The sequence below is a fragment of the Thermoanaerobacter kivui genome, assembly GCF_000763575.1.
Taxonomy (GTDB): Bacteria; Bacillota; Thermoanaerobacteria; order Thermoanaerobacterales; family Thermoanaerobacteraceae; genus Thermoanaerobacter; species Thermoanaerobacter kivui.
In genome coordinates, this window is the sequence record NZ_CP009170.1 from 317,968 (window position 1) to 548,653 (window position 230,686).

Annotated in this window: 227 protein-coding genes, 3 tRNA genes, 15 pseudogenes and 3 riboswitches (2 of these 248 running past the window's edge); of the genes and pseudogenes, 214 read left to right on the top strand and 31 right to left on the bottom strand. The window is 34.3% G+C overall.

Going from position 1 to position 230,686, the window contains the following annotated elements:
• From TKV_RS01535 to TKV_RS01645, 23 genes are all read left to right on the top strand, one after another.
• Positions 1–598, top strand: partial view of an ABC transporter ATP-binding protein gene (locus tag TKV_RS01535; RefSeq protein ID WP_049686166.1) — the 3' portion only. It extends 203 nt beyond the left edge of the window; 598 of the gene's 801 nt are visible here — the last part of the coding sequence; the start codon falls outside the window, past its left edge; the stop codon is at positions 596–598.
• Complete coding sequence (locus TKV_RS01540) at positions 591–1,973, top strand: cobyrinate a,c-diamide synthase (RefSeq protein ID WP_049684480.1); 1,383 nt, start codon at positions 591–593, stop codon at positions 1,971–1,973. Before TKV_RS01535 ends, TKV_RS01540 begins: the two co-directional genes overlap by 8 nt.
• A gap of 1 nt (position 1,974) precedes the next feature.
• Positions 1,975–3,498, top strand: a complete 1,524-nt coding sequence (locus tag TKV_RS01545; RefSeq protein WP_049684481.1) for a cobyric acid synthase — start codon at positions 1,975–1,977, stop codon at positions 3,496–3,498.
• Positions 3,498–4,436, top strand: coding sequence for an adenosylcobinamide-phosphate synthase CbiB (cbiB, locus tag TKV_RS01550; protein ID WP_049684482.1), 939 nt, complete (start codon positions 3,498–3,500; stop codon positions 4,434–4,436). The genes TKV_RS01545 and cbiB overlap by 1 nt, the downstream gene beginning before the upstream one ends.
• Positions 4,433–4,918, top strand: a complete 486-nt coding sequence (locus TKV_RS01555) for an ECF transporter S component (RefSeq protein WP_049684483.1) — start codon at positions 4,433–4,435, stop codon at positions 4,916–4,918. Before cbiB ends, TKV_RS01555 begins: the two co-directional genes overlap by 4 nt.
• Positions 4,919–4,921: 3 nt before the next feature.
• Positions 4,922–5,653, top strand: coding sequence for an AIR synthase related protein (locus TKV_RS01560; protein ID WP_049684484.1), 732 nt, complete (start codon positions 4,922–4,924; stop codon positions 5,651–5,653).
• A gap of 23 nt (positions 5,654–5,676) precedes the next feature.
• On the top strand, positions 5,677–6,762 hold the full coding sequence (gene cobD / locus TKV_RS01565) for a threonine-phosphate decarboxylase CobD (RefSeq protein ID WP_049684485.1): 1,086 nt from the start codon (positions 5,677–5,679) through the stop codon (positions 6,760–6,762).
• Positions 6,763–7,317, top strand: a complete 555-nt coding sequence (gene cobU / locus TKV_RS01570) for a bifunctional adenosylcobinamide kinase/adenosylcobinamide-phosphate guanylyltransferase (protein ID WP_049684486.1) — start codon at positions 6,763–6,765, stop codon at positions 7,315–7,317.
• 133 nt (positions 7,318–7,450) lie between these two features.
• Positions 7,451–7,816: a sirohydrochlorin chelatase gene (locus TKV_RS01575; protein ID WP_049684487.1), complete on the top strand. Its 366-nt coding sequence runs from the start codon at positions 7,451–7,453 to the stop codon at positions 7,814–7,816.
• Positions 7,817–7,845: 29 nt separating this feature from the next.
• Complete coding sequence (locus TKV_RS01580; protein WP_049684488.1) at positions 7,846–8,469, top strand: precorrin-8X methylmutase; 624 nt, start codon at positions 7,846–7,848, stop codon at positions 8,467–8,469.
• 32 nt (positions 8,470–8,501) lie between these two features.
• Positions 8,502–9,602: a cobalt-precorrin-5B (C(1))-methyltransferase CbiD gene (gene cbiD, locus TKV_RS01585; protein ID WP_049686167.1), complete on the top strand. Its 1,101-nt coding sequence runs from the start codon at positions 8,502–8,504 to the stop codon at positions 9,600–9,602.
• A complete protein-coding gene (gene cbiE / locus TKV_RS01590) occupies positions 9,596–10,207 on the top strand; it encodes a precorrin-6y C5,15-methyltransferase (decarboxylating) subunit CbiE (protein WP_049684489.1) in 612 nt (203 codons plus the stop codon). The genes cbiD and cbiE overlap by 7 nt, the downstream gene beginning before the upstream one ends.
• Positions 10,192–10,779 (top strand): precorrin-6Y C5,15-methyltransferase (decarboxylating) subunit CbiT, encoded by a 588-nt coding sequence (cbiT, locus tag TKV_RS01595; RefSeq protein ID WP_236617297.1) that lies wholly within the window; start codon positions 10,192–10,194, stop codon positions 10,777–10,779. Before cbiE ends, cbiT begins: the two co-directional genes overlap by 16 nt.
• A gap of 1 nt (position 10,780) precedes the next feature.
• Positions 10,781–11,455 (top strand): precorrin-2 C(20)-methyltransferase, encoded by a 675-nt coding sequence (gene cobI / locus TKV_RS01600; RefSeq protein ID WP_049684491.1) that lies wholly within the window; start codon positions 10,781–10,783, stop codon positions 11,453–11,455.
• 2 nt (positions 11,456–11,457) lie between these two features.
• Complete coding sequence (gene cobM / locus TKV_RS01605; protein ID WP_049684492.1) at positions 11,458–12,213, top strand: precorrin-4 C(11)-methyltransferase; 756 nt, start codon at positions 11,458–11,460, stop codon at positions 12,211–12,213.
• Positions 12,210–13,235 (top strand): cobalt-precorrin 5A hydrolase, encoded by a 1,026-nt coding sequence (gene cbiG, locus TKV_RS01610; RefSeq protein WP_148307234.1) that lies wholly within the window; start codon positions 12,210–12,212, stop codon positions 13,233–13,235. Before cobM ends, cbiG begins: the two co-directional genes overlap by 4 nt.
• 1 nt (position 13,236) lies before the next feature.
• Positions 13,237–13,968, top strand: coding sequence for a precorrin-3B C(17)-methyltransferase (gene cobJ, locus TKV_RS01615; protein ID WP_029688782.1), 732 nt, complete (start codon positions 13,237–13,239; stop codon positions 13,966–13,968).
• Positions 13,965–14,720, top strand: a complete 756-nt coding sequence (gene cobK / locus TKV_RS01620) for a precorrin-6A reductase (RefSeq protein ID WP_029688781.1) — start codon at positions 13,965–13,967, stop codon at positions 14,718–14,720. The genes cobJ and cobK overlap by 4 nt, the downstream gene beginning before the upstream one ends.
• Entirely contained in the window at positions 14,701–15,888 is a 1,188-nt protein-coding gene (gene hemA, locus TKV_RS01625; protein WP_049684493.1) for a glutamyl-tRNA reductase, read from the top strand. Before cobK ends, hemA begins: the two co-directional genes overlap by 20 nt.
• Before the next feature lie 20 nt (positions 15,889–15,908).
• Entirely contained in the window at positions 15,909–16,808 is a 900-nt protein-coding gene (gene hemC / locus TKV_RS01630; RefSeq protein ID WP_049684494.1) for a hydroxymethylbilane synthase, read from the top strand.
• Positions 16,808–18,301 carry a uroporphyrinogen-III C-methyltransferase gene (gene cobA / locus TKV_RS01635; protein ID WP_049684495.1) on the top strand — a complete coding sequence of 498 codons (1,494 nt, stop codon included), beginning with the start codon at positions 16,808–16,810 and terminating at the stop codon, positions 18,299–18,301. Before hemC ends, cobA begins: the two co-directional genes overlap by 1 nt.
• Positions 18,302–18,318: 17 nt before the next feature.
• Positions 18,319–19,293, top strand: coding sequence for a porphobilinogen synthase (gene hemB, locus TKV_RS01640; RefSeq protein WP_049684496.1), 975 nt, complete (start codon positions 18,319–18,321; stop codon positions 19,291–19,293).
• The gene (locus tag TKV_RS01645) at positions 19,275–19,874 is read left to right on the top strand and encodes a precorrin-2 dehydrogenase/sirohydrochlorin ferrochelatase family protein (RefSeq protein ID WP_049684497.1); all 600 of its coding nucleotides are present in this window, start codon (positions 19,275–19,277) and stop codon (positions 19,872–19,874) included. The genes hemB and TKV_RS01645 overlap by 19 nt, the downstream gene beginning before the upstream one ends.
• On the opposite strand, the gene TKV_RS01650 is transcribed toward TKV_RS01645, so the two are convergent.
• Together TKV_RS01650 and TKV_RS01655 are read right to left on the bottom strand one after the other, a co-directional pair.
• Positions 19,866–20,267: a PIN domain-containing protein gene (locus TKV_RS01650; RefSeq protein WP_049684498.1), complete on the bottom strand. Its 402-nt coding sequence runs from the start codon at positions 20,265–20,267 to the stop codon at positions 19,866–19,868. The genes TKV_RS01645 and TKV_RS01650 overlap by 9 nt on opposite strands.
• Positions 20,248–20,532: an AbrB/MazE/SpoVT family DNA-binding domain-containing protein gene (locus TKV_RS01655; protein WP_049684499.1), complete on the bottom strand. Its 285-nt coding sequence runs from the start codon at positions 20,530–20,532 to the stop codon at positions 20,248–20,250. The genes TKV_RS01650 and TKV_RS01655 overlap by 20 nt, the downstream gene beginning before the upstream one ends.
• Before the next feature lie 123 nt (positions 20,533–20,655).
• Between TKV_RS01655 and hemL the strand changes: the two genes are divergently transcribed.
• The 5 genes from hemL (at position 20,656) to TKV_RS01680 (ending at position 25,011) form a co-directional block, all read left to right on the top strand.
• Positions 20,656–21,972, top strand: a complete 1,317-nt coding sequence (hemL, locus tag TKV_RS01660; RefSeq protein WP_049684500.1) for a glutamate-1-semialdehyde 2,1-aminomutase — start codon at positions 20,656–20,658, stop codon at positions 21,970–21,972.
• Between the two features lie 43 nt (positions 21,973–22,015).
• Positions 22,016–22,265, top strand: a riboswitch (cobalamin riboswitch).
• A 124-nt stretch (positions 22,266–22,389) separates the two neighbouring features.
• The gene (locus TKV_RS01665) at positions 22,390–23,133 is read left to right on the top strand and encodes an energy-coupling factor ABC transporter permease (RefSeq protein WP_049684501.1); all 744 of its coding nucleotides are present in this window, start codon (positions 22,390–22,392) and stop codon (positions 23,131–23,133) included.
• A complete protein-coding gene (locus TKV_RS01670; RefSeq protein ID WP_049684502.1) occupies positions 23,130–23,423 on the top strand; it encodes an energy-coupling factor ABC transporter substrate-binding protein in 294 nt (97 codons plus the stop codon). Before TKV_RS01665 ends, TKV_RS01670 begins: the two co-directional genes overlap by 4 nt.
• Positions 23,410–24,030, top strand: coding sequence for a cobalt ECF transporter T component CbiQ (gene cbiQ, locus TKV_RS01675; RefSeq protein WP_236617298.1), 621 nt, complete (start codon positions 23,410–23,412; stop codon positions 24,028–24,030). Before TKV_RS01670 ends, cbiQ begins: the two co-directional genes overlap by 14 nt.
• 150 nt (positions 24,031–24,180) lie before the next feature.
• Positions 24,181–25,011, top strand: a complete 831-nt coding sequence (locus tag TKV_RS01680; protein WP_049684503.1) for an energy-coupling factor ABC transporter ATP-binding protein — start codon at positions 24,181–24,183, stop codon at positions 25,009–25,011.
• 313 nt (positions 25,012–25,324) lie between these two features.
• Here the strand turns inward: TKV_RS01680 and TKV_RS01685 are convergent, their stop codons facing one another.
• Positions 25,325–26,098: a slipin family protein gene (locus TKV_RS01685; protein ID WP_003870856.1), complete on the bottom strand. Its 774-nt coding sequence runs from the start codon at positions 26,096–26,098 to the stop codon at positions 25,325–25,327.
• Complete coding sequence (locus TKV_RS01690) at positions 26,091–27,419, bottom strand: NfeD family protein (protein ID WP_049684504.1); 1,329 nt, start codon at positions 27,417–27,419, stop codon at positions 26,091–26,093. The genes TKV_RS01685 and TKV_RS01690 overlap by 8 nt, the downstream gene beginning before the upstream one ends.
• Before the next feature lie 191 nt (positions 27,420–27,610).
• Here TKV_RS01690 and TKV_RS01695 point away from each other — a divergent pair, with 191 nt between their 5' ends.
• Positions 27,611–28,321 carry a YIP1 family protein gene (locus TKV_RS01695; protein WP_084574153.1) on the top strand — a complete coding sequence of 237 codons (711 nt, stop codon included), beginning with the start codon at positions 27,611–27,613 and terminating at the stop codon, positions 28,319–28,321.
• 46 nt (positions 28,322–28,367) lie between these two features.
• Here TKV_RS01695 and TKV_RS01700 read toward each other — a convergent pair whose 3' ends face one another.
• Positions 28,368–29,579, bottom strand: coding sequence for an NADP-dependent isocitrate dehydrogenase (locus TKV_RS01700; protein ID WP_049684505.1), 1,212 nt, complete (start codon positions 29,577–29,579; stop codon positions 28,368–28,370).
• A 231-nt stretch (positions 29,580–29,810) separates the two neighbouring features.
• On the opposite strand from TKV_RS01700, the gene TKV_RS13890 reads away from it, so the two are divergent.
• Genes TKV_RS13890 through TKV_RS01710 form a run of 3 tightly spaced genes read left to right on the top strand, consistent with a single transcriptional unit; the run spans position 29,811 to position 31,488 of the window.
• Complete coding sequence (locus TKV_RS13890; RefSeq protein ID WP_322785812.1) at positions 29,811–29,972, top strand: hypothetical protein; 162 nt, start codon at positions 29,811–29,813, stop codon at positions 29,970–29,972.
• A 5-nt stretch (positions 29,973–29,977) separates the two neighbouring features.
• Positions 29,978–30,706, top strand: a complete 729-nt coding sequence (locus TKV_RS01705) for an ABC transporter ATP-binding protein (protein ID WP_049686169.1) — start codon at positions 29,978–29,980, stop codon at positions 30,704–30,706.
• Between the two features lie 2 nt (positions 30,707–30,708).
• Complete coding sequence (locus TKV_RS01710; RefSeq protein WP_049684506.1) at positions 30,709–31,488, top strand: ABC transporter permease; 780 nt, start codon at positions 30,709–30,711, stop codon at positions 31,486–31,488.
• 43 nt (positions 31,489–31,531) lie between these two features.
• Here TKV_RS01710 and TKV_RS01715 read toward each other — a convergent pair whose 3' ends face one another.
• Positions 31,532–32,215, bottom strand: a complete 684-nt coding sequence (locus TKV_RS01715; RefSeq protein ID WP_049684507.1) for a rhomboid family intramembrane serine protease — start codon at positions 32,213–32,215, stop codon at positions 31,532–31,534.
• 305 nt (positions 32,216–32,520) lie between these two features.
• Here TKV_RS01715 and TKV_RS13285 point away from each other — a divergent pair.
• Positions 32,521–33,303: pseudogene (locus TKV_RS13285) on the top strand (LuxR C-terminal-related transcriptional regulator).
• A 167-nt stretch (positions 33,304–33,470) separates the two neighbouring features.
• Here TKV_RS13285 and TKV_RS12685 read toward each other — a convergent pair.
• Positions 33,471–33,835: pseudogene (locus tag TKV_RS12685) on the bottom strand (transposase); the annotation flags it as partial.
• Between the two features lie 819 nt (positions 33,836–34,654).
• On the opposite strand from TKV_RS12685, the gene TKV_RS01735 reads away from it, so the two are divergent.
• The 12 genes from TKV_RS01735 to TKV_RS01790 all read left to right on the top strand — a co-directional run bounded on the left by TKV_RS01735 (position 34,655) and on the right by TKV_RS01790 (position 45,339).
• Positions 34,655–35,536: a PqqD family protein gene (locus TKV_RS01735; protein WP_049684510.1), complete on the top strand. Its 882-nt coding sequence runs from the start codon at positions 34,655–34,657 to the stop codon at positions 35,534–35,536.
• 80 nt (positions 35,537–35,616) lie between these two features.
• Positions 35,617–36,552, top strand: a complete 936-nt coding sequence (locus tag TKV_RS01740) for a radical SAM protein (RefSeq protein ID WP_236617300.1) — start codon at positions 35,617–35,619, stop codon at positions 36,550–36,552.
• Positions 36,553–36,815: 263 nt separating this feature from the next.
• Positions 36,816–37,136 (top strand): DUF1648 domain-containing protein, encoded by a 321-nt coding sequence (locus tag TKV_RS01745; protein WP_049684511.1) that lies wholly within the window; start codon positions 36,816–36,818, stop codon positions 37,134–37,136.
• Positions 37,137–37,154: 18 nt separating this feature from the next.
• Positions 37,155–37,880 carry an ABC transporter ATP-binding protein gene (locus tag TKV_RS01750; protein WP_049684512.1) on the top strand — a complete coding sequence of 242 codons (726 nt, stop codon included), beginning with the start codon at positions 37,155–37,157 and terminating at the stop codon, positions 37,878–37,880.
• Positions 37,877–39,544 (top strand): putative ABC transporter permease subunit, encoded by a 1,668-nt coding sequence (locus tag TKV_RS01755; RefSeq protein WP_049684513.1) that lies wholly within the window; start codon positions 37,877–37,879, stop codon positions 39,542–39,544. Before TKV_RS01750 ends, TKV_RS01755 begins: the two co-directional genes overlap by 4 nt.
• A 33-nt stretch (positions 39,545–39,577) precedes the next feature.
• A complete protein-coding gene (locus TKV_RS01760) occupies positions 39,578–41,203 on the top strand; it encodes an ABC transporter ATP-binding protein (RefSeq protein WP_049684514.1) in 1,626 nt (541 codons plus the stop codon).
• Positions 41,204–41,302: 99 nt separating this feature from the next.
• Complete coding sequence (locus TKV_RS01765; RefSeq protein ID WP_049684515.1) at positions 41,303–42,115, top strand: ABC transporter ATP-binding protein; 813 nt, start codon at positions 41,303–41,305, stop codon at positions 42,113–42,115.
• A gap of 2 nt (positions 42,116–42,117) precedes the next feature.
• Complete coding sequence (locus tag TKV_RS01770) at positions 42,118–42,774, top strand: hypothetical protein (RefSeq protein ID WP_049684516.1); 657 nt, start codon at positions 42,118–42,120, stop codon at positions 42,772–42,774.
• 4 nt (positions 42,775–42,778) lie between these two features.
• Positions 42,779–43,189, top strand: coding sequence for a helix-turn-helix transcriptional regulator (locus TKV_RS01775; protein ID WP_236617301.1), 411 nt, complete (start codon positions 42,779–42,781; stop codon positions 43,187–43,189).
• Complete coding sequence (locus TKV_RS01780; RefSeq protein ID WP_236617302.1) at positions 43,176–43,970, top strand: radical SAM/SPASM domain-containing protein; 795 nt, start codon at positions 43,176–43,178, stop codon at positions 43,968–43,970. Before TKV_RS01775 ends, TKV_RS01780 begins: the two co-directional genes overlap by 14 nt.
• Complete coding sequence (locus TKV_RS01785) at positions 43,958–45,157, top strand: MFS transporter (protein ID WP_049684517.1); 1,200 nt, start codon at positions 43,958–43,960, stop codon at positions 45,155–45,157. The genes TKV_RS01780 and TKV_RS01785 overlap by 13 nt, the downstream gene beginning before the upstream one ends.
• Entirely contained in the window at positions 45,154–45,339 is a 186-nt protein-coding gene (locus tag TKV_RS01790) for a hypothetical protein (RefSeq protein WP_049684518.1), read from the top strand. Before TKV_RS01785 ends, TKV_RS01790 begins: the two co-directional genes overlap by 4 nt.
• Positions 45,340–45,350: 11 nt before the next feature.
• On the opposite strand, the gene TKV_RS01795 is transcribed toward TKV_RS01790, so the two are convergent.
• Positions 45,351–46,034, bottom strand: coding sequence for a rhomboid family intramembrane serine protease (locus TKV_RS01795; RefSeq protein ID WP_049684519.1), 684 nt, complete (start codon positions 46,032–46,034; stop codon positions 45,351–45,353).
• Between the two features lie 263 nt (positions 46,035–46,297).
• Here TKV_RS01795 and TKV_RS01800 point away from each other — a divergent pair.
• The 41 genes and pseudogenes from TKV_RS01800 to TKV_RS01975 form a co-directional block, all read left to right on the top strand.
• Positions 46,298–46,942: pseudogene (locus tag TKV_RS01800) on the top strand (LuxR C-terminal-related transcriptional regulator); the annotation flags it as partial.
• Between the two features lie 487 nt (positions 46,943–47,429).
• The gene (locus TKV_RS12975; RefSeq protein WP_236617303.1) at positions 47,430–47,606 is read left to right on the top strand and encodes a hypothetical protein; all 177 of its coding nucleotides are present in this window, start codon (positions 47,430–47,432) and stop codon (positions 47,604–47,606) included.
• On the top strand, positions 47,593–47,922 hold the full coding sequence (locus tag TKV_RS01805; protein ID WP_049684521.1) for a hypothetical protein: 330 nt from the start codon (positions 47,593–47,595) through the stop codon (positions 47,920–47,922). The genes TKV_RS12975 and TKV_RS01805 overlap by 14 nt, the downstream gene beginning before the upstream one ends.
• A 244-nt stretch (positions 47,923–48,166) precedes the next feature.
• On the top strand, positions 48,167–48,748 hold the full coding sequence (locus TKV_RS01810; RefSeq protein ID WP_236617304.1) for a DUF4879 domain-containing protein: 582 nt from the start codon (positions 48,167–48,169) through the stop codon (positions 48,746–48,748).
• A gap of 35 nt (positions 48,749–48,783) precedes the next feature.
• Positions 48,784–49,224, top strand: coding sequence for a hypothetical protein (locus TKV_RS01815; protein WP_012994526.1), 441 nt, complete (start codon positions 48,784–48,786; stop codon positions 49,222–49,224).
• Positions 49,225–50,258: 1,034 nt separating this feature from the next.
• Positions 50,259–50,456 (top strand): hypothetical protein, encoded by a 198-nt coding sequence (locus TKV_RS01825; RefSeq protein WP_236617305.1) that lies wholly within the window; start codon positions 50,259–50,261, stop codon positions 50,454–50,456.
• A gap of 14 nt (positions 50,457–50,470) precedes the next feature.
• Positions 50,471–51,184 carry an ABC transporter ATP-binding protein gene (locus TKV_RS01830; protein ID WP_006569182.1) on the top strand — a complete coding sequence of 238 codons (714 nt, stop codon included), beginning with the start codon at positions 50,471–50,473 and terminating at the stop codon, positions 51,182–51,184.
• Positions 51,181–52,773, top strand: coding sequence for a putative ABC exporter domain-containing protein (locus TKV_RS01835; RefSeq protein ID WP_049684523.1), 1,593 nt, complete (start codon positions 51,181–51,183; stop codon positions 52,771–52,773). The genes TKV_RS01830 and TKV_RS01835 overlap by 4 nt, the downstream gene beginning before the upstream one ends.
• Before the next feature lie 12 nt (positions 52,774–52,785).
• Complete coding sequence (locus TKV_RS01840) at positions 52,786–53,559, top strand: helix-turn-helix domain-containing protein (RefSeq protein ID WP_049684524.1); 774 nt, start codon at positions 52,786–52,788, stop codon at positions 53,557–53,559.
• A 357-nt stretch (positions 53,560–53,916) separates the two neighbouring features.
• Positions 53,917–54,426, top strand: a complete 510-nt coding sequence (locus TKV_RS01845) for a hypothetical protein (RefSeq protein WP_013149829.1) — start codon at positions 53,917–53,919, stop codon at positions 54,424–54,426.
• Positions 54,417–54,722: a hypothetical protein gene (locus tag TKV_RS01850; protein WP_013149830.1), complete on the top strand. Its 306-nt coding sequence runs from the start codon at positions 54,417–54,419 to the stop codon at positions 54,720–54,722. The genes TKV_RS01845 and TKV_RS01850 overlap by 10 nt, the downstream gene beginning before the upstream one ends.
• Entirely contained in the window at positions 54,719–55,348 is a 630-nt protein-coding gene (locus TKV_RS01855; protein WP_013149831.1) for a hypothetical protein, read from the top strand. Before TKV_RS01850 ends, TKV_RS01855 begins: the two co-directional genes overlap by 4 nt.
• Positions 55,349–55,368: 20 nt before the next feature.
• Positions 55,369–56,184: a hypothetical protein gene (locus TKV_RS01860; protein WP_049684525.1), complete on the top strand. Its 816-nt coding sequence runs from the start codon at positions 55,369–55,371 to the stop codon at positions 56,182–56,184.
• Positions 56,185–56,203: 19 nt separating this feature from the next.
• Positions 56,204–57,046: a SagB family peptide dehydrogenase gene (locus tag TKV_RS01865; RefSeq protein WP_049684526.1), complete on the top strand. Its 843-nt coding sequence runs from the start codon at positions 56,204–56,206 to the stop codon at positions 57,044–57,046.
• Between the two features lie 305 nt (positions 57,047–57,351).
• Positions 57,352–57,630, top strand: a complete 279-nt coding sequence (locus tag TKV_RS14055; RefSeq protein ID WP_394214488.1) for a CPBP family intramembrane glutamic endopeptidase — start codon at positions 57,352–57,354, stop codon at positions 57,628–57,630.
• 13 nt (positions 57,631–57,643) lie between these two features.
• Positions 57,644–58,546: an ABC transporter ATP-binding protein gene (locus tag TKV_RS01875; protein ID WP_148307278.1), complete on the top strand. Its 903-nt coding sequence runs from the start codon at positions 57,644–57,646 to the stop codon at positions 58,544–58,546.
• Entirely contained in the window at positions 58,546–59,328 is a 783-nt protein-coding gene (locus TKV_RS01880) for an ABC transporter permease (RefSeq protein ID WP_049684528.1), read from the top strand. The genes TKV_RS01875 and TKV_RS01880 overlap by 1 nt, the downstream gene beginning before the upstream one ends.
• Positions 59,319–60,722: a YcaO-like family protein gene (locus TKV_RS01885; RefSeq protein ID WP_049684529.1), complete on the top strand. Its 1,404-nt coding sequence runs from the start codon at positions 59,319–59,321 to the stop codon at positions 60,720–60,722. The genes TKV_RS01880 and TKV_RS01885 overlap by 10 nt, the downstream gene beginning before the upstream one ends.
• A 754-nt stretch (positions 60,723–61,476) precedes the next feature.
• On the top strand, positions 61,477–61,815 hold the full coding sequence (locus TKV_RS01890; protein ID WP_013149838.1) for a DUF3796 domain-containing protein: 339 nt from the start codon (positions 61,477–61,479) through the stop codon (positions 61,813–61,815).
• 318 nt (positions 61,816–62,133) lie between these two features.
• A complete protein-coding gene (locus TKV_RS01895) occupies positions 62,134–62,460 on the top strand; it encodes an ATP-binding cassette domain-containing protein (RefSeq protein WP_236617306.1) in 327 nt (108 codons plus the stop codon).
• A gap of 87 nt (positions 62,461–62,547) precedes the next feature.
• A complete protein-coding gene (locus TKV_RS01900) occupies positions 62,548–63,951 on the top strand; it encodes an ISLre2 family transposase (protein ID WP_049686150.1) in 1,404 nt (467 codons plus the stop codon).
• A gap of 104 nt (positions 63,952–64,055) precedes the next feature.
• Positions 64,056–64,727: a radical SAM family protein gene (locus TKV_RS01905; RefSeq protein ID WP_049684530.1), complete on the top strand. Its 672-nt coding sequence runs from the start codon at positions 64,056–64,058 to the stop codon at positions 64,725–64,727.
• Between the two features lies 1 nt (position 64,728).
• Positions 64,729–66,666, top strand: a complete 1,938-nt coding sequence (locus TKV_RS01910; protein WP_049684531.1) for a hypothetical protein — start codon at positions 64,729–64,731, stop codon at positions 66,664–66,666.
• Positions 66,667–66,681: 15 nt separating this feature from the next.
• Positions 66,682–67,902, top strand: a complete 1,221-nt coding sequence (locus tag TKV_RS01915; RefSeq protein WP_049684532.1) for an MFS transporter — start codon at positions 66,682–66,684, stop codon at positions 67,900–67,902.
• A gap of 108 nt (positions 67,903–68,010) precedes the next feature.
• A pseudogene (locus TKV_RS13290) lies at positions 68,011–69,048 on the top strand (IS110 family RNA-guided transposase); the annotation flags it as partial.
• A gap of 306 nt (positions 69,049–69,354) precedes the next feature.
• On the top strand, positions 69,355–69,780 hold the full coding sequence (locus tag TKV_RS13765) for an ABC transporter permease (RefSeq protein ID WP_268870111.1): 426 nt from the start codon (positions 69,355–69,357) through the stop codon (positions 69,778–69,780).
• A 27-nt stretch (positions 69,781–69,807) separates the two neighbouring features.
• Positions 69,808–69,933: pseudogene (locus tag TKV_RS13300) on the top strand (helix-turn-helix transcriptional regulator); the annotation flags it as partial.
• A 459-nt stretch (positions 69,934–70,392) separates the two neighbouring features.
• On the top strand, positions 70,393–70,557 hold the full coding sequence (locus tag TKV_RS12980) for a huazacin family RiPP peptide (RefSeq protein ID WP_158506586.1): 165 nt from the start codon (positions 70,393–70,395) through the stop codon (positions 70,555–70,557).
• Positions 70,558–70,581: 24 nt separating this feature from the next.
• Positions 70,582–70,746 (top strand): huazacin family RiPP peptide, encoded by a 165-nt coding sequence (locus TKV_RS12985; RefSeq protein WP_158506587.1) that lies wholly within the window; start codon positions 70,582–70,584, stop codon positions 70,744–70,746.
• Positions 70,747–70,840: 94 nt separating this feature from the next.
• A complete protein-coding gene (locus TKV_RS01925; RefSeq protein WP_049684533.1) occupies positions 70,841–72,514 on the top strand; it encodes an ABC transporter ATP-binding protein in 1,674 nt (557 codons plus the stop codon).
• Positions 72,507–73,994 (top strand): radical SAM protein, encoded by a 1,488-nt coding sequence (locus TKV_RS01930; RefSeq protein ID WP_049684534.1) that lies wholly within the window; start codon positions 72,507–72,509, stop codon positions 73,992–73,994. Before TKV_RS01925 ends, TKV_RS01930 begins: the two co-directional genes overlap by 8 nt.
• A gap of 202 nt (positions 73,995–74,196) precedes the next feature.
• The gene (locus TKV_RS01935) at positions 74,197–75,366 is read left to right on the top strand and encodes a radical SAM protein (RefSeq protein ID WP_049684535.1); all 1,170 of its coding nucleotides are present in this window, start codon (positions 74,197–74,199) and stop codon (positions 75,364–75,366) included.
• Between the two features lie 648 nt (positions 75,367–76,014).
• Positions 76,015–76,353 carry a DUF3796 domain-containing protein gene (locus TKV_RS01940; protein ID WP_049684536.1) on the top strand — a complete coding sequence of 113 codons (339 nt, stop codon included), beginning with the start codon at positions 76,015–76,017 and terminating at the stop codon, positions 76,351–76,353.
• Between the two features lie 185 nt (positions 76,354–76,538).
• A pseudogene (locus TKV_RS13895) lies at positions 76,539–76,681 on the top strand (ATP-binding cassette domain-containing protein); the annotation flags it as partial.
• Between the two features lie 28 nt (positions 76,682–76,709).
• The gene (locus TKV_RS01945) at positions 76,710–77,240 is read left to right on the top strand and encodes a hypothetical protein (protein WP_049684537.1); all 531 of its coding nucleotides are present in this window, start codon (positions 76,710–76,712) and stop codon (positions 77,238–77,240) included.
• A 15-nt stretch (positions 77,241–77,255) separates the two neighbouring features.
• A complete protein-coding gene (locus tag TKV_RS01950; protein ID WP_049684538.1) occupies positions 77,256–77,987 on the top strand; it encodes an ABC transporter ATP-binding protein in 732 nt (243 codons plus the stop codon).
• Positions 77,968–79,161, top strand: a complete 1,194-nt coding sequence (locus TKV_RS01955; RefSeq protein WP_173402316.1) for an ABC transporter permease — start codon at positions 77,968–77,970, stop codon at positions 79,159–79,161. The genes TKV_RS01950 and TKV_RS01955 overlap by 20 nt, the downstream gene beginning before the upstream one ends.
• Before the next feature lie 180 nt (positions 79,162–79,341).
• The gene (locus tag TKV_RS01960; RefSeq protein WP_049684540.1) at positions 79,342–79,743 is read left to right on the top strand and encodes an RNA polymerase sigma factor; all 402 of its coding nucleotides are present in this window, start codon (positions 79,342–79,344) and stop codon (positions 79,741–79,743) included.
• Between the two features lie 104 nt (positions 79,744–79,847).
• On the top strand, positions 79,848–79,949 hold the full coding sequence (locus TKV_RS13310) for a hypothetical protein (RefSeq protein ID WP_236617307.1): 102 nt from the start codon (positions 79,848–79,850) through the stop codon (positions 79,947–79,949).
• A gap of 337 nt (positions 79,950–80,286) precedes the next feature.
• Positions 80,287–80,955 carry a hypothetical protein gene (locus TKV_RS01970; RefSeq protein WP_049684541.1) on the top strand — a complete coding sequence of 223 codons (669 nt, stop codon included), beginning with the start codon at positions 80,287–80,289 and terminating at the stop codon, positions 80,953–80,955.
• Positions 80,942–81,592, top strand: coding sequence for a hypothetical protein (locus TKV_RS01975; RefSeq protein ID WP_049684542.1), 651 nt, complete (start codon positions 80,942–80,944; stop codon positions 81,590–81,592). The genes TKV_RS01970 and TKV_RS01975 overlap by 14 nt, the downstream gene beginning before the upstream one ends.
• Here TKV_RS01975 and TKV_RS01980 read toward each other — a convergent pair.
• Positions 81,545–83,038, bottom strand: a complete 1,494-nt coding sequence (locus tag TKV_RS01980) for an IS1182-like element ISTte1 family transposase (RefSeq protein WP_049684543.1) — start codon at positions 83,036–83,038, stop codon at positions 81,545–81,547. The genes TKV_RS01975 and TKV_RS01980 overlap by 48 nt on opposite strands.
• A 291-nt stretch (positions 83,039–83,329) precedes the next feature.
• On the opposite strand from TKV_RS01980, the gene TKV_RS01985 reads away from it, so the two are divergent.
• The 5 genes from TKV_RS01985 to TKV_RS02005 all read left to right on the top strand — a co-directional run bounded on the left by TKV_RS01985 (position 83,330) and on the right by TKV_RS02005 (position 90,449).
• Positions 83,330–84,199 carry a fructose bisphosphate aldolase gene (locus TKV_RS01985; protein WP_268870089.1) on the top strand — a complete coding sequence of 290 codons (870 nt, stop codon included), beginning with the start codon at positions 83,330–83,332 and terminating at the stop codon, positions 84,197–84,199.
• A gap of 261 nt (positions 84,200–84,460) precedes the next feature.
• Positions 84,461–85,705 carry an MFS transporter gene (locus TKV_RS01990; RefSeq protein ID WP_049684544.1) on the top strand — a complete coding sequence of 415 codons (1,245 nt, stop codon included), beginning with the start codon at positions 84,461–84,463 and terminating at the stop codon, positions 85,703–85,705.
• Between the two features lie 638 nt (positions 85,706–86,343).
• On the top strand, positions 86,344–87,045 hold the full coding sequence (locus TKV_RS01995) for an ABC transporter ATP-binding protein (protein ID WP_049684545.1): 702 nt from the start codon (positions 86,344–86,346) through the stop codon (positions 87,043–87,045).
• On the top strand, positions 87,038–89,635 hold the full coding sequence (locus TKV_RS02000) for an FtsX-like permease family protein (protein WP_049684546.1): 2,598 nt from the start codon (positions 87,038–87,040) through the stop codon (positions 89,633–89,635). Before TKV_RS01995 ends, TKV_RS02000 begins: the two co-directional genes overlap by 8 nt.
• 229 nt (positions 89,636–89,864) lie before the next feature.
• Positions 89,865–90,449: a hypothetical protein gene (locus tag TKV_RS02005; RefSeq protein ID WP_049684547.1), complete on the top strand. Its 585-nt coding sequence runs from the start codon at positions 89,865–89,867 to the stop codon at positions 90,447–90,449.
• Positions 90,450–90,498: 49 nt separating this feature from the next.
• On the opposite strand, the gene TKV_RS02010 is transcribed toward TKV_RS02005, so the two are convergent.
• Positions 90,499–91,137, bottom strand: a complete 639-nt coding sequence (locus TKV_RS02010; RefSeq protein ID WP_039931465.1) for a hypothetical protein — start codon at positions 91,135–91,137, stop codon at positions 90,499–90,501.
• Positions 91,138–91,458: 321 nt separating this feature from the next.
• On the opposite strand from TKV_RS02010, the gene TKV_RS02015 reads away from it, so the two are divergent.
• The 4 genes and pseudogenes from TKV_RS02015 to TKV_RS13900 all read left to right on the top strand — a co-directional run bounded on the left by TKV_RS02015 (position 91,459) and on the right by TKV_RS13900 (position 94,714).
• Positions 91,459–92,550, top strand: a complete 1,092-nt coding sequence (locus tag TKV_RS02015; protein WP_049684548.1) for a WD40/YVTN/BNR-like repeat-containing protein — start codon at positions 91,459–91,461, stop codon at positions 92,548–92,550.
• Positions 92,551–92,596: 46 nt separating this feature from the next.
• Positions 92,597–93,019 carry a hypothetical protein gene (locus tag TKV_RS02020; protein ID WP_003871101.1) on the top strand — a complete coding sequence of 141 codons (423 nt, stop codon included), beginning with the start codon at positions 92,597–92,599 and terminating at the stop codon, positions 93,017–93,019.
• A gap of 49 nt (positions 93,020–93,068) precedes the next feature.
• Positions 93,069–93,809, top strand: a complete 741-nt coding sequence (locus TKV_RS02025) for a SurA N-terminal domain-containing protein (RefSeq protein WP_049684549.1) — start codon at positions 93,069–93,071, stop codon at positions 93,807–93,809.
• A 518-nt stretch (positions 93,810–94,327) separates the two neighbouring features.
• Positions 94,328–94,714, top strand: a pseudogene (locus TKV_RS13900) (hypothetical protein).
• Positions 94,715–94,850: 136 nt separating this feature from the next.
• Here the strand turns inward: TKV_RS13900 and TKV_RS02035 are convergent.
• The 4 genes from TKV_RS02035 to TKV_RS02050 are packed head-to-tail and all read right to left on the bottom strand — an operon-like array spanning position 94,851 to position 97,724.
• Positions 94,851–95,648 (bottom strand): ABC transporter ATP-binding protein, encoded by a 798-nt coding sequence (locus tag TKV_RS02035; RefSeq protein WP_049684550.1) that lies wholly within the window; start codon positions 95,646–95,648, stop codon positions 94,851–94,853.
• A complete protein-coding gene (locus TKV_RS02040) occupies positions 95,648–96,238 on the bottom strand; it encodes a hypothetical protein (RefSeq protein ID WP_049684551.1) in 591 nt (196 codons plus the stop codon). Before TKV_RS02040 ends, TKV_RS02035 begins: the two co-directional genes overlap by 1 nt.
• Positions 96,231–96,587 (bottom strand): GntR family transcriptional regulator, encoded by a 357-nt coding sequence (locus TKV_RS02045; protein WP_049684552.1) that lies wholly within the window; start codon positions 96,585–96,587, stop codon positions 96,231–96,233. Before TKV_RS02045 ends, TKV_RS02040 begins: the two co-directional genes overlap by 8 nt.
• Positions 96,588–96,596: 9 nt before the next feature.
• Positions 96,597–97,724: a head GIN domain-containing protein gene (locus tag TKV_RS02050; RefSeq protein ID WP_049684553.1), complete on the bottom strand. Its 1,128-nt coding sequence runs from the start codon at positions 97,722–97,724 to the stop codon at positions 96,597–96,599.
• 211 nt (positions 97,725–97,935) lie between these two features.
• Here TKV_RS02050 and TKV_RS02055 point away from each other — a divergent pair, with 211 nt between their 5' ends.
• Genes TKV_RS02055 through TKV_RS02065 form a run of 3 tightly spaced genes read left to right on the top strand, consistent with a single transcriptional unit; the run spans position 97,936 to position 100,966 of the window.
• Complete coding sequence (locus TKV_RS02055) at positions 97,936–98,976, top strand: M42 family metallopeptidase (protein WP_049684554.1); 1,041 nt, start codon at positions 97,936–97,938, stop codon at positions 98,974–98,976.
• Complete coding sequence (locus tag TKV_RS02060) at positions 98,967–99,986, top strand: M42 family metallopeptidase (RefSeq protein ID WP_049684555.1); 1,020 nt, start codon at positions 98,967–98,969, stop codon at positions 99,984–99,986. Before TKV_RS02055 ends, TKV_RS02060 begins: the two co-directional genes overlap by 10 nt.
• Positions 99,983–100,966, top strand: coding sequence for a M42 family metallopeptidase (locus tag TKV_RS02065; protein ID WP_049684556.1), 984 nt, complete (start codon positions 99,983–99,985; stop codon positions 100,964–100,966). The genes TKV_RS02060 and TKV_RS02065 overlap by 4 nt, the downstream gene beginning before the upstream one ends.
• 45 nt (positions 100,967–101,011) lie before the next feature.
• Here TKV_RS02065 and TKV_RS13770 read toward each other — a convergent pair whose 3' ends face one another.
• On the bottom strand, positions 101,012–101,140 hold the full coding sequence (locus tag TKV_RS13770) for a hypothetical protein (protein ID WP_268870090.1): 129 nt from the start codon (positions 101,138–101,140) through the stop codon (positions 101,012–101,014).
• A gap of 371 nt (positions 101,141–101,511) precedes the next feature.
• Between TKV_RS13770 and TKV_RS02070 the strand changes: the two genes are divergently transcribed.
• The 9 genes and pseudogenes from TKV_RS02070 to TKV_RS02105 all read left to right on the top strand — a co-directional run bounded on the left by TKV_RS02070 (position 101,512) and on the right by TKV_RS02105 (position 107,066).
• Positions 101,512–102,306, top strand: a complete 795-nt coding sequence (locus TKV_RS02070) for a sugar phosphate isomerase/epimerase family protein (protein WP_049684557.1) — start codon at positions 101,512–101,514, stop codon at positions 102,304–102,306.
• The gene (locus tag TKV_RS13065) at positions 102,287–102,580 is read left to right on the top strand and encodes a hypothetical protein (RefSeq protein ID WP_049684558.1); all 294 of its coding nucleotides are present in this window, start codon (positions 102,287–102,289) and stop codon (positions 102,578–102,580) included. The genes TKV_RS02070 and TKV_RS13065 overlap by 20 nt, the downstream gene beginning before the upstream one ends.
• Positions 102,581–102,780: 200 nt before the next feature.
• A pseudogene (locus TKV_RS13775) lies at positions 102,781–103,005 on the top strand (extracellular solute-binding protein); the annotation flags it as partial.
• On the top strand, positions 103,002–103,610 hold the full coding sequence (locus tag TKV_RS13075) for an extracellular solute-binding protein (RefSeq protein WP_322785815.1): 609 nt from the start codon (positions 103,002–103,004) through the stop codon (positions 103,608–103,610). The pseudogene TKV_RS13775 and the gene TKV_RS13075, both read left to right, overlap by 4 nt.
• Before the next feature lie 11 nt (positions 103,611–103,621).
• Positions 103,622–104,005 carry a hypothetical protein gene (locus TKV_RS02090; protein WP_148307236.1) on the top strand — a complete coding sequence of 128 codons (384 nt, stop codon included), beginning with the start codon at positions 103,622–103,624 and terminating at the stop codon, positions 104,003–104,005.
• Positions 104,006–104,036: 31 nt separating this feature from the next.
• Positions 104,037–104,612: a glycerol-3-phosphate responsive antiterminator gene (locus TKV_RS02095; protein ID WP_049684562.1), complete on the top strand. Its 576-nt coding sequence runs from the start codon at positions 104,037–104,039 to the stop codon at positions 104,610–104,612.
• A 19-nt stretch (positions 104,613–104,631) separates the two neighbouring features.
• Positions 104,632–104,793 carry a hypothetical protein gene (locus TKV_RS12990; protein ID WP_158506588.1) on the top strand — a complete coding sequence of 54 codons (162 nt, stop codon included), beginning with the start codon at positions 104,632–104,634 and terminating at the stop codon, positions 104,791–104,793.
• Between the two features lie 305 nt (positions 104,794–105,098).
• Positions 105,099–105,641 (top strand): annotated as a pseudogene (locus TKV_RS02100) (carbohydrate ABC transporter permease); the annotation flags it as partial.
• 36 nt (positions 105,642–105,677) lie between these two features.
• A complete protein-coding gene (locus tag TKV_RS02105; RefSeq protein WP_049684563.1) occupies positions 105,678–107,066 on the top strand; it encodes an ABC transporter substrate-binding protein in 1,389 nt (462 codons plus the stop codon).
• A gap of 66 nt (positions 107,067–107,132) precedes the next feature.
• Here TKV_RS02105 and TKV_RS02110 read toward each other — a convergent pair.
• Both TKV_RS02110 and nifJ read right to left on the bottom strand, forming a co-directional pair.
• A pseudogene (locus TKV_RS02110) lies at positions 107,133–107,483 on the bottom strand (VIT1/CCC1 transporter family protein); the annotation flags it as partial.
• Between the two features lie 276 nt (positions 107,484–107,759).
• Positions 107,760–111,287, bottom strand: a complete 3,528-nt coding sequence (nifJ, locus tag TKV_RS02115) for a pyruvate:ferredoxin (flavodoxin) oxidoreductase (RefSeq protein WP_049684564.1) — start codon at positions 111,285–111,287, stop codon at positions 107,760–107,762.
• A gap of 417 nt (positions 111,288–111,704) precedes the next feature.
• Between nifJ and TKV_RS02120 the strand changes: the two are divergent.
• The 14 genes and pseudogenes from TKV_RS02120 to TKV_RS02185 all read left to right on the top strand — a co-directional run bounded on the left by TKV_RS02120 (position 111,705) and on the right by TKV_RS02185 (position 126,885).
• Positions 111,705–112,305, top strand: a pseudogene (locus tag TKV_RS02120) (HD-GYP domain-containing protein).
• A gap of 65 nt (positions 112,306–112,370) precedes the next feature.
• Positions 112,371–112,961 (top strand): IS607 family transposase, encoded by a 591-nt coding sequence (locus tag TKV_RS02125; RefSeq protein WP_049684565.1) that lies wholly within the window; start codon positions 112,371–112,373, stop codon positions 112,959–112,961.
• The gene (locus TKV_RS13215) at positions 112,942–114,378 is read left to right on the top strand and encodes an IS200/IS605 family accessory protein TnpB-related protein (protein WP_049684566.1); all 1,437 of its coding nucleotides are present in this window, start codon (positions 112,942–112,944) and stop codon (positions 114,376–114,378) included. Before TKV_RS02125 ends, TKV_RS13215 begins: the two co-directional genes overlap by 20 nt.
• Before the next feature lie 148 nt (positions 114,379–114,526).
• Positions 114,527–116,506 (top strand): methyl-accepting chemotaxis protein, encoded by a 1,980-nt coding sequence (locus TKV_RS02135; protein WP_049684567.1) that lies wholly within the window; start codon positions 114,527–114,529, stop codon positions 116,504–116,506.
• Positions 116,507–116,746: 240 nt separating this feature from the next.
• Entirely contained in the window at positions 116,747–116,923 is a 177-nt protein-coding gene (locus TKV_RS02140; RefSeq protein ID WP_236617309.1) for a hypothetical protein, read from the top strand.
• Positions 116,924–117,338: 415 nt separating this feature from the next.
• Positions 117,339–118,397, top strand: a complete 1,059-nt coding sequence (locus TKV_RS02145) for a BMP family lipoprotein (RefSeq protein WP_049684568.1) — start codon at positions 117,339–117,341, stop codon at positions 118,395–118,397.
• 58 nt (positions 118,398–118,455) lie between these two features.
• A complete protein-coding gene (locus tag TKV_RS02150; RefSeq protein ID WP_049684569.1) occupies positions 118,456–119,985 on the top strand; it encodes an ABC transporter ATP-binding protein in 1,530 nt (509 codons plus the stop codon).
• Positions 119,985–121,043: an ABC transporter permease gene (locus TKV_RS02155; protein ID WP_003869242.1), complete on the top strand. Its 1,059-nt coding sequence runs from the start codon at positions 119,985–119,987 to the stop codon at positions 121,041–121,043. The genes TKV_RS02150 and TKV_RS02155 overlap by 1 nt, the downstream gene beginning before the upstream one ends.
• Entirely contained in the window at positions 121,040–121,963 is a 924-nt protein-coding gene (locus TKV_RS02160) for an ABC transporter permease (protein WP_003869243.1), read from the top strand. The genes TKV_RS02155 and TKV_RS02160 overlap by 4 nt, the downstream gene beginning before the upstream one ends.
• 15 nt (positions 121,964–121,978) lie before the next feature.
• Positions 121,979–122,704 (top strand): GntR family transcriptional regulator, encoded by a 726-nt coding sequence (locus TKV_RS02165; protein WP_003869244.1) that lies wholly within the window; start codon positions 121,979–121,981, stop codon positions 122,702–122,704.
• 14 nt (positions 122,705–122,718) lie between these two features.
• Positions 122,719–123,126: a cytidine deaminase gene (locus TKV_RS02170; protein WP_049684570.1), complete on the top strand. Its 408-nt coding sequence runs from the start codon at positions 122,719–122,721 to the stop codon at positions 123,124–123,126.
• Between the two features lie 42 nt (positions 123,127–123,168).
• On the top strand, positions 123,169–124,338 hold the full coding sequence (locus tag TKV_RS02175; protein ID WP_049684571.1) for a phosphopentomutase: 1,170 nt from the start codon (positions 123,169–123,171) through the stop codon (positions 124,336–124,338).
• Positions 124,339–124,353: 15 nt separating this feature from the next.
• Positions 124,354–125,649: a pyrimidine-nucleoside phosphorylase gene (locus TKV_RS02180; RefSeq protein WP_049684572.1), complete on the top strand. Its 1,296-nt coding sequence runs from the start codon at positions 124,354–124,356 to the stop codon at positions 125,647–125,649.
• 288 nt (positions 125,650–125,937) lie between these two features.
• Positions 125,938–126,885: a DUF7916 family protein gene (locus tag TKV_RS02185; protein WP_049684573.1), complete on the top strand. Its 948-nt coding sequence runs from the start codon at positions 125,938–125,940 to the stop codon at positions 126,883–126,885.
• Between the two features lie 46 nt (positions 126,886–126,931).
• On the opposite strand, the gene TKV_RS02190 is transcribed toward TKV_RS02185, so the two are convergent.
• A complete protein-coding gene (locus TKV_RS02190) occupies positions 126,932–127,507 on the bottom strand; it encodes a Uma2 family endonuclease (protein WP_003869250.1) in 576 nt (191 codons plus the stop codon).
• A 98-nt stretch (positions 127,508–127,605) separates the two neighbouring features.
• Here TKV_RS02190 and TKV_RS02195 point away from each other — a divergent pair.
• From TKV_RS02195 to TKV_RS02215, 5 genes and pseudogenes are all read left to right on the top strand, one after another.
• Positions 127,606–128,244: pseudogene (locus TKV_RS02195) on the top strand (glucose PTS transporter subunit EIIB); the annotation flags it as partial.
• 112 nt (positions 128,245–128,356) lie between these two features.
• Complete coding sequence (locus tag TKV_RS02200) at positions 128,357–128,842, top strand: PTS sugar transporter subunit IIA (protein WP_049684574.1); 486 nt, start codon at positions 128,357–128,359, stop codon at positions 128,840–128,842.
• Positions 128,843–128,859: 17 nt separating this feature from the next.
• Positions 128,860–129,687 (top strand): glucose PTS transporter transcription antiterminator GlcT, encoded by an 828-nt coding sequence (gene glcT / locus TKV_RS02205; protein ID WP_049684575.1) that lies wholly within the window; start codon positions 128,860–128,862, stop codon positions 129,685–129,687.
• 131 nt (positions 129,688–129,818) lie between these two features.
• Positions 129,819–130,970 (top strand): homocitrate synthase, encoded by a 1,152-nt coding sequence (nifV, locus tag TKV_RS02210; protein WP_049684576.1) that lies wholly within the window; start codon positions 129,819–129,821, stop codon positions 130,968–130,970.
• Between the two features lie 26 nt (positions 130,971–130,996).
• Positions 130,997–132,922 (top strand): aconitate hydratase, encoded by a 1,926-nt coding sequence (locus TKV_RS02215; RefSeq protein WP_049684577.1) that lies wholly within the window; start codon positions 130,997–130,999, stop codon positions 132,920–132,922.
• Between the two features lie 32 nt (positions 132,923–132,954).
• Here TKV_RS02215 and panD read toward each other — a convergent pair whose 3' ends face one another.
• From panD to TKV_RS02250, 7 genes are all read right to left on the bottom strand, one after another.
• Entirely contained in the window at positions 132,955–133,308 is a 354-nt protein-coding gene (gene panD / locus TKV_RS02220; RefSeq protein ID WP_049684578.1) for an aspartate 1-decarboxylase, read from the bottom strand.
• Complete coding sequence (panC, locus tag TKV_RS02225; RefSeq protein ID WP_049684579.1) at positions 133,308–134,159, bottom strand: pantoate--beta-alanine ligase; 852 nt, start codon at positions 134,157–134,159, stop codon at positions 133,308–133,310. The genes panD and panC overlap by 1 nt, the downstream gene beginning before the upstream one ends.
• Positions 134,156–134,980 carry a 3-methyl-2-oxobutanoate hydroxymethyltransferase gene (panB, locus tag TKV_RS02230; protein ID WP_049684580.1) on the bottom strand — a complete coding sequence of 275 codons (825 nt, stop codon included), beginning with the start codon at positions 134,978–134,980 and terminating at the stop codon, positions 134,156–134,158. Before panB ends, panC begins: the two co-directional genes overlap by 4 nt.
• A complete protein-coding gene (locus TKV_RS02235) occupies positions 134,973–135,830 on the bottom strand; it encodes a Rossmann-like and DUF2520 domain-containing protein (protein ID WP_049684581.1) in 858 nt (285 codons plus the stop codon). Before TKV_RS02235 ends, panB begins: the two co-directional genes overlap by 8 nt.
• Before the next feature lie 204 nt (positions 135,831–136,034).
• Positions 136,035–136,802 (bottom strand): tRNA (adenine-N1)-methyltransferase, encoded by a 768-nt coding sequence (locus tag TKV_RS02240; protein WP_049684582.1) that lies wholly within the window; start codon positions 136,800–136,802, stop codon positions 136,035–136,037.
• Between the two features lie 71 nt (positions 136,803–136,873).
• Entirely contained in the window at positions 136,874–137,257 is a 384-nt protein-coding gene (locus tag TKV_RS02245; protein WP_049684583.1) for a DUF4363 family protein, read from the bottom strand.
• 2 nt (positions 137,258–137,259) lie between these two features.
• Positions 137,260–137,934 carry a YetF domain-containing protein gene (locus TKV_RS02250; RefSeq protein WP_049684584.1) on the bottom strand — a complete coding sequence of 225 codons (675 nt, stop codon included), beginning with the start codon at positions 137,932–137,934 and terminating at the stop codon, positions 137,260–137,262.
• A 221-nt stretch (positions 137,935–138,155) separates the two neighbouring features.
• Between TKV_RS02250 and TKV_RS02255 the strand changes: the two genes are divergently transcribed.
• From TKV_RS02255 to TKV_RS02275, 5 genes are all read left to right on the top strand, one after another.
• Positions 138,156–138,977 (top strand): Cof-type HAD-IIB family hydrolase, encoded by an 822-nt coding sequence (locus TKV_RS02255; RefSeq protein ID WP_049684585.1) that lies wholly within the window; start codon positions 138,156–138,158, stop codon positions 138,975–138,977.
• A gap of 316 nt (positions 138,978–139,293) precedes the next feature.
• Complete coding sequence (locus TKV_RS02260; protein WP_049684586.1) at positions 139,294–140,304, top strand: LacI family DNA-binding transcriptional regulator; 1,011 nt, start codon at positions 139,294–139,296, stop codon at positions 140,302–140,304.
• Positions 140,305–140,365: 61 nt separating this feature from the next.
• Complete coding sequence (locus TKV_RS02265; RefSeq protein WP_049684587.1) at positions 140,366–141,043, top strand: response regulator transcription factor; 678 nt, start codon at positions 140,366–140,368, stop codon at positions 141,041–141,043.
• Between the two features lie 10 nt (positions 141,044–141,053).
• Positions 141,054–142,451, top strand: coding sequence for a sensor histidine kinase (locus tag TKV_RS02270; protein WP_049684588.1), 1,398 nt, complete (start codon positions 141,054–141,056; stop codon positions 142,449–142,451).
• 83 nt (positions 142,452–142,534) lie between these two features.
• Positions 142,535–143,974 carry a Gmad2 immunoglobulin-like domain-containing protein gene (locus tag TKV_RS02275; RefSeq protein ID WP_049684589.1) on the top strand — a complete coding sequence of 480 codons (1,440 nt, stop codon included), beginning with the start codon at positions 142,535–142,537 and terminating at the stop codon, positions 143,972–143,974.
• A gap of 3 nt (positions 143,975–143,977) precedes the next feature.
• Here TKV_RS02275 and yyaC read toward each other — a convergent pair whose 3' ends face one another.
• On the bottom strand, positions 143,978–144,496 hold the full coding sequence (gene yyaC / locus TKV_RS02280) for a spore protease YyaC (protein WP_049684590.1): 519 nt from the start codon (positions 144,494–144,496) through the stop codon (positions 143,978–143,980).
• A gap of 94 nt (positions 144,497–144,590) precedes the next feature.
• Here yyaC and TKV_RS02285 point away from each other — a divergent pair, with 94 nt between their 5' ends.
• Entirely contained in the window at positions 144,591–145,196 is a 606-nt protein-coding gene (locus TKV_RS02285) for a hypothetical protein (RefSeq protein WP_084574163.1), read from the top strand.
• A 302-nt stretch (positions 145,197–145,498) separates the two neighbouring features.
• Here the strand turns inward: TKV_RS02285 and TKV_RS02290 are convergent, their stop codons facing one another.
• Entirely contained in the window at positions 145,499–147,886 is a 2,388-nt protein-coding gene (locus TKV_RS02290) for a phosphodiester glycosidase family protein (protein WP_049684592.1), read from the bottom strand.
• A 373-nt stretch (positions 147,887–148,259) separates the two neighbouring features.
• Here TKV_RS02290 and TKV_RS02295 point away from each other — a divergent pair.
• The 19 genes from TKV_RS02295 (at position 148,260) to TKV_RS02390 (ending at position 163,541) form a co-directional block, all read left to right on the top strand.
• A tRNA-Pro gene (locus TKV_RS02295) sits at positions 148,260–148,335 on the top strand.
• Between the two features lie 4 nt (positions 148,336–148,339).
• A tRNA-Val gene (locus tag TKV_RS02300) sits at positions 148,340–148,415 on the top strand.
• A gap of 25 nt (positions 148,416–148,440) precedes the next feature.
• Positions 148,441–148,526 (top strand) — tRNA-Tyr (locus TKV_RS02305).
• 139 nt (positions 148,527–148,665) lie between these two features.
• Complete coding sequence (locus tag TKV_RS02310) at positions 148,666–149,169, top strand: rubrerythrin family protein (RefSeq protein ID WP_049684593.1); 504 nt, start codon at positions 148,666–148,668, stop codon at positions 149,167–149,169.
• 169 nt (positions 149,170–149,338) lie between these two features.
• A riboswitch (SAM riboswitch) is annotated at positions 149,339–149,443 on the top strand.
• Between the two features lie 58 nt (positions 149,444–149,501).
• Entirely contained in the window at positions 149,502–150,689 is a 1,188-nt protein-coding gene (gene metK, locus TKV_RS02315) for a methionine adenosyltransferase (RefSeq protein ID WP_049684594.1), read from the top strand.
• A 198-nt stretch (positions 150,690–150,887) separates the two neighbouring features.
• Positions 150,888–153,095, top strand: coding sequence for an SF1B family DNA helicase RecD2 (recD2, locus tag TKV_RS02325; RefSeq protein ID WP_049684596.1), 2,208 nt, complete (start codon positions 150,888–150,890; stop codon positions 153,093–153,095).
• A gap of 126 nt (positions 153,096–153,221) precedes the next feature.
• Positions 153,222–153,911 carry a ComF family protein gene (locus tag TKV_RS02330; RefSeq protein WP_049684597.1) on the top strand — a complete coding sequence of 230 codons (690 nt, stop codon included), beginning with the start codon at positions 153,222–153,224 and terminating at the stop codon, positions 153,909–153,911.
• Between the two features lie 37 nt (positions 153,912–153,948).
• Entirely contained in the window at positions 153,949–154,365 is a 417-nt protein-coding gene (locus tag TKV_RS02335) for a TIGR03826 family flagellar region protein (RefSeq protein WP_049684598.1), read from the top strand.
• A gap of 58 nt (positions 154,366–154,423) precedes the next feature.
• Positions 154,424–154,699: a flagellar biosynthesis anti-sigma factor FlgM gene (locus TKV_RS02340; protein WP_006569126.1), complete on the top strand. Its 276-nt coding sequence runs from the start codon at positions 154,424–154,426 to the stop codon at positions 154,697–154,699.
• 16 nt (positions 154,700–154,715) lie between these two features.
• Positions 154,716–155,192 (top strand): flagellar protein FlgN, encoded by a 477-nt coding sequence (locus TKV_RS02345; RefSeq protein WP_006569125.1) that lies wholly within the window; start codon positions 154,716–154,718, stop codon positions 155,190–155,192.
• 10 nt (positions 155,193–155,202) lie between these two features.
• A complete protein-coding gene (gene flgK / locus TKV_RS02350) occupies positions 155,203–156,651 on the top strand; it encodes a flagellar hook-associated protein FlgK (protein ID WP_049684599.1) in 1,449 nt (482 codons plus the stop codon).
• A gap of 81 nt (positions 156,652–156,732) precedes the next feature.
• Positions 156,733–157,626: a flagellar hook-associated protein FlgL gene (gene flgL, locus TKV_RS02355; RefSeq protein WP_049684600.1), complete on the top strand. Its 894-nt coding sequence runs from the start codon at positions 156,733–156,735 to the stop codon at positions 157,624–157,626.
• Positions 157,627–157,630: 4 nt separating this feature from the next.
• On the top strand, positions 157,631–158,188 hold the full coding sequence (locus TKV_RS02360) for a DUF6470 family protein (protein WP_049684601.1): 558 nt from the start codon (positions 157,631–157,633) through the stop codon (positions 158,186–158,188).
• Between the two features lie 25 nt (positions 158,189–158,213).
• Positions 158,214–158,666 carry a flagellar assembly protein FliW gene (gene fliW / locus TKV_RS02365; RefSeq protein WP_049686178.1) on the top strand — a complete coding sequence of 151 codons (453 nt, stop codon included), beginning with the start codon at positions 158,214–158,216 and terminating at the stop codon, positions 158,664–158,666.
• A complete protein-coding gene (gene csrA, locus TKV_RS02370) occupies positions 158,647–158,874 on the top strand; it encodes a carbon storage regulator CsrA (RefSeq protein WP_011024928.1) in 228 nt (75 codons plus the stop codon). The genes fliW and csrA overlap by 20 nt, the downstream gene beginning before the upstream one ends.
• A 124-nt stretch (positions 158,875–158,998) precedes the next feature.
• Positions 158,999–160,525 carry a flagellin N-terminal helical domain-containing protein gene (locus TKV_RS14060; protein WP_049684602.1) on the top strand — a complete coding sequence of 509 codons (1,527 nt, stop codon included), beginning with the start codon at positions 158,999–159,001 and terminating at the stop codon, positions 160,523–160,525.
• A 355-nt stretch (positions 160,526–160,880) separates the two neighbouring features.
• Complete coding sequence (locus TKV_RS02380) at positions 160,881–161,843, top strand: DNA adenine methylase (RefSeq protein ID WP_049684603.1); 963 nt, start codon at positions 160,881–160,883, stop codon at positions 161,841–161,843.
• A 10-nt stretch (positions 161,844–161,853) separates the two neighbouring features.
• A complete protein-coding gene (locus tag TKV_RS02385; protein WP_049684604.1) occupies positions 161,854–162,774 on the top strand; it encodes a type II restriction endonuclease in 921 nt (306 codons plus the stop codon).
• The gene (locus TKV_RS02390) at positions 162,762–163,541 is read left to right on the top strand and encodes a TRM11 family SAM-dependent methyltransferase (RefSeq protein ID WP_049684605.1); all 780 of its coding nucleotides are present in this window, start codon (positions 162,762–162,764) and stop codon (positions 163,539–163,541) included. Before TKV_RS02385 ends, TKV_RS02390 begins: the two co-directional genes overlap by 13 nt.
• 40 nt (positions 163,542–163,581) lie before the next feature.
• On the opposite strand, the gene asnB is transcribed toward TKV_RS02390, so the two are convergent.
• Entirely contained in the window at positions 163,582–165,423 is a 1,842-nt protein-coding gene (asnB, locus tag TKV_RS02395; protein WP_049684606.1) for an asparagine synthase (glutamine-hydrolyzing), read from the bottom strand.
• 140 nt (positions 165,424–165,563) lie between these two features.
• On the opposite strand from asnB, the gene TKV_RS02400 reads away from it, so the two are divergent.
• The 5 genes from TKV_RS02400 (at position 165,564) to flgN (ending at position 168,579) form a co-directional block, all read left to right on the top strand.
• Positions 165,564–165,749, top strand: coding sequence for a Spo0E family sporulation regulatory protein-aspartic acid phosphatase (locus TKV_RS02400; RefSeq protein WP_003869286.1), 186 nt, complete (start codon positions 165,564–165,566; stop codon positions 165,747–165,749).
• Positions 165,750–165,891: 142 nt separating this feature from the next.
• Positions 165,892–166,233 (top strand): flagellar protein FlaG, encoded by a 342-nt coding sequence (locus tag TKV_RS02405; protein WP_049684607.1) that lies wholly within the window; start codon positions 165,892–165,894, stop codon positions 166,231–166,233.
• A gap of 15 nt (positions 166,234–166,248) precedes the next feature.
• Entirely contained in the window at positions 166,249–167,703 is a 1,455-nt protein-coding gene (gene fliD / locus TKV_RS02410; protein ID WP_049684608.1) for a flagellar filament capping protein FliD, read from the top strand.
• Between the two features lie 14 nt (positions 167,704–167,717).
• The gene (gene fliS / locus TKV_RS02415; protein ID WP_006569114.1) at positions 167,718–168,104 is read left to right on the top strand and encodes a flagellar export chaperone FliS; all 387 of its coding nucleotides are present in this window, start codon (positions 167,718–167,720) and stop codon (positions 168,102–168,104) included.
• The gene (gene flgN / locus TKV_RS02420) at positions 168,091–168,579 is read left to right on the top strand and encodes a flagellar export chaperone FlgN (protein WP_236617310.1); all 489 of its coding nucleotides are present in this window, start codon (positions 168,091–168,093) and stop codon (positions 168,577–168,579) included. Before fliS ends, flgN begins: the two co-directional genes overlap by 14 nt.
• A gap of 30 nt (positions 168,580–168,609) precedes the next feature.
• On the opposite strand, the gene TKV_RS02425 is transcribed toward flgN, so the two are convergent.
• The gene (locus tag TKV_RS02425; protein WP_049684609.1) at positions 168,610–170,718 is read right to left on the bottom strand and encodes a methyl-accepting chemotaxis protein; all 2,109 of its coding nucleotides are present in this window, start codon (positions 170,716–170,718) and stop codon (positions 168,610–168,612) included.
• Positions 170,719–170,948: 230 nt separating this feature from the next.
• Here TKV_RS02425 and TKV_RS02430 point away from each other — a divergent pair, with 230 nt between their 5' ends.
• The 43 genes and pseudogenes from TKV_RS02430 to TKV_RS14070 form a co-directional block, all read left to right on the top strand.
• Positions 170,949–171,146 carry a zinc-ribbon domain-containing protein gene (locus tag TKV_RS02430; RefSeq protein WP_003869296.1) on the top strand — a complete coding sequence of 66 codons (198 nt, stop codon included), beginning with the start codon at positions 170,949–170,951 and terminating at the stop codon, positions 171,144–171,146.
• A 339-nt stretch (positions 171,147–171,485) separates the two neighbouring features.
• Positions 171,486–172,268, top strand: a complete 783-nt coding sequence (locus TKV_RS02435; RefSeq protein WP_049684610.1) for a basic amino acid ABC transporter substrate-binding protein — start codon at positions 171,486–171,488, stop codon at positions 172,266–172,268.
• 67 nt (positions 172,269–172,335) lie between these two features.
• The gene (locus TKV_RS02440) at positions 172,336–172,998 is read left to right on the top strand and encodes an amino acid ABC transporter permease (RefSeq protein WP_049684611.1); all 663 of its coding nucleotides are present in this window, start codon (positions 172,336–172,338) and stop codon (positions 172,996–172,998) included.
• Positions 172,985–173,707 (top strand): amino acid ABC transporter ATP-binding protein, encoded by a 723-nt coding sequence (locus tag TKV_RS02445; protein WP_049684612.1) that lies wholly within the window; start codon positions 172,985–172,987, stop codon positions 173,705–173,707. The genes TKV_RS02440 and TKV_RS02445 overlap by 14 nt, the downstream gene beginning before the upstream one ends.
• A gap of 105 nt (positions 173,708–173,812) precedes the next feature.
• Complete coding sequence (gene hpf, locus TKV_RS02450; protein WP_049684613.1) at positions 173,813–174,358, top strand: ribosome hibernation-promoting factor, HPF/YfiA family; 546 nt, start codon at positions 173,813–173,815, stop codon at positions 174,356–174,358.
• A 129-nt stretch (positions 174,359–174,487) separates the two neighbouring features.
• The gene (locus TKV_RS02455) at positions 174,488–175,129 is read left to right on the top strand and encodes a hypothetical protein (protein ID WP_009051739.1); all 642 of its coding nucleotides are present in this window, start codon (positions 174,488–174,490) and stop codon (positions 175,127–175,129) included.
• A gap of 220 nt (positions 175,130–175,349) precedes the next feature.
• Complete coding sequence (locus TKV_RS02460; RefSeq protein WP_049684614.1) at positions 175,350–176,624, top strand: HD-GYP domain-containing protein; 1,275 nt, start codon at positions 175,350–175,352, stop codon at positions 176,622–176,624.
• On the top strand, positions 176,614–177,198 hold the full coding sequence (locus tag TKV_RS02465) for a DUF5317 domain-containing protein (protein ID WP_049684615.1): 585 nt from the start codon (positions 176,614–176,616) through the stop codon (positions 177,196–177,198). The genes TKV_RS02460 and TKV_RS02465 overlap by 11 nt, the downstream gene beginning before the upstream one ends.
• The gene (locus TKV_RS02470) at positions 177,164–177,676 is read left to right on the top strand and encodes a transcription repressor NadR (RefSeq protein WP_049684616.1); all 513 of its coding nucleotides are present in this window, start codon (positions 177,164–177,166) and stop codon (positions 177,674–177,676) included. Before TKV_RS02465 ends, TKV_RS02470 begins: the two co-directional genes overlap by 35 nt.
• 109 nt (positions 177,677–177,785) lie before the next feature.
• Positions 177,786–178,286 (top strand): hypothetical protein, encoded by a 501-nt coding sequence (locus TKV_RS02475; protein ID WP_049684617.1) that lies wholly within the window; start codon positions 177,786–177,788, stop codon positions 178,284–178,286.
• A 448-nt stretch (positions 178,287–178,734) separates the two neighbouring features.
• Positions 178,735–181,428: a preprotein translocase subunit SecA gene (gene secA, locus TKV_RS02480; protein ID WP_049684618.1), complete on the top strand. Its 2,694-nt coding sequence runs from the start codon at positions 178,735–178,737 to the stop codon at positions 181,426–181,428.
• A 16-nt stretch (positions 181,429–181,444) separates the two neighbouring features.
• A protein-coding gene (gene prfB, locus TKV_RS02485; protein WP_006569101.1) for a peptide chain release factor 2 occupies positions 181,445–182,552 on the top strand; the annotation gives its coding sequence in 2 pieces (ribosomal slippage) (positions 181,445–181,513 and positions 181,515–182,552; 1,107 coding nt in all).
• 51 nt (positions 182,553–182,603) lie between these two features.
• On the top strand, positions 182,604–184,742 hold the full coding sequence (locus tag TKV_RS02490) for a Tex family protein (protein ID WP_049684619.1): 2,139 nt from the start codon (positions 182,604–182,606) through the stop codon (positions 184,740–184,742).
• Between the two features lie 95 nt (positions 184,743–184,837).
• Positions 184,838–185,510: pseudogene (locus TKV_RS02495) on the top strand (copper amine oxidase N-terminal domain-containing protein).
• Between the two features lie 172 nt (positions 185,511–185,682).
• Positions 185,683–189,564: a cobaltochelatase subunit CobN gene (gene cobN, locus TKV_RS02500; protein WP_049684620.1), complete on the top strand. Its 3,882-nt coding sequence runs from the start codon at positions 185,683–185,685 to the stop codon at positions 189,562–189,564.
• A 23-nt stretch (positions 189,565–189,587) separates the two neighbouring features.
• Positions 189,588–190,988 carry a stalk domain-containing protein gene (locus tag TKV_RS02505; protein ID WP_049684621.1) on the top strand — a complete coding sequence of 467 codons (1,401 nt, stop codon included), beginning with the start codon at positions 189,588–189,590 and terminating at the stop codon, positions 190,986–190,988.
• Between the two features lie 73 nt (positions 190,989–191,061).
• Complete coding sequence (locus tag TKV_RS02510; RefSeq protein WP_158506589.1) at positions 191,062–192,174, top strand: cobaltochelatase subunit CobN; 1,113 nt, start codon at positions 191,062–191,064, stop codon at positions 192,172–192,174.
• A 5-nt stretch (positions 192,175–192,179) separates the two neighbouring features.
• Positions 192,180–192,821 (top strand): MotA/TolQ/ExbB proton channel family protein, encoded by a 642-nt coding sequence (locus TKV_RS02515; RefSeq protein WP_049684623.1) that lies wholly within the window; start codon positions 192,180–192,182, stop codon positions 192,819–192,821.
• Positions 192,787–193,086, top strand: coding sequence for a DUF2149 domain-containing protein (locus TKV_RS02520; RefSeq protein WP_049684624.1), 300 nt, complete (start codon positions 192,787–192,789; stop codon positions 193,084–193,086). Before TKV_RS02515 ends, TKV_RS02520 begins: the two co-directional genes overlap by 35 nt.
• 16 nt (positions 193,087–193,102) lie before the next feature.
• Positions 193,103–194,248, top strand: coding sequence for an ATP-binding protein (locus TKV_RS13115; RefSeq protein WP_173402318.1), 1,146 nt, complete (start codon positions 193,103–193,105; stop codon positions 194,246–194,248).
• Between the two features lie 80 nt (positions 194,249–194,328).
• Entirely contained in the window at positions 194,329–195,129 is an 801-nt protein-coding gene (locus tag TKV_RS13120; protein WP_173402319.1) for a vWA domain-containing protein, read from the top strand.
• A gap of 195 nt (positions 195,130–195,324) precedes the next feature.
• A complete protein-coding gene (locus TKV_RS02530) occupies positions 195,325–196,224 on the top strand; it encodes an ABC transporter ATP-binding protein (protein WP_236617311.1) in 900 nt (299 codons plus the stop codon).
• Entirely contained in the window at positions 196,196–197,026 is an 831-nt protein-coding gene (locus tag TKV_RS02535; protein WP_049684625.1) for an ABC transporter permease, read from the top strand. Before TKV_RS02530 ends, TKV_RS02535 begins: the two co-directional genes overlap by 29 nt.
• A gap of 90 nt (positions 197,027–197,116) precedes the next feature.
• Complete coding sequence (locus TKV_RS02540; protein WP_049684626.1) at positions 197,117–197,905, top strand: ABC transporter permease; 789 nt, start codon at positions 197,117–197,119, stop codon at positions 197,903–197,905.
• A gap of 296 nt (positions 197,906–198,201) precedes the next feature.
• Positions 198,202–199,308 carry an iron ABC transporter substrate-binding protein gene (locus TKV_RS02545; protein ID WP_049684627.1) on the top strand — a complete coding sequence of 369 codons (1,107 nt, stop codon included), beginning with the start codon at positions 198,202–198,204 and terminating at the stop codon, positions 199,306–199,308.
• A 60-nt stretch (positions 199,309–199,368) separates the two neighbouring features.
• Positions 199,369–200,262 carry a Rossmann-like domain-containing protein gene (locus TKV_RS02550; RefSeq protein WP_049684628.1) on the top strand — a complete coding sequence of 298 codons (894 nt, stop codon included), beginning with the start codon at positions 199,369–199,371 and terminating at the stop codon, positions 200,260–200,262.
• Positions 200,263–200,336: 74 nt separating this feature from the next.
• Positions 200,337–200,951: a flavin reductase family protein gene (locus TKV_RS02555; protein ID WP_049684629.1), complete on the top strand. Its 615-nt coding sequence runs from the start codon at positions 200,337–200,339 to the stop codon at positions 200,949–200,951.
• Between the two features lie 74 nt (positions 200,952–201,025).
• On the top strand, positions 201,026–202,126 hold the full coding sequence (locus tag TKV_RS02560; RefSeq protein ID WP_201769482.1) for an ABC transporter substrate-binding protein: 1,101 nt from the start codon (positions 201,026–201,028) through the stop codon (positions 202,124–202,126).
• A 32-nt stretch (positions 202,127–202,158) separates the two neighbouring features.
• On the top strand, positions 202,159–202,599 hold the full coding sequence (locus tag TKV_RS02565; RefSeq protein WP_049684630.1) for an ABC transporter substrate-binding protein: 441 nt from the start codon (positions 202,159–202,161) through the stop codon (positions 202,597–202,599).
• 73 nt (positions 202,600–202,672) lie between these two features.
• Positions 202,673–203,743, top strand: a complete 1,071-nt coding sequence (locus tag TKV_RS02570) for a FecCD family ABC transporter permease (RefSeq protein ID WP_201769483.1) — start codon at positions 202,673–202,675, stop codon at positions 203,741–203,743.
• Positions 203,744–203,772: 29 nt separating this feature from the next.
• Positions 203,773–204,570, top strand: a complete 798-nt coding sequence (locus TKV_RS02575; protein WP_049684632.1) for an ABC transporter ATP-binding protein — start codon at positions 203,773–203,775, stop codon at positions 204,568–204,570.
• 554 nt (positions 204,571–205,124) lie between these two features.
• Positions 205,125–205,811 carry a TVP38/TMEM64 family protein gene (locus TKV_RS02580; RefSeq protein WP_049684633.1) on the top strand — a complete coding sequence of 229 codons (687 nt, stop codon included), beginning with the start codon at positions 205,125–205,127 and terminating at the stop codon, positions 205,809–205,811.
• A gap of 117 nt (positions 205,812–205,928) precedes the next feature.
• Positions 205,929–207,080, top strand: a complete 1,152-nt coding sequence (locus tag TKV_RS02585; RefSeq protein ID WP_049684634.1) for an amidohydrolase — start codon at positions 205,929–205,931, stop codon at positions 207,078–207,080.
• Positions 207,081–207,326: 246 nt separating this feature from the next.
• Positions 207,327–207,833, top strand: a complete 507-nt coding sequence (locus tag TKV_RS14230) for an arginine deiminase family protein (RefSeq protein ID WP_268870092.1) — start codon at positions 207,327–207,329, stop codon at positions 207,831–207,833.
• A gap of 25 nt (positions 207,834–207,858) precedes the next feature.
• Positions 207,859–208,164, top strand: a complete 306-nt coding sequence (locus tag TKV_RS13910) for an arginine deiminase family protein (protein WP_268870112.1) — start codon at positions 207,859–207,861, stop codon at positions 208,162–208,164.
• Between the two features lie 67 nt (positions 208,165–208,231).
• Positions 208,232–209,173 (top strand): ornithine carbamoyltransferase, encoded by a 942-nt coding sequence (argF, locus tag TKV_RS02595; protein WP_049684635.1) that lies wholly within the window; start codon positions 208,232–208,234, stop codon positions 209,171–209,173.
• A gap of 24 nt (positions 209,174–209,197) precedes the next feature.
• The gene (gene arcC / locus TKV_RS02600; RefSeq protein WP_049684636.1) at positions 209,198–210,139 is read left to right on the top strand and encodes a carbamate kinase; all 942 of its coding nucleotides are present in this window, start codon (positions 209,198–209,200) and stop codon (positions 210,137–210,139) included.
• Positions 210,140–210,224: 85 nt separating this feature from the next.
• A riboswitch (FMN riboswitch) is annotated at positions 210,225–210,343 on the top strand.
• A gap of 85 nt (positions 210,344–210,428) precedes the next feature.
• A complete protein-coding gene (locus TKV_RS02605; protein ID WP_049684637.1) occupies positions 210,429–211,013 on the top strand; it encodes an ECF transporter S component in 585 nt (194 codons plus the stop codon).
• Positions 211,014–211,105: 92 nt separating this feature from the next.
• On the top strand, positions 211,106–211,567 hold the full coding sequence (gene tsaE, locus TKV_RS02610) for a tRNA (adenosine(37)-N6)-threonylcarbamoyltransferase complex ATPase subunit type 1 TsaE (RefSeq protein WP_049684638.1): 462 nt from the start codon (positions 211,106–211,108) through the stop codon (positions 211,565–211,567).
• Positions 211,564–212,256 (top strand): tRNA (adenosine(37)-N6)-threonylcarbamoyltransferase complex dimerization subunit type 1 TsaB, encoded by a 693-nt coding sequence (gene tsaB, locus TKV_RS02615; RefSeq protein ID WP_049684639.1) that lies wholly within the window; start codon positions 211,564–211,566, stop codon positions 212,254–212,256. Before tsaE ends, tsaB begins: the two co-directional genes overlap by 4 nt.
• A gap of 3 nt (positions 212,257–212,259) precedes the next feature.
• The gene (gene rimI, locus TKV_RS02620) at positions 212,260–212,706 is read left to right on the top strand and encodes a ribosomal protein S18-alanine N-acetyltransferase (protein WP_049684640.1); all 447 of its coding nucleotides are present in this window, start codon (positions 212,260–212,262) and stop codon (positions 212,704–212,706) included.
• A gap of 13 nt (positions 212,707–212,719) precedes the next feature.
• The gene (tsaD, locus tag TKV_RS02625; RefSeq protein ID WP_049684641.1) at positions 212,720–213,742 is read left to right on the top strand and encodes a tRNA (adenosine(37)-N6)-threonylcarbamoyltransferase complex transferase subunit TsaD; all 1,023 of its coding nucleotides are present in this window, start codon (positions 212,720–212,722) and stop codon (positions 213,740–213,742) included.
• A gap of 336 nt (positions 213,743–214,078) precedes the next feature.
• Positions 214,079–214,234: pseudogene (locus TKV_RS14070) on the top strand (D-2-hydroxyacid dehydrogenase); the annotation flags it as partial.
• Between the two features lie 13 nt (positions 214,235–214,247).
• Here the strand turns inward: TKV_RS14070 and TKV_RS02630 are convergent.
• Positions 214,248–216,140: an ABC-F family ATP-binding cassette domain-containing protein gene (locus TKV_RS02630; RefSeq protein WP_049684642.1), complete on the bottom strand. Its 1,893-nt coding sequence runs from the start codon at positions 216,138–216,140 to the stop codon at positions 214,248–214,250.
• A gap of 126 nt (positions 216,141–216,266) precedes the next feature.
• Here TKV_RS02630 and TKV_RS02635 point away from each other — a divergent pair, with 126 nt between their 5' ends.
• From TKV_RS02635 to TKV_RS02700, 15 genes and pseudogenes are all read left to right on the top strand, one after another.
• A complete protein-coding gene (locus TKV_RS02635) occupies positions 216,267–217,088 on the top strand; it encodes a flagellar motor protein (protein ID WP_049684643.1) in 822 nt (273 codons plus the stop codon).
• Positions 217,069–217,782, top strand: coding sequence for an OmpA/MotB family protein (locus TKV_RS02640; protein WP_049684644.1), 714 nt, complete (start codon positions 217,069–217,071; stop codon positions 217,780–217,782). Before TKV_RS02635 ends, TKV_RS02640 begins: the two co-directional genes overlap by 20 nt.
• Before the next feature lie 128 nt (positions 217,783–217,910).
• Positions 217,911–218,585 (top strand): redox-sensing transcriptional repressor Rex, encoded by a 675-nt coding sequence (locus tag TKV_RS02645; RefSeq protein ID WP_049684645.1) that lies wholly within the window; start codon positions 217,911–217,913, stop codon positions 218,583–218,585.
• Positions 218,586–218,863: 278 nt separating this feature from the next.
• Entirely contained in the window at positions 218,864–219,322 is a 459-nt protein-coding gene (locus TKV_RS02650; protein WP_049684646.1) for a hypothetical protein, read from the top strand.
• A 25-nt stretch (positions 219,323–219,347) separates the two neighbouring features.
• Complete coding sequence (locus TKV_RS02655) at positions 219,348–220,058, top strand: LytR/AlgR family response regulator transcription factor (protein WP_049684647.1); 711 nt, start codon at positions 219,348–219,350, stop codon at positions 220,056–220,058.
• 19 nt (positions 220,059–220,077) lie between these two features.
• Positions 220,078–220,941, top strand: coding sequence for a sensor histidine kinase (locus TKV_RS02660; RefSeq protein ID WP_049684648.1), 864 nt, complete (start codon positions 220,078–220,080; stop codon positions 220,939–220,941).
• Entirely contained in the window at positions 220,937–221,518 is a 582-nt protein-coding gene (locus TKV_RS02665; protein ID WP_049684649.1) for an accessory gene regulator ArgB-like protein, read from the top strand. The genes TKV_RS02660 and TKV_RS02665 overlap by 5 nt, the downstream gene beginning before the upstream one ends.
• A 252-nt stretch (positions 221,519–221,770) precedes the next feature.
• Entirely contained in the window at positions 221,771–221,902 is a 132-nt protein-coding gene (locus tag TKV_RS12245) for a cyclic lactone autoinducer peptide (protein ID WP_084574165.1), read from the top strand.
• Positions 221,903–222,306: 404 nt separating this feature from the next.
• Positions 222,307–223,137, top strand: coding sequence for an Asp23/Gls24 family envelope stress response protein (locus TKV_RS02670; protein ID WP_049684650.1), 831 nt, complete (start codon positions 222,307–222,309; stop codon positions 223,135–223,137).
• Between the two features lies 1 nt (position 223,138).
• Complete coding sequence (locus TKV_RS02675) at positions 223,139–223,990, top strand: sulfide/dihydroorotate dehydrogenase-like FAD/NAD-binding protein (RefSeq protein ID WP_049684651.1); 852 nt, start codon at positions 223,139–223,141, stop codon at positions 223,988–223,990.
• A pseudogene (gltA, locus tag TKV_RS02680) lies at positions 223,980–225,393 on the top strand (NADPH-dependent glutamate synthase). The gene TKV_RS02675 and the pseudogene gltA overlap by 11 nt, the downstream one beginning before the upstream one ends.
• A 316-nt stretch (positions 225,394–225,709) precedes the next feature.
• Positions 225,710–227,350, top strand: a complete 1,641-nt coding sequence (locus TKV_RS02685; RefSeq protein ID WP_049684652.1) for a glutamate synthase-related protein — start codon at positions 225,710–225,712, stop codon at positions 227,348–227,350.
• Between the two features lie 214 nt (positions 227,351–227,564).
• Complete coding sequence (locus TKV_RS02690; protein ID WP_049684653.1) at positions 227,565–228,458, top strand: DNA-3-methyladenine glycosylase family protein; 894 nt, start codon at positions 227,565–227,567, stop codon at positions 228,456–228,458.
• Complete coding sequence (locus TKV_RS02695; RefSeq protein WP_049684654.1) at positions 228,459–229,154, top strand: DUF554 domain-containing protein; 696 nt, start codon at positions 228,459–228,461, stop codon at positions 229,152–229,154.
• 11 nt (positions 229,155–229,165) lie between these two features.
• Positions 229,166–229,579 carry a HutP family protein gene (locus tag TKV_RS02700; RefSeq protein WP_049684655.1) on the top strand — a complete coding sequence of 138 codons (414 nt, stop codon included), beginning with the start codon at positions 229,166–229,168 and terminating at the stop codon, positions 229,577–229,579.
• A 13-nt stretch (positions 229,580–229,592) separates the two neighbouring features.
• On the opposite strand, the gene TKV_RS02705 is transcribed toward TKV_RS02700, so the two are convergent.
• On the bottom strand, positions 229,593–230,686 hold the 3' portion of the coding sequence (locus TKV_RS02705; RefSeq protein WP_049684656.1) for a S8 family peptidase. The gene runs 145 nt beyond the window's last position; the window shows 1,094 of its 1,239 coding nt (coding positions 146–1,239); its start codon lies beyond the right edge, outside the window; it ends in the stop codon at positions 229,593–229,595.

The window sequence follows — 230,686 nt, forward strand, 5'->3', positions numbered from 1 at the left end:
AGACTTTACTATAAAAGAAAAGGCAAAATATATAGGTTATGTGCCTCAAGATATAGTTTACGACTTTGAATTTAGCTGTTATGACGTAGTAATGATGGGAAGAATTCCTTATCTTAAAAGGTTTCAGTCGGAGAAAAAAGAGGACAGAGATATTGTAAGAGAGTGCATGGAAATTACAAATACATGGCAGTTTAAAGACAAAAGCATAAAAGAGTTAAGCGGCGGTGAGAGGCAAAGAGTGTATATAGCGAGGGCATTAGCACAAAAAGCTCGAATTTTACTCATGGATGAGCCAGTTTCTCACCTTGATATAAAATACCAAGTTGAAATACTATCTCTTGTAAAAGATTTATCTTTAAAAGGAATACTTGTAATTGTTGTGCTTCACGATATTAACCTTGCTTCACAGTTTTGTGATGAGATTTTCATTATGAAAGAAGGCAAAATAATAGCATCTGGATCTCCCAGAAATGTTTTAACATTGAACAACATAAAGTCTGCCTTTTCAATAGAGGTGGAAGTATTTGAAAATCCCATCACCCATATTCCTTACGTCATTCCCTCATTAAATGGAAAGGAGCAACTCAAAGTTGTGTAAAGCTGTGATGATTGCAGGCACCCATTCAGGGGTAGGTAAAACTACTGTAAGCCTTGGTCTTATGGGAGTGCTATCAAAAAGATATAAAGTTCAGCCTTTTAAAGTAGGTCCAGATTATATAGATGCTGCGTATCACCGATATGTCACAGGGAATTTTTCCTGCAATCTGGATTTGTACATGTTGGGTGAACAAAACCTTAAATCGCTTTTTTACAAAAATGCCTGTAATGCTGATATTTCTGTAATTGAAGGCGTTATGGGGATGTACGATGGAGTTGATACTACAAAAAAGGGAAGCAGTGCTGATATTGCAAAGATTTTAGATATTCCTGTAATTTTAGTTGTGGATGCCTCTTCTATGGCGACAAGTGTATCAGCCTTAATAATGGGATATATGCACTACGACAGGGAAGTAAAAATTGCGGGGGTAATATTAAATAAAGTTGGAAGCGAAAAGCACTATACCCTTTTGAAAGAATGCATAAAAAGAGATTTGGGTATCGAGGTTTTTGGTTATCTTCCAAAGGATGCAAAATTAGATTTGCCAGAAAGGCACTTAGGCCTTGTACCGATATATGAGATGCCAGAAATTAAACACAAGTTTGATGCTCTATGTGATCATATTGAAAAATACATTGATATAGAAAAGATTCTCAATGTTGATGCGATTGAGTGTTCAAATACTTTTAGAGACACAACTGGGAAGCACCATGATTTAAAAAGGGTAATAATAGGGTATGCGTTTGATGAGGCTTTTAACTTTTATTACAGAGAGGGATTACAAGTTTTTGAAGAAATGGGTGCAGAGCTTGTACCCTTTAGTCCTCTTACGGATTATAAGCTGCCAGACGGAATATCGGGTTTATACATAGGAGGAGGGTTTCCAGAGGTTTTTGCAGAAAAACTAAGTAAAAACGAAAAAATGTTAAAGTCGGTTAAAGATGTAATAGATGCTGGTATGCCTGTATATGCAGAGTGTGGCGGCTTTATGTATCTCACAAAAAGCATAACAGATTTAGAGGGAAATACGTTTAACATGGCAGGTGTTTACGATTTTGAAACTGTTATGACAAAAAGGCTTCAGAGATTTGGCTATGTTGAGGCAGAAGTTATTGAAGATAACATCCTTTTTAGAAAAGGAGACAAAATAAAAGGACATGAGTTTCACCACTCAATAATAAAAGGTTTTTCACAGAAAGCCTCATACGTTGTGCATAAACCGGGAAAAGAAGAGGCTTGGGAATGTGGATTTATGCATAAAAATTGCCTCGCGACGTATGTTCACATAAATTTATACACATATAGAGAAGCTGTCAAGAGATTTGTTGGTAAATGCCTTCAATACCAAAACTTAAACGCTTTTCAGGAGGATTAATATGGCACTTAAATTGATGATACAAGGGACTGCATCTTCTGTGGGCAAAAGCTTGTTGGTTGCCGCTTTTTGCAGGATTTTCAAGCAGGATGGTTACAGAGTAGCCCCTTTTAAGTCCCAAAACATGGCTTTAAATTCCTATATAACCGATGAAGGTTTGGAAATGGGAAGAGCGCAAGTTATGCAGGCGGAAGCGGCAGGAGTTAAGCCTTCTTATCACATGAATCCAATCCTTTTAAAGCCCAGCTCTGATAGAATGAGTCAGGTGATTTTAAGAGGCAAAGTTTATAAAAACATGTCTGCAACTGAATACCACAAGTTTAAGCCTGAACTTTTAAAGTTTATTAAAGAGGACTTTGATATTCTTGCAAAACAAAGTGACATTATTGTCATAGAAGGTGCTGGAAGTCCTGCGGAAATAAATTTAAGGGATAGAGATATTGTAAACATGGGTATGGCAGAGATGACAAATGCGCCAGTACTTCTTGTAGGAGATATTGATAAAGGCGGTGTATTTGCCTCAATTGCTGGCACTTTACTTCTTTTAAATGAAGATGAGAGAAGGCGCATTGAAGGTGTAATTATAAACAAGTTTAGAGGAGACATAGAAATATTAAAACCGGGTTTAAGGATGTTAGAAGACATTGTACACAAAAAAGTTTTAGGTGTTGTTCCTTATGTTGATGTGCACGTTGATGAAGAGGATGGTGCGACAGACAGATTCTATCGCACAAATGCTAAAGGAGATGTAGAGATTGCGGTTATAAATCTTCCTCACATATCAAATTTTACAGATTTTGAACCTCTTGCTAAAATTCCTGGAGTTAAGCTGCGGTATGTAAATAAAGGGGAAAGGATAAATGATTGTGATGTAGTTATAATTCCAGGGACAAAAAACACAATTGGAGATTTGCAAGTACTAAAACAATATAAGCTTGACGAGGAAATTTTTGAATTGCGAAAAAAGGGGAAATTTATAGTTGGCATTTGTGGGGGCTATCAGATGTTGGGTAAAAGCATTAAAGACCCTAATCAAATTGAAAGTTCTCTTAAAGAAATTGAAGGGCTCGGACTTCTTAACATTGATACAGTAATTGAAACTGAAAAGACGACGACTCAGGTGAAAGCAGTTGTTTTAGATAATTTGCCTCAAGTATTGTTATCTCTTAGAAATATTATTGTAGAAGGATATGAAATACACATGGGCAAAAGTCGCATTTTTGAGGATTCTAAACCTTTTTCAGTGATAACTTATAGAAATGGAGAAAAAATTGAAGTCTATGACGGTTGTGTAAGCGATGATGGAAAAGTGTTTGGGACTTATATACACGGGATTTTTGAAAACAGAGAGTTTGTCAGAGAATTTATAAATATTGTGAGAAAATCAAAAGGACTTTCTCCTGTAGATGAAATTATTGATTACAAAGAGTTTAAAGAAAGAGAATATGATAGGCTTGCTGATATTGTAAGAAAAAGTATCGACATGAAAGAAGTCTATGAAATTATGGAAAGGTATAGGGATTGATGGAAGTGGTATTAGCCTACATTTTGGATTTGTTAATAGGAGACCCTGAAGGGTATCCTCATCCTGTAAGAATTATAGGCAGAATGATATCGAGTGTGGAAAGTATACTCAGAAAGTATGCTAAAAGCGGTAAAGTTTTAAAAATAGCAGGTTTTATACTGTGTGGATTTACAGTAAGTGTAGCATTTGTGACAACATACGCGCTTCTTTATATTGCAGGGTTGATTAGCCTGTATTTGAAGTATGCGTTAAATGTTTTAATCATATATACCTGCCTTGCGACAAAAGACCTTGGTAAAGCTGCGGGAAAGGTGTATGAGGAGTTGTCAAAAGACGATATAGTTGAAGCGAGGAAAAAATTATCTCTTATAGTTAGTAGGGATACAGAGAGGCTTGATATAGAGGGCATATCCAGAGGGGCAATAGAAACAGTTGCAGAGAATATATCAGACGGCATAATAGCGCCTATGTTTTACGCATTTATAGGGGGTGCGCCGTTGGCTATTTTTTATAAAGCGGCAAGCACTCTTGATTCCATGGTAGGTTATAAAAATGAAAAATACATTGATTTAGGATTTGCCTCTGCAAAACTTGACGACATATTAAATTTCATCCCTGCACGCATAACAGGCTTTCTCATTGCTGTGTCAGCTTTTCTCATGGGTTATGACTGTAAAAACAGTTGGAGGATTTTTTTAAGAGACAGATTAAAACATCAAAGCCCAAACAGCGCCCACGGGGAAGCGGCAGTTGCCGGGGCTTTAAATATACAACTGGGAGGTCTCAACTATTACTTTGGAAAGCCTGAAATTAAACCAACTATTGGGGATAGAAAAGAAAAAATTACTCCACAGCACATAAAAGACAGCATCAAAATAATGTACATGACTTCATTTTTGGGGCTTATAGTATTTTATATAGGGAGGGAATTGATATGAAAGAAAAAGCAAATACATTAAAAAATGTCAAAATTCTTACTCTTGTTGCCATGCTTATAGCCTTAAGTGCTGTAGGTGCCCTTGTAAAAGTTTTTAATACAGTTGCCTTTGACTCAATGCCAGGGTATTTTGCTGCGCTATACCTTGGAGCGGGGTATGGAGCCCTTGTGATAAGCTTAGGCCACCTGCTCACAGCAATCACTTCTGGATTTCCTTTAGGCCTTACAAACCACTTATACATAGCAGTGCAAATGGCAGTATACGCCTATTTATTTAGATTTTTTTATCAAAAGTTCAATATTTATATTGCTGTAATTGGTGCTACCATATTAAATGGCCCTGTTGCAGCCCTTTTGATGGTGCCTATATTCGGATGGGGATTTTTTGCGGCATGGGTACTTCCCCTAACAATTGCGTCATTTGCAAATGTATTTCTTGCAGCATTAATTTACAAAGCGATACCGAAAAGGAGTAGGGAATAAAAAGTGATTGAGAGATACAGAGATTTAGTGATAATTTATGAAAATGATGTGGCATATGTGATATCTTGTGACAGCCTCGGAGCAATAGGGAATAAAGAGCATGATGTATTAAAAGTTGATGAAGAGATTGTAGGGAGGACTACTGTAAAAGTAGCTCTTTCGGAGGCTTTATGTGTAGGAGCAAAGCCTCTTGTTATATCAGATACTTTATCTGTTGAAATGAATCCCACAGGAGAAAAAATTTTAAGAGGCATAAAAAGTGAGCTTGAGGAGAACGGGCTTTTAGACATAGTTTTTACAGGAAGTACTGAAGAAAATTTCCCCACATCTATGACAGGTATAGGGATTACAGTAATAGCAAAAGCAAATGTTTGTGATTTAAAGATAAAAAAAGTTAAAGCAGGTTTGCATGTTTCTCTTTTAGGATATCCCCGCGTGGGAAGTGAAGTCTTAAGCTCAAACGATGTGCTTACATTGAAAGACTATGTAAAAATTTCTAACTCTAAAAAAATAATAGAAGCAATACCGGTGGGTTCAAAAGGGATAAAATATGAAATTGGCATATTAGAGAAAATATCGGGATTAAAGGTGGAGGCGAATTTTCCACAACATCTTGATGTATTAAAATCAGGAGGTCCTTCTACCTGCTGCCTTGTAGTCCACAGCGAAGAAGATACAGCATCTATTAAAAGACTGACAGACAAACCTTTAACATATATTGGAAATCTAATTTAGGGTAAAGGAAAGAAGGTGTTTCAATGAAGCCTTATGAGCATGGCGGAAATGTTTATGACTATGAAGGAGAAATAATTGATTTTAGCTCAAATATAAATCCTCTTGGGGTGCCGGAATGGGTTTTTGATATTATCAAAAAAGTTGATTTGACAAAATATCCGGATATAAAATATCGAAAACTTAAAAAGGCGATTTCACAGTATGTGGGGTATTCGCAAGAAAATATAATTGTTGGGAATGGTGCGGCAGAGCTTATACACCTTTTTGTGAGAGCATTTAAGGTGAAGAGACCTCTCATTCCATCTCCTGCTTTTTTGGAATATGAAAGGGCAGTTAACATAAACGGTGGTGAACCGATATATTTCAGGCTGGAAGAAGACTATGGGTTTAAAGTAAATCTTGCAAAACTTCTTTCACAAATGGAAGAGGCGGATGCTTTAATCATTGGGAATCCCAACAATCCTACAGGACAAGCCATAATAAGAGAAGAAATAGGAATTTTATTAAAAAAAGCAGAGATTTTGAACATACCTGTCATGATAGATGAAGCTTTTATTGAATTTATGAAGGACTACAAAAACTATGAAGCTTTGCCCCTTATAAAAAGACACAATAAATTGTTTGTTGTAAGAGCTGTAACAAAATTTTTCGGTATGCCAGGAGTGAGATTAGGGTATGGAATTGGAAGTCCTTCTTTAATACAAAAGTTAGAAGAGCACAAAGAACCTTGGACAGTAAATACCTTTGCAGAGGCGATAGGAAGAGAATTATTTAAAGACAAAACTTATATAGAAAAGACGAGAGAATATATCCACAGAGAAATAGACTATATGCTTTATGCTTTAAGAAAAATTGATTATTTAGTTGCTTTTGATACAAAAGTAAATTTCCTATTATTGAAGCTAAAAACGGGAAGCGTAGATGACCTTAAACAAATGCTTTTAAAAAGAGGAATTCTTATAAGAGATGCTTCTAATTTTAGATACCTCGACAAAAGCTTTTTTAGGGTTGCTATAAAAAAGCGCCAAGAGAATGAAAAACTTTTACAATCTCTTGAAGAAATAAATATGAAAAACCTGATGGAAAATAAAGAAAGGGTTGTAATATAGATGAAGCTTATTATGGTTACAGGCGGTGCACGGTCTGGAAAAAGTGAATTTGCTGAAGAATTGGCTTTAAAAGAAGGAGGAGACAATGTCCTCTACATAGCTACTTCTATTCCTTTTGATGAAGAAATGAAGGAAAGAATTAAAAGGCATAAAGAAAGAAGGCCACCTTCATGGGAGACAAAAGAAGCGTACAAAAATTTATATGAAGTAATATCGAAAAGCAGTGCTAAAGTTGTATTAATTGATTGCCTTACAGTTATGATTACAAATTTTTTAATGGAAGTCGATTTGATGTGGGAAAAGGCAAATATAGAGGAAATTGATAAAATAGAAAGTCAAATTGCCGCTGAAGTGGAAAAAATTTTGAAAGCTAAAAAAGTTTTTAAAGGAGATATAATCCTTGTGACAAATGAAGTAGGGATGGGATTAGTGCCAGAATACAAACTGGGCAGGATATTTAGAGATATAGCAGGCAGGATGAATAAAAAAGTGGCGGAGGCTGCAGATGAGGTTTATTTGATGGTGTCAGGAATACCGCTTAAAATAAAGGGATGATTGAAGGGGATGCAATATTTTATTGTCATGACCTAAAGCGCAAGCGAAGCCGTGAGGGTAAGCGAAGGGGTGCAAAGGACGTCGAAGAATCTCAGACCATAGAGGAATACTTCAAAAAAGAGGAGAGATTTTTATGGAAAAAGCATTACTCATAATAGCACATGGAAGTCGCATTGAAAAAACGCGAGAGGTGGTATACAAAGTTATAGATAGGATAAAGAGCCTAAAGAAATACAAAGACGTGAAAGCAGGGTTTATGGAATTTAACGAGCCTGATATATCTACCTCTATAAAAGAGTTTGTAGAAGAAGGAATTTATGACATCATTGCAGTTCCAATGTTTTTATTTGAAGGGAACCATATACTGCACGACATACCTGAGGTTTTTGAAAAAGAAAAAGAAAAATATCCGGGGCTTTCCATTAAGTTTGCAAGGTCTATTGGCTATGATGACAGGATTGCGGACATAATACTTGAAAGGGCGCAAGAGATAGAATAAAATTTACTTAAAGGAAAGGATTGTTTTTCATGAGCTATATTACTGACCCTAAAGAGATTGAAAAAAGAAGCTTTGAAATAATAAGCCAAAATATTGATGAGACAAAGTTTGAAAAAAGAGAACTTATGATTGTAAAAAGGGTTATCCACACAACAGCAGACTTTGACTTTGCTGACATAATAAAAATCTCTGATGGGGCAATAGATGCGGGTTTAAAAGCGCTAAAAGAAGGAAGTACAATTGTCACAGATACAAAAATGGTTGAAGCAGGAATAAACAAAAAGGCTTTAAAATCTATAGGAGCAAGTGTTAAATGTTATATTGATATGCCACAAGTAGAGGAGCTTTCAAAAACGTACGCCATTACAAGGTCAATGGCATCAATGGTTATAGCTTCAAAAGATAAAAAAAATAAAATATTTGCCATTGGCAATGCCCCAACAGCCCTTTTTAAACTTTGTGAACTTGTAAATTCTGGTGAAATAAAGCCTTACCTTGTAATTGGCGTTCCTGTTGGTTTTGTTGGAGCACAAGAAGCAAAAGAAGAAGTGAAAAAACTTGGAATTCCTTATATCATAACAGAAGGTAGAAAAGGTGGAAGCACAATAGCGGCTGCTATAGTTAATGCTCTTTTGTACATGATATATAATTAATGCAAATGACAGGTGCAAAAGTGGGTGAAATTATGGAGGTTTATACAATTAAAGAAGGTAAAAAGCTGAGATATGGCTATACTACTGGTTCTTGTGCGGCTGCTGCCTCAAAAGCTGCGGCTTACATGCTTTTTACAGGGAAGAGAATAGATACTGTAGAGATAGATACGCCAAAGGGGTGGCATCTTATCCTTGACGTATTAGATGTAACGTCAGGGGAAGGTTGGGTGAAGTGCGGCATAAGAAAAGACGGAGGCGATGACCCTGATGCAACCCACGGGCTTATAATATATTCAAAAGTGGAATTAAAAGAAGGAGAAGGAATCGAGGTATATGGGGGAGAGGGAGTAGGTGTTGTTACAAAACCGGGACTTCCTGTAAGCCCTGGGAAACCAGCTATTAATCCTGTTCCAATGTCCATGATTTTAAATGAAGTCAAAAAAGTACTGCCAGAAGGGAAAGGCGTAAGAGTTACCATAAGCGTGCCAGGGGGAGAAAAAGTAGCTTTAAAGACTTTTAATCCGCGGCTTGGAATAGTAGGAGGGATATCAATCCTTGGTACATCAGGGATTGTAGAGCCGATGTCTGAAGAAGCTTTAAAGGCGTCTCTTGAGATGGAACTTTCCATTCTTTCTGCTGAGGGACATAAAAAGGTAGTTTTTGCTCCGGGAAATTATGGCAAAGAATATGCTTTAAAAGAGGGCATTGAAGAAAGGCTCATCATATCTTATGGAAATTTCCTGGGGTTTATGTTGGAAAAGGCAGTACAATATGGCTTTACTCATGTAGTATTGGCAGGGCATATAGGAAAGCTCGTAAAAGTTGCAGCAGGCATATTTAACACCCATAGCCATGTTGCAGATGCGAGAGCAGAGATAATGGCGGCTTACGCAGCCCATTTTGGTGCAGACAAAGAGACTGTTGACAAAGTACTTGATTCAAATACAACCGAACAAGCGCTTGATATAATCGAAAAAGCGGGAATCAATACAAAAGAGTTCAGCCAGTTTATCGCTGACAGAGTCTACATGAAATGTAGGCAATATGTTTATGACCAATTAAATATCGAGGTTCAGCTCATTTCGCTAAAAAGAGGCATTATTGCAAAGGCAGGGGAGAAAGTAAAATGGTGACAATTGTGGGAATAGGTCCGGGAAACAAAAAATTCATTACTCCCTATGCCCTTGAAAAAATAAAAGAGGCGGATGTGCTGGTGGGAGGAAAGCGCCATCTTAAGGAATTTGAAGATATTGATTGTGAAAAGATTGCGATAAACGCTTCAACAGATTACCAACATATACTCAATAAAAAAGGCAATATTGTCATTTTGGCATCAGGAGAGCCGTCTTTGTACGGCATAACCGAAGTAATTTTAAAGTACGTGGACAAAAGCCAATTAGAAATAATTCCAGGTATAAGTTCAATACAATACATGTGTGCAAAACTTAAAATAACAATGAATCATTTAACAGTTGTAAGCTTACACGGCCGCAGTGAGGATTTGGTAAAAAAAGTAAAAAAAAATGAAAAAGTTGCTGTTTTGACTGATAACACTCATACACCACAATTTATTGCAGCCTTATTGAAAGAAGAAAATTTGTATGATAGAAAAATATACGTTGGTGAAAATCTGTCTTACGACAGCGAAAGAATTTACTCTTTTACAGTAGAGGAACTTTTAAACAGTAATAAAAAATTTGATTTAAATGTAGTGGTGATAACATGTGGCAATATATGACACCGGGAATTCCCGATGAATATTTTATAAGAGGCAATGTACCCATGACAAAAGAAGAGATACGAGCTTTGTCAATATCAAAGTTGAGGCTTAAAGAAGACAGTATAATATGGGATATTGGTGCAGGTACAGGTTCTGTTTCTATTGAGGCTGCTTTAATATCAAAAAAAGGCGTTGTCTATTCTATAGAAAAAGAAGAAGAAGGAATAGCGCTTGTAAAAGAAAACATCAAAAGATTCAATGTAGAAAATATTGTTGTGGTAGCCGGTGAAGCGCCTGATGCCCTTTTAGATTTGCCTTCTCCTGACAGGATATTTGTTGGAGGAACAGGGGATAAAATGTATCAAATATTTGATATTGCTGCAGCTAAATTAAAAGAAGACGGGATAATTACAGTTAATGGGATTACGCTTGATACAGCATATTCTGCCCATAATTATTTTAAACAAAGAGGCTACAGCGTTCAGACAATATGTGTGAATGTTTCCGTATCCAAAGAGGCGGGAGATAAGACGATAATGACGGCGAGAAATCCTGTTTACATAATAACAGCTAAGAAAAGAGAGGGATAGAATGGCAAAATTATACGGCATAGGAGTGGGACCGGGGGAGGAAAGCCTCATTACTTTAAAAGCTGTAAAAATACTTCAAAAGGTAGATGTGGTGATAGCGCCCACAAGCAAAGGAGAAGGAAGTATTGCGTATGAAATTGCAAAGCCTTATATAAAAGGCGATGTAGTATTTATGGAATTTCCCATGACGTACTCAAAAGAAGACCTCAAAACAAAGTGGGAGGAAAATGTTAGAAAAATCAAAAAGTTGCTTGATGAGGGAAAAGATGTAGCTTTTATAACAATAGGTGACCCCATGATTTATAGCACCTACATATACATTTTAAAAGGAATTGGGGATTATGAATCAGAGACGATTCCTGGAATTACCTCATATAGTGCAGCCGCTTCAAGGTTAAATATCCCAATTGCGGAGGGAAACGAGACTTTTGCAGTGATTCCGTCAGGAGATGTGAAGGAAATTTCAAAAGCACTTGATATGTTTGACAATGTAGTGTTGATGAAAATTTCGAGAAGATACGAAGAAATAGTAAATCTTCTTAAAGAAAAAAGCTTCAAAGGATACCTTGTGATAAAGTGCGGCCATCAAGATGAAGAAATATCCTACGACCTTGATAAATATATAGGAAAAAAGATAGACTATTTGTCACTCATTATTGCAAAGAAGGTGAAGTAACCATGGTTTATTTTATTGGTGCAGGGCCGGGAGACCCTGAACTTATAACATTAAAAGGGATGAAAGTCATACAGTCTTGTGATGTTATCATATACGCAGGGTCACTTGTCAATAAAGAGATATTGAAATACGCCAAACCAGAGGCTGAAATTTACAACAGCGCTTTAATGGACCTTGATGAAATAATTGAGGTTATGGTGAAATCCCACAAAGAGGGAAAAGATGTGGCAAGAATACACACAGGAGACCCTGCTATTTATGGTGCCATACATGAACAGATTAAAAGGCTGGAAGAGAAAAATATAGATTATGAAGTAATTCCTGGTGTTAGTTCTTTTTTGGCAGCAGCGGCAGTCTTGAAAAAAGAGCTGACGATTCCTGAAATAACTCAGACGGTGATTATAACACGAATAGGCGGAAGGACAAAAGTTCCTCCAGAGCAGGACTTAAAAGATTTATCCCGTCACAGAGCTACAATGGCGATATTTTTAAGCGTGCAGGACATTGACAATGTTGTTTTAGAGCTGAAAGAGGGTTATGAAGAGACTACTCCTGTTGCAGTTGTATACAAAGCCACTTGGGAAGACCAAATGATTGTTACAGGCACCCTTAATGATATTTCACAAAAGGTCAAATCAAAAGGGATAGATAAAACAGCTATGATACTTGTAGGAGATTTCTTGAAAGATATAAAATCTTATTCAAAGCTTTATGATAAGGAATTTTCTCATAGCTTCAGGAAGAAGGAAGATTTATGAGAATAGCGATAATTGCTCTTACAAAAAATGCTTCAAAGCTGGCGAATGAGATTGGCCAAAAATTAAAAGGGGACGTGTATGTAAAAGAAAAATACGCCGTTTCAGGAAACTATGCAATAGAAGGAGATTTTGTGGAGTTTGTTCACAAAATATTCAGCAAATATGAGGGTCTTGTTTTTGTAATGGCTACAGGGATTGTGGTAAGAGCAATTGCAGGGGTGGTGAAGGACAAATTTACTGACCCTGCTGTTGTGGTAGTAGATGAAAAAGGGAGGTTTGCAATAAGCCTTTTATCGGGCCATGTTGGTGGTGCAAATAGGCTCGCTTTAGAGGTTGCTTCTGCAATCGGAGCACAGCCTGTTATAACCACTGCAACAGACGTGGAGGGGGTCATCTCCTTAGATGTTATTGCCAAAGATTACGGGTACCAAATTGAAAATATAGAGGATTTAAAAAAGGTCAGTGCAGCCCTTGTAAATGGAGAAAATGTACGCTTTGTCTTTGATGAAGATGTTGAGGAAATACCTTTACTAAAAGATTATGTAAAAAACGATGATGACGGTGAAGTTGATGCTTTTGTTTATGTAACTGACAAAGAAATAAAAAAACTGTTAGAAAAACCTTATGTTATATTAAGGCCTAAAAATATAGTTATTGGCTTAGGATGTAAAAAAGGAATAGCTTTTGAGGATTTGCGTACCTTTGTTAGTGAAACCTTTAAAAACTTAAATTTAAGCTTAAAAAGCATCAAGTCAATTGCTACTATAGATATAAAAAAAGAAGAAAAAGGGATACATCAGTTGGCGGAATTTTTAAAAGTTCCTGTTGTTTTTTACACAAAAGAAGATTTAAAAAAAGTAGAAAACAAATTTCCTATTTCGGATTTCGTTTTTCATACAGTGGGAGTTGGAAGTGTTGCAAGGCCTTCTGCTTATTTATCTAGTGATGGTGGCAAAGAGATAGCATATCTTAAAAAGGATGGGATAACACTTGCTATATATAAATCCAGAAAGAAGGATTGACATGGGATGGATTAAAGTCGTGGGAATAGGTCCCGGTGATATAAATGACATGACTCTTAAAGCCTACAATGCCTTAAAAGAATGTGATGTAGTTGTAGGATATACTACTTATATCAATCTTATTAAGCCTTTAATTGAAGACAAAGAGGTAATCTCATCAGGGATGAGAAAAGAAGTTGATAGATGTAAAAAAGCTGTTGAGTTGGCTTTACAGGGTAAAAATATATGCATTGTTTCCAGCGGTGATGCAGGCATATATGGCATGGCAGGGCTTATGTATGAGGTTGTCCATAAAGAAAACATAGATTTAGAAATAGAAGTAATACCGGGGGTAACTGCTTTAAATTCTGCGGCAGCCATACTGGGAGCGCCTGTAATGCAGGACTTTGCGGTGATAAGCCTTTCAGACCATTTGATACCTTGGCAGGTGATAGAAAAAAGGCTGGAACTTTCATCACAAGCTGATTTTATAATTGTCCTCTACAACCCTAAAAGCAAAGAAAGACCGGAAAACCTTATAAAAGCACAGAAAATTATTATGAAATATAAAAAAGGCGACATCCCTGTTGGGATAGTAAAAAATGCCTCAAGAGAAGGGCAAGAGACAGTAATTACTACATTAAAAGAGATGGCAAATCATGAAATTGATATGAGGACAATTATAATAATAGGAAATGAAAGTACTTATGTGCGAAATGGCAAAATGATAACGCCGAGGGGATATATTTTATGATACTGGTTTTAGCAGGTACAAAAGACGGAAGAGAGGTTGCAGAAAGATTAAAGCTTAAAGGTATGGAGGTTATAGCAAGTACAGTGACAGATTATGGTGCAAGCCTTTTTAGTGAGGGAATTAAAGTCCACAAAGGCGCACTGGGTGAAGTAAGCCTCATTGAGTTTATTTATAAAAACAACATAGACATTTTAGTTGATGCAACGCATCCTTTTGCAAAAGATGTAAGCATAAATGCTATAAATGCCTGTAACAAAACTGGCATCAAGTATATAAGGTATGAAAGAAAAAGCCTTTATTACGATAATGCCATTGTAGTTGAAAATTTCGAAGAAGCAGCTGAGAAATGCAAAGAATACCACAGCATTTTTTTGACTGTAGGCAGTAAAAACCTCGAAAAATTTAAGTTTCTCTGGGAAATGGGGAAAAAGGTGACGGCAAGAGTGCTGCCTTTAAGTAGTGTCATAAAAAAGTGTGAAGATTTAGGATTAAAACCAAAAGATATAATAGCGATGGAGGGCCCTTTTACCAAAGAGCTTAATTATCAAATGTTTAAAGAAAGGAATGCGGAAGTAATTGTGACAAAAGACAGTGGCATTGTGGGAGGAGTTTTGCAGAAGTTTGAAGCCGCTAAAATGCTCAATATACCTGTCATCCTTATAAAAAGGCCTGATATAAATTATCCTGTTGTAGTAACAGATGTTGACAGTCTCATAAAAGAGGTGACAAAAAGTGGACATAAACAATATTAAAATGGTGGGAATAGGCAAAGATGTTCCTTTAGAGTTGAGAGAAAAAGTCTCTTTTAAGGATATTGAAGATGCTTTAATAAAATTAAAAGAATTGGGGTTGGAGGAGGTTGTAATACTTTCTACCTGTCACAGGAGTGAGATTTACTATTACTCACAAAAAATAAGTCCACAACAAGTAAAAAATTTTTTTATTAAATACTTTGATTTAAAAGAGGATTTTTTAACATACTTACACCAAGTTTGCGGACTTGAGGCAGTAGAACATATTTTTAGAGTTGCCTGTGGACTTGAATCTATGGTAGTAGGTGAAGACCAAATACTGTCACAGGTGAAGGAGGCTATAAACACTGCGCAGGTCTTTAATTCTGCCGGAAAGATACTTTTTAAACTCTTTAGAGATGCAGTAACTCTCGGCAAAAGAGCCCGTGCCGATACTGGCATAAAAGATTTAGCTTTATCGATAAGCTATATTGCAGTTAAATTTGTTCAGGAGGTTTTTAATGACATAGCAGGCAAAAAAGCTTTTGTGATAGGTCTTGGTGAGATGGGGCAAAAAGCCATAAAAAATCTTATAGATAAAGGTGCTGATGTATTTGTCACAAACAGGACTTTTTCAAAAGCTATTGAACTAAAGGAGCAAGTTCCTGAGATACACATTGTGCCTTATGAACAAAAATATCAGTACATTGCCAGTAGTGATATTGTAATAAGTGCTACAAACGCACCTCACTACACAGTGGATTATGATAAATTCAAGCAAGCATATAACGGTAGAAAAATTTGTATGGTGGATATAGCTCTTCCAAGGGATATAGACCCGAGGATAGGACAACTAGAAGGGGTGAGCCTTTATACTATTGACGATTTAAAGAGGACGGCGGAGGAAAACAAAAAAGAGAGACTTTCCCTTATCGGAGTAATTGAAAAAATGGTGAAAGAGGAAGTTAAAGAATTTGACAAATGGTACAAAACCCTTGAAATAGAGCCTTATATAAAAGAAGTAAGTAGATATGCCTATGAAGTTTATAATGCAGAATATAAAAGGATTATAAATAAATTGACTAATGCATCTGAAAAAGACAAGGAAAATATAAAAATCGCTTTAAAAAGAGTTGCGAACAAAATGGCTAATAAAATGATAATGCACCTTAAAAGTAACGCCTATTAAAAGGATGATGGAGGTAAATGATGAAAAAAGTTATAAGAGTTGGGACAAGGTCAAGCGAATTGGCTTTAAAGCAAACTGAAATGGTTATAAATGAAATAAAAAAGTTTAGGCAGGATTTTGAATTTGAAATAGTAAGGATCACTACACAAGGAGATAAATTAATTGACAAACCTGTAAACGAAATAGGCGGTAAAGGAGTTTTTGTAAAAGAAATAGAAAGTGCATTGTTAAAAGGCGAAATTGACATGGCAGTCCACAGCATGAAGGACATGCCTTATGAAATACCTGAAAAGCTCAAACTCATGGCAGTTTTAAAAAGAGAAGACCCAAAAGATGTGTTTATTTCAAGAGATGGGACGCGATTTATGAATTTAAAAAAAGGGGCTAAAATTGGGACCAGCAGTTTAAGAAGGCAAGTGCAGCTTAAAGCTTTAAGGCCAGATATAGAAATTGTTTCAATAAGAGGGAATATAAAGACGAGACTCAAAAAAATGGAGGAATTAAACCTTGATGGCATTGTTTTGGCAGCGGCGGGTTTGCACAGGTTAGGATTTGAGAATGTTATTACTGAGTATTTTCCACCTGATGTAGTTGTGCCGGCACCCTGTCAGGGAATTCTTGCAGTAGAAATTGCGGAAAATTTTGAGGATATCTTTCAAGAGTTTTATTCACACATTGTTGATGTAAAAACGCTTTTTGAAGCTTCTGTTGAAAGAAAACTTTTAAAAACCTTTGGATTAGATTGCAGACAGCCTTTTGGTGCCTATGCCCAATATGGAAAAGAGAATGATGGAGAAAAAATAAACATAAAAATTGCTTATCAAAAAGAGAATAAACTTTTAAAAGGTGAAGTGACTGGTTTAATTGACGAAACCGATAAAATGATAGAAAAGCTTATTAAAGAATTTGGAGGTTTATGATGTCAGGGATTGTGTATTTGATAGGAGCAGGACCTGGAGATATTGGGCTTTTGACTTTAAAAGCGGTCGAATTGATAAAAAATGCAGATGTGCTGGTGTATGACAGGCTAATTAATGAAGATATTTTAAAAATGGCAAAAAAAGATGCAGAGCTTATTGATGTTGGAAAGTTTCCGCATAATCACAAAGTACCTCAAAGTAAAATAAACGAAATAATTGCCCAAAAAGCTCTTTGTGGCAAAAAAGTAGCAAGAATTAAAGGAGGAGACCCATTTGTATTTGGTAGAGGTGGCGAAGAAGCCGAATACCTTTCGCGAAAAGGAATACCTTATGAGGTAGTGCCAGGAATAACATCTGCGATAGCTGTTTTATCTTATGCAGGGATTCCTGTAACCCATAGAGAGTTAAGTTCGTCATTTCACATAATAACAGGCCATGAATGGGAAGGGAAAGATAAAAACCTCGATTGGGAGGTAATATCAAAACTCGATGGGACACTTGTATTTCTCATGGGGATAAAAAATATAGAAAAAATTGTGAAAAAACTTCTCTATTACGGGAAAGACCCTAACACACCTACAGCAGTAGTAATGGAAGGCACTACTCCAAACCAAAAAGCTGTGACTGGGAAACTGATTGATATTCCACGACTTGTACTAAAAGAAGGAATAAAAAATCCTGCAGTTATCGCTGTAGGAGATGTTGTAGCATTAAGGGATAGATTAAAATGGTACGAAAACAAAAAGCTTTTTGGGAAAAGGATTTTGCTTGCAAGGACCTATGAACAATCACAGCAGATGAAAAAAATTTTGAGTAAAGAGGGAGCAGATGTTGTTGTTTGTCCTACTATTAAAATCACGCCCTTTTTAGATAATATAGTAAAGTTTTTAGAAGAGATACATAAATTCGATTATGCTGTATTTACAAGTGTAAATGGCGTTTGGAGTTTTATTGAAGCTGTTAGAGAAAAAAGGTTTGATTTAAGAAATTTAAGTATTAAAGTAGTAGCGATAGGAAGTAAGACTGCGGAAGCTTTAGAAAATATTTTTATATATCCAGATATAATTCCTGAGGAATATACCTCATACTCTTTGGCAAATGTCCTTAAAAAACATGCTGATGGAAAAAACATTGCTCTTTTGACATCTCAAATAGGCGGGGATATATTGATGGAAAGTCTTGAAGATTGTGCTAATGTACAAAAAATTGTCGCATATAAAAATGAACCAAATTATGAATTAAAGGAAAAGCTTATAAGTGAACTCCGCAAAGGAATAGATATTGCTGTATTTACAAGTTCCTCTACTTTTAATTATATGTATCAATTAATAGGAGACGAAATAAATCTTCTAAAAAACTCTAAAATAGCTGCAATAGGACCTGTAACAAAAAAAGCTATAGAGGAGAAAGGTTTTAATGTAAATATAATGCCAAGTGAATACACAACGGAAAAACTTATTGAAGAAATATTAAAAAACCATCAGAGTCTATAAACGGGAGAGGAGATAAAATGGATTTAGTAAAAAGACCGCGAAGGCTTAGAATAAATAGCATTGTAAGGGATATGGTGAGAGAAACTTCTTTGGATATAAAAGACCTTATATATCCTCTTTTTGTTGTGCAAGGAGATAATATAAAAGAAGAGATAGATTCAATGCCGGGTGTTTACCATTTTTCTATAGATTTGCTTATAGAAGAAGTCAAAGAAGTGCGTGACGTTGGAATTCCTGCTATTTTACTTTTTGGTGTGCCTTCATATAAAGATAAATTGGGGTCAGAGGCTTATAGTGAGGAAGGCATCGTTCAAAAAGCGGTGAGAAAAATAAAAGAAAAAGTACCAGAAATTGTAGTAATAACAGATGTGTGTATGTGTGGATATACAATTCATGGGCATTGTGGTATTGTTGAAAATGGCCAAGTTCTAAATGACAAAACAGTAGACTACATTGCTAAAATAGCCTTGTCCCATGTGGAAGCAGGAGCGGATATTGTAGCGCCTTCTGACATGATGGATGGAAGAGTAGCTGCCATAAGAAAGCTTTTAGATAGTAAAGGATTTGTAAATACACCTATTATGGCTTACAGTGCTAAATACGCTTCCTCTTTTTATGGACCTTTTAGAGAAGCAGCTAATTCCGCCCCACAATTTGGCGACAGAAAGTCTTATCAAATGGACTATGGGAACTCCAATGAAGCCTTAAGAGAAATAGCTCTTGACATTGAAGAAGGAGCAGATATTGTCATGGTAAAGCCGGCACTTTCTTATCTTGATATTATAAGGCGGGTAAAGGATAATTTTAACATTCCTATTGCTGCTTATAATGTAAGTGGAGAATATTCAATGGTAAAGGCGGCAGCTAAGATGGGTTGGATTGATGAAAAATCGGTAGTCTTAGAAATACTCACTTCAATTAAAAGGGCAGGGGCAGATATGATTATAACCTACTTTGCAAAGGATGTTGCAAAATGGTTTACTACCCTGTAATGCTTAATATAAAAAACAAAAAATGCCTTGTTGTAGGAGGAGGGAAAGTCGCCTATAGAAAGATTTTATCTTTACTGGAGGTAGAAGCTTTAGTTACTGTCATTTCTCCTTCTTTTGATGAAGGAATATTACAGCTTGCAGCAAAAGAAAAGGTGGAACTTATAAGACGTGAGTACCAACAAGGGGATGTAAGGGGATTTTTTGTTGCGATTGCTGCTACAGATGATGAGAAGGTAAATAAACTTGTGGCGTCAGATGGAGAAAAATACAATGTGCTTGTAAATGTGATTGATGATAAAGACCTTTCTTCTTTTATTGTGCCTTCCACTGTAAAAAGGGGAGACTTAATTATCTCTATATCTACAAGTGGCAAAAGTCCACTTCTTTCGAGAATGATAAAAGAAAAGTTGGAGTCAATTTTCAATGATGACTATGAAAAACTATTACAAAAGCTATACCAGAAGAGGATAGAATTAAAAGACAAAGGCTTCACTGAGGAAGAAAAAATGGCTATTTACAAAGAAATTATTGAAAAAAGCGGGCTGTTAGAAATAAACGTAGATGAAGGAATGTTAAAATAATTCTATGTTAAGTCTTGAAAAATGTTTTTTATCAAAAGTAAATACCTTTTTGTTTCCTGAATTTATTGCATGGGCATCTATATACGCATCAATAAAATCAACATTATTTTCTTTATAGCTGTTTAGAGAGAGAATTAATGTGTCTTTTTCTTCTGCTTCGACAGCATCAGAGCATATAAAGGTAATGAGGGTATCAGATATTTGATCCTTTGATATCTTGTAGAAAGACTCAAGCGTCCATACTACTTCTGCAATAGTAAGAGGAGATACAAGAAGTTTTAATTCTCCGTTGTCCGCTTTTTTCATAATTTCATACGCTTTTGCATAAAATTCTTCATTATCCTTTAAAAGGTATCTCAAAATGACATTGGCGTCAATCCATATTTTCTCCATTGTTATTTCTCCTTATTCTTTTGTTTACCCAAGTTTTTTTGGTATTTTCTGTTTCTTCATCAATGCTTTTGAATTTTACCTGAGATTTTAACGTTCCACCTAATTGTGAAAGCTTTTTCTTTTTTATTAATTTCAGCACTATTTCTTTGTTGTCTTGTACTATAAAGATGATATTATCTCCTATATCAGCGCCAATTGCTTTTCTGATTTCTGCAGGCAATTGAATTTGTCCTTTGCCTGTAATTGTAGACGTAGCATGTATCATTTTTTTCACCTCCACGTATCTTTTACTTAGATTATAATACATGATTTATTATTTTTCAATGACTTATGATTTATTCATGAAATCTAAACAAAGAATGATAAAAATTTGGGAAGAGGTGATCCTGTGAAAATTGATAAATCAAAAGAACTCTTTGGAAAGGCTAAAAAACTTATGCCGGGTGGTGTTAATAGTCCCGTAAGGGCTTTTAAGTCAGTAGGAACTACTCCCGTTTTTATAAAAAAGGGGCAAGGAAGTCATATTTGGGATGAGGATGGCAATGAATACATAGACTACGTCCTTTCATGGGGACCACTGATACTGGGACATGCTCATCCACAAGTAGTAGAAGCTATTAAGAAACAGGCAGAACTGGGAACCAGTTTTGGAGCCTGCACAGAGTTAGAAGTTAAGATGGCGGAAAAAGTAATTGAGGCTGTTCCATCTGTAAAAGTTGTCAGAATGGTAAATTCAGGAACAGAAGCCACTATGAGTGCTATAAGATTGGCAAGAGGATATACGGAAAGAGACATCATTGTAAAATTTGAAGGATGTTATCACGGACATTCTGACAGCCTGCTTATAAAAGCAGGGTCAGGTGCACTTACTTTCGGAATGCCTGATTCAAAAGGTGTGACAAAAGAGGTAGCAAAGGATACAATTATAGCGAGATATAATGACATCAAAATGGTAGAAGATATTTTCAAAATATATGGTGAAAATATCGCTGCTGTAATTGTAGAGCCTGTTGCCGGAAATATGGGTACTGTTTTACCTGAGGAGAAATTTTTAAAAGGATTAAGAGAGATTACTACAAAGTATGGAGCACTTTTAATTTTTGATGAAGTGATGACAGGCTTTAGAGTATCTTATTCAGGGGCACAAGGACTTTACAGTGTTATACCTGACATTACTACACTTGGGAAAATCATTGGAGGTGGGCTTCCTGTTGGTGCCTATGGAGGAAGAGAGGAGATAATGAGGTTGGTTTCTCCTGATGGGCCTGTGTACCAAGCAGGGACTTTGTCTGGAAATCCTCTTGCAATGGCAGCAGGGTTTGAGACTCTAAAAATTTTATCTGAGGACCCTGCCCTTTATGAAGAATTAGATAAAAAAGCAGAAAAACTATGTAATGGGTTAAAAGAGAGCATGGTTCAAAATGGAATTGATGTTACAATAAATAGAGTAGGCAGCATGATGTGTATGTTTTTTACGAAAGATGAAGTAAAAGACTATGACTCTGCTTTAAAATCAAACACTGCTTTGTATGCTGCATATTTTAGAGAAATGCTAAAAAGGGGTGTGTACTTGCCGCCTTCTCAATTTGAGACCTTCTTTTTATCAATAGCTCACACAGAGGAGGATATTGAAAAAACAATTGAGGCCAGTTTTGAAGCTGCAAAAATTATAAGTAAGCAATACAGGGACATTTCTATTCATTGACAAACTATTTATAAAATGATATGCTTTATTTAAAGGAAGAATTGAATAACATGCAAATACAGGTGCCCAATTTTGAAATCAAAATTGGGTTAAAAGGGAAGCAGGTGAAAGTCCTGCACGGTCCCGCCACTGTGATGGTGAGCTCTTTACATTATGCCACTGCCCGTCACTCAGCGGAGCATGTTTTTATACGAAATATAATTGTTAAATTCGTGCTCCGCTGAGTGACGGGTGGGAAGGCGTAAAGAGCGATGAACCTAAGTCAGGAGACCTGCCTGTATTTGTGTTACACTTACTCTACGGTCGATAGAGGGGGTGTTAGAAAGGGATACATATGTGTTTTTTAACCTCTTAACGCCGTTGGTAAGTTAAGAGGTTTTATTTTTACTTAAATTTTATAAAAAAGAGGTGTTTGGTGTGAAAAAATGGATGTTGTTAACAGCATTTGCATTGCTTTTAATAGCGCCGCAAATTGCCTATTCTATGCACATAATGGAAGGGTTTCTTCCTCTTAAGTGGTGCATAATATGGGATGCAGCTTCTTTGCCTTTTGTGGTTGTGGGACTTATAACGATAAACAAAAAGGTAAAGGAAAATCCAAAGCTTAAAATGCTTTTGGGTTTTGCAGGTGCTTTTGCCTTTGTGCTTTCAGCCTTGAAAATCCCATCAGTTACGGGAAGTTGTTCGCATCCAACCGGTGTAGGGCTTGGAGCTATACTTTTTGGGCCTTTTGCTATGAGCGTTTTAGGCCTTATAGTGCTTTTGTTTCAGGCACTGCTTTTGGCCCATGGTGGCATAACAACTTTGGGTGCTAATACATTTTCCATGGCTATAGTAGGGCCAATTGCTTCCTATTATATATTTAAAGGAATAAAAAAAGCAGGGGGGCCAAATTGGCTTGCAGTATTTTTGGCTGCCTCAATTGGGGATTTGCTTACATATGTGACGACATCCTTCCAATTGGCTATTGCTTTTCCTGCTGAAGTAGGTGGTTTTACAGCCTCATTTTTAAAATTCATGGGGATATTTGCAGTGACACAGGTACCTTTGGCAATAAGTGAGGGACTTTTAACTGTGCTTGTAATCAATATGCTATCTTCCTACAGCAAAGAGGAACTCATTGAGCTTAACGTTTTAGAGAAAGAAGGTAAGGTAGTATGAAGGATAAAAAGTTTTTAATGAAAAATTTGATATTAGGCTTGTTGGTCATTTTGCTGATTGTGTTTCCTCTTGTTACTATTAAAAACGCTGAATTTGCTGGTGCAGATGACAGGGCGACAGAGGCTATTGCTCAGGTAGACAAAAATTACAAGCCATGGTTTGAACCAATTTGGGAGCCACCAAGCGGAGAAATTGAAAGCCTTTTGTTTGCCTTACAGGCTGCAATTGGTGCAGGCTTTTTGGGATATTACATAGGCCTTGTGAAGGGGAGGAAAAATGCTAATAGATAGTTACTCTTACACAAACAGGATGTACAATGTACATCCTGTTGAAAAACTTTTATTTGCCTTTTTGACAATGATTTTATGTTTTAAATTTGATGCCTATACAAATATTGCAGTAATTATTTTGATGTTTGTGGTAACTGTATTTAAAGCGAAAATTCCAGCAAAAGTGTATATTAAACTTATGTTAATTCCTTATTCTTTTCTCATAATAAGCATATTGACACTTGTAATAAATGTTGTAGAGGATAAAAGTATTGCATTAGTAAGTTTTAATATTTTTGGAATAACCTTAGGGATTACCGCAAAAGGAGTTAGCACTGCTATTATTTTATTCTTCAGAGCTTTAGCAGTGGTCTCTTGCTTATATTTTCTTGCTCTTACTACTCCTGTAGTTGACATCATAAATGTCTTAAAGAAATTTAAATTTCCATCATTATTTTTGGAGCTGCTTCAGCTTATTTATCGATTTATATTTGTTTTAATACAAGCAGCCGATGATATCTACATATCTCAGGATTCAAGACTGGGATATGCCACATTAAAGAATGGCTATAGGTCTTTAGGACTTTTGATATCTTCTCTTTTTATTAAGTCTTACAAAGATTCATAGGATTTATACATAGCTTTAGAAGCAAGATGTTATAATGGGGAGCTAAAAGTTGTTAGCAAAGATTATAAATTTTGTTATAAAAATGTAATATTTATTATTTTAATAGAACTAATTTTAATAAGCGCAGCAATGTTTTTAAGAAGGTGAATTATGAAAGAGCAATTTATATTAGAAGCGATAGATGTTAGTTTTGAGTACAGCGATGGCACAAAAGCTTTGGACGGAGTAAATATGTCCATAGAGAAGGGCAAAAAGATTGCAGTTTTGGGTCCAAACGGCGCAGGCAAGACAACGCTGTTTTTGCACTTCAACGGGATTTTGAAACCCAAATCAGGAAAAATATTATACAAAGGTGAAGAGATAAATTACAGCCATAGCGAACTTGTAAAACTTAGAAAGAATGTTGGTATTGTTTTTCAAAATCCTGACATACAGCTTTTCTCTGCCAGCGTATACCAAGAAATTTCTTTTGGCCCCATGAACTTAGGTTATCCAGAAAATATAGTAAAAGAGAAAGTTGAAAACGCCATGAAAGAAACAAGTATAAGCCATCTAAAAGACAAGCCCACCCATTTTTTAAGCTATGGGCAGAAAAAAAGCGTCTCAATAGCTGATATTATAGTTATGGAGCCTGAAGTTATTATATTGGATGAGCCAACAGTTTATTTAGACCCTAAGCATGTTCAAGAGGTTATGGGTTTATTTGACAAATTGGTTGACGAGGGAAAGACACTCATTTTATCAACTCATGATGTGGACTTTGCTTATTCATGGGCTGACTATATATATATCATGAAGAATGGAAAAGTTGTTGCAAAAGGCGAACCCACAGTTGTCTTTGCTAATGCAAAAGAACTTGATTGGAGTGATTTGAGAAAGCCTATGCTTTTAGAGATATATGAAATTTTAAAAGAAAAAGAAATTGTAAATGGAAGTAATATACCAAAAAATATAGAGGAATTAAAGAAGTGTATAAAATAAAAGCTGCTGAAAACTCAGCGGCTTGAATTTGTTGACAAAGTATAATTTTGATTGGCATTTTGCAAGTTTGCTCCAGCGACAAAGCAGGCTAAACTAACGCTCGATCTCAGACTCCGGCGGGGTTCCGGCCACATTCGACATCCTTGTCTCAGGTGGCCGCTTCCGCCATCCGTGGCTCCAGCCCCGCCTACGTCTTTCGAGCTTGCTAAGTTTAGTTACTGCTTTGTCGCGAGTCGCATTACTTCACAAAATGCCAATCTTGCAAAATAGTTTGTTTACAGTTTTAAGCTGCTAAAAACTCAGCAGCTTAAAACTATTCATTTTTACTTTCTTTTTGTCCTTGAGGGAAAAATTGCTGAAAAATATCTAAAGACATTGGGAAAACTACTATGTTTGACCTGTCATTAGCTATTTCTCTTAAAGTTTGAAGATACCTAAGTTGCAGAGAAACGGGTTGTGAGGCTATGATGCGGGCAGCTTCAGCGAGTTTTGCCGCTGCTTGATATTCTCCATCAGCATTTATAATTTTAGCACGGCGTTCCCTTTCTGCTTCTGCTTGTGCTGCCATGGCCCTTTGCATGCTTTGTGGTAGTTCTACATCCCTTATTTCCACAAGATTCACTTTTACTCCCCATGGTTCTGTTCCCTCATCTATAATCTCGCGAAGCCTCTTGTTTATTTCTTCTCTGTGAGATAATAATTCGTCTAAGTCAGACTGACCTAAAACGCTTCTTAGTGTAGTTTGTGCCAGCTGAGATGTTGCTCTTATGTGGTCTAAAACTTTTATAACAGCGTTGGCAGGGTCTATTACTCTGAAGTATACTACTGCATTTACTTTAACAGTAACGTTGTCTCTTGTAATTGCCTCTTGTGTTGGTACTTCCATTGTTATGACTCTCAAATCTACTTTTTGCATTCTCTCTATTATAGGAATCAAGAAAAATATTCCTGGTCCTCTTACACCTACGTAGCGCCCGAGACGAAAAATTACGCCCCTTTCGTATTCCTGTACTATTCTAATGGATGCGGAAATTAAACTTATAAGGATTATTAATAAGGTGAATAGAAATGCAAAACTCTCAATCATTTTTTTTACTGCCTCCCTCTTTTATTTTTTCAACTTTAACTGTCAAACCCTCTACTGCTGTAATGACCACCTTTTCGCCTTTTGCAATATACTCTTTAGATTCTGCCTGCCACCTTTCTCCTTCTACCAAGACTATGCCATTTGGATTAATATCACTTACTGCAATACCTATTTCACCAATTAGACCTTCTACTCCTGTGACTACTTTTCTCTTTTGAGCTTTTATAACAGCAGCTAAGAGGAAAGAAACAAAAGCTGCCATGAAAAAGGCTGTTGCGAAAACTACTCCTTTGTTTATAGTGAGTCCCATTTGGTTTCCACTAAATAACATTAAAGAGCCAAGTACAAAGGAAGTTATACCGCCCACTGCTAAAATTCCATGGCTTACCACAAAGGCCTCAGACGCCAAAAGCACAAGCCCTAATATGACAAGAAGCATTCCACTTAATTGAGCATTTAATGTTCCAAGTGTGTAGAGGCCTAAAAGTAAGCTTATTCCTCCTGCCACACCGGGAAAGATAGCCCCAGGATGATAAAGCTCCAATACAATGCCCAAGATACCAGCGCTCATGAGAAGATAAGCAATATTTGGATCGCTTATTGCAAAGAGAAATTTTTGAGATGAAGACATTGGGAAGTATTTGATTGGACCATCAGTTTGCAAAGTTGTAGTTGTGCCGTCAAAATTTTTGACTGTAAGGCCGTTTATTTTTTTTAGAAGGTCATTTAAATTAGTAGCTTTAAAATCGATTAAATGGGCATTTAATGCTTCTGTGTCAGTAAAAGATTTGCTTTCAATAACTGCCATTTCAGCATTTTTGGGGTCTCTCCCTCTGTTTTCTGCGATGCTTCTTATCCAGGCAGCAGCGTCATGAGTGATTTTTTGCTTTTGTACATCTGATAAAGCAGAGTCGTCTTCCATTGACACCGGATGGGCGGCGCCTATTCTACTTCCAGGAGCCATTGCAGCGACATTTGCTGAAAGGGTTATGAAAGTGCCAGCAGAGCCCGCCCAAGCTCCTGCGGGGGAGACATATACTACAACAGGAATAGGAGAATTTAGTATTTGTGTGACGATTTTTTGAGTAGTAGAATACAAACCGCCAGGAGTAGAAAGTTCTATGACTATACAACTTGCACCATTTTTTTCTGCTTCCTGCAAGCCACTTTCAATGTAATCTGCGACAACTGGTACAATAGGGCCATCAATGGATAGTACATAAACGGGGCTTTGAGTCGGAGCCGCTTTTAAAGAAGAAAGTGGCAGGATGACAAAAATTAACAAGATTATAAATAGTAAAATTTTCCTTAAATTAAACACTTTTTGTTCCCCCTTTAATAACATTTTAACATAACTGAAAAATTTTATATAGTATTTTATGTGATTGGCAGAAATTTTTTTGAAGGATTTTTTATAAAAATGTAGAATTTAATTTATGTGTTTATTGATTTATATATTCGACAAAAAACTCAAAAACCTTTTTTATTTTTAACCTAAAAGGAGGAAATTTAATGGCGTTTTTTAGAGTTGAAACAGAAGAAGACATAAAAAATTTAAATTTTCTCGAAAGAATTTACGGAATTCTATTTAAACCTTCTATTACAATAAAAAACTTAATGTATCAACCTAAATTAGTTTATCCAGCTATAGTTAAAGTTGTTGGGATAGTATTTCTTTATATCTTACGTTATCCTGTATATGAAAGACATATACGTGAACTTTTAAAAATGAGGTTATCGCAACCGGACGTAGGATTTACGCCACAGGAAATAGATTTAGCTATTAAGTTGGCGCCAAGATCTGTAATAACTTCTACGCTTATAAATAATACACTTTCGTGGATTTTTATCGTGTTAGCTCTTTATGCTGTAATCAAATGGGTATTTAGAGGAAAAGCGGATGTAACACAATTATTTTCAATTACTGGTTATGCCTATACTCCTGTTTTAATATATTTTCTAATATGCTTTATTGCATCCTTTTTTACAGGACAGCTTTTAGTGGATATGTCACCTGCATTGTTGTTTCCTTCGTTAAAAGGAACTACAATATATGGCTTTTTGAGAAGTATTGATCCCTTCATGGTGTGGCAGTTTATAATCATAGGTATAGGAATCAAGATGATAAGTGAACTTAAAAAAAGTGATGTATATTGGGTAACTGTTTTTGTGTTTCTAATTAGTATATTTATAAATATTGATTATTATAAACTGCTGGATTGATATGCAAGAAATAATAGACAAGGGGATGGTCCCTTGTCTATCCTTTTTATAATATTTCTTCTAAAGTTTTTTTAATTTCAAGAAGAAAACTTTCTGTATTTGCAACAGTTTTATTTGGCAAATCAGAGAGAGCTGCTAAATCTTTTGTCATTATACCTTTTTCAATTGTTTGAAGAGATGCATTTTCCAGTTTGTCAGCAAAGTTTACGAGGCTTTCTATTCCGTCAAGTTCTCCTCTCTTTTTCAAAGCACCTGTCCATGCGAAAATTGTAGCAATAGAATTTGTAGAAGTTTCTTCTCCTTTAAGGTATTTATAATAATGCCTTGTAACTGTTCCATGAGCTGCTTCAAATTCGTATTTACCATCAGGAGATACCAGTACAGAAGTCATCATGGCAAGGCTGCCAAATGCTGTTGCCACCATATCAGACATCACATCGCCGTCATAATTTTTGCATGCCCAAATCATTCCGCCTTCAGACCTTACAATTCGAGCTACGGCATCGTCAATAAGGGTATAAAAATATTCAATTCCTGCTTCCTCAAATTTTTCTTTATATTCATTTTCATATATTTCCTGGAATATGTCTTTAAATCTGTGGTCGTATATTTTTGAAATGGTGTCTTTGGTCGCAAACCACAAATCCTGCTTTGTGTCTAAGGCATAGTTAAAACATGCTCTTGCAAAACTTTTTATTGATTCATCAGTATTGTGCATACCGAGTATAACTCCAGGGCCTTCAAACTCATGTATTGTCTGCTTTGATACTTCGCCACTTTTTGATACGAAAACAAGTTCTGCTTTTCCTTTATTTTCGACTCTGTATTCCACATCTTTATAAATGTCTCCATAGGCATGCCTTGCAATTGTAATGGGTTTTTTCCATGTTTTTACGAGAGGTTTGATACTTTCTACAATAATAGGTGTGCGAAAAACTGTGCCATCAAGTATTGCTCTGATTGTACCATTAGGGCTTTTCCACATTTTCTTGAGATTGTATTCTTCAACTCTCTGGGCGTTTGGGGTGATTGTTGCACATTTTACTCCCACACCGTATTTTTTGATAGCATATGCTGCATCAATTGTGACTTGGTCCTCTGTTTCGTCTCTGTTTTTAATTCCAAGGTCATAATATTCCGTTTTAAGGTCTATATAGGGCTCTAAAAGTATTTCTTTTATCAATTTCCATATGATTCTTGTCATTTCGTCCCCGTCCATTTCAACGAGGGGTACCTTCATTTGAATTTTATTTGCCATTTGTTTCTCTCCTTTGTGTAAAGTACAACAAAAACTTTGAAAATTTATCAATACAAATTGATAAAGCATAACTTGAATATTATTATATAGGATAAATCATGTTTTCGCAACAGAAAAATTATTTTATCCTTTTCGTTCCAAAATCCACAAATTTAATTTCAAATATTGTATAATATTTTATGGAATTAATAAATTTTTAAAAATGTTTATAACATTTTGGGGGTATAAAAAATGGACTTTTTATGTCCGCAGGAGGAATTACTTTTTTCTTATAAACGATGCAGTAAAATGGGTATTGACCCTTCAATAACTGCGCCATTAATAATGCTAAAATCAAGCAGATTTAGAAATGATGTAATTATTCTTTCGATAGCCAATAACAAGGAGGAATGAAAGATTTGCTTATTGTCAAAAATTTGTACAAAAAATACAATAAAAGCAAGGTTATAGCTTTAAACAATGTATCTATGGATATAAATAAAGGGGAAATAGTAGGACTTCTTGGTCCGAATGGAGCAGGTAAAACAACTTTACTTAAAATAATATGCGGTTTAACAATTCCTGATTCAGGTGAAGTTATTGTATCCAATGTCAAAATGGAGGATAAAACTCGATTGAAAATAATGGAAAAAATAGGCGTCGTACTCGAAGGCAACAGAAATTTATACTGGGCTATTTCGGTTCTTGATAATTATTATTATTTTGGAAGTATAAAAGGGAAAACAGGGAGAGAAATAAAGAAAAATATAGAAAAATACGCAGACATTCTAAAAACAAAAGAATTATTAACACGAAAAGTAAACACGCTTTCAATGGGTCAAAAACAAAGAGTAGCAATAACTGCTTCTTTACTTCACGAACCGGAGCTTTTAATTTTGGATGAACCTTCTAATGGATTAGATATAGAATCGCGTATTTTACTTACCAGTGCTGTTAAGACCTTGAGAGAGGAGATGAAAATAACAGTATTGATTGCTTCCCATGATGTAGATTTTTTGAGAAAGACAGTTGACAGATTTATAATAATAAACAATGGGAACATCGTTGATGAATTCGCAAATATCAATATTACAGCAGAAGACATAGAAAATAAATATAAAATACATGCAAATTTAAAGGAGGCTTAAATATGTTCAAATATTTAAACATTGTAATAGCTGAAATAAGAAGAAGTTTAAAGGAAAGTTTTTCATATAAAATGGGTTTGGTCAGTGATATTGTAGTGTTAACACTTCTTTATGCTGGACTTATTTTCATGGATACGGGTAGTATGTTAGGAGAATATTATAACAATCCTGGAAATTCTAAAACGCTCCTTCTTTTGGGGTATATTTTTTGGAGCTATTCGATAGCAGCTATAAGTGGAGTAAGCAATGAAATTAGTATAGAAGCAGTTAAAGGTACTTTGGAACAAAAATTTATGGCAGTAATTCCTTACCCTTTTCTTATAGCAGGAAATATAATTAGCAGCCTTCTATTAAGCAGTATCGTAGCTGCTGTAATAATTACTTTTTCAAACCTAATTATAGGAGTGAGTATTACAGTAAATGGAAAAGTTATACTATCCCTTTTAATGACCTTAGTTGGAATGTATGGCATGGGTCTTATTTTGGGAGGACTTTCCCTAATAGCAAAAAGAATTAATCAATTAACACTACTTATACAAATCCTACTTCTTTTTGTAACAGACACATTGAGTAAAACATCTCCTTCTAGCGCAATTAGTTGCATTATACCTCTTACAGTGGGAAATGATATAGCAAGAAAATCCGTAAGTAATATTGCTATTTCTTACAATGAGTGGCTGATGCTTATACTTGTGAGTATGCTGTGGTTTGTAGTTGGTTCGGTAGTTTTTGGCATGAGTAGTAGATACGCCAGAAAAAATGGATTATTGGGTACATATTAGCTTTCTTTGGACTGGAGGAATCGCCATTGTGAGCACAAGTTAATTAATACCTATCTCTAAGGAAGAACCTATTTAACAACACACCACTGATAAATCCTCCTATATGCGCCCACCAGGCTATTCCACCAACCGTTGTACCACCAATGACAGAGTAGACCGTGCCGGAATAGAGCTGGGTCAGGAACCATAGGAAGAGATAGACTACGGCGGGTATCGGGAGAAAGACTGGAACCAGGAAAAAGGTTGGTACCAGGGTGATTATCCTTGCCGACGGGAATAATACGAAATATGCACCCATAATGCCTGCAATAGCTCCAGAAGCTCCTACCACCGGCACTGGTGAGATGGGGTTAAAAACCAGGTGAAATACACCTGCGATTACCCCACTAAGGAGGTAGAAAATGAGGAATCTTATATGGCCCATCCTATCTTCAACATTATCTCCAAAAAGCCACAATATCCACATGTTGCTAATTAAGTGAAATATGTTACCATGAAGAAACATACTGGTGATAAAAGGGTATAAGTCGCTGCCGGAAAGCGGTACACCGGATATAATCAGTTTTGTAATTTTTGCCGGTATAAGCCCGTATTTGTAAACAAATGCAGCAAAAGTGCTGTATGAAGCACTTGAAAGAGTGAAAAATATGAGCGAATTTATTATTATGAGCAGAAGCGTAATGAGGGGTGGTCGTCTGCTCGGTATATTATCCCTGATTGGAAACATCTTTAACCCTCCACTTTTTTATTCTACCTTTGCAGGAAAACCGAGTTCCGTATCAAATCAAAATTATATTAAGATTATAGCACAAGTAATTCTAAAAAAATAATATTATCATGATTAAGTAAATTTATTAACTACCAGGGAAAGAGGAGGTTATTCTCCTCAATTTTTATTTCTAATTGTAAAATATTAGGCGAAAAATGCATTTTCGTTCCCAAAAATGACACTTTCGTTCCAAATTTCACAAATTTTATTTTAAATATTTTATAATATTTAAAAAGCCCTTTAAATTTCTGGGGGTATAAAAAGTGAATTTTTTATGTTCACAGGAGGAACTAATTTCTTCATATGAGCGATGTAGGAAAATTGGTATTGAACCTTCAATAACTCTGCCATTAGTGATATTAAATCCAGAAGATTTGCAAAAGAAAATACATAAAAATAAAGAACTCATAGAAGCTTTTCGTATGAGTATAGAAGAGAATTGGGTAAAAGGTGAGTATCTATTTTTGCTTACTGACATTGAAGGATATTTATTGGATGTAAAATGCAGCACAAAAGAGAAAAAGTGTATAAAAGATTCAGGCTTTGAACGGGGAGTATCCTTTAGAGAAGAAAGCTGTGGGACAAATGCGATTTCAATGGCAATGCGATTAAAACGAATAGTTTACATAAGACCTCAGGAGCACTACTGTGACATATTCAAAAAATGGCACTGCATTACTTCACCTATAATAGTAGAAAATGGGGAAATAGTAGGCTATGTGGATATATAAACTATTGATAAAAAAATTGCAGATGAAGTATCAATGGTAATAAAACTGCTAGCTGAGAAAATAGCAACTGAGTATGAAAAGAGAATAAAAGAAAAAGAGGTAAATGAGATAAAGATAAAATTAAATGACAGCCAGATAAAAATACTGGAATTAGAGGCAAAGGGATACAGAGAATTAGACATAGCAGAAGTTCTTGGGATAGAAGTTGTGACTGTGAAGTATCACAAGAGAAAGATAGTAGAAAAACTTGGAGTAAAAAATATCAAAGAAGCAGTAGCAAAAGCGATTAAGTTAAACTTGATAGATATAGACTAAAATTTGGGGCTATACTTTAGTATAGTTTTTTTGTTCATTTATGTAAACATTAACTGGAAATGTAATAAAGACTATACCAAAGTATAGTAGACATTGAGAAAAATGTATATTATAATAGCTGTAGAAAAGTTTGGTAGATTAGGAGGGATATAAACAATAATATGTTTTTTAATAGGGGTAGAATCCATAGAGACAAACTCACTGAAGATAACGCCCATATTTTTGAGGATATTGACCTGGTTTTGAAAGATAGAGGTCAAATAATCATGAGAGAACTCATTAATAAAAAGGCGGAAAGTCCGATAAGAAGGAAGAGGTTTAAGGATGTTAAAGCCACAAAGATGAGCAATGATAAGATTATTGCGGAGATAATCTAAAAGGTCAGAAATTGTACCGAATCTTAAAGCTTAATAACAATAAAAGTTCTAAACATTGCATGATGAGAATAACCCTTACGGCTAGGGCTAGAGGAAGGGAATTCAGGTATTGAAGACAAGCCTAGATTTTTAAACATAGAAAAATAGAAATTAATTTTAGACTAAGAAGTAAAGAGTTCAGCTATATTTAAAAGTAATTGAAGCTTATACATGTAGGATTTCCTTCTTCTTAAAAAATTTTTTTATAGTGTATATATAATAATTCGACAAATGGGAGGGGAAATCCTACATAAAAGATAAAAAATTCAAGAGTGATAGGAAAAAAGTATGTCTGTAGAATGGTTTAAATGAAGGCTTCTGAATTTTGCACAAGTCTAATATCAGAAAGGATAGGAGGTGAGAAAATGACATATGTAAAACCCACGATTCAAACACTAGGTTTTAATAATATTAATTTAAACAAGATGATGGAATTTACGGGGAACTGGTCATATATTTTATTACCAAATATAGTAATCGTCCAAACTTATGCTATAACACTAACTCTATATAGCTATGAATGAGATTTTCAATCATAATATATAATTTAGCATAAAGTTTGTAATAATTTCTATTTCTTGATAATTTGGATGACATAAGAGATAAAAAATAAAAATATGTTATTAATTTTATCGTAAATATGATGCAAAAAATTAACCTTACCGATCAAAAGTTGAGTTTAAGTATTCCTTTTAATAGCTTGTTTGCCTCAATGTATCACTTAAATGCGTTATGAAGTATCACTAATATAGTTATAATATGATAATATGAAATACGATTTGTTAAATTGTAAAAATAGAAACGAGAATTAAAGTAGCTTATAAGTGAAAAGTAAGAGAATATAGGAATGTGATTTTAGAATTAGATGGAAATGAACAACTACCAAAAAATTTATTTAATAGAGGGAGTAGCGTAGGATAAAGGGGGGAAAGATAATGTTTTTAACTAAGGAGAAAATAAATCCACATTTTGTAAAAATTTTAAATGTTACGCCTATTTTTTGTGAATCAAATTTGATTTTTTGGCGTGAGGAAAATGCAGGATATTATACAGTTATTCCTAAAAATTTCCCTTTTATAAACTATTTAATTATAAATCCAACAGGTAAAAAAATTTTAGATCTTTGTAATGGTGAAAATACACTTCAAAAAATATGTAATGAATTGATAAATTTATATCCCGAGGTACCTAAGGAGGAAATTACCAAAGATATTGCTGAAATATTATTTGATTTTTCACGATGTAATTTAATACAGTGGAAAGGGGGGAATAATCCATTTATGTACATTAATGAAAAGAAATTAGACAACGGTGATATTATAAGTACTGCTTTAGAGAATGAACTAAAAGAAATTTGTCAATATTTTGAGAGCATTCTTGCAAATTATAAACAACAAAAAGGTAGGTTGACTTATATTAATCCAATAATTCAACCTAATGATTATTTGAGCGAATTAATATTGCGCCAAAAATTATTTAATTATTCTGAGGAATTTTTCTTGTTAAAAGAGAATAATAAAATTAATGGCATTATTACATTGCTCATACCAGTTGAGAAATATTCTACTGTAGCAACAATAGGTGTTATGGATGTAAATAGAGAATACCTAACATCTATGATTGACTATATAGTAGAAGTTATTCCTCATATAGCAGTAAAGGAAATAACGAAAATCGAATTACAATTATTAAAAGACGCAAATATAACCCAATTGATAGAAAACTTGATAAAAAATACTGGATTTATAAATGAAGGCACATTAAAACATGAATTAGGGGAAAAAGACTTGTGCATTTATTCATATTTTTTAGTATAACTTTTCCTAATTATTTTTCAATATATCTTTTACTTTATTATTTAGAAAGGAGTAAATAAATAATCATGGAAGAGCAAAGTATGTCAATTAACTATGCTGAAGTCTTGAAAGGGCCGCATCAATTAGCATTTGATATAACTAACAAATGTAATTTTAGGTGTCTTCATTGTTATAACTCAAGTGGCGAAAATATAGTTGTAAATAACGAATTAACTGATGAGGAAGTTATAAATTTCATAAAAGAAATAGGGGAGATGAAATTATTTAATGTATGTTTTCGCGGTGGAGAACCATTAATTAGAAAAGAATTAATTTATAAATGCGCTAAACTATTAATTGAAGCAGGGACAACCTATGTGTCACTGGTAACTAATGGTTATTTGATGACAGAAGATATAGCTTATCAATTGAAAAAAAGTGGTATTGACCGCATACAAATAAGTATTGATGGAGCGTGCCCTACCACTCATGATAAGTTGAGAAATAAAAAAGGTGCTTTTGATAAAGCTATTAAAGCTATTAAAATATTAAAAAATGTAGGAATATCAAATATTGATGTATCATTTTGTCCAACATCTTTTAATATTGCTGAATTTGATGAAGTACATAGTTTATTAAATGAGTTGGGAATAAAAGAGTTACGGGTACAACCGCTAATGCTATTAGGAAGAGCAAATCAGCATTTAAATAAAATAATGCCTACACAATTTCAGTATAGGCAATTAGTAAAGCGTATACATGCTATAAATTTAAGAGGAAAGAACCCAATAGTCGAATGGGGAGATCCTGTTGACCATTTAATAAGATTTAGAACTATAGCTGCAAATTGTGTTAGCTATGTTTCTATTAGGGCAAACGGCGATATTGTAGCATCTCCTTATCTTCCTTTAGTAGTTGGAAACATTCGAAAATATAAATTTAGTGAATATTGGAAAGCAGGTCTTGTAACACTTTGGCAAAATGAATTGCCAAAAAAAAATGGCACAAAATATACTTTCTATAATGGATATGAATAAAGTTAGAGGAGATATGCCAATTGTTTGGATGGAGAAAGATATATATGTGGATTTTATAGATGAAATGTTGAAAAATGGAACAACATGTTCAGCAAATTAATGATTATTGTATTTCTTGGTTTTGCTATTAATTTTAAATAAAAAATTATAGAGGGAGGTGAGAAAATTGACATATGTAAAACCTACAATTCAAACATTAGGTTCCCATTTAAATTTATGTTAAATCAAATAAAAATTTCTGTATAAGAAAGGAGAAAAATCTTATGCGAGCAATAAATTTTTTAGGCAAAAATAACTGGTTATTTGCTGTTTTTACATTTATCATAAACATCATTTTTTATAGGGCATTGCCACATACAGTTGCTATTCAGTGGCATTTTGATGGTAGTATTTCAAATACTACATCTAAAACAACATTTGTTTTTATAATTCCCTTAGTGCAATTATTAGTTTATGGGTATGTAAAACTCAAGACAAAAGGTAAAAACACGACTCTTTATACTGACTTATATTCTATATTTGTTAATCTGCTTGCATTGATTGTTGATATGGCAATTATCTTAATAAATTCAAAAATTTTCTAATAAGGAGCTGTACTATTTATGCTTATTTTAGAAAATGTATCGAAGGCATACTATGGATGTGATAAAAAGGCTGTAGATTCACTGAACCTTGATGTACATGAAGGTGAAATTTTTGGTTTTCTTGGTCCAAATGGTTCAGGAAAAACCACCACTGTAAAAATTATTACTGGCATATTGAAACCTGATAACGGTAAAGTTTTGGTTAATGGATATGATGTAATTAAAGAACCTCTTAAAGCAAAAGAAAAAATGGGGTATGTACCGGATAACCCAGATATATTTAATAAACTTACAGGATTAGAGTTTTTAAGGTTTATATCAGATATATATAAAGTAGATAGTAAAATTAGAAAATCAAATATTGAAAAATATGGTAAGATAATAGAGATTTATGATGCCTTAAATATGAAAATAGAGAGCTATTCGCATGGAATGAAACAAAAATTATTGATTTTAGGAGCACTTATTCATGAACCAGATCTCTTAATTATGGACGAGCCAGTAATTGGGCTTGATACAAAAGCTATCAAAAATTTAAAAGAGATTATGCGAAGTTTATCCAAACAAGGGAGAACAGTATTTATTACGACACACATTATGCAGATAGCAGAGGAGATATGCGATAGAATTGCAATTATAAAAAATGGCAGGATACTTTATACAGGGACTATTAACGATTTAAAAATTAAAAAAGATGATAAAAAAGATTTAGAAGAAATTTTTCTGGAGATGACTGAATCATGAAGCAATTATGGACTTTATTAAAATATAATTATAAGTCCTTATATGGATTTCATGGATTTAAGTATTCATGGAAGTATGAAAAAGAAAAACTGTATTTAAACTTTTTTATATATGGGCTGCTTTTATTCTTATTTTATAATATATTTAAGGTGTATATACAAATTAATGAATTTCTCTATTACAATTTAAGTTTAACAAGGGAACAAAATTTGATGATAGAGGGCCTTTTGAATTTTACATTTCTTTTATTGCTAACATTTGGATTAGCTGGTTCGTACATTTCAACAGTAAGCAATAGTAGAGAAAGTAACTACGTAATGACTTTACCGCTAAAGCCATGGCAAATTTTGCTCAGCAGATTTGTTCCAGGATATATATTTCAATTATTGCTTTCACTATTTGTACTTATGCCAGTATTCATTATTAATGGTATATCTTCTAACAAGCCTTTTTCGTATTATATTTTTGCTTTTATAATAACGGTGCTAATTCCAGTGTTTCCAATGGTATCGCAATTTTTTGTTTTTGTATTAATACAAAGGGCAGGATATTTTTTTGGTAAGAGAGAGGTTGCTAATATAACTGCTCTTGTAACAAATATTGTATTTATAATTTTACTTAAAGAAATTACAGGGATGCAAAATTACCTTGAAATAAATAAAAATACAAATCTAAGTATTATAAAATATAAACTCTTCCGATTAACAGATCTTTCGAACATATTTTATCCAGTAAATATAGCTTATAAGGTTATTACAGAAAAAGGGATAATTTCTTTTAAATATTTATTATTTTTCATTTTCATTTCATTAATAGGTCTTATTCTCATTTTGGAGTTATTATCAAAAAGTTTAGTTTATATAATATCTCGCAGCAATGAGATAAATAACAAGAATAAACAAAAAGTTTATAATATGGAAAGGTTGTTCTTTAAACGTCAGAGTAAGGTTATGGCATTGCTACAGAGAGACATAAAACTTTTTTATCGTGATTCGACATTTGTTATTTATGGATTTGCTATGACATTGATTATTCCATTTCTTTTGATTTATTCTTTTTATTCAGGTATGCCAGAGTTACTGAAAGTAATTTCTAATATAGAAAAAGATTTGAATACAAAATATTTTATTACACTGATTACAACTTTAGTATATATCTTGGTCGGGGGCTTTAATATGATAGCATCAACTGCTTTATCACGAGAAGGAAAGACGTTTTATTTTCTTAAATCATTGCCTATAAATCCTCAAGAATACATTAAAGCAAAACTTCTACATTGTAATATTTTAAGCATTATATTTGGCATACTTACGTGTTCATTTAGTTTTTTTGTAACAGGATTGAGCTTGATTTGCCTTCTACTTGCTTTTATAATAGGGTTTTTTATATTAAACATTTATTTTAGCATAGGATTATTTTGTGAGTTTTGTATACCAATGTTAAATTGGGAGAATCCAAGGGTGGTGGTAAGGCAAAATATCAATGTACTCATATCTATGGTTTTATTGATTTTATTTGTGATTTTGTCAATTAATGTGATAACCAAAATATCAAAGCTTGCAATCTACATGCCTTATATTGCTATTGGATTAGGAATAATTACTTTTGCTTTTTATAAATTTTTGATTTATTTTGGAACTAAAAGATATTATGAAATTAGTTAGTACAAAATCTTATATTTGATTTGGAGGTTGAGTATGAAAAAAGAGGAGTATAAACATATATATTCAGTACTAAAGCCTTACTTAATAAAGGAGGTAATAGGATTTTTTATAATAATCTTATCGACGATTATATCTTTATTGAATCCGTATATCATTAAATTGATCATAGATGTAGCAATAGCAAAAAAGGATACATATAATTTAGTAAAATATACAACAGTTTTTACTGGTGTTTATGCGTTAGGAGTTATCTTAAACACTATTCAATCTTACATTTTTACATATATTGGAGAAAAAGTATTATATGATTTAAGATTGAATTTATATAAAAGTGTTATGGATAAAGAAATTACTTTTTTTAACGAAAAACAAACAGGTGAAGTCATGTCAAGAATCCTAAACGAATTACCTAATGTTGTAAATTTATTTGTTGGGACATTTATAAATATAATTACACAAGTAGCAACATTGGTTATAGCGTTTATAATAATGTTTACTATAAATAAAGAGATAACGATAATCTCAATATTAGTAACTCCTCTTATTTATATTGTTTTGAGATATTATAATCCAATATTTAGAAACATAAATCTAGGATTCATGCAGATTAATTCAAAAATTAATAATGTATTACATGAAAATATTTCTAACATAAAAGTAATAAAATACTTGAATACATACAAATTTGCTCAAAGAAGATTTTCAATTGTGCTTCATGAATACATAAATAAAAGGTTTGATAATATTTATATAAGTAGCATAAGCAATGCATTACTCTCTTTTTTATTTTTTATTCCTTCCATAGTTTTGCTTTTATATGGTGGTTACCAAGTAATACTAGGGAAATTAACGATAGGGGGGCTTGTTGCATTATCTTCATATATTAATCAATTATTTCAACCAATAAAATCGTTGTCAAATATAAATATTGAGTTACAAAAATCAAAAGTAGCATTAAAAAGATATTTTGAACTTATAGAAAAAAGTGAAAATAAAAAAGATGATAATATAAAAATATCAAAAATAAAGAATGGTATTACGTTAAACAATGTAACTTTTTCATATCAAAAAGATACTAGTATAATCGAGAATTTAAGTTTGAAATTAGAAGTTGGTAAAACCATGAGGATTTTAGGACCTAATGGCAAAGGGAAAACAACGTTAATTGATATAATATGTGGCTTATTAACTCCCCAGTCTGGGATTATAAAATATGATAGTCTAGATGTGAAAAATATTAATATATCTTCGTTAAAAAGACTTATAGGAGTTGTACCACAAAATGTATCTCTATTTAATGATACAATAAAGAATAATATTAAGATGGGGAGAGATATTGATGATGAAAAAATAATAGGCTTAGTTAAAAAACTTGGCTTTGATGATTTGATTAACGATAAAACTTTAAATCTTAACAGTATAGTTACAAATAATGGAGATAATTTATCAGAAGGTCAAAAAAGAAAAATTACAATACTAAGAGCTTTAGCTCAAGATCCTCAAGTCATCATATTAGATGAAGCATTAACATTTTTGGATAATAACTCAAAAAATAATTTTTGCAAATACTTAAGTAAAATCAAAGAAGATAGGATTATTGTAATGATCTCTCATGAAAATATACCTCATATTGATTTTGATATGGAACTATGGATTTAACCAATCACTAAGTATTTAAACTCGTCAAATTTACCTAAGCTTTTTAATTTGGAGATAGAATTATTTAAAAGTGATAATAATTTATTGGGGAGGTACACGATGAAAATAATTGAAGTAAAAGAACTTAAAAAATCAATAAATGGGAATCCTGTTTTAAAAAATGTAAACATGATGGTTTTTAAAGGAGAGATTTACGGTTTTTTAGGGAAGAATGGTGCAGGGAAAACAACGACATTACGTATAATACTCGGTTTACTTAAAAGGGATGGTGGAGAAATAAAAATATTTGGAGAAAATTTGTCCAGAGGACATTTTAAAAAAATAGGAGTTATGTTTGAGTATGAGACTTTAAACCTGGAGTGGACAGTATTGGATAACCTGAGACAAACATGTTATATATATGGAATTGAGAAAAGGGAAATATATAAGTATCTTGATATAATTGAATTTTCTAGAAATGATGTATATAAAAAAGTGAAGCAACTTTCTAAAGGGATGAAAAGGAAAGTTTCTTTAATTAATGCTATCTTGCCGGAGCCGGAATTATTAATTCTTGATGAGCCTACATCCGGTTTAGATCCAGAAATGCAACTTACCATAAGAGAGATTCTATTAGAGTTTAAATCGAAAGGAAAAACCATACTTTTTAGTTCTCACAATTTAAATGAAGTACAAAAAATAAGCGACAGAATAGGATTAATAAAAGGAGGAGAGACATTGCTAGAAATTCAAATTAAAAAAGAGCTGTATTTAGTAGAGGGTAATTATCCTGAACTTTTGGATAATAAAGTAAAAGACAAGAATCTTTATGTAGTTGATGAAAAAGTAATTAAAGAGTTTAATATCCAAAAGTATCAAGCTATCAAAGATATTGAAGAATTATATATAAAGATTATGGGGATGGAGGCGTAAAAATGCTAAAACTTATAAGATTAGAAGTTGTTAATTTTTTAAAAGTGTCAATATTCCCTTTTATCCTTTTAAATTTGGTTGTAGCAATTGTTGTAAAAAATATGAAAAATGTTTTTGATTTATTGAGTTCTTCTTCTTCTGATATTTGCACTTTTTATACTTTATTTCTTATGATTATAATTTCGTATGCAGCCGCTTTTATGACGACTATAAATTTTGAAAAAGAAAAATTAAGTAATCTCTATCATAGATATTTTGTTTTGCCTCTACCACCAGGGATAATTTTTGCAATTAAACTCTTTCCTTCTATCATCTGTAGTATGTGTGTAGTATTAATTTGGGGAATAGTTATGTTTTTAATCTTTCACCCTGTTACATTAATTACTTTTATTATGGCGTTATGTAATGCATTGATTTTTGTGATTGGAAGTATTTTATTAATCTTCTATTTTGATCTTACTTTAAAGAATGTTTCAATTGTATATGGAATTAAATTCATTTTAATATTTGTGCTTTCATACCTCCCCAATTTTATAGTTTCCCAGAATGTTTCTATAAAAGTTGTAAATTATAGTATTATTATTTTCACCTTTTTACTCTTTATTACGGGTATTATTCTTATTAATAATATTGATTCTGAAAAAGTAATACTATCATGATTATATGGATAATATTGATGCGAGGCAAAATGAAGATTATTTTACTCTTTTTGGAATTTATGCATGCAAAATATATAGTGATGAGAAAGGAAAAGATAGTAAGATATGTATATATAAAAAAATTGCAGATGAAGTATCAATGGTAATAAAACTGCTAGCTGAGAAAATAGCAACTGAGTATGGAAAGAGAATAAAAGAAAAAGAACCAAATGAGATAAAGATAAAATTAAATGACAGCCAGATAAAAATACTGGAATTGGAAGCAAAAGGATATAGAGAATTAGACATAGCAAAAGTTCTTGGAATAGAGGTTGTGACTGTGAAGTATCACAAAAGAAAAATAGTAGAAAAACTTGGGGTAAAAAATATCAAAGAAGCAGTAGCAAAGGCGATTAAGAATTTTGGAAATATTTAATAAACACAAAATCCCTATTGAACTAGTTACTAATGGTATAAATTTATCGAAAGAAAAGATTGAGATAATGAATTCTTATCACGTAGTAGGTTATAGTTTATCAATAGAAGGAAGTAATAACGAGACTCATGATTTTATCAGGGGAGAGGGGACATTTAAAAAGGTTATTTCTTCAATTTTAAATTTAAAAAAATTTTCAAATGCATTTCAAGTGGACGTTGAAGTAATTTACAGAAAACATAATATGATGCAAATAGAAGAAATTGTAAAATTGTTAAGCGATTTGGGAGTTACTTCAGTTAAATTTGCACGCTTGAAACCTTGGGATTGGGGGCAACAATTGTCAAACATTGTACCAAATAAGGAGGAAATAAAGAAAGTTAACGAAAAAATTTGGAATATAGAAGGAAAATATAAAGGCATTAAAATAATGGGAGATGTACCCAAGTCTATTGAAAACCAAAAGGTTCCAGGTTGCAATATAAACGTCGGTTTTGAAATTCAACCTGATGGGAATGTACTTCCATGCCGAATTTTCGAGCAAAGAGTAGATGATAAAATAATTCTAGGCAACATAAAATCACAAGATATTTTTGAAATATGGAATAGTGAGAAAGCAAAAAGGATAAGAAGTTATTCCAAAAGATTAAGCAAAAAATTTCTGTGTACCAAATGTGAATTTGCTCGCTTCTGTTCTACGAGTTATTGTATTGCTGAAAACTTCCTAACATTTGGTAAATTTATTCCTTCAGAGGAGGATTTAAATAAATGCAAAATTTAAAAAGGAATGAACGATTTTTCTTGACAGTAACATTGTTCTCAAGTTTTTTTACATCTTTAATGGCACCATTTTGGGTAATATATTTTAATAAAATTAATTTAGATTTTTCACAAATTTCACTCCTCATAATAATAAACCACATAGCAGTCATATTATTCGAAATACCTACGGGTGCTCTTGCTGATACATATAGCCGTAAATTTTCTGTTCTTTTATCTTTATTGATTGGCAGTTTAACTTCTATTGGGATATATTTCAACACCTCTTTTACAGTTTTATTATTTTTATATTTCTTATCAGGAGTTGGAGCAACTCTTAATTCTGGAGCCTTCGAATCTTGGTTTGCTGATTCGTTTCTTTTCGGTCAAAAAGAAATGGACCTGACAAAATACTGGGGACGTCTTACAAGTTTTAACTATTTAGGTAGTACGATAGGATTTTTAGGAGGCAGCATTTTAGTACGTTATAATATCTTTAGAGAAATCTGGCTAATAGAAGGTATAGGGATTTTTTGGGTTTTTATTTACGTATTTTTAGCGGGCAAAGAAGCTAAATTACAGAAAAAAACGGACGAATACAGTTACAGAGAATATTTTAATAAAATTGCTAAAGGAACTGTGTATCTATTTAAACACAGGATTTTGTTATCTATTACAGTCGGGTCTTTTTTCTTCTTTTTTTCGTCAGGAATCATGTCAATGTTGTGGCAGCCCTATTTCGAAAGGGCAGGCATACCTGTAGAATTGTTTGGCATTATTTTAGCATTAACGATGGTACTTAGTATTTTTGTGCCCCGTTATGCTGACAGGATAGCTGAAAGATTTAAAGGGGCAGCTCGCACACTAATGATTGTCAGTATTACATCTGCATTGTTTATATTTATGATGTATGCGATTCCCAAGTATTCATTTATACCTTATATTATTTATACAGCAGTATATTCTGCACACACTCCGATTTTTATGTCTTATTTTAATAAGTTAATACCTTCTTCAGAGCGTGCAACGATTATTTCAATATATAGTTTGTTTATTAGTGTTTCTACAATTCTATGTACTTACTCCTTTGGAATCTTAAGTGACAAAAAGGGTCTTTATGCTGCACTTTTCTTATCTTTAATTACAGCTTTAATTTCCAGTATACCTTTTAAAAGGGCAATAGGATTAGAAAAAGAGCTGTGCCTTTGAGTACTTTAGACAATAGAGGAGAACTAGTGGAAGCCTTGAAAAAAGCAGGACTATTGGACTGGTTTAAATATCTGCCAGAGGGCTTTGAGGTAGTTTTTGACATGAGTAGTAGGTACGCCAGAAAAAATGGATTATTGGGTACATTTAGCTTCCTTGGGACTGTGGAGAAATCGCCATTGTGAGCACAAGTTAATTAATACCTATCTCTAAGGAAGAACCTATTTAACAACACACCACTGATAAACCCTCCTATATGCGCCCACCAGGCTATTCCACCAACCGTTGTACCACCAATGACAGAGTAGACCGTGCCGGAATAGAGCTGGGTCAGGAACCATAGGAAGAGATAGACTACGGCGGGTATCGGGAGAAAGACTGGAACCAAGAAAAAGGTTGGTACCAGGGTGATTATCCTTGCCGACGGGAATAATACGAAATATGCACCCATAATGCCTGCAATAGCTCCAGAAGCTCCTACCACCGGCACTGGTGAGAGGGGATTAAAAACCAGGTGAAATACACCTGCGATTACCCCACTAAGGAGGTAGAAAATGAGGAATCTTATATGGCCCATCCTATCTTCAACATTATCTCCAAAAAGCCACAATATCCACATGTTGCTAATTAAGTGAAATGTGTTACCGTGAAGAAACATACTGGTGATAAAAGGGTATAAGTCGCTGCCGGAAAACGGTACACCGGATATAATCAGTTTTGTAATTTTTGCCGGTATAAGCCCGTATTTGTAAACAAATGCAGCAAAAGTGCTGTATGAAGCACTTGAAAGAGTGAAAAATATGAGCGAATTTATTATTATGAGCAGAAGCGTAATGAGGGGTGGTCGTCTGCTCGGTATATTATCCCTGATTGGAAACATCTTTAACCCTCCACTTTTTTATTCTACCTTTGCAGGAAAACCGAGTTCCGTATCAAATCAAAATTATATTAAGATTATAGCACAAGTAATTCTAAAAAAATAATATTATCATGATTAAGTAAATTTATTAAGTACCAGGGAAAGAGGAGGTTATTCTCCTCAATTTTTATTTCTAATTGTAAAATATTAGGCGAAAAATGCATTTTCGTTCCCCAAAATGACACTTTCGTTCCAAATTTCACAAATTTTGCTCTAAATATTGTAAACTCATAAGAGCTTTTCATATGAGTGTAGAAGAGGATTGGGTAAAAGGTGAGTATCTATTTTTGCTTACTGACATTGAAGGATATTTGTTGGATGTAAAATGCAATACAAAAGAAAAAAAGTGTATAAAAGATTCAGGCTTTGAACCGGGGGTATCCTTTAGAGAAGAAAGTTGTGGGACAAATGCAATTTCAATGGCAATGCGATTAAAGAGGATAGTGTATGTAAGACCTCAGGAGCACTACTGTGACATATTCAAAAAATGGCACTGCATTGCTTCACCTATAATAGTAGAAAATGGGGAAATAGTAAGCTATGTGGATATATCAACTATTGATAAAAAGATTGCGGATGAAGTATCAATGGTAATAAAACTGCTGGCTGAGAAAATAGCAGTTGAATATGAAAAGATATTGAAAGAAAAAGAGATAAATGAGATAAAGATAAAATTAAATGACAGCCAGATAAAAATACTGGCATTAGAGGCAAAGGGATACAAAGAATTAGACATAGCAGAAGCTCTGGGAATAGGGATTGTGACTGTGAAGTATCACAAAAGAAAGATAGTAGAAAAACTTGGGGTAAAAAACATTAAAGAGGCGGTTATAAGAGCAGTTAAGTTAGGTTTAATAGATGTAGATTAAAGTTTGAGACTATACTTTAGTATGATTTTTTTGATTATTTATGCAAACATTAACTGGAAATGTAATAAAAACTATACTAAAATATAGTAGACATGCCATTAGTTTCATTGTATAATGAAAATAAAAAATAAGTGCAGAAATGTTATTATTGTGCAAAGTTAATTAAAATAATCAGAATTAAAAAACAAAGTATGTATGATATAAAATATATAATAATCAAAACTGACAATTAAATACAAAGAAAATAGTCAGGGATAAGAAAAGACAAAAGAGTAGCTAAAAAATCATAAATATCCTCTGAAAGTCAAATATTAAAAAGTGGCCCAAACTAAATTTAGTGAAAATTAAGTCAATTGCATCAGATTAATAAAAACTTAAATTTACAAAATTTACTTAGCTTAACAAATATTTAATAAGAGTGGAAAGAAATTTAGATAATGAGAAATAAAAAAGTATTTTGATAGAGTTAATGTGGTGCGCAGGGAAAATGATATTACTGAAAATAGAAGTTTATATTGATAGTAATAGGCTTATAAATAGCTTTTTAGGTGATATGGTAAAAAGAAATATTTATGTTACTCATATTTCTAAAAGCCAAGATAGCCTTGAAGATATAATGTACAAATTTTTGAAGTTAGGAAGTGACAGCTTTGAAGATGTTTAATATTATAAAAGCGGAATTATCTAAGTATATTATCGAAGTAAAAATTTATTACCACGATCATATAGTAAATATGATTGTAACTTATATATTTTTTGCGGGATTCTTTTTGGAATTTAGAAATTATGCTGCTGTAAAAGACAGTTATTACATTGGCTTTTTATATTGGTTTCTGGCGGCTAACATAATAAGTGAGGTATCTGTATCGATATCCTTTGAAAAACAAGTAAGTACATTAGAACAGTTGCTTCTAAAGCCAGTAATAAAACTGCATTACTTACCAGAGGACTATTTCTATGCCTACAGAAGTAAATGTTGAAAAAATGAATTTTAGGGTGGTGAATGTTATTTCTATTGGAAAAAGATTATTCCCGAGAAATTCTTTATATGCCGATAACGGGCTGTAACAAGATTTTCGATTTTCATTGACAATTTTAGAACAATATAGTAAAATGGAATTAAATAGAGTTATTGGATGTTATTTAAAGTTAAATGTTTAGGCATAAAAAATTTAATAAAACTTAGGAGTATATGCATTAGATTATGAAAGGAGGGGAGAGATGATGAAAAAGATTGTGATAATAATGTCAATTATAGCGCTTTTTACTTTGGTATTATCGGTTCCTGTTCAGGCTAGAGAGTTAGAAAGGGGAAATGAGAAAAATTCACTTAATTCATCTTTGCTAATAAAATCTCCAATGAGGATTGATGAAAAAGTTTGTGAATATTTAAAAACAGTTAAGGAGAATTATGAAGAAGAAATTTTGGAATCGAAGACAGTTCAGCCTTTCGCGGCAGCTCCGCCATTAACATATTTACAGGTATATGCTGTAATTTCTTCTCAACATCCAACATATGAATATTTTTCGGAAAATCAACTTTCTTCCGTTGAAGATCATGGAGGAGATGAGATGTATATAGTAACAATTGAAATAGGATATGGACATCTGCGCTTTGCAAAAATGAATGGAAGTCTTTTGAATTCCGTTCAATCGCAACCAATTGATTTAGATAACGATTCAATTATAGATGGTTGGTTTTATTGGTGGGATGCTAGTGGCTATGATAGTGGTGATTTTACTTACCAGAATACTTCTTCAAACTATCCATGGAATACAATGTCCGATTTCATACATATAAAATAAAACGATTAAATAATTTATTTAGGGAAGTGATAGAAATGATGATAATGCCTTTATGTTATCAACAGCAGATTCGATATGACGGTGAAATTACTAAACATGATAAGAGACAAGAAATTTCTAATACATTTGTGATAAAAAATAATGATAAAGCAAATAATTCTTCAGATATTTGGAAGGAGTTATCAGGTAAATATAACATTAGAAATGCTTCTTTTAGTGATATTAAAAATATTTCTTATGAGCTGTATAAAGCAGGACAGATTTCCCTGTTGGATTACGGAATTTTAACTTTTGACCCAAGTGAATCGCCTCAAAGAATAAAACCAAATATTTTCCTGACGCAGTTCGATAGTAATGGTAGAATGGATTGGATTGCTGAATATGAGGCAAGAGTAAATAGAGATTTAAAAATAGGAAATACAACTGGTTATTTAAATAATAAACGCATACTAAATATTTTAAAACGGCTTTTATGAAAACTATCTTATTGTTAAGTAAAAGTAAAGCAGCAAAGTTTCTAATCCTTTGCTGCTTTTTTAGGCTGCTGCTAACCTTTTGGGTTAGTATTCTCCGAGCCGGCAAATGCAGCGTTAGCCTAGTAATAATGAGAGGATGGTAGAGAAAAGTAAAGATAAGTGAAATATAAGAAAGACATTAAATAGGTAGAATTTCATGTATTGAAAGGTTAGAATATGTAAAAAGTAACCAGAATTTGCAGCAAAGATTTTTTGAGTTAGGGTTGTGTTAATAGTAGGGGGACTAATCTGTGTTTTTTGAGGACGGTTTTTCTGCCTAGACTAATCCGGGCAGAGAAACCGTCCCTTTTATGCATGTCTAGGGAATAGATTATTCAAAAGTATAGTAGACTTTAACAGTAAAAGCAAGTAAATTAAAGGGGAGGATATAGTTGAAAATGCGAAAAAGAGTAGTTGAATATTTGTTTAAGTGGGATTGTATATTTCCAGTTATAACCTTTATTATAAATGTTTCGCACACAAATATTTACCTAAGAGTATACCTCTTCAGAGAGATGCTTTTGGGAATATAAATTATGCTGCATCTAAGTTGGAATTTATATTTTTTATGCCTATATTGCAGTTGTTTTCTTATATTGTAATGAGATATCCTCAAGCAAAAGGTAAAAAGAAAATTTTTCATGGGACATATGATATTACGGTAGGGGCTATACTTTTATTTTTTAATATTTTTCTATTGTATGTTTTTATGCGAAAATAATAAGCTTTTTGATTATAAATAGTTAGAAGTGTGAAGAAGCAAGCTGATAATGATTTGTTAAAAGCATGTAAAATTTTGATATGACTTGGAAATAAAAGAAGGATTTTGGGGGAATTTGTAGAATTTATAATATTGTGTTAAAAATTTCTTGTCTAATAACTTTTACGATGGAGGTAAGTCTCTTGATATATTTTATTGTTGCGATATTTTATCATATGTTTATTGAAGCTTTTTGTTAATAATTCTTGCAGGCTGTTCACAGAATGCAGAACCTATGGAGATTGATAAGATTCCGTGGGGAGATTATCAGAGATTAACGTATGATATTTTTGAAAATGATAAGCCAATCGGCACAGTTGAATTTACAATTGAAAAATCTCAGAGTGCAGAAACTTATGAGATATCGTCTATCACAAAGATTGACTCAACACAACTGAATACTGTTACCACAACAGTTAAAAATTCACACTAAAATGGAGGGTTACGATGAATAGCGTATTGTCTATTAAAAATTTAAAAAAGTATTACGGCAAAATAAAAGCGGTTGATGGCATTACTTTTGAACTTTATCCCGGTGAAGTCGTGGGTCTTATTGGTCCAAACGGGGCAGGTAAAAGTACTACTTTAAAGACTATAATGGGACTTTTGAGAAAGACAGAGGGAGAGATAAAGGTATGCGGTTATGACTATAAAGACAAAGAGGCGCGAAAAAAGCTTTCCTACATACCTGAAATTCCTGACATATACCCAATGCTTACAGTTTGGGAGCATATGAAATTTATAGCTCTTGCCTATAATCTTGGCAACTGGGAAGAAGATGCTCTAAGATACCTTGAAGCCTATGACCTTTTGGATAAAAAAGATGAATTAGGAGCAAATCTGTCAAAAGGTATGAGGCAAAAGGTGATGGTTATTTGCGGCCTTTTGCACAAACCTGAGGTAATGCTTTTTGATGAACCCTTTGTAGGGCTTGACCCTAAGGCGATTAGAGAGCTTAAAGATACCATACGCGAACTTAAAAAAGAAGGCAAATCTGTTCTTTTGAGTACACACATGCTGGATTCAGTTCAAAATCTTGGAGACAGAGTGCTTATTTTAAAAGCGGGAAAGCTCATCTATGAAGGTACTCTTGAAGAGGTTATGGAAAAAGCAGGACCTAATGGCACATTAGAAGACCTCTTTTTGGAGGTGACAAAATGACAGAAATAAAGGCTTTGCTTACATTGGACTTATTAAGATTTAAAAATTTTGTGAAGGATATAATCAAAAACCCCAAAAGAATATTTATATATCTTCTTCAATTTATCTGGTATGTATTCATTTTAATACCTGTGATAACAAACAGGGGAAAGACATTCAATGAAATAAGTACGATAAAATTTGAAGTTTTTAATGCAGTTTTGATAGCGGTCATGCTTTTGGGAGTTTTTGCTTCTTTATTTACCTCCTTAAGACAGCCGGGAATTATATTGAGCCCAGGAGATATAGATTTTTTGTTGTCTTCCCCGATAAGAGAAAGAATGATATTTTTCTGGTACATGGTAAGGAGCATTTTTAAAAATTTATTTATTGCTGTTCTATTTATCATATATCTGCCTTTTTTAAGTGTTACAATGGAAATTTTCAAATATTCACAGAACTTAATTTGGGGATACCTCGGAATATTTACTTTTTATCTTGCACTTAGTCCTTTAAGCTTTTTATTTTACTCTATTTCAATGAAGTTTAATGCAAAAGAGATAATAAAATACATTTTATGGAGTGTATTAGTCTTGGTTCTCGGTTCTGCAGTGTATTTTGCCTATAAAGAGCAAAACATTTATGGTTTTATTGAATATTTTGACTTAAAAGGATGGGATTATGTTCCTATTATAGGACCTTCAAAAGGACTTATACTTTCATATTTTACTGGTAATTCTCACAACGCAATAATACAGATAATTTTACAACTTGTAACAATAGGTTTGCTTGTATTTATAGGACTTTATTTTGCGACAGACTATTATGAGGAAGTTGTCACTTACAATGAAAAGATAAGAAAGATAAGAGAAAAGGCCGATAAAGGTGACTTGTCAGGTACGGAAGAAAATATAAAAAAGAAAAAAAGAAAAGTAGAAGTGAAATTTTCACCAAAAGGTCCATGGGCTTTTATATGGCTTAAAATGGTAGAAAATAAAAGACAGATAGGGTCTATATATTTTAATTTTTATAACCTCTTTTTGCTTGTAATTTCAATTGCTTTTGGATATTTTCTTCCTAAAAATGATAGCACTATAATATTTGTTTTGGCTTTTATGTACGCTTATATGGCTTGGCTTTTGAGTATGGTCTCAGCAATAGGGGCAGAATTAAATAGAATGTACATTTATATAATTCCGGGAGAAGGCATAGAAAAGCTTATTGCAGTAAACTTTGTACCTCTTTTAAAATCGTTTATAACAGCGATACTTCTTATAGTACCTGCTTCAATTTTTATAAAACCTGGCTTACTTAATACTATTGCAGCTATACTGTTTATAATAAGTCTTTCGATTTTACAGAATTTTTCCTACGCTTTTTTGCTTACTTTTATGCCATCAAAAGAAGACCTTAAAGTAGCGATACCTTTTTTTAAGTTGTTTGGATTATTATTTGTGCTTATACCTGTAGGATTAGTTTCCATTCCTTTAGGTATTGCGACAAAAAGTATGGGAATAGGCATTTTATCAGCTTCTATAATAATGCTTTTAGAAGCGGGAATGTTTTTGCTCTTTGCAAATTATATATTTGAGAGGTTGGAGCTGAAGTGAGGGAAAATTTTGATGGGAGATATAAAATCTAATGAAATACTTTTTTCTTATAAAAAGTGTCTGGAAATAGGACTTACAAAATCGATAGTTACTCCATTAATATCTTTAGAAGAAGAGGAATTGAAAAGGAAATTACAAGAGAATAAAAAACTCATAGAAGTTTTTAGAAAATGTGTTAATAAGGTACGTGCACAATTGAAGAAAAGATATATTTTCTTGCTGGTAGATAGTGAAGGATACCTTTTAGATGTTTTATGTAATAGAAAAATATACAAGGATATTACTGACTTAGGTATTAAGAGAGGAACCTCTTTTAAGGAGGAAAGCTGTGGTACAAATGCCATTTCATTGGCTATGAAATTAAAGCAGCCAATTTACTTAAAACCGGAAGAGCATTATTGTGATATTTTCAAACAATGGTACTGTATAGCCACGCCTTTTCACATAGATAATCAGATAGTAGGCTATTTGGATATATCAATAATAGAACATAATATGGCAGATGAAATGATGGGATTTATAGATTTATTAGTATATAAAATTGCCAACGAATATAAAAGAGAAATGGATTTAGAATCACAGGAAGACCTTGAAAAATTGACAGATAAACAGATTGAAATAATAAAAAAGTGTGCAAAAGGATACACAGAATTAGCGATATCGATGGAACTCGGACTAAAACCAGCTACGGTAAAGTATCATAAAAAAGAAATTATTAAAAAATTGCAAGTAAAAAACTTTCAACAAGCTATTGCAAAAGCCATTAGGCTTAATTTGATAAATTAAATTTGGACTATACTTTTGTATAGTTTTTTTATTTTTTTGCTAAAACTATACAAAGATATAGTAGACATTGAAAAAAGTGTATTATAAAATAAAAATAAAAAAGGACTTCAATCTATTAAAGATTTATCCTTATAAGTACATAATTAACAGACTTTAATATTAGTTCAGTGAAATAAGTAAAGAAAAATTCTGTTAGAAGGTAAATATTCTTTTGAGAAAAAGGTTAAATATTATCATAAATAAAAATTATAATTGCTCAATTTTACTTTTCCTAGGATTTTTCTATTTTGTTTTTGAGTTTCTCTATATAATAAAAATTCACTTATGAGGTAGAAAAGAAAAGGGGAGAGATAAAAGGTGGATGTAAATTTAAGAGATGGAATAAAATTTGAAAATTTAATTTACTTTGAGAAAGAAGTAGTAAATCCGATAAGCATACAGCAGGAAGTACGTAAATTAATAGATAGGTTAAAGGATGGAGGGATATTTTATAAAAATAGACTAATAACAAAAGTAATAGAGAAAGATATCACAAAAAAGACGGTAACAATGAGGATAATGATAGAAGTAGAAATAAGTGAAGGCTCTGGTATATACAATTTTTTGAAAAATTATCCGCAATATAGATATTTAGAAGATTTTTCTATCGGGAAAAGTTATTCAATATCTATTTCGAATGATGTAGAAGAATTTAAGAACGCAATAAGTCTGCTTATTAGCAAAATTGACAGCGATGTAAAAGATATAAATAATTACGATTTATCAAAGAATAACATAATTGAGATTGCTCGTATTGATTATGACGGAAATGTGATAGGATTTGACTTGTTTCTGGAGATAGATGGAGGGGAAATAAAATGGGAGTAATGTTAAATTTAAATAAAAAGATGAAATTTATAAAATGTAACAGGTATCAGTATTTAGTAAAAAGAGGTAGTATTTCAAATTACTCCTTTGAAATAATAGATGAGGATAAGAGTGGTATTTTAGAGGTGCTGTTTCAACAAGTTACATATCCAGTGGGAATAGAGAATTTAAAACAAATTATATTGGAAAAATGTAAATTTATTGATGAGAAAACTATTGAAGATTTTTTAAATAAGTTGCTAGAAATAGAAGTTATAATATCAAATTTAGAGCAAGAGAAAAAAATATTTGTTTGATAATCTCTAAGGAGGATGGGATAAAGATAAGGAATAAATTTAAGGATGTTAGAGATGAGAACTATAATATAACATATTTAACCGTTATTGCTCCACTTAATGTTATAACTAGAGAGGGAGAAACGGAATATTTAGGAGAAGAAAAACTATTAGATATCATTAAGCAGCATGATTGTGTGCTGGTTATTCAAAAATACTTTAATCCAAACCTGTTTTACAAGATAAACAGGCTTTGTGTAGATTTAGAGAAAAAATTTGTTATATCTTATTTGGACGGTGATGAAGGACTAATTATTCCTATTATGGACATAAATCGAGCAGGATGTTATAACGATTTTGAATTGCTAAGGGAGTCATCATTTTATAATTTACTAGACTATCAAATTATGAAAGAAAGTTACATAAAGGAAAACAATGTTCTAATAGCAAGTGACAATTTATATTTTAATACGTTACTAAATCTAACTATGTTAATTTTGGATAAATATTTGAAATGCACGTATATAAACAACTATGCATATTCGGTTGACTTTGAAAGAATGGTTATTACTAAGATAAGATTGTTTAGGTTTCCAAAGTGCCCTAGTTGTCAGGGAGATAAAAATTTGACACATCCTTTTATATAATATTAAGGAAGTGAAGCTAAATGAAGGAAAATTCAATAAAAATGTTATTTGATGAAAATAATAAAGAATTTACAGAGGAAGAACTAGCGGTTTTCAAGCGATACTTGGAAGAAAACAATGTGTCTACAGATAATAACTTTGAGTTTTTTGAAGAGAATCTCAATTATTATGCATCAAGGTATACAAATGAATTCTATTTTTCACCTGCCGAGTTATTTCATGCAAATTCAAATTTTTTGTCTTCAGAAGAAATGATTAGGAATATAGAATTATATCATAAATCGGTGGAATGGTATAATAAAACAGTACATCCAGAAGATTCTGAATGGGTTGTAAAAGGAGAAAAATATGTGTATGTGAGTGACCTAGAAAGTAAATTGAAAGAATTGATATATTATCTGAACAAATATCCGAAGGTTGATTATCATTGTTTGGATATACTATTTTATTTTAAAGAAAGTATTTATAAGTATTTGCCACAGAAAAATTTTACTTTTAGGTGGAAGGAAAATGCTAAAGATTTAATACAAAAACTACTCAAACATAATTTCTATCAAATTCATCAAATAAAGTCTGTTAATATTATCCAGGAAAGTTTGCAAGATATAATTATAATTTTTCCTATATTTATTCCAATAAGGGTTATGCTGTTTCTGGGGGAATATGGATATAGGAGTGCCATAATAAATTACGGGGCAATAATAGAAAGGTTTAAAAATTACGGAAAGTGTAAAGAAATTTTGGATGTTAACATGTTTGAGAATCATAGCGTGAATAACCTTTTAGGTTTAGATGGTATTGAAAAAAGCATATTTAATATACTTATATGCAGATAAAAGGAGGGAGAAGGAATAAGTGGATGGTGTGAGGCTAAAATATTACAATAAGAAAATCCAACAATTAAAGGAATTACTAGCAAACTGCTCGGATTTAGAACAGGTTAGTATATTACATGAGATAATAGACGATACACCATATAAAACTAAAAACTACATGAAATACATGCATAAGGGATATTATATCAAGCATAACAAGGAAGAGCTTATAGATAATTCTTTAAAACAGATTAAACTACAAGTGAATGATTTTCCTTCCAAAAATATAGTTGAAATCATAAAAAATAGATATTCAGTTCGTGATTATGAAAATAGAGAGGTTAGTTTTGAAGCTTTTAGTCAAATTATACATTATAGTTTCGGTGTCAAACACGTTGCAGAAGGAGTCTACGATAGGAAGAGTTATCTATTTAAATATACAAATAGCCAAGGTGGACTAAATTATTTAGATCTATACATTATAGTAAATAATGTTGAAGGTGTCGAGCAAGGACTGTATTACTACGATTTTATAGGAAATAAGATATGTCAAATAGATAATGGAAATATGAGAGGAATTATAAAAGAAATTCATTTCCAAAACGAATTTACTGCTTACAGTAGTTTTTTATGCATAGTAGTTGCAGATCTTAGAAGAGTTGTTCCTAAATATTACAAAAGAGCATATAGATTTGCACATGTAGATGCTGGTATACTACTAGCTTATTTGCAGTTGCTTGCGGAAAATAATGGTATATCTTCATGTATTGTAGCAGGTTTTTTAGAGCATAAGATAGAAACTCTCCTAAACCTATCAAAAGATGAATACCCGATTGCAACCATAGGTTTTGGGTATAAATCAAGGAGTTTCAATGTGGTATGAATATTTTAAAAGAATTGTTAATTTACTTAGTAACATTTTTTATTCTACTAACGAAGGTTTTGAAATGGGATAAAAATATCGCATTAAAGTTATATATTTCATTACTTATTTTGGCTGCTTGGATAAATGTATTGTATGCATATAATAGTAATATACAATTTACAGGCACACTTAGTATAACTATATTATTAGTGGTAAGTATAACTTCGTTAGTATATTATGTTTTAGATTTCATGTTGATAAATATAATTAAAAGTGACGTTCTCATACTAGATATCGCATATTATTTTAAAGGTAGAGTTAAGATGTTAGAATTTTTAACATCCGTAATTATCGGTATACTGGAAGAATTGGTATTTAGACTCTATTTAATAGAAAGTTCCATTAAAATGGAATTTTTATTGTTAATACTAAGCAGTATGTGTTTTAGTATGGTGCATATTTTTTTCTCGAAGTATGATGTGCTGTCTAAAATGGTTATGGGATTGGTACTTGGTTATATATTTATACAAACTCACAACATATTGTATCCAATTACTTTTCATATGATTTATAATTGGTTTGCATTAAAAAAGAAAGGGTGAAGAAATGAATACTATGTTTGTTGAGGTAAAGAATTTATATAAATCCTACAACAATAGTATGGTTTTAAAAGATATAAACATTAGGATAGATAAACCAGGGGTTTATCTCATAGCGGGTCCAAATGGAAGTGGAAAAACAACCTTATTGGAAATAATAATTGGGCTAAGAAAAGCTGATAAAGGGAGTGTTATAATAAACGGCAAATTTGGTAACGATATAGAGACAAAAGAGAAAGTGGGCTTTTTGACTCAGGAAAACAGTTTAAGGAAAAGCAGCAAAGTAAAAGAAGAACTAAATTTAGTTAAAGACATATTTAATTTAAACATTGATACATATGAATATTTATGTAAATTTGGTTTGCAAAAATACTACAATAAAAGGACGAAGCAATTGTCTGGAGGTACTAAAAGAAGGTTGCTTGTTACAATGCTCTTCATGGCTGGACAAGATATAGTTATTTTGGATGAACCTGTCTCGGGATTAGATCCATTTAACAGGAATGAGATTTGGAATATGATAAAAGACTATTCAAGGAATAAGATAGTCATTGTCTCTGACCATTACCTGAATGAAGCTGCAAGATATAGCGATTACATTTATTTGATAAATGAAGGGAGAATAATTTTAAGTGGAACCACCACTGATATAATGAGCCTATGTAAAGATAGATATCTTATAAAAGTGAGAAAAGAGTTTTTTGATGAAGTAGAGAATTTTATTTCAGCTCATTTTAATGACTACGAGGTGAGAATTTCAGGAACAGTATATCATATTTTTTTAAAGGGAGATAAAAACAGGTTAATTAGAATGCTTGAGGAAAAAGGAATGAGTTTTGCTATTCATGATGTAGATTTTGAAGACATATACTTTTATTATACTGGCACAATAGTAAACCAGGAAGGGGTAGTAAAATAATGGAAAACAGCTTCAAAACTACTATAAGAAAAATGTATGGATTTTTTAAAGTAGAAGTAAAAGCTTTGTTAAGAGACCCTACAACCGTTTTCTTTATGCTAGCCTTACCTATGGTATTAACTGTGGTGTTTGGCAGTGCTTTTGGGAAAGAACCAACGCATTATGGTGAACATATTCTAGGGATAGATACAGTCGTTCCTATAAACATAATTTTTTTACTTGCAAATGCAGGTTTAATGGGTATACCAATTACAATAAGTGAGCTTAAGGAACAAGGGGTAATAAAAAGGTATATAACATATCCAGTGGATTATAAAATATATTTTGGTTCCTTAATGGCTACTTTTTCAATAGTTAGTATTATATCAACGTTATTATTTACAACTGTATCATTTATATTCTATAAAGCTACACTTTTCATACATTTATTAGGAATAATGGGATTTGCAATGTTGTATTTTTTAAACATGTATATTTACTATGGTATAGGATTTTTGTTATCGCTATTGATAAAATCAGCGAGAACGGCAAATATAGTTACTTCATTTTTGTTTTTAACTCTAATATTTACATCTGGAATAGTTCTACCTTTGGACTCCTTACCGCCGAATATAGAAAAATTTGCAAATTTATTACCAATGTCACATAGTATCCAAGTCACACAAATGTGGTGGTATGGATTGTTCTCTTTTAAAGAACAGGGGAAAGATTTGATATATTTAGTTATAGTAGCTATTATCTTATATTTTCTGCTCAGGAGGGTTAAGGTAAAGTGGGATTAAACATAAATGTAATAAATAAACGGAAAATATGTGAACCACAAATAACCCAGATAGATGATTATTTAAATTATAAGGAAATGATGAGTTTTGTAGGATACTTTAATTTGATCAAAAAAGTAGATATTGTGTTGGCACCCTCATCCGAATTACCATTGTTTATTGGTAATTGCGAATTTGCAAATCTTACTTACTTGTTTAATTACTTGCTGAGAAGGACAAGCATGTCTATAAGACTTGAAGAGTCAATTTTTGCAGGTGGTAAAGGATTTTCATATTATAAGGCCATTTGCTCATCATTGGGTGAAGCATTTGAAAGATTGATGGGATGCTTGGATTATTTTAATCAAAGAGAAAATGTCCTGGTAGGAACATATAACAAATTGATTAAAGAAGGATATAAACTAATTGATCCTGCTAAAATAAACATTTTTTCTGATGAACAGTTCAATGAAAAAGATTTTCTATTTGATAAATTTGATAGAAATTCAATAGTTGGATGGATAAAAATGTTGGATATGGATACTCATGAGGGAATATATGTACCAGCATCTCTCATTATGATGTACTATGAACGGCAAGATTCAAAAGAAAGAAGAATAGCATATGCAACTTCCGGTGGTCTTACATCACACTTTAATGAATTATATGGGTATGAACATGGTTTACTTGAGATCATAGAAAGACATGAGATAAATTTATCGTGGTATTGTAAAATACCACCAAAAGAAATTGTGTTAAATGAAATAGAGGATAAAAGGTTATTACAGTATAAAGATTATATTAAAGAAAAAAACATTAGATTTTATAGGCACAACATAGATCAAGAAGTTTTTCATGTTGTTACGGCTGTATCATTTGATAAAGACATGGAAAAATATTCTTTCAATACAGGAGGCGGTATAAGTGGGGATATTGAAAGCGCAATTTTATCAGCTTTAGAAGAGTATGCCCAATCGGTTAATAATACTAGAAAGGTTTTATATGCACCAAAGTGGCTAACATCGATCTATGTGAATCGGGTTTTAGATGTTCAGGAAGAGGAAGATCCCAGAAAATTCAAAGTCTTTTATCAAGCAGTTTCGTATTATGGACTCAAAAGACATAAAGAAAAGTTAAGTTGGTATCTTGAAAACAATGAAAAAATATATTTATCGGAAATAAAGAAAAATCAAGAAAGAATTAGTGTAACAGATTACTTAAAAAAAGAAAAAATAAGACCTCTTTGCCTCAAAATAATGCCAGGTAGATTTAACCACATATTTATATCCAAAGTATTCATGGTAGAATTTGTACCAGCATTTATAGCTGGGATACCAATGCTTGGACATGAGAAATATAAAGAATATTTGAAAGAGGGAGAAGAAATAAATAAAGATATTCTTCCCTATCCATAAAGTTGATAGTTTTTGACTGAAAAGTGGACGAGCACAACTGTCAAATATATATCGCTGAATATGTAAAAGTATTTTTGCTTGGATTGGCTTTCTTGGATTTTACAAAATTCTTCTCATCTCTTTGAAAAGAGCAATTTTAGTTATTAGAGTATGGCTTAATTAGTTTCTATAATACAATAACTTTTATCGTGGTTTTTTACATGTTTGAAAAATAAAAACAGTTAATTTTAAGAAAAGAAGGAGGTGAACAGAATGAAGGTTGTGAAGAAAGTAGAAGATCAAAAAGATTTTAACGCAGTTGCACTTTCACCCGGAGGCTGGTGTTGTTCATGTTGTTGCTGGTGTTGGGCTACAATTTTCTTCTAAAATTTTGATGAATAATTGTTGCTTGTAGTTTTTAAGAGTGTGCTGTTTTATTTAGACTCTTTGTCAATAGTTGGGTAGGTGTTTTTTCTGAATGCCTACCCTTATACTTTAGTTTTATTCTATAGTGTTTATTGTAAAATAAAAGTGGACAGAGTTGCAAAGAAAACTCCCCATTTTTGCAACTCAAAAATCTCCAGATTTACAAAGGGGGCATTGTGGATACTCGCAAAAACCATTAATCTTTGTGGTTAGTAAGGGAGAAATGGGGTTATAAATGGGGTTATACTTATAATTTTAATTTCAAACCATCTTCTTAAGTGTAAAAAATGTCAGTATTTGATGTAATTTTAACATAAGGTTATAATTATGCATGTTAGGAGGAATTTGTATGAAAAAATTATTTTGGTTGTTAGGCTTTCTCGGTTTTCTTGGCTTTTTAGGATTTTTTAAATCTTATATGTATTTTGCATTTTTTGCTTTTTTCTCTAACTTTTTTACTAGTCGATATATTAACATCCCACAAGATAAACAACTTCAAAACAAAATGGCAGAAGCGCATACAGTGAGTTTTGTTGTGACAAGTTTTTTCTTATCATTCATGCTAATAATGCTGATATTTAACGTAAGTTATGAAATTTTTAAAGCTATGTTTTGCATTATTTTTGCTTTAATTTCTATTATAGATTCCTACCTACTTTATAAATACACAGGAAGTAATCAAAAATAAAACTCAGATCTCTGTTTTGTCAGCCTATAACAGAATTATCAATTGGTACATAATTAACCTATGGGAGACGAAAAGAAATTACTCCACTACCTGCTGCAATATTTTTATGATTTGGATTACGCTTTAAGTGTTAGAAATATAAAAAGGTAATAAGGTATAATTATGTTAAGCTTACGTTAAATTTTACTGTAGATTGGAAATAGAAGAAGAATTTTAGGGAATTTTGTAGAATTTATAGTATTGTGTTCCAGTGGTTGTTTTTTATTATAGTTTGAGAGATTATAATTTGTATAAATTTTGCATAAACGGAGGTCGAAGATGGATAGTGTGCTTTCTGTAAAAAATCTAAAAAAATATTATGGAAGGGTAAAAGCAGTTGATGGAATTTCTTTTGAGATGTATCCTGGTGAAGTTGTAGGGCTTATAGGTCCAAATGATGCAGGGAAAAGTACTACTTTAAAGACTATAATGGGGCTTTTGAGAAAGACAGAAGGAGAAATAAAAATATGCGGCTATGACTATAAAGATAATGAGGCAAAATTCAAACTTGCTTATATACCTGAAACTCCGGATATATACCCAATGCTTACAGTATGGGAACATATGAAATTTATAGCTCTTGCTCATAGTGTAAAATTATCGTAGGATTTTTTAAGTGATAAAAAACAAGAGACAACCCCTGTGATAAAATAGATTATGGAAAACAAAACAATACAGAAAGGGGTGTCTCTTGTGAAAAAAAATATCTTTGAGGATATTATACTACAAAATGCTCTAAATTTCACTAAGGAAGTAGTAGAAATTTTTGGTGATTTATTAAATAAAGGAATGAATATTACAGAGCTTGCAGCAAGGATAAAGGAACTGACGGACAAACTAGGTAGAGAGGCAATAGAAGCAATTATTGAAGAGTTAGATAGGATAATAAAAGAAGATAAGAGAAGGAAAGAAAAATGGGTAGTAGAGAGGAAAGATAAAAAGAGATTAACGACAATCCTTGGGGATATAGAATATGAGAGGACATATTACAAATCCAGAGAGGATGGAAGATATACATACTTGATAGATGATGCATTAGAGATAGGACGGCACGATAGGATAGAGAAGGGAGTAAAAATAAAGTTAGTAGAAAACGCGATAGAAGAATCATATGAGAGAAGTAGTAAAAAAGCATGTCCAGAGGAGTTAAGTAAACAGACGGTATTAAACGCAATAAGGGAAATAGGAGAAGTAGAAGTAAAGAGAGAAATAAAAGAGAAGAAAGAGGTAAGGGTATTATACATAGAAGCAGATGAAGACCATGTGCCTTTGCAAGATGGCAGCAATGAAACACCGCGATTGATATACATACATGAAGGTAAAGAAGAGAAAAATGGTAGAAATGTACTGAGAAATGTGCATTACAAAGCATATGTAGGAGAGAAACCTGAAGACATATGGATAGATGTAGCAAATTACATAGAAGACAATTACAAAGAAGAGAAGATAGAGAAGATATACATAGCAGGAGATGGGGCACCGTGGATAAAAGAGGGATTAAAATGGATATTAAAATCAAGGTTTGTGTTAGACAGATATCATTTAAACAAATACGTATTAAAAGCAACATCAAAAGAGCCAAAGTATAGAGATAAGATATGGAGAGCAATAAATGAAGGGAATAAAGAAGGAGTGAAGAAGGTATTTGATGAGCTAATAAAGGCAGCAGAGGAAGAGAGAGAGAAAGAGAAGATAAAAGAAGCAAGGAAATACATACTAAACAATTGGGAAGGAATAGTGATATACAACAAAGACGAAGATGTAATAGGGTGCAGTGCAGAAGGGCATATAAGCCATGTATTTTCAGCCAGATTAAGCAGGAATCCACTAGGGTGGAGTAGAGAAGGATTAAAGTTAATGGCGAAATTAAGGGTATTCAGCAAGAATGGAGGAGACTTAAGAGAAGCAGAATGGGGTAAGAAAAAGAATATCAATGCTGGGAGTTATAATTTAACGAAGAAGCAAATAAAAGAAGCGGTAAGGAGAGTTAAAACGTCTACAAATGAAAAAATAAACAATATTACGGTTTTGAATATAGGGAAAGTAACGCCAATATATAGGGTTTTAAGAGCATTAAAATATGCACAAGTTATATAAAAAGCATGATAAGTTGAAGTATGAAATTAACTAAGTTTCAGGGGTTGTCTTAAAAAAATCCTACAGTATCTTGACACTATCTTTTAAAAAAATTGTCTTGACAGATGGGGGCATTATATTTATTATATTTTATAATAGGATTACCATTTGAAACCATTAGAGATATAGATGAAATTGCTGATTTTATTATGGAAGTTCGAGAGAAAATGAATAGTTTAGGTAATATTAATGGCTATCTTGAAATAGGTATTAATATGTTATATCCGAAACCTTGGACCCCCTTTCAATATGCTTGTACGATTTTGCCTAATGAAGCAGAGGAAAGATTACAGTACTTGATTTCAAAACTTTCTAAAGGAGGATATAAAGTTGTAGTTTCCACTGATGTCGTAGATGAAAAAGTTGAAAGGAGAAAGGAAAGTGTTTATAAAAACCTTATAAAAATAGAAACAACAATTGGTACTCCAGTATCATTTTATCAACCTATCATATCTAGGGGAGGAGTAGAAATAAGTGAAGTAATAGAAAGGGTCTATATGCAGGGAGAAAATACTTTCGAAAGCTGGAAAAGAGCGCTGGAGGAATCTGGGATAGATTATAAAAAGTATTTTTCTTCTTACATTGATTATGAAAAGCTTCTGTGGGAAATTCAGGATTGCATTATCAGTAAGGAATATCTTAAAAAAGAATATTTAAACGCATTAGCATTTAAACCTACAAGTGAATGCTCAGCTGATTGCAAAAACTGTAAAGACAGATGTTTAGGGGGGATATGATTTGATAGTAACATTTTTAATGGATGATGTTTATGAAAAAGTGGCAAAAAAATTTGCTGCTAGAAAAGGTTTTAAGTATTTAAGAATAAAGCATGAGGAAGAAGTGAGCGAAATAGAAGAAGATTTTGTGTTTGTATTGTCGCCTGAAAAAATAACAGAGAAATTGTTAGACAAATGCTATAAAGCTTCCTGCGAGAGAAATGTATTTTTTGGTTTTATTACAGGCTTAAATGATGAAATAATAAATCGTAAACTTGATAATTTTGAAATTGAAAGCACATTAAATTTCGAAAAAGCAATGCTTATATTACGAAAAGAAAACAAGTCTATAGAACATGAATTGAATGCTTATGTTTTAACAAGACGGGACTGTACAGTTGATAATATTGCTTCCTTTATATCAGAAAAACTTTTGCTTTCCGTTGTGATGGATGGTAATAGACGGCATCTCCATTTAAACGATGGGAAAATTTGTGGAATAAATTCTGCTGTAGATATTAACGAAATATACAAATATTTTCCGGAGTGTGAAAACTGCGAGTATAAAAGGATTGAAGCAGAAAAATTTAATATTGAATGTATGTTTATGAATTCTTGTTCAAGTACGTTAATTAGCACATCAGAAAAAGGAAGGTATATAAATGTCGGAATGAATATACTAAAAAATGCTAAAGCATTAATAAGTGCCTACAGACCCAAGGAAGGCTATATAAGCGAAGCTTTGCTTTATTACTTCCTTGTTAATAAAGGTTACAAAATGGGTGAGATACTTTATATTCTTAATATGAATTCATATCATCACGGAAGCGATTATTTCCCGTTTGTTCTTTTTGGTTTTCCAAATACAAAGATATTAGCTGATAATGAAAAACCAAACTTTGATACTAAGGTAACTGTAGAACATAAGGGTATAAATATAGATATCTCAGAGTTGGACTACTTTATAGAAGTGAACATAGATTTAAGTAAAGAACCAGATAAATTTGAAAAGATTTTGAATAGAAAATATCGAGTATTTGCAGAGAACGTAATTTGCGATGATATTTATTATTCAATAATTCCCTATAAAGCAAGAAAATTCTTGAAAGTTTTTGTATATAGCTGGAAAAAAATAAATAAAGAGCTGAGAATTAAAATCGATTTAGAAGATGAAAGCAAAAACGACCTAGTAATTATTTCAAATAAATATAAAAGTATGCAAAAATTGGAGATGTTGGGGTTTAGGCATCAAAAAATTATAGGTAAGATTAGAAACTATTCTATGTATGCAATAACTATCATAGAGAGTATGGACGAAAGCTTTAGAAATCTAAAAAATAGTGATTTTTTAAAAAAATTAGAAAAATTAAAACAGATGGAAAAAGACCTGTACACCTCACTAAAAGATATGCTATTAAGTCAAAATCCCAGATTTTTCGTTGAGGAATACAGAAACAACGTTGTAACAAGGTGTGCTGATTCACGGTTTCATGAAGAACACCAGTGTCCGTTTTGCGGAAATCCTTTGTCGATGAAAGAGTCATATAATGGTTTATTGGATATCAAAAGATTGTCAGCTTTTTGCAGCAATTGTCATAATGTGTTTGATGTTCCGTTTTATGGAGAAAAAATCAAGTATCCTTTGATAGAAATCAAAAATTATCGTGGAGATTCTATAGAATTTTTCATTCATGTGAAAAATTTAAACCCATATATAACTAATAACTGTATTTGCTTTAACGTTTGGTGTGAAAATAGAAGTGAATTCGAAAATTTAATTTTAACTAAAGAATTTGAAATTTTTGAGCTAAATCCTAACTCAAATAAATCAATAGAAGTTTCAGTTTGTCTCAAGGATACAACCAAAAAGGTCAACCAAACTTACTGTCTATATGTATATTGGTTTGAAAATTTTGATATTTTTGTAAGTACCTATACTTTTAAATTGAAAAACATATGAAAAGGTGGATGGGAAATGATCAGAAAAGTGCTAGGAGATTACTTTATAAATAAGAATTTTTTCCTATTAATTAATGGAGCGTTTGTTTCAATGATAGGAACCAGGATGTATGAAGTTGCAATAACTTGGTGGGTATACCAGAAAACAGGTTCATCATTAAATGTTGGATGGTTTCTAATAGCAACTTTCTTACCAAGAATAATTGCCAGTCCTTATTCAGGGTATGTTCTGGATCATACGAGCAGAAGAAATATCATGGTTTTGATGGATATTCTTAGAGGATTATTAATGTTGTTCCTTTTTATTCCTGTAGCTATTGGGAAACTAACTATTATTTATTTAGCAGCAATAACTATTTTGGTTTCCGTATGTGATGCATTTTTTAACCCAGCAGTAAATTCGTTAATTCCCGATATTATAAATAAAGAACTTCTTGTAAGAGGAAACTCACTTTATCAGCTATCAAACAATGTTTCAAAGGTATTAGGACCAGTTTTTGGAGCAACATTACTGCAGGTAGTAGGAGTAGGTGGAATAATATTAATAAATGCTCTTTCTTTCGTTATTTCCGGAATGTGTGTTATTCTTATAAAAGTAGAAGAAAAACATTTAAAAACCGGAAGAAAAAGCCAAACTTTTATCAAAGACTTTCAGGAATGCAAAATATTTTTCAAGAAAAATGTCTTTATATTATCTCTTGTTATTCTTATAGGTGTTCTCAACTTCTTCACAGGTGCGCTTCATGTATTGCTTCCAGTCCATGTAAAAAGACTTGGTATGGAAAGTATTCAATATGGAAGTCTGCTCAGCGCACTTTCGGTAGGAGCTATTGCAGCAATGGTTATTACTACAATAAGTAAAATAGAAGTGAGTATTTTATTTCTTGCTATTTCGTTGTTTGTGTATGGTTTATCAATTTTAGTTTTTTCTCTTACCTCTTCCTTTATTATTATGATAATTTCCTATTTTGTTGTGGGAATTGGGCAAACTATATTCAATGTAAATATGGTGTCAATATTACAGAAAATTATACCAATTGATTTAAGAGGAAAAGTATTTTCCATAGTTCAGGCACTTACTACAGCACTTATACCGATTTCATATGGTGTATTTGGTATGTTAGGAAATTATTTTAAAACAAGCTATATATTTATACTTACATCGGTGGCACTTTTAACAGGTGGAATCTATGTATTTCTTAGCGAAAAATTAATAGAGTATTCCTGTAATGAATAAAAAATAAAGAAGAATGAACTTTGAAAAAATAAGTACCTCCTGATAAAATACAGAGTGTAAGTTTAAGAACTTACCTCGAATTATCAAAAAAAACAGGAGGTACCTAAAATGAAGTATACACAAAATGAAAAGATTTTGCAAGTAACGGAAGACACATTAATTGCGGGAGTAGACATAGCAAAAGAAAGCCATTATGCCAGAGCATTTGACTACAGAGGAGTAGAATATGGGAAATACCTAAGATTTGAGAACAATAGAGAAGGTATGACAGAATTTCTTAACTGGGCAAAAGACTTGATGGAGAGACATAAGAAAAACAAACTAATAGTAGGGATGGAACCGACAGGACAATATTGGCTATGTTTTGCCCAATACCTTAAGGACAATAACATAAAGGTAGTATTGGTTAATCCATTCCATGTAAAGAGGAGCAAAGAATTAGATGACAATTCTCCCACAAAAAGCGATAAAAAAGATCCAAAAACAATAGCAATGCTAGTAAAAGACGGGAGATATGTAGAGCCGATAATACCTGAAGGAGTATATGCAGAATTAAGGGTAGCGATGGACATAAAAGACAGGTTGAACAAACAAATAGGGATGATAAGAAATCAAATAACAAGATGGATAGACATATACTTTCCAGAGTTTAACACCGTATTTTCAGACTGGGAAGGGAAAGCAGCACTTATCACATTAAAAGAAATTCCAACACCTGAGAAGATAGCAGAAAAAAGTGCTGGAGAAATCCTATCGATATGGAAGAAAGAAGTGCAAAGAGGGGTAGGGAAAAAAAGGGCTATAAAGCTGATAGAAACTGCTAAGGAGAGCGTAGGGAAGAAGCAGGGCATAAAGATGGCAGAATACGAGATAAAGACTCTCATTGAACAATACGAATTTCTCAAAAAACAAATTGAAGAAGTAGAGAAGAAGATAGAAGAATTAATAGTTGAGATACCAGGGGTTAAAGAACTACTAGAAATCAAAGGGATAGGGATAAATACAGTAGCGGGTTTTATTGCAGAAGTAGGAGACATTGAGAAATATGAACACCCAAAACAGATACAAAAACTAGGAGGATTAAACCTAGTAGAGAATAGCTCTGGTAAGCATAAAGGAGAAACGACAATAAGTAAAAGAGGGAGGGAAGGAGAGACTACAGGAAGTATAATTACTGTAAAAACTGCTTCAGGAGCTATTAACAATTTTAAGATTATAGGTGTGATTAAATTCGATAACGGTTTTCTTTCAGGCATAGTAAACAGTGATGATTTTCCTGTAACGTTGTTTATACCGCTAACTACACTTCAGAATATATCTGGTACTGGAAATAAAGTAGATGTACTATATTTTTCAACAACAAAAAAAGAGAACCTAAAGCAAATAAGTGATAAAATAATAAAAATTTTAGAACTCAACCACAATAACAAAGACAAATACATTGCACAGACAATGAAAGATATCCAAAATATTATAAACAACGTACTGTCTGTAGTATCATCGGTACTATTAGTTATAGCAGCAATTACGTTAATTGTTGGAGGTATAGGCATAGTAAATATACTCCTTGTATCTGTAACGGAAAGGACAAGAGAGATAGGTATAAAGAAAGCACTTGGTGCACAAAAAAAAGATATAATAATGCAGTTTTTGGCAGAGTCAATTATTTTGACAGGGATAGGAGGCGTAATAGGCATTATTTTTGGCATACTGGCAGGCATGATAATATCACACCTTATTAAAATTCCTCCAACAGTTAATTTTAAAGTTGTAATTATGGCGTTTTTAGGTTCAATTGTGCTTGGAATAATATTTGGCGTTTATCCAGCAAAAAAGGCTGCAGACCTTGACCCGATTGAGGCATTGAGATATGAATAGCAATAAAATAGTGAGCTTAAAACCGAATCAAGAGAACTTGGGCTAAAGCCTGTCACAGTAAAGTATCATAAAAAAGAAATTATTAAAAAATTACAGTTAAAAAACTTTCAACAGGCCATTGCAAAAACTATTAAGTTAGATTTAATAGATTAAATTTGAGCTATACTTTTGTATAGTTTTTTTATTTTTTTGCTAAAACTATACAAAGATATAGTAGACATTGGAAAAAGTGTATTATAAAATAGAAAATAAGAAAGAACTTCAATCTATTAAAGATTTACCCTGATATAGTGCATAACTAACAGTTTTAATATTAATTCAGTGAAACAAGCAAAGAAAATTCTATTGGAAAGTAAATGATAATAGTTCAATAAGCTTAAGTTTATTCTTTTCAAAAAAGATTGCACATTATCATAAATAAAAGTAATGATTGATTATCATAAATAAAAGTAATGATTGTTTAGCTTTACTTTTCATAGAATTTTTTTCACTTTTATTTTTGAGTTTCTCTATATAAGAATTCGACAAAAGTGGATTTCTGTGAAAATATATAGGAAAATCCTTTAAATTTAAGATGACTTAAGGAATCAGAAAGGAAGGAGGTGGGTTAATGTGGTAGAACTTCGTGCTGAACCCGAAGGGCTAACGTGTCTTGTATGTGCCGGTTGTGTACTTCCCTGTTTAGTGTGTCTCTCAGATGGTCCTGTTCCAATTGCTGATGCTGTAGGGCTTACTTCTGCAACGAGGGCTATTTTTGCTGCTGCAAGTAAGATTTAGATTATAAAAATGGAGGTGAGTGTTGTGAAAGAAATATCTCCGGAAGGTGTTGGATGCTGGATAATTTGTGGTTTAGGATGTGCAGCTGTATGTAGTGTATGTATCTCAGATGGACCTGTGCCTATAGCTGATGCAGTAGGAAGCACTGCGGGATTTAAGACTGGTTTAGCTGCTGCTTCTTTTGTTTAATTATGATTTGTTGATTATTGTTAAGTATTAGGAAAGGGGAGTAATAGTTAAATAATTTCTCCCCTTCCTCTTTTGAAAGGAGTGTTAAAAGAGCATGAAGGCAAAAGAACTGGAACTACTGCATCTTGTCTTTAAATATATAAAACCTAAAATAAAACTCTTCATTCTATCTTTTACTTTTTTAGTAGCATCTTTGATTTCTCTTTTACCTCCTTATCTTACCAAACTTGCTTTCGATGAAGGGGTAATGAATAGAAATCTAAATTTATTGACCAAATATGTCTTAGTACTTATTGGGGTGTACATATTGAAGAGTTTTTTAAACTACTTAAGTTCGGCACTTTTTACACTTCTCAGTCATAATACACTCTTTGACATAAAAAAAGATTTAACAAATCGCATTTTGAAACTACCACTAGAGTTTTTCTCAAACAGCGAAAGTGGATACATTGTTTCGAGGTTCAAAGAGGCTGATTCTTTGAGTTCATTGTTTTCTTTACAGAGTTTCAAGTTAATCCTCAGTATTTTTGAATTCATAGGTGCTATGGTGATTATGTTTTCTCTGAACGTGAGATTGACTCTGTTGTTGATTCTAGTAATACCCATTTTCTATTTAGTTTCGAGAACTTTTGAATCAGCCTTTGCCAAAGTTACTAGCGAAACAATGGAGAAAGGAGCTATTTTTCACGGAAAATTCCAACAATCCATAAGTGGAGCAGAAGAGATAAAAAGGATGGCTTTAGAGGAGAAAGAAGCACAGAATATAAATGAAATTAACAAGGAATACGTGAAATCATCTATAAAATACGGCATTTTGTTGTCGTTTGGCTCTGAAGCGATTATGCTTCTATCTTCTCTTGTAAGTGTTCTTTTGCTTTATTTGGGAGGACAGTCAGTTATTCAAGAAAGTATATCTATAGGGACTTATATGGCTTTTACCGGATATTTTGGAAAACTGTATGCACCTGTGGTTAATTGGAGCTTAAGCATGTATACTTTCAAACCAGCGTTTGTAGCGTTGGAAAGGATTAGAGATTTCTTTATGAAATATTCCGAAGAAGACGAAACGCTTGACAAGATAAAAATAGATAAAATAAATGAAATAGAAATGAAAAAAGTAAAATTCTGCTATCCTGATGGGAAGGAGTACGTTTTAAGAAATTTCAATTTGAAAGCAGAAAAAGGAGATAAAGTGCTTTTGAAAGGACCGAACGGAAGTGGGAAGTCAACAGTAATAAGATTACTTTTAGGATTTTATGAAAATTACGAGGGTGAAATCTTGATAAATGGAGTGGAGTTGAATAAGCTATCAAAAAAGTCCCTGAGGAGTCGAGTTTCAATAGTGTCACAGAAGATTTTCTTATTTAACGATACAATCGAAAACAATATAAAAATAATAGACAATGTCGATGATGAAAAATACGAAATAATTTTAAGAAAATCGGGATTGAAAGCTTTTGTAGAGAGTTTGCCTTTAAAGGATCAAACATTGGTGGGAGAGAATGGTGTGAAACTCTCGGGCGGTGAGATACATAAACTAGCGATAGCTCGTGCTATGGTAAAATCCGATTCTGATGTCTTCATATTTGATGAAGCAACGGCACATTTGGATAAAGATACAAAAGAATTGATAAAAAAGTTTATAAAAGAAGAATTAGATGACAAAATATGTATAATAATAGATCACTCTGATTACTTTGATGATGTGTGTAATAAAATTGTACATTTAATGGCAAGTTATTATGATAGGAGTGAAAAGCATGAATAATATCTTAATTTATGAAACAGATAGCAAGGATACATATCTCTATGATAATAAAACTGGTTTTATTCTTAATATTGATAGCTCTTTTTTAATGGTACTGAATGAAATGAGAAAAAATGGATTTTTAGGAAATAATATATATAACAACTATAATTTAGAATATTATAAGTTCTTCCTCGAAAAATACAATAATTTGTACAAATCAGTTAATCTTCACAACAAAAAGAAGTATACTATAAAAGATATCGAAAAGCATATAGAAACTCATGGAATGAAACAATTGATATTTGATATGACTGAGCAATGTAATTTACGTTGTAAATATTGTATATACTCTGATTACTATCCATACCATCGAAGTTATAGGAATAAGGCACTAACATTTGAGATTGCCAAAAAGGCTATAGATTTATATATGTACTACTTTACAAAAGTTTACAAGTATAATCCCAAAAGACGACCTATTTTTACTTTTTATGGAGGTGAACCATTGCTTGAATTTAAAAGTATCAAAAATATAGTGGAGTATGTGCTAGATAAATATAAATATTATAATCCTATGTTTAACATGACAACAAATGGTACGTTATTATCGGATGAAGTGCTTCAATACATAAACAATATAAAAGATTTTTACATATCAATAAGCTTGGACGGTCCGAAAAAAGAACATGATAGAAATAGAGTTTTTTCCAACGGAAAAGGAAGTTTTGATCTAATATATACTAATTTAATAAAAATAAGAGAAGTATATCCTACAATATGGGAAAATTTGAATTTATTAGCATGTTACGACTTTTACACTGATATTTCTAAGACAGAGGAATTTTTTGAAAATGAAAGTTTACCACCACTTATAAGAGTAAGCATGGTTGAGCCATTGTTTTCCTCTTATTACCAATGTTTTACTATTCAAGATAAGAATAAATTTCTACAAACTTATTCTTACAAACAAAAGCAGTATATTGAAAATATCAAATCCAACAAAAAATCATCTCGTTACTCTGACTTGATGTTTGGTACTTTCTTTTTCTTCCTATACAATAGATTTAAGTTTTACTCTAATAATGTTTTCTTTGATACTTTTACGGGTACCTGTATTCCGGGAGATAAATTATATGTAGATACGCAAGGGAGACTTCACATTTGCGAAAAGATAAATTTCAACTTCTCTATAGGAGATGTATACAATGGTTTGGATTTAAAAAGAATATCTGAAATAATAGAAAGATATAACGAAGAAATTTTGTCAAAATGTAAAAATTGTCCTATTAGTAGGATATGTGGAACATGTTATGCCACATTTGCTTCAAATGGATATTTTGAAATACCAAAGGGTTTTTGTGAAAGTAAAATAAAATCTACAGAGCAGGCATTAAAAGATTTAACGGAAGTACTTATACATAATCCAAGCTATTTTAGGAGTAAATATTCAAGAAATAAGAATGATAATTTGCACTATAAAGATTTATATTGTTATTAATTTCTGTGACTTTTTTAAAAGTGATGGGTGTTGAATTGAAAGATTCTAGGAAAAACAACTTTTCAAGCAAAATTTGTTTTTAAAGTAAGATAATAGAAGTGATTACAGGAAAAGTATTTGTACTGTAATCTGATTAATATTTTATTGTTTTAAAAAACATTTTGTTTTATAGTGATTATAATTTTCCATGGGAGGTAAGCGTATGAAACGATATATTAGTTTGGGATACGGAGTGAGATTTATTCATAACAAAGATATGGGTTTAATTCTGGATTTCTTAAATTCTAAAATTTTTATTGTAGAAAAGGGAAATATAGAGATTTTAAAAAAAGCTTTAGAAGGTTTTGAATGTAACGAAATGGAAAAGATATATAAAGACAAATGGGGGAAAATCTTAAATTTCCTTATATCCAATAGACTTATAAGATTTACAGAAAAACCTCATATTAAATATTTTCATGATGAATGGCTTGCAGGTACTTCTGTACCAATTGATTTTGACAATATTTCAGAGATAAAAGCAGTATATATAAATTTTGTTTCCAGTTGTTCCCTCGAATGTGAGATATGTAAAAAGCCCAGATTATTTCCATGTATAAGTTGTACAAAATTAGCATCTTCAAGTATTCAAGATTACCTACTGAATGAAAATATAATCAACAAGTTTCTTTTTGAATTAACTGAGCATGGTTGTAATCAGATTTTTATTACAGGAGGAGACCCATTAGTAAGATTTGATGAGTTGTTAAAATTTATAAGCATTGCTTCTAAATATAAATTTGACTTCTTTCTCATCACGAATGGAATGTTATTAAATGAAGACAGGATTTCTATTTTAAATAAATATCCGATACAGATTTTACTTCAAATTGTTGGTAATAATATTGAATATAACCGCAAAATTAGCTGGAAAATCCATTTGTTAAAAAAATATAATATCCCTTTTCAAGTGGTGCTTAATCTTCCAAATGAATTTATTTTAGACCAAACAAATAAAGAGGGGGTTATTTGGAATTTTCCATATAAAAATAAGTTATATTCAATTCAAAATAATATTATAAAACCAACTATTTACAATTATTTCATGAACCCTAACAAATGTCTCCAATTCAAAATGTACTTGTCTCCAGAAGGATGTATATATCCATGCATAGCTTTCTATAAACAATGTGAGTATAATTTTGGTCCTCTTACTGAAGATATAAGAGTTTCTCAGCTGATAATTAAATTGGAAAAACTTTGGGATGACAGAACTTTGGAAAATCCAATATGCAAAGACTGTATTTTGAATAATTTTTGTTTATCATGTGTAGTACTCAAAAAGAAACTCATTGAGTTTGATAAATGTAACTTGAAAGACATTATGAAATGATGGAATAAAAAATAAATGTAAATGGTATCTCAAGAAGAAGTCAATTTATACATAGTTTTTTCGAGGGTAATGGATAGCTGCACAATGCTTTAAGGATAATATTAAAAATGCAACTTTTTGTTTAGGGTAAAATAAAAATGGACGAAGTTGCAAAGGAAAAATCTTTAGACTTGCAAAGGGTTATTATAGGCACCCATAAATTATCCTTGTAGTTAGAGAAAACTTAACTGCAAGGAAGAAATAGAGGATGCTCACAATGACCCAAATAGATGATATCAGAAATGCGTTCTTTTTTAAAGGGTTAAATATCAGTGAAATAGCAAGGAAATTTAAAGTTGACCTAAAAACAACATTACGGTTTTGCTTTTTACCTCTTTTTTACACACTTATAGAAAAAGTCACAAATATCTTTTTCTAATTTAGAAATTTCTATTGTTTTCTATTTCCCTTTTTTCATGTTGGTTTAGCCAAAAAACAGAACTAGCAAGAAAATTGTCATAGTATGTCCAATATATTTTGCAGTATAATACTTTTTTTATCAGCTCATTTTTTGATTTCAAACTACCTTTCTTATTACGAAAAACAATAGTAATTTGGTATAATTTTAACATGAAGTTATAATTATGCAATGTTAGGAGGGATTATTGTATGAAAAAATTCTTTTGGTTGTTAGGCTTTCTCGGTTTTCTTGGCTTTTTAGGATTTTTTAAATCTTATATGTATTTTGCATTTTTTGCTTTTTTCTCTAACTTTTTTACTAGTCGATATATTAACATTCCACAAGATAGACAACTTCAAAACAAAATGGCAGAAGCGCATACAGTAAGTTTTGGTGTGACAAGTTTTTTCTTATCATTTATGCTAATAATGCTGATATTCAACGTGAGTTATGAGATTTTTAAAGCTACATTTTGCATTGTTTTTGCTTTAATTTTTATTATAGATTCGTACTTACTTTATAAATACGCGGGAATTGATCAAAAATAAAACTCTAAATAAGGTAATAAGGTACAACTATGTTAAAACTATGTTAAATTTTACTGTAGATTGGAAATAGAAGAAGGATTTTAGGGAATTTTGTAGAATTTATAGTATTGTGTCCCAGTGGTTGTTTTTTATTATAGTTTGAGAGATTATAATTTGTATAAATTTTGCATAAACGGAGGATGAAAATGGACAGTGTACTTTCAGTAAAAAATCTAAAAAATATTATGGGAAGGTAAAGGCAATTGATGGGATTTCATTTGAGATGTATCCTGGAGAAGTTGTAGTGCTTATAGGTCCAAATGGTGCAGGGAAAAGTACTACTTTAAGGATTTGATAGTGAGATGGGAGTGAGAGCTATGTCAAAAGAAAGAGAATATTATTACATAGGAAAGAGGAGAGATACTGATATATGGGAAGTTATGCTTAAATATGGTGTACTTTCAGCATCTCATTTTGAAGTTCGATTTCCTGATGATCCAACAATGACACTTTCTGAAGGAAGAGAAGAATTTCTTGGGCTACCTAAAATTTCTGTGGAGCCATGGAGTGGTATGAAGGGAGCTATTGCTATAAAAGGGGAGATGACAAAAGAGGCAAGAGAATTATTCTTACAAATTATAGAAACCAGAAGAATAAGACTTTGGGATTTTATACTTTTTAGAGATGGAAGAAAACTTCTATCGGTTTCAGATTTTGATGATCGCATTGTAACGGAGAATTTTGCTAAAGAATTTATGGAAAAACTCTTTCTTAATTGGTTTGAGCCTATTCCAGAACCGGAAATTAAATCAGAGGGAATTTCAAGAGATTTTCTTGAAGAAGTCAGTCAGGCGATTCAAAAAGCATTATCTAAATTGGTACTAGACCTAGAAAATGATAAAAATTGAAGGTAGGGGATAATTTTGGTAGAAGTAAAGGAATTGACTAAAATTTTTAAAAACATTAAAGCAGTAGACAATTTAAGTTTTAAGGTAAAAGAAGGAGAAATATATGGGCTTTTGGGTGAAAATGGCGCTGGTAAAACCACAACTTTAAGAATGCTTGCTACAATGCTTAAGCCTACGAATGGGACAGCCATTATAAATGGAAAAGACTTAATAAAAGAACCAGAAGAGATAAGAAAAGAAGTTGGGATACTTTTTGGAGGAGAAAGCGGTTTATACGACAGGCTTACTGCAAGGGAAAATATACTTTATTTTGCGGAACTTCATGATATGGATAAAAAGGAGGCAAATAAAAAAATTGATATATTAGCCCGTAAATTTGATATGACTGAATTTATTGATAGACCAGCAGGCAAGCTTTCAAAAGGAATGAAGCAAAAGGTAGCAATTTTAAGGTCAATAATACATGACCCTAAGGTGATGCTTTTTGATGAGCCAACGTCAGGACTCGATGTAGGTTCAGTAAGAGAAGTGCACGACTTTATAAGGTTTTGCAAAGAAGAAGGAAAGACAATTATTTTCTCAAGCCACAGCATGTCAGAGGTAGAAAAACTTTGCGACAAGATAGGTATAATACACAAAGGAAAACTTATAGAGGAAGGGACTATAAAAGATTTAAAGGAGAAATACAAAACAGACAATCTTGAAGAGTTATTTATGGAATTGGTAGGTGAGAAAATTGAAGTTTAAGCATGTATACATAGTTTTGAAAAAAGAGCTAAAGGACATTTTTAGAGATAAAAAGACATGGATTGTTACAATTTTACTTCCTGCCTTGTTTATTCCTATAATGATGTACATAGTAATAGGTGGAGCAGAAAGCATATCAGAACAAAAAATAAGCGAGATAAAAATAGCAGTTTTGGATGAAGGAAATAATATAAAATTTGTAAACTATTTAAAATCGACAGGAATAGGTATAGTAACGGGTTTGCAAAATCCAAAAGAAAGTCTTGAAAAAGGCGATATAAGGGCAATTGTAGTTATACCTTCTGATTTTGATAAAAATATAGAAGAAGGCAAGAACGCTGATTTAACAATTCAGGTTGACATGTCAAATATGAAATCTTCGAATGCAGAGAATATGATAAGAGGTCTTATAAAAGAATATGCGAATAATATTGTAAAACAAAGACTTATAGCAAAAGGCATAGATCCTAAAATATTAGACCCAATTGCTATAAAGACAGAAAATATTGCCTCACAGAGTAAAATGGCAGGGTCTTTTTTAGCATTCATTGTGCCAATGCTTTTGACTTTATGGACGGCAACAGGAGGTATGGGAGCAGCTGTTGATTTGGCAGCAGGTGAGAAAGAAAGAGGTACGTTAGAACCTTTACTTACGACTTCTGCATCAAGGCTTTCTATAATGGCAGGCAAATACTTAGCTGTAACAACCATGGCACTTACAAGTGCTATTGCTTCACTTTTGGGACTTTTTGCTTCCTTTTCTTTAAATAAAGATATGGCATCTTTAAATGCCGATTTTAGGTTGAGCGTAGCGGCAATAGTTGTCATGTTCGTGGCTGCCTTTTTTACAGCATCAATATTTGCTGCACTGGAGCTTGCTTTAAGTGCATATGCAAAATCTTTTAAAGAAGGGCAGACATATATTTCACCTTTAATGTTTATTGCAATAATTCCGGCATATTTGGTGATGTATAAAATGCCAAATGAAATACCTATATCTTATTTTGCAATACCTGTATTTGGGACTATTTCAATATTTAAAGAATTACTTTATGGAATTATTAATATGACACATATAAGTATATTTGTTTTTTCATCAATAGTATATGTGGCTATTAGTATATATATAGCAGCACTAATGTTTAAACAGGAATGGGCATTATTTAGAGTGTAAAAACTTTTATAAAACAAACGCCGGGGACGGTTCCTCTCATCTGTTTTTTTAGATGAAGTGAACCGTCTTCTATGTTTTAAATGTAACCGTTTTGTAACCAAAATTTAAGGATTTCTTAATAAATTTTAACATTTAAAGAGGTATAATGGAAGAAAAGGGAGAGGCAAGGAGGGTAAAGAGATGAAAGAAAATGAGGTGGAATTAGCTTTTATTGGGTATTTAGCTAGATATGTTAGGTTAGAATCTGTAAAGCTTAAAAAGAAATATCAGGAAGTAAAATATAGGGAACTTTTAATATTGGATACACCAAGAAATAATGAAAAAAGCGAGAATGAAGAAGGGGCAATTGATAGCATAACATACAGTTATATCTCATTTGAGGATGAGGTAATGGATAAATGTATGCTTTCACAGTATAAAGAATTACTTGAACCAGAGGAATTTGAGGTATTAATGCTAAACATTGTAGAAGGCGTATCTCAAAAAGAAATTGCATCAATGCTCCACAAAACGCAGTCTTGTATAAGCAAAATGAAGAAAAGGGCTCTTAGAAAATTGGAAGAATTTATAAAGGAAGTTTGAAACTATGGAGGAATGTGAAAGGCTTTTTGAAATTATTTTGAAAGCAAAACAGGGGGATAAAGAAGCTTATAGAGGAAATAATAAGGCGCTTTGAACCCTTGATAATGGGTAGTGTAAAAGGTGTAGATGAAGAAATAAAAGAAGAGTTAAAACAGGATTTAATCGAGATTATAATAAGAGCAGTAAAGAATTTTGAGATAAAATGAAAAATAAAATTTTGAATTGTGGAATATTTTTTATAAATTTTAGCTTTTATATAGATAGAGGGGGAAATAAAAAAGTGGGAGGTGAAAATGTTTATAAAACGTTCCCCTGGAATAAAATATGAGGGAGGAGATTATAGGGAAAATCCCACATAAAAGATATAAAATTCAAGAGTGGTAGAAAAAAGTATGTCTGCAGAATGGCTTAAATGAAGGCTTTTGAATTTTGCATAAATCTAAAGTATATAATAGAAAAGCGGTATTTCAAAAAGACATTTAAAAATATCTGTAAGTGAAAGATGTTTTAAGTTAAAAAATTAGAGAGGAGGATTATATAAAATTGAAGAAAATAATTAGCATGGTTGTAATTTTCATGATGTTGATCAATTTAGGTTGCGCATTTGGAATGGAGAATGAAACACCGTTTTCAAAAAATAATGAAATAAGTTTGCCAAGTGGAATAGTTAATCCTGATTATGTTGACTATCCAGATGGGACTGTGGATATTCAAATTGAACCGCCAATTACAGATGGTACTACTATTCCCGATGATTCGAGAAGTGGAATTGCAAGTGCCATATGGGATATTGGGTTAAGAATAGGAAGTTACTTTTTTAGAACTGCTGGAAATATTATTTTAGATGTGGCTACAATAGCATTTGGCTTAACAGAAGCTCATGTCAATAAAAATAAAGGAGCTTCGGTTCATTTATATCATTCTTATACATACAGAAACAAAGTTGCAAAAGTTTATAACCAAAGTACCAGAACATGGAAAACTTATGTAATAGAGGGGAATAGAGAGTGGTATAGGCATGAGTTTGCTTCTTTTGCACAAACCAATGGATTTACAGCGACAGCCTCAGTAGATTTTACTGCTGATAAGGGATATCCACCGATTCATGTGGATGTAGCACCTCATTATTATGACGATAACTGGATTAGAAATATGGCTCAGTATAATTACTATTTTAACAGAGGAGTTACTGAGGAATATGGATGGAGGTAATAGTATAAACATCAAACGAATAATATTTTATGTACTATTGATTGCTGTGATATTAGTGGCTTTTGTGGGTTATGATTATTATAATTACAATAGAAGCCATCCATTTTTATACAATACTAATAAAGCTCCTAATTTGAATTATTCTACACAAAGTAAGAATTTTAAAATTTATACTCTAATTGAGGTAGGAAAGAAATATCAATTTTCTGGCAATGAAACTTCTGAGTGGGCTAAAAATGCAAAAGAAGCTCAAGAGTCTAATAAATATACTTCTTTACAGTATACAATCATAATAGAAAATATTAGTGATAAAGTTATAAGAGACTTTAAAGCACAAGCATTTGTTGACGAAGGATTGCAGCCTTATATAATGTCTGGGATATTATATTTCGGTACTCTAAATCAGCAGAAGATAGATTTAAATGTAAAAAATAATGAGAAGATGGATTATATGACAGAAATTAGTCGGTTTACCTGGTTGCCAAATATAAATCAAATTGATGTGAAAGATAGGGAAAAAATTTTGGAAGCCATTAAAAAGCCTATAAAACTCATAATTAAGTGGAGAGATGGAGAAGAATATTTGCTTTTAGAAAATGCTGAAGTGAAGCAGTTTGTTGACAAAGCAAAATTTTAGCCCCTGTTTTCTTAGTACCGAAAGCAGGGGCTGTATATATCTGGATAAAATTTTCTTTAAAACTCCAAATAATGAATAAAGTTTTGAAATGTCAAAGGGCCCTTTGCCCTTCCTCCATAACCATAAGGCCATTTTCTTTAAATTCATGGCAGCAAAAACAAGCATCGCTTGCATGGACAATTTTTCCTTCCCTCTTAACGTCGTCCATCGCAAACCATGCTTCTCCTTTAAATCTGCAAATACTCTCTCTATTGTCTCTTTCCTTCTCTCATATACTTCTTTACAGTAAGGTGTATGCCTTAGGTGTTCTGCTTCTTCTACATATCCTTCCCATATGTGCCTGAATATCCTCTTTGTGTAGTCTTTACTTTGGGTACACTTTTCTCTTAGAGGACAGTTTTTACATTTTTCTGGGTTTGATTTGTATTCTCTATATCCTTCTCTGTTGGTTGTAACATATGTTAATATTTCATTCTGCGGGCATATGTAACAGTCATAGTATTCATCATAAACAAATTCATGTTTTTTCATGAAACCATCTTTTGTTTTTGGCCTTGTATACGGCACTGATGGTATTATTTGTCTATCAAATATTGTCTTTAATATGTACGGATTTTTATAGCCTGCGTCTACTGCTATTGCTTTCGGTTTTCTTACCCTCTTTTCAACTTCTTCTAATACTTCTTGAAACATCACACTGTCGTGTACATTTGCAGCTTCAACTTTTACTCCTAATACAAATCCGTTTTTATCGCAGGCTGTGTGAAAAGAATATGCAAAGATTTTTTCTTTTCCGTTTTTGTTTAACATTCCGCTATCCGGGTCTGTTTTGCTTACTTTCACTTCTTTCGTCTTTATCTTCTTGATTTTCTTTAATGGCTTTTTGCCATGAGCCTCTCTATCCTTGTTTATTTCTTCTTCTAGTTTTTCTTGATAAGTCCTGGCTTCTTTTTCTACTATTTCTTTGGTGTATTTCTTCTTGTTGGCACTTGCTTTTACATGGGTTGAATCTATGAATACTTCCTCTGCATTTACTAGCCCATGTTTTATTGCTTCTTCTAAAATTTTCGTAAATATTTTTTCAAATATATCCGTCCCCTTGAATCTTCTTATGTAGTTCTGACTAAATGTTGAAAAATGAGGTATTTCTTCTGTCAGCCCATACCCTAAAAACCATCTATACGCTACATTTGTTTTTATTTCTGCTATTGTCCTCCTCATCGATGGTATACCAAAAAGATATTGAATGAAAAGTATTTTTATGAGTACTACTGGGTCTATGCTTGGTCTGCCGTGATCTTCGGAATATTTCTCTTTTACTAAATCATATATGAAACTAAAATCTATAACTCTTTCTATCTTCCTTAAAAGGTGATCTTTTGGAACTAACTGATCTATGCTTACAAATTCTATTTGATGTCTGGCATCCTGTTTCTTTGATAACATCTTTCTTCTCCTCTCCTCTTTTGCTTTGTACCGTTAAAAAAACAAGGAACCCTTCTCATCATAACGGGTTCCCGATATTTTGTCAACAGTCTGGTGAAGATATATTGAGATTACAATGGCGCAATTGACAATAGATTTCTGTTAAGTGCGCCATTATTTTTTAAATTTTTGTATTTTTATAGTATAATGAAGATAAAGAAAAAGTGGAGGATGATTTGTGCTTATTAATCAGACTGTGACTTTGTGTATAACAATCTGTGAAAGGGGAATAGAAGATGAATAAAGAGCAATTTGAGAGAATGCATACAGGCAAAATTTATTGCTGCTTTGGATCAAAGTGGAGGTAGTACACCTAAAGTATTGAAACTCTATGGTATCCCAGAGGAAAGTTATGCTAATGAGGAGGAAATGTTTGATTTAATTCATCAAATGCGATCTCGCATTATTAAAAGCCCTGCTTTCCGATCAGAGTATATATTAGGAGCGATTCTTTTCCAGAACACAATGGAACGAGAAATTGAAGGGTATTTTACTGCTGATTATCTATGGAAAGTGAAAGGTATTATTCCTTTTTTGAAGGTGGATGTAGGCCTCGAGAAAGAGGAAAATGGAGTACAGCTCATGAAACAAGTACCTCATTTAGATGAGACGTTGAAGAGGGCGAAAGAGCGAAATATATTTGGGACTAAGATGAGGTCTGTCATTAAAAGAGCAAATCAAGAAGGAATTCGCAACATTGTAGCACAGCAGTTTGAGGTCGCAAAGCAGATCATCGCAGCGGGATTTTTGCCTATATTGGAACCAGAAATAGATATTTACAGCCCGGATAAAGAGAAGGCAGAAGAAATTCTTAAAGAGGAGATTGTAAAACATTTATCAAGCCTTGGGCATGAAGAAAAAATTATGCTTAAAATGTCAATTCCATCAAAGGATAATTTTTATCTGGACTTGATGGCTGATCCGCATATAGTAAGGATTCTTGCCTTATCGGGAGGTTATAGCAGGAAAGAGGCTAACGAGAGACTTTCCCGCAATCACGGGATGATTGCCAGCTTCTCTCGAGCTTTGATGGAGGGACTTACTGCTCAACAATCCGAGGAGGAGTTTAATGATACTTTAGCTGCTGCGATTAAGTCTATTTATGAGGCTTCTATTACTTAAGACTGAACATAAATTATTAAGAAAAAACATTTTAAATATAAGAGACGGTCTTTTATCTTTCTCATTTAAAGTTTAGATGAAAGGAACCGTCCCTTTTGTCCTTATGGTAATAGATGTATGCTCTTTTCCTACAAATTTCAAAGGAAAAGACCTTTTGGGACTGCCAATGGAGATTTTCTTTGTAAAATTTAGAAGACCAGATGGATTTTTATAAAGTGTGAATATTTGATAGTTTTTAAGATAGACTAAAAGGTGGTATTTATGTTTCGATTTCATGAAAGTCGCTTTTTTGAAAATTGGTTTGGAGCTTATGCAATCTTAGGTGCGATTGCTTCAGGATTGATACCTATTTTAATCCCTCTTTGGACGCAGCAACATAGCAGTGCAGCAAATGTCGGGATTGTAATGTCGTTGTTCGGATTAGGGCAGCTTAGTGCTCCTTTGTGGGGAGAAATAGCAGATACATTGAGACTAAATAGAGTTTTATTTTTGATGGGGTTATTTATCATTGGCTTGTCCCTTTTAAGCATTACATTTATTCCATTACCATCAATTTTGGGATTCTTTAGTTTAATGGCTGGCTTAGGATTTTCTTTAACGAATACATTTGCCAATCTTTGGATTGTAGAACGGTTTTCTTATGCTGAAGTAACTGAAAGGGTGGGAACTCTCCAAAAAGTTTATGGGATAGGTCAAGTGGTTGGATTAGCGATAGCAAGCTTACTCAGTGCAACACATATAAAAATAGCTCTTATAGTTACTTCTTTGATGGCATTTTCTTCCTTGATATTTTATAAAACTATGCCAACAATTAGCAGAGATGGGAAAATTAAATTGCGGCCTGCTTTGGAGAAATTACATCCTAGGATACAGCCATTATTAGCTTCGATAAGCCAATCCTATCATTTATTACATATAAAAACTTTATTACCACATTTGTCAAAAACTGCTTTATCAACTTTAACCTTTAATATTTTATGGTTTATAATTGTTGCTGCATCTTCTTTCTTTTTCTCCTTTTACCCCATTATAATGAAATACGTGTATAAAATAAGCCCTTCAATTTCTTCTATAATTTTTTCTGTGGCAGTTGGTCTTAGCATTTTTATATATTCTTTGGTGGGTAGGATTGCAGAAGAAAGAGGAGACAAAAAAGTATTGCTTTTGGGCATTTTTTTGAGATTGATATCTATCTTAGGTTTAACCATACTGGGGTATTTTGTAGTATCAGCAAGAATGTTTTTAGTGGCTCTATTTTTTGTACTGATTATATTTTCGTGGCCAATAATTTCTGTAAGTGGGACAGCTATAGCATCAGAGTCAAATCTACCACAAGGAGCTGCAATGGGACTTTTTAGTGCAAATAATGCTTTGGCTTTATCAATAGGATCATTTATTGGGGGCTTTATAGCTCATGTGAAAAGTTACAACTTTTTACTTGCTTCTTCTGCAATTTTAATGTTCATCGGGCTGCTGTTAAGCGTAATATTGATAAAAGAAGAATAGCAATGTAATTTGACGTTATATTATTCTTAATAACACCATGTAAAATGTCATTATGACAAATACATCCCTCATAAGCTTTGGCACAGGGATGAATATGTTTAGAAAAAGCATAAAAAATTTTTACTTTGTCAACAAAATAAAACAGGGTTTGCTTGAACTTTGGTTATAATTTTTATTTTACTCAAGGAAATATTTAACATTTTGCTTTACTACTAAGACTTGACAGAAAATGTAGTTAATAATATAATAATAAACAACAATACAAAAATAGGAGGTAACTTGAAAATGAAGAAATTGATACTAGTTTTTTTGATTTCTGTATTTTTATCCACTTCCATATCTTATGCCCTTAGTAAAGAATTGTAAAATAAGGAAAGTGACTTAAATAAAATTACCTTCACCGAAAATAATTTTAATTTTACCAATAAATCTACCATTATTATGCCAAATTATTATATTGATTGTTATTGTAAAAAGGTATTAATACCAGATGTATCAGGTTTTAATATAATGTATTGTTACTGTTGCGATAAATATGACCCTTATGGTAACTATATAACGACAGAATGTTCAGGCTGTAGTTTTCTAGGTTGTCCCTATTATTAAGCAAAAAATTAACTGCGCAAAGGGGAAGTTTTATGAGTGAAATAAACCTGCAACCTGCTGTTAATTTAAAAGAGGTTGTAAAGGTATACGCAAATCAATCTGAAGAACAAGTTGCCCTTCGTGGCGTAAACCTTACAATATGGCCGGGAGAATTTGTAACTATACAAGGTCCCTCTGGTTCCGGCAAAACTACACTTCTTAACATAATTGCCGGATTTGAAAAGCCTACAAGAGGTAAAATTGAAGTTTTTGGCATAGATGTTTCAACTCTTAAAGGCAAAAAACTAGCTGATTTTAGGTATTCTTATATAGGTTTTGTCTTTCAACAATTTTATTTAATCCCTTCTCTTACTGCCATAGAAAACGTAATTATACCAGTGATGCCAAGGCATACAGATTTTGACAAATATAAAAAAGCCCTCCTTCTTTTAAAAGAAGTAGGTTTATCAGGCAAAGAAAGTAGCCTTCCAAGTGAGCTCTCTGGAGGAGAGCAGCAAAGGGTAGCACTAGCAAGGGCTTTAATGTCAAATCCACGTATAATCCTCGCTGATGAGCCTACTGGCAACCTAGATACATCAACGGGAGAAAAAATAATAGAAATCTTAAAATCTATAAATGAAAAATATAGAACAACAATAATAATTGTGACCCACAACGATGAAATAGCAAAAAACTCACCTGTGAAAATATTTATGAAAGACGGACGCATTTTGGAGGTTTTGAGAAATGCTTAAATATATATACAAAAATTTAATTTACAAAAAAGGACGCTTGGCTTTAATACTTTTTGGTGCCGCTATCTTATCAAGCGGCTTATCTTATTTAGTAGGAATTGGTCAAACCTCAAAAATGACAGTACAGCAAGCATTACAGGAAAAATGGCGAAGTTCCTATGATATTTTAGTAATTCCGAAAGATATAGTTACTCCTTTAGATAAAAATTTAAATATTATGGAATCAAACCAAATTTCTAACTACAGCGGAGGCATTAGTATAAAAGATTGGGAAGAAATAAAAAAAATTAATGATGTGGAAATTGCAGCTCCTGTCTCTATACTGGGATGGAGAATTCTTAATCTTCCACTTCCAACTTTTGAATCATTAGATCCCGGCGTATATCGATTTGTCACAAAAGTTAAAACTTCTGACGGATTAAAAAATTACACTAAAGAAGTAGCTTATTATTTGATGAATCCATTTTCATTAGAAACAGTAAATAAATTTCCTCCTACCTTATGGGATGATATGTGGAATAAATACGGTCTAAATTTTACCCCACAGAGCATCGCGAAGGCAAAAAATTTACCTTTTACATCTGTATATTTTTATAAGCAAGCGATATTAGTTGGAGCGATAGATCCAGAAGAAGAAGCTAAATTAGTGGGACTAAATAAAAGTATAGTAGAAGGGAGATATTTTTCCAAATCAGACATTCCTAAAACTGATAAACCTATCACAATACCAGTTTTAGTCATGAATTGGCCTTTTTATGATATTTCCTACGAATACTATGTAGAGAAGTTGAAACTTCCAAAAATAGAAGATATACAATTGCTTTACTTCTTAAAGGAAAAAGGTGGTAAAAGTTACCTAGATAAAACACTTGCTAAAAAAAATGTATTTGAAAACAAATTAAGTGCCGAAAAAATGCATGAAATAGTAAAGAAGCAGCTTTTAGAAGGAAGTGAAGGAAGTAATGGTAGAAAACTTGTTTTGACAGGAGGTACTTATCTTCTTCCGACAAAAGTAAATTACAATTCAATAGAAGCCCCCTATAAAGACAGGTGGCCAATAGCTTTAGAAGCAGTTCCTCAAAATGTAAAAGATGAGGAAAAATATCGTTGGCTAAATCTAATTTTAATGGACGTCCCTGTTTTCAGACCTCTAAAAATAGCTTATGGAGAAGAAGTTGTCTTTAAAACTATAGGCTTTTACGATGTGAAAAAGTTGCAAATAGCTACAGACCCTTTATCTGAACTTCCTATGGAACAATATAGACCCGCTCAGGCTCGAGTGGTATTGGATGATAATGGGAAGCCTTTAAATCCTGTTGTCACTTTAAAACCCACAGGAAGCCCTTTAGAAATCATCACAAGCCCTCCTCTCATACTTACCACAATAGAATCTGCAGAAGTTTTATTAGGGGATAAGCCTATCTCGGCAATTAGAATAAAGATAAAAGGAGTAGAACATTTTTCCTCAGAAAGTGAAAAAAAAGCAGAAAATATTGCCAAAGAAATAACCGCTCGTACAGGTCATAAAGCTTACGTAACACTGGGATCTTCTCCTAGAAATATTCTTGTTCATGCAAATAAAATAGGATATTTAGAACAACTTTGGATTCAATTAGGAACAGCTATGACTATTGTAAAAGAAAACACATTAGCTTTTGGGATTTTTATTGCAATTTTAATTGTAGAAGCAATCCTGTTTGTCTTAGCTACCTCTATTGTCAATATTTTGTCTCGCAAAAATGAATTTGCCATACTTTTTTCCGTGGGATGGAGCACCGACTATATACAAAAGTTAATTGTAAAAGAAGGAGCGATAATAGGTGCAAGTGTAGGAATTATTGGAGTTATTTTGTCACTAATTGCATGGCATTTTCTAAATAGACCCGCCGAAACAAATAAGCTACTAGAAGTATTTTTAATATCTTTATTTTCCTACACTGCAGGTACAGCAATTTCATCTTTTACCATTAAAGAAGAAAATATATCTGAAATTTTAAAGTCTGGAGAAGTTAAAAGAGTAATTACCAAACGTTATAGCAAAAATTTGCTTTTAAATTTTCTTTTAAGTAGTATTTTCAATCGGCCGTGGAGAACTCTTTTATCAATTTTGTCAGCTTCTATACCAACATTCTTGCTAAGCGTTTTACTCTACATAAAAATACATTTGAACAATGTCTTACACATGACACTGTTAGGAGAATACATTTCATTGGAACTTCAACCACAGCATTATTTGATAGGTATAATTTCAGTAATTATAGCAGTTGTCACAATTTCTGACCTTATAAGCCTTAACATTACAGATAAACGATTTGAACTGTCGCTCCTTTTAGCAGTTGGCTGGAGAAATAACTGGGTAAGAGGTTTAATTATAAGTGAAGGTGCAATATACGGTTTTGCCTCTGGAATAATTGGCATAATAGGATCAAATTTTATCTTATCTTTGCTTTATAAAAGTATGCACTTAAGTGTTGAAATAGTATTATTGATGACAATGCTTTCAACAGTTATAGGATCCATAAGTGCTCTTATACCCTTTGAGCTTAAAGTAAAGTATTTAACTACATCAGGAGCTCTTAAAATACAGTAAAAATGATATTCCTCAAACAGAGGGGACGGTTCCTTCTGTCTGATTTTTTCAAACAAAAGGAACTGTTCCCTCTGTTTTCTGGAAATTGTATTAATAAAAATTTAATAATTTGTAACCAATTTGTAATATCAGATGGACGAAATAATGGTATAATGATAATATGAGTAGAAACATTGGATGCTTGGGTGAAAGATTAAAAAGTTTTTAAAGCAGTAATTGGGGGGATAAGATGAGAGGAAGATATTTTTTAATTTTTGTACTTGGAATAATAATTGGTGTATTGATATCCCAGGGATTTACAAAATATACAGCTAAGGAGACAATGGCGAAAAATATTCAAAACATTGATTTGGCAAATCCAATTTCTCAAAAAGAAATTTTGAAACAATTAAAGGAAAGTCCATCTTTTGATATGTCACAAATACCCGTGTATAGTTCTGATATTTATGGAGGAATATGGAAAGATTATGACGTTGATTCTGCTTCATTTGATGATTGGAAATTACCTAAAGTGTGGCAAAAATATATTTATTCTCAAGATGATAAAACAGACCCTACATCTATTAACAATGATTCCAATGATAATTTTTTATACATAACGCTTCAAGGAGTTGTTTTCTTATATTCTCCACCTGACGGTAGGTATTGGCCGCCTGTGCCTATGTTTGGTGATATACCACCTGGTTCAGTAATAGTTGCACAGCATGTTCCTATAAAACCTGCTGTTGAATCAGGTATAATACCTGTATATCATGGGCAAGCATTTATAAAGGGTTATCCTTTGCCTGAAGAATGGAAAAGAGCATTAAAGTAAATGTAACAATTTTTTATTAAAGAGGGACTGATAAAGTTACAGTCCCTCTTTAATAAATATAATTGTACGAATCTTGCCAACCCGAATTTATTACAATATTAATTAGAGATTGTCCAGGCTGGGTATCTGTTCCACTAAAATAATGACCAGCATCCCATTCAGATGCACCAAGAGCTTCTAAAACAGAATATAGAGCTTGATGTTCATAATATGTCAATTGTTGAGGAGTTGGGAACTCAGGAATATCATTTAATCCATAATGTGTTACGCCTTGAGCTGTTACTGTATTTCCATTATCATTTTTTACTGTTGCTGTTTTTCCTCCCGCTTTATAACCGATGTTATAGAACGTTGAAAGTTTAGTTGGAAAGCCAAAAATGTCTATATGACTGCCATCATTGTAATAATTCATTTGTGTTATATAAGCTTGCACACCGTCGTTTAAGGTACAAAATATAGGAAATGCATTTCCAGTACTACCTCCACAATATCCACTCACACATATTCCACTTGGAGCCCATGTTTGAAATGCAGGATTTTTTATTGGCATTCCCCATTCTTGATACCAATGAGCTAATATTGCAGCAACGGGCAATTGTAAGGAGCGTGAAGCTGTTTGTGCATAACTTAAATAGTTGTTTACAAAAGTTGTATAATTTGGTTTTGGGCTTGTTGGACAAGTAGCCATAAAAATCTACCTCGCTTTTATTATTTTTTCGAAGGACTAATCGGCCGATTTACCCTTCTACCTATTAAAGAGAGTTTTATATGCTAATTTACAACCCATCTAAGAAATCTTCTCCTAAAAATTCTCTCATTTTTTTCAATGCTTTTTTCTTTGTTTTATTTACTGCCTGCTGCGAAATATGGAGCTTTAAGGCTATTTTCTAAGCAAATTATTAAGGGGAATTAATAAAAATTTAATAATTTGTAACCAATTTGTAATATCTGACAAACGAAATAATGGTATAATGTTGGTAGAAGAATTTATGGGAGGTTTTGGTGAGGAATGAAAAAAGCTCTTGTAATTTTGATAATTTTAACTTTGTTATTTGGCGGATGCCAAACAAAAAGAGAGGTTAAGGAGAGTAATACGTTTCACAAACTAATTCCTAATTTTCAATATTTCCAAATGATAGATAGAAATAATGGATGGGCTATTGGAGAAAATATGGGAGAAAATAAAGTATTTATTACAAATGATGGAGGCACTACATGGGTGACTGCTTCGACTTCTGCCATAGGTGACATTCGTGAATGGTTTTTTATGGATTCTGATCATGCTTGGATACTTTATTCTAATGAGACTCTCTATAAGACGGAAGATAGAGGTAAAAACTGGGATGCTGATGAAGTGCCTTTTGGTATGGGTAAATTATTTTTTATAAATTCCGGTGGAGAATATCAAGGCTGGGCCCTTAAGGAATATGGGCTTGCGTCTGGGAATGTGCCTGTGGATGTTTATAAATTAATAAACAATAAATGGATTCTCATTCACGAAGGAGAATTGCCTAACAGTACTTCAGCATCTCCTAATCCACTTCCATATGAAGGGGAGAAAAAGAGCTTTGTTTTTTTGCCTGATGTAAAAACGGGTTTTATTACAGTGGAAAGGTGTGAACCAGGAAAATCTAGTTTATACATGACCACTGATGGAAGATATACATGGAATAAAAAAATTATTCCACTGCTTTCAAGATTTGATGAAGAATATATTTCTGTATATTCTCTTAAACTTGTTGATGGTGAAATCATTTGGCCAATATCTGCATTTGATGATGTGAGAGGGGATTTTGAGGAAGTGTTTTTAGTAAGCAAGGATAATGGGAATAGTTGGAAAGAGAAGGCTTCTTTTGTATCCAAGAATTCTCCCAGAGAGGTTTATGTAGTAGATGAAGAAAACTGGTATGTTTTATTTGAAGATGAATTATTTAAAACAAATAACGGAGGAAATACATGGGAAAAGCTAAATATTCCTCAAGGTACATTTCAAATTCAATTTATAGATAATAAAACAGTGTGGGCTTTAGCTTCAACATCGGGTGGGACAAATTTATTTTACAGTGAAAATGGCGGTTATACGTGGGATAAGAAGTTTTAAAATTTCAATTGGTGTATAAGGAGAAAATGAGGAGGATGAGAACAGAATGTATAGAAAAATAAGAGTTATTGTATTAATTGTAATAATTTATTTTATCGCTATTTTGGCTAAAAATCTGTATGAATATAGAGTAAAGACCATTGATGAAGCCATTGGATTTAATCTTGATAATGTTTATAAAGTAGAGATATTAAGAAATGAGCAACCAAAAATAACAGAAGATAAAGAAAAAATTAAAGAATTAACCGAATGGTTAAGAGGATACAAATATAAAATGAGCAGCACGGTAAAAGGAAAAATAGATTTTTCTTATTATGTAATAAATTTTTATTCTCATGTAGAGAACGGCTTTATAGCTTTTGATAAAGATAATAAAAAAATAATTATAGTAAATGGGTATACATACGATGTTTTCGATAACTCTATTGTACAGGATTATTTACAGTCTTTTTGGGAATCTATCAGATAAGGCGAAGTAAAAAATAAAATAAATTAGGAATGGAAGGATTAATATTTGTTTGGAGGTAGGTGCAACGAGGAAAACAAAAACTTTTTTATTAATCGCTTTTGCCATTGTTTTATCATTGAGTATAATTGCCGTTGGATTGTCAGTCTCGAGAGTTAGTGCAGGGGATGGGCCAAATCAATCACAGTTTGATAAAATTATTGAAAAAGTAGGCAGTTTTTTAAAGGGTAATAAAGACAAATTGAAAGTCAATGAAGGGGATGTGATTGCAGAGGCTAACGGTATACCGATATATAAAAACGAATTTGAATTGCGTAAGGGATTGACATTGGCATCGGAAGGACAGGTAAACGATATAAATAATTTTGTTTTAAATAAATTGGTGAGAGAGAAAGTAAAAGAATATCTTGCTATGAAATACAATCTAAAGGTATCTGAAGATGAAATAAATTTATATATTGAAAAAGAGAAACAACAATTTAAAGAATTTCCTGAAGCGGAGGGAAAATTGAAAGAGTTAATTTCTGCAAGTGGTATGACATATGAGGAATACTGGAACGATTATGAGAGATACAATGTAAAAAGAATGTTGCTTTTTGATAAGCTGTACAATGCGATAATCAATGAAGGAATTAAAAATAGGGAATTGAAGAAAACGGATAAAATGACCATAGAGGTGCAAAATGAGTATAAAAAGTATTTTGACAATATAATAGATCAATATGTAAAACAGGCTAAAATATCGATTGATGAAAAATATAAAGATATGTTTAGAGGCTTCAGAGTAGATTGATTTTGTAGAGGTAGGAGAGGGGAATGAAAAAATTTTTTATAATACTATTGCTCTATAGACGTTGGAAAAAATATATATTATAATAACCGTAAAGAATACTTAAGAGGTTTTACAAGATTTAAAAATGTATAAATTTTACAAAATATTAAAAAATATCAATTGATAATAGTAGCAATGAGAAAAAATATAAAACCTTTACCTTTTACTAGAACGCCTTTTAAACCAGATGTCCTTTGGATACGAACACATAACCTTAACTTCTACAAAATATTTTTATCCGACATCAAACTATTATTACTATGATCTTTCAAGTTATGGTTGGCTACCTGTAAGAACGGATATTTTGCATGGATATGTTTCTACTTCATGGGTAGCACTTCATAGGGAGACTAGTAGTGAATGGGTGTTGATGTTAAATAATGGATATGTAAATTGATATTAAATTAAAAGAATTGAAAAGTATTACAATAACACAGAGGTATTCTTTTTTATAAAAATAAAAGAAAGGGAGAGTGTTAATGAAAGAAGAAAATGTAGAGTTTAAGATATTTTTTATATTGCTAATATATATTTATTTAATGGTAGGTAACATATTGTTACAAAAGATAATCCGTATTTCAGAAGTTACATACAACTAAATAATACTTGTGTGGGGTAATCTAATTTTTTATTTCGCTTTAGGAATATTATTAACAATTCCTTTCTTTTTAAGTGAAACAAAGAAAGAAGGGAATTGGATGATAAATTATAAATGTCTATTGGCTTTTATTTTACCCTTATTTGCAGTAGTTTTTTTGTATTTTTATCCCATCTTATTGGACCTTTCTTATGTACTAGGACATGTTATTAATGCACTATCTGTGGTAGCAGGATATTCATTGATTTTTATAGTCAGCAAGAAGTAAGAAATAGCTTTAAAAATAAATTGGTACACCAACTGTGAAAATACCCCTCTGAGCTAGATTTACATCTCAGAGGGGGAGAATCAAATAGATGTTTTATAGGAAAATCAATTTAAATTTCTTATTGTTACCTTGTTTATTAGGTACTTTTTAGGTAGCCTACAATTATTTGATTTAAGCGGGGATATTCACCTATATCTTCTTCAGTTTGTACTAAAACTTCGTTATTCATTACTGCGATTACTTTTGCCCCTTTTATGTTTTCATTCAAACTTACTATTCTGTGCTTTTGTTTTGCATCATCAATGGAATCTGTATATAGTATTTTTCCATCTTTTATTATGGCAAAACTTGTGGCATATTCTTCTAATTCGAATATTTCATGAGAGGAAAGAAGTATTGTACCTTTCTTTTCATTTACATATTGTTTTATAATTTCTATGAGTTCAAACCTAGCAGCTGGGTCAAGATGCTGTGTAGGCTCATCTAAAATTATGAATTTTGCATTTGTTGAAAAAGCTAATATCGCTAATATAAGGGTTTTTTGACCCCTTGAGAATTTTTGCATCTCTTCATTTAAGTTAAAGCCATATCGGGAGAGAAAGTTTTTAAAAAACATATCATCCCATGATGGATACAGAGTTTTGTACAGTTTGTAATAGTCTGCCAGTTGTAAATTGTTAAAGACTTTTCTGTGTTCTGTAACAAACGCTATATCTTTTTTTATAGAAGGGTGAAAAGGCTTTTCGAATATGAATATTTCGCCTGAATCCTTTTTTACTGCGTTCATTATGCATTTTAATGTTGTGGTTTTTCCTGCACCGTTTGGACCCACAAGTGCCATTATTTCTCCTTCTTCTACTTTAAAAGTTACATTGGAGAGTATTTGTTTTCCATCAATTTGTTTACTTAGATTCTTTACTTCTAATGTGTACATTAATTTTCACCGCCTTTTATTACATATGACCAGAAGCCCAAGAGACAAATGAGGGATGAGTATATCAAGGATAGAAGTAAATTTCCCTGCCGAGTAAAACTTATCAGGCTGTAAGGATTGAAGGCAAAGCTATTAATATCTGTTGTGCCCATATATCCGAAAAGTGCATCTAAGAAAACTATAAAAGCGCTCCAACCTAATCCATCCATCTCAAAGCCTGAAAAAGTCATTTGAAGTCCAAATATTGCAAGTAAAAGTATTAAACTTCTCAAAATAGGCTCAAATTTATTTATAAAAGGGCCTTCTAAAAATATTCCTTCAATAGCAGAGGTCACAATCACAACGAGGCTTAAAAAAATGAGATTGTAAAGGAACAATTCTTTTTTAGAAAAAGGTAGGAAGTATAAAAGTTCTGCATTTTGATGCCTTATATCATACACTATAAAAGTGGCAGATAAAAACAAAAGTGCAATTGTTTTGATTAATATTACTGGTATGAATAGTAGAAAAGTAAGAAAAAGTATTCTTACAGTTTTCTCCTTTAATTCTTTCTGTATATAAATATCCATTTTATTTATCACTTCATTCATTTTTCCAGACCTCCTCAAAAATTAACATAGAAGTATAATAGTCTATACGACTGTTTTTCAATTTTGTGACACATTCTCTTATAATTTTTATTATACCTTCTTCTACATCAATGTCTTTCTTTATAAAATATCCTATGCCTTGCTCTGACTCTATATATCCTTCGTTTTTTAATTTTTCTAAAGCTTTTATAACTGTATTTATATTTACGTCAAATATCACCTGTAAATCTCTGATAGATGGAAGTTGACTGCCTTTTTGAAGGTTACCTAATAAAATTTCTGATTTTATCATGTTTACTATTTGTAAATATGCAGGCACTCCACTGTGTTTATCTACTTTTCTTAGCATTTTGCACCATCACTCTCTGATTAATTTTATAATGCCTGAATTTTTTATGTCGATAGGAGCTTTGCTTTTGTTTATAATTTTTAAAGAACCGCCTGTTGCATCTATATAAAATTCACCAGTTTCATCAGGAGTATTTAAAATTTCAAGTGTTCCATTTAAAGAAGTGGCATTTATATTAAAATTATTAAATTTTGATTTTATATTAATATTTACACCAGTGGCGTCTAATATGATTTTATCAAAATCTAATTCTCCTTTTATGTTACTCCCTGTAGTATTGAGATTTAAGTTTTTACCTTTTAATTTGCCATTCAAGTCAAAACCAACGGTGTTTATATAAATGTTATTTTCTGATACGATATCAGCATTTATTGTAGTTCCAACAGAGTTTATATGAATGTCTTTAATGTTTCCACTACCAATTATCTTGACTGATGTACAATCAATATCAAGGTTTTTTGCAAGTGATGTACCTAATTTTATAACATAAGTAGAATTTTTTATAGGAGAAAATTCTTCTAAATGTAAAACTTTATTATCTCCGGTTTCTATTAATCGAGAAGGATAAGACAAAGTATCGCCTTCAACAAGTTCCAACTCAATTTCTGAGGAGACTTTAATAGATATGCTATCTATGTCTTTTACTGAAATTGATTTATCCGGCAGAAAATTTTCATGAGGGCGTAAGTCATAATTAGAACTATTCGGGATAGTTATTGGGGGAATATTAATATGAATACCTGGAATATCAATTTTTGTGCCATTGTCTTTTATAGTTTTTGTCTTAACATTAGTAAAAAATAAACCCATTCCTAAAATTGGTACGGTAATTACCATTATAAATAATACGAGTAAAACAATTGAAAGTGAAGAAGATAGCCCTTTTCTTATAGGGAAGATACTTATTAAAAGTACAAAAGATAAAATAAAAAGCGATACTTTTAAAGAAATCCATGGAGAAATCCAAGCTAATAAGATGCTAACTCCTGATGCAGTTACTCTTATAGTGGCACTTTCTTTAAAAGTTTTTACAATGGGCAAATTTGAAGTTTTGCTTGAGAATAGGAAAATAAAACCGGTTACTAAAGCTACAAAAGCCACTAAAAATACAATAGTTTCAATTAAATTTTGATTCATAAGACGACCTCCCGAAGTTTTATACTGTTATATAATTATATAACACTATAAAACTTTTTTGTCAATGAGTTTTAAAAAATTATTAAAACAATTTTTAAGCTAGAAAAAATAAGAAGGAATTTAAAGATCTATGTAGAAATAATAAACTTGTAGAGGTTAATCATTAAAATTTGAAGGTGGTTTAATAAAACTATACGGGAAGGGGTAGAAAATGGATTATAAGGATTTATTAAAAAAGCTTAGTGAAAGCTACGGGGTTTCTGGGCATGAGAGAGGAATTTATGACCTCTTAAAAAAAGAATTTGAGCCAATTTCAGATGAAGTTAAAGAAGACAATTTTGGCAATCTTATTTTTAAAAAGAAGGGCACAAAAGGCAAGTACAAGGTGATGTTAGCAGCTCATTTAGATGAAATAGGCCTTATGGTGAAAGATATTGATGAGAAAGGATTTATAAAATTTACAACAGTAGGAGGGGTTGATCAGAGGACTCTTCCTTCCCAAGAAGTTATAGTTCACGGTAAAAAGGATTTGTTGGGAGTTATAGGAAGTAAGCCACCACATCTTTTGTCTTCTGAGGACATGGAAAAAGCTATAAAAATAGATGATATGTATGTGGATGTTGGACTTCAAAAGGAGGAGGTAGAAAAACTTGTAAGTATTGGAGATATAATAACCGTAAAAAGGGAGTTTAAAGAGCTTTTGAATGAGAATGTTTCGGGAAAAGCTTTGGACGATAGAGCAGGGGTTGTGGTGATGGCAGTATGCCTTGAGGAGCTCAAGAAGGTGTACCATTATCACGACGTATATGCTGTAGCCACTCTTCAGGAAGAGGTGGGAGTAAGAGGAGCTACGACTTCTTCTTACAATATTGAACCTGATATAGCTATAGCGATTGATGTGACTCATGCGAAAGCGAGGGGAGTTAGCCGAGACATAGAGGTAGGGAAAGGGCCTGCGATTGGGAAGGGGCCTAATATTCATCCTGCTGTATATAAAGGGCTTGTAGATATAGCTAAAAAATACAATATAAATTATCAGATAGAGCCGCTTCCTGGGCATTCAGGCACTGATGCATGGGCAATCCAGGTGTCAAAAAAAGGAGTTCCTACAGGGCTTGTGTCAATACCTTTGAAGTACATGCATACTTCTGTGGAAACTGCTAATATGAAAGACATAATAGAAAGCGGCAGACTGCTGGCACACTATATTGCCAATCTGCCTGAGGAATTGGAGGGACATTTATGTTATTAAAGGAGTTAACTGAGCTTTTAGGTGCTTCTGGAGATGAAAAAGAGGTAAGAGAGAAAATAAGAGAAATAGTAAAACCTTATGTGGATGAGCTTTATGTAGACAGAATTGGAAATTTAATAGCCTGCAAAAAAGGGAAAAAGGAAAAGCCAAAGGTGATGCTGGCTGCTCACATGGATGAAGTTGCTTTAATGGTGAAGTCTGTAAATGAAGACGGGACATTGAGTTTTTCTCCTGTGGGCGGAGTTGACAACCGTATTCTGGTAGCCAAAGCAGTAAAGGTAGGGGAGAAGAAGATAAACGGGGTAATAGGTGCAAAACCTATACATCTTCAGAAAAAAGGAGAGCAGGAAAAACCTCTTGACTTTGATGAACTCTATATAGACATTGGAGCAGCATCTAAAGAAGAAGCTTTAAAGCACGTTTCACCCAGTGACTATGTCTACTTTGAATCAAATTTTGAACTTTTGGGGGATGGATACGTTAAGGCAAAGGCTTTAGACGATAGGATAGGTTGTAACGTGCTGATAGAAATTCTGAAGAATACATATGAGTATCCTGTTTGTGCAGCTTTTACAGTTCAAGAAGAAGTTGGTTTAAGAGGCGCAGGTGTAGCAGCTTACAATGTAGATCCTGATTTTGCAATAGTGGTAGAAGGCACTGTCGCTGCAGATGTTGTGGATTCAGAACCTCATTTGGTTTCTACAGAACTAGGAAAAGGACCAGCGATTTCACTTATGGATAGAACTACTTTGTATGATAGAAAGATTATCGATAAAATCGTCAAGATAGCAGAAAAGAATAAGATACCCTATCAGTTTAGAAGAATAGCTAGCGGTGGTAATGACGCAGGGAAAATTCACCTTACAAAGGGAGGAATAAAGACGGTAGCTATATCTGTACCTTGCAGGTATATTCATTCCTTCAATTCTGTAGCTAAGCTGAGTGACTTTGAAAATACAGTTAAGCTTGTGGACTTAGTGATTAAAAATATTGAGGAGGTATTGAAATGAGTGTGAATGTGGAACTTATAAAAAAGCTAACACAGGCTTTTGGACCTTCGGGAAGTGAGGAGAAGGTTTTTGAGATTATAAGAGAGGAAGTCAAAGGTTTTTGCGATGAAATTACTCATGATGCGATGGGAAACATGATATGTGTGAAAAAGGGAAAAGGGAAAAAGATAATGGTGGCTGCTCATGCTGATGAAATAGGCATTATGGTTACGCATATTGAAGAGGAAGGCTTCTTGAGGTTCACAACGATAGGTGGCGTTTATGTAGAGCACCTTGTAGGAAGAAGAGTTAAGTTTAAAAATGGTACAGTAGGAGTGATTGGAGTAGAACATTTGGAGGATAAAAAGGATTTTAAACTGGAGAAGCTTTACATAGACATAGGTGCAAAAGATAAAAAAGAAGCAGAAGAGCTTGTCAAAATAGGGGAGAGTGGAAGCTTCGTAGGAGAGTTTGTAGAAGCTGGAGATAGGTTAGTCTCCAAAGCTTTTGATGACAGGATAGGTTGTTATGTAGCGATTGAGGCGCTAAAAAACGTGAAGACAGAAAATGAGCTGTATTTTGTTTTCACAGTGCAAGAAGAGGTAGGCTTAAGAGGTGCTACTACAGCCGCTTACAGTATTAATCCTGATTTTGCTATTGCTGTGGATGTGACTGCAACGGGAGATATTCCTAAAGCGAAGAAAATGGCGATGGCTCTCGGTAAAGGTGCAGCAATAAAGGTGATGGACAGATCGATAATTGTAAGCCCTTTTGTGAGAGATATGATGATTGAAGTGGCGAAAGAGAATAATATTCCGTATCAATTAGAAATACTGGAATTTGGTGGTACTGATGCGGGAGCAATTCACCTTTCAAGAGGGGGAGTACCCTCTGGAGTGATTTCTATTCCCACAAGGTATGTTCACAGCGTTTCAGAGATGGTGGATAAGAAGGACGTAGAGGCAAGTATTAACCTCCTGATAAAAATACTGGAAAAATAAAGCAAAAGACCCTGCTTTTTAAGCTGGGTCTTTTTATTTATAGGCTTATGCACTTTCACTAGAGGTGTTATTTTTTGAATTTACAAGCCAGTTGACTATAAAAAATATAGCTGCTACGAGAAGTACAAGCCCTGCTATTGCCCAGAGGAAATTTTTAAGGTTGAATTTAAACATTTTTTCTCCCTCCTCGGGAAAAGGTTAAAATTTGTTCTTTATTTTCATTGTACAAGATATTATGGGAAATATCAACACTTTTTGACAGAATGGAGTGATAGAGGTGGTGTTTGAATTTAGCTTTAACGTGGATTTAACATAAACTTAATATTCATATAACATAGAAGTTTTATAATTAAATCGACAAGTAGATAACCCTTTTGTTAGAGATTGGAGAGAAACCTTTAAATGGACTAATAGATGAAGGCTATTGGTTTTTTAAAGGTTTCTCTCCTTTTTTGTGAGGGGAAAGTGATATTAATGCTTAGATTGATTTTAGATGACTAGAAATTTTAAAACAAGCATAAAACTTTAATTTTGGAGGATGAAAAATGATTGATAGCAATAAGATTTTTGTAAGCACATTAGTGTTAAATAAGATTGGGGAGATGGAAACGTTGGTATCAAACGGGGTAGGCATAGAGATATTTGCGGAAGGACCTGAATGGGATGATTTAGACAAGGGTTTTAAAGTTGTAAAAGACATTTTTAAAAATTACCCTTGTAGTTTCGATTTAAATTTGGCTTCTAGTTATCCTGTAATACGTAAATTAACCACTGATATTTATAAAAATGTCATAGAAAAAAGTTCAGAAATAGGATGTCATTATATAGTTTTTCACACTCATAATTACAGTGCCCATATATTTAACAAAAAAGAGGTACAAAAACGAGTAAAAGACACCTTATATGAATTATCTAATTTAGCTAATCGTGTAGGTGTAAAGATGTTAATTGAAAATGTAGGATTTGGCCCTTCGCAGCTTTTTGATGAAAAAGAATTTGTAGAAGTGATTTACGAAATAGACAATATAGGAGCTCTTTTAGACGTAGGACATGCCTATATAAATCGATGGAATATTCCTGGGGTGATATCTCGATTAGGATACAAATTAGAAGCTTTGCATATTCACGATAATAAGGGACAGAGTGATGAACATAGAGCCATTGGAAAAGGGGCAATTGAATTTTTTGAGATATGGAAATCTTTGAATAACACTTCTTCGAATCCAGTGTTAGTATTAGAATATTATAATGTTTCTTTAGAGCGAACTTTAAAAGATGTAGAGTTTTTGAGGAAAATTGCGAGGGAGGTTATAAATACAAATGAAAAAGAATTTGTTTAAATTTTCAATTCTGTTTTTATTAACAGCTGCTTTATTAGTAAGCATTATTACAAGTTGTGGTGTAAGTAAAAATCAAGAGCATTCTACAAAGCCTGTTCAATATGCTCAGAGTGAAGTTCCTGTTACAATAGAATATTGGCATGTCAATACAGAAAACTTTGGAGGTCCTACTGTAAGGGAATTAGTAGAAGAATTTAATAAAACTCATTCAAAGATTAAAGTAACTGATAAGTTTAATCCCAATTCTTATACAGGATTAATGCAAAATCTTTAGGCAGCTTTAGCTGCAGACAATCCTCCAGCAGTAGCTCAGGTAGGATATAATTATTTAAATTACGTATCCAATAACTTTCCTTATTTTCCATTAAATGATGTAAAAAATTTTGACCCTGAATATCAAAACTTCCTAGATGGTTTTAGTGATGAAATTTTAGACTTAGGGAAAATAGGAGATAAAATAGTCCTTATTCGGTTAGTGTACCTGTCCTGTACTATAATTCTGACATGTTTAAAGAAGTAGGGCTAGATCCATCCAATCCTCCTAAAACATGGAACGAAGTAAAAGAATATGCAAGTCTTATTAAGCAAAAAACGGGTAATTACGGCATTTTTGTAGAAGACGTGGCTAATTGGGCTATTGACGCGATGGTTCTTTCAAATGGAGGCCAAATATATAAAAAAGGGGGAATGTTAGCATAGCTGCGTTTGATACTCCAGAAGCAATAGAAGTATATCAATTTCTTCAGGATATGGCTAAGGATGGATTATTATTGCATGCCACTCAAAAAGAAGGACAACAGGCTTTTTTGAGTGGAAAATTAGCGATGATTGTGCAAACTATAGGCTTACAAAAATATTTTCGTGATAGTGCTAATTTTGAAATAAAAACAGCTCCCTTTCCTGAGTTTAAAGGTAAACCCCGAAAAGTTCCAGCAGGTGGAAATACACTTTCTATCTTTGCAACACGCCCCGAAGAACGAAAAGCAGCATGGGAATTTATAAAATTTTTAAACGCGCCTGAAGCTTTAATGAAATGGGTAAAGGGGACAGGATATTTACCGCATAGAAAAGAAATGTTAGAAGATAAAAATTTTCTTGATTCTTTTATAAAGGAGAATCCTTTGGTGAAGGCTGCAATTGAAGTGTTACCAGACGTGGTACCTTGGCCTAGTTTTACGGGGGGAAATAGTTTAGAGGTAGAGAAGGTAAGAATTGATACTACCAATGCGATATTGTCTGGGAAAGTTAGTGCAGAAAAGGGTTTAAAAGAAGCTGTTTCTAAAATAAACAATCTAGCAAAATAAAAAACTACTAAATGTCTCATAAGGGGGGGAAAGAAAGTGTTGAAGTGATTAATTTAAATTTTAATCTTTTAAAACTTAAAGGAGGAGGGAAAGAAAAAATGAGGAATATTAAAAGAACAGTTGTTGTAGGAATGTTGATGATAGTACTGCTTGCGACAACGGTAACGGGTTGTGGGAGTAATGGCAATATAAATCCTACGAGTAAGCCTACGGAGACTACCCAGACAGAAAATGCTAGTAGTACACCTTCTGAAAAAGTAAAAATCGAGTACTGGCACGTATTTTCAGAAAACATGGGGGCCCCTTCTGTTCAGGAACTAGTTGAAAAATTTAATCAGCAGCATAAGGATATCGAAAATGGACTAATAGATATTCTAATTCTATTGGTCTTTTAAGGGTTTCTCTTCTTTTTGTGAGGGGAAAATGATGGAAAAAGAGGCATTTATAGAAAGGCTAAAGAAATACAAATTGGTTGCAGCTGTAAAGGAGGAAAAGCATCTTGAGAAGGCTTTAAAAAAGCCATTGAGTGGAATTTTTCTGCTCACAGGTAATATCGGAGTAGTGAAGAGGTTTGTGGATTTTTACAGAGAAAATGACTTCATGGTATTTGTACACATTGAAAAAATAGGCGGTATAAGCTTTGACCAGGAGGGTTTGCAATTTATAGCTCATTATGTGAAGCCTGATGGAATAATTACTACAAAAGCCAATTTAATTAAAATTGCTAAAAAGCTAAATTTGATAACTATTCAGAGGTGCTTTTTAGTTGATTCTGATGCATTTAGAAATGCGTTAGAAATTACAAAAGAAGTACAGCCTGATTTTGTGGAATTGATGCCTGCAGTGATTCCCGAAATGATTGAAAAATTTAAGACAGAGACAAATTTACCCATAATTACAGGAGGACTTTTGCAAAACAAGGAACAAATGATAAGGGCACTCGCAAGTGGTGCTATTGCGGTATCTACAGGGAATCCTGAATTATGGAATGTAAAACTTTGAGTTTTGGAGGTAATTTGGGATGTATAGGATTGAGACTATAACTTCAAAAGCAAGTTATAAGGTAAAAATAGGAACTTTTTGGTTGTTTTTAAAAAATTTTAAGACGGAAATTGAGCCTTTCTTATATCTTTTGCCAGCTGCTTCTATTATTTATTGCCTTTACTTTTTATCCTTTCTTTAAGACCATTTATATAAGCCTTTTTATAACAGATCCCCAAGGAGGGTTAAGCAAATTTATAGGTCTTAAGAATTATTTCGACCTGTTGACATCTTCAGATTTTTTAAACAGCCTTTACGTAACTTTCAAGTTTGTATTACTGACGGTACCTTTTTCGATAGTCATTTCATTGGTTCTTGCCATATTTGCTAACTTAAATATAAGAGGGAAGAGTATTTTTAGGACCTTTTACGCACTACCCATCTCGATATCTTCAGCTTCAGCCGCAGTGATATGGACTCTTCTGTTTAACCCTAGCGGCTTATGCTTTTACTTACTACAATTTCAAAGGGAAAAATGTAATATTCTTGATATTTCTTTCAACAATGATGATTCCAGGAGAAGCTACGATTATTGCGAACTATCTGACGATAAGGTCTTTAAATTGGCTTGATACGTATCAGGCTTTAATAGTGCCTAATTTAAGCACTGCTTTAGGGATATTTTTGATGAGACAGTTTTTCTTAACAATTCCTAAAGACTATTATGAAGCGGCTGCTATGGATGGAGCTTCTAAATTTCAATTTTTTATAAAAGTGCTTTTGCCTCTTTCAAGGCCGGCAATAGGGTCTTTAGCGATTTACAGTTTTCTCATGACGTGGAATCAATACATGTGGCCTTTGCTTGTTACAAATAGTGACGAGATGAGGACGGTGCAAATAGGTATAAGTATGCTGCAGATGGCGGAGTCGCAGTCTTTTGGTCTTATAATGGCAGGAGTTGTGATGATAATAATACCGTCCCTCGTAGCTTTTATTGTAGGGCAAAAACAGCTGATTGAAGGACTTGGTGCCGGAGCCTTGAAAGGGTAAAAATATAAATTATAACCATAAGGAGGGCACATTTATATGAATTTTAAAAGATTTCTCAGTTTAGTAGTAGTTTTGACGTTGTTAATTGCGGCGGTAGGATGTTCTCAAGGGCAGGGAGGAAGTGCTACTGCTTCTACTTCGCAATCCTCTAGTTCCAATTCATCGCAGAATAAAATAATAGAAATTACTTTTTGGCATGCTATGGGAGGAAATTTAGGGGCAGCGCTTAACAAAATGGTGGAGAATTTTAACAAGACGCATCCAAATATCAAAGTAATAGCTCAATTTCAAGGAAATTATGATGAAGAATTAAATAAATTAAGAACCGCAGAGCAGTCAAAGTCTGGTCCTGATATTGTTCAGGTTTATGATATTGGAACAAGATTTATGGTAGACAGCGGTTGGGCTGTACCTGTTCAAAAATTTATTGATGAGGAAAATTACGATACCTCTCAATTAGAACCTAATCTATTGGCTTATTATACAGTAGACAACAAACTTTATTCAATGCCTTTTAATTCTTCAACTCCTATATTGTATTACAATAAGACGGCTTTTAAAGAAGCAGGGCTTGACCCTAATGTACCTCCTAAAAACTTTGATGAAATAGAGCAGTACAGTAAAAAGCTTATCAAAAAAGATGCTTCTGGGAAAGTTACGCAGTACGGGTATTCTATGGCGATATATGGTTGGTTCTTTGAGCAGTTTATGGCTAAACAAGGAGCACTTTATGCTAATAATGGAAATGGAAGAGATGCAAGAGCTACAACCGTTGTTTTCAATGATGAAGCAGGGCGTAATATAGTTAATTGGTGGAAGAAGTTAGTGGACGAAGGGTTGGCGGGAAACTTTGGGAGGAATTACGATGATACTTTGAATGCTTTTACAGCAGGTCGTACTGCCATGTTTATAGCTTCAACTGCAAGTTTAAAGCAAGTATTGGATGGTGTTGGGAATAGATTCGAGGTAGGTACTGGTTTCTTGCCTGCGTTAAATAACAGCAAAGACGGGGGAGTTATAATTGGAGGAGCTTCTCTGTGGATTTTGAACACTAGGTCTGAAGAATATCAAAAAGCAGCATGGGAGTTTATCAAATACATGGTATCACCTGAGCAACAGCTTTTCTGGCATCAGAATACGGGATATTTCCCTGTGACCAAAACAGTTTATGATATGCTAGAGATGAAGGCACATCTTGAAAAATATCCACAATTTAAGACTGCTATAGAACAACTTCATACGACACCTATAAATAGAGCTACACAAGGAGCATTAATAGGAGTATTTCCCGAAGCGAGGCAGACAGTGGAAAAGGCAATAGAGAAAGTTTTACAAAATCAAGCAACTCCAAAACAGGCTTTAGATGAGGCTGTACAGAGCATAAACAAGGCTATAGAAAATTATAATCAGACAATAGGTAAGTAAAGAAGGAGAGATGGTTCCTTTTGTCTGATTTTTCGGATGAGAGGAACCGTCCCTTTTGTCTGAAATTTAGGCGGTTATTCCAAATACTTTTTGCACTAATGTTCCAAAGAGGTAGGATAGCGTTGCTGCTCCAAGGCCTGTTGCTACCATTTCTAAAACCTTTCCTTTTATAGACAGACTTTCTGACGCGACAGATACTACGATTCCGACTATAGAGAGGGCTATCGCTGCAAATACTACAGAAAATGCAAGAGCTACTAAAGATGATGAGGTGATTATAAAGTAAAGCAAAACTGGGAATACGAGTCCTACAAGGTATGCAATACCTGTATACAAAGCAGATTTTATCTCATTTTCTGAAACATCCTCAGTTAAGAGGTTTGTCATGGCATCTTCATTGTCACTAAGTTTGTCTACAAAAATTTTAAATGAGCAAGAATAACAAAAAATAAATGGAATGCTATATTAGTGCATATAATTTTACATATGATATATTTACAAAGTGACAAACACTCGTATATATTATACCACATTAGAATTAATATTAATGGTTACAGACATTTGCAGTGTGTATTACAAACTTGTAGGTTGCGCGCTTTCTGCATAAAGTTAGCTATATTATTTTTTCTACTAAAATTTTACACACATGCCTTTTGAAGAGATAAAAAATGGAGGGAATGTTCCCTCCATTTTTTATTCATCTTTTGCTAATTTTTCGTAGATTTTGTACCTTTCTTGAGCTTGTTTTTCAGCTTCTTCAAAGAGTTTTTGTGCTCTTTCTGGGAAGGTCTTTTCTAATGCTGAGAATCTTACTTCTCCTTTTAAGAAGTCTTGTACTGATAGTTTTGGTGGCTTAGAATCAAGGATGAATGGATTCTTTCCTTCTTTCTTGAGAAGCGGATTGTATCTATAGAGAACCCAATATCCTGCTTCTACAGCTTTCTTTTCTTCTAATTGGCTGCAGCTCATACCTTGTTTTATGCCGTGAGCAATACATGGAGCATAGGCAATGATGAGAGATGGCCCTGGATAGCTTTCAGCTTCTACTAATGCCTTCACTAATTGAGTTTGGCTTGCTCCCATTGCAACTTGTGCTACATATACATATCCGTATGTCATTGCCATCCTTCCTAGGTCTTTCTTGCCAATTGGTTTACCTGCTGCTGCAAATTGTGCTACTGCACCTACTGGTGTTGCCTTTGAAGATTGTCCACCTGTATTTGAATAAACTTCTGTATCGAATACCAAGACGTTTATATCTTCTCCCGAAGCAAGTACATGATCTAATCCGCCATAACCTATATCGTATGCCCAACCGTCGCCACCAAATATCCATTGAGACTTCTTGATGAGGTAATCTTTTCTTTCAAGTACTTTATTAATAAGCTCTTTTACTTTTGCGTCTTCTGCTTTGTAGTTTTGAAGTATTGGTAACAGTTTAATTGTGGCTTCTTTTGATTTTTTGCCGTCCATCATGTTGTCAAGCCAGAATTGCAATGCTTCTTTTAGCTCTGCTGTGATGTTAAGCTCCAACAGTTCTTTTACTATATCAGCTAATTTTGCTCTTTGTTGTTTTACAGCTAATGCCATGCCAAGACCAAATTCTGCGTTGTCTTCAAAAAGGGAGTTCGCCCATGCAGGTCCTTTTCCTTCATGGTTTGTGCAGTAAGGTGTGGATGGTGCACTAGCTCCCCAAATTGAGGAACAACCTGTAGCGTTTGCAATCATCATTCTATCGCCGAACAGTTGGGTTACCAGTTTAGCATAAGGCGTCTCACCACATCCTGCGCAAGCGCCAGAGAATTCAAGCAGTGGCCTTTCGAACTGGCTTCCTTTTACTGTTTCTTTGTTCATTGGGTTTTCTTTTGGTGATAAAGTCATTGCGTATTCCCAGTTCTTTGCTTCTTCCATTTGTATTTCTAAAGGCTTCATTACAAGTGCTTTTTCTTTTGCAGGACACTCATTTACGCAAACGCCGCAACCTGTACAGTCAAGGACACTGACTTGAATTCTGTAGTACAATCCTTCAAAGCCTTTTCCAATAGCCTTTTTAACTTTAAATCCTTCTGGTGCGTTCTTGACTTCCTCTTCTGTGAGCAAAAAGGGTCTTATTGCAGCATGTGGACATACAAAGGCACATTGATTACACTGTATACAATTATCTATTTGCCACTCAGGTACGTCAACAGCAATTCCGCGTTTTTCATAAGCTGCAGTACCTGGTGGGAAGGTACCATCTTCTCTCCCGAGGAAGGCACTTACAGGAAGCTTGTCTCCTTCCAATCTATTCATTACATCGGCAACATTTTTAACAAAATCAGGTGCTTGTCTTTCTTCTTTTGGCTCATCTTCAGCGTCTGCCCAAGAAGCAGGTACTTCTACTTTGACTAAAGAATTTATACCTCTATCTACAGCTTCGTAGTTCATCTGTACTATCTTTTCGCCTTTATGTCCGTATTCTTTTACGATAGCTTCTTTTAAGTGTTTTACTGCCTCTTCAATTGGTATTATGTTTGTAAGCTTGAAGAAAGCGGATTGCATTATCATGTTAATTCTTCCGCCTAACCCTATTTCTTTTGCGATGTCTACAGCGTTGATGATGTAGAAGTTAATGTTATGTTTAGCTAAATATCTTTTAATTGAAGCAGGCAATTTTTTGTCTAATTCTTCAACTTTCCAATTGCAGTTTAGAAGGAAAGTACCGCCATCTTTTAATCCTGCCAATATGTCATAATTGTAAACATAAGATTGCTTATGACAAGCGATAAAGTCTGCTTTGTTTATCAAATATGTTGACCTTATTAGCTTTTTGCCAAATCTTAAATGAGATACTGTTACACCGCCTGATTTCTTTGAGTCATAAGAGAAATATGCTTGCACGTATAAATCTGTGTTGTCACCTATGATCTTTATAGCGCTCTTATTTGCACCAACTGTACCATCAGAACCAAATCCCCAGAATTTGCAGCTGGTTGTCCCTTCTGGTGTTGTATCGACTTCTTCTCCTACAGGAAGTGATGTAAAGGTCACGTCATCAATTATTCCTATTGTGAAGTGGTCTTTTGGTTCATCAGCTTTGAGGTTGTCAAATACAGCAATGATTTGTGCAGGTGTAGTATCTTTTGAACCAAGACCATAACGACCACCAACAATTACTGGACGCAATTCGCTGTCAAAGAAAGCTGTTTTTACATCTTCATACAAAGGTTCACCAATTGAACCTGGTTCTTTTGTTCTATCGAGTACAGCTATCTTCTTAACAGTCTTTGGTATTACATCTAAGAAATGTTTTATAGAGAAAGGCCTATAAAGATGTACTTTTACGACACCTACTTTTTCTCCTTTTTTCATCAAGTAATCTACTGTTTCTTCAATAGTTTCTGTTACAGAACCCATTGCAATTATTATTCTTTCTGCATCTGGTGCTCCGTAGTAGTTGAATAACTTATATTCTCTGCCTGTCAATTTGCTTATTTCATTCATATAATATTCTACAACCTCAGGTAATGCGTTGTAGAACCTATTGGCGGCTTCTCTCCCTTGGAAGAATATATCAGGATTTTGAGCTGTACCTCTTATCACAGGACGTTCTGGATTTAATGCCCTTTCTCTGAAAGCTTTTAAGGCATCATAATCTACAAGCTTCTTTAAATCTTCATAATCTAAAACTTCAATTTTTTGCACTTCGTGAGATGTTCTAAATCCGTCAAAGAAGTGCAAGAAGGGTACTCTTCCTTTAATTGCAGAAAGGTGTGCGACGCTTGCTAAATCCATTACTTCCTGTACACTGCCAGAAGCAAGCATAGCAAAACCTGTCTGACGGCATGCCATAACGTCAGAATGGTCACCGAAAATTGAAAGAGCATGTGTTGCAACGGCACGTGCACTTACATGGAATACTCCAGGCAAAAGTTCTCCTGCAATTTTGTACATGTTGGGAATCATTAAAAGAAGTCCTTGTGATGCAGTAAATGTCGTTGTTAGGGCTCCTGCTGCCAGTGATCCGTGAACAGCACCTGCAGCACCTGCTTCTGATTGCATTTCAATGACTTTTACTGGTTGACCAAATATGTTCTTTCTTCCATGAGCACTCCATTGGTCTATAAGTTCGGCCATTGGAGACGATGGAGTTATGGGGTAAATTGCTGCTACTTCCGTAAAAGCATAAGCTACATGGGCAGCAGCTGTGTTACCGTCCATGGTCTTCATTACCTTAGCCATTTTATTACTCCCTCCTTATTCAAATGATGCTAAAAAATCACCAATCAGTGTAAAATGTACCTGATATAGTACAGTATACAATATCTTATTTTATTATATAACAGACATTTTAAAACAATAAAACAGGGCGTATGGATTTTGATTTTTGCACTTATTAAACCCCTTTAACAGGTATACAATAATTATACCATATCTATTAAAAAATTAAAACTTTTTTATGACAAATTTGCATCGATGAAAGTTACAGCTAACAAACTGTTTGCAAATTTATATTGACTTTTTGTTAACATTTGTGCTAAATATACAAAAAAATTTAATTTGAAAAAAGTTTTTTTTTGAAAGTTTTTTAAAATTGACAATATGAGAAATAAATGGTATAATTTCTTTGTCAAATTATGTCGAAAAGAAGGGAAACAGGTGGAAGTTTATACTTACAGCGAACACTATTTAAGGAAACATTTGATGACAAGTTTAAAACACTACCATTATACAACTTATTTGCACAGTATAAGGGTTGCAAAACTTACATATTTGGTTTCAAAGCAGTTAGGGCTACCGCCTGAGGAACAAATTTATAATTGCAAAGGGGGGTTGTTGCACGATATAGGTAAATTTTTAGTACCAGTGTCCATTCTTGATAAACCAGAGAAACTTACAGACATAGAATATGAATTTGTAAAAATTCATCCGGGTTACGGTGCAGAGATGTTAAAGATTTTTCCTTCATTAAAAGAGTTAATTCCAGGGGTACTTTATCATCATGAAAGGTTGGATGGGTCTGGTTATCCGTTTGGAGTAAGTATTATTCCTTTAAGCGCTCAAATAATTGGAATTTGCGATTCTTTTGACGCTATGACTACAAAACGACCTTATAATGAAAATAGACTCAAAAGCATGCAAGAAGCGATTTTTGAACTAAAAACTAAGCCAGGAAAAGTACAACCAGGGGATAGTGGAAGCGCTAGAACAAGTTATTTTGGAGACAAAGGGGAATCAATATCATTCTATTTCTGTGTAGTAGGAGGTAGGTAACAGTTGAAGATAGTCATGCAAAGTGGTATAATTTTAATTGGGTGATAATAAATGTTACTAAGCATGCAAAAAGTAAAGGAAATGTACTCAATTAGTCGAAGAACACTTATAAACTGGGAAAAGGAAGGATTAATAACACCTGTGAGAACTCCAAAAGGCATCAGAAGGTATAAAAAAGAAGATATAGAGAAGCTGCTGGGCATGGTTGAAGAAAAACCAAAACCTAAAGTAGTTTTGTATGCAAGAGTGTCCACAAAGAAACAAGAAGAATATCTTAAGAATCAAATTAGAAGGCTTGAAGAATACGCTAATTCCAAAGGATGGCAGTATGAAGTCATACATGAGATAGCAAGTGGGGTAAATGAAAATAGAAGAGGCTTATTAAAGCTTTTGAACAAGATAAAAAGAGGAGAAGTTGAAAAAGTTGTAATAGAATATCCTGATAGACTAGCGAGATTTGGCTTTGAATATCTCAAATTTTTCATGGAAAGCTTTGGGGTAGAGCTTATAGTTTTAAACGGGAAAGAAAACGAAGAAGATACAAATAAAGAGCTAGCAGAAGACTTAATAGCAATAGTAACATCTTTCGCAGCAAGAATTTACGGGCAAAGGGGCAAAAAACATGATAGTGATACAGGCTAAACTTATTTTTCTAAACCAACAAGCCAAACAAATAGTATTAGACTTAATGAGAAGATGGTCATCCTGCATGAGATTTGCATATAACAGACTTTTAGAAGGAGAAAAAAGAGCAGATTTAAAAAGAAAGTTACCCCAGGTATTCAATTTAAACTCAAGATATGTAGATGATGCAATAATGAAAGCAAGGAGTACACTGGAATCTGCGAAAGAACTAGGTAAAAGTCCAAGAAAAGTCATTTTTGGCGGGAAAAAACTGTTTAGAAAACTTCAAAAACATCATTTAAATGGTAAAGCATATAAAAAATTAAAAATTAGGTGGCAGGAGAAAAGAAAAGGAAATCTCTATTCAAGAGGGGATAAAAGCAAAAAAGGAAATCTCAACACAAGAATAGAAGTAAGAAAAAACGGCACTTTCTTAAGGATAAATGTAGGGGAAAGAAAATATGTATACGCCAAAATAGAAGCAGGCTACAAAAAGAATAAAAAAAGAAAAGAACTCCTGCAGGAAATTGCCCAATCAAACATACCATACTCTGTAGAACTAAAACTCAAAAATGGCAGCATATGCGCCTATTTTGCCATTGAAGAACAATATCCAGAAATAAAAATAACAAAAGAAAAAGGAATCATAGGAATAGATGTGAACGCATATCCGGACAACATATCATGGGCAGAGGTAGATGAAAAAGGAAATCTAATAAGCTATAGCAGTATACCGATGCCGGAACTTGCAAGCGGCAATTCAGATAAAAGAGAGTATTTCAGATGGCAGTATGTTCATGAGATAGTAAAGATAGCAAAAGAAAAAAGAAAAGCAATAGTAATTGAAAAATTAGACATAAAAAACAAAGGAGAAAAAGGAGACTTTTCAGGCAAAAAGTCAAGGAGAATAAGACATAACTTTAGCTACAAATCCCTTTTAAAAAAGATAAAAATTTTAGCAAAAAAGGAAGGGATAGAAGTAATAGAAGTCAATCCTTCTTACACCTCAATAATAGGCATGTTAAAATATGCGCCGCAGTACATGATAACAAAAGACATAGCAGCAGCTTACGTAATAGCAAGAAGAGGATTAGGCAGAGAAGAAAAGATACCAGACAATTATATAAAGTTTCTTAACGCACTAACTATAGATGAATTAGAAGAATTAAAAGAGCATGTAAAGAAAACAGTCAGGAACAAGCAGTTGAAGAAAAAACACTTAAAAGAGATAAATAAAGCAATAGAAATTTTACAAAGCCTTGAGAGTGAGCCAGGAAGGGTGCTAAAACCTCTGGATGGAACAAGTTTTAGTACCTATGATTTCTGGCAAGTTCTCAAGGCAGCGGTGGTAACTCCACTCTCCCCTGAGAAGGTGCCAAGAGACTTCTCTGCCCTAAAAAAGCTGTTAATTCAGGGCAAGTGGGGAGACCCATAAAGGCGTGAGTCCCTGCTTCTTGGGGCAGGGGCTATGGCTTTCCCAAAAACCGCCTGCTGGGGCTGGGAAAGTCTGAAGGGCGGACTACAAATACCCTAGCTGCCCAAACTGCACAGTTTTGCACAGTTTGGGTAACCAGGTTAATAATATGAAGAGTATTAAGACAAAACTTCTGGTGTTTATATTTTTGGTAATTTTAATTCCCCTTGTCATAACAGGATATTTTTCAACAAACATCGCAGAAAGTGTTCTTAAATCTAAAATAAACGATTCCAATCAGGCAGCTCTCTCAGTTTTAAATAAATATATAGCTTCTTTTAAACAAAGTACAGAATCGATAATAGGGATTTTATCACAATCAGATGCGATAGCGCACTATGATGGAAGTGATACTTCAGATGAAGCAGTACTCAAAAAATTAGAAGAAGCAAAAAAATCACTGCCAGATGCAATGAATGTGTACTTTGCAACACCTGATAAAAAGATGATTTTGTACCCACCACAGCAATTGGAAAATTACGATCCCACAGAAAGGCCTTGGTATAAAGATGCTGAAAAGGCAGGGGGTAAAATTGTCTGGACAGATCCGTATGAGGACTTTGCAAGTAAAATTCCTGTAATAACAATCACTAAGGCGATTATAGATCCAAATGGGAAATTATTAGGAGTTTTAGGTATTGACATAAGCCTTGAGCAGCTATCTAAAAACATATCCAATGTCAAACTCGGTCAAACAGGGTATATATACATAGTTACAAAAGATGGAAAATTCATTATCCATCCTGATAAAAACACGTTATTTACTTCTGTTTATAAATATGACTTTGGTAAAAAGTTAATGAACCTTGATAATACTACCTTTCAATACACTTTCAATAATGTTCAAAAATTTGCCAGTGTGAGAAACCTTGATAATTTCGGATGGAAATCAGTAGTTACGATGGGAGATTATGAATTGACAAAAGATGTTGCGAAAATACGAAATTTTGTTATTACTGTAAGTATAATAGTTCTCCTTATCGGCTTTTTAGTAGCTTACTTCTTTGCGAATTCACTGTCATCAGGAATAAAAAAAGTAGTCACTGCTATGGCTGCAGCAGCTAAAGGAGACATCACAGTAAAAGCTAATGTCAAAGTAAAAGACGAAGTGGGAATATTAGCAAATAGTTTCAACGCCATGATTGAAGGAATTAAAAAGTTAGTTTTTGACATAAAAAGTGTATCAGAGTCTGTAAATCATTCTGCTGAAAACATGGCTGTCGCTTCTGAGCAAGCAGCACAAGCCACTCAAGACGTTGCAAAAGCCATTGAAGAGATTGCTCAAGGAGCTTCTAGCCAAGCGAAAGATGCTGAAGAAAGTGCTAATTCAACTGTTTTACTTGGAAAACTAATCGATGAATCGCTTAAAAATGCCAATGAAATTAACGATGAAATTGCAAATGTCAACATGGTATCAAATGAAGGACTTGTTACTATAAGAGACTTGATTGAAAAGACAAAACTGACAATAGAAGCGAATAACAACGTAAAAGAATCCACAAACTATCTCCTTGAGAAATCTGCTGAGATAAGTAAAATTGTGGAGACAATAACGGGAATAGCAGACCAGACAAACCTTCTTTCGCTAAATGCGGCAATAGAGGCGGCAAGAGCAGGAGAAGCAGGGCGAGGCTTTGCAGTTGTGGCAGACGAAGTGAGAAAACTGGCAGAGCAGTCTTCACAAGCGGCGAGGAACATAGCCAATTTAATATCTGACATACAAAATACCATTAATGATACTTACAAGACAGTAGAGAATTCTACAAAGTCAATAGAAGAACAGAGCAATGTGGTTAATACCACAAAAGATGTATTTGAGGGAATACTTCATGCAGTGAATTTCATAACAGAGAAAATAGAAAATCTCGATAAATCTTTAAAAGAGATAGAGTCTCACAAGAACAAAATAATAGATTCTATACAAAACATAGCAGCGGTGTCAGAAGAGGCCGCAGCATCGGTGGAAGAAGTATCTGCTACATCTGAAGAACAGTCAGCTATTGTGGAAGAGATGGCTTCAACAGCAAATGAGCTTAAAAATTATGCGAATATGCTTATGGAATCAATCAAACAGTTTAAAATTGAGTAAGCGAGGAGAATCTCGCTTTCAGATTGTAGACAAAGCACAAAGTGCATTGCGGAAGTATCTTAGTGTGCCTTGGCGAAGTTTTGGAAAAGCAGCTTCTCATGAGATTATTACTTGAGGATAGAAGACTTTTCTGAAAAGATGGTTTTGGAAAATAGGATATACGAATGGAAGCGGATTTGTTAATATACAACATTAAGAGAATTTATACACTTCTTGGCATCGCCCTTTTGTGGAAATGACATGGAGAGAATAAAAGAGATTGAAGATGCCTACATCGCAATAAAAGACGGAAAAATTTTGGCGGCAGGTAAATCACCTGCCGCAATTTCTGCAAAAGAAAAAATCGATGCAAAAGGGATGATTGCTATTCCCGGTTCTGTCGATTGCCACACACATCTTATCCTTTACGGCTCATAGTCCTCATAGGTATAACGTTTTTGCTTTTCAGGGAAACTATTCATTTGAAAAACCTCCAAATAGGATAAGTCTTTTAAAAATATTATAACATTTTTTTTGCCAATTGTATTACAAAAATTATATGTCATTGGTATAATAGGTGGTGGTGGGGATCGAAAAAGTAGCCTCTGCTTCTCCAACTCCAGGAAGAAAGAGTGTTTTAGGTAGTTCGATAAAAAAAGTAATTGTTGAAGATATATAAAGAAAAACGAAGATTTTTAGAGAAATTGTACATTGAATAAAAAAAATGAAGATATTTAAAAGTTGTGTAGAGACTTCAATAAAGTTATAATAAAGTTAGATGTCAGACAAGCTTATATGTTTACCGAGTGCAAAATCGGTAAACGGTAACAAAATTTTTGTAGGAGGTTATATGATGAAAAGGTGGCGTGTTATTTTAGCATCCTTGTTAATTGTAGTGTTATCAGTTTCAGTGCTTTTGTCAGGATGCTCTTCAAAGACAAAGCAAGAAAGTACACAACCCCAAACTACTACACAAGAATCTAAAAACAAAGATTTTAAAGTAGGTCTTGTAACAGATGTGGGTGGCATCAATGACCACAGCTTTAACCAAATGGCTTATGAAGGCTTGCAAAGAGCTGCTAAAGAATTAGGTGTTACAGTTAACGTAATACAATCAAAGAAAATGGAAGACTATGTACCAAACTTAACAAATTTTGCACAACAAGGGTACAACTTGATAATTGCAGTAGGTTTTATGATGCATGATGCTGTTGAAGAAGTATCACAAAAATTCCCAGACACGAAATTTCTTATAATTGACTCAGAAGTGACAGACAGACCTAATGTTTCATCAGCTATGTTCAAGACAGAGCAAGTCGGTTATCTTGTAGGTGCTATGGCTGGATTAATGGAGAAAGAAAAAGTCGGTAAAGTAAAAGGTACAAACACCATAGGTGTGGTTGGAGGAATGCAAATACCACCAGTTGATAGCTTTATTGCAGGTTATCAACAAGGTGCAAAAGCTGTAAATCCTGACATAAAAATTATTATCAATTATACAAATAATTTCAATGACCCAGCGGCAGGTAAGCAAATGGCTTTGACAGAGATAAGCCAGGGTGCAGAAATAATCTTCCAAGTTGCTGGTGGTACTGGTGACGGAGTAATAAAAGCGGCACAAGAGAAAAACGTATATGCTATTGGTGTTGACGCAGACCAAAGCTATTTAGCTCCTGATCATGTTTTGACATCAGCAGTAAAAAGGGTTGATGTTGCAACATATGATGTTATAAAGGATACTTTAAATGGTAACTTCAAGAGTGGTATTGTATACTTTGATTTGAAAAACGAGGGTGTAGGAATAGGTAAAGTGAATAAAGATGTTCCACAATCTATCATAGATAAAGTTAATCAATTAGCACAGGATATAAAAGACGGTAAGATAACAGTATCTGATAAAGTTTCAAAATAAACTAAAACCATAAAAACCGGGGCTGAATACTGTTCAGCCCCTTTTTGGAGGTAGGAGTATGAGCGCGATATTAGAAGTAAAGAATATTACGAAAGTATTTCCTAAGGTTGTAGCAAATGACAATGTCAACCTTACAGTTGAAAAGGGAGAAATTCACGCTATACTTGGAGAAAACGGTGCTGGCAAATCTACTTTAATGAATATTATATACGGTTTATATAAACCGGATTCAGGTAAGCTTATTTTTGATGGGGAAGAACTCAATCTAAGTGGTCCTCATGAAGCTATTGAAAAGGGTATAGGAATGGTACACCAACACTTTATGCTTATTCCTGTTTTGACAGTTGCAGAAAACATCGTATTAGGTGCAGAGCCTAAAGGCATAACTTACGATAGGAAAAAAGCAAATGAACTCATAAGAGAGATTTCACAAAAATATCACTTAGAAATAGATCCTGAAGCAAAAGTAAAAGATTTATCTGTTGGTCTTCAGCAAAGGGTTGAAATTTTAAAGGCTTTCTATAGGAAAGCGAAACTTTTGATTTTAGATGAGCCGACAGCTATGCTTACTCCTCAGGAAACAGAAAAATTATTTGAAATAATGAGAGAACTTGTAAAACAAGGTATGTCAATAATATTTATAAGTCACAAATTAGAAGAAGTATTAGAGATTTCTGATAGAGTTACTGTTATGAGAAGAGGTAAAACTGTTGGTACTTTAAACACAAAAGAAACGAATGAGCAAGAACTTGCTAATTTGATGGTGGGTAGAGAAGTAGTATTGAGAATAGAAAAGAGCGAATACAAGCCAGGAAATGTTGTTTTAAGTGTTAAAAATTTAAATGTAGTTGATCAACAGAATGTTCCAAAAGTGAAAGATGTAAGTTTTGATATTCGAGAAGGAGAAATTTTTGGACTGGCTGGTATTGATGGAAATGGGCAGTTAGAATTAGTAGAAGCTATAATGGGATTAAGGCCTAAGAAATCAGGTACTATTTTATTTTATGGCAAGGATGTAACGAATTTTTCTACAAGGCAACTCTACAGAGAAGGAATATCTTATATTCCTCAAGATAGACAAACTGATGGGCTTGTTTTAGATTTCACAGTTGCAGAAAATTTAATTTTAAGGGAGTACAAAGATTCAACTTATTCTCGTTATGGTGTTATTCAATATAAAAAAGTATATGAAAATGCGGAGAAAAAAGTAAAGGAATTTGACATAAGGCCTCCTGAATATATGCTTAAAGCACGTAATTTATCAGGAGGTAACCAGCAGAAGGTAATATTAGCAAGGGAAGTAGGGTATAATCCTAAACTTTTGATTGCAGTTCAGCCTACAAGAGGAATGGATGTTGGCGCCATAGAATATATCCATAAGAGAATACTGGAATTGAGAGATAAAGGTGCTGCTGTATTTCTCGTTTCATTAGAGCTAGAAGAAATAATGTCATTATCAGATAGGATTGGAGTTATATACAATGGACAGCTTATGGATGTTTTGGACGGCAAAACTGCAACGAGAGAACAAATAGGAATGCTTATGGCTGGTTCACGATTTGATAAGACGACATTGGAGGCGAGATAATGAAGAATCTTTTAAAAGAACTGTATATTCCTGTTGTAGCTGTGCTTATAGCAATAATAGTTGGTTCTATTATAATGCTTATTACAGGATTTAATCCTATAACAGCTTATATATCTTTATTTATAGGTGCTTTTGGTTCAGTTAATAATATTGCAAATACTCTTGCAGCTGCTGTACCTCTTATATTGACAGGATTGGGTGTAGCTATATCTTTTAAGGCTGGACTATTTAATATAGGTGCAGAAGGACAGTATTGGATAGGTGCAATAGTAGGTGTTTGGATAGGCTATAGTTTTACTGGATTGCCATGGTATATTCATATACCCTTTGCACTTATAGCTGCGATGATAGCAGGAGGACTTTGGGCAGGACTCATTCCAGGACTTGCAAAAGCCTATACTGGTGCTAATGAAGTTATAACTACCATGATGATGAGTTATATTGCTATATATTTTAGCCATTTTTTACTTGAGTTTGGCCCTATGATGGAGAAGGGAGGAACAATTCCTCAATCTCCTGTAATTAAGGAAAGTGCAGTAATACCATTTTTGATTCAAAACACTCAACTTTCTTATGGAATTTTTATTGCTCTTGCTGCTGCAATTTTTGTATATTGGCTTATGTTTAAAACGACATGGGGTTTTGAAATGAGAGCAGTAGGATATAATCAAAGAGCAGCAAGGTACGCAGGAATGAATGTGCCTTTGAATATGGTGCTTTCATTAGGACTAAGTGGCGCCTTTGCAGGACTTGCAGGTGCTGTTCAGATGTTAGGAGTCCAGCATAGGCTTTATGACAGTTTTACTTCTGGATACGGTTATACAGCAATAGTTGTAGCGCTTCTCGCAAACAACAATCCGATAGGAGTTATATTTGCGGCAATTTTGTTTGCGGCTTTAGGTACTGGTTCTCAGTATATGCAGCTTAATGCGCAGGTACCAGGTCAAATGGCAGACGTTATTACAGGGCTTATAGTATTCTTCGTTGCAGCTCATAGAGTAGCAGAAGTTATAAAAGGTATGTTTGCTAAAAAGCAAAAGAAGGAGGCAGAAGCATGAAGGAAATATTTTTAAACCCACAACTTTGGGCAGCTACTTTGGCTATGGCCACACCATTAGCATTACCTGCGCTAGGTGGTACTTTTTCTGAAAGATCTGGCGTCGTAAATATAGCGATGGAAGGTATTATGCTTATTGCAGCGTTTTTTGCAGTTGTATTTGCTCATGCGACAGGTAGCGCTTGGTTAGGATTTTTAGGTGCTATAATAGTAGGGCTTATAGTTGCTTTGATTTTTGCGTGGGCGGCTGTAAGCTTAACGGCTAATCAAATAATTTTAGGTATGGCGATTAATATTTTTGCATCGGGTATTACGGCGTACCTTTTAAATACGATGTATGGTTTTACAGGTACTCCTACTGATACTCCTATGCTTCCCACTATAGATATTCCAGGCATTAAGAATATACCATTTTTAGGTCAAGTTTTAAGTGGGCACAGTGTAGTAGTATATTTGATGATAATAATTTTATTCATATCAGATTATTTTCTGTTCCACACAAATTTGGGACTAAGACTTCGAGCAGTTGGTGAAAATCCTGAGGCGGCTGAAACAGCGGGTATTGATGTTATAAAATTAAGGTATCTTGGCGTTGCATTAAGCGGTATTCTTTCTGCGATGGGTGGCGCTTACCTGTCAATAGGTGCGTTAAATAGTTTCAACCCTGATATGACAAGTGGTAGAGGTTATATTGCGTTGGCAGCAATGATTTTTGGTAAATGGACACCTTTTGGGTCTTTTGGTGCTGCACTTCTCTTTGGATTTGCAACAGCTCTCAGCATGCAGCTTCAGAATACGGCATTTTCTAAGAATATAATCATGATGTTGCCATATATATTGACAATACTTGCACTTGTGGGTGTCGGTGGAAAGAGCGTGCCACCTGCTGCAGATGGAGTACCTTATACACCAAAGAAATAAGGGGATTTTATGTCGATGTTGTTACCTGAGAAAAAACCGCTGTATGAGCTCGCCTTAAGGAAAATGGAAGAATTGATAAAGACAGGGCAGTGGAAGGAAGGGAGCAAGCTCCCTTCTGAATCACAGCTTGCCAAACAATTTGGCATTAGTCGAGCTACTTTAAGGGAAGCAATGAGAATTTTAGAAGATGAAGGACTTATAGTGAAACAGCAAGGGGTAGGAACTTTTGTAAGGAGAAAACCACTTATAAAGAGTGGCTTGGAAGAGTTATTTAGTGTTACCACTTTAATTGAAAGACAAGGAATGGTGCCTGGTACAAAAGATTTTACCGTATACAAACTTCCTGTTACAGAAAATGAGGCAAATCATCTTAGATTAAAGCCAGGAGATATCATATATAAAGTAGAAAGGGTAAGGACAGCTGATGATGTGCCTGTTGTTTACTGTATAGATAGATTGCCTCAAAATATTGTAGGGGAATCTTTTACGGGATTTGAGCAATCTGTGTTTGCTTATCTTGAAAGTGAGCATTCTATAACAATAACTTATGCAGTTTCCAATATAAGAGTCATAAAACATGACCCTGTAGTTGAGAAAAAACTTATGATGGATAAAAATGATTCAATACTTCTTTTAGAGCAAGTCCATTACGATGAAAACAACATGCCAATCCTTTATTCTTCTAACTACTTTAACGCATCTAAATTTGACTTTTATATTATACGCAAAAGGACATTATAAGGTAGGTGCATAAAGTGGAGTATAGAGATTATGAAAAACTTGTAGAATTAGCAAAAGAAGCAAGGGAGAAGGCTTATGTGCCTTACTCCCACTTTAAAGTAGGCGCATGTGTTCTTACAGAAGACGGAAAAACATATCAAGGCTGCAATATTGAAAATGCTTCTTATGGTCTTACCAACTGTGCAGAAAGGACAGCGCTTTTTAGTGCTTATGCAAATGGAGAGAGAAAATTAAAAGCAATTGCTGTAGTTGCAGATACTGAAGGTCCTGTCTCTCCTTGTGGTGCTTGTAGGCAGGTAATGATGGAACTTGGTGGAGAAGACATGGTCGTTATACTCAGCAATATGAAAGGCGATTACGCTGTTGTTACTGTTAAAGACTTATTGCCAGGTGCTTTTACCTCAAAAGATTTAGGGGAATAATGGGGAATAATACGAACACAAGTTCATAGAAGAGGTGGTAAAATGTTCAAAAGAGTCATACTAATAGTTTTGGATAGCGTAGGAGTAGGAGAATTGCCAGACGCATATAAGTTTGGGGATGAAGGTTCAAACACCTTAGGTCATGTGACAGAAAAGACAGGTGTTGAACTTCCTAATATGGGACGTTTAGGGCTAGGAAATATAATTCCTTTAAAAAGTGTTCCTGAAAACCCTAACGCTATTGGTGGATATGGCAAAATGGCTGAGAAATCGGCAGGGAAAGATACTACAACAGGCCATTGGGAGATAGCAGGACTTATTACTGAAAAGCCTTTCCCTACTTATCCCCATGGTTTTCCTGAGGAAATTATCAAAGAGTTTGAGAAGAGGATTGGGAGAAAAGTTTTAGGAAATAAGCCTGCTTCAGGAACTGAGATAATAAAGGAATTGGGAGAAGAACATGTAAAAACGGGATATCCTATAGTTTATACTTCTGCTGATAGCGTATTTCAAGTAGCAGCCCATGAGGATGTGATACCTCTTGAAGAGCTTTATAGAATTTGTGAAATTGCCAGGGAAATACTAAAAGGAGACCATGCGGTAGGAAGAGTAATTGCAAGACCTTTTACCGGTACTCCTGGAAATTTTGTGAGAACAGGAAATAGGAGAGATTTTTCGTTAAAGCCTTTTGAACCTACAGTATTAGATATGTTAAAAGAAGCTGGATATGAGGTTTTTGCTATAGGAAAGATTGAGGATATTTTCGCTGGACAGGGAATTACTGAAAAAAACCATACGATAAACAATGACGAAGGCATTACAGCTACTATAAAAGCGATGGATGACATTAAAAATGGCTTGATTTTTACAAATTTAGTTGATTTTGATATGTTGTATGGCCATAGAAATGATGTTGAAGGATATGCAAAAGCTCTAAAACATTTTGATAACAGACTTCCTGAGATAATGGGAAAACTTACAAAGGAAGATTTACTAATTATAACTGCTGACCATGGGTGTGACCCTACTACACCAAGTACTGACCATTCAAGGGAGTATGTACCACTATTAGTTTATAGTCCTTCAATGAAACATGGAATAAATCTTGGAGTGAGAAGTACTTATTCAGACGTTGCAGCTACAATAGCCGAGATATTTAAAGTTGGACCTACAAAACATGGCACATCTTTCTTGAAGGAATTACCTTTATGAGTGGGGGTATAATTTATGCGAATGTATGACCTTATAATGAAAAAGAGAGATGGTGGAGTTCTTACAAAAGAGGAGATTGATTTTATAATCTCTTCTTACACAAAAGATTATATTCCTGATTATCAGATGAGCGCTTTAGCAATGGCCATATATTTTAGGGGAATGACGCCAGAAGAGACTGCCAATCTTACTATGGCTATGGCTTATTCTGGCGATGTGATGGATTTATCAGCGATTAAAGGAATCAAAGTGGATAAACACTCAACCGGTGGTGTAGCTGATACTACCACATTAGTACTTGCTCCTATGGTAGCAGCCTGTGGAGCTCCTGTTGCCAAAATGTCAGGAAGAGGTTTAGGGCATACTGGTGGAACGATAGACAAACTGGAGTCAATACCAGGAATGAGAGTAGAACTCAGCGAAGAAGAGTTTATTGACAACGTAAATAAATACGGTATTGCTGTGATTGGGCAGACAAAAAATCTCACTCCTGCAGATAAAAAGTTATATGCATTAAGGGATGTTACTGCGACAGTAGATTCTATTCCGCTTATAGCGAGCTCTATAATGAGTAAAAAGATTGCTGCAGGAGCGGATGGAATAGTATTAGATGTAAAAGTTGGAAGAGGAGCTTTCATGAAAGACTTAGAAAGTGCCAAAGCCCTTGCTAAGTTGATGGTGGATATAGGAAATTCTGTAGGGAGAAAGACTGTAGCCCACGTTACAAATATGGATTATCCGTTAGGGCTTGCGATAGGAAATGCACTTGAGATAGTAGAAGCTGTTCAAGTATTGAAAGGTCATGGTTCTAAAGATTTATTGGAAGTATGTATGCTACTTGGTTCTGATATGCTTCAAATTGCAGGTGTTGCAAAAGACGACAAAGAGGCGAGGGCAAAGCTAAAAGAAGCACTTGATAGCGGAAAAGCCCTACAAAAATTTAAAGAATTTATAAAGGCTCAAGGTGGAGATGAAAGAGTAGTTGACGATTTATCACTTTTACCACAGGCTAAGTATATAAGACCTTGGATTGCCGACAGGGATGTATATATAAAAGACCTGATGGCTTTAGATTTAGGCCTTGTAGCGATGAAGTTAGGAGCGGGAAGAGAGAAAAAAGAAGACAAAATAGATTTAGCAGTTGGTATAGTGTTAGGTGGAAAAGTTGGAGATATAGTTAGAAAAGGTGAGCCTATTGCGACGATATATGCTAATGATGAGGGTAAAGCTGAATGGGCTTTCAATGAAATCAAAAAATACATTTTGCTCTCAGATGAACCTGTTGAAAGGCCGACGTTGATATTTGAGTAGTACTCTGAGCGATTCTTACTAAATAGAATCGCTTCAGACTGTTGACAAACTTTTTACGTATAAATTAAAGTCTCCAGCTTTTATGCTCGAGTATTTAAAAGTTGAGTATGCAGAAAATCAAAAAGCTAATATGCAGAAAATTACAAGTATAGTGATGCAGTTGTAATAATTGACATACACTACTTCATGGTATATAATTTAGTTAAACAGCGTGCGACGGGTTACGGCATGAGCTGGTAAGGTAGCTATTACCTTGCCAGCTTTTAATTTTGAGAGAGGAGGATTTTTATGAAAAGGATTTTTGAGCTTACAATGAAAGACATTGAGAGAATGGACAAAAATACACTCATTGAAACAATCAAAACTTCCGAAGGAAGGACGGTAATGGCAGAGACTATTGTAACAGTTCCACCGCTGGTTTATGGAGTATCAAACATGGAGCTTGCAGCGGCTTTTGGCAGTGATATGATTACGTTGAATTTTTTTGATTTTCAAAAACCATTTATTTTTGGTATAGATGATGCAGGAATAAACTTTTCAGCTGGGCCTTCTGAATTACAAAAAATAGTCGAAATAGCCTCCAAAAACGCAGAAGATTTTGACTACATCAAGAGAGTTAAAAAAATTGTTGGAAGGTTTATAGGTGTAAATATAGAGCTTGTTCCTGAAGGAGTAGAATATGTAGAGGGACGAAAATTAAATAAAGAAAATCTTTTAAAAGCTAAAGAATACGGATTTGATTATATCGTTATAACTGGGAATCCCAATACAGGGGTAAGTGTAGGCACGATAATAAAAGGAATAGAATTAGCAAAAGAGATTTTGGGCGAAAATATGATGATCATTGCCGGAAAAATGCACGGTGCTGGTTCAGGAAACATATATGAAGACAAAATTTTAAAAGATTTTGTAAAAGCAGGTGCCGACTGTATTTTGATACCAGCGCCTGGTACTGTTCCAGGAATTGATTTAAATCTTGCTAAAAGGCAGATAGAAGCCGTCCATGAAGAAGGTGCCTTGGCAATGACGACAATTGGCACCTCACAAGAAGGTTCACAAAAAAGCACAATAGAATTTATCGGGGTTCAATCAAAAATGGCGGGAGCAGACATACAGCATATAGGAGATGCAGGATATGCAGGAGTGGCACTTCCTGAAAACATAATGGCACTTTCTATTGCTATAAGAGGAGTAAGGCATACTTATAGGAGAATGGCATATTCTTTGAATAAGTAATTATGGTTATAAAAAAAGGCCTATGGTGAAATCATTATAGGCCTTTTTACACTCTTTTGAATATGTCTTTTAAATTTATAGTGAGGTCATCGAAGATACTCACTTTTATGCTATCATCTTCTGAGTAAGTTTTAACTATTCTGTAACGTCCATCTTCAAGGATAAACACCATAACGACTTTTTGCTCAGGTTCGACTATCCAATATTCCTTTACTCCCGCTTTTTCGTATAGATTAAATTTTTCTACCTTATCTTTTCTTGCAGTAGATGGTGATACAATTTCTACAATTAAGTCAGGAGCTCCTTTACATCCTTCATCATCTAACTTTGATTCGTCACATACGACCACTATATCCGGTTCAACGATAGTCTTTATTTCTTTATCACTTTTTTCATTGCCAGAAGGAAACCTTACACCAAAAGGTGCACTGTATACTCTACAACTTTTATCTTTCAGATATACAGAAAAAGCAGTTAATAGTTCTCTTGAAATTTCTTGGTGAATTCTCGATGGAGGTGTCATCATAAAAGGCTGTCCATTAATTAATTCAATTCTTTCTTCCTCTGGCCACATCAAAAGGTCACCATAAGTATATACCTTATCTTCTTTTGGCAAAGGCATTATCAGAAACCTCCAATTTAAATATATTTTTATTATTCCTTAACTTTAATTATAAATTATTTTTCAAATAATTCAATGAAAAACGAGGGTGCGATTACCAAAGAAAAGCTGTGTCTGGTGTGTTAATAAGTGCAGCTCTTACAGCATTTCTAACAGGTATTACAGAGCCTATTGAATTTTCATTTATGTTCTTGGCGCCAGTACTTTATGTAATACACGCTCTTTTGACAGGTTTATCTCTTGCTATAACTTATGTTCTTGGTATAAAGGATGGCTTTGGCTTTTCAGCTGGTCTCATTGACTATATCTTAAGTTATGGTATAGCTACAAAACCTCTTTTGCTCCTTCTAATAGGTATAATTTATGGTGCAATATACTATGTAATTTTCTACTATATAATAGTGAAATTCAACCTGCCAACTCCTGGCAGATTAGAAGAAGAAGCTGTTGACCAATATGCAGACATGTCAAAATCAGAACTTGGTGATATTGCTGCACAATACGTAGAAGTATTGGGTGGAGCAGAAAACATCCAGTCTTTGGAGGCTTGCATAACAAGGTTGCGCTTGACTGTGAAAGACGATACAATAATAGACGATGATAAACTTAAAAAATTAGGAGCAACAGGTGTTATGAGAATGGGCAAAAATGCGCTGCAGGTAATTGTTGGTACAAAAGCTGATTTGATTGCACAAGAAATGAAAAAACACATGAAAAAAGCAGGAGGTAAAATTTAAGGTGAAAATGTTTTAGGCGGCCGTAAACTGGCCGCCATCAAAATTATTTTAAGAAGTTTGAAATATATGGGTATAATAAGATATTATAAAAAATACAGAAAGGGCTGATTACATGTTTAACATATTTAAAAAGAAAAAATACGTAGATATATATTCTCCTATTAATGGCAGATTATTAAAAATTGAAGATGTCCCAGACCCTGTGTTTTCTCAAAAAATGGTAGGAGATGGAGTGGCATTAGAACCCACAGAAGGTATTGTATATTCACCGGTTAATGGAACTCTTATACAATTATTTCCTACAAAACATGCTTTGGGAATAAAAACAGAAGAAGGATTAGAAATACTAATTCATATTGGGATGGATACAGTAGAAATGAAAGGAAATGGATTTGAAAGTTTTGTTTCCGAAGGTGAAAAAGTCAAAGTAGGAGATAAGTTGATAAAATTTGATATGGAATTGGTTAAAAAAGAACACCCATTGACATCTCCAATTATTATTACTAATATGGATATAGTGGATAAAATTGTAAAAGAACCTGATGGTGAGGAAGTAAAGGCTGGAAACACAAAGGTTATGAGAGTATACCTCAAGTAAAAAGTGAGGTATTGATTATGTATCGGGTAATAAAAGTTCTTAACAATAACGTGTGTATGGCAAAGGATGATAAAAATGTGGAATGCATAGTTGTGGGGAAAGGTATAGGATTTGGCAAAAGACCGGGTGATATTATTGAAGAAGATAAATTAGAGAAAATATTTTATGTACAAGAGGATGTTAATAAGATTAAGTTTTCTGAGTTGATGGAAAAGATAAGAGGAGATGTAATAGGTATTGCAGAAGAAATAATAGCGATGGCAGAAAGAATAAAAAGCAAAAAACTTAATGAGCATATACACATTGCACTTGCTGATCACATTGCCTTTGCGATTGAAAGAATAAATATGGGAATAGAAATAAAAAACCCTTTTAATATAGAAATAAAAGCTTTGTATAAAGATGATTATAATATTGCATTAAAAGCGCTGGAATTGATAAATCAAAGGCTTAACATTTCACTTCCTGAGGATGAAGCAGGCTTTATAGCTCTTCACTTGCATGCTGCTTTAGAAAATGCTGGCTTATCAAACACTTTAAAAAATACTAGATTGGTATCTCAATTAGTGTCAACAATTGAAAAACACCTAGGGAAACATATTGATAGAGATTCGATTGATTATCTAAGACTTGTAACTCACCTGCGTTTTGCTATTGATAGATTAGAAAAAAATGCTCCTGTGGCAAATGAACTTTTGGCCTCTATAAAGAAAAAATTCAAAAAAGCTTATAATATAGAAATACAAGTAGCAAAAGTAATAGAAGATACGTTAGGAAAGAAAGTGCCTGAGGAAGAAATAGGATATATTGCAATACACATTCAGCGATTAATCAATACTATTTAACAAACCCGAACTAAAATTAATTTTAGTTCGGGTTTTGCAATTTTTATAATACAAAATTGCAAAATACTATTGACTTTATAAGTGGTTACATATAAAATATCTTATAAAGGGTTTTTGAAGGGGGAAGCGGAATGACTCTTAAAAAGGGCAAGAAAGTTTACATTGTTGACACAACTTTAAGGGATGGAGAGCAAACTGCAGGGGTTGTGTTTGCAAATAACGAAAAAATCAGAATTGCACAAATGTTGGATGAAATCGGGATAGACCAATTAGAAGTAGGTATTCCGACAATGGGAGGAGACGAAAAAGAAACTGTTGCAAAAATTGCAAAGCTTGGATTGAATGCCAGTATAATGGCATGGAATAGAGCAGTTGTAAAAGACGTTCAGGAATCTTTGGAATGCGGTGTTGATGCTGTTGCAATCTCTGTGTCTACTTCGGATATTCACATTGAGCACAAGCTTAAAAAGACAAGGCAATGGGTTTTGGACAATATGACAGAAGCAGTTAGGTTTGCCAAAAAAGAGGGTGTATATGTTTCTGTCAACGCAGAAGATGCTTCTCGTACGGATATGGACTTCCTTATTGAATTTGCAAAATGCGCAAAACAAGCAGGAGCTGATCGTTTGAGATTTTGCGACACCGTAGGATTTTTGGATCCTTTTAAAACATATGATATGGTCAAGGCAATAAAAGAAGCTGTTGACATTGATATTGAAATGCATACTCATAATGACTTTGGGATGGCTACTGCCAATGCTCTTGCAGGTATGAAAGCAGGGGCAAAGTTTATAGGAGTTACAGTAAACGGCCTTGGCGAAAGAGCCGGAAATGCTGCTTTAGAAGAGGTTGTAATGGCATTAAAGCACGTCTACAAAATAGATTTAGGAATAGATACAACTAGATTTAGGGAAATTTCTGAATACGTTGCTTTGGCCTCAGGAAGACAGTTACCAGCATGGAAAGCTATAGTTGGAACAAATGTCTTTGCCCATGAGTCAGGTATTCATGTAGATGGTGCCCTTAAAAATCCTCACACATATGAAATATTTAATCCTGATGAAGTAGGCCTTGAAAGACAGATTGTGATAGGCAAGCATTCTGGGACTGCGGCTCTTATAAATAAATTTAAAGAATACGGCAGAGTTTTAACAGAAGAAGAAGCAAATCAACTTTTGCCTCATGTCAGAAAATTAGCTATACAACTTAAGAGGCCGCTTTTTGATAAAGAGCTCATGTACCTTTATGAGGATGTTATCAAAAACAGAGAAAAGGCTATATAAAATTATGTTACAGGAGTGAAGGGGCAATGAATCTTACACAGAAAATACTATCTTCTCACCTTGAAGAAGGAGAAATGGTGAAAGGTCAAGAAATAGCCATTAAAATTGACCAAACTTTGACTCAAGACTCCACTGGTACCATGGCGTACCTACAATTAGAAGCTCTTGGAATAGATAGGGTAAAAACTGAACTTTCGGTTGCTTATATTGACCACAATACATTGCAGCAAGGTCCTGAAAATGCTGATGACCACAGATACATCCAGACTGTTGCAGCAAAATACGGCATATATTTTTCAAGGCCGGGAAATGGCATCTGCCATCAAGTGCATCTTGAAAGATTCGGAAGGCCAGGGAAAACCCTTTTAGGTTCTGATAGCCATACGCCAACAACAGGTGGGTTAGGAATGTTAGCTATAGGTGCAGGCGGCTTAGATGTTGCTTTGGCTATGGCGGGAGAGCCTTACAGGATTATTATGCCTTCCATTGTCAATGTAAGGCTTACTGGGAAACTTAGACCTTGGGTATCGGCAAAGGATGTGATATTGGAGCTTTTAAGAAGACTTACTGTAAAAGGTGGAGTTGGAAAGATTTTTGAATATTCAGGGGATGGGGTAAAAACTCTATCAGTACCCGAAAGAGCTACAATTGCCAATATGGGGGCGGAATTAGGAGCTACTACTTCAATTTTTCCCTCAGATGAAAGGACTTATGAATTTTTAAAAGCCCAAGGAAGAGAAGATGCATTTGTGCCTTTGGCTGCTGATGAAGATGCAGAATACGATGAGGTCATTGAAATAAACCTTGATGAACTGGAACCTTTAGTAGCACTTCCTCATAGCCCTGATAATGTTGTAAAAGTTAAAGACGCAGGAAGGCCAAAAGTTGACCAAGTTGCTATAGGGTCATGTACAAATTCCTCTTATGCTGATTTGATGAAAGTTGCTTCCATATTGAGAGGCAAGGTTATTCCAGAACATGTAAGCCTTGTAATTGCTCCAGGTTCAAGACAAGTTCTTAACATGCTTGCAAAAAATGGTGCACTTTCAGACCTGATATCGGCAGGTGCAAGAATACTCGAAAGTGCTTGTGGACCTTGTATTGGCATGGGTCAAGCTCCTGCAACAGGTGCAATTTCGATTAGGACCTTTAATAGAAACTTTTACGGCAGAAGTGGTACCAAGTCAGCGTCAGTTTATCTCGTAAGCCCTGAAGTTGCTGCTGTTGCAGCTTTGACAGGGTATTTAATAGATCCGAGAGAGTTAGGGGAAGCACCTTATGTACCTTATATGGAGAAATTTGAAATTAATGATAATATGATTATAAAACCGCCAGAGGATAGGGAAAAGGTGGAGATAATAAAAGGACCTAATATAAAGCCATTCCCTCTCAATACACCTCTTTCTGATATAGAAAAGAGGGTGCTAATTAAAGTAGGAGACGATATAACTACAGACCATATAATGCCTTCAAATGCTAAATTGTTGCCATTAAGGTCTAATATTCCTGAGCTTGCTAAACATTGCTTCGAAATAATAGATGAAAACTTTTCTAAAAGGGCAATGGAATGGGGCGGTGGCATAATTGTCGGTGGAAGCAACTATGGACAAGGCTCTAGCCGAGAACATGCGGCATTGGCTCCACTTCAACTGGGTGTAAAGGCTGTCATAGCAAAGTCATTTGCGAGAATACACAAAGCAAATCTTATAAATAGTGGAATTCTTCCTCTTACTTTTGTAGATGAAAAAGATTATGACAATATTGAGGTTGGGGATGTTTTAAAGATAGAAAATGCGGTAGAACAAGTAAGAAGAGGCGGCAGGATAACAGTGAAAAACCAAACAAAAGGTACAACCTTTGAAGTAGACCTTGATGTTTCAGACAGAAACAGAGAAGTACTCATAGCAGGCGGTATGATAAATTATGTAAAAAGTAAAAAGAAAACAAATTAAGGCACTTACTATAAAGTAGGTGCCTTGATTTTTTACATATTTACTGGTTTATTGTTTTCATCTACAAATATTACTTTGGGCTTGTAATTTTTGGCTTCCTCATCCTCCATTATTGCATAGGATATTATGATGATTATATCGGCTATCTGACATAGTCTTGCTGCTGCGCCGTTTATACATATTGTACCTGAGCCTCTTTCGCCTTCTATTGCGTAAGTGTCAAATCGTGCACCGTTGTTAATGTTTAAAACTTGTACTTTTTCATTTGGCAGTATATTAGCAAGTTCCATTAAATTTTTATCAATTGTTATAGAACCCTGGTAATTTAAGTTGGACTCTGTTACAATTGCTCTGTGTATTTTAGATTTCATCATAAACCTTTGCATTATATATTTCCCCCCCACAATAGATTATCTATAAGCCTTGTTGTCCCAATAAAGCAAGCTATTGCAATAAGTGCTTTATCTTTTATATAAGTTAAGTCTTCTAATGTATCAGGATGAACGCAGGAGACATATTGCACTTTGCATAAAGGCTCTGAGTTTAAGACTTCATTTACTTTTTTTATTATAGTATTAGCATTTCTTTCGCCATTTAGAAGTAATTTTTCAGCTTCTTTTAAAGATTTCGAAAGTATTAAAGCTGCTTTTCTTTCTTCAGGATTTAAATAGACATTTCTTGAACTCATTGCTAAACCATCAACTTCTCTTACAATAGGCGCTTTGATTATTTCTACAGGGAAATTTAAGTCTTCCACCATTTTCTTTATTACTGCAACTTGTTGGGCGTCTTTTTGTCCGAAAACTGCGATGTCAGGTGTGAAAATGTTAAATAATTTTGCCACAACTGTTGTGACGCCTTTAAAATGACCGGGCCTGAAAGCTCCACAAAGTTTATCAGTGATTTTATCTACATTTACTGTTGTGAGAAGTTCAGAAGGATACATTTCGTGTACAGAAGGAGCAAAAACAAGGTCACATCCTTCTTTACCAAGAAGTTTTAAATCCCTTTTCAAGTCTCGAGGATATCTATCAAAGTCTTCATTAGGTCCGAATTGAATTGGATTTACAAATATGCTTACAGCTACAAAATTTGAATGCTTTTTTGCAATTCTTACGAGGGACAAATGGCCTTCGTGCAAATATCCCATTGTAGGTACAAGTCCAATTTTTTTACCTGACAATTTTTGTTCTTTAATTATATTTCTTACATCACTAATTTTATCTGTTACTATCATTTATTCTCCCTCTTTTCTAAAGTAAAAGAATGTTCTTCATCTGGAAACAAACCTTGTTGTACTTCTTTAATGTAGGCATTTATGCCCTCTATCATTATTTTTTCAATATCTGCGTATTGTTTTACAAATTTAGGCCTATGACCTTGTGTTATACCTAACATGTCATGGGTGACGAGGATTTGGCCATCGCAGTAAGGACCTGCTCCTATTCCAATAGTTGGAACTGAAATATTTTCTGTAATGTCTTTTGCAGGCTCCATTGGGATGCTTTCAAGCACCAGGGCACATATGCCAGCTTGTTCTAATACTTTTGCATCGTTAAAAATTTTTTTGGCTTTCTCTTTTTCTTTGCCTTGGACTTTATATCCTCCCAATTGATGTACTGATTGAGGAGTAAGTCCGAGATGGCCTACCACCGGTATTCCTGCATCTACTATGGCTTTGACTATGGAAGCTATTTCTTCTCCACCCTCCAACTTTACGGCGTGAGCTCCGCCTTCTGCAATAAGCCTTGCAGCATTTGTCATAGCCTGTTCTTTTGATATGTGATATGACATAAAAGGCATGTCGGCAACTACAAAGGCACGATTTACTGCCCTTGAAACGGCTTTTGTGTGATGTATCATGTCCTCCATTGTGACAGGTATTGTGCTTTGGTATCCTAAAACCACCATTCCAAGGGAATCTCCTACTAAAATCATGTCAATTCCGCAATTATCGAGGATTTTAGCTGTGGGGAAGTCATAAGCGGTTAAAGCTGTTATTTTTTTGCCCTCTCTTTTAAATTTTTTTAATGTGAGAGTTGTTACTTTTTTATCCATTTAAAATGCCCTCCAATTCAAAATATTTTTCTTTACTCAAATTTCCTTTTTCATAGGATATCTCAAGAGCTAATTTTCCTAAGTTTTTGTAAAGATTTATGAGATTTTGATCTTGTATGTTTTTAAGGTGGAGCTCTACTGTATTTACATCTCCTCTTGCTATAGGGCCAGTTAAGGCGCCGTTTATTCCTTTTTCTTTTATGTTTTTTAAAGTCCCCTCCATCAAAGGTATTAAAGCATCAGAATATTCTTCAAAAGGAAAGCCAGATTCTTTTAAAAGAAGTAGGCTGAGTTTTGACAAAGCTACGAGGTAATTTGAGGCTACAACACAAGCAGCGTGATAAAGAGGTTTATTTATATTTTCCACAACTATGTATTTGCCTGAGATCTTATTTACAATTTCTTTTCCAATTTTAACTGCTTTTTCACACCCTTCTAAAGTGAAATAGGATTTTGGGAGAAGTTCTAAAGCTGCATCAAAGGAGGGACATGTCTGAATGGGGTGCATCACCATAATATATCCACCTTCAAGGTTAAGAGGATGTAAAACTTCTAAGCTTAAAGCTCCGCTCAAATGGCAAAATATTTTCTCTTTTAGCATATCTTTATGTTCAAGTAATTTGTTAACGACATCTGATATGCTACTGTCATTTGTGCTTATGATGATTACATCAGAATTTTTAAGTAGTTCTTCATAGCAGCTAAAAGCTGTTGTTTTTGTGAGCGTCGCAGACCTTTTAGCTGACTCAAAACTCCTGCTTAAAAAACCCGAAACATCGGTGCCGCTTTTTGATAATAAAAAAGCGAGGCTTGTTCCTACAATGCCAGCCCCGACAAATCCAATTTTCAATAGTTTTCCCTCCTTTTACATGGGAGACAAACAAAAACCTTCCACCGATGGGAAGGCAATTTCCTCTCCCGTCCCGGTCTTTTGATCCTGGCGGGGCTTTAAGTAAGCCCTATTGAGTTTTTAAAATTAAGTGTATGGTTCTGTGAAGATACCATCACTTTTAAAATATCACAACATTTTTATAGAGTCAATAAAGGGGAAATACTATTCTTCCAGCTTTTTTGCAAAAATTAAATATCCTGTGTGACCTACCATCAGGTCTTCTGGTCTTAACCTTTGAGGGATTAATTTATATTTTCTAAGCATAATTTCACTAACTTCTGAAATATAAAACCCATTTTTTTCAAGTGCAGCCAAACTTTCAGATACTTGATTTGTAGTGGGAACTAATATTCCTAAGTGTCCTGCAGGTTTTAGTGCTTTTCTTACTTCTTCTAAAACTTCCCATGGTTTTCTAACATCTAGGAAAAATGCGTCCAAATCTCTTTCTTTGATTCCATAATTTATAGATTTATTGTACATTATGACATTGTCAAATTCCGAAAATTCGCTGAGATTTTTTTGTGCAAGCTTATAAAATTCTTCTCTTTGTTCATATGTATATACTCTTCCATAAGGTCCCACAGCGCGAGAGAGGTATACAGTGAAAGCTCCAGAACCTGTTCCTGCTTCACCTACTCTTTTGCCTGGAAAAATGTCAAGGCGCATTGCTATGTAAGCTCCCTCTTTTGGATAGACAATTTGTGTTTGGCGCTTTAAGGAGTGCATTATGTAGTCAAAAGTATCGCAGTTAAGCACGTGATATTTTATCCCTTGTACTTCAAAGCTATTGCCGGGTTTTATTTGGGACAAAAAATCTGTATCAATTTGACCTTTTGGCAGTCCTATTTTAGAGGGAGAGGATAGATCGACTACTTTTTTAAAATTATCTGGCCCTATTATTACGCGTTTTGTAGTTATTCGTGATTCCACAATTGTTCCCCCTTTCTTTTAAAAGGGTTTTTATGCCTATATTATAACACATTGTTTTATAAAGTTACAGATTAAAGGATATTTTCAAGAATCGGTTTTTCGTTTTGAGGTATATGCCTTATTAACATTTTAATAGCTTTAAGCTGTGCCATGCTTAAATCTTTGTTTTTCGTCTCCACATAACTTTTTAATTTTTCCATGTTTATTTCTATCTCATCAATCTCTCTATGTTCTATTAGAATTGCCCATTTTTTATCTATCTTTTTCCATTCTTTTTCTGCTTTTTCAATGTTTTTTTTTGCTTCTTCCCAATGTCCTTTTTCTATGTTTTGCTGTACTGCTGTCAGCATTTTATTTAAATTTTCAGAGGTTTTATCAAGGTATTTAAAAGATATAATATCTAAAAGCAGGACGAAAATGACAATAGATATCATCAAAGGAACTACATATCGCACATTTAACCTTCCTTTCTGTAAACAGTCAAAACTTTATTGGTATCTAAAGAGGCAAAAAGTACTTCTTTGACATTTTGTATTTTCCACATTTTAAGCTGTTCATTTAACCATTCCATGTCAATACCTGCTTTCTGCATATTTTGATGCATAATTCTGCCATCAATTATTATTGGAAGAGGCAAGCCTTCGTATTGAGGTGTCAAATTTAAATCTTGTGGTGTAACTGGTCTTTTATTGGATTTTGGTATTACGCTTAAACTGCCATTTGTTTCGAGTATTGCGTATTCTACATCAGCTATGTTAGGATATCCCTTGACTCTTAACTCTTCCAAAAGGTCATTTATGTTGTACCTTTCTTTTTGGAGCTGAGATGTAAGGATTTTTCCATTTTCAACAAGGATTGTAGGAGTACCACAGATTATAGCCCTGGCTCTTAAACTTTTCATTGACAAATAGGATAAAAAAAGTTGTGAAACTAAAAGCGTTAAGACAGGTATAATACCTGATAAAAGAGGAATCCCTTTATTTTGCATGGGGATAGCTACTAAGTCTGCTATCATGATTGCTACAACTAACTCGTAGGGCTGAAGTTGACCTATTTGCTGTTTTCCTGAAATTCTCATAAATATTACCACAAGAGCGTATAAAATTAAGGTACGGAAAAACAGTATTAACATAATGTCACCCTTTCTAAGTCTTCATATATAGTATTGTTGGAGGGTTTTGAAAATATTCATTTACATTTATTTCAATATCTTTCATAAAACTTTGTTAAAAAACTTTTTGTAATGTAAAATTTTCAGTGGTAACGTTTTATAACAATTTATGATATAGTATGTAAATTTACAAACTGTTATAATATAGAGGAGGGATAAATAAAAAATAGGGGTTGAAGAGTATGTATAAGCTATTTGTCACAGATGCTGATGGGAGCTTATTAAATAGTAATTCTGAAATCTCTGATAAAAATAAAGAAGCAATAAAAGAGGTGATTTCAAGGGGAGTCATTTTTACTATTGCTACTGGACGTATGTTTTCTTCTATTTTGCCTTATGCCTTTGAACTTAATGTTAATGCTCCGGTGATTTCTTATAACGGTGCTTTAATAAAAGATATTTATACTAAAAAGGTGTACTATTACAACCCTATACAGCCAGAAGACGCGATATTTGCAATAACATTGTTAAAAGAAAGCGGATACCATATAAATCTCTACATCGATGACGTGCTTTACGTTGAAGAAATAACGGACAGAGTGAAATGGTATCTTTCTTTTAACAATGTTACTGTAAATGCGGTGGGGGATTTAGAAGACTTTGTCAAAAAGACAGGCAGTGTCACAGCTAAAATTTATGCATTAAATGATATGGAAAATCCTATGTCTATTAGGGCAGAGGTATACGATGAGATTTCAAAAAGATTAGTGATATCTACTTCAGGTGGAGGACATTTAGAGATTAATGCAAAAGGAGTAAGCAAAGGCAATGCATTAAAAACTCTTGCAAACATGTATAACATAAAAAGAGAACATGTTGTGGCTGTAGGTGACAACTTAAATGATTTGTCGATGATAGAATATGCAGGATTGGGAGTTGCTATGGGAAATGCTCCTGACCTTGTTAAAATAAAAGCTGATTACACCACTTCCTCTAATGATGAAGATGGAGTTGCCCATGTCATTGACAAGTTTTTCTTGAATAAAAAGACAGTAGCCGTTTAAGTAACAACTTTATAATAATGTGAATAAAATATATTACCGCAAAGCGGTAATATATTTTTTTACTAGGTGATAATTATGGAAAGCATTGTGATAAAGTTTGCCGTTTTGGTTATTATATTTATTGGGATTTTATACATGTTATTTGCCTTTTTACCTATTTTTCGTGAGGAGGAAGCAGGTAAAAACACAAAGGATAATTAATTCAAAAGTTTTCATGAAAATAAATGAAAAAAAATTGAGAAATTCTATTGACAAAATTCTATTTAAAAAGTAAAATAACATAAAGCGAAAACGATTAATCGTGGGAGTGATTAGGATGAGTGCGACTATTAAAGATGTTGCGAGAGAAGCAAAAGTTTCAATTGCTACAGTTTCAAGGGTTTTAAATAACAGTGCAGTTGTTACAGATGAGACCAGACAAAGGGTTTTAGAGGCTATAAAAAAGACAGGCTATAAGCCGAATGCTTTAGCCAGAAGTTTAAAGATTCAAAAGACCCATACTATAGGGCTTATAGTTCCTGATATCTCCAGCACTTTTTATCCAGAAGTAGTGAGAGGAATAGAAGATATCGCGGCGATGTATAATTATAACATATTTTTGTGCAATACTGACCAAAAAGAAGAAAAGGAAGTCAAATATATAGAAATATTGGGAGAAAAACAAGTAGACGGGATTATCTTTATGGGTGGTTTAATCAGAGATAGTGTTATACAGAGTTTTAACGAATTTGGTGTACCAGTGGTGCTGGCAGGTACCCAGGACAAAGATAAGAGATATCCTAGTGTTATGATTGACAACGAAAAAGCCGCATATGACGCAGTAAAATACTTGATTTCTTTAGGACACAAAAAAATAGGTATGATTTCAGGGCCTGTGCATGACCCTATAGGAGGGCTTCAAAGAATTGAAGGTTACAAAAAAGCACTTGAAGAACACGGAATAAAATATGACCCCGAACTGGTAGTAGAAGGAGAATTTAAAACACGTAAAGCTTATCTGGCGATGCTGAAGCTTTTAGAGCACAAAGTAGATGCAGTTTTTGCAGCATCTGACGATATGGCTGCAGCTGCTATAAATGCAATATTTGATTCAAATCTTAGGGTACCGGAAGATATCCATGTAGTTGGATTTGATAACACGTATATTTCTACTATATTTAGGCCTACTATTACGACAATACAGCAACCAGCCTATGATATAGGGGCCGTCAGCATGAGATTATTGACTAAGCTTTTGGCAAAAGAGCCTATAGAAGAAATGCATGTGGTATTGCCTCACCAGCTTATTGTAAGAGAATCTACCGGTTTTGGGGAAGAAAAAAAATAGCCGCTAAGGCTATTTTTTTTATAAGCCTTTCTGGTATACTGGTGTCAGGAGGGAGGCTTATATGGAAAGATTATTGATTATAGATGACGAGGAGATGCTTGTAAAAGGATTGAAGCTTTCTTTGGAAGAAGAAGGCTTTGCTGTGGATGTCGCTTATGATGGAGAAGATGGACTTAGCAAAGTTCGTTTAGGAAATTACGACCTTGTGATTCTTGATATAATGCTTCCTAAATTAGATGGGTTTTCAGTGTGCAGGGAAATTAGGACTTTTTCAAATATTCCTATAATAATGCTTACAGCTAGAGGAGACGACATTGACAAAATCGTTGGTATAGAATTAGGAGCAGATGATTATTTAGCAAAACCTTTTAATACCAGAGAGCTTATTGCGAGAATAAGAGCTCTTCTCAGAAGAGCTGCAAATCCATATACAAAGAAAAAAGATGAGATAAAAAGAGGGGATCTCTATATCAATATACCCGAAAGAGCTGTTTATAAAAGAGGCAAAAGAATTGACCTTACAAATAAAGAATTTGAGATATTAGTACTTTTGGCTTCAAATCCCGGTAAGTTGTATACAAAGGATAAATTGATGGATTTGATATGGGGATTTGAGTTTTATGGAGATACGAATACTGTTACTGTGCACGTAAGAAAATTAAGAGAAAAAATCGAAGATGACCCTGCAAATCCTCAATATATTTTTACTAAATGGGGTGCAGGATATTACATGAAATAAAGGTGATAAAATGAGTCTAAGATGGAAGATATTTTCATTATATCTAATCATTCTTATAGTCTCTTTGGTATCTACAGGATTTTATCTTTATAACTACATAGAAAAAAGTTACTTAGATAACGTCAAGGTCAATAATTTGATGCAAGCCAACATGATATCTAATTTTGTATCAAGGTTTGTAGGCGCTTCTTCTTACTTAATTGAACCTACAATAATAGAGTATGCAAAGCAGATAAATTCAAGGGTATTATTTACTGATACTAATGGGAAGGTACTAGTTGATTCTGCTGCTTCAAAGGAAATGGAAGGAAAGATAATAAAAAGTTATAGCGATATACGGGAAGCTTTAAAAGGAAAAGGTTCTACCAGTATTCATGATATAAACGGTGTAGGTTGGGCGATGTATGCCGCAGTTCCTGTTACAGTGAAAAACAACGTGGTAGGGGCTATATTGATTTCTTCTTCTATAGATGAGGTAATGAGCCTTTTAAATTCAATAAAATACCGTATGATATATACTTTTGCAGGTATAGGCCTGATAGTCAGCATTTTAAGTCTTTTGGTGGCTTCTTTTATAACAAAACCTCTAAAGCGGCTAACAGATGCTGTAAATATCTTGTCTCAAGGGAAGTTGGATTACAAGGTAGATGTGAGAAGCAACGACGAAATAGGAAAATTGGCAGGAGCTTTTAATAAAATGAGTTTAAATCTCATGAAATTGGACGAAGAACGCAAAAGATTTGTCTCAGATGCCTCTCATGAACTTAAAACCCCTCTTGCGTCAGTGAAGGCTTTGGTTGGATCACTAATAGACAGCAGAAATACCGATGTACATTTTTATAAAGAAATATTGAGAGATGTGGACAGTGAACTTGATAGGATGACGAGATTGGTCAATGACCTTTTAGAATTAGCCAGAATGGACAAAATTAAATCAGTAAGATTAAAGAAATGCGAAATTAGTGAAATCATATTGGACGTCATAGAAAGTCTCACTCCTCTTGCAAAGACGAAAGAAATAAACCTTGCCTTTCAAGGGAAAAGTAATGTTTTTGCGGAAGTGGAGGCGGATAGATTTTATAGAATGGTGTATAATATAGTAGAAAATGGAATAAAATACACCTATAATGGTGGGAATGTCATAGTGGGTTTAAAGGAAGATGAAAATAATATTTATATAACAATTGCTGACAACGGAATGGGCATAAGTGAAGAAACCCTTCCAAAAATATTTGACAGGTTTACAAGAGGCGATACCGCAAGGTCTAAAAAGAGTGGCGGTTTTGGCTTGGGCCTTGCTATTGCTAAAGAGATAATAGACATCCACGAAGGCAAAGTCACAGTGGAAAGTAAAGTGGGAGAAGGAACGGTATTTAAAATTTCCATACCCAAAAAGAGAAGGAATTAAGCTTTTTTTAATAATTTTTTATGTTTATTTAATGTTTGTGTAACAAAAGTATAGTATGATTAAAGCAGAGGGAGGGAATAAAGGTGAAAAGAATTGCCTTATTGTTGATAGGTTTATTTATTTTAACGCTGTCGGGGTGTTTTACGAAAGTTAATAGCAACGATGAAAATGCACCTATCAATCCAAAACCTGTGGTGCAAGATGTGTCAAAAGAGATTTCTCTTTATTTTTTAAATGATAAAATGAATGGCCTTATTTTAGAAAAAAGGCTTATTCCAAAAGAGGCTGATGTTTTAAAACAAGTTGTAACTGAAATGATTAAAGGACCGATAGATGAATACGCAAGGCCAGTGTTTCCCAATGGTACAAAGCTACTTTCTATAGAATTACAAGAGGGAACTGCTTTTGTAAATTTATCCAAAGAATTTTTACAAGACAGTGAAGATGAAGAAATAGACAAATTAAGAGTTGCGGCACTCATAAATGCTTTGACCGATATACCCGGAGTTGACAGTGTTCAAATACTGGTAGAAGGAAATAAAATTGATGCGGTAGGGAAATACAAAATAGGTTTAGATCCTTTAAAAAGAATGATATTAATAGGAGATGTATACAATAACCCAGATAGGATAAAGAAATTACAAGAAAGAGCAGATTTAGGGAAAGAAACATGGCGTTTTGACCCTATCCAACTCCTTAGAAAAGAAGGCGGTATAATAGGGATTGGAAGTGAAGATGATTTGACTTTAAAAAGCGAAGATAATGGTGTAGCTTATGTAGAGGCGGTACACGATAACAAAATGTACAGCATAACGTTGGTTCAGCCTCTTGGTAAAGGCAGTAACTATATTTGGGTTATAGACAATGTCAAAGCCAAGTTTACTCAAATACCTGAAGCAAATCCTTTTAAAGGAGAATCTTTCATATACGGTATAGTGAAGGCTATTGACTATCAAAACAGAATTATAACAATTGAAAGAGAATACCAAGACTCTCAGGACGTAAGAAATCAAGTAGGGCCGGATATAAAGGTATTGCCTGATGCTATTATACATTTTCAAGCGAAAGTAGGCTATGACAGCCAAGGAGGATTTAAGTATGCGGAAAAAGACATAAACTTTGCAGAAATAAAAGTAGGTGATGAACTGGGTATAATACTAAATAAGGATAAAGAAGCGAGGGCTATAATAGTTTCGGATAGAAGTAACATATCTTATGAGCCTAATATAAAAGTAATATCTCCTGTAAGAAACAATGTTGTGACAAGTCCATTTAAAGTAATAGGCAAAGCGAGAGTATTTGAAGGGAATGTGAATATAAGACTTGTTGACAGCTATGGAAATGTTTTAAATGAGACTTTTGTACAAGCACGTAATGCTGCTCCTTCTTGGGGAGATTTTGAGGCTATAATTTCTTATAAGCCTTTAAAAGAGCCTCAAAACGGCATTCTTCAAGTTTTCTCTTTAAGTCCTAAAGATGGTTCTGTGCAAAACCTCGTTTCTATTCCATTAAAACTTAAGTGAAAATTAACTTTGTTTGTGCTTTAAAGCCAATTGTATGCTTTTTGCAATCACTTCGGCTAGCTCAAACACAAATCCTAATCTTACGGAGTTTAAAGGAATTGAATTATATACGTCGACGATTCCAACTATTGAAATGTCTCCTACGGGAGGAAGCATTTTCCCCACACCTTTTCCAGGGTACAGTGGGGCTTTTTTTATTGAAATTTTTCCGACACTTTCTTTATCACCTAAACAGGCATCTATAGCTACAATTTTGCTATCAAGGTGCCTCTTTTTTATGTATTTTATGTTTTCCTCCAAATTCATGGCGTGGATTGGGGATTTTAACGTACCGTAAACGAAATAATTTGAGGGAATAGTTTTGGAAAGCAAGTCACCCACAATAGGTCCTAATGAATCGCTTATAAATTTGTCTGTGCCAATGCATAAAAAAATTGAATTAGGATTTAAATATGTACTTAAAAAATTTGATATGAAATAAATCGCATTTGAGTCATCATATTTAAGCCTTAATTCATCCATCTATAAATAGCCTCCTTTACAAATAAGCTGAATTAAAACCTTTATGACAAGCAATAATAAAAATGTGCAATATTAATAAAAGGAATGGTTGTTGATGAAGAGGCTAAAATATTTGGCTTTGATTACTTCAATTGCTCTTTTTACTACTATGTTTATGTTGAAGACAAAGTTTGAAGAACCTATTTATTTCTCTCAACAAAATTTGTGGAATAAAAATGAAACCCAGCTTACAAAAGAAAATGAGGCGATTTGTGTAGAAGAGAAAACTGCCAGTTCAAAAGTAGATAAAGAAGAAAAAGAAATGGCAAAAAGAAACCAAAGAAGTGAAAACGCCATAAAAGTAAAGATTTTCAAAGAGAAAATGTTGGAGGACCTGCTTAAACAAAAAAACATAGAAGTTTATGATTTGGGAAATAACAAAAAAGTGCAAAAGGAAAATAATGGCTATAACAACATAATAATTACTCCAGAGAAGATTTTACAAGTGCAAAATGAGATGGAACCTTCACAAAAAATCAGAGTAATGAATATTATCCTTAAATTAGGGACAGAGGATATGAACGAAATTATGAAAATAGCTCAGAAGGGCTTGACACAAAAGGATAATGACAAAATAATGGAAATATTAAAAAATAAGCTTTCTTCTGAAGATGTTAGGTACCTTGTAGAAATAGCAAATGAATATTTTGCAAAAAAATAAACCCTTTCTTAAAATTAGAAGGGGTCAGCTTATAGACAAACTTTCGAAAATAGAATATTTTGCATAAGGAACGACTTGTGACAAAGCGGCAACAAAACTTAGCAAGACCAAGGGTGGAGGCAGGGCCGTAGCCAAGGATGGCGAAGGCGGGCACTAAGACAAGGATGTCGAATGTGCCCGGTACCCTGCCGGAACCCGAAGGTCGAGCTTAGTTTTGTCGCTTTGGAACATCGGAATGACGATGCAAAATATCCTATTTTAAAAATTTTTGACTTTGTAAACAAGCTGACCCTTTGTTAAAATCAGAAAGGGTTTTTAAATTTCGCTAATTTATTTATAAGATTTTTAAACTGATAGTTTACTTCTTTGCCGTTTACCATTACAGAGATAAAACCAAAGTCATTGTATATGTCATTGGTATTGCCTTCTACGTCGGTACCATAAGTTGTGATGTATCTTATTTCATCATTTAAAGTAGTGTAAAACTTGCTTTTGCTGTTATATATAATCCACACATTTTTACCTGTATTTTTGTTAAATTCTTTTAGAGTTTCTTCAAATAAAGCAGCTTCTTTTACGTCTTTAAAACCATCACTTCCCCATACTGGTTTAGGAAGTATGACAAAAAGGTTATCTCCTTTTACATTTTTCAATTGTTCTTTAAACCAAGTCCATTGGTTTTTATCGGGACTTAAAAGACTTCCACTGCGATTGTTAAGTACAATAAATGTAGAATTGTTATAATTATATACTTTATACTTATCACCGGTGGTGATATATTTAACCTTCAAATTATTTAAGACTTTTTCATTTACATCTCCTAAAAATATAGCCAGTGGGTATTCTTTGTTTGCAATATCAGCCGCTTTTAAAGATATTTGCAACTTCAAAAGGGTGTTGTATTTTGTATCGCCAAATACCATAAACTTAAAAGAATTAGAAGTATTTTTCACAGGCACTTCTTTATTTGATGGGTCTATCTGTGTAAATTCTGTAACTTTAGGAAGTACTGACGTGTCAAATTCTGAACCTTGCCCTACTTTAACGGGTAAAATGGCTTTTTCTCCCAGTATATTTACGACAAGTGCACCATTCACATCGAAATTAGAGGATATAAATACTCCCTTGCTATCTATATTGCCAATGTTGTTATAAACATCCCAAGTGATATCTTGCGGTTCTATTAAAGCTCTGTAACCTTTTATGTTCTTTGCTGTGACTGTTATGGGTACTGCTTTGTTTTTATCAACGACTATATTAGCAGGGTTAAACCGTATATCCACAGGCTTGTCAAGAGAATTTATCTTGATAGTCCCAATGACATTGCCTACTCTTGCAGTTATAATGCCTTCTCCCACGCTTGTTGGCATAAAAGTGTTACCACTGAATACTCCAGTAATCCCATTTACTGAAAATAAAACTTCTTCGGGATTAATTGTGACAGGATTGTAATTTTCATCGTATCCTTTAACTGTAATTGTTCTGTGAAGTCCTTTAAACACGTTAGTATCTGATACTTCTAATTTTAAAGCGTATAGATTTCCCTTAGGAGCTGTGTTAAATATTCCTATTCCATTTGCTACTTTTCTTTCATAGCCTTCAGGAGCATAATTTGCAAGTTTAGCGTCAGTATCCCCCAATGGCCTTATAGCCATTTGTGTTGACCCGCCACCGTCTAAGTTTAAAGCATCATATGCACCTAAAGATATCATTAAATTTGCCATTTCTTTTTGTGTCATTCCACGGCTTGAAGTGCCGTCAACAGTTGCGATGATCAAATATTTTTTGTCTTTAGTATATCCAATTGCTGTTCGTGCTGTGTAGCCTTTTATTTCATGAGTGAAAGGCGCAATTTTTCCGTCTTTTACAAGGATTGTGCCGCCACTTACAGCCATTTTGAGATTTTGAAAGGGAGGATTTGTATTTATGTCTTTTTGTATTATATCTCCTGGCTTTAAAGTGAGTAAATTTTCACCTACATAACCTGCACCAGCCAACACATATCCGCCTTGTGGTATTTCGACAGAAGGCTGTCCTTGACGCACTTCTAATACCCTGTCGTTACCATCTACAACCACTTCTACTAACTGAGGTATATTTTTGTTTGCCCCCGGAGATGTTGTAAACCAGTCTCTTGTAAACATTACTAAATACTCAAAAGTGCTACTTATTTTATTTATTGCGGCAAGAGGAAGTTTTGTGCCGTTTGGAAGAGTAACGGACATGCTTTTTGACCAATATTCTATAGAGGGAACCCCATTTGCGTCAATGAAAAAAGTAGCCAATTTACCCACATTTGAAGGGTCTGTTATTAACCTTCCATCTTTTACTGTTGCTCCTATTACGAATCCTGTTTTTGTATCGAAGAAATCGCCATTCACAGCAGCTACGGCACCATAAGCATTTGCCATATCCCGCACCGTCATTCTATCTTTTATGCCAGTGGGATTGAAAATCACCGATACATCAGTGTATTTATCAGTCAAATCCACTTTTAACACATTTATGTTTATCCATCCTTCAGTCGTAAAATAGGTTATATTTTTATGTACAACTCCCTTACTTAAATTTTCCGTAAATTCTTTTGTCTCAAGGATTGTATATGTATCAGCCTTTACATTTTGTATTGGAAAAGCTAAGAATAGAAGAAGAATGCTGATACATAAAGATAAGATTTTTTTAATGCGCAATTATATCCCTCCTGTTGTTTTTTTTATTGTGTTTTACGTACGTTTTCTTTAGCAAGTTAATTGTAGCATTGTATTATTACAGGTATATTACAAAAAGATAAATATTTGGTTAACATTTATTATTTGCTGAGAAAATAAAATTAAAACACTAAGTTTATCCTAAGGATAAAGTTATTTTAATTAAGCTTGTTATTATGAGTGAAAGTTCAAAAAATTCTCTGCTTATACTTTAAAGCGTACAGTTTAAAATATGGCGTATTCTTAAAAAAATTAAAGATTGCAAGCGATAAATCAATAAAACGGCCATTTTTAAGCTTCTATGCCTATTGTGAAATTTTGTTTTTTCTATTATAATTTATTTCGTCACTGATAGCGGGATGTGGCGCAGTTGGTAGCGCACGTGCTTTGGGAGCATGGGGTCGGGGGTTCAAGTCCCTCCATCCCGACCAGTGTGGTCGTATAGCTCAGCTGGGAGAGCACCTGCCTTACAAGCAGGGGGTCATAGGTTCGAGTCCTATTGCGACCACCATTATTTATATAAAAATCAAAAGTGTGGAGGGATACCCAAGCGGCCAAAGGGGGCAGACTGTAAATCTGTTGGCTATCGCCTTCGATGGTTCGAATCCATCTCCCTCCACCATCGAAAAAGAAGACCGAAAGGTCTTTTTTTATTTTCTCCCTCAAGCATCTTGACATGGTAAAAAAGTGTAGTATAATATTATTTGAAAGAGAAAATTATTATCTCCTGATAAAAATATTGAATTAAGGAGGAAATATTTATGAGAGAAATGACAAAACACAATTTAAGTGAAGCTTACGCTGGAGAAAGCCAGGCTCACATGAAGTATCAAATTTTTGCTGATGTAGCTGAAAAAGAAGGAAAACCTAACATCGCAAGACTTTTCAGAGCTATTTCTTATGCTGAATTGGTACATGCTACAAATCACTATAAGATTCTTGGAGAAGTTGGAAATACTGTTGAGAATCTTGAAAAAGCAATAGCAGGTGAAACATTTGAGGTAGAAGAAATGTATCCTGCTTATAACGCTGTTGCAGAGCTTCAGGAAGAGGCTGGAGCTAAAAAGAGCATACATTATGCCATAGAAGCAGAAAAAATACACGCAAAATTGTATACTGAGGCAAAAGAAGCTGCCTTAAAAGGAGAAGACATTAAAATATCAAAAGTTTACATATGCCCTGTTTGCGGATATACATCTGTTGACGTATTGCCAGAAAAATGTCCTGTTTGCGGCGTTCCGGGAGAAAAGTTTGTGGCATTTTAAATATAATTTTTCAAATCAAAAAAGAGCATGTTTTGTCATGCTCTTTTTTGATGCAGTGTGTGTAAAACGTCAGCAACCTACACAGTTGTGACACACACCTTTAATGCAAAAATGTTTGACATAGCAAATAAATTGTGGTATAGTAAACAACAGAAAATTTAATAACATGCTCTTATCAAGAGAGGTGGAGGGAAAGAGCCCGATGAAACCCAGCAACCTGTCCTATAGGACAAGGTGCTAATTCTCTCAGAAGCATGCTTCTGAAAGATGAGGGTATGTGCCTCTTCTTTTGGAAGGGGTTTTATTTTGTTTTTAAGGAGGAATAGAAAAAAATGCGTAGACTGTTTACATCTGAATCAGTCACAGAGGGGCATCCTGATAAAATTTGTGATCAGATTTCTGACGCAATATTAGATGAAATTTTGAAAAAAGATCCCTATGCCAGAGTTGCTTGTGAGACTGCTGTAACTACCGGTTTGGTTTTAGTAATGGGTGAAATTACTACAGATTGTTATGTAGACATACCGAAAGTTGTAAGGAAAGTAGTAGAAGAAATTGGCTATACTAGAGCAAAATTCGGTTTTGACGCTGATACTTGTGCGGTTATCACTTCTATTGATGAGCAATCACCGGATATTGCCCTCGGTGTAGACAAGGCATTAGAAGCTAAAAGAGGAGAACTTTCAGATTCGGAAATTGAGGCTATTGGCGCTGGAGACCAGGGTTTAATGTTTGGTTTTGCTTGCGATGAAACAGAAGAATTAATGCCTATGCCTATAATGCTAGCTCACAAGCTTGCAAGAAGACTGGCGGAAGTTAGAAAGAACGGGACATTAAGCTATTTAAGACCAGATGGTAAAACACAAGTAACAGTAGAGTATGAAGATGACAGGCCTGTGAGGGTAGATTCTGTTGTAGTATCAGCTCAACATGCACCTGAGATTGATCACGATACTATTGAAAGAGATATTATTGAACATGTAATAAAACCTATAATTCCTGAAAATATGATAGATGATAAGACTAAAATTTTTGTAAATCCCACAGGAAGGTTTGTAATTGGTGGACCTCAAGGTGATAGCGGACTTACAGGAAGAAAAATTATTGTAGACACCTATGGCGGATATGCAAGGCACGGAGGCGGAGCTTTTTCTGGTAAAGACCCTACAAAAGTTGATAGATCCGCAAGTTATGCTGCAAGATATGTGGCAAAAAATATTGTGGCAGCAGGACTTGCTAAGAAGTGTGAAGTGCAATTAGCTTATGCGATAGGTGTTGCTACACCTCTTGAAATAGGTATTGATACTTTTGGCACAGGTAAAATATCAGATGAAAAGATTTCGGAAATTGTAAAACAAGTTTTTGATTTAAGACCTGCAGCTATAATTAGGGATTTAGATTTAAGAAGACCTATTTATAGACAAGTTGCAGCTTATGGCCACTTTGGAAGACACGACTTAGACCTCCCATGGGAGAAAACAGACAAAGTAGATATATTAAGAAAATTGGCAGGAATATAAATTTGAAAGCCCGGGTAAACCCGGGCTTCTGGCATTTTTTATATATCTTTTTTAATGCCATAGAATTTATGTTTTGTAAACGCTTCGCTACCTTAATTATACCACAAAAATTGAAAAAAAGAAATGAATTGGCTTTAATTTGCTTTAAATATAAGGTAAAATTAAATAAAGAAAAGAATTAAAACAGGAGAATCGGCTATGATTGACATAGAGGGTGTAGTTGAAGAAATAATTTTTAGAAATGAACAAAATGGTTATACGGTTTTAGAATTAAGTACCCAAGGTTTAGTAGTCACTGCTGTAGGTTATATGCCTTATGTAAACATTGGGGAAAGAATTAAAATTGAAGGAGAATGGGTAGAACATCCTGATTATGGTGAGCAAATTAGGGTTTTAAATTATGAAACCTTGGCTCCCACCACTTTAGAAGGAATAGAAAAGTTTTTATCTTCTGGCTTAATTCCTGGAATAGGTCCTATTACAGCAAGAAAAATTGTAAAAAAGTTTGGCGTAGATTCTTTAAATATAATTGAAACTGCACCAGAAAGATTAAAAGAAATAAAAGGTCTAAGCGATGAGAAGATAAAAAGAATTTGTGAAGCTTATGAAATGCAAAAGGGCATAAAAGAAGTGATGGTGTTTTTGCAGGGGTACGGTATTTCCACTGCAATGGCTATAAAGATTTATAAAGAATACGGAAACAACGCGATTGAAATTATTAAGCAAAACCCTTACAGATTGGCTGACGATATATTTGGAATAGGATTTAAAACTGCAGACAAAATAGCAGAGAGCCTAGGAGTTGACCCTCATTCTCTATATCGCATATCTTCTGGTACTCGATATGTTTTGATGCAGTATGCGGCAAATGGTCACACCTATGTGCCAAAAGAATTGTTAAAAAAAGAAGCAGCAAGTTTGTTAGAAGTAAGTGAAGAAGAAGTAGAAGATTCTTTTGTGCTTTTAGTACAAAATGAAAAAATACATATTGAAACTTTTGAAGATGATACTGTAGGAATTTACTATATACCTTACTATATAGCTGAATTACACACAGCAGAGAGATTGTTTAACATGACACTAATGGAAAATGAAGATTTAGGCATAGATGTCCAAAAAGAAATTAGAAATTTTGAAAAAGAAACAGGTATTTTGTTGGCAGAAAATCAAAAATTGGCTGTGGAAGAAGCTGTTAAAAATTCTGTTGTTGTCATAACGGGAGGTCCAGGCACAGGAAAGACTACGATAATAAATTGTATAATACGTATTTTTGAAAAAGCTGGTAAAAAAGTGGCTCTTGCAGCCCCAACAGGAAGAGCCGCAAAAAGGATAACGGAAGCTACTGGAAAAGAGGCAAAAACTATTCATAGGCTTTTAGAATATACTTATTCGGAGGAAGAAGGGAAGGGCTTTAACAAAAATGAAAAAGACCCATTAAAATACGACGTTATAATAGTTGACGAAGCTTCAATGGTAGATATATTGCTTATGAATGCTTTATTAAAAGCCCTACCTATAGGGGCAAAACTGATTTTAGTAGGGGATGCTGATCAGCTTCCATCTGTTGGAGCCGGAAATGTCCTAAGAGATATAATAGACAGTGGAATAGTAAAAGTGATACGTTTAAAAGAAATTTTTAGACAGCAAAAGCAAAGTTTGATAGTAGTAAATGCTCACAAGATAAATAATGGAGAATATCCAACCTATAACGATAAAAATAGTGATTTCTTTTTTATAAATGCTAACACCCAAGAGGATATATTAAAAACCATATTGGAGCTTGTGACAAACAGACTTCCTAAAGCTTATGGATTTCATCCTATTAATGATATTCAAGTACTTACCCCTATGAGAAAAGGGATAATTGGTGTTCACAATTTAAATTTAGAGCTGCAAAAAGCATTAAATCCCCACGACAAAACTAAAGCCGAAAAAATAATGAAGGAATTTGTCTTCAGGGTTGGGGATAAAGTGATGCAAATAAAAAATAACTACAAGATAAAATGGAAAAAAGGCGATGAAGAAGGAGAAGGAGTGTTTAACGGAGATATAGGAATAATTCAATCAATAGACGAAGAATTACAGGAATTGACTGTATATTTTGACGATGAAAAATTTGTCACTTATGACTTTTCTGATTTGGATGAACTAAATTTGTCTTATGCTATAACAGTGCACAAAAGCCAAGGCAGTGAATTTCCTGTTGTCATAATGCCAATTACTTATGGGCCTCCTATGCTACTTACAAGAAACCTTTTATACACTGCCGTTACAAGGGCAAAGAAATTGGTTATTTTGGTGGGTCAAGAGAAATATTTGAAATTTATGATTGACAACAATAGAATCTCAAAAAGATATTCAGGGCTTCTTTCAAGGCTTAAAAAAGCACTTTTGTATGTAAACTAAATATTACGATTTTACACAAAATAGAGGAAAATTTACTGTAAAATGATAATTTTTTAATTAATTTTAATTTAATAATGCCGATATAAAATATAAAAGAAAAGTGAATTGCAATAAGGGGCAATAAAGATGATTTTTTTAGACCTTTTATTTCCACCAAAAACAACCTGTATTATTTGTAAAACTGCTATAAAAACAGGATATTTATGCGACAAATGCAAAAGCACATTAAAATTTATTGAGGGTAATAGGTGTAATATTTGTGGTAAACCAATAGACTATGAAGGAACATGTCTTGATTGCTTAGAGCATGGCCATGAATTTAAACAAAATATAAGTCCTTTTGAATACGATGGTGTTCTAAAAGACTTAATAGGGCGGTTCAAATATTTCAAAGAAAGAGAATTGGCACCTTTTTTTGCAGACTATATGGCTAATGCAGTTAAAAAAATGGACTGGCCTATCGATGTCATAGTACCTGTTCCTCTTCACAAAATTAGACTTGACGAAAGAGGTTACAATCAGTCAGAACTTTTGGCAAGAGAACTTTCTTATCGGTTGAATATTTTTATGTCTAAAGCTTTAAGAAGAGTGAGAAATACAACAACACAGACTGCTTTGCACAAAGAAGAGAGGATAGAAAACGTAAAGGGTGCTTTTAAAGTGACTTACAAAGATACTATTGTTGGGAAAAATGTGCTACTGGTAGACGACGTGTTGACAACAGGCGCTACTTTGAACGAGTGTGCCAAAGTCTTAAAAGAAAATGGGGTAAAAGATGTATATGTGGTTACTATAGCAACTGGCAAAAATATGTGATGGGGAGTTTGAAGTATCAAAAAGGGGATGAAAAGAAATGGAAATAAGAAATTGTAAAAGGTGCGGAAGGCTTTACACGTATACAGGAATTGATTTATGTCCAGAATGTTATAGACAGGATGAAGAAGATTTTATGAAAGTGCGGGATTATTTAGATGCTCACCCTTCAGCTACCATGCTGGAAATATCTCAAAATACACAGGTTTCTACAAAGAAAATAATGGATTTTTTAAAGGAAGGCAGGCTTATTTTAACCTCTAATAACGTCAATATAGGTCTTAGGTGCGAAAAATGTGGTAAACCAATACTTACAGGTAGGTTTTGTGACGAGTGCAAAACCAAATTAGCTAAGGAACTAATGAAAGGCTATTCGATTCAATCCGAGAATAAAGAAGATGAAAAACAGACAGGAGAAAGGCTGTACGTTTATGAAAACCAAAAAAAGAAAAAATGATTTTTATATTAAACTTTTAAATTATTAAGTCGATATTAGTAGTACGGGGGTGTTAAAAATGAAAATTTATAACAACAATATTGAAAAAATAATGTCAGTTTATCGAGTAGATCCGGTAGAAAAGGTTACCAGCAAGAAAGCGGAGATAAAAGATAAAGTTGAGATATCAGAAGAAGCAATTAAACTTGCACAAAGTTCAATTGAATTTGAAAAGATTAAGAATCAAAAGATTGAAAACATAAAGTCAATGCTTAATGCAGGAACTTACAATGTAAAAGCTGAAGATGTGGCGGATGCTATTCTTAAGGGAATATTGTTGAATAAAAAAATTTAAAAAGGGTGTGCTGGCAATGGCTAATAGCCAAAAGCTTGTAGATGTATTAAGGGGAGAAACAGAAATTTACAAAGTTTTATTAGACTTAGCGATAAAAAAAACTGATATTATAATTGCAGGGAAAGTAAAAGAATTAGATGAAATAGTTCAAATAGAGAAGCAACTTATAAAAAAACTTATGGAATTAGAAGAACAAAGAGAGGATATATTGGAGAAGATTGATATAGAAGGCAAAATGACAATAACCGACTTGATAGAATCCATTTCTTCAGAAGAAGCAGAAAACCTAAGAGATATCAAATATAATCTGACTAATATTTTAAAAGAACTTGAAGAAAGAAACAAATTAAATGCTGCTTTAATTGAACAAGCGTTAGAATATATAAACTATTCTATTCAAACAATATCAAGTGCCTTAGAAAGTGATGATGGTGTTTATGGGAATAGTGGCAATATAAAAAGATACACCAGCCTAATTGACAAAAAGGCATAGGGGGATGAAGATGTCTACTTTTCAAGGATTAGAAATAGCAAAGACAGGATTGTTTGTAAGCCAAAAGGCTTTGGATGTCACTGGACACAATATTGCAAATGCTAATACTCCTGGGTATACTCGTCAAGTAGTAGATATGGCCTCAATTGCACCACCTACTACTTTTGGCATGTATGACCAATGGGGAAAAGTTATAGGAGAAGGCGTAAAAATACAGGATATAAGGCAAATCCGCGACCAATTTTTAGACAACCAATTCAGAAGGGAAAATAAATTTTTGGGTGAATGGGAAACAAAAGCGCAAGTTTTAGCTGCTGTTGAAGATATATTTAACGAACCTTCAGATAGCGGAATAAACACAGTGCTTAATGACTTTTTTAATTCCCTTCAAGAGTTATCCAAGAATCCCGAAAGTTTGACGGTAAGAGCGGAAGTTAGAGAGCGAGCTATTGCTCTTGCTGATACTTTTAATACTGTATATCAGCATCTTTATGATAAATTAAACGAATTGAATTCTACCATACAAAGTAGGATTTCAGAAATAAATTCTTATGCCGACAGAATAAGCAAATTAAACAATGAAATATATAGATTTGAACTTAGCGGACAGACAGCAAATGACCTAAGAGACCAGAGAAATCTCCTTGTCGATCAGCTTTCTAAGTTGGTGAATATTACTACTTATGAAGATTCTAATGGAAATTTCAGAATCGACATAGCTGGACAAGCTTTAGTTGATGGGTCGACTGCTTTTACTATGAGTATGGATAGCACTGGAAATGTCGTATGGGATTTGACGGGAACCTCTGTAAACCCTTCAAGTGGTATATTAAAAGGCTTACTTGATATGAGAGATGGAGATGGCACCAACGGGATAAAAGGAGTACCCTATTATATAAATGAATGGAATAAACTGGCATATAGCATAGCGAAGGAAATAAATGCTGTCCATGAGTCAGGTTATGGTCTGGATGGGTCTCATGATATTCCCCTTTTTGGTGGTTTTGATACGACTGGGGCATACGATTCAAAAGTTCAATATGCGCAATTAATTAAAGTAAGTTCACAAATATTAGCATCAGATGGACTTCAAAAGATAGCTGCAGCTTCTGATCCTAATGCTTTACCGGGAGATAATACAAATGCTTTACAACTTATTGGACTGAGGGATATACCTATTCAAGGACTGAATGGAGCAACATTTGATGATTTTGCAAGGTCTTTAATATCAAATCTTGGAGTGGATGCCCAGCAGGCCAATATGATGCAACAAAATCAGCAGGTCATGGTGAAACAGATTGATTTAAACAGACAATCGGTATCTGGTGTATCCTTAGACGAAGAGATGACAAACATGTTAAAGTATCAAAAATCCTATGCTGCTTCTGCAAGAGTGATAACAGTTATGGATGAACTTTTAGATACTCTTATAAATAGGATGGGCATTGTAGGAAGATAATATGTCATCCTGAGACGAAGCCGAAGGATCTCAGACCCAAGAGGAATACCATACAGTATTAGACTAAGGCAGGTGTAAAAAATGAGAATTACAGATAACATGCTTATAACGAATTTTTTAAACAACTACAACAATAACCTTGAACGATTACAAAAAAATCAAAACATGTTATCTACAGGCAAAAGAATATCAAGGCCTTCTGATGACCCTGTTGCAGTAGCTACAAGCCTACGTATTCGAACAGATATGACAAGAAATGATGCTTATACCAAAAATGCCGATGATGCAAAATCCTGGTTGGACATAACTGATACTGCTTTAAGTCAATTGAATGACCTGTTACAGCGCACAAGAGAATTAGCAGTTGAAGGATCTAATGGGACTTTGACACAAACAGATATGCAAAAAATAGCTAACGAGATAGAGCAGTTAAAAACGCAGATGATACAAGTAGGGAATACTCAATACAATGGAAGGTATATATTTGCAGGTTTTAAAACTACAACCCAGCCTTTTAGTGAGACCAAGAATTCTTATAGTGGTGATAATGGTGTAATAGAGTTTGAAGTAGGTGCTGGGGGAAATAAAATAGCTGTAAATGTAACTGGAGATAAAGTTTTTAATGTAGATTCGACAGGAATTTCTCAACTTCTTACTGTGATGGATAAACTAAAAAATGCATTAGACTCGGGAGACCACCAGGCTGTAAGCAGCATGATAGCTGAGGTGGATAAGCAGCTGGAAAATGTTTTATCTGTAAGGGCAGAAGTAGGAGCAAAGTCAAATAGATTAGACCTCATACAAAATAGGCTCCAAAGTGATAATTATAACTTTACAGCCTTACTGTCTAAAAATGAAGATGCAGATTTGGCCCAAGTTATTACAAATCTCAAAATGGATGAAAATGTATATAGAGCATCACTAGCTGCGGGAGCTCGTATTATGCAACCTAGTCTTATAGACTTTTTAAGGTGATAATATGAATATAGTGATAAATCAAACTTTTGGCAGGATAGGTATAGACACTACTCCTGCCCAAATTTCTATACAAAGCCCAAAAGCAGACCTTGAAATAGAACAAATACCTGCAAAAATGGAAATAGACAAAAAACTTCCGCAAGTGCATATAGACCAATATCAGTGTTTTTATGAAGCAGGGCTTAAAAATATCTTTGACCTTGTACATGATGAGGCAGAGAGGAGTAAAAAGATAGCTTTGGATGCTATAGGTAAAATTGCTGAAGATGGGGATATATTAGCTTCTATAGAAACTCACCAAGATGCAATTGTAAGTTTAAGTGAAGAAGCCTTGATTCAGGATATAGATTTCAACGTTGACCTCATGCCAAAGTCAAGGCCTAAAATATGGTTTGAAGGATATTTAAAGATAAATTGGGAATTGGGTGGTGTAGAAATAAAAGCAATCCCTCACAAGGTTGTAATATCTGCAACACCAGCTCATGTAGAAATATACCTAAGGCAATATCCTTCGATAAAAATAGAGTATATAGGGAATCACGTTGATAAGAGGATATGATTTAAAAGAAAGTGAGGAATTTGGGATGGAACTTAATACAAAAAATTTTGGAATTATCCATTACAATGAAGAGGATGTCATTTACTTCGAAGAAGGTATTCCGGGTTTTGAAGAATTGCACAATTTCTTGATAATTGGCGATGAAAGTGAAGATATGCCTTTTAAATGGCTTCAATCAATAGATAACCCTGACATAGCCTTTGTAGTCATTGACCCCAGAGTTTTTAAGCCGGATTATACCTTTGAAATTGATGAAGAATTAAAAAATTTTCTGGCGGTAGAGGATGTAAATCACCTTTTAATATTCGTGATTGTGGTAATCCCCGAGAAGATAGAAGAGATGACTGCCAACCTGAAAGCTCCTATAATTATAAACGCTGAAAACAACAGAGGGGCCCAGATTATACTGGATAATGATAAATACCTGATAAAACATCCTATACTGGAGGAACTTAAAAATGCTTATTCTCACGCGTAAAATAGGTCAATCCATAATTATAGGGGAAAATGTAGAAGTAAAGATAGTAAGTATTGAAGAAGGGAAAGTAAAACTGGGGATTACCGCTCCAAAAGAAGTGACTGTATTAAGAAAAGAACTCATAGAAGTAATGGATGAAAATATAAAGGCGGCAAGTGTGAGCAAAGAAGCTGTAAAGGAGATAGAAAAATTTATCAAAAAACGCTAAAGTAAATCAAAAATATATCGATATATATAGTGGAAACAAAAGATAAAGCAGTTGGCCAACTGTGGACCTTAAAAACTTAAAAAGGCAAGGATGCCAAATAAAAAATTCAAGGAGGAAGGATAGTATGATTATCAATCACAACTTAAGCGCGTTAAACGCATGGAGAGCACTTTCAATTAATACTGCAAACACACAAAAAGCATTAGAGAAACTCTCATCGGGCCTTAGAATCAACCGCGCTGGCGACGATGCTGCAGGTCTAGCTATCAGCGAGAAGATGAGAGGGCAGATCCGGGGGTTGGAACAGGCTAGCCGTAATGCCCAGGATGCGATTTCCCTCATTCAAACGGCTGAGGGCGGCTTGAATGAGGTGCATTCAATTCTTCAAAGGATGAGAGAACTGGCTGTTCAGGCAGCCAATGGGACCTTGACCAATGATGACAGGGCCGCCATTCAGGCTGAAATCGATAACCTCAAAAACGAGGTAAACCGCATTGCCAATCAAACCGAATTCAATACGATGAAGCTTCTGAATGGTTCCCTGGGCACGAAGGTTACTATTACCAGCGGAAATGAAGTTACAGCTGCTAGCGTGACGGGAACTATTTCTACTACAGGTTCGTTTACCATTGACCTTATTCGAGTTGGAGCAGCTCATGTTTTGTGGTCGAATGCGCCAACTAAAGATGATGGGTCAGGGAATGCTACCTCTGTAAGTTTAGACACTACATCGTCACTTAATACCTTATTTGGCAGCGGTGCATTCGACGGAACCCAGCAACTGGTTATCTCACAGGGAAGTCAAACGATTAACGTGGCATTAAAAGGGGATGATACAATTGCAGGTATAATCAATACGATAAACCAGCGTGCACAAGAATTGAAGATGAATATTACTGCTTCCTTTGATAGTGTTAATGGGAAGATTTTACTTACTTCAACCGAAACTGGTATGGCCAACAGTATCACTGTAAGCGAAGTAGGCTTTACATCAAATGTTACTTTCGGCTGGGATGACCAAACGACTGCTGCTGATTATCAGTACACGGTAACAAACAACACTACGGGCATCACATCTGCCACATTGAGTTCTGCAACGAAGTCTGCAACTATAAACGACACTACTTCTGGTCTGACAGGTGTTACAGTAGTCTTCGGTAATACTGCTTCAGGTACGGCTGCTACTATTAACATCACTTCCAATGCGGTAGACATGCATATTGGTGCTAATGAAAATCAGGTAATGGAAATTGCCCTCAATGATATGCGGGCAACGGCCCTTGGAGTTGGGGCGATTGGTAAAGATATAAACGGCAATACCAGAACGTCCCAATTTGCCAACCTAAATGACATCGATGTGTCAACCTCATCTAATGCAGAAGACGCAATTATTACTATTGACAAAGCAATTAATGAGGTCTCTGCCGAACGCTCCAAGCTTGGTGCCTACCAGAACCGCCTTGAACACACCATCAACAACCTGTCCGTGGCTGCCGAAAACCTCACTGCCGCCGAGTCCCGTATCCGCGACGTAGACATGGCTCAAGAAATGATGGAATTCACAAAGAACAATATACTCAACCAAGCAGCGACAGCAATGCTCGCTCAGGCAAATCAATTACCACAGACTGTATTACAATTACTCAGATAATAAAGAGGGAGGCTTTGCCTCCCTTAAATCATATTTTTGGCTTTTAAGTCTCTTGTTTTCAATATATAAACATGCAAGCCCCACTGGTTCATTGAGCAGTTTGATGTTGTCATATTGGATGAGAGAATACAATAATGTTTAATTGATAATTGGTTGGATGTAAATCTGGGATACTCGAAAGATATTTAGTTTCTTTTGCTTTTAAGAGGAGTTCATGCTGTTTAGTCATAGCGGTAAAAATCAAGTTTATCTTACAAAATCAGCATTAGGGAGAAATTGCGAAAAAACTTTTTCCCTTTAAAAATTGATGATATAATTATTTTAAGAGACAAGCTTAAAGGGAAGTGATGAGAAAGTGCAAACATTGAATTTGATAGAGACTTTAGACAAATCATCAAGTATTTTAAATAACGCTAAGCCTTTTTTAAAATGGGCAGGCGGAAAAACACAGTTATTAGATGAGTTATATAAGAGGTTGCCATCTACAATACTTCAAAAAGGTGAAATAGAAAGATATGTAGAGCCTTTCGTGGGTGGCGGTGCATTCTTTTTCTTTCTGAAGAAAAATTTTAAGATAAAAGAGTCATTTTTGATGGACATAAATAAGGAATTGATAGTTGGCTATAAAGCCGTTCAAAATAATGTAAATGAATTGATTCATGAGTTAAAAGAAATGGAAGAGAAGTATTTGAAATTGTCAGAAGAAGACAGGAAAAATTTTTACTACAGGATTAGAGAGGAGTACAATAAACAGAAGGACAATTTTGACTATGTAAATTACAATTTGGATTGGGTAAAGAGAGCTGCGTATTTGATTTTTTTGAATAGGACATGCTTCAATGGACTGTACAGATTAAACAAAAAAGGTGAATTTAACGTGCCTTTTGGGAAGTATAAAAATCCTACTATTTGTGATGATTACAATTTAATTGAAGTAAGTAAAGCATTAGAGAATACAGAGATTATTTGTGCGGATTTTGAAGAAAGTGAAAAATATATAGCTAAGAATACCCTAGTTTACCTTGATCCTCCTTACCGTCCTCTAAACAGTACGTCTAATTTTACAAGTTATAATGAGGATGGGTTTGATGATGATGACCAGAGGCGGTTAGCTCAGTTTTTTAAAGAAATGGATAAAAGAGGAGCTTATCTTATTCTCAGCAATTCAGACCCTAAAAATGAAGACCCTCAGGATGACTTTTTCGACAAACTATACGCCGGATTTATTATTGAAAGAGTAAAGGCGAAAAGATATATTAACAGTGATGGCAGTAAAAGAGGAGAGATAAACGAATTGGTTATAAGGAATTATGGATAGGGGGCTAAAAATGAAGGAGTTATATCTCAAATTTTTGAATGTGGTAAGCGAAGAGGAAGTAATAGAGAAATTTCATGATACGTTAATTGATACAAACAGAGGATATAACTTTTTTGTTGACTGGAATAAAGTAAAAAAGCATGTTGAGAGATATAAGGTAGAAATAAATATTCTGAACAGCTTGATTGGTAGTAAAAAGTTTGATGATGATTTGAGAAAAATTTTATTGAATTATCCTCAGGTATTACCTGTAATACCGATTTTATTGGCGATAAGAGAACTTAACTTTAAGGTGATACGGGATTTTGCTGATAAAAATTCAGACATTGTAGACTATAACTTTAGGGTTAGGACTCTTACTTTAGAAGAAGTTGAAAGTATTGTAGAGTTTTTTAATAAGACTGGTTTGAAGGATTTCTTTGTTGGAATGGCTACTAGAAACTTGCAGGACTATGTGATGGGCGTAGAGGTGGGCATGGATACCCACGCAAGGAAAAATAGAAGTGGAGATGCGATGGAATTATTACTAAAACCAATTGTTGAGAAGCTAGCTTTCAAAAATGGATTTAAGACGGTGCTTTTTCAGAAAAAGTTTGGATATCTAAAAACTAACTATGGCATAGAGGTTGATTCTGCGATCAGAAATAGAAAAGCTGATTTTATCTTAATAAATCATACGGGTAAGGTTGTAAACATAGAAGTAAATTTTTATTCAGGAACAGGTTCAAAACCCCAAGAAATAGTGGATTCATACATAGAAAGGCAAAATGAACTAAAAGATAATGGGTTTGAATTTATTTGGATTACAGATGGAGATGCCTGGAGGGGGCAAAAGAATCAGATTCGAAAAGGTTTTGAGAAAATAGATTATTTGTTAAATCTTCATTTTGTGCGCATTGGGTTATTGGAGGAAGTATTATGCAGAATATAGAATTTAGAAAGGAAATTACAACTGTATGGTCTTTTCCTGAAAGGGGAAATTGGAAGACGCATAATGGAAGCTACAGAGGCAATTTTGCACCTCAGATTCCAAGAAACGTCATATTGAGGTATTCTAACGAGGGAGATATTGTACTCGATCCAATGGTTGGGAGCGGCACAACTTTAATAGAAGCCAAATTATTGAATAGACGTGGTATAGGGTTTGATATAAATCCTGAGAGTGTAGAGTTAGCGAAAAGAAATTTAGAATTTGATGGAGAGTACAAGTATGAGCAGATTGTAAGGGTAGGGGATGTGAGAAATTTAAAAGAGATTAGCGACAGCAGCATTGATTTAATAATAACGCATCCACCGTATTTAAATATCATAAAGTATTCAAATGGGAGAATAGAAGGGGACTTATCAAATATATCTGATGTTAAAAAATTTTGCGATGAGTTAGAAAAAGGAGTTATCGAACTTTATAGAGTTTTGAAAGAAGACAGATATTGTGCTATTTTAATAGGAGATACAAGAAAAAGCGGGCATTATATACCTCTTTCATATTATGTAATGAGACTTTTCCTTAAGAATGGCTTTGTATTAAAGGAGGACATTATAAAAGTTCAACATAATTGTAAGTCTACACCTTATTGGGAAAAACAAGTTGAGAAATATAACTTTTATATGATTATGCATGAACATTTATTTATATTTAGAAAGCCTAAAAAAGATGAAAATTTAAACAAAATAAAATATAGCACGGGCTTATACTAAACGGCGGGTACTTCCCGCCATTTAGCGTATTTTTATTTTATTACACTATAGAGATTTTATATTCTTTTAGCCACATGTTTATTTGTACGAAATAGGCAAAAAGTTGGGCTGAGCCCATAAGCTGTGAAAACCAGGCAGGGTCATAGGCTTTTGCATCTGTTTCTATAAGTTCTGCAACTATTTTTTTATCTACAAGTTGCAAAAGTGGGGATGTACTGTCGTTAATTATTTGCTTTAGCCATTTTTTAACGATGTTTTTAAATACAGGATTGTGTGTTTTAGGGTAGGGACTCTTTTTTCTTTCGATTACTTCATTTGGGATGTAACCTTTTAGAGCATATCTAAGTATCCCTTTTTCCCTTCCATTTAAATTTTTCATTTCCCAAGGTATATTCCAGACATATTCTACAAGCCTGTAGTCTAAAAAAGGTACTCTAGCTTCAAAACCTACTGCCATGCTCATTCTGTCCATTCTATCAAGAAGCATGGGCATAAATCTTGTTATGTTAAGGTAAAATATCTCCCTCATTCGGGTATTTTTGGGGTCTTCTCCATTCAGCTTTGGCACTTCATTTAAAGCTTCATTATATCTATCATTTAAGTATTCTATAGGTCTTATATATTTTACAACTTCTGGCAAAAGCAATTTCATGCGTTCATTGACTATTCTTATCCATGGGAAGGTGTGACTTTCAAGCGCTTCTTTGTGTCTAAACCAGGGATAGCCTCCAAAAACTTCATCAGCACCTTCTCCTGATAAAGCGACTGTTGCCCCTTTTTTTACTTCTTTTAAAAATAGATATAAAGATGAATCTATATCTGCCATACCTGGAAGGTCTCGAGCGTACAAGGCTGGCTTTAGAGCATCTGCAAGTTCTCCATTATCTATAAATACATAGTTATGGTTTGTGTCAAGTTTATTTGCAACAAATTTTACCCAGTCTGCGTCAGAGCTTGGTTGAAATTCGTTTGGCATAAAATATTTATCATTACCCACATAATCTACAGAATATGTTATAAGTTTGTGACCTTTTTGTTTTAATTCTTCATTTGCGAAGAAAGATACAGCAGTTGAATCAAGTCCACCTGATAGCAACGAACACAAAGGTACGTCTGAAACAAGTTGTCTTACTGATGAGTCTTTAAGGAGATACCTTATTTTTTCCGCCGTTTTCTCAAGGCTATCTTCATGGGGAATACTTTGTAATGACCAATATTTGTTTATGTTTACTCCATTTTTGGTAAATATGAGGTAATGCCCGGCTTTTAATTCTTTAATGTCTTTAAAGACACCACATCCGGGAGTTCTTGAAGGGCCCATTACAAATATTTCTGCAAGACCTTGAGAGTCTATCTCGGGTTTTACATGAGGATGCGCTAATATTGCTTTGATTTCTGAGCCAAATATCAAAGACCCATTTTTAATGGTATAAAATAGTGGCTTTATTCCGAGATGGTCCCTGGCAATAAAAAGCCTATTTTGCACTTCATCCCATATTGCAAAAGCAAATATTCCATTAAATTTTTTAACACATAAAGGACCCCATTCTATATAAGATGTCAAAATAATTTCAGTATCTGAACGGGTTTTAAAAATATATCCCAAGGATATGAGTTCATTTTTTAATTCATCCATATTGTAGAGTTCTCCATTATGGATAATGACAAAATTTTTTTCACCATATTTTTTTATCATTGGTTGACTACCGCCTTGTGGATCTATTACAATTAATCGACGATGGCCTAAAGCACAATGTTTTGACAACCATATTCCAGAGCCGTCAGGTCCTCTTTTTTTAAGAGTGTCTGTCATTTTTTCGATTACTTCATTTTGAAGTGACAAGTCCATATTAAAGTTAACCCATCCCGTTATTCCACACATAAAAATCCTCCTAAAATTTAAATCTATAAGTAAATATATTCTCTTTTTTTGCCATTGATACATGTTATAATTTTCTAATGAACTTTTAATTTTTACATGATATAATAAAAACATAAATGTTTTAGGAGGATGCGGCTTATATGGAGAAAGTGATAAAAGAGCATTATTACGAAGAAAACGACATTGCTGAAAGAATAAAGCTTTTAAAAAAGAAATTAAATGAATGCAATATAGAGCTTCCCAAAGCTTTAGAGCTGAGCCGTGAATTAGACGAATTGATTGTTATGTACATGAAAAGAGAAAAACAAGTAAAACAGGTAAAATAAAGTGCTGTTTTACTTGTTTTTCTTTTTGCGTGAAAATTACATAAAAAACTTTAAACTTTTTAAAATATATGTCGATATTTATAATAGCAAAAAGGGAAGTTGTTACAAATGATAAATTTTTATTCCAGGAGGTAATAACGGCATGTTGCAGGGGATAAATACTGCGGGAACGGGGCAAGTAAATTCGCAGTTTAAAAGAGATAGTGCGTTAGTAGAGGAAATAAAAGCAGTAAAAGATATACTTAGTAAACCTGTGGATGAAGCTAAACTTAATAGTGAGCTTAATAAAGAAAATAGAAAAATAAGCATTAACGATCATACATATTTTGAATTTTCTGTACACAAGCCTACAAACACAATAGTGGTCAAAATTGTTGATAGCGATAAAAATGAAGTTATTGACGAGATTCCTCCTGAAAAAATACTTGACCTTGTGGCAGGATTATGGAAAATAGCTGGACTTTTTGTGGATAGAAAAATATAGTTGGGGGTATGAAAAATGGATCCAATAAGTATGAATAGCTACAATGTGAGCAATTTATTGAGAATCAGTGGTCTTGCGACAGGACTCGATACTGATTCTATGGTACAGCAGTTAATAAGAGCTGCCAGTATTCCTCTTGATAGATTAGAACAACAAAAGCAATGGTATCAATGGCAACAAGAGGGTTTAAGGGATATAAACAGTCAGCTTATGTCACTCCGAAATGACAATGTTTTTAAGCTCAAACTGCAGGGAACTTTTATGGCAAAAACTGTTACATCGTCAAATTCTTCAGTTGCTACCGCTACAGCAGGGGCAAATGCGGTGAATGGGACTTATACAATTAACGTAACTTCATTGGCTGAGGCGCCCACGTATGTTACAACTCCAACAGCTACTACTATAAATAATACTGGTGGAGATGTTATGCTAACTTTAAATGGGCAATCATTGGTAATAAAAAATAATGCAACCATAGGCGATGTTGTCACTGCAATAAATAATTTAACTTCCCAAACTAATGTAAGTGCCACTTATGACAGTACATTAAACAAATTGTTTTTAGTTTCTAGCAAAACAGGTTCTCAATCTACTATTACTCTGACAGCTAATGATACTAATGGGCAAACTGTTTTGCAAAATTTAGGATTGCCAACATCTGGTATAAATGTAACAGGTAGCAATGCATCCTTCAGCTTTAATGGTTTTTCAATGACAAGCCCTACAAATAACATAACAGTTGCAGGAATAAACATTACTCTTACGGGCACAGGCACTACAACTCTCACTGTTTCAACGGATGTTGACAAAATATATAACACAATAAAAAGCTTTGTTGACAGTTACAATGATATAATTACAAAGATTAATGCAAAGCTTACAGAAAAAAGATATTACGATTATCCACCTTTGACTTCTGAACAAAAGCAAGCTATGAAAGACAGTGATATAACTTTATGGGAACAAAAAGCTCGTTCTGGGGATTTGGCTAATGACGAAACTCTTATGAGAATATATTATTCTATGAGAAATGTCGTTTCTTCTACAGTTTCCGGTGTAGGCTCTTTAAGTTCAATTGGTATTACTACAGGCCAATGGTATGAAGGTGGGAAGTTATATATTGACGAAACAAAGCTTAGAGATGCTATTGCAACCAATCCTCAATTGGTAATGAATATATTTACAGGTACCTCAACTTCTCAAGGTATTGCACAGCAGCTTTACGATACCTTAAACAGTGGCATTGATGCCATAACTCAAAAAGCAGGTAGTACCACACAGCTTTATGATACAAGTTTTATAGGAAACAGAATAAGAGAAATAGATGATAGGATTGCTCAAATGCAAGATTATCTAAATAACCTTGAACAGAGATATTATGCACAATTTACACAGTTAGAGATGTATGTAAGCCAAATGAATTCACAAAGTGCGTGGCTAAGCCAGCAAATTGGTGTTATGACGAAATAAAAGGGGGTGCAGCAATGGTAAATCCGTATCAGCAATATAAAGAGAATGCAATTTTGACTGCCAGTCCTGAAGAGCTTGTTTTAATGCTTTATAATGGTATAGTAAGGTTTATAGAAGAAGCAAAAGGGGCGATAGAAAAAAAAGATTACATGGCAGCTAATAACAGCATACAGAGGGCACAAGACATTATTACAGAGCTTATGCTTACCTTGGATATGAATTATGACATATCTAAAAACTTGTACAGCCTCTATGACTATATGCTAAGAAGATTAATTGATGCTAATGTAAAAAAAGACGTGACAATTTTAGAAGAAGTAAAAGGGTTTGCAATAGAATTAAGAGATACTTGGAGTCTAGCCCTTAATAAGGTTAGAGAGAAAGTCTATGCAAAGGGTTGATGAGATGCATAATAATGTAGAAAAGCTTACTCAAATTGTACAGGATAAAATTCAAAGATTGAAAGAACTTTATGAGGTTACTGAAAAAATAGGTGTATCTATAACTTCCAACAATTTAGAAGAATTGAAAAATTTACTTACTACAAAGCAAAAAATTATAGAAGAAATTGACAAATTAGATGCCGATTTTATACCTTTATATAATGTTTTTAAAAAGCAAAATAAAGTGGAAAGTATTTTTGCTTTGGAAGGGAAAGTTACGGAAGAAATAAGTAAATTGAAAGCACTCTTTATAGAAACAAAAGCCCTTTTGGAAAAAATAAAAGAGAAAGACGATAAAAATCTTCAAAATATAACTGCTATTTCCGAAAAAATAGAAAACAAATTAGAGGAATTGTCAAAGAATAAAGAAGGGTACATAGAATATCTTAAATACTATACACCTGACAGTTATTTTTTAGATAAAAAACGCTAAAAGAAGCGGCAAATCGCCGCTTCTTTAAATTTAAATTTTAAATTTATTTATTGTACTCATCAAGGTATTTGCAATATTGCTCAAATCTTGTGCGGATTTTGATATTTCTTCTATTGCAGTTTTTTGCTCTTCTGTTGCGGAAGATATTTCTTCGGTTGAAGCGGCAGCTTCTTCTGTTACTGCGGCGATATTTTGTATCGAATCTAACATTTCACTTCTGCTTTGAGAAATTTTCAACATTGATTCATTAAGTTTATTAAGTTCTTCTACGATTCTATTTACTGCTTGCTGAATGCCGTAGAAAGTGTGAACTGTTTTTGCTAAAGATTCATTTTGTTGTTCTATAGAAGCACTTGCTTCTTCTACTACTTTATAAGTATCGTCAATATTTTGTTGTATTTCTTTTATAATAGCTTCGATATTTTTAGCGGCTTCAGAAGACTGATTAGCCAATTTTCTAACTTCATCAGCTACTACGGCAAAACCGCGACCGGCTTCTCCTGCACGGGCTGCTTCAATTGCAGCATTTAATGATAAAAGATTGGTTTGGTCAGCTATTGCGGTTATTGTTTCTACAATTTTTCCTATTTCATGAGATTTTTTCTTTAAATAGGAAGTAGATTCTTTCACTTTGCTGTGCATTAGTTCTGTGACTTTAGTCTTTTCGCTTAATTCTTTTATATTTTCTAATCCAGTATTTGCTGCTTTTGTTACAGAATCAGTTTCTTCATTTATATTCATTGAATTTTTCATTGTCACATCTAAATTTTGACTTAACAAATTGGTAATAGTTGCAGCTTTTTCAGCTTCTTTTGCTTGCTCCTGCGCGCCTTTTGCTATTTCTTCCATAGCTGCAACTACTTCATTTGTGATTTGCTCAGCTTTATTTGATGCAAAGGATACTTTTTTAGAATATTCGTATACAGAATTTGCGGCAGATAATACGTCGGCTACTAAGCTTTTTATACCATCTATCATAAGGTTGAAGCTTAAAGCTAGCTTGCCTATTTCGTCGTTTGATTTCACTTCTACTTCTTGTGTCATATCCCCATTTGCAGCTTTGCTCATTACTGTCATGACTTTTCCTATTTTTGAAGTAATATTTTTTGAGAAGAAATATGCTACTAATATTCCTATTAAAAGACTTATTAAACTAAAAATTATTGTGTTGTATTTTATTTGAGAAGTTTTTTCAGCAAGTTCTGAAGAATCCATGGTTATTGCAGCTTTCCAACCAAAATTATTTAAAGTTTTTACAGATGCAAATTTATTTGTTCCATTGTCATTGTACTCAAAATTTCCTTCTTGCATAGAGAGAATCTTTTTACCGTAATCGTATTTTGTTATGTAGGAAAATAAATTTTTCTTATCTTTATCAGCGATTATAATGCCTTCATTAGAAATTAAATACACATTTCCTGTTTTCCCTACTTTTATAGAAGAAATCATGTTAGAAAGAGAATCTAAATTTATGTCAAAAGCCAAAACTCCTACGACATCAGAAGCAGCAGAAGTTAAAGAACTTCTAACGGCTTTTGAAACAGTAACTACTCCTCCATTTGTCCCATCATTGCTGTAAGGGCCAGTCCATATTATTGCATCCGGATTTTCAATAGCTTTTTTATACCATTCCTGGCTGGTAGGGTCATAGTTTGGGTCGAGGGGAAGGTCAGGAGATTGAATTATTTTTTTATCTGGTGTTGCAAAATAAATAAGAGATATTTTAGTACTTTTTGCTTTTAAAATGGTTGTAAATAAATCTTGTAAATTCTTTTTATTAGTTTCGAAATCACCTTGTCCTAAATTTAGAATTTGAGGATTGGCAGAGAGAATAATAAGTTGAGTTTCAATATCATTTTTGAAAAGGTCTACATAATTATTTATTAGTCCTAATGTATCAGCATTAGAGAGGTTAATAGTATCTTGTAAAGTTTTTATTGATTTGCTTGTAGACATATAACCAGTGAAAGCAAGAGGTACGATTATTATAAAGGCTATGAAGGTCATTAATTTAGCAAATATGCCGCTGCCACTGTTTGAAAGCTTTAGTCTAACGTTTGCATTAGGAATTTTGAAAAACGAAATTTTAGAGAACCTTAGTTTTAACTCTTTCTTTTGAATTCCTTTTTGCCTTTTCATTAGTTAAACACCTCCAAAGTGGGTGAATTAAGTTATGCAAGCGGTTGTATAAATATATTATACCACTGTTAGATGGATTTTACAATAAAATGTCGGAATTTGTATTTTGAGATCGTAAAAATTTTATTAAAATTTTATTGCTATTTAAGGTTTAAGGTGATATAATACACGTATAATATAATCGAAAGATTATATTGAACCAAAAATTCAAAGTGAGGGGATTATTAGTTATGTATCAAGACAAAGTGTTAGTGTGCAAAGATTGTGGAAAAGAGTTTGTGTGGACAGCAGGAGAACAACAGTTTTATGCGGAGAAAGGCTTTCAAAATGAGCCTGTAAGATGTAAAGCGTGCAGAGAAGCGAAAAAAAGAAGAAACCATCAGTACAATGCTAGAAGAGACAAGAAAGCTTTTGGCATGAGCAGATAATCCCCTTACTTTTTCGCAAGAAAAGTAAAGAGGATTATACAAAAGACACCATTTTGGTGTCTTTTTTACACTTCAGAACTTTTTCCACATTGTTAAAAGCGAATTTAAAAGTTATTCACAAACTTATCCACATTATCCACAGATTTTTATTTCACAACATATTTTTTTCTTTCTAAAAAAATTTCCTGTCCTCTTTAAAGAAAAAAATATTGAAATTTTATTCATATGATATTATAATTATGAAAGCAAAAGGTCAGAAAATCTATTTGTAGCAGTTATTTATAATTGACATTTTTTATGAATTTACAAAATTTTTATAAAGAGGAGAGGAGAAGAAAAATGAATAAAAAAACATTATTTGTTTTCTTAACAATGACAATTATTTTGGGTTTAATTTTATCCGCTTGTGGCAACAAACCAGCTAATACTTTGGACAAAATTAAGGAAAAAGGCGTTATCGTAATGGGTACAAGTGCAGATTTTCCTCCTTATGAGTTCCATAAAGTAGAAGGAAACAAAGATACAATAGTGGGGTTTGACGTTGATATAGCAAATGCCATTGCGAAAAAATTAGGGGTTAAGCTGGAGATAAAAGATATGGACTTTAAAGGGTTGATTCCAGCTCTTCAAGCAGGGCGTATAGATATGATAGTTGCTGGTATGACTCCAACCCCGGATAGAGCCGAAAATGTTGACTTTTCAGACCTTTATTACAACAGCCAACAAGTTGTGGTTGTAAAAAATGATAGTCCGATTTTGAAGTTTGATGACTTAAAAGGTAAAACTGTGGCGGTACAAATAGGTACCACTTCTGAAGAAGCTGCTAAAAAAATACCAGATGTAAATTTGAAGCAGCTAAATCGTGTTGGAGACGCCTTCATGGATTTAAAAAATGGCAGATGTGATGCAATAGTATTGGAGGATACTGTGGCAAATGCATATTTAAAAGAATACAAAGACATGAAGATACTTTCCATGAAAGAAATCAACACCGAGGAAGGTGGTATGGCTGTTGCAGTGGCTAAAGGAAATAAAGAATTAGTGAATATAATAAACGAAGTGATAAAAGAGTTAAAAACAAGTGGCGAATATGACAAACTTGTAGATAAATGGTTTAAGTAATGATGAAATTTAGTGGAGAATTTTCAAAATAGTTCTCCACTAAAATTTTGCAGAAAGGAAGATTTTTATGAGTGTAGATTTTTTGAGCATGGTAAAATACAGTCATTTATTTGTAAGCGGCCTTCTCATGACTTTAAAACTCACCTTTTTAGCAGTGACTATAGGAGTTATATTAGGCCTGATTGTTGCTCTTATTAAAATGTCTTCTATAAAACCTATAAGCTTTATAGGCGCAAGCTATGTTGAAATTATAAGAGGTACTCCTCTTTTGGTACAACTTTTATTGATATATAACGGTCTTATGCAATTTGGAATAGATATACCAGCTTTTACAGCAGGAGTTTCTGCTCTTGCCATAAATAGCGCTGCTTATGTTGCAGAGATTATAAGGGCAGGCATACAAGCTGTAGACCCTGGGCAAAACGAAGCAGCTCGTTCCCTTGGCATGACTCATGCTATGGCGATGAGGTATGTGATAATTCCCCAGGCAATAAAAAATATTTTACCTGCTTTGGGAAATGAATTTATCGTGATGCTCAAAGAATCAGCTATTGTATCAGTAATAGGCTTTGCTGACCTTACAAGGCAAGCAGATATTATACAAAGCATTACTTATAAATATTTCGAACCTTACATCATAATTGCAGCCATATATTTTGTAATGACATTTATCTTTTCAAGACTCCTTGGAATCTTTGAAAGGAGGTTGAGGGCTGGTGATACTCGTTAAAGATGTGCATAAAACTTTTGGCAATTTAGAAGTGTTAAAAGGTGTAAGTCTAAACGTAAATAAGGGAGAAGTTGTTGTGATAATAGGACCAAGCGGTTCAGGGAAAAGTACCCTTTTAAGGTGTATAAACATTTTGGAAGTGCCTACTAAAGGAGAAATCTACATTGAAGGAGTCAAAATAAACGACAAAAAAGTAAACATCAATAAGATAAGGCAAAAAGTAGGGATGGTTTTTCAGCATTTTAATTTGTTTCCACACTTAACGGCTTTAGAGAATGTAACTTTAGCTCCTATTAAAGTGAAAAAGATGGACAAAAAAGCCGCTGAGAATATAGCTTTGGGCTTACTGGAAAAAGTAGGTCTTTTAGACAAAAAAGACGAGTATCCTATTAAACTTTCAGGCGGTCAAAAGCAAAGACTTGCAATTGCAAGGGCATTAGCTATGCAGCCAGATATTATGCTTTTTGATGAGCCCACATCAGCCCTTGACCCTGAAATGGTAAAAGAAGTTTTAAACGTCATGAAAGGATTGGCTAATGAAGGAATGACGATGGTAGTTGTCACTCATGAGATGGGGTTTGCGAGGGAAGTAGGAGATAGAGTCATTTTTATGGACGATGGAATGATAATTGAAGAAGGGACGCCAGAAGATATTTTCTACAATACAAAAAATGAAAGGACAAAAGAATTTATAAGTAAGATTTTGTAAAGGCACTCTGAAAAGGAGTGCTTTTTTCTTTCCACATATTGCAGGAATATTGTTTTTTATGTAGAATTATATTAAATAGAAGGATAATGAGAGGGGTTTGATACTATGAATATCACAGTAAGCGGTAAAAATGGCATGACAGTTACGGATGGACTAAGGGATGCGGTTATAAAAAATGTGAGCAAATTAGGCAAATATTTTTCAGAAGATACTGAAGTGAGGACTGTTTTAAGTGTACAGAAAAACAATCACATTGCGGAAATTACAATACCTTTTAAGGGTATTATATTTAGAGCTGAAGAAGTCAGCGATGACATGTATGTGTCAATTGATAGGGTTGTAGACAAAATAGAAAAACAAATACTCAAACACAAGGCAAAGCTTAAAAATAGATTTGGTGCTAATGAGTCAATAAGGTTTGAAATTCCACCTGTTTATGAAGAAGCTAAGGGAGAAGAGGAAGAGGGTTCCTTTGAAATAGTTAAAACAAAGAAGTTCCCTATAAAGCCTATGTCACCTGAGGAAGCAATTCTTCAGATGAACCTTTTGGGACATAACTTCTTTGTATTTACAAATGCCGATACTGACACTATAAATGTCGTATACAAAAGAAAAGATGGGAAATATGGCTTAATAGAGCCAATAGAATAAAACTACATAAGAAGCTAAAAAATTGGGGATAGGCTCTATCCCCAATTTTTTTGTCTAAAAAGAAGGAATTTTAAATTTTGTATAGAATATATTTTTAGTGTGGACAAATTTTAATAGGGTGTGAAGATAATGGGTGAAATAACAAAAGATACAGTAAATTCGATGGAAGAGTATATAAATAAAATTCAAGGAGTACTATCCAGTAGGGTAGTTGTAGAGAATGGTGAAATAACAGAAATTCACGTGTTGGCTGACAGTACAAGGAATGCAAAGCAGATTGCAAGAGATGTGCAATCTGTCATAATGGCGCAGTTTGGAATTGATATAAATCACAAGATTGTCAGTGTAGCGCAAATTGATACTGGAGAAAATCTCCAAGGAGAACAGAGGCTTGTTTTTTCAAGCTATTCATTTATAAATAATGGACTTACCAGTGAAGCAAGAGTTATCCTCACAAGAGGTGATGAGGTTTTTGAAGGATATGCTGAAGGACCTAATACTGCAAGCAATAAATATAAAATAATTGCCAATGCTACACTGGACTCTATTTCTAAGTTGATTCCCAAAAACCATTTATTTTTATTGGAAGATGTCGATATATTTAATATAGCAAAAAACAGGATAATAGTTGTAGGGGTTACTCATGTGACAAATAACCAGGAGGAACTCCTTACCGGGTCTTGTCTTATAAAAAAAGATGAAGGGGAAGCTGTGGTAAAAGCCACATTAGACGCCGTCAACAGGCGTGTAATGTCAATTACGTCCCGTTAGTTTTTTAACACCCAAACCGCTTAAAAGTTGCTTAGCGTAGCGTTACCTGAAGCCTAAGGGCAGAAAGTTTAACAGCAAAGGAGGGTTTCAGGATGAACAAAACGACACTTATAAAAATATTGTTAGTTTTAATGGCACTTGCATTAGCAGGAGGTGCAAATTATGCATGGGGTTAAGCGGTTTGAGGTGTATTTTTTAAAGTAAAAATAGGAGGTTTATTATGCTTAACAAAAGAGTAAAAATATATATTTCTACAATAACAGTATTGGGTTTGTCTTTTATTATTTATTCTATACTAAACACACCTATAAATAGAATTATAGATATAATTTTATTTGGGTTATTTGCTATTTTAGCTGAATCAATGCCAATATATGTAACAAAAGAAATTACAGTATCTGTTGCATTTGCAGTTGATTTAATGGCTGTACTTATTTTTGGCCCATATGAAGGTGCTTTGATTGCTGCTATAGGTATTGGTTTTCAAATTGGAAAACATATGGATGGTAGAGTAAGACATATATTTAATTTTCCTTATTATAAAACATTATTTAATATTTCTCAATTAGCTTTAAGTGTTGGCATTGCTGGTTTAATATATAAATATACTGGAGGTATTCCAGGTAATTACATATATCCTCAACACCTTTTATCTGCAATATTGGCAGCAATTGTATATTATATTTTAAATACGTCTATTATAGCAATATTATTGTCTCTTTTGATGAATAAATCCTTCATCTACATTCTCACAAAGGACTTTAAATGGGCAGTTCCAAACTTTCTTTTTCTTGCCTTTTTAGGTATAGTTATGTCAGAAGCTTTTGTAAGAATAGGGTATATAAGTCTCATTTTACTCTTCATACCCCTTTTTATGATTCGCTATATGTTTAAGCTTTACATGGACTCAAAGCAGTCTTATTACGACACAATAAATGTGCTTGTAAAGGCTCTTGATGCAAAGGATAAATATACAGCGGGTCATTCAAAAAATGTAGAAAAAATTGCGGCTTTACTTTGTAGAGAATTTGGTTTTAGTGAGTCTCACACTGAAATGGTGAGGATTGCAGCCCTTTTACATGACATAGGAAAGATTGGAGTAAAAGAAGAGGTTTTAAATAAGCCAGGGAAGTTAACTGATGAAGAATTAAGCATAATAAAAGAACATCCCCAAAAAGGCTATGAAATTTTAAGAGATGTTCCGGCTTTAAAGGAGGCCTCTCTATGGGTGAAATACCATCACGAGTGGTACGATGGAAGTGGATATCCCGATGGCATAAAAGGTGACGAAATACCATTGGAAGCGCAGATACTTTCCCTCGCAGACGTTTTCGATGCTTTAGTTTCAGACAGGCCCTACCGAAAGGCTTTTTCACAAGAGGAAGCTTATAAAATAATTTTAGAACATGAAAGGACGCAGTTTAGCCCTAAAATAATAAACGCCTTTAAAAAAGCTTTTGAAAAGAATAGGGAGGAGTTTAAGCATGATATTTGATTCACTTGGTGCTTCTCTAATTTACGGAACTTTAAGAAGAGGAAAAATCAGCGGAATTGCTGATATTGACATAAAAAAACCCAGCCTTTTTATAGCTGCTTTTGTTTTGGAGTTTGGCATGTTAAACCTTGCTAATAAGTTTCACGTCATTATGGAATACCGGTTTTATATCCACTTCTTTGTTTATCTTTTGCTTTTCATAGGATTGTGGTACAATAGAGATAACAAGTATTTTAGAATAATAAGCATTGGAGTGCTTTTAAATTTTATCGTTATATTTGTCAACGGAGGAAGGATGCCTGTCTCTGTTGATGCTTTAAAGGCAGCGGGACTTAATAATCTCATCCCTGACCTTCAGGCAAATAAAATTGCTACACATCAGGTTTTGACAAGTTCTACACGGTTAAAATTTTTAGCAGATGTCTTAGTGTTGCCGAAACCTTATCCACTGCCAAAAGCCTTCAGCATAGGAGATTTTATAATGGCAACAGGTACATTTTTACTTGTTACAAATGCAATGCTTAAAAAGGTGAAGAGTCATGATAGCGCAAGAAAGAAGGAACAAAATAGTTGAAATTTTAAAAAATGCTAAAGAGCCTATATCCGGCTCTGACCTTGCTAAAAGGTTTGGAGTGACAAGGCAGATTATTGTGCAGGACATAGCTATTTTAAGGGCTAAAGGGATTAAAATATTGTCTACCCCTCAAGGTTATATAATAGACATTGTAAAAGAAAACACTGTAAAAAGGGTTTTTGCTGTCAAACACGGATATGACAGGACAGAGGAGGAGTTAAATTTAATAGTTGACAATGGCGGAAAAGTGCTAGATGTAATTGTAGAGCATCCCTTCTATGGGGAGATAAAAGGCCTTTTAATGCTTTCTTCAAGGTATGATGTAAGTAAATTCATGGAGTTTGTAAAAGAAGGAAAAGCGACCCTTTTGTCTTCTCTGACGGATGGAGTGCATCTTCACACTGTTGAAGGGGAAAATAAAGAGGTACTAGATAGAATACAAAAGGTCTTAAAGGAAAAAGGCTTTTTAATAGAATAAGGATTTAACCACTTTAAAAATTTTTAAAAAGTGGTTATTTTATTATTGACAGGTGTATATACATCTGTGTATACTATAATTATGAAAGTTAAAGAATGGGGGTTTTAATGTGAAGACAAGAGAAATTACTATTGGAGGACTTTTAGCAGCATTGGCACTTGTTATACCATTGGCTTTTGGAGGAGTATTAGGGATAGTTATTCCACCTTTCTCAGCCACACTAGCATCTCATGTACCTGTAATGCTGGCAATGCTTATAAGTCCTGCAACAGCAGTATTTGTAGGTATTGTATCTGCGATAGGATTTTTAATAAAATTGGGACCTGTAATAGCAGCAAGAGCGGCGGTTCACGCAGTGTTTGGCTATGTTGGAGCTAAAATGATACAAAGAGGATATTCTTTTCCCGTGGCGTTAGCTGTTACACTTCCAATACATGCTGTTTTAGAAGCAATTGTGGTGATGCCTTTTGGATTTGATTTTTACAAGGCTTTTGTGGTTGTAGGAGTAGGGACAATGATTCATCACACAATAGATTCTGCAATTGCATTGGCGGTGTTTTACGCACTAAATCCTATCTTAAAGTCTAAAGCTGTGAACATAAAAAATTAACTTTTTAAAAGGAAACGTCTCATTTTGAGATGTTTTAGCTTGATAACAAAGTTAAAAAAATTATTTAAAGTAGATATTTTACATCGTTGCTCCGGAGTTCCAAAGCGACAAAGCTAAGCGCGACTTTCGGATTCCGGCAGGGTGCCGGGCACATTCGACGTCCTGTCTCAGGTGCCCGCCTCCGCCATCACAAGGCTACGGCCCTGCCTCCATCCTCAGTCTTGCTAAGCTTTGTTAGCGCTTTGTCACAAGTCGCAACTTATGTAAAATATCTACTTTACGAAAGTTTGTCATCAGCCTGAAACGCCTCAATTTTGAGGCGTTCTTTTTTGTGAAAATTGTATGAAGAGAGTGTAAAATATTCTTTAAAAAAACTGTTTTTTATTGTCATTGAGATTTCATAGTGATATAATATATAGTTGATTAATAACCTTAGAAGGTGATAAAAATGTTGAGCTTAGTTGAAAAAATATTTGGCAGCTACAGTGAAAGAGAAGTTAAGAGATTGGAACCAATTGCCGATAAGGTTTTGTCATATGAAGATCAAATGGCAAGACTTACGGATGCAGAGCTTAGGGCGAAAACAGATGAATTTAAAAATAGATTGAAAAATGGTGAAACTCTTGATGATATACTTCCCGAGGCTTTTGCGGTGGTAAGAGAGGCCGCTTGGAGAACTCTTAAAATGAAACATTTTAGAGTGCAGGTGATAGGCGGCATTGTCCTTCACCAAGGACGTATTGCTGAAATGAAAACTGGTGAAGGAAAAACTCTTGTCGCAACATTACCTGCATATCTTAATGCTTTAGAAGGCAAGGGAGTTCATATTGTAACTGTCAATGACTATTTGGCAAAAAGAGACCGCGATTGGATGGGCAAAATATACGAATTTTTAGGTTTAAGTGTTGGAGTGATACTCCATGATATGGGCCCAGAAGAAAGAAAAAAAGCCTACGCTGCAGATATAACATATGGGACTAACAATGAATTCGGATTTGACTATTTAAGAGATAACATGGTTATATACAAAGAAGACATGGTACAAAGAGAGCTCAATTATGCTATAGTGGACGAGGTAGACAGTATATTGATAGACGAAGCGAGGACTCCTCTTATCATATCAGGCATAGGCGAAAAATCCACTGACATGTATAAATTAGCTGACAGGTTTGTAAGGACCCTTAGAAGAGATGAAGACTACGTGGTTGACGAGAAGGCGAAAGCTGTAAGTTTAACTGAAAAAGGCGTTGTAAAAGCGGAAAAATTTTTTGGCATAAAAAATCTTGCAGATATTGAAAATATGGAAATTTCTCATCACATTAACCAGGCATTGAAAGCTCACGCCATAATGAAAAGAGATATAGACTATGTGGTAAAAGATGGTCAAGTCATTATAGTGGATGAATTTACAGGAAGGCTTATGTTTGGGAGAAGGTACAGTGAAGGCCTACATCAGGCTATTGAGGCAAAGGAAGGGGTTAAGGTAGAAAGAGAAAGCAAAACTTTAGCCACCATAACATTCCAGAATTACTTTAGAATGTATAAAAAATTAGCTGGTATGACAGGTACAGCTCAAACAGAAGAGCAAGAATTTAGGGCTATTTATGGATTAGATGTTGTAGTAATACCGACTAATAAGCCGATGATAAGAATAGACCATCCTGATGTGATATACAAAACAGAAGAAGCCAAGTTTAAAGCTGTTGTTGAGGACATTGTAGAACATCATAAAAAAGGTCAGCCTGTTCTAGTTGGTACCATTTCTATTGAAAAATCTGAAAAATTAAGCGCCATGTTAAAGAAAAGAGGGATACCTCATCAAGTATTAAATGCAAAGTACCATGAAAAAGAAGCAGAGATAATAGCACAGGCAGGAAGAAAAGGAGCAGTTACAATTGCTACAAACATGGCAGGCCGTGGTACTGATATCCTTTTAGGAGGTAATCCTGAATTTATAGCTAAGAAAAAGATGCATGAGGAGGGCTACTCAAAAGAAATTATTAACGAAGCTGCAGGATATGGCCCTGTTTCAGGCGAGGAAGTTAAAAAAGCCCGCGAGAGATATTTTGAGCTTCTTGAAGAGGCGAAAAAAGAGACTGAAAAAGAACACGATGAGGTTGTAAAGCTGGGTGGGCTTTACATTATAGGTACTGAAAGGCACGAAGCTAGGAGAATAGACAATCAGTTGAGAGGACGTGCAGGCCGTCAAGGTGACCCAGGAGAATCAAGATTTTATATATCTTTAGAAGACGACCTTATGAGACTTTTTGGCTCAGAAAGAGTAAAGAACATGATGGACAGTCTGGGAATTGATGATGACCAGCCCATAGAGCATAAGATTTTGACAAAACAAATAGAGCAGGCCCAGAAAAAGGTAGAGGGTATAAACTTTGACACTAGAAAACACGTTTTGCAGTATGACGATGTAATGAACAAACAAAGAGAGATAATATATGCCCAAAGGAGAAAGGTACTTGAAGGTGAAAACTTAAAAGAGTCTATTCTTGAGATGGTAAAAAGTATAATAGAGAGAAATGTTGAGATATATACTGCAGGAAGTAAGTATCCTGAGGAATGGGATATAAAAGGGCTTTTAGACCATCTTTACGACATGTTCCTTGAAAAAGACAGCGTGGTTATTGATGTTGATATAGATAGGCTTGACAAAGATGTCTTGACTGACATAATATATGAAGAGGCTGTAAGGCAATATGAGAAAAAAGAAGCGGAAATTGGTCCAGAGCAAATGAGGGAAATTGAGCGAATAGTTCTTTTAAGGGTTGTAGATACTAAGTGGATGGACCACATAGACGAAATGGACCAATTGCGTCAAGGCATAGGCTTAAGAGCTTATGGACAAGTGGACCCTCTTATTGAGTACAAAAAAATAGCTTTTGATATGTTTGAAGACTTGATACAAAGCATACAAGAGGATACTGTTAAATTCTTGTATCACATTCAAATTAATAAAGACAATATGATTCAAAGAGAACAGGTGGCGAAACCTATTTCCACTAATGTAGACGCAGAAGAGAAAAAACAGCCAGTTGTTAAAGGCAAAAAAGTTGGCAGAAATGACCCATGTCCTTGTGGCAGTGGTAAAAAGTATAAAAAATGTTGTGGTGCCAATATAAAATACTAAAAAGGAGAGATGCAGTTTGTTGCAGGATTACAAAGCAGAAGTTTCAAACATGATTGAAGAAATAAAAGAAATGGGGGTTTCTCTTTGACATAGAAAGTGTCAAAAGAGAAATAGAAGAAATAGACAAAAAGATGTCTGATCCTGCTTTTTGGAGCGATATAAAAAAGTCACAGGAATTAGCTAAAAAACAAAAAGCCTTAAAAGAACTTTTAGAAGAGTACAATTCTCTTGTGTCAAAATGGGAAGACTTAAATACACTTATTGAATTGGGTTTAGAAGAAGGGGATGAGTCGATAACTGACGAAGTAGACAAGGAATACAAAGAGCTCAAGAAAAAGTTAGAGGATTTAAAGATAAAAACACTATTAAATGGCCCCTATGATAAAAACAATGCCATACTTTCTATTCATGCAGGTTCAGGTGGTACAGAGGCTCAAGATTGGGCTGAAATGCTACTTCGCATGTATACAAGATGGGCTAATGACAAAGGTTTTGAAGTAGAAACCCTTGACTATTTGCAAGGAGAAGAAGCAGGAATAAAAAGTGTCACTCTTATGATAAAAGGGCCTTTTGCCTATGGATATCTTAAATCAGAGGCGGGTGTTCACCGCCTTGTGAGGATATCTCCTTTTGATGCGGCAGGTAGAAGGCATACTTCATTTGCACTTGTGGAAGTACTTCCTGAATTAGAAAATGATATTGAAGTGGAAATAAGGCCTGAGGATTTAAAAATTGACACTTATAGGGCTTCGGGTGCGGGAGGACAGTATGTAAATAAGACGGAGTCTGCTGTAAGGATTACCCACCTTCCAACAGGCATAGTGGTTTCCTGTCAGAGTGAAAGGTCTCAGATTCAAAACAGAGAAACTGCCATGAAAATGCTTAAAGCTAAACTTTTGGACCTCATGATGAAAGAGAAGAAAGAAAAAATCGAAGACTTAAAAGGAGAGCATAGAGAGGCAGCATGGGGCAACCAAATAAGATCTTATGTCTTCCAGCCCTATACTCTTGTAAAAGACCACAGGACAAATTATGAGGTGGGAAATGTTCAGGCAGTGATGGATGGGGAAATAGATGGATTTATAAACGCTTACCTAAAGCAAAAATCACAAGGGATATCTTAAAAGGTATCCCTTTAAATTTAATCTATGTATTTTGCGAGAAAGGAGTAAGTCATGAATAGGATAAAGGATATATTAAAGAAAGAATTTGGATTAAAAGACTTTCAAGTGGAAAATACAATAAAGCTTATTGATGAAGGAAATACAATTCCTTTTATTGCAAGGTACAGGAAAGAAGCGACAGGAAGTTTGTCAGATGAGGTTTTAAGAAATTTTTATGACCGACTTACATATTTGAGAAACCTTGAAGAGAAGAAACAGGATACTATAAGGTTAATTGATGAACAGGGAAAACTGACAGAGGAGATAAAAGCAAAAATAGAAAATGCCACAACTTTACAAGAAGTAGAGGACATATACAGGCCTTTTAGGCCAAAAAGAAGGACAAGGGCGACCATTGCGAAAGAAAAAGGCTTGGAACCTCTTGCAAAGGTTATTTCTTCAAATGATGTAACAGATGGGGATGTAAAGGAATACGCAAAGCCTTATCTTAATGAAAATGTTCCAACAGTTGAAGAAGCATACCAAGGAGCAATGGATATAATTGCAGAGGATATATCTGATGACGCTGATATAAGGAAATACATAAGGAGTTTTACATGGAATAACGGAATTATAGTGACACAGGCATTAAAAGAGGAGAGGTCTCCTTATGAGATGTATTATGACTATAAAGAAGCTGTAAAGACAATACCGCCTCATAGGATTCTTGCGATAAACAGGGCAGAAAGGGAAAAATACATATCTGTAAAAATTGAGATAGATAGTGAGAAAATAATAAATAGGCTTATAGAATCAAAAGTAAATAAAGCTTCAATATTTGCAGAGTATTACAAGAAAGCAATTGAAGATTCCTACAAAAGGCTTATTGCGCCTTCAATAGAGAGAGAGATAAGGAATGCTCTTACGGAAAAAGCAGAAGAAAAGGCAATAATAGTTTTTAAAGAAAATCTAAAAAGTCTTTTACTCCAGCCGCCAATAAAAGGACATGTTGTTATGGGATTCGACCCTGCCTATAGGACAGGATGTAAAATTGCTGTTGTAGATGAAACGGGAAAACTTTTGGACACTGCTACAGTATATCCTACTCCTCCTCAAAATGATTTTGAAAATTCTAAAAAGGTTTTAAAAGAGTTAATAGAAAAATACAATGTCACTTTAATCGCTTTGGGAAATGGAACTGCTTCAAGAGAGAGTGAAATGTTTATAGCAGAGCTTATAAAAGAACTTTCAAGAGAAGTAAAATATGTGATAGTGAATGAAGCAGGGGCATCAGTCTATTCTGCTTCTCCAATAGGTACAGAGGAATTTCCTGATATAAACGTAAGTTTAAGAGGAGCTATCTCACTGGCGCGAAGGCTTCAAGACCCATTGGCAGAGCTTGTAAAAATTGATCCAAAGTCCATCGGGGTAGGACAGTATCAACACGATGTAGACCAGAAAAAACTGGGAGATGCTTTAAACGGTGTTGTAGAAGATTGTGTAAACAGCGTAGGTGTTGATTTAAACACTGCATCAGTATCTCTTTTAAAATACGTTTCAGGGATAAATGCTGCTATTGCCAAGAATATTGTTGAATATCGAAACCAAATAGGCAAGTTTACAAATAGGGAGCAGCTTAAAAATGTAAAAAGATTAGGAGATACTACTTTTACACAATGTGCGGGTTTTTTGAGAATTTTGGACGGTGACAATATCTTTGACTCAACAGCAGTTCACCCAGAGAGGTACGAAACCTTAGAAAAGCTTTTAGAAAAATTTGGGTATAAAAAAGAAAAATTAGATAGAAAAAAGTTAAAAGACTTTGCTAATTCTTTAGAAGAATACGGATTAGAGAAGATTTCAGAGGAATACGATATAGGACTTCCTACTCTTTATGACATAGTTTCAGAGCTTAAAAAACCTGGAAGAGATCCCAGAGAGGATTTGCCTAAGCCAATTTTGAGGTCTGATGTAATGACTATAAATGAGCTAAAACCAGGCATGGAACTTATGGGAACAGTTAGGAATGTCACTGATTTTGGCTGCTTTGTAGATATAGGGGTTCATACTGATGGGCTTGTTCATATTTCTGAGATGTCTCAAGGCTACATAAAGCATCCTCTTGATGTGGTTTCAGTGGGAGACATTGTAAAAGTGAGAGTTTTAAGTGTTGACATTGAGAGAAATAGAATTTCTCTTTCAATGAAATAAAAAAATTTTTTAATTAGTACCCCCTAAAAATTTATTTCTTCCTCCGAAATTATATAGTGAAAATAAGGTAAATCAAACAAAGGAGGAAGAAGAGTATGAAGAAAATATTAGCTTTTGTGCTTATGGGGTTACTCGTTTTTTCTTCTGCTTTAACAGTCTATGCAAAGCCAGATAAGGCGAAACATGAGCTAAAAATTAAAACAGAAACTAAATTAGAGGCAAAAGGAGAAACTAAAAATAAGGTAGAAGCCCAAACGCAGACAAAATTAGAAGCTAGCGTGAAAGCTAAGGAATTTAAAGGGAAGGTATCTGTCAACAAAAAAGAGATAAAATTTGACACACCTCCAGTGATAAAAGAAGGAAGAACCTTAATCCCTGTGCGGGCTATAATGAATGGTTTTGGGGCAAAAGTGGACTGGGACGAAGAAACCAATACAGTTACTATTACAAAAGGCGATATAACAATTCAACTTGTTTTAGGTGAGACAAAAGTTTTAGTAAACGGTAAAGAAGTTACTTTAGACGTTCCGGCAATGGAAATAAGCAATAGAACATTTGTGCCAATTAGATTTATATCTGAGATTTTAGGGGGAAAAGTAAATTACGATAAAAAAACAGGAGATATAGAAATTGAAGAAGAGAATCAAACGGAAATAGAAAATAATTCTGAAGAAAGTACAGTATCTCAGGATGTGTACGGAAATACAAATGAGACAGTTACAAACAGTGTATACGGCACCGAATGAAGATGTAGAAAGCAATGATTAAAAAATGCCAGCATTCTAAATGCTGGCATTTTTATTTTGTTATTGTTTTGACTATTGTTTTGTTCATCTTGTCGTGTTATAATTATAATAAAAATAACATCCTTAAAAGTATACTCTATATACATTAACTTCGTCACATTTGTTAGTGTTTTAAGCGAAGGAGGGGAGATTTTGTGAAAAGAATTACGGCTGTAGTATGGCATAGTTATGCAACACTTCTAAGAAAGGTGAGTGAGGAATTAAAAGGAGTTTTGGATGTAAAAGTTTATTCAGCACGCCTTCTTGAAGAAGGGAAAGAAGATATTGATGAACTTTATAAAGAAATGGAAGAATCAGATTTGCTGTTTTTCTATCGATCATCGGGAGAAAGTGTATGGACGGAACTGGAGTCCAAAGTAAAAACCATGAATAAACCGGTTGTTTGTACTGCTTTTGACCCTACATTTTGGTCCATGTCAAATGTTAATATAAGCATACCTGCAAAATGTTATGCTTACATGACACAGGGAGGTAATGAAAATTTCCTCCAAATGTTTTTGATGCTGGCAGCGGAAGTACTTGGCTTAAATGTTTCTTATTCAGAACCAAAGGAATATCCGTGGGAAGGGATCTATCATCCTGATGCTTCAAAAATCTTTTCTTCTGTTGAAGAATATTTTTCTTGGTATAAAATACACAGAAAAAATAATATAGCGAACAAAAATTTTACCCAAATACCAACAGTAGGTTTGCTCTTTGCACGCAGTTATTGGGTAAATAATAATACAGCTGTAGAGGACATGTTGATACGTACCTTAGAAGAAAAAGGATTGAATGTTATACCTGTTTTCTGTTATTCCGTGAAAGATGATGGACTTGGTACAAGAAGTGCCGGAGAGGTTGTACGGCAATATTTTATAAAAGAAGGAAAACCTTTAATCAATGCCTTGATAAAACTTATGTCTTTCTTTTTGGAAAGCAGTAAGCAGGAGTTTGATAAGAAAGAAACAGCTTCTAAAGGTGTATCCTTGTTACAAGAATTGGGGGTGCCTGTATTTGAACCGGTGGTATCTTATTATAAGACAATCGAGGAATGGCAAGAAGATCCTCAAGGTTTGAATACGGATATTTCGTGGACAATAGCGATGCCTGAGTTTGAGGGAGTGATAGAACCTATATTTATTGGAGCAATCGAGCGAAAAGATGGCTTCGAGAGGCGGGTACCAGTGGAAGAAAGGATAAAAAAGCTGGTTGATCGCATAAACAAATGGATAATGCTTCAGTTAAAGCCTGTTCAGGCAAGAAAGGTAGCTTTTATACTTCATAATAATCCTTGTGCATCTGTGGAAGCAACAGTTGGAGGAGGAGCAAATTTAGATACTTTAGAAAGTGTGGCTCGTATACTGAGTTGCATGAAAGAAAGGGGTTATGATGTAGAACTCCCTGCTGATGGCAAAGAGTTGATTAAAACAATTATGGAAAGAAAAGCTATATCTGAATTCAGATGGACAACCATTGACGAGATTGTTAATAAAGGCGGAGTGATTAAATTCATGGATGTGGATGAATATTGCCGCTGGTTTGATACATTGGAACCAGAGGTTAAAAAGCGCATAACAGAGGCATGGGGTAATCCGCCAGGGGAAGAAATGAATGGTGTTCCAGCGGCAATGGTTTATGATGGGAAGATTGCCATAACCGGTGTAAAACTTGGCAATGCCTATGTGTGTGTACAGCCCAAGAGGGGATGTGCAGGTTCCAGGTGTGATGGACGGGTTTGTAAGATACTGCATGACCCTGATATTCCACCACCCCACCAGTATTTGGCTACTTACAAATATCTGGAAGAGCAAGTAGATGTAATTGTTCATGTAGGAACCCATGGTAATCTTGAGTTTTTGCCAGGGAAAGGAGTTGCACTGTCACAAAATTGTTATCCAGACATTGCTATTGGTAATATTCCTCATTTATACATATATAATGCGGATAATCCTCCAGAAGGAACTATTGCCAAGAGGAGAAGTTATGCTACTCTTGTTGATCATATGCAAACTGTGATGACACAGGGAGGGCTCTATGATGAACTTGCCGAGCTTGATAGATATATGGAGGAATATGAAAAGGCTAAAGTTGCGGATCCTGCAAGAGCCCATGCATTAAAGCATATGATAATAGACGAAATAAAGCGGACAAATCTTGACAAGCAGATACCGCTGGAAAACGCTCATGATTCTTTTGAAGAAGTAGCTGAAAGGGTTCATGCTTTGCTTTCGGTAATCAGGAATACACAGATTCAGGACGGGCAGCATATATTTGGGGATATCCCTGAAGGGGAGCGGCGTGTAGAGTTTATAAATTCTATTATGCGTTTTGATAGTGGCAATGAAGTTTCTTTGAGACGTGTCGTAGCAAGGCTTATGAACTTAGAGCTTTCTGAACTTCTCAGTGATCAGAGTAAAATTTGTTTAAAATATGGTAAATCCTATGGGGCTCTTTTGGAAGAAGTTGATAGAGTTTCTAAAGCCTTTTTAGCTCATCTTATTGAGGGTATAGAGATAGATACAAATCTTGCAAGAGAGGTATTGAAAGAAAAGTTTGTTTGTGAAGAAGCTTTGAAAGATTTAAATGCTCTTTTGCCACGGGTAATGGACTTAAACGAAAGGGTTGAAGCTTCGAAAGAGATAGATGCTCTCTTGTCTGGTTTTGAAGGTAAATACATTCCAGCAGGACCGTCGGGTTTGATTACAAGAGGCAGAGATGACGTTTTGCCGACAGGCAGGAACTTTTATTCATTGGATCCTTACAGAGTTCCTACTAAAGCAGCATATGAGGTAGGAAAACGTCTTGCAGAAAAGGTGATAGAAAAGTACTTGAAGGAAGAAGGGCGTTATCCCGAGAATATTGCTATATACTGGATGTGCAATGACATCATGTGGGCTGACGGCGAAGGATTGGGGCAGATGCTTTACCTTTTAGGTGTACGCCCAAAATGGTTGCCAAACGGCCGGGTAAGTGGTATTGAAGTGATTCCACTTGAAGAACTTGGACGACCGAGGATTGATCTAACAGTTAGGGTTTCAGGAATTACGAGGGATAACTTTCCAAATTGCATTGAATTGTTAGATGAAGCTATTCAGACTGTTGCTGCTTTGGATGAGCCCGAAGAACAGAACTTTGTCAGAAAACATACGCTTTCCCAATTGAAGGGTAGTAAAGGGGAGGAAGCATGGAGAAATGCCACATTAAGGATATTTGCTTCTAAACCTGGCACCTATTCTGCAGGCGTTAATCTTGCTGTTTATGCTTCGGCATGGAAAGAAGAAAAGGACCTTGCAGATATCTTTGTTTATTGGAATGGATATGCTTACGGCAAGAACACATTTGGCAAAGAGGCTTTCAAAGAACTTCAGTCAAGTCTTAAAACAGTGGATGTGACTTATAACAAAGTTGTATGCGATGAATATGACCTTTTTGGTTGCTGCTGTTATTTTGGTACTCATGGTGGTATGACGGCAGCGGCAAGGGTGGCTTCCGGAAAGGAGGTGAAAACCTACTACGGCGATACCAGGGAACCCGAACATGTTGAAGTGAGAACCTTAGCGGATGAAGTGCGAAGGGTTGTAAGGACCAAGCTTTTAAATCCAAAATGGATAGAAGGACAGAAACGGCACGGCTATAAGGGAGCGAGTGACATTTCCAAGCGTATAGGGCGTGTTTATGGCTGGGAAGCGACTACCCAAGAGGTAGATGATTGGATTTTTGATGATATTGCGAAAACCTTTATTCTCAACAGAGAAAATCGACAGTTTTTTAAAGAAAATAATCCGTGGGCAATGGAGGAAATAGTCCGCCGTCTCTTAGAAGCTGAGCAAAGGGGATTGTGGAAGGCTGACCCACAAGTATTAGAAAGTTTAAGAGAAACGTATCTTGAAATAGAAGGTTGGCTGGAAGAAGACATGGGTGACGTAAAGGGAGAGTTTCAAGGCGGTGCCATTGATATCCTCACAGCGGAAGAAGTTTCTGATTGGGGAGCCAAGATGAAAGAAGTCAAAGCAAAGCTGGGAGAGGAAAATTAAAAATCTTGAAGGAGGGTTTTATAATGAAAAAGAAGATTTGCTTTTTGATGATTTTTGTTTTACTGATGTCTTTGTTGCCTGCTTTTGGACTTGCCAATCCGGTTAAGGCTCAGGAAACACAGGTTTATTTAAACGGTGTAAAAATAAATATGGGGGATGCTTTACCCTGCATAGTGAATGGACGCACAATGGTGCCTGTAAGGCTCTTTTCTGAAAACCTTGGTGCAACGGTAAAATGGGATAATACTACACAGACTGTAACAATACAGAGCGAAGATGTCAGTGTAAAATTAATCATTGGCAAAAAGGAAGCTGTTGTAAATGGCAAAAACAAAACACTTGATGCTGCACCTATGGTTATCTCTGGAAGGACGATGGTTCCATTAAGATTTATAGCGGAAGCCTTCGGTGCTGTTGTGAAGTGGGACAAAGAGGCGTCTAAGGCAGTAGTAGTTTGGAATGTTAAAATCAAGGATTCTACAGGAAATGACGTGACAGTACCTGCAGGCTTGAACAGATTAGTGGTTTTAAATACTGATGCAGCAGAGTCCTTGCGTATTTTACAAATTCCTGATGAGTTCATAGTTGGTGTGAGTGATACTGTAAAAACAGATCCTTATCTCGGTTTTGAAAACAAAGAGAGTGTGGGAAGCTGGCAAAAACCTAATTTTGAAAAGATTCTGTCAGTAAAACCTCAGGCAGTTATCACTTATGGGAAGTGGCCTGATACAACATTGGAGGACAATTTAAAACCTGCCGGTATAAAGGTTATAAGGCTTGACCTTTATAAACCCGAGACATATGACAATGACCTCAAAACATTGGCTAAAATATTTGGAAGGGTAAAGACAGCCGAGGAGTTTATACAATGGAAGGCAAATAAAACAGCCGTTGTAGTAGACAGGGTAAAGGATTTGAAACCAGAAAATAAGGTTAAGGTGTTTGGAATATGGAGTAGTTCTCTGACGGCAACCACATGGAAAACCTTTGCCCAAAACACTGCTGTTCATCAAGGGTTGGAATCAGCTGGTGGAATCAATGTTGCCCGTGATATGAAGGATTACCCAGAAATAAGCCCGGAATGGGTTTTAGAAAAAAATCCTGACAAAATAGTTATAGGTACCTACGATAAGGATGTAATTGGGTATAGTGTAAAAGATAATACGAATGTTTCAAAATTAAGAGATAGTGCTCTCGTTAATCCTGTTATAAGTCAAACTAATGCAGGGAAGAACAAAGAGGTCTATATAATTTCTACTAAATTGTTCGGAGGAAATAAAACATATTTGGGGAGCCTTTACCTTGCCAAGTGGTTATATCCTGATCGATTTAAGGATGTCAATCCTAGTCAAATTTTGAAAGAGTACTTTGAAAAATGGCTGGGGATACCTATGAAAGGCGTATGGGCTTATCCAGAGCCATAAAACTGCAACGCAGAGGTGAAAGTATTTCGTGCCTAAATATCGAAAAGGTTTGTTAAAATTACTACTATTGTGTTTGATAACATGCATTTTTAGCTGTTTTGGGTTGCAAGTGGCATCGGGTGCAGGAGGTAATTCTCCTACACCCGATGAATATAGTTCAGGCTGTCATTTAGCTCAAGTAAAGATTGCAGAAATATTTCGGCATAACGGTAGTTATCCTTATTCCATAGCAGTAAAAGTAGGAGAAAAAGATGCGATAAATCGTGCAGGTGTAAGTCTTTCTGTTGCTATGTATGCCTTAGGTGTGAAGCCAGTATGGGATGCTGCTGGTAATATAATAGGCATAGAGGTTATTGATACGGCTGACTTGGGAAGGCACCGTATTGATGCTTTTATAGTAATAGATAAAGATGTTTCCAAAAATTTCTATTCTTCTCTTATGTTGATGGACCGGGCATATCGCAAAATTTTAGCGTGTTCATACAATACACTGATTGAGAAATATCCAGAACTTAAAGATTCCTTAGATAGCACTTTAAAACCACTGGGCAATTATGATAAAGGAAATGAACCATTAGAAGAAAACCCTATGGCTCTTCATTGGGCAGAAGAAGTAAAAACATTTTTGTCAAAGGGATATGATTCGACTTCTGCAGGGGAAATGTCAATAAACTTAAGAAAAGTTGATTCTGATGAAAAAGCACTTCCTAAAGATGCCGAGGTCATAAATGCTTCTATTCAGGGTAGTACAAATACTATGGAGATAATATTCGGCAACGAGACTGGAAGTGGTACAGGTTCGGGAAGTGGTGCAAGGACAGACAATGAAGCTGCTTCAAAAGGTGTATTGACTGCTTCTTCTAAAAACGATGAAAAAAGCGAGAGTAAGAAATTAGGAAACAAAGAGGGATATGCCATAGAAACAAAACCACAGGCTCCATCGAATGCATCTCAAGAAGCAAATCTTCAGGACAAATCCATTTCGAATCAAAAAGATACAGGTAAAGAAAGCAGCAGTGGTGGAGGTGGCGGAGGTTCAGGAACCGGACATGTTTATGAAGTTACTGTAGAAAATCAGCAGATTCCCCAAAAAAATCCGACATATTCTACTTTTGTATATTTATTTATACCATTAACGCTGATAACTGGTATGATATACCAGAATAAAAAAGGATATTTGAGGTGAAGTAAATGATTTTGAGTCAAACATTGCATTGTATAGCCCAGAGTTTGCTTATACCGGTTATTGTATTTTTGTATATCTTTTTCTTATGGAGTCTTGTAGAACTGGGAAGTTTTTCGGTGGAAAGTGTACGTAGAAAGAGAATGTCTGCTGACAGGCTTATAACTTATTTCAGGAATATTTCTGATTTTAATGACCTTGAAAAATTTATTGAAGAGAGCGAATTACCAAAAAGAGGGAAAGAGATATTGAGCCAGATTTTTCAAAATAAGGACCTTTCCGCAGACTCCATTTATGTTCTCAAGAAAAAATTAATTGAAGATGAGGAAATAAGGGCAACTAAGGTATTAGAAAAAACCGATATAATAGCAAGACTCGGTCCTCTTGTAGGTTTGATGGGTACATTGATACCATTGGGACCAGGACTTACAGCGATGGCAAATGGTGATATGAAATTATTAGCCGAATCAATTAGTGTTGCCTTTGACAATACGGTAGTGGGTATGGGAGCAGCAGGTATATCCTATGTTATTTCAAGGATAAGAAGAAGATGGTATGAGGAATACCTTAGTACATTGGATGAAATAGCCAATTTATTTATAGAGGTGATAGTTGATGAAAAGGAAAACGAGCAACTTGTCACGCCTTGAGGCAGAAAGCGAAGAATTTAATCCTATGACCTATGTTGTTAATCTTGCCGACCTGATGCTTGTGTTTGCTTGCGGATTGATAATCTCCCTGATGCTCAACGGGAATCCAGGGAAGATTGTAGGGAAGATTGTACAGATCAAAGAAATTACCAATCAGAGTGAGAATATAAAGGGACAAGCTATAGAAGGAAAAGGCGATTTAGAAAAACTTGGAGAAGCTTACAAAGATAATAAAACAGGGAAAATCTATATTATTACAAAATAAGAGGAGGAATTTAAAGATGTATTATCCATTCAGTGCAATAGTTGGGCAAAAATTGATGAAAAAAGCCCTGATTTTAAATGCTATAAATCCCAAATTAGGTGGAGTTTTAATAAGAGGAGAAAAAGGAACAGCTAAATCTACTGCAGTTCGTGCTTTGGCGGAACTTTTACCAGAAATAAGAGTTGTAGAAGGCTGTCCCTTCGGTTGTGATCCAGACAACCCAGCCCAGATGTGTACAAACTGCAGGGAAAAGTGGGAAAGGGGAGAAAAACTTCCAGTAACAACTCGAAAGATGCGGGTAGTAGATCTTCCAATAAGTGCTACAGAGGATAGAGTTGTGGGTACACTTGATATAGAAAGGGCAATAAAAAAAGGGGAAAAATGCTTTGAACCGGGTGTTCTTGCAGAAGCAAACAGAGGAATTCTTTATGTGGACGAAGTTAATCTTCTAGATGACCATGTAGTGGATATATTATTGGATTCTGCGGCAATGGGTGTCAACATTGTAGAAAGGGAGGGAGTATCCTTTTCGCATCCCGCTAATTTCATTCTTGTAGGGACAATGAATCCAGAAGAAGGGGATTTAAGGCCACAGCTTTTAGACAGGTTTGGGCTTTGTGTATCAGTAGAGGGGATAGACGATCCATCAGCCCGTGTAGAGATAATAAAAAACCGTCTTGCCTTTGAAGAAGACCCGGCAAAATTTGCTGAGAAATGGGAAGAGAAGCAGGAGGAATTAAGGCAAAAAATTTTCAGTGCCAAGCAACTTCTTCCTCATGTCCGTGTTGATGATAAAATGCTTGAGCTGATAGCTCGAATTTCTCTTGATATGGGAGTAGATGGCCACCGAGCTGATATAGTTATGATGAAAACAGCAGCAACTATTGCAGCTTATAAAGGGAAGGAGTTAGTAGAAGAGGAGGAAGTGAAAGAGGCTGCAGAGCTTGTTTTACCTCACAGAATGAGGAAGAAGCCCTTTGAGCAATCACAAATGGATAAGGAAAAGTTAGAACAGATATTAAAAGAACAGCAAAAGCAGCAGCAAAGTCAACCAAAACCGCAAAATCAACAGCAGCAACGCCAACAAGAACAGCAACGCCAACAACAACAGCAGCAACAAGAAGTTGAAGGAGAAGATAAAAAAAAACTGATAAATCTGTAGAAGAAGAGGAGGGAGAAAATAATAACGGTTCAGAGGAGCAGGTATTTGAGATAGGAGAGGAATTTTCTATCAAAAGGATTATGTTTTCAAAAGATAAAAATTTAAGAAGAAAGGGTTCAGGGAGAAGAAGTCTTACAAGAATTAATAGCAAGAAAGGAAGGTATGTAAGAAGTAAATTTTATAATGAAAACAATGACATAGCCTTTGATGCTACATTGAGAGCGGCTGCTCCTTACCAAAAAAGCCGCAAAAAAGAAGGAGTTGCAATTTCAATTAAAGAATGGGATATAAGAGAAAAGGTGAGAGAAAAGAAGATTGGTAATTTTATTGTATTTGTTGTAGATGGAAGTGGATCAATGAATGCTAATCAGCGGATAAAAGCTGCAAAAGGGGCAATTGTTTCTCTTTTACTTGATGCTTATCAAAAAAGAGATGAAGTTGCAATGATTGTATTTAAAGGAGAAACGGCAGAAGTAGTTTTACCGCCGACATCTAGTGTAGAACTGGCATATAAGCTGATGGAAGAACTGCCTACAGGAGGAAAAACACCCTTGGCTGAAGGGTTATATAAGGGGCTGGAAGTTATAAAAAATGCAAAGTACAGAAATCCTGACATATATCCCATAATTGTATTGATTTCCGATGGCAGAGCTAATGTAAGCAGGGGTTCTAAAAAACCTATTGAAGAAGTTAAGGAAATGGCATTGTTGATAAAAAAAGAAGAGATAAAATCTATTGTCATTGACGTGGAAAAGGACAATTTCATAACTTTTGGACTTGCCAGAGAAATTGCAAATCTAATGGATGCAAAGTATTTTAAGATTGATGACCTTAAAGCTGAGAAAATAATAGATGTTGTAAAACAATCCCTGTATGTGTAGATAAGAATATTTCTTGAGATTTAATCAATAAGATACAAAGGAGATAAAATAATTTGTTGACAGTAAAAAGTTTTTTAGTATAATCTTAACAAAATGAGGAAATAAATGTAGAATCAGGATTGAGATCAAGAAGATCTCCTTTTTAAAGGTAAGAAACCAGAAAAAAGGAAGAAGACCTTGAGGAGTGGGGGAAAATTGAAAAATGCTGAAGCTGGTACCTATACACAGGAATATCAAGCTGTAATGATAGAACTGAAAAACGTGATTAAAAAGTATGGTTGTGTAACAGCTGTAGCTGGAATAAGTTTCCAGGTTTTGCAGGGAGAAATTTTCGGGCTTTTAGGTCCAAATGGGGCAGGGAAGACTACCATCATCCGCATGCTTACCACCCTGCTTAAACCAACATCAGGTGAACTGTATGTAGCCGGTTACTCGGTGACCAGAAACCCGGTAGAGGTCAAACGTCGTATTGGCGTAGTGCCTCAAGTTAACAACTTAGAACGGGAACTGACCGGACGGGAAAACTTGGTTTTACATGCTATGTTGCATAAAATGTCTCGTATTGAGCGGGAAAAAAGAATAAAAGAATTAATAGATTATGTAGGACTGTCATCTAAAGCAGATCAACAGGTACAGAACTATTCAGGAGGTATGGCACGGCGTCTTTTAATTGCCCGTGCATTAATGCATCGTCCGCCCATACTTTTTCTGGATGAACCGACTATCGGACTGGATCCACAGACACGGCGTAAGATCTGGGATCTGATCCAATTGATGAACAAGGACGGAATGACGGTGTTACTGACTACTCATTATCTCGAAGAAGCTGACAGCTTATGCCATCGGGTGGGCATCATCGATTATGGACGGATTATTGCATTGGGTACGCCGTCAGAGCTCAAGGAAAAGCTGGGCCGGTATTGTGTGGAGTTTCTGAATGAACAAGGCACTGAACGGCACTTCTTTGCCACTATTGACGAAGCTCGTGAGTACGCAAGGACAAAGGACTGCGACACAGTGGTACGGCGCACCAATTTAGAAGATGTTTTCGTGGAGTTGACTGGTCATGAAGCAAGAGAATTGTCCTCAAAATAACCCAAAGTTTATCAGCATCGAGCCGTCAGGAATTTGTGCACTCAAGCGCATGTTCATGAATTGTATGGACTGGGTGCCCATCGTGGTGGCCATGGGACTGGCCTGGCGACGGCGCTGGTGGCGCTTTATCATTGGTGGTATCAACCGTCCGCTCATTTTTGTGCTCCTTTTTTTCTGGAATCTGGGTGGGCATACAGTAAGTGCTGAGGACAGCTATCTGGGATTTTTGGTGCCTGGTTTAGTGGTGATGGCAGCAGTGTCATCAAGCTATTCTGATCTTGTTAACTGGTTTGTTTTGAGACGTACTTTTTACCGTGTGCTGGACGAATACATGCTGGCCCCCATTTCTTACAGTTCTCTTTTAATCGGACACGTGCTGGGAGCTGCAAGTAAGGGGTTTGTCTTAGCCCTGTTACTATTTCTGTTCGTTCGCATTTTTGTGCATGGATTTTTTATATCGCTGTATTTTCTTGTTCAGTTGTTTGTCATTTGTCTGACTTTTGCCTGCTTAGCCGTTGCCGTAGCTATGGTTGCTGGGAGTGATAAGGATACTTTGATGTTTACTAATTTATTTATATCGCCAATGACATTTTTCTGTGGTACTTTTTTTCCGGTAGAGCAATTGCCTGGACTACTGTTACACTTAAGCTGGAGCTTGCCTTTGACAGCAGCCACTTATAACTTGCGCTCACTTGCACTGACTGGTACTGGGCATGTGGATTGGTTTTTACAGAGCCTGGGCTGGCTGACCGGATTTTGCCTTATGGCTTATTTCTTGTTGAAGAGGAAGGTTAATAGTTGAAGATATCAGACTATTTGTCAGGTAGTTTAGGTTGAAATTACCTATTGTACGGGAGTTGTCAGGATATGCAGAGGTGAGAGGAGGATATTTTTGACTAATGGTTTTTATTCTGGTAGTGTAGAAAGAGTTGCTTTCTCTCCACCAAGCTGGTACCCCATTATTTGGGAAGAGATGATCTACTGGCGAAACCATTTTTGGCTCTATCTGGTTATGTATATGCTATCTCCTGTGATTTTCCTGCTTTCTTTTGGCTTTGGTGTGGGGCGTTGGATGCGAATGGCCATGCCAGGTGGTATAAGCTATTTGGAATTCTTAATACCGGGAGTAGTGGCTCTAACTCTGTTTAACAATGGAGTGACGTCAGTAATAATACGCATGTTTTATACGCGTATTCACTTCCAGACTTTTGAATCCTATCGACTTGCCCCGATAGGTGAAATTTCCCTGTGTATAGGATATACCCTGGCTGGTGCTATGCGTGGACTGATAGCCGGTTTGATTACGACGGCAATGGCATTTATGTTTATCCCTGCATTGAAACTTAAGTGGGCTTTTTTCTGGGCGATGCTGTTGGTATCTTTCTGTTTTGGCGCCATGGGTGTCTTTATTGGATTATGTTTACGCTCTTTTGACGATCACGCCCTGGTCAGCGAGTTTATACTGGTACCCATGACCTTTTTGAGCGGAACTTTAATTCCGATTGAGCGTTTACCCGGTTTCTTGCAAGATTGTGTCTGGTTATTTCCTCTTACTCCAGCTGCCCAGTTATTGCGTTCTACGCTATCTGTAAGAGGAGTGGATGCCGGGCAGGCAGCTTTGGTGGGAGTATGGGGCTTGGCTTTTTTCTTGCTGGGGTGGTGGAGGTTAAAGGAAATGTAGTAATGTAATTCTGAGAAAAAGGTTTTGTTTATTACATAAATCTGTCTGTGAAAGCGTAACGCACGGGTAGGGTGTATGGGTTACCCAGTGAGCATTAATTTGCAAATTTAAGTTAACTATGAGAGGAGGTGATATGAAAGAAAGTAAAGTTCAGATGAGGGAAAACTCAGGAGAAGGGAATCAAGAATGTTGTAAAGAGATGTGCAATGCAAAAAAGATTATCATGTGCAGTTAAGAAAAATTCTTAACAGAGAAAAATGCAAAATTAAAAATTCCAAAAAGGAGGAAGAGTTTAAATGAAAAAGAAGATTTGCTTTTTGATGATTTTTGTTTTAATGATGTCTTTGTTATCTGCATGTGGGGTTAATAATTCAAGTCAGACAACAAAATCATCGGCTTCCACACCACAGAAAGTTGTTGTTACCGATGCAATTGGTCGTAAGGTTGAGGTCCCTATTCCAGCAAAGAAAATAGTATCAGTTAATGAGAGCGCTACACGGCTTATTTCTTATCTAGATGGATTAGATAAAGTGGTAGGTATTGAAACTTTATCCAAATTTTCTGATGCTTATAAACCATATCTTTTGGCTCATCCAGAGTTAAAAAATTTACCGCAAGTTGGTAAAGGGAATAGCTTAAATATGGAGGAGATAATTAAACTTAAACCGGATGTAATCTTTTATGTCCATTATGGAGATATGGATCCGGATAAACTGCAAACACAAACGCATATCCCTGTTGTGGCACTGAAGTATGGAGAGAAATGTGCATTTAGCGAAGATGTTTATAAATCTTTGCAAATCGTCGGCAGGATTATAGGTAAAGAAAAAAGAGCACAAGAAGTGGTTGATTATCTTAAAAGATGTGAGCAAGATTTGAACAATAGAACGAAAAATATTTCTGAAGACAAAAAGCCCAAAGTCTATGTATGCGGAATAGGTTTTTATGGAGTACATGGCATTGAGAGTACCCAAGGCAAGTATAGACCTTTGAATCTTATTAATGCCAAAAATGTTGCTGATGAAACTGGAAAAACAGGAAGTATCATAATTGACAAGGAAAAACTTTTAAGTTGGGATCCTGACATCATTTTTATTGATGAATTTGGGCTTTCTTTAGTGAAAGATGATTACAAGAAAAATTCCCAGTTTTACCAATCCATAAAAGCGTTTAAAAAAGGACAGGTTTATACACAGTTACCATATGTTTGTTACGACATAAATATTGAGAATGCCATAGCTGATGCTTATTGGGCAGGAAAAGTGATTTTCCCTGAGCGATTTAAGGATATCAACCCAGAACAAAAAGCTGATGATATTTACAAGTTTTTTTTGGGTAAACCTTTGTATAAAGATATGAAAAAGAGTTTAAGTGGGTTTAAGAAATTGGACCTTGGCAGTTAAAAATAAATGGATTGAAATGGGTTTAAAGGATGATTTTAAAAAGCTGAAAGGGGGTAATTAATGAAAATGAGTTATGAGATTATAAAGAAGACCATTGATGAGCTAAGGGCTTTGGGTGTCAAAGGTAACCTGTTAGATGTTATTGTAACCCGTTCAACGCGCCTTTTCACACCATGGACTTTTAGCTATATTACTTGTGAAGATGGGTATATAGGTTGTGGAATGGGCAACAATGGTTTTGATGTCCCAATTGACCTATCTTTTCTTGAAGAGCTCATAAATCTTGATGCTTACAAAGTTATAAACAGGTTAGAGCAAGGTAATATGAGGATGTTTGACCTTTCTGTAATAATTTCAATCCTTGCAGCATTATCACATAAATTTATGTGGGATGAAAATGCTTTAAGAGCTCATGGCTTTGATGCAAAAATGCTATCAAAGCCAGCCCTCTCGGCCATTTTGGATTTAGGTTTAATTGATAGTAAAGATGTTGTAGCTTTTGTTGGATACTTTTATGGTTTTGTTGCACAAATTTCGACTTTTGTTAAAGAAGTAAATATTTTAGAGTTAGAGCCAATAGGTGATTTTGACATATATAAAGCAAAATCTGAGAATACAAATGTAAGGGTTTTTCCTTCTTCTAAGAGCAAGGAAGTTTTAGAGCATGCTGATGTTGTAATAATGACAGGTATGACCATAGCTAACGGAACCGTTTTGCCACTTCTTGAGTTTACTAAAAATGCACGCTTTGTTATGATGATGGGTCCCACTAATACCTTCTATCCTAAGGCGCTGTTTGATGCAGGTGTTGATTTGATAGGTGCTATTGTATTTCCAAGCGGAGAACAATTTAAAAAGCGTTTTATCAACAGCCGAGGTTATTGGTACAGCGAAATGGATTTAAAGCATATGTTGATCTGCCCAAAAGGCAGAATGAAAAAGATAAAACCTTAAAGATGCTCTGAGGATATTCTTAGGAATTTTGAGCAGACAAAGTTAAAAAGCAAGTAAAAAGGGGGTGAATGACAGTGATTCTAAAAACAAATCAGAGGGAACAGGTTATGCCACTTCCAGTTGTGCTGGTTTCCACTGTTAGCAAGGATGGGATACGTAACATTGCTCCGTGGTCAAATATCACACCAATTTTAAGACCTTTTGACGACATAGTTTTGGCTTCATGGATTAAGCGCGATACTTTAGACAATATCCGGGAAACAGGGGAATTTGTGATTAATGTACCGCCTGTTGATTTGGCTGATGCAGTAATGATTTGTTCCAAAAATTATCCGCCGGAAGTTGATGAGTTTGAGCAAGCCGGTTTAAAGCCTCGTCCTTCTAAAAAAGTTAAAGCGCCGGGAATTGAAGGTTGCTTAGCCTGGGTGGAGTGTATGCTGGTAGAGGAAATTAGCAGAAAAAACTATTCATTGGTCATTGGTAAAGTAGTGAATTTGGATGTGGATGACTATTACTTCAATAAATACGGGGAGATGGACTACGAGAAGGCCAAACCGCTATCAGTGATGCTCGGTGACCAAGGTATGTGGTTTACCCGGCCGGTTTTTGCAGGCAGGTATGCTGGTTATGCAGAAATGTTCCTGAACAAAAAGGATGAAGCACCCACGATTACCGGCGAAAATGGGTAGAAATTGGATGACCTGTAGGGAATGTGCTGAAAAGGTTAAAGAGAAAGATTAAAAAATTGAAAGAGGTGTTGAAATTGAAAAAGAAGATTTGCTTTTTGATGATTTTTGTTCTATTGATGTCATTATTGCCTGCTTTTGGACTTGCCAATCCGGTTAAGCCTGAAGATTCTAAACAAAAGCAGCAAACTGAAAATAAACAAGAGAAAATTATTGTAAAAGAGCAATTGCTTGACGAAAAAGGACAGATTATAGAAGATGAAGTTTCGATTCTTGCTCCTCCTAAAAAGGTGGTAGTTTTAGGGTGCTATGGTGCTGAGATGTTAAAAGCGATCGGGGTTGAGAATACAGTAATTGCGGTTGATGATTATACTAAAGAAAAGAATGGATGGCCGGACTTTGTCAAAAATATACCTTCTGTAGGAGCTTCAAATACGCCGAGTATAGAGAAGATTATAGAGTTAAAACCTGATTTAGTTATTGAGGGTTTTTTGGATCCGAAGCTAAAAACACAACTTTTAAATTGCGGAATTCCAGTTCTTAAAATTTACGGCTATAGAACAGAATTGATTACATCAGAAATTGAAACCTTGGGCAAGGTTTTTAAATGCCAAACACGAGCACATGAATATGCCAACTATATTGAAAAACAATGGCAGGCAATAAGAGATCGCACAAAAGGTTTGACTGAAAAAGATAAACCTAAGGTTTATTGGGAATCTGGCTTGGGAGATTGGAAAACCCAAAGCTATGGTTCTGGTGCCCACTCTCTTATTGAATGGGCTGGAGGAATTAATATTGCTGCTGACCAGAAATTATCTTATCCCACAGTAACTCCAGAGTGGGTTGCATCAAAAAATCCAGATGTAATTATTAAATACGTGGATGCACCAATAACTGGGTGGAATGGTGATATTAAAAAACTTGAAGAAATACGCCAGCAAATTTTGAATCGTCCTGCTCTTAAAAATACTAATGCCGTAAAAAATGGACGAGTTTATTTAGTAAGTTCAAAAATTACATGCGCACCTCAAGGTGCAGCGGGAGAATGGTATATTGCTAAGTGGCTTCATCCAGAGCTATTTAAGGATGTAAATCCGCAATCGATTCACAAAGAGATGCTCAAAAAGTTTTATGGACAGGAATATAAAGGGGTATGGGTTTATCCAGTACAATAAGCTTTTGATGTTAATATTTAAAAGTTCACTGAGTGCAGGAGGGTAATTCTCTTACACTTGATCAAGTAATAAAATTTGCAGGAGGAAATAATATAACGGCTGATTTAGAACCATCACCAAATACAACAGATGTAAGTGCAGAATGGTTAATAGAGAAAAATCCGGAGGTTATTATATTTGTGTACAGCAGTGATTTATTAGGTTATACAATAAACGATTATTCGGCGGTTATGAAATTAGCAAATGATATTAAAAAAGACCCTGTTCTAAGTAAAACAGATGCAGTTAAGAATAATCGAATATATTTTACAAATATTTCAAATTTATTCAGGTTTAGTGAAGCAGTTTATTTTGCTAAATGGTTTTATCCTGACCGTTTTAAAGATGTCAACCCCGATCAGCTTTTAAAGGAGTATTTTGAAAAATGGCTGGGGATACCCATGAAAGGCATATGGGTTTATCCTGAAAAATAATGGAGCTATTGAATAGTTCACTCATGTGAACTATTCAATATAAATTAATATAAATTGAGGAAGGTGGATAAATTTGACTGAAAAGCTCAACGAAATATATGCAAAGCATATATGGAAAAGGATTTTCATTATAATGATATTGGTGCTGTTATTGGCAGCAGCAGTATTATATGCTGTCGCTGTTGGAGCAGCTTCAATAAGCATAAGTGATGTAATAAAGGTTCTTGCAAACAAAATATTCCATTTAAAATATACTTACAGCAATAGCTTAGCCGAAACAATAGTTATGCAGCTGAGACTTCCGCGCATATTGTTAGCTGTTCTTACAGGCATAGCACTTGCAGGAGCTGGAGCAGTTATGCAGGGTATACTTCATAACCCTCTTGTAAGCCCGTATACTTTGGGAATGTCGGGAGCAGCCTCTCTGGGAGCAGCGATTGGCATTGTACTGGGAAAGAGCATCTTAGGAAACCATTTTGAAGTTGTTGGAACCTATTTAATTGCCTTTAACGCTTTTGTTTTTGGTTTTCTAACAATCTTTATCGTAATTGGACTTGCCCGTATAAAAGGAAGCTCTCCCGAAACTCTTGTACTTGCAGGTGTAGCTTTAGGTTATATCTTTTCGGCTGGTGTATCAGCATTAAAATACTTTTCAAACAATGAGGCATTAAAAGACCTTGTTGTATGGTTAATGGGGGGCATGTGGGGCGCATCATGGCAGGCCGTGAGTTTACTTACACCTGTTGTGGTCATATGTATGGTTATTTTAATGGGTTATGCATGGGATATGAACGCCCTCTCTGCCGGAGAGGATGTAGCAACAAACCTTGGTGTAAATGTTAAAAGACTTCAGTTCGTATGCCTTACCATAGCTACTTTAGCTGCTTCAGCCACGGTGGCATTTACAGGAGTTATCGGTTTTATTGGTCTAGTAGCACCTCATGTATCCCGTATATTAATAGGAAGTGATAACAGATTTTTAATTCCATGTTCCTGTGTCATGGGAGCTCTAATTCTTCTTCTTGCAGATACTATTGGACGAACGATTATTGCTCCGGTAGAGTTGCCTGTTGGCATAATAATGGGTTTAGTAGGAGGTCCTTATTTTCTTTACATGCTTTTAAGAAGAAAGAAATTTCACTAAAAAATATAAAAGTATAAAAGGTGATTAGTATGAAAATATCAGTTCAAAATATATGCTTTTTTTACAAAAGTCATAAAGTATTAAATAACATAACTGTTGAAATGGAAAAAGGAGAAGTAGTAAGTATCATAGGTCCTAATGGTGCAGGTAAATCCACACTTTTAAAATGTATAGCTCGATTGTTAAAACCGCAAGAAGGTGTTGTTTATTTAAACGGTAAAGATATTGCATCAAAAGATTTGAAAGAACTTGCCAAAGCGATGGGATATGTACCCCAGGATAGCAGAGAAATTTTTCCCTTTACCGTGATGGAAACAGTTCTCATGGGTAGAAAACCTCATTTAAAATGGGGCGTAACAGAAGAAGATCTTAATATTGTCTCAAAAGTCATGAAATTTATGGATATAGAAGAACTGGCAGAGAGGTCTCTCGATCAATTAAGCGGAGGACAGAGGCAAAAGGTTTTTGTGGCACGTGCACTGGCACAACAGCCTGAAATATTTCTCTTTGATGAGCCTACAAGCAACCTTGATATAAGACATCAATTAGAAGTTTTTGAGATAATAAAAAAGATTGCCCAAACAGAGGGCCGTATAGTTATAGTAGTTGTCCATGATTTAAATCTTGCATCAAGATTTGCAGATAAGTTGGTGATGCTCAAGGATGGGTATATTTACGCTATAGGTAAACCTGAGGAAGTTATTACTGAAAATAATATCAGGGAAGTATATGGTGTTTCTGCTTCCATAATAGAGACAGAGTTTGGATTTTATGTTTTACCAATTGAGCCTCTTGTAGAAGAGGTAGATATTAGAAGTTTTACGTAATCATATTGACAGTGAACTATAAATCTACTATACTAAAGTTAAAGTGAGATTGTAAAAATTTTAATAATTTAATAAAGCACACTTATCCTTCCTCCGGGAAGGATTTTTTTTACTATAAAACCAAGTATAAGAGAAAGGGGAGTAGAGAGGGGCAAACCTTTATTGACATGAATGTAAGTAGCCTCTATAATGAAATTATGAACATAAGCTCATAATTTCAAAGGAGGAGGTATCAACAGTTGAAATAAAAAGTAAAAAATGGTATAGTTTTAATTAAGTGATGATAAGTGCTATTAAACATAAAAAGGATTAAAATGCTATACGATAAAAACAAAACTACATTGATGAACTGAGGAAAAAGGAAGATTGATAAATGCCCGTTAGAACATCAAAAAGGCAAAGGGGCCAAAAAACATGGTAGTAATACAGGCTAAACTCATTTTTCTAAATCAAGAAAACAAACAAATAGTATTAGACTTTTATAAAGCTTGATACTACATGCACCTCAATATATAATAAGAGATAGTTTAATAAATTTACTGAGGTGTGGGTGGATGAAAATTAACAAAACTAACATACTAAATTTAATTTTAATAGTCATTTTTGCCATTGCATTAATAGCGGCTATGGTGACTTTTGGGAAGAATTTAACTATACTAATTAACAGTCCCGATAAATTTAGGCAGTGGATACACAGCTTTGGAAAGCTTGGTATTATTGTATTTATAGGAGTTCAAATAATTCAAGTGGTGGTATTTGTCATACCAGGAGAAGTAGTGCAAATTGCAGGGGGATACCTTTTTGGGACTTTTTTAGGCACTTTATATTCTGTCATAGGTATTACTATAGGTTCTCTTATTTGCTTTTTGATAGCGAGAGTTTTAGGTTATAATTTTGTGAGAAGTATTGTTTCAGAGGAAAATTTGAAAAAATTTGATTATATTATAAATAATCCTAAAGGGGAATTTATTCTCTTTTTGCTGTTTTTTATTCCGGGAATGCCCAAAGATGCCCTTTCATACATTGCAGGCATAACTCCAGTTAAATTTTACAATTTTTTTATAATCACACTTTTTGCGAGACTTCCAGGTATATTTTTTTCGGCATACATAGGGGCGAATTTGGGAAGCAAAAATTATTTTATGGCGGGATTAGTAGCTGCTGTTGCAGTGATATTGTTTTTAATAGGACTTTATAAAAAAGATTTTGTGATGGAAAAGTTAAAAAACTTTAAAAAGTAAGATTTGGCGTGGCTGGACAGAAAAGTTTAGCGAATTTATTTTGTAAAGATAATGATTTCATAAAATCGTTTCCTTATGCTATAATGTTAATATATAATGGACTTAGGGGGGAATTACATGTATTTATTAAAAGGCGGTAGAGTTTTAACGATGACCGGTAAAATTTATGAAAAAGGAGATGTGCTCATCGACGACGGGAAAATTGTAGATGTTGGAGAGGATTTGATTGCTCCTCTGGATGCAGAAGTGATTGACGTAGAAGGATTAATAGTTATGCCAGGTTTAATTGATGCCCACTGCCATCTTGGAATGTGGGAAAATGCCATGGGCTTTGAAGGAGCAGATGGAAATGAGGCGACAGACCCTGTAACTCCTCAATTAAGAGCAATTGACGGAATAAATCCAATGGATAAATATTTTGAGGAGGCGTATCAAGCAGGGGTTACAGCTGTGGCAACAGGTCCTGGCAGTGCCAATGTCATAGGAGGGCAATTTGCCGCAATAAAGACGTACGGCAAAAGAATAGACGACATGATAATAAAAGAACCTGTTGCGATAAAAGTTGCCTTTGGCGAAAATCCCAAATCTGTTTACCATGAACAGCATAAAATGCCTTCGACGAGGATGGCGGTTGCAGCCCTTTTAAGGCAGGAACTTGTAAAAGCACAAGAATATATGGAAAAGATGGAACACGCAGACGAAGACAAAAAGCCCGATAGAGATTTAGGTCTTGAAGCAATGGTGAAAGTGTTAAAAAGGGAGATTCCATTAAAGGCTCATGCTCACAGAGCAGATGATATATTTACAGCTTTAAGAATTGCAAAAGAATTTAATGTCGTTATTACTCTTGACCATTGTACCGATGGGCATTTAATTGTTGATGAATTGGTTAAAGAAAATGCTAAGGTTATTGTTGGACCTTCATTGTCTGAAAGGTCAAAGATAGAGCTTGTGAACTTAAGTTTTAAGACAGCGGGTATTCTTTCAAAAGCAGGTCTTACAGTTGCAATAATGACAGACCATCCTGTAATACCTATAAATTACTTACCATTGTGTGCTGCTTTAGCAGTAAAAGACGGAATGGATGAAATGGAGGCTTTGAAAGCTATTACCATAAATCCTGCTAAAATTTTAGGAATCGATGACAGGGTAGGAAGCCTTGAAAAAGGGAAAGATGCCGATATTGTTGTGTTTGATGGTGATCCTCTTGAAGTAAAAACAAAGGCAAAATACGTATTTATTAACGGTAAATTAGTACATAAGGCGTAAATTTTAAAAGGCTATTTATTTAGCAGTAGGCTAATAAATAGCCTTTAATCGTGTAAGTAATTTTTTATAACTTTAAAAAATTTTTTATGCACTGACAAAGCTGTAATTTTATTTTTATTCATAAATTGTTTTGTTTGTGCTGTTTTTAAAGGCTTTGCTAGATAAATTTGAATAATTACTAAAATTTTTACATAAAAGGGAATACAAGGGTTAGGGAGTAGAAAGGTATCAGAGGGGGTTACAGAGTTGAAGGAAAATACGAATTCTCTACATGTATATTCTGAAATCGGCAAACTAAATTCTGTCATGCTCCACAGACCTGGAAGTGAACTTGAAAGGTTGACACCTGAATTTTTGAGTGAGCTCCTTTTTGATGACATTCCATGGCTTAGAAGGATTCAGGAAGAGCATGACAAATTTGCACAAGCTTTAAAGGACAATGGAGTAAAAGTTTATTATGTGGAAGATTTGTTAGAAGAAGTGTTAGAAGACAGTGCAGTAAAGGAATTTTTTATATATGACTTAGTATCATATATGAACGTATCTTCAGAAATCAAGAAAACAATTACAAATTTTTTCAGAGACAAAACTCCAAAAGAAATTGTCAATTATGCCATTGCAGGTCTTTTAAAAAAAGAGATAATTGCCATAGAAATACCGAAAAAAAGGACTTTTATGCACCTTGACACAGTTTTTACGATGGTAGATGTAGATAAGTTTTTGATTTATCCCGGCATGGTTAAAGATTTATAGAGTTACATGAGGGAATGCTGAAAGCATCAAAGTAAAAGTAGAGGAGGATTTTGCAAAAGTTTTAAAAGAGGCTTTAAATCTTGACAAAGTTACTCTCATTGAAAGTGGAGGGGGTGACGAGATAAGAGGGGCGAGAGAACAATGGAATGACAGTACGAATACTTTGGCTATTGCGCCAGGAGTTGTTATGGCATACAACAGAAATGAAATAACGAATAACACTTTGAGAAATCATGGCATAAAAGTTATTGAGATTGAAGGCTCTGAGCTAGTAAGAGGTCGAGGAGGACCAAGGTGCATGTCAATGCCTCTTAATCGAGATGATATATAAAGTTTTTGACTAATATTGAAAGATAATATAAAATTAAAAAGTAAAATTACTGAAAGGAGGATACTATATGGCATTTAATCTAAAAGGTAGAAGTTTGTTAACTTTAAAAGATTACACACCTCAGGAAATAAGATATATTTTGGACATTGCAAAACAAGTGAAGTCGGAAAGAAAAGCGGGAGTTGTACATCAAAGATTTTTAGGTAAAACCATAGCACTCATTTTTGAAAAAAGGTCAACGAGAACGAGATGTGCTTTTGAGACTGCCTTTGGGGAAGAAGGAGGGCATCCAGTATTTTTGTCAACAGACGACATTCAATTGGGAGCAAAGGAATCAATAGAGGATACTGCAAGAGTTTTGGGAAGAATGTTTGACGCAATAGAGTTTAGAGGATTTAAGCAGGAGACGGTAGAAATTCTGGCTAAATATGCAGGTGTGCCTGTGTACAACGGATTAACTGACGAATATCATCCAACGCAGGTTTTAGCTGACCTCATGACGATAGAAGAGGAATTTGGAAGCTTAAAAGGTAGAAAGCTTGTATTTGTAGGGGACGGAAGAAATAATATGGCAAATACCTTAGCGGTAGGCTGTGCGAAAATGGGAATGCATTATGTGATTAATTCGCCAAAAGAATTGTGGCCATCACAGGAATTTATAGATGAAATTAGGCAAATGGCTGCTGAAAACGGAGGAACTTTTGAACTTACAAGTGTGCCAGGAGAAGGTCTTGAAGGTGCAGATGCAATTTACACTGATGTGTGGGCTTCAATGGGAGAAGAGGCAAAGGCGCAAGAGAGGGAAGCTTTGTTAAGACCTTTCCAAGTCAATGAAGACATGATGAAAAAAACAGGAAGGGAAGATACAATATTTTTACACTGTTTACCTGCAGTAAAAGGACAAGAGGTTACTTTTGAGGTTATCGAAGGTAAAAACTCAAGAGTATGGGACCAGGCGGAAAACAGAAAACATACCATTAAAGCTGTGATGATAGCTACTATGCTTTAATAATGCTTTACAGGGGAGGACATTATGAGAGAAAAAGTTGTTATTGCTTTAGGAGGAAATGCTCTGCAGGACGTAAATACGCCGCCTACTGCAGAGGCTCAAATGGAGGTCGTCAAGAGGACAGCGGGGTATCTTGCGGATATAATTGAAAAGGGGTATTCTGTTGTAATTACTCATGGAAATGGGCCGCAGGTAGGAAGCATAGTCATACAAAACGAAGTTGCGTCAAAAGTTGTTCCGGCAATGCCTTTTGATGTGTGTGGTGCTGAAAGCCAAGGAATGATTGGTTATATGATCCAACAAGCTTTAGGGGAAGTTTTAAAAGAGAGAAATATCAAGAAAGAAGTTGCAACTATCATAACTCAAGTGGTAGTCGATAAAAATGACCCTGCTTTTAAAAAACCTACAAAGCCAATAGGTCCTTTCTATACCAAGGAAGAAGCTGAGATATTAAAAAAGGAAAAAGGCTATGAAATGGTGGAGGACAGTGGTAGGGGTTATAGAAGGGTGGTTTCCTCCCCTGACCCAAAAGAGATTGTAGAAATTAGCACAATAAAGCTTCTTGAAAGAAATGGAGTAATAGTCATAACAGTTGGAGGAGGAGGAATTCCTGTTATTAAAGAAAATGGAAATTTAAAAGGGGTAGCGGCTGTAATTGATAAGGATTTAGCTTCTGAGAAATTAGCGGAAGACATTGATGCAGATGTTTTGCTAATTCTTACAGCTGTTGAAAAAGTGGCAATAAATTATAAAAAACTTAATCAAAAATTCCTTGACAAAATGACAGTGGAAGAGGCTATAAAATACACGGAAGAAGGCCATTTTGCACGAGGAAGTATGTTTCCTAAAGTTAAAGCGGCAATAAGGTTTGCAAAGTCAAAGGTAGGAAGGCGTGCAATAATTACATCTTTGGATAAAGCGTTAGAAGCACTTGAAGGAAAAACAGGCACGGTGATCACTTTGTGAAAATAAATTAAAAAATTTTCACAAAAACTATTGACAAAGAAGCATAAGAGTGGCAAAATAAAGTTAAAATTGAATAAGGATGAAGATAAATCTTCGGGGCAGGGTGGGATTCCCGACCGGCGGTATAGCCCGCGAGCCGCAATTGCGGTTGATTTGGTGAAATTCCAAAGCCGACAGTGAAAGTCTGGATGGGAGAAGATTTTTTTGTGCGCTTTTTGTGCAGTAAATTACAAAAAATCCTGAAGATTATCTTCAGGATTTTTTTATAAAACAATTTGGAGGGGTATATATGGAAAAAACTAAAACACAAGCCATAGTAAAAGTAGGTTTCCTTTCTGCAATAGCTTTTATACTTATGTATTTAGAATTTCAGGTACCACTGTTCCCCGGTTTTTTAAAACTTGACTTTAGTGATGTACCTGCATTGATTGCTTCTTTTGCTATGGCGCCTGTATACGGGGTAATGGTTGAGGTTGTTAAAAACATAATCCACACTTCAGTAACTCAATCGGGTGGCATTGGAGAAATTGCGAATTTTGCGGTAGGTTCTATATTTGTGTACACGGCAGGAGTTATATATCAAAGAAATAAGACGAGAAAAAATGCACTCATTTCGATGACAATTGCTACTTTAGTTATGGCATTCAGTGCGTCACTTCTTAATTACTACGTTTTTCTTCCTTTGTACCAAAAAGTAATGGGATGGCCTATGGATGCTATAGTAAATATGGGCAGAACAGCGAATAAAAATATAGTGGATGTAAAAACTCTTATATCATACGGAATATTTCCTTTTAATGTGTTGAAGGGAATCATGTTATCAGTAATTACCTTGCTGGTATATAAAAAGATTTCACCTCTTTTGAAACATTGACTTTGTTCCTCAGCTTATGCTGAGGATTATTTTTGTTTTTAATTTACTAAAACATAGTATATAATAAATGTATAGTGATGGGGTGAGTTTGAGTGAAAAAGACTTATATATCTAAAAATAGAGAAGAAACTATAGCGTTGGGCGAAAAATTAGGCAAACTACTAAAAAGTGGAGATATAATTCTTTTATACGGAGAGCTGGGAAGTGGTAAGACCGTTTTTACAAAAGGGATTGCAAAAGGGCTAGGGATTGAAGAGCCAATTACCAGTCCGACTTTCATGCTTGTGAATGAGCATGCAGGGGAAATCCCACTGTATCACTTTGACTTCTACAGAATAGAAGATTATACAGCTCTTTACGATATAGGCTATAAAGAATATTTTTTTGGGAAGGGCGTTTGTGTAATTGAATGGCCAGAAAGGATTATTCCTTTAATACCTCAAGAAAGGCTGGAAGTGAGAATACAAAGAGGAGAAGAAGAGGAGGAAAGGATTATCACTTTTGAATCTTTTGGAAAGCGATATGACAATATTTTTAAGGAGATGTCAGAATGAAGGTATTGGCGATGGATTCATCCTCAAAAACTGCCACTGTGGCATTATTGGATGAAAATGGAATCATAGGAGAATATTCTATAAATTATCTTAGACATTCCGTAATATTGATGCCGATGATAGATGAACTGCTTAAAAAATGCGATGTTTCAATAAATCACATAACCCATATTGCTGTATCAGAGGGACCAGGTTCTTTTACAGGGCTTAGAATCGGCGCTGCGACAGCAAAAGGTTTAGCCCACGCTCTTAATATACCAATTGTAGGAGTATCCTCTCTTTTAGGTCTTGCATATAATGTCTATGAATTTGAAGGATTGATATGTCCCATTATAGATGCTTTAAATGAAAATGTTTATGCGATGATGATAAAAGGTGGTAGTTTTGAAATTTTAAAAGAAACTGACGTATATTCTCTTGAAGCAATTGCAGAGCTTGTTGATAATTATTCTGATAAAGTGTTATTTGTAGGAGAAGGCGTTTACTCTTATAAAGACAAATTAGAAAAACTCATGGGAGATAAAGCTTTGTTTGCAAAAGATGGAGATAATATAGCAAGGGCATCTTCTATTGGAGAGATAGCTCTTCAAAAGATAAAAAAAGGTGAGGTAACTAGTTTTTTTGATTTTAAACCTGTGTATATTAGAAAATCGGCTGCTGAAATTCGTTTGAGTGGCGAGGGGAGCTAATTAATGGAGGTTATTATAAGGCCTATGGAAAAAGAAGATGTAGATGAAGTCTTGGAAATTGAAAGGTTAAGCTTTAGTATACCTTGGTCTAAAGAAGCTTTTATAAGTGAAGTTACAAAAAACAGCTGTGCCAGATATATAGTCGCGGAAGTTGACAACAAAATTGTGGGTTATGGAGGCTTTTGGGTTGTCGTTGATGAAGGGCATATAACGAATATAGCAGTTCATCCCCAATATAGGTCAAAAGGAATTGGAAGTAAGATAATGGAAGGCTTAATCGATATCGCTAAAAAGAATGGAATATCTGCCATGACTCTTGAAGTCAGAGAGTCAAACATTGTTGCTCAACATTTATATGCGAAGTTTGGCTTTAGACCTTTAGGGAGAAGAAAGGGATATTATCTAGATAACAGTGAGGATGCAATTGTGATGTGGAAATACGACTTATGATGGTGGTGAAAGAATGAACAAAGACACAATTATTTTAGGGATAGAATCTTCTTGTGATGAGACGGCTGCAGGAGTTGTAAAAAACGGAAAAGAAGTTTTGTCAAATGTAATATATTCTCAAATAGAAGTCCACAAAAAGTATGGAGGAGTCGTGCCAGAAATAGCTTCAAGAAAGCATATTGAAGTAATATCAACTGTTGTAGTAGAGGCTCTTGAAAAAGCCAAAGTGACTCTTGATGAGGTAGATGCGATTGCAGCGACATACGGTCCAGGGCTTGTAGGAGCTCTTCTTGTAGGCTTATCTTACGGCAAAGCCTTAGCGTATGCAAAAAATAAACCTTTTATTGGAGTCAACCACATAGAGGGGCATATAGCAGCAAATTACCTTGGAAGCGAATTTGCTCCTCCTTTTGTTTGTCTTGTGGCATCCGGTGGACATAGTCATATTGTTTTTGTAAAAGACTATGGGGAATATGAGGTGATGGGTCAAACGATGGATGATGCGGCAGGAGAAGCCTTTGACAAAGTAGCAAGAGCTTTAGGTTTGGGATATCCTGGGGGTCCTGTTATTGAAAGGGCTGCAAAACTGGGAAATATGGAAGCCATTGAATTTCCTAAATCTTTTATGGAGGAGGGAAATTTCGACTTTAGTTTTAGTGGGCTTAAGACAGCAGTTTTAAATTATTTAAACAGGCAAAAGCAAAGAGGGGAAGATGTGAATATTTACGATGTAGCAGCCAGTTTTCAAAAAAATGTGGTGGATGTGCTGGCAAAAAAATTAATTGATGCAGCAAAAGTGAAAAAAATAGACAAAATTTCTATAGCAGGAGGTGTAGCTTCTAATAGCTTGTTGAGAGAAAGGCTAAAAGAAGAAGCTGATGCAAAAGGGATAAAAATTCATTATCCAAATAAAATTTATTGCACAGACAATGGTGCAATGATAGCTGCTGCGGCATATTACGACTTTATAAAAGGCAAAACATCTGGACTGGATTTAAATGCTATTCCATATTTAAAGATTGGGGAAAAAATTTGACTGTTAAAAATGTGGAAAGCTGTCGAAATTTAAGTTATGATGCCTTTTAAGGTCTGTTGATAACTTTGTGGATATTGTGCTTAAATATATTTCATTGTATTTACTGTAATGAAATAGGATGAAAATATAGTAAATATAAAATAAGACCTTTTACAGGGGGTTTTTATTATGAACAATATTTTGTTTTTGACGAAGGTCAATGACAAATACATTGAGGAGATTAAAAGGGAAATGCCTGATTACGAGATTGTTTATGCACAGAGTGAGGAATAGGCAGAAAATTACATAAAAGATACAGAAATTATTATATGCTTTGATTTTGATTTTTATCCCAACCTTAGGGATATGGAAAATGTGATAATAACTCCGCATGTCGCGGGGGTTACGCCTTTATACATGCAAAGGGCGATTGAAATATTAAAAGATAATTTAATCGCATACAGAAAAGGCATGCTCTTAAGAAACATTGTGAATTTGGACAAAGGGTATTAAATAAAGCGGGTTTTTACCCGCTAAAATTTTCCCATTCCTCGTACATTTGTTCCAGTTTATTTTTAAGAGAATTGTATTCTTTTTGTATATCCACAATTTCTCCCGTTTTATAGATTTCAGCATCACACATTTTTTCTTCCAAGTATTTTATTCTTTCTTCAGCTTGATAAATTGAATTTTCAAGATTTTTGAGATATTCTTTTTGCTGTTTTAATTGCAATCTATTGAGCCTTTCTTTATACCTTTCGTTTTTTATTTGGGTTTTTGTCTTTTTGAGTGTCTCTTCTTGCTTTTCATTGAGCTGGTTCTTTTTTTCTATATAATAGCTGTAATTGCCCAAATATATTTCTACGCCATTTTGAGTCAATATCATCACTTTTGTAGCTATTTTGTCTATAAAATATCTGTCATGGGAGACAAACAATAAGGTTCCATTGTAGTCTGTTAGAGCTTCTTCTAAAACCTCTTTGGCTTTTAAGTCTAAGTGATTTGTTGGTTCATCCATTAGCAAAAAATTTGCCTTTGAAAGTATGAGTTTTAGCAAAGAGAGTCTTGCTTTTTCACCACCGCTTAGTTTATCGATAGTTTTAAAGACGTCGTCTTCTCTAAACAAAAAGGAAGCCAACAAAGTTCTTACTTCTGTTTGGGTGAGATAAGGATTTTCATCCCATATTTCATCAATGACAGCTTTTTGCTCATTTAAACTTTTAAATTCCTGTTCATAGTAACCTGTTATGACATTTGTGCCAAATTTAATTTCACCTTCAAAATTGTGAACTTCTCCTGCTATGATTTTGAGAAGAGAACTTTTTCCTACTCCGTTTGGACCTAAAAGGGCTATTTTTTCACCTTTTTTGACTTCAAAAGATACGTTAGAGAAAATTTGTCTGTCAAAGCTTAAAGACAAGTTTTTGACTGTCAACACATCATTTCCACTTTCCAAGTCAAAATCAAAGCGTAAATTAATTGAGGCTTTATTTATCACTGGTTTTTCGATTATTTCCATTTTGTCTAATAGTTTTTGTTTGCTTTCTGCCATTCTTACGGATTTTTCACTTCGTTTGTTTTTTTGAATTTGTATAATAGATTTAATTCTTTTTATTTCTTTTTGCTGTTCCTCATAGGCTTTTAACTTTATTTCAGTTTCTGCTTTTTTCCTTTTTAGATATTCTGTATAGTTTCCCTCATAAACAGATAAACGAGTATTTTCAATCTCAAATATTCTATTGACAATTTTGTCTAAAAAGTATCTGTCGTGGGATATAATCAAAATTGTTCCGTTATAAAATCTCAAATATTGTTCTAGCCATTCTATTGAATTTATGTCTAAGTGATTAGTAGGTTCGTCCAGCAGTAGGACGTCTGGATTTAAAAGAAGGGTCTTAGCCAGCATAAGACGGGTTTTTTGACCACCGCTTAATATCGATACAGGTGTATCAAATTGAGACACATCAAAGCCTAGACCGTTTAAAACGCCTCTTATTTTGCTTTCTGTTGAATATCCCTCAAGTTCGTTGTATTTATCCATTAGGGAAGAATATTCTAAAAGAAGCTTGTCAAGAAGGTCTTTATCTTTTGTTTGAGATATCTTTTTTTCTAAAGATTTTATTTGATTGTCTAATTCAAATATTTCATAAAATACGGTCTTTACTTCTTCGTATATACTTTTTTCGCTGTCTATAACAGCGCTTTGTTCTAAATATCCAATTTTATCTTTAGAGATTGAAATGGATCCACAATCAGCTTCCGTAATTCCTGCTAAAAGTTTAAAAAGTGTGGATTTTCCAGCACCATTTTCTCCAACTATTCCTACTCGATCTCCTTCGTTGACTATAAAAGAAACATTTTGTAAAATTATATCGATGCCGTAGCTTTTGGTTACATTGTTTACTGTTATAATTGCCATGGTATAACCTCCTGTTCATATTAAATATATCAAAAAAAATTCTTTTGTAAAAGTGCAAAATATGCTATAACTTTTTTTTGATATATGCCGATAACAATTATTGAAGGTATTTCTAAATGGAAGGTGATGGACTTGGATCTCGCTACAATAATAGGTATAATTCTTGGAGTAGGGTCTTTGGTATACGGATTTACTTTAGAGGGTGGTACTGTCACATCATTGCTGGGAGTATCTGCTGCTCTCATAGTTTTTGGAGGCACTATAGGTGCTACTATAACTTCTTATTCTATGGAGGATATTAAAAAAGTGCCGGGGCTTTTGGTAAGGGCTTTTAAAAATGAAAAAGATAATTACCTCGAGATAATAAAGTATTTTACTTTTTTAGCACAAAAAGCCAGAAGCGAAGGGCTTTTAAGCCTTGAATCTGAAATAGAATCTGAGGATATAAAGAAATTTGATCCCATTTTAAAAGAGTGTTTGGAATTAGTTGTAGACGGTTCTGATATGGAACTCATTAGAACAACTATGGAAAACAAAATATACGTAGAAGATTTGGAGGCTAAAAAAGAAGCGGGCATTTTTGAGTCGGCGGGTGGTTATGCACCTACAATGGGCATTATAGGAACGGTTATGGGGCTTGTTCACGTTTTGAGTAGTCTAAATGAGCCGGACAAATTAGGGCCAGCTATAGCTATGGCGTTTATTGCGACGTTGTACGGTGTAAGCTCTGCCAACTTGTTTTGGCTTCCTATTGCACAAAAACTTAAAAATAGGGCAAAGATTAAAAGGACAGAAAGAGAATTAATATTAGAAGGAAGCCTTTCCTTGCAAGCTGGGGAAAATCCTAAAATACTTGAAAGAAAGTTAATGACATTTATCACGCAGTCCCAGCTTAAAAATATACCTCAGAAAGGCAGTGTAGAGTTAAATGAAGAGGTTGGAAGATGAATCAAAACCAAATCACGAGAGATGGCTGCTTACTTACTCTGATATGATTACTTTGCTTTTAATATTTTTTATTGTGATGTATACTATAAGTAATATCAATGCAACTAAATTTGCTCAGATTTCCAGTTCTTTAAGCAAAACTTTCACGGGTACCGATTATGTAATAGGTCAGTACAGCGGAAAAAGTTTTGTTCCGGGGAATTTGGAAAACAAAAATAACCTAGGGAAAATTGAAGAGCAATTGAAGGGCTTCGTAAAGGAAAACAACCTTCAAGGTATGGTGACAAGTTATATAGACGAGAGAGGGCTTGTAATAAGCCTGCAGGACTCTCTTCTTTTTGACTTAGGCTCTGCCGACGTACATCCTGAAGAAAAACAAATGCTTATAAAAATAGGAAGTATGCTAAAAGACCTCCCAAATCACATTAGAGTAGAAGGTTTTACTGATGACCTCCCAATACACAATAATAAATTTGATTCAAACTGGGAGTTATCGGTTATAAGAGCTACCAATGTTGTAAAAATATTGGTAAATGAAGTGGGAATTGAACCTGATAGGATATCCGCAGTAGGATATGCGGAATACAGGCCTGTTGCACCGAACGATTCAGAAGGGCATAGAAAACTCAATCGAAGAGTTGATATCGTCATAATGAGTACAGAATATAATAAATGGGAGCCTAAACATCAGTAAATTCTAGAAAATGTGGTACCGTTACAGGATATTTAGAATTCCTTATATTCTACTATGTTTTTGTTCACTTGACAAAAAATTTACATGTGTTATACAATTCAATTACATAGTAGAATGAGGTGAGGATATTGAGCAAAAAAACCATAGTATCAATGGCTGTAATAAGAAGGCTTCCAAGGTACCACAGATATCTGGAGGAACTTCTTAAAAACGATGTAAAGCGGATATCTTCAAGGGAATTAAGTGAGAAAATGGGAGTTACTGCCTCTCAGATCAGACAAGATTTAAGTAATTATGGTGGCTTTGGTCAACAAGGGTATGGATATAATGTCGAGGAACTTTACAATAGCCTGACGAAAATTTTAGGACTTGATAAGACATATAATACTATTATCATAGGGGCAGGGAATCTCGGGCAAGCGATTGCTAATTATACCAGATTTGAAAAGTCCGGTTTTAATTTAAAAGGGATTTTTGACATTAATCCACGGTTGTTTGGGCTTAAAATCAGGGATGTTGAAGTGATGGACGTAGAAACTGTAGAGGATTTTATTGCTTGTAACAAAATCGACATTGGCATTTTGTGTATTCCTAAAGATAATGCTCAATATACTGCTGACAGATTAGTGAAGGCAGGAATTAAGGCGATATGGAATTTTTCGCCTATAGATTTAAAAGTGCCTGATGACGTAATTTTAGAGAATGTCCATTTGAGTGATAGCTTATTCACTTTGTCTTACAGGTTAAATGAAGAGGAACTTTTTAAAAAGTTAAAAGGAGAGACTGTGAAAACAAATGGATAGGTTCTATCCGTTTATTTTTTTTCTTTTTGGCATGAATTTTGCACTTAAAATGTAGCAAAGAGGATATAAAATTTCAGAAGCATTTTTATGGGATTTGAAAATATCGCTGTGAAACACAAGAGGGCGTTTTTGTAATTACTAAGGTACAGCTGATGACTTCGAAAAAGTAGAAATTTTCAAAACCCCCTCTAAAGTTATTGATTTTATTTCAATTGACATCCTAATTAATAAAAATTACAATTATATTTGAAATTATGTAATGTAGAAGGGCGAGAAAAATGGATAGGTTGACGAGTTGGGAAATCTTTTTGTTTTCAATGCCAGAGGCAGCAGTTATAATAAGTATTGCCTTTGGTTTAGCAGGAGTAAAGTTTCAAACAAAAAAAATTTTGTATATGAGCGTACTCACTGGAATCATATTGTATTTTATAAGGCCGTTAGTGAGCAGTTATATTGTAAATGTTATACTTTATATTGTGGTATTGGTGATTTTGTTTTCGGTGTTTAAAATAATGGACTTTTTTAAAATGATAATGAGCATCATTTTAGCCGTTTCCATTTACTTAATAATAGAATATCTAAATGTGACGGCAATTCAATTTTTATTTGACATAGACCCTGTAATTTTACTAAAAGATTATGTCATCCGATTTGTGTGTTTTTTACCGCAATTATTGTCTGCTATCTTGGTTTCTTTTGCTATACGCAAATATAAACTTTCTCTATTTATAGAGTGATGCATTTACCGGGAGATGAATTTGTATGCTCAGAATAGTTGTGGCAGAGGACGATATAAATTTTAGAAAAGAGCTTATAAAAATTCTTTTAACAATGGAAAGTGTAAATGTCGAATATTCTACAGGAGATGGAAATGACGCATTAGAGGCGTTAATTAAGATTAAGCCAGATGTTGCTATTTTAGATATAGGATTGCCGGGGCTTTCAGGTATTGAGGTGGCGAAAAAGATTAGAGAATGCATGCCTTTTTTAGAGATAATTTTTATCACTTCTTTTGAAGAATACATAAAAGATGCTGTAAGGCTTTACGCTTCGGATTATATTGAGAAACCTCTTGATGAGAAAAGGTTGAGAGAAACTTTGGATAGGATAAAGAAAAAACTTTTGGAAGTAGAAAATGTCATCCCTTTTAAGACGGAAGATGGAGTAAAGCTTATCAATCCAAAGGAAATTTATTGTGTTCAAGCCAGTAAAAAAAGGAGTATAATTTATACACAAAGAGAAAAATTTTTGTGCGATTATTCTTTAAAAGAAATAGAAGAGTTAGTAGACGATAATATATTTTTTAGAACCAACCGATCTTTTTTAGTGAACCTCTTTAAAGTTGATTTGTTGAAAGACAACAACAGAACTTCTTTTGAAATACATTTTAAGGGTTCAAATCATAAGGCTTACCTCTCTAAAGAATTGTATGAAGAATTTAGAAGGAGAATAAAATCTATTTACAAATCCTAGTTAGATTGGAAGAGGTTTTATGTTTAAGGATAGTTACAAAAATGCAATGATGATTTATGTAGTGCAAATGGTATTGATAGTGATACTTGTAAATAACAATTTTATGAAAAATCTTGATGTATTTCAGCCAAAAAATCAAGAGCTGTTTAGGATTTTCATAGGAATTTTGATTTTTATATTAAATGTGTTTTCTATTTTTGTGTTAAGAGACTTGTATGCCAAAAATAAAGAAGAACGCCAATTTTTAATAAATAGTATTAGATTTAAATACATAGAAGAACAAAATCGCATATACAGGCAAAATCATCATGATATTAAAAATCACTTGATAGTCATTTCTGAATTAGTCAAGGAAAAAAGATATAGTGAACTGGAGAATTATTTGTCTTCATATATAGAAGAAATTGATAAAAATTTAGTAACTATAAACACAGCCGTAAATGAAATTGATATATTACTTTATTCAAAGATAAACAATGCTAAAAGCAAAGGTATTGAAGTGTATTTTAAATGCGATACACAAATCCAATGCCACAAAAAGCATGTGTTAAACCTTGTTTCAGTTTTGGGAAATTTAATAGACAATGCAATAGAGGCTTGTGATGAAATGGAAAAAGATAAGTACATAGCGATAGACATAAAAGAAGACCCCATAGATTACATATTTCACATAAAGAATAGATATGATTTTCAAAAAGATGTAGAACCATCCATCTTTTTTGAAGAAGGGTTTTCTACAAAAGAGGGTAGAGGAAGAGGAGAAGGATTGTATATTGTAAGAAATATAGTAGAAAAGTATCGCGGTGAAATAAAAGTAAAAACCCAAGGAGGTTATTTTGACGTTATTGTAGAAATTCCTAAATTTTCTCTGGAGGGCGATTGATATTAATATTGAAAAGTTAGCTGAAAAATTGACCCAACGATTATTCAAAACTCAAAATTTGACGGATATTGAAATGGCAAAAATACAATATGGCATAAGCTTAATTTTAGGCGTGCTGATTGAATTTGTCTTAGTTTACACTGTCTCTTTAATATTAGGATTTGGTTTTTACACTGCAGTAATAATGATTTCAGCTCTTTTGTTGAGAATAAATACAGGCGGAGCTCATTGTTCTACTTATAATAGATGTATAACTTTTACAGCAATTTATTTTATACCTTTTTCTGCTTTAGCAAAATTTGTAGACATACATTTTCCTTTGACATTTAAATTTTTTGTGAGTCTATTGCTATATTTTATAGTTTTAGCGATAGTAAAAAATCATAAATTTTATAAAATTGTAGTTTTCAGTTTTGTTCTTCTAAACATTTTGCTGTTTTTTATGGGCTCAATATTTGGCGTCAAAATGTTGTTTATGGTATCTATTGGTTTTATGCTGCAAGCTATAATGATAACTTCCTTTGGGGAAATGATGATAAGAATTGCTGATAATGTTATAAAAAAATTAGGAATATAATTTTTTTGTCATTTTTATCATACTTTTTATGTAATTTAAGAAAAGAAATACATTTTAATACAAAAAATTAATGGGTATAAATATAAAAGAAGGAAAAAACTTCAAAATAAATGCTGTTTTTAGGATGTAATTTGGAAAAAATTAGGTGAAAAATGCATTTTCGTTCCCAAAAATGACACTTTCGTTCCGAAATCCACACAAAGGGTTTTAAATGTTGTATAATTAGATAAAGATAAGTGGGAGGTGAATTTAATGAAAAAGGTTCGTCCGATGTCAATATTAGGGACGGTGCTTACCTTTATAGGTACATTGGGGCTGGTGACTCCCGCTTGTATCGGTTGGTTTTATAAGCCCCAAGTGCCTGAGGTTTTGGCGAAAAAGTAATACCTCTCAAAGATTTTTCTACCCTTCCCTAGTAGGTTTCAACATTTCTCCTGAGTTTTTTACATGGATTTAAATTATTTTTGTGCCGGATAATCGGCACTTTTTTATTTTAGCATTTAGAATTTTATTGGCATGATTTTTGCATAGAAAATGGATGTGATAAGGAAGGGTTATAAAAGCTTAAGGGGGGGTGGTGTTGACTTAAAAAGAGTAGGGAAGTTATAATAAAATTGAAGAGGGATAAGATAGGGGGTATATATTTGCCTACTTTTTTCAATAACGTATTGAAGTAGTACACATTTTTTGTGGTTGAAAAATTTGTATAAAGCCATCTAATTAATACTGTAAAACAATTTAAAAAATTAATGGTGTGTCTTTTTTATATTTTTTTAGGGGGTAATCTGTTGAAAGTCTATTCTTTAGTTGGAGAGAGTGGTACAGGAAAAAGTCACCATGCCTCTTTTATTGCTGGCAAGTACGGGATTAGGTACATCATAGATGACGGTATTTTGATAAAAGGCAACAATATCATAGCAGGGGTTTCTGCCAAAAAAGAGGCCACAAAAATTGCGGCGATAAAAAGGGCATTGTTTACTGACCCCAAACACGCAGAAGATGTAAAAAAAGCTATTGAAGAAATGAAACCCGACAAAATCCTCATTATAGGTACTTCTGACAGAATGGTGGATGCGATAGCGGAAAAGCTGGGGCTTCCTCCTGTCAGTATAAGGATATACATTAAAGATGTGGTACCGCCAAAACAAATTGAAATAGCTCGGGAAAAAAGACTTACGGAGGGGAAACACGTTATTCCTGTTCCCACATTTGAAGTTAAAAAGCAATTTTCAGGATATTTTTTAGACTCTCTGCGAATTTTTAGGAGAAATAAGGGTGGATATTTTGAAAAGACAATTGTAAGGCCTAATTACAGCTATTTAGGGAAATACACTATTTCTGAAAATGTCATAAATTCAATAGTAGCTTATGAGCTTATTTTATTTAATGAGGTTTACAGAGTTAATAGGGTTTTGACAGAAAAAAGGCCTGAAGGAATAATTTTAAAAGTAGACGTTACAATAAAGTATGGGTACAAAATTATCCCTGTATTAAAAGAAGCTATGAAAAATATAAAAAAACAATTGGAGTATATGACGGCCTTAAATGTCCTACAAATGGATATTTATGTAAAAAATTTGTATATAGAAAAAACAAATACTAAAGAAAAGGGTATGTGATATGTATAAAATCATAAGAAAAGCGGTACTAAATCCTGTCGTCAAACTCATGGATATTGAAGCGCCAAGAGTTGCAAAGAGTGCAAAACCTGGTCAGTTTGTCATTATTAGAATTTATGATAAAGGGGAAAGGATTTCTCTTACTATTGCAGATTATGACCTGGAAAAGGGAACAGTTACAATTGTATTTCAAGAGGTTGGTAAATCGACGAAGTTATTGGGAACTCTCAATGCAGGAGATTATATTTTAGATTTTGTAGGGCCTTTAGGGAATTCTATGGAAGTTCCCAAAGATGCTAAAAAAATATTAGGTGTTGGCGGTGGTGTAGGTATACCTGCCCTTTATCCTAAATTAAAAGTGCTACATCAAGAAGGTTATAAAGTTGAAGCGATTCTTGGCGGTAGAAGTGAAGAATATATAATTTTCAAGAAAGAAATGGAGGCTGTCTGTGACAAAGTATATTATGCTACAGACGATGGTACTCTAGGAAAAAAGGGCTTTGTGACAGATGTATTGAAAGAAGTATTGGAAAATGACAAAGAAATAGATTATATTATTACAGTTGGTCCTGTTATAATGATGAAAAATGTTTGCAAGATGACCAAAGAATACAATATACCAACTATAGTCAGTATGAACCCATTGATGGTAGATGGAACAGGGATGTGCGGCGCTTGTAGAATTGAGGTTGGCGGTGAGACAAAATTTGTATGTATGGATGGTCCAATTTTTGATGGTCATCTTGTGAATTTTGACTTAGCCATGACAAGGCTTAATATGTTTAAACAACAAGAAAAAGTGTCATTAGAATTGTATGAACAACATCATGGAGGTGATCACCATGGCCGTTAAAGATAGAGTGCCTATGAAAGAACAGGATCCAAAAGAGAGAAAGAAAAATTTTAATGAAGTAGCGTTAGGATATACTGAAGAGGAGGCAATTCTAGAGGCTTCAAGGTGTATACAATGTCCTAAACCTACTTGTGTGGCCGGGTGTCCCGTCCATGTGAGAATACCAGAGTTTATAAAAGCAATTACGAAGAGAGAATTTGAAGAGGCTTATAAAATAATAAAGAGTACAAATAGTTTACCTGCCGTCTGTGGCAGAGTATGTCCGCAGGAAGAACAGTGTGAAAAGAATTGCGTATTAAATAAAATTGGCAAACCTATTGCTATTGGAAGATTAGAGAGATTTGTAGCTGATTATGCCCTTCAAAATAATATTGAAGAAGAAGTAAAGCCTGAGAAGAAAAATAAAAAAGTGGCTATAATAGGTGGAGGACCTGCAGGACTTACTTGTGCAGGAGACCTTCTAAAAATGGGCTATGATGTTACAATTTTTGAGGCTTTGCATGCTTTGGGTGGAGTTTTAACCTATGGGATTCCCGAATTTAGATTACCCAAGAGAATTGTGGAAGCAGAAATAGAAAGATTAAAGAAATTAGGTGCAAAAGTTGAGACTAACGTGGTGGTAGGAAGGACAGTTACAATTGACCAATTGATGGAGGAAGAAGGCTTTGAAGCAGTATTTGTTGGCACAGGTGCTGGACTTCCTAAGTTAATGGATATTCCGGGCAAGAATTTGAATGGTGTTTATTCTGCCAATGAATTTTTGACAAGAATAAATCTTATGAAAGCATATAAATTTCCTGAATATGATACTCCTCTTGTAGTAGGTAAGAGAGTAGCTGTAAGTAGGTAAGAGAGTAGCTGTAATAGGTGGAGGAAATGTGGCAATGGATGCTGCACGTTCTGCTCTAAGGCTTGATGGTGTGGAAGAAGTAACTGTAATATACAGGCGTTCAAAAGAGGAGATGCCAGCAAGGGCGGAGGAAATAGAGCATGCTATTGAAGAAGGTATAAAATTTGAGTTTTTAGCTAACCCAATAAGGATAAATGGGACAGACGATGGATGGGTAAAAAGTATGGATGTAATAAGAATGGAATTAGGTGAGCCTGATAGCTCAGGAAGAAGGAGACCTATTGAAATACCTGGCTCTGAGTTTACAATAGAAGTAGATACAGTGATTATGGCTTTAGGAACGAGCCCTAATAATTTGATTCCTTCCACTACAAAGGATATTGATGTACAGAGGTGGGGTGGAATTATAGCCGATGAGACAGGTAAAACTTCAAAGCCTGGCGTTTTTGCTGGAGGAGATGCGGTAACTGGAGCTGCTACTGTAATACTTGCGATGGGAGCAGGTAAACAGGCGGCAAAAGCTATAGATGAATATTTGAAAAATAAAAAGTAATTAGTATAATATATCAAAAATATGAATTATTATGCAGAAAATATCTTGTAACATTTACAAATGATATAAGAAATGGTATAACAATTAGAATATTATGTTAAATATACCCATAAATGGGTATATTTTTTTTAAAATGATTAAAAAAATAGAAAACTTACAATAAAAAAACTTTCACAAAAGAAAAAAATGTGATAAAATGCATTTAAATGCATTATTATACGAACCTTTATTTAGAAATAACATTAAAACAACTTAATTTAGCGAAAAAATTAGATTTTAAAACTAATCACAAAATATTGAACAGGAGGTAATTGCAATGACCATATGGTCAAAATCAAATGATGTACTAGGAACAGTAAACAGAGGAAATCCAGCGGAATCCGGCTTGTGCACACTTTGCATGGCGGATTGCCAGGGAAAGTGCGAAACCTGGCTTTCTAGTCTTCTGGGCAGAAAAATGTTGTATCCTAGAGATTTTGGTATGGTAACAGCTGGAAGTAGCAACACAACGTCCATTGGCGTATCTTACAATTCATTGAGGATAATGGGATATAATTACGGTGCTTATGGGTTAGGTCAAAATATTTCCAATTCTTCTGATGACTGCATATTCCCAAATGTAAATATTGAAACTGAATTTGGTAGTGAAGAAAAAACAAAATCAAGAATTCCTATTATGACTGGTGCTCTCGGGTCGACTTTTATTGCAGCAAAGTACTGGGACCCATTAGCTATAGGTGCGGCTCTTGTAGGTTTTCCGATAGTAATAGGCGAAAATGTGGCAGGTATTGATAAGGAGGCAGTAATAGAAAATGGCAGAATTAAAAAGGCACCGGAACTAGACAAAAGAATAAATACTTATCTTCGTTATTTTGATGGATATGGTGCTATTATTGTCCAGGTGAATGTAGAAGACTTAAGGAACGGTGTGGCAGAATATGTTATTGAAAAGTACGGTGATAAGGTAATAATAGAGCTTAAATGGGGACAGGGTGCAAAAAGTATTGGTGGCGAAATTCAAGTTAAGGATATTGAATATGCTACTTTCTTAAAAAAGAGGGGTTACATTGTCGATCCTGATCCAGAAAAGCCTGAAATTGTTGAAGGATTTAAAAACGGTGCTGTAAAATCTTTTGCAAGGCACAGTAGACTCGGATATACTCATCTATCTTCCCCTGAAGAAGTGAGGGAAGAATTTATGAAAACCGTAGAGTATTTACGAAAAATCGGGTATAAAAAAATCACATTAAAAACCGGCTCTTATAGTATGGATAGTTTAGCTATGGCTATAAAATTTGCTACCGAAGCAAAACTTGATTTGCTCACAATCGATGGTTCAGGCGGCGGAACTGGCATGAGTCCGTGGAATATGATGCAGACATGGGGTGTACCGTCTATACTTCTGCATTCGAAAGCATATGAGTACGCATCAATCCTCGCAAATAAAGGGCAGAAAGTGGTTGATATGGCTTTTGCCGGTGGTTTTGCAAGAGAAGACCATATTTTTAAAGCCCTTGCCCTGGGAGCACCATTTACAAAGTTAGTTTGCATGGGAAGAGCATTAATGATACCAGCCTTTGTAGGTTCGAATATAGAAGGGGTACTGCATCCGGAAAGGAAAGGCAAGGTAAATGGAAATTGGGACAGCTTGCCGCCGACGGTTTCTCAGCTTGGCCTCAAAGCAGAGGAAATTTTCGCAGGTTACTATGAGGTGAAAAAGAAAGTGGGAGAAAATGAAATGAAAAATATACCTTATGGAGCTATAGCCGTATGGACTTTAGCGGATAAATTGGCTGCAGGTTTGCAACAGCTGATGGCGGGAGCAAGAAAGTTTTCTATCAAAGCAATTTCAAGAGAAGATATTGCTTCAGCCAACCGGGAAACTGAAAGGGAAACTGGGATACCCTTTATCACAGATATAAGGAATAATGTTGCGAGAGATATTTTAAATTCTTAAAATAATAGGTCTCTCTATGGGGGTAAACTCTATTCTTTTTATGGTGTTTTTTTCTTCAATACTCTTACAATTATTCTCTAAGTGGTAAATTCTTATTTGAGAAAAAAGCCGATTTTCGGCTTTTTTTTTATACAAAAAAATTATATAATAATAATTAACAGGACAGAGAAATATGATAGTTAGTGAGTAAATAAACTCAATGTGGGTGAGGAAGATGAAATATAGTGTGGAAGAAAAGGGGACAAAGGTAATTGTAAGGGGGATTGAAGATTTTAACCTTAAAGAGACTTTTGAGTGCGGACAATGTTTTAGGTGGAATGAAGAAGAAGATGGAAGCTATACAGGAGTTGCATATGATAGAGTAATAAATGTGAAATTAGAAGGAGATATGTTAATAATTGACAATACAGACTTGAATGACTTTTATGACATATGGTTTGACTATTTTGACCTTGGAAGAGATTATAAGCAGATAAAAGAAAGTCTTTCACGGGATCCAATATTAAAAGAAGCAATTCAATATGGGAAAGGTATAAGGATTTTGCGCCAAGACACGTGGGAAACTCTTATCTCTTTTATAATCTCTCAAAACAACAGGATACCCCAGATAAAAAAAGTTATAGAAAATCTTGCGAGGTCTTTTGGAGATCCTATTGAGTACAAAGGAAAAATCTATTATACTTTTCCCAAGGCTGAAGATTTTGTTATGTTTGATGTGGAGACAATTGCAAAGAGCAAATGTGGTTTTAGGGCGAAGTATATAATGGACGCAGCTTCTAAAGTTTTTTCAGGAGAGATAAACCTTTTGAAGCTCTATGAGTATAAAACAGGAGAAATTAGAGATATTCTTATGAATATAAACGGTGTAGGGCCCAAAGTGGCTGATTGCGTGATATTGTATTCAATAGGTAGATACGATACTTTTCCAACAGATGTTTGGATAAAAAGGATTGTAGAGTATTTGTATCTGAAAAGAGAAGGAAATCCCTTAGAAATACAGCTATTTGCTATAGATAAATTTGGAGAATTATCTGGATTTGCACAACAATATCTCTTTTATTACAGCAGGGAGATGAGGAAGAAAATTTTTAACGAGAGGAAGAAGTAAATGTTAGGAACCATTGTGAATTCAATTGCGATAATTATTGGAGGAACCTTAGGTAGACTTCTTAAAGTAGGTATTCCTGAGAGATTTAAAACCATAGTGATGCAAGGCGTGGCTTTAAGCGTCATGATGATTGGAATATCCAGTGGGCTTAAGTTTAATAATTTGATGTTGGTAATTGTGAGCCTTGTTTTGGGTGGTATTATAGGGGAAGCTTTAAATATTGAAGAATATTTAAATAAGTTAGGAGATACATTGCAAAAAAAGTTAAGTAAAGATAACAGTTCTACAATTAGCAAAGGCTTTGTGACAGCAAGTTTAGTTTATTGCATTGGTGCTATGGCAATTGTAGGTGCTTTGAAAGATGGACTTTCAGGAGACCACAGTATACTATTTGCTAAATCTGTGCTAGATGGAATTTCCTCCATAATTTTTGCTTCTACTTTTGGAATAGGTGTTGTTTTTTCAGCTATTTCGGTATTTTTGTATCAAGGTTCTATTTCATTAGGTGCATCTTTTTTGCAAGGGCTTTTGACGAAACCAGTGATTGAAGACATGACAGCTGTAGGAGGAGTATTGATATTTGCGATTTCTTTGAACATGTTGGAAATTAAAAATATAAAAGTGGGTAATTTGCTTCCAGCTATTTTTATACCTATTTTTTATCAGATTTTACTAAACCTTATAAAAGGATTTTAGGCGGTGCCAATATGAAACCGATGAAGAGTATTGATGTAGCCAGAGTTGCGGTAAAAATGGCTATGTCAACGAGAGAAGAGGAAGAGGCTTTAAAAAATAAATATTGGCAACAGGGAGTAAAAGTTGCTGCTGTTGATTATGGTGGAGAATATGTAACTTCTATATCTAAAATTATTGAAAGAGCAGTTGTAGCAGCTAAAAGAGAAGGAATTATAGAAGAGAGTCACACAGGAGAGGGAGCAGTTGCAGGGGCTGCCCATGACGCTGTTATGCAAGTCATGAACAAAGCCATGGGCCTTAATGTAGGAGGGAAAATAGGAATTGCATATGCTAATGAACATCTTTGTGTTTGTGTGTTTTTTGCGGTAGGGATGCTCAACTTAAACGAAGTAGCTATAGGATTAGGTCACAGGTCGTTAAAATGAGGGGTTAAACCCCTCATACTTTTTTTAAAGCTTCTTCTATATTTATCATCCCACTACCTTGAGTCCATAACCCTGCATCGCCGATTTTTATTGCTGTCGATTTTAAAATATTTTTTATTTGGATATTGGCCAAATTAGGATTTTTTTCAAGAAGCAGTGCTGCTGCTCCTGCTGCCATTGGAGTGGCCATAGAAGTTCCTGTTGCTGTTCTATATGCTTTATTCACCATGATTTCATCTGCACCAAAAGGTACGTTTCCTGAAGCAGTAGAAATTATTTTTACACCTGGTGCTACTATGTCTGGTTTGTATAGATAAGGCGAACCTCTTCCAGAAAATTGAGCTATTTCGTCATCACTTATGTCGGAGGTTCTTTTGTCATCTACTGCTCCAACTGTTATTGCGTTTCTACTAGTACCGGGAGAAGTAATAGTGTTGTAATTGGGTCCAGAATTTCCGGCAGCTACAGTAACTACTATTCCATGCTTCCACAATGTATCCACACCTCTTACTAAGGGGTCTAGAAAGGTAGGTAATGAAGGAGTTTCACCTATTGAAAGAGAAACTATTCTTATATTGTATTTATCTTTGTTGTCTAAAACCCATTGCATTCCGGCTAATATATCTGATGATAGACCCTTTCCATAAGCATCAAGGACTTTTACTGCTACTATATTTGCTTCTGGAGCAACTCCTTTGTATTTTCCATTTGAGGCATATCCGTTTCCTGCAGCATCCCCTGCTACATGGGTTCCATGACCGTTATCGTCATAAGGCTGTTTTTTTCCATTGACAACATCATAAAAAGCTACTATGCGATTTTTGGGTTTTGTAAAGTCAGGATGAGGATATATTCCTGTGTCTAAAAAAGCGATTGTTACACCTTTTCCGGTGTAGCCTAAATCATTTACTTTTCTTGAGTTGATTTCTTGTGTCGCAATGTTAAGTTGCACCTGGATGGTGGAGTCTTCTGCTATGAAGTGTATACCACTGAGGGAAGCAATTTTTGCTAATTTATTGCATGGCAGATTAACTGACCACGCGTTTATGATGGGAAGTTCGAATTTTATACTTCCTCCTAATTTTTCAATTTTTGCTTTTAAAATAC

What these genes read in the sequence shown, in the direction of transcription:
- TKV_RS01545 (WP_049684481.1), top strand. Translation starts at nt 1,975, where the DNA reads ATGGCACTTAAATTGATGATACAAGGGACTGCATCTTCTGTGGGCAAA.
- cbiB (WP_049684482.1), top strand. Translation starts at nt 3,498, where the DNA reads ATGGAAGTGGTATTAGCCTACATTTTGGATTTGTTAATAGGAGACCCT.
- TKV_RS01555 (WP_049684483.1), top strand. Translation starts at nt 4,433, where the DNA reads ATGAAAGAAAAAGCAAATACATTAAAAAATGTCAAAATTCTTACTCTT.
- cobD (WP_049684485.1), top strand. Translation starts at nt 5,677, where the DNA reads ATGAAGCCTTATGAGCATGGCGGAAATGTTTATGACTATGAAGGAGAA.
- cobU (WP_049684486.1), top strand. Translation starts at nt 6,763, where the DNA reads ATGAAGCTTATTATGGTTACAGGCGGTGCACGGTCTGGAAAAAGTGAA.
- TKV_RS01575 (WP_049684487.1), top strand. Translation starts at nt 7,451, where the DNA reads ATGGAAAAAGCATTACTCATAATAGCACATGGAAGTCGCATTGAAAAA.
- TKV_RS01580 (WP_049684488.1), top strand. Translation starts at nt 7,846, where the DNA reads ATGAGCTATATTACTGACCCTAAAGAGATTGAAAAAAGAAGCTTTGAA.
- cbiD (WP_049686167.1), top strand. Translation starts at nt 8,502, where the DNA reads ATGGAGGTTTATACAATTAAAGAAGGTAAAAAGCTGAGATATGGCTAT.
- cbiE (WP_049684489.1), top strand. Translation starts at nt 9,596, where the DNA reads ATGGTGACAATTGTGGGAATAGGTCCGGGAAACAAAAAATTCATTACT.
- cbiT (WP_236617297.1), top strand. Translation starts at nt 10,192, where the DNA reads ATGTGGCAATATATGACACCGGGAATTCCCGATGAATATTTTATAAGA.
- cobI (WP_049684491.1), top strand. Translation starts at nt 10,781, where the DNA reads ATGGCAAAATTATACGGCATAGGAGTGGGACCGGGGGAGGAAAGCCTC.
- cobM (WP_049684492.1), top strand. Translation starts at nt 11,458, where the DNA reads ATGGTTTATTTTATTGGTGCAGGGCCGGGAGACCCTGAACTTATAACA.
- cbiG (WP_148307234.1), top strand. Translation starts at nt 12,210, where the DNA reads ATGAGAATAGCGATAATTGCTCTTACAAAAAATGCTTCAAAGCTGGCG.
- cobJ (WP_029688782.1), top strand. Translation starts at nt 13,237, where the DNA reads ATGGGATGGATTAAAGTCGTGGGAATAGGTCCCGGTGATATAAATGAC.
- cobK (WP_029688781.1), top strand. Translation starts at nt 13,965, where the DNA reads ATGATACTGGTTTTAGCAGGTACAAAAGACGGAAGAGAGGTTGCAGAA.
- hemC (WP_049684494.1), top strand. Translation starts at nt 15,909, where the DNA reads ATGAAAAAAGTTATAAGAGTTGGGACAAGGTCAAGCGAATTGGCTTTA.
- cobA (WP_049684495.1), top strand. Translation starts at nt 16,808, where the DNA reads ATGTCAGGGATTGTGTATTTGATAGGAGCAGGACCTGGAGATATTGGG.
- hemB (WP_049684496.1), top strand. Translation starts at nt 18,319, where the DNA reads ATGGATTTAGTAAAAAGACCGCGAAGGCTTAGAATAAATAGCATTGTA.
- TKV_RS01645 (WP_049684497.1), top strand. Translation starts at nt 19,275, where the DNA reads ATGGTTTACTACCCTGTAATGCTTAATATAAAAAACAAAAAATGCCTT.
- TKV_RS01650 (WP_049684498.1), bottom strand. Translation starts at nt 20,267, where the DNA reads ATGGAGAAAATATGGATTGACGCCAATGTCATTTTGAGATACCTTTTA.
- TKV_RS01655 (WP_049684499.1), bottom strand. Translation starts at nt 20,532, where the DNA reads ATGATACATGCTACGTCTACAATTACAGGCAAAGGACAAATTCAATTG.
- TKV_RS01670 (WP_049684502.1), top strand. Translation starts at nt 23,130, where the DNA reads ATGAAGGATAAAAAGTTTTTAATGAAAAATTTGATATTAGGCTTGTTG.
- cbiQ (WP_236617298.1), top strand. Translation starts at nt 23,410, where the DNA reads ATGCTAATAGATAGTTACTCTTACACAAACAGGATGTACAATGTACAT.
- TKV_RS01680 (WP_049684503.1), top strand. Translation starts at nt 24,181, where the DNA reads ATGAAAGAGCAATTTATATTAGAAGCGATAGATGTTAGTTTTGAGTAC.
- TKV_RS01685 (WP_003870856.1), bottom strand. Translation starts at nt 26,098, where the DNA reads ATGATTGAGAGTTTTGCATTTCTATTCACCTTATTAATAATCCTTATA.
- TKV_RS01695 (WP_084574153.1), top strand. Translation starts at nt 27,611, where the DNA reads ATGGCGTTTTTTAGAGTTGAAACAGAAGAAGACATAAAAAATTTAAAT.
- TKV_RS01700 (WP_049684505.1), bottom strand. Translation starts at nt 29,579, where the DNA reads ATGGCAAATAAAATTCAAATGAAGGTACCCCTCGTTGAAATGGACGGG.
- TKV_RS13890 (WP_322785812.1), top strand. Translation starts at nt 29,811, where the DNA reads ATGGACTTTTTATGTCCGCAGGAGGAATTACTTTTTTCTTATAAACGA.
- TKV_RS01710 (WP_049684506.1), top strand. Translation starts at nt 30,709, where the DNA reads ATGTTCAAATATTTAAACATTGTAATAGCTGAAATAAGAAGAAGTTTA.
- TKV_RS01715 (WP_049684507.1), bottom strand. Translation starts at nt 32,215, where the DNA reads ATGTTTCCAATCAGGGATAATATACCGAGCAGACGACCACCCCTCATT.
- TKV_RS01735 (WP_049684510.1), top strand. Translation starts at nt 34,655, where the DNA reads ATGTTTTTAACTAAGGAGAAAATAAATCCACATTTTGTAAAAATTTTA.
- TKV_RS01740 (WP_236617300.1), top strand. Translation starts at nt 35,617, where the DNA reads ATGTCAATTAACTATGCTGAAGTCTTGAAAGGGCCGCATCAATTAGCA.
- TKV_RS01745 (WP_049684511.1), top strand. Translation starts at nt 36,816, where the DNA reads ATGCGAGCAATAAATTTTTTAGGCAAAAATAACTGGTTATTTGCTGTT.
- TKV_RS01750 (WP_049684512.1), top strand. Translation starts at nt 37,155, where the DNA reads ATGCTTATTTTAGAAAATGTATCGAAGGCATACTATGGATGTGATAAA.
- TKV_RS01755 (WP_049684513.1), top strand. Translation starts at nt 37,877, where the DNA reads ATGAAGCAATTATGGACTTTATTAAAATATAATTATAAGTCCTTATAT.
- TKV_RS01760 (WP_049684514.1), top strand. Translation starts at nt 39,578, where the DNA reads ATGAAAAAAGAGGAGTATAAACATATATATTCAGTACTAAAGCCTTAC.
- TKV_RS01765 (WP_049684515.1), top strand. Translation starts at nt 41,303, where the DNA reads ATGAAAATAATTGAAGTAAAAGAACTTAAAAAATCAATAAATGGGAAT.
- TKV_RS01770 (WP_049684516.1), top strand. Translation starts at nt 42,118, where the DNA reads ATGCTAAAACTTATAAGATTAGAAGTTGTTAATTTTTTAAAAGTGTCA.
- TKV_RS01775 (WP_236617301.1), top strand. Translation starts at nt 42,779, where the DNA reads ATGGATAATATTGATGCGAGGCAAAATGAAGATTATTTTACTCTTTTT.
- TKV_RS01785 (WP_049684517.1), top strand. Translation starts at nt 43,958, where the DNA reads ATGCAAAATTTAAAAAGGAATGAACGATTTTTCTTGACAGTAACATTG.
- TKV_RS01795 (WP_049684519.1), bottom strand. Translation starts at nt 46,034, where the DNA reads ATGTTTCCAATCAGGGATAATATACCGAGCAGACGACCACCCCTCATT.
- TKV_RS12975 (WP_236617303.1), top strand. Translation starts at nt 47,430, where the DNA reads ATGATATTACTGAAAATAGAAGTTTATATTGATAGTAATAGGCTTATA.
- TKV_RS01810 (WP_236617304.1), top strand. Translation starts at nt 48,167, where the DNA reads ATGAAAAAGATTGTGATAATAATGTCAATTATAGCGCTTTTTACTTTG.
- TKV_RS01815 (WP_012994526.1), top strand. Translation starts at nt 48,784, where the DNA reads ATGATGATAATGCCTTTATGTTATCAACAGCAGATTCGATATGACGGT.
- TKV_RS01825 (WP_236617305.1), top strand. Translation starts at nt 50,259, where the DNA reads ATGGAGATTGATAAGATTCCGTGGGGAGATTATCAGAGATTAACGTAT.
- TKV_RS01830 (WP_006569182.1), top strand. Translation starts at nt 50,471, where the DNA reads ATGAATAGCGTATTGTCTATTAAAAATTTAAAAAAGTATTACGGCAAA.
- TKV_RS01835 (WP_049684523.1), top strand. Translation starts at nt 51,181, where the DNA reads ATGACAGAAATAAAGGCTTTGCTTACATTGGACTTATTAAGATTTAAA.
- TKV_RS01840 (WP_049684524.1), top strand. Translation starts at nt 52,786, where the DNA reads ATGGGAGATATAAAATCTAATGAAATACTTTTTTCTTATAAAAAGTGT.
- TKV_RS01850 (WP_013149830.1), top strand. Translation starts at nt 54,417, where the DNA reads ATGGGAGTAATGTTAAATTTAAATAAAAAGATGAAATTTATAAAATGT.
- TKV_RS01860 (WP_049684525.1), top strand. Translation starts at nt 55,369, where the DNA reads ATGAAGGAAAATTCAATAAAAATGTTATTTGATGAAAATAATAAAGAA.
- TKV_RS14055 (WP_394214488.1), top strand. Translation starts at nt 57,352, where the DNA reads ATGTTAGAATTTTTAACATCCGTAATTATCGGTATACTGGAAGAATTG.
- TKV_RS01875 (WP_148307278.1), top strand. Translation starts at nt 57,644, where the DNA reads ATGTTTGTTGAGGTAAAGAATTTATATAAATCCTACAACAATAGTATG.
- TKV_RS01880 (WP_049684528.1), top strand. Translation starts at nt 58,546, where the DNA reads ATGGAAAACAGCTTCAAAACTACTATAAGAAAAATGTATGGATTTTTT.
- TKV_RS01890 (WP_013149838.1), top strand. Translation starts at nt 61,477, where the DNA reads ATGAAAAAATTATTTTGGTTGTTAGGCTTTCTCGGTTTTCTTGGCTTT.
- TKV_RS01895 (WP_236617306.1), top strand. Translation starts at nt 62,134, where the DNA reads ATGGATAGTGTGCTTTCTGTAAAAAATCTAAAAAAATATTATGGAAGG.
- TKV_RS01905 (WP_049684530.1), top strand. Translation starts at nt 64,056, where the DNA reads ATGGGGGCATTATATTTATTATATTTTATAATAGGATTACCATTTGAA.
- TKV_RS01915 (WP_049684532.1), top strand. Translation starts at nt 66,682, where the DNA reads ATGATCAGAAAAGTGCTAGGAGATTACTTTATAAATAAGAATTTTTTC.
- TKV_RS13765 (WP_268870111.1), top strand. Translation starts at nt 69,355, where the DNA reads ATGAAAGATATCCAAAATATTATAAACAACGTACTGTCTGTAGTATCA.
- TKV_RS01925 (WP_049684533.1), top strand. Translation starts at nt 70,841, where the DNA reads ATGAAGGCAAAAGAACTGGAACTACTGCATCTTGTCTTTAAATATATA.
- TKV_RS01930 (WP_049684534.1), top strand. Translation starts at nt 72,507, where the DNA reads ATGAATAATATCTTAATTTATGAAACAGATAGCAAGGATACATATCTC.
- TKV_RS01935 (WP_049684535.1), top strand. Translation starts at nt 74,197, where the DNA reads ATGAAACGATATATTAGTTTGGGATACGGAGTGAGATTTATTCATAAC.
- TKV_RS01940 (WP_049684536.1), top strand. Translation starts at nt 76,015, where the DNA reads ATGAAAAAATTCTTTTGGTTGTTAGGCTTTCTCGGTTTTCTTGGCTTT.
- TKV_RS01945 (WP_049684537.1), top strand. Translation starts at nt 76,710, where the DNA reads ATGTCAAAAGAAAGAGAATATTATTACATAGGAAAGAGGAGAGATACT.
- TKV_RS01960 (WP_049684540.1), top strand. Translation starts at nt 79,342, where the DNA reads ATGAAAGAAAATGAGGTGGAATTAGCTTTTATTGGGTATTTAGCTAGA.
- TKV_RS13310 (WP_236617307.1), top strand. Translation starts at nt 79,848, where the DNA reads ATGGGTAGTGTAAAAGGTGTAGATGAAGAAATAAAAGAAGAGTTAAAA.
- TKV_RS01975 (WP_049684542.1), top strand. Translation starts at nt 80,942, where the DNA reads ATGGATGGAGGTAATAGTATAAACATCAAACGAATAATATTTTATGTA.
- TKV_RS01980 (WP_049684543.1), bottom strand. Translation starts at nt 83,038, where the DNA reads ATGTTATCAAAGAAACAGGATGCCAGACATCAAATAGAATTTGTAAGC.
- TKV_RS01990 (WP_049684544.1), top strand. Translation starts at nt 84,461, where the DNA reads ATGTTTCGATTTCATGAAAGTCGCTTTTTTGAAAATTGGTTTGGAGCT.
- TKV_RS01995 (WP_049684545.1), top strand. Translation starts at nt 86,344, where the DNA reads ATGAGTGAAATAAACCTGCAACCTGCTGTTAATTTAAAAGAGGTTGTA.
- TKV_RS02000 (WP_049684546.1), top strand. Translation starts at nt 87,038, where the DNA reads ATGCTTAAATATATATACAAAAATTTAATTTACAAAAAAGGACGCTTG.
- TKV_RS02005 (WP_049684547.1), top strand. Translation starts at nt 89,865, where the DNA reads ATGAGAGGAAGATATTTTTTAATTTTTGTACTTGGAATAATAATTGGT.
- TKV_RS02010 (WP_039931465.1), bottom strand. Translation starts at nt 91,137, where the DNA reads ATGGCTACTTGTCCAACAAGCCCAAAACCAAATTATACAACTTTTGTA.
- TKV_RS02015 (WP_049684548.1), top strand. Translation starts at nt 91,459, where the DNA reads ATGAAAAAAGCTCTTGTAATTTTGATAATTTTAACTTTGTTATTTGGC.
- TKV_RS02020 (WP_003871101.1), top strand. Translation starts at nt 92,597, where the DNA reads ATGTATAGAAAAATAAGAGTTATTGTATTAATTGTAATAATTTATTTT.
- TKV_RS02035 (WP_049684550.1), bottom strand. Translation starts at nt 95,648, where the DNA reads ATGTACACATTAGAAGTAAAGAATCTAAGTAAACAAATTGATGGAAAA.
- TKV_RS02040 (WP_049684551.1), bottom strand. Translation starts at nt 96,238, where the DNA reads ATGAATGAAGTGATAAATAAAATGGATATTTATATACAGAAAGAATTA.
- TKV_RS02045 (WP_049684552.1), bottom strand. Translation starts at nt 96,587, where the DNA reads ATGCTAAGAAAAGTAGATAAACACAGTGGAGTGCCTGCATATTTACAA.
- TKV_RS02050 (WP_049684553.1), bottom strand. Translation starts at nt 97,724, where the DNA reads ATGAATCAAAATTTAATTGAAACTATTGTATTTTTAGTGGCTTTTGTA.
- TKV_RS02055 (WP_049684554.1), top strand. Translation starts at nt 97,936, where the DNA reads ATGGATTATAAGGATTTATTAAAAAAGCTTAGTGAAAGCTACGGGGTT.
- TKV_RS02060 (WP_049684555.1), top strand. Translation starts at nt 98,967, where the DNA reads ATGTTATTAAAGGAGTTAACTGAGCTTTTAGGTGCTTCTGGAGATGAA.
- TKV_RS02065 (WP_049684556.1), top strand. Translation starts at nt 99,983, where the DNA reads ATGAGTGTGAATGTGGAACTTATAAAAAAGCTAACACAGGCTTTTGGA.
- TKV_RS13770 (WP_268870090.1), bottom strand. Translation starts at nt 101,140, where the DNA reads ATGTTTAAATTCAACCTTAAAAATTTCCTCTGGGCAATAGCAGGGCTT.
- TKV_RS02070 (WP_049684557.1), top strand. Translation starts at nt 101,512, where the DNA reads ATGATTGATAGCAATAAGATTTTTGTAAGCACATTAGTGTTAAATAAG.
- TKV_RS13065 (WP_049684558.1), top strand. Translation starts at nt 102,287, where the DNA reads ATGAAAAAGAATTTGTTTAAATTTTCAATTCTGTTTTTATTAACAGCT.
- TKV_RS02090 (WP_148307236.1), top strand. Translation starts at nt 103,622, where the DNA reads ATGTCTCATAAGGGGGGGAAAGAAAGTGTTGAAGTGATTAATTTAAAT.
- TKV_RS02095 (WP_049684562.1), top strand. Translation starts at nt 104,037, where the DNA reads ATGGAAAAAGAGGCATTTATAGAAAGGCTAAAGAAATACAAATTGGTT.
- TKV_RS12990 (WP_158506588.1), top strand. Translation starts at nt 104,632, where the DNA reads ATGTATAGGATTGAGACTATAACTTCAAAAGCAAGTTATAAGGTAAAA.
- TKV_RS02105 (WP_049684563.1), top strand. Translation starts at nt 105,678, where the DNA reads ATGAATTTTAAAAGATTTCTCAGTTTAGTAGTAGTTTTGACGTTGTTA.
- nifJ (WP_049684564.1), bottom strand. Translation starts at nt 111,287, where the DNA reads ATGGCTAAGGTAATGAAGACCATGGACGGTAACACAGCTGCTGCCCAT.
- TKV_RS02125 (WP_049684565.1), top strand. Translation starts at nt 112,371, where the DNA reads ATGTTACTAAGCATGCAAAAAGTAAAGGAAATGTACTCAATTAGTCGA.
- TKV_RS13215 (WP_049684566.1), top strand. Translation starts at nt 112,942, where the DNA reads ATGATAGTGATACAGGCTAAACTTATTTTTCTAAACCAACAAGCCAAA.
- TKV_RS02135 (WP_049684567.1), top strand. Translation starts at nt 114,527, where the DNA reads ATGAAGAGTATTAAGACAAAACTTCTGGTGTTTATATTTTTGGTAATT.
- TKV_RS02140 (WP_236617309.1), top strand. Translation starts at nt 116,747, where the DNA reads ATGGAGAGAATAAAAGAGATTGAAGATGCCTACATCGCAATAAAAGAC.
- TKV_RS02145 (WP_049684568.1), top strand. Translation starts at nt 117,339, where the DNA reads ATGAAAAGGTGGCGTGTTATTTTAGCATCCTTGTTAATTGTAGTGTTA.
- TKV_RS02150 (WP_049684569.1), top strand. Translation starts at nt 118,456, where the DNA reads ATGAGCGCGATATTAGAAGTAAAGAATATTACGAAAGTATTTCCTAAG.
- TKV_RS02155 (WP_003869242.1), top strand. Translation starts at nt 119,985, where the DNA reads ATGAAGAATCTTTTAAAAGAACTGTATATTCCTGTTGTAGCTGTGCTT.
- TKV_RS02160 (WP_003869243.1), top strand. Translation starts at nt 121,040, where the DNA reads ATGAAGGAAATATTTTTAAACCCACAACTTTGGGCAGCTACTTTGGCT.
- TKV_RS02165 (WP_003869244.1), top strand. Translation starts at nt 121,979, where the DNA reads ATGTTGTTACCTGAGAAAAAACCGCTGTATGAGCTCGCCTTAAGGAAA.
- TKV_RS02175 (WP_049684571.1), top strand. Translation starts at nt 123,169, where the DNA reads ATGTTCAAAAGAGTCATACTAATAGTTTTGGATAGCGTAGGAGTAGGA.
- TKV_RS02180 (WP_049684572.1), top strand. Translation starts at nt 124,354, where the DNA reads ATGCGAATGTATGACCTTATAATGAAAAAGAGAGATGGTGGAGTTCTT.
- TKV_RS02185 (WP_049684573.1), top strand. Translation starts at nt 125,938, where the DNA reads ATGAAAAGGATTTTTGAGCTTACAATGAAAGACATTGAGAGAATGGAC.
- TKV_RS02190 (WP_003869250.1), bottom strand. Translation starts at nt 127,507, where the DNA reads ATGCCTTTGCCAAAAGAAGATAAGGTATATACTTATGGTGACCTTTTG.
- TKV_RS02200 (WP_049684574.1), top strand. Translation starts at nt 128,357, where the DNA reads ATGTTTAACATATTTAAAAAGAAAAAATACGTAGATATATATTCTCCT.
- glcT (WP_049684575.1), top strand. Translation starts at nt 128,860, where the DNA reads ATGTATCGGGTAATAAAAGTTCTTAACAATAACGTGTGTATGGCAAAG.
- nifV (WP_049684576.1), top strand. Translation starts at nt 129,819, where the DNA reads ATGACTCTTAAAAAGGGCAAGAAAGTTTACATTGTTGACACAACTTTA.
- TKV_RS02215 (WP_049684577.1), top strand. Translation starts at nt 130,997, where the DNA reads ATGAATCTTACACAGAAAATACTATCTTCTCACCTTGAAGAAGGAGAA.
- panD (WP_049684578.1), bottom strand. Translation starts at nt 133,308, where the DNA reads ATGCAAAGGTTTATGATGAAATCTAAAATACACAGAGCAATTGTAACA.
- panC (WP_049684579.1), bottom strand. Translation starts at nt 134,159, where the DNA reads ATGATAGTAACAGATAAAATTAGTGATGTAAGAAATATAATTAAAGAA.
- panB (WP_049684580.1), bottom strand. Translation starts at nt 134,980, where the DNA reads ATGGATAAAAAAGTAACAACTCTCACATTAAAAAAATTTAAAAGAGAG.
- TKV_RS02250 (WP_049684584.1), bottom strand. Translation starts at nt 137,934, where the DNA reads ATGTTAATACTGTTTTTCCGTACCTTAATTTTATACGCTCTTGTGGTA.
- TKV_RS02255 (WP_049684585.1), top strand. Translation starts at nt 138,156, where the DNA reads ATGTATAAGCTATTTGTCACAGATGCTGATGGGAGCTTATTAAATAGT.
- TKV_RS02260 (WP_049684586.1), top strand. Translation starts at nt 139,294, where the DNA reads ATGAGTGCGACTATTAAAGATGTTGCGAGAGAAGCAAAAGTTTCAATT.
- TKV_RS02265 (WP_049684587.1), top strand. Translation starts at nt 140,366, where the DNA reads ATGGAAAGATTATTGATTATAGATGACGAGGAGATGCTTGTAAAAGGA.
- TKV_RS02270 (WP_049684588.1), top strand. Translation starts at nt 141,054, where the DNA reads ATGAGTCTAAGATGGAAGATATTTTCATTATATCTAATCATTCTTATA.
- yyaC (WP_049684590.1), bottom strand. Translation starts at nt 144,496, where the DNA reads ATGGATGAATTAAGGCTTAAATATGATGACTCAAATGCGATTTATTTC.
- TKV_RS02285 (WP_084574163.1), top strand. Translation starts at nt 144,591, where the DNA reads ATGAAGAGGCTAAAATATTTGGCTTTGATTACTTCAATTGCTCTTTTT.
- TKV_RS02310 (WP_049684593.1), top strand. Translation starts at nt 148,666, where the DNA reads ATGAGAGAAATGACAAAACACAATTTAAGTGAAGCTTACGCTGGAGAA.
- metK (WP_049684594.1), top strand. Translation starts at nt 149,502, where the DNA reads ATGCGTAGACTGTTTACATCTGAATCAGTCACAGAGGGGCATCCTGAT.
- recD2 (WP_049684596.1), top strand. Translation starts at nt 150,888, where the DNA reads ATGATTGACATAGAGGGTGTAGTTGAAGAAATAATTTTTAGAAATGAA.
- TKV_RS02330 (WP_049684597.1), top strand. Translation starts at nt 153,222, where the DNA reads ATGATTTTTTTAGACCTTTTATTTCCACCAAAAACAACCTGTATTATT.
- TKV_RS02335 (WP_049684598.1), top strand. Translation starts at nt 153,949, where the DNA reads ATGGAAATAAGAAATTGTAAAAGGTGCGGAAGGCTTTACACGTATACA.
- TKV_RS02340 (WP_006569126.1), top strand. Translation starts at nt 154,424, where the DNA reads ATGAAAATTTATAACAACAATATTGAAAAAATAATGTCAGTTTATCGA.
- TKV_RS02345 (WP_006569125.1), top strand. Translation starts at nt 154,716, where the DNA reads ATGGCTAATAGCCAAAAGCTTGTAGATGTATTAAGGGGAGAAACAGAA.
- flgK (WP_049684599.1), top strand. Translation starts at nt 155,203, where the DNA reads ATGTCTACTTTTCAAGGATTAGAAATAGCAAAGACAGGATTGTTTGTA.
- flgL (WP_049684600.1), top strand. Translation starts at nt 156,733, where the DNA reads ATGAGAATTACAGATAACATGCTTATAACGAATTTTTTAAACAACTAC.
- TKV_RS02360 (WP_049684601.1), top strand. Translation starts at nt 157,631, where the DNA reads ATGAATATAGTGATAAATCAAACTTTTGGCAGGATAGGTATAGACACT.
- fliW (WP_049686178.1), top strand. Translation starts at nt 158,214, where the DNA reads ATGGAACTTAATACAAAAAATTTTGGAATTATCCATTACAATGAAGAG.
- csrA (WP_011024928.1), top strand. Translation starts at nt 158,647, where the DNA reads ATGCTTATTCTCACGCGTAAAATAGGTCAATCCATAATTATAGGGGAA.
- TKV_RS14060 (WP_049684602.1), top strand. Translation starts at nt 158,999, where the DNA reads ATGATTATCAATCACAACTTAAGCGCGTTAAACGCATGGAGAGCACTT.
- TKV_RS02385 (WP_049684604.1), top strand. Translation starts at nt 161,854, where the DNA reads ATGAAGGAGTTATATCTCAAATTTTTGAATGTGGTAAGCGAAGAGGAA.
- TKV_RS02390 (WP_049684605.1), top strand. Translation starts at nt 162,762, where the DNA reads ATGCAGAATATAGAATTTAGAAAGGAAATTACAACTGTATGGTCTTTT.
- asnB (WP_049684606.1), bottom strand. Translation starts at nt 165,423, where the DNA reads ATGTGTGGAATAACGGGATGGGTTAACTTTAATATGGACTTGTCACTT.
- TKV_RS02400 (WP_003869286.1), top strand. Translation starts at nt 165,564, where the DNA reads ATGGAGAAAGTGATAAAAGAGCATTATTACGAAGAAAACGACATTGCT.
- TKV_RS02405 (WP_049684607.1), top strand. Translation starts at nt 165,892, where the DNA reads ATGTTGCAGGGGATAAATACTGCGGGAACGGGGCAAGTAAATTCGCAG.
- fliD (WP_049684608.1), top strand. Translation starts at nt 166,249, where the DNA reads ATGGATCCAATAAGTATGAATAGCTACAATGTGAGCAATTTATTGAGA.
- fliS (WP_006569114.1), top strand. Translation starts at nt 167,718, where the DNA reads ATGGTAAATCCGTATCAGCAATATAAAGAGAATGCAATTTTGACTGCC.
- flgN (WP_236617310.1), top strand. Translation starts at nt 168,091, where the DNA reads ATGCAAAGGGTTGATGAGATGCATAATAATGTAGAAAAGCTTACTCAA.
- TKV_RS02425 (WP_049684609.1), bottom strand. Translation starts at nt 170,718, where the DNA reads ATGAAAAGGCAAAAAGGAATTCAAAAGAAAGAGTTAAAACTAAGGTTC.
- TKV_RS02430 (WP_003869296.1), top strand. Translation starts at nt 170,949, where the DNA reads ATGTATCAAGACAAAGTGTTAGTGTGCAAAGATTGTGGAAAAGAGTTT.
- TKV_RS02435 (WP_049684610.1), top strand. Translation starts at nt 171,486, where the DNA reads ATGAATAAAAAAACATTATTTGTTTTCTTAACAATGACAATTATTTTG.
- TKV_RS02440 (WP_049684611.1), top strand. Translation starts at nt 172,336, where the DNA reads ATGAGTGTAGATTTTTTGAGCATGGTAAAATACAGTCATTTATTTGTA.
- hpf (WP_049684613.1), top strand. Translation starts at nt 173,813, where the DNA reads ATGAATATCACAGTAAGCGGTAAAAATGGCATGACAGTTACGGATGGA.
- TKV_RS02455 (WP_009051739.1), top strand. Translation starts at nt 174,488, where the DNA reads ATGGGTGAAATAACAAAAGATACAGTAAATTCGATGGAAGAGTATATA.
- TKV_RS02460 (WP_049684614.1), top strand. Translation starts at nt 175,350, where the DNA reads ATGCTTAACAAAAGAGTAAAAATATATATTTCTACAATAACAGTATTG.
- TKV_RS02465 (WP_049684615.1), top strand. Translation starts at nt 176,614, where the DNA reads ATGATATTTGATTCACTTGGTGCTTCTCTAATTTACGGAACTTTAAGA.
- TKV_RS02470 (WP_049684616.1), top strand. Translation starts at nt 177,164, where the DNA reads ATGATAGCGCAAGAAAGAAGGAACAAAATAGTTGAAATTTTAAAAAAT.
- secA (WP_049684618.1), top strand. Translation starts at nt 178,735, where the DNA reads ATGTTGAGCTTAGTTGAAAAAATATTTGGCAGCTACAGTGAAAGAGAA.
- TKV_RS02490 (WP_049684619.1), top strand. Translation starts at nt 182,604, where the DNA reads ATGAATAGGATAAAGGATATATTAAAGAAAGAATTTGGATTAAAAGAC.
- TKV_RS02505 (WP_049684621.1), top strand. Translation starts at nt 189,588, where the DNA reads ATGAAAAAGAAGATTTGCTTTTTGATGATTTTTGTTTTACTGATGTCT.
- TKV_RS02515 (WP_049684623.1), top strand. Translation starts at nt 192,180, where the DNA reads ATGATTTTGAGTCAAACATTGCATTGTATAGCCCAGAGTTTGCTTATA.
- TKV_RS02520 (WP_049684624.1), top strand. Translation starts at nt 192,787, where the DNA reads ATGAAAAGGAAAACGAGCAACTTGTCACGCCTTGAGGCAGAAAGCGAA.
- TKV_RS13115 (WP_173402318.1), top strand. Translation starts at nt 193,103, where the DNA reads ATGTATTATCCATTCAGTGCAATAGTTGGGCAAAAATTGATGAAAAAA.
- TKV_RS13120 (WP_173402319.1), top strand. Translation starts at nt 194,329, where the DNA reads ATGTTTTCAAAAGATAAAAATTTAAGAAGAAAGGGTTCAGGGAGAAGA.
- TKV_RS02535 (WP_049684625.1), top strand. Translation starts at nt 196,196, where the DNA reads ATGAAGCAAGAGAATTGTCCTCAAAATAACCCAAAGTTTATCAGCATC.
- TKV_RS02545 (WP_049684627.1), top strand. Translation starts at nt 198,202, where the DNA reads ATGAAAAAGAAGATTTGCTTTTTGATGATTTTTGTTTTAATGATGTCT.
- TKV_RS02550 (WP_049684628.1), top strand. Translation starts at nt 199,369, where the DNA reads ATGAAAATGAGTTATGAGATTATAAAGAAGACCATTGATGAGCTAAGG.
- TKV_RS02575 (WP_049684632.1), top strand. Translation starts at nt 203,773, where the DNA reads ATGAAAATATCAGTTCAAAATATATGCTTTTTTTACAAAAGTCATAAA.
- TKV_RS02580 (WP_049684633.1), top strand. Translation starts at nt 205,125, where the DNA reads ATGAAAATTAACAAAACTAACATACTAAATTTAATTTTAATAGTCATT.
- TKV_RS02585 (WP_049684634.1), top strand. Translation starts at nt 205,929, where the DNA reads ATGTATTTATTAAAAGGCGGTAGAGTTTTAACGATGACCGGTAAAATT.
- argF (WP_049684635.1), top strand. Translation starts at nt 208,232, where the DNA reads ATGGCATTTAATCTAAAAGGTAGAAGTTTGTTAACTTTAAAAGATTAC.
- arcC (WP_049684636.1), top strand. Translation starts at nt 209,198, where the DNA reads ATGAGAGAAAAAGTTGTTATTGCTTTAGGAGGAAATGCTCTGCAGGAC.
- TKV_RS02605 (WP_049684637.1), top strand. Translation starts at nt 210,429, where the DNA reads ATGGAAAAAACTAAAACACAAGCCATAGTAAAAGTAGGTTTCCTTTCT.
- tsaB (WP_049684639.1), top strand. Translation starts at nt 211,564, where the DNA reads ATGAAGGTATTGGCGATGGATTCATCCTCAAAAACTGCCACTGTGGCA.
- rimI (WP_049684640.1), top strand. Translation starts at nt 212,260, where the DNA reads ATGGAGGTTATTATAAGGCCTATGGAAAAAGAAGATGTAGATGAAGTC.
- tsaD (WP_049684641.1), top strand. Translation starts at nt 212,720, where the DNA reads ATGAACAAAGACACAATTATTTTAGGGATAGAATCTTCTTGTGATGAG.
- TKV_RS02630 (WP_049684642.1), bottom strand. Translation starts at nt 216,140, where the DNA reads ATGGCAATTATAACAGTAAACAATGTAACCAAAAGCTACGGCATCGAT.
- TKV_RS02635 (WP_049684643.1), top strand. Translation starts at nt 216,267, where the DNA reads ATGGACTTGGATCTCGCTACAATAATAGGTATAATTCTTGGAGTAGGG.
- TKV_RS02640 (WP_049684644.1), top strand. Translation starts at nt 217,069, where the DNA reads ATGAAGAGGTTGGAAGATGAATCAAAACCAAATCACGAGAGATGGCTG.
- TKV_RS02650 (WP_049684646.1), top strand. Translation starts at nt 218,864, where the DNA reads ATGGATAGGTTGACGAGTTGGGAAATCTTTTTGTTTTCAATGCCAGAG.
- TKV_RS02655 (WP_049684647.1), top strand. Translation starts at nt 219,348, where the DNA reads ATGCTCAGAATAGTTGTGGCAGAGGACGATATAAATTTTAGAAAAGAG.
- TKV_RS02660 (WP_049684648.1), top strand. Translation starts at nt 220,078, where the DNA reads ATGTTTAAGGATAGTTACAAAAATGCAATGATGATTTATGTAGTGCAA.
- TKV_RS12245 (WP_084574165.1), top strand. Translation starts at nt 221,771, where the DNA reads ATGAAAAAGGTTCGTCCGATGTCAATATTAGGGACGGTGCTTACCTTT.
- TKV_RS02675 (WP_049684651.1), top strand. Translation starts at nt 223,139, where the DNA reads ATGTATAAAATCATAAGAAAAGCGGTACTAAATCCTGTCGTCAAACTC.
- TKV_RS02685 (WP_049684652.1), top strand. Translation starts at nt 225,710, where the DNA reads ATGACCATATGGTCAAAATCAAATGATGTACTAGGAACAGTAAACAGA.
- TKV_RS02690 (WP_049684653.1), top strand. Translation starts at nt 227,565, where the DNA reads ATGAAATATAGTGTGGAAGAAAAGGGGACAAAGGTAATTGTAAGGGGG.
- TKV_RS02695 (WP_049684654.1), top strand. Translation starts at nt 228,459, where the DNA reads ATGTTAGGAACCATTGTGAATTCAATTGCGATAATTATTGGAGGAACC.
- TKV_RS02700 (WP_049684655.1), top strand. Translation starts at nt 229,166, where the DNA reads ATGAAACCGATGAAGAGTATTGATGTAGCCAGAGTTGCGGTAAAAATG.